The 230686-nt window shown below is 56.1% G+C and carries 213 protein-coding genes, 15 tRNA genes, 2 other RNA genes and 1 other annotated feature (1 of these 231 only partly in view); of the genes, 123 read left to right on the top strand and 107 right to left on the bottom strand.

Going from position 1 to position 230686, the window contains the following annotated elements; translation table 11 throughout:
- The first annotated feature begins 38 nt into the window (after positions 1–38).
- The 9 genes from BMF08_RS11785 (at position 39) to BMF08_RS11740 (ending at position 3617) form a co-directional block, all read left to right on the top strand.
- Entirely contained in the window at positions 39–791 is a 753-nt protein-coding gene (locus tag BMF08_RS11785; RefSeq protein WP_072567761.1) for an HAD-IIA family hydrolase, read from the top strand.
- 274 nt (positions 792–1065) lie between these two features.
- Complete coding sequence (gene asnB / locus BMF08_RS11775; RefSeq protein WP_072567760.1) at positions 1066–2730, top strand: asparagine synthase B; 1665 nt, start codon at positions 1066–1068, stop codon at positions 2728–2730.
- Positions 2731–2917: 187 nt separating this feature from the next.
- Positions 2918–2994 (top strand) — tRNA-Met (locus BMF08_RS11770).
- Positions 2995–3003: 9 nt separating this feature from the next.
- Positions 3004–3088, top strand: a tRNA-Leu gene (locus BMF08_RS11765).
- Between the two features lie 22 nt (positions 3089–3110).
- A tRNA-Gln gene (locus BMF08_RS11760) sits at positions 3111–3185 on the top strand.
- A gap of 37 nt (positions 3186–3222) precedes the next feature.
- Positions 3223–3297 (top strand) — tRNA-Gln (locus tag BMF08_RS11755).
- A gap of 28 nt (positions 3298–3325) precedes the next feature.
- Positions 3326–3402, top strand: a tRNA-Met gene (locus tag BMF08_RS11750).
- Between the two features lie 46 nt (positions 3403–3448).
- Positions 3449–3523, top strand: a tRNA-Gln gene (locus BMF08_RS11745).
- 19 nt (positions 3524–3542) lie between these two features.
- A tRNA-Gln gene (locus BMF08_RS11740) sits at positions 3543–3617 on the top strand.
- Positions 3618–3706: 89 nt separating this feature from the next.
- Here BMF08_RS11740 and ubiF read toward each other — a convergent pair.
- The gene (ubiF, locus tag BMF08_RS11735; protein WP_072567759.1) at positions 3707–4882 is read right to left on the bottom strand and encodes a 3-demethoxyubiquinol 3-hydroxylase; all 1176 of its coding nucleotides are present in this window, start codon (positions 4880–4882) and stop codon (positions 3707–3709) included.
- Positions 4883–5022: 140 nt separating this feature from the next.
- Here ubiF and miaB point away from each other — a divergent pair, with 140 nt between their 5' ends.
- The 10 genes from miaB to rihA all read left to right on the top strand — a co-directional run bounded on the left by miaB (position 5023) and on the right by rihA (position 15283).
- Positions 5023–6447 carry a tRNA (N6-isopentenyl adenosine(37)-C2)-methylthiotransferase MiaB gene (gene miaB / locus BMF08_RS11730; RefSeq protein WP_072567758.1) on the top strand — a complete coding sequence of 475 codons (1425 nt, stop codon included), beginning with the start codon at positions 5023–5025 and terminating at the stop codon, positions 6445–6447.
- 164 nt (positions 6448–6611) lie between these two features.
- Positions 6612–7658, top strand: a complete 1047-nt coding sequence (locus BMF08_RS11725; protein WP_072567757.1) for a PhoH family protein — start codon at positions 6612–6614, stop codon at positions 7656–7658.
- Complete coding sequence (ybeY, locus tag BMF08_RS11720; protein ID WP_072567756.1) at positions 7655–8122, top strand: rRNA maturation RNase YbeY; 468 nt, start codon at positions 7655–7657, stop codon at positions 8120–8122. Before BMF08_RS11725 ends, ybeY begins: the two co-directional genes overlap by 4 nt.
- Positions 8123–8225: 103 nt before the next feature.
- The gene (gene corC / locus BMF08_RS11715; protein ID WP_072567755.1) at positions 8226–9104 is read left to right on the top strand and encodes a CNNM family magnesium/cobalt transport protein CorC; all 879 of its coding nucleotides are present in this window, start codon (positions 8226–8228) and stop codon (positions 9102–9104) included.
- Between the two features lie 20 nt (positions 9105–9124).
- Positions 9125–10663 (top strand): apolipoprotein N-acyltransferase, encoded by a 1539-nt coding sequence (gene lnt / locus BMF08_RS11710; RefSeq protein WP_072567754.1) that lies wholly within the window; start codon positions 9125–9127, stop codon positions 10661–10663.
- A 355-nt stretch (positions 10664–11018) separates the two neighbouring features.
- Positions 11019–11930 (top strand): amino acid ABC transporter substrate-binding protein, encoded by a 912-nt coding sequence (locus BMF08_RS11705; RefSeq protein ID WP_072567753.1) that lies wholly within the window; start codon positions 11019–11021, stop codon positions 11928–11930.
- Between the two features lie 157 nt (positions 11931–12087).
- Entirely contained in the window at positions 12088–12828 is a 741-nt protein-coding gene (locus tag BMF08_RS11700; protein ID WP_072567752.1) for an amino acid ABC transporter permease, read from the top strand.
- The gene (gltK, locus tag BMF08_RS11695; RefSeq protein WP_072567751.1) at positions 12828–13502 is read left to right on the top strand and encodes a glutamate/aspartate ABC transporter permease GltK; all 675 of its coding nucleotides are present in this window, start codon (positions 12828–12830) and stop codon (positions 13500–13502) included. The genes BMF08_RS11700 and gltK overlap by 1 nt, the downstream gene beginning before the upstream one ends.
- The gene (locus BMF08_RS11690; protein ID WP_072567750.1) at positions 13502–14227 is read left to right on the top strand and encodes an amino acid ABC transporter ATP-binding protein; all 726 of its coding nucleotides are present in this window, start codon (positions 13502–13504) and stop codon (positions 14225–14227) included. Before gltK ends, BMF08_RS11690 begins: the two co-directional genes overlap by 1 nt.
- Before the next feature lie 117 nt (positions 14228–14344).
- The gene (rihA, locus tag BMF08_RS11685; RefSeq protein WP_072567749.1) at positions 14345–15283 is read left to right on the top strand and encodes a pyrimidine-specific ribonucleoside hydrolase RihA; all 939 of its coding nucleotides are present in this window, start codon (positions 14345–14347) and stop codon (positions 15281–15283) included.
- A gap of 44 nt (positions 15284–15327) precedes the next feature.
- On the opposite strand, the gene BMF08_RS11680 is transcribed toward rihA, so the two are convergent.
- Complete coding sequence (locus BMF08_RS11680) at positions 15328–15810, bottom strand: zinc ribbon-containing protein (protein ID WP_072567748.1); 483 nt, start codon at positions 15808–15810, stop codon at positions 15328–15330.
- Positions 15811–16034: 224 nt separating this feature from the next.
- On the opposite strand from BMF08_RS11680, the gene leuS reads away from it, so the two are divergent.
- From leuS to nadD, 4 genes are read left to right on the top strand one after another with little or no spacing between them, the layout of a single operon-like run.
- Positions 16035–18617, top strand: a complete 2583-nt coding sequence (gene leuS / locus BMF08_RS11675) for a leucine--tRNA ligase (protein WP_158684887.1) — start codon at positions 16035–16037, stop codon at positions 18615–18617.
- A 14-nt stretch (positions 18618–18631) separates the two neighbouring features.
- The gene (lptE, locus tag BMF08_RS11670) at positions 18632–19198 is read left to right on the top strand and encodes an LPS assembly lipoprotein LptE (protein ID WP_072567746.1); all 567 of its coding nucleotides are present in this window, start codon (positions 18632–18634) and stop codon (positions 19196–19198) included.
- Positions 19198–20229 (top strand): DNA polymerase III subunit delta, encoded by a 1032-nt coding sequence (gene holA, locus BMF08_RS11665; RefSeq protein WP_072567745.1) that lies wholly within the window; start codon positions 19198–19200, stop codon positions 20227–20229. Before lptE ends, holA begins: the two co-directional genes overlap by 1 nt.
- Before the next feature lies 1 nt (position 20230).
- On the top strand, positions 20231–20872 hold the full coding sequence (gene nadD / locus BMF08_RS11660; protein ID WP_083580942.1) for a nicotinate-nucleotide adenylyltransferase: 642 nt from the start codon (positions 20231–20233) through the stop codon (positions 20870–20872).
- Here nadD and cobD read toward each other — a convergent pair.
- Positions 20847–21941: a threonine-phosphate decarboxylase CobD gene (gene cobD / locus BMF08_RS11655; RefSeq protein ID WP_072567743.1), complete on the bottom strand. Its 1095-nt coding sequence runs from the start codon at positions 21939–21941 to the stop codon at positions 20847–20849. The genes nadD and cobD overlap by 26 nt on opposite strands.
- 98 nt (positions 21942–22039) lie before the next feature.
- On the opposite strand from cobD, the gene BMF08_RS11650 reads away from it, so the two are divergent.
- The 11 genes from BMF08_RS11650 to lipA all read left to right on the top strand — a co-directional run bounded on the left by BMF08_RS11650 (position 22040) and on the right by lipA (position 32613).
- Positions 22040–22654, top strand: coding sequence for an adenosylcobalamin/alpha-ribazole phosphatase (locus BMF08_RS11650; protein ID WP_072567742.1), 615 nt, complete (start codon positions 22040–22042; stop codon positions 22652–22654).
- 249 nt (positions 22655–22903) lie between these two features.
- Positions 22904–23221 (top strand): ribosome silencing factor, encoded by a 318-nt coding sequence (rsfS, locus tag BMF08_RS11645; RefSeq protein WP_072567741.1) that lies wholly within the window; start codon positions 22904–22906, stop codon positions 23219–23221.
- 3 nt (positions 23222–23224) lie between these two features.
- Positions 23225–23692 (top strand): 23S rRNA (pseudouridine(1915)-N(3))-methyltransferase RlmH, encoded by a 468-nt coding sequence (rlmH, locus tag BMF08_RS11640; protein WP_003858701.1) that lies wholly within the window; start codon positions 23225–23227, stop codon positions 23690–23692.
- Between the two features lie 25 nt (positions 23693–23717).
- Complete coding sequence (mrdA, locus tag BMF08_RS11635; protein WP_072567740.1) at positions 23718–25619, top strand: peptidoglycan DD-transpeptidase MrdA; 1902 nt, start codon at positions 23718–23720, stop codon at positions 25617–25619.
- 2 nt (positions 25620–25621) lie between these two features.
- Positions 25622–26734 (top strand): peptidoglycan glycosyltransferase MrdB, encoded by a 1113-nt coding sequence (gene mrdB, locus BMF08_RS11630; protein ID WP_072569414.1) that lies wholly within the window; start codon positions 25622–25624, stop codon positions 26732–26734.
- Between the two features lie 10 nt (positions 26735–26744).
- Positions 26745–27881: an endolytic peptidoglycan transglycosylase RlpA gene (gene rlpA / locus BMF08_RS11625; RefSeq protein ID WP_072567739.1), complete on the top strand. Its 1137-nt coding sequence runs from the start codon at positions 26745–26747 to the stop codon at positions 27879–27881.
- 140 nt (positions 27882–28021) lie between these two features.
- A complete protein-coding gene (gene dacA / locus BMF08_RS11620) occupies positions 28022–29233 on the top strand; it encodes a D-alanyl-D-alanine carboxypeptidase DacA (RefSeq protein WP_072567738.1) in 1212 nt (403 codons plus the stop codon).
- 104 nt (positions 29234–29337) lie between these two features.
- The gene (ybeD, locus tag BMF08_RS11615) at positions 29338–29601 is read left to right on the top strand and encodes a DUF493 family protein YbeD (protein ID WP_072567737.1); all 264 of its coding nucleotides are present in this window, start codon (positions 29338–29340) and stop codon (positions 29599–29601) included.
- A gap of 86 nt (positions 29602–29687) precedes the next feature.
- Complete coding sequence (lipB, locus tag BMF08_RS11610; RefSeq protein ID WP_072567736.1) at positions 29688–30329, top strand: lipoyl(octanoyl) transferase LipB; 642 nt, start codon at positions 29688–29690, stop codon at positions 30327–30329.
- 153 nt (positions 30330–30482) lie between these two features.
- Positions 30483–31436 (top strand): YbeF family transcriptional regulator, encoded by a 954-nt coding sequence (locus BMF08_RS11605; RefSeq protein WP_072567735.1) that lies wholly within the window; start codon positions 30483–30485, stop codon positions 31434–31436.
- A gap of 211 nt (positions 31437–31647) precedes the next feature.
- The gene (gene lipA / locus BMF08_RS11600; RefSeq protein ID WP_072567734.1) at positions 31648–32613 is read left to right on the top strand and encodes a lipoyl synthase; all 966 of its coding nucleotides are present in this window, start codon (positions 31648–31650) and stop codon (positions 32611–32613) included.
- An 80-nt stretch (positions 32614–32693) separates the two neighbouring features.
- Here the strand turns inward: lipA and tatE are convergent, their stop codons facing one another.
- Positions 32694–32897 (bottom strand): twin-arginine translocase subunit TatE, encoded by a 204-nt coding sequence (gene tatE / locus BMF08_RS11595; RefSeq protein WP_072567733.1) that lies wholly within the window; start codon positions 32895–32897, stop codon positions 32694–32696.
- Positions 32898–33023: 126 nt separating this feature from the next.
- The gene (locus BMF08_RS11590) at positions 33024–33812 is read right to left on the bottom strand and encodes a deaminated glutathione amidase (protein WP_072567732.1); all 789 of its coding nucleotides are present in this window, start codon (positions 33810–33812) and stop codon (positions 33024–33026) included.
- An 87-nt stretch (positions 33813–33899) separates the two neighbouring features.
- Between BMF08_RS11590 and crcB the strand changes: the two genes are divergently transcribed.
- The gene (gene crcB, locus BMF08_RS11585; protein WP_072567731.1) at positions 33900–34283 is read left to right on the top strand and encodes a fluoride efflux transporter CrcB; all 384 of its coding nucleotides are present in this window, start codon (positions 33900–33902) and stop codon (positions 34281–34283) included.
- A gap of 66 nt (positions 34284–34349) precedes the next feature.
- On the opposite strand, the gene cspE is transcribed toward crcB, so the two are convergent.
- Positions 34350–34559: a transcription antiterminator/RNA stability regulator CspE gene (cspE, locus tag BMF08_RS11580; RefSeq protein ID WP_004100146.1), complete on the bottom strand. Its 210-nt coding sequence runs from the start codon at positions 34557–34559 to the stop codon at positions 34350–34352.
- Positions 34560–34976: 417 nt separating this feature from the next.
- On the opposite strand from cspE, the gene dcuC reads away from it, so the two are divergent.
- The 6 genes from dcuC (at position 34977) to ptsP (ending at position 42792) form a co-directional block, all read left to right on the top strand.
- Positions 34977–36347 carry an anaerobic C4-dicarboxylate transporter DcuC gene (gene dcuC / locus BMF08_RS11575; protein WP_072567730.1) on the top strand — a complete coding sequence of 457 codons (1371 nt, stop codon included), beginning with the start codon at positions 34977–34979 and terminating at the stop codon, positions 36345–36347.
- Between the two features lie 201 nt (positions 36348–36548).
- Positions 36549–36872, top strand: coding sequence for a PTS fructose transporter subunit IIB (locus BMF08_RS11570; protein WP_072567729.1), 324 nt, complete (start codon positions 36549–36551; stop codon positions 36870–36872).
- A 22-nt stretch (positions 36873–36894) separates the two neighbouring features.
- A complete protein-coding gene (locus tag BMF08_RS11565; protein WP_072567728.1) occupies positions 36895–38142 on the top strand; it encodes a PTS fructose transporter subunit IIC in 1248 nt (415 codons plus the stop codon).
- 17 nt (positions 38143–38159) lie between these two features.
- On the top strand, positions 38160–39245 hold the full coding sequence (gene ypdF / locus BMF08_RS11560) for an aminopeptidase (RefSeq protein WP_072567727.1): 1086 nt from the start codon (positions 38160–38162) through the stop codon (positions 39243–39245).
- Positions 39245–40303 (top strand): aminopeptidase, encoded by a 1059-nt coding sequence (ypdE, locus tag BMF08_RS11555; protein WP_072569413.1) that lies wholly within the window; start codon positions 39245–39247, stop codon positions 40301–40303. The genes ypdF and ypdE overlap by 1 nt, the downstream gene beginning before the upstream one ends.
- The gene (ptsP, locus tag BMF08_RS11550; RefSeq protein WP_072567726.1) at positions 40297–42792 is read left to right on the top strand and encodes a phosphoenolpyruvate--protein phosphotransferase; all 2496 of its coding nucleotides are present in this window, start codon (positions 40297–40299) and stop codon (positions 42790–42792) included. The genes ypdE and ptsP overlap by 7 nt, the downstream gene beginning before the upstream one ends.
- A gap of 2 nt (positions 42793–42794) precedes the next feature.
- Here the strand turns inward: ptsP and BMF08_RS11545 are convergent, their stop codons facing one another.
- Positions 42795–43604 (bottom strand): helix-turn-helix transcriptional regulator, encoded by an 810-nt coding sequence (locus BMF08_RS11545; RefSeq protein WP_072567725.1) that lies wholly within the window; start codon positions 43602–43604, stop codon positions 42795–42797.
- A 227-nt stretch (positions 43605–43831) separates the two neighbouring features.
- Here BMF08_RS11545 and rnk point away from each other — a divergent pair, with 227 nt between their 5' ends.
- Positions 43832–44242, top strand: a complete 411-nt coding sequence (gene rnk / locus BMF08_RS11540; protein WP_072567724.1) for a nucleoside diphosphate kinase regulator — start codon at positions 43832–43834, stop codon at positions 44240–44242.
- A 182-nt stretch (positions 44243–44424) separates the two neighbouring features.
- Positions 44425–44853, top strand: coding sequence for a universal stress protein UspG (gene uspG, locus BMF08_RS11535; protein WP_072567723.1), 429 nt, complete (start codon positions 44425–44427; stop codon positions 44851–44853).
- 74 nt (positions 44854–44927) lie between these two features.
- Here the strand turns inward: uspG and ahpF are convergent, their stop codons facing one another.
- Positions 44928–46490 (bottom strand): alkyl hydroperoxide reductase subunit F, encoded by a 1563-nt coding sequence (gene ahpF / locus BMF08_RS11530; RefSeq protein WP_072567722.1) that lies wholly within the window; start codon positions 46488–46490, stop codon positions 44928–44930.
- Between the two features lie 243 nt (positions 46491–46733).
- Positions 46734–47297, bottom strand: a complete 564-nt coding sequence (gene ahpC / locus BMF08_RS11525) for an alkyl hydroperoxide reductase subunit C (RefSeq protein WP_072567721.1) — start codon at positions 47295–47297, stop codon at positions 46734–46736.
- A 155-nt stretch (positions 47298–47452) separates the two neighbouring features.
- On the opposite strand from ahpC, the gene dsbG reads away from it, so the two are divergent.
- The 4 genes from dsbG to BMF08_RS11505 all read left to right on the top strand — a co-directional run bounded on the left by dsbG (position 47453) and on the right by BMF08_RS11505 (position 51355).
- A complete protein-coding gene (gene dsbG, locus BMF08_RS11520; RefSeq protein WP_072567720.1) occupies positions 47453–48199 on the top strand; it encodes a thiol:disulfide interchange protein DsbG in 747 nt (248 codons plus the stop codon).
- Between the two features lie 222 nt (positions 48200–48421).
- Positions 48422–49324, top strand: a complete 903-nt coding sequence (gene citR / locus BMF08_RS11515) for a DNA-binding transcriptional repressor CitR (RefSeq protein ID WP_072567719.1) — start codon at positions 48422–48424, stop codon at positions 49322–49324.
- A gap of 196 nt (positions 49325–49520) precedes the next feature.
- Positions 49521–50744: a phosphoadenosine phosphosulfate reductase gene (locus BMF08_RS11510; protein WP_072567718.1), complete on the top strand. Its 1224-nt coding sequence runs from the start codon at positions 49521–49523 to the stop codon at positions 50742–50744.
- The gene (locus tag BMF08_RS11505) at positions 50729–51355 is read left to right on the top strand and encodes an IbrB-like domain-containing protein (RefSeq protein WP_072567717.1); all 627 of its coding nucleotides are present in this window, start codon (positions 50729–50731) and stop codon (positions 51353–51355) included. Before BMF08_RS11510 ends, BMF08_RS11505 begins: the two co-directional genes overlap by 16 nt.
- Here BMF08_RS11505 and BMF08_RS11500 read toward each other — a convergent pair whose 3' ends face one another.
- Positions 51356–52516, bottom strand: a complete 1161-nt coding sequence (locus BMF08_RS11500) for a pyridoxal phosphate-dependent aminotransferase (RefSeq protein WP_072567716.1) — start codon at positions 52514–52516, stop codon at positions 51356–51358.
- A gap of 130 nt (positions 52517–52646) precedes the next feature.
- On the opposite strand from BMF08_RS11500, the gene BMF08_RS11495 reads away from it, so the two are divergent.
- Genes BMF08_RS11495 through BMF08_RS11485 form a run of 3 tightly spaced genes read left to right on the top strand, consistent with a single transcriptional unit; the run spans position 52647 to position 54486 of the window.
- Positions 52647–53261, top strand: coding sequence for a methylthioribulose 1-phosphate dehydratase (locus tag BMF08_RS11495; RefSeq protein WP_072567715.1), 615 nt, complete (start codon positions 52647–52649; stop codon positions 53259–53261).
- Entirely contained in the window at positions 53258–53947 is a 690-nt protein-coding gene (gene mtnC / locus BMF08_RS11490; protein ID WP_072567714.1) for an acireductone synthase, read from the top strand. The genes BMF08_RS11495 and mtnC overlap by 4 nt, the downstream gene beginning before the upstream one ends.
- Positions 53944–54486 (top strand): 1,2-dihydroxy-3-keto-5-methylthiopentene dioxygenase, encoded by a 543-nt coding sequence (locus tag BMF08_RS11485; protein WP_072567713.1) that lies wholly within the window; start codon positions 53944–53946, stop codon positions 54484–54486. Before mtnC ends, BMF08_RS11485 begins: the two co-directional genes overlap by 4 nt.
- A 35-nt stretch (positions 54487–54521) precedes the next feature.
- Here the strand turns inward: BMF08_RS11485 and BMF08_RS11480 are convergent, their stop codons facing one another.
- Genes BMF08_RS11480 through prmB form a run of 6 tightly spaced genes read right to left on the bottom strand, consistent with a single transcriptional unit; the run spans position 54522 to position 59073 of the window.
- Positions 54522–54797 (bottom strand): YfcL family protein, encoded by a 276-nt coding sequence (locus BMF08_RS11480; protein ID WP_072567712.1) that lies wholly within the window; start codon positions 54795–54797, stop codon positions 54522–54524.
- A 25-nt stretch (positions 54798–54822) separates the two neighbouring features.
- On the bottom strand, positions 54823–55371 hold the full coding sequence (locus BMF08_RS11475; protein ID WP_072567711.1) for an elongation factor P hydroxylase: 549 nt from the start codon (positions 55369–55371) through the stop codon (positions 54823–54825).
- The gene (locus tag BMF08_RS11470; RefSeq protein ID WP_072567710.1) at positions 55371–56180 is read right to left on the bottom strand and encodes a sulfite exporter TauE/SafE family protein; all 810 of its coding nucleotides are present in this window, start codon (positions 56178–56180) and stop codon (positions 55371–55373) included. Before BMF08_RS11470 ends, BMF08_RS11475 begins: the two co-directional genes overlap by 1 nt.
- Positions 56180–57004: a penicillin-insensitive murein endopeptidase gene (gene mepA, locus BMF08_RS11465; RefSeq protein ID WP_072567709.1), complete on the bottom strand. Its 825-nt coding sequence runs from the start codon at positions 57002–57004 to the stop codon at positions 56180–56182. Before mepA ends, BMF08_RS11470 begins: the two co-directional genes overlap by 1 nt.
- A gap of 2 nt (positions 57005–57006) precedes the next feature.
- Positions 57007–58092 carry a chorismate synthase gene (aroC, locus tag BMF08_RS11460; RefSeq protein ID WP_072567708.1) on the bottom strand — a complete coding sequence of 362 codons (1086 nt, stop codon included), beginning with the start codon at positions 58090–58092 and terminating at the stop codon, positions 57007–57009.
- A 48-nt stretch (positions 58093–58140) separates the two neighbouring features.
- Positions 58141–59073 carry a 50S ribosomal protein L3 N(5)-glutamine methyltransferase gene (gene prmB, locus BMF08_RS11455; RefSeq protein WP_072569412.1) on the bottom strand — a complete coding sequence of 311 codons (933 nt, stop codon included), beginning with the start codon at positions 59071–59073 and terminating at the stop codon, positions 58141–58143.
- 167 nt (positions 59074–59240) lie between these two features.
- Here prmB and smrB point away from each other — a divergent pair, with 167 nt between their 5' ends.
- Positions 59241–59792 (top strand): endonuclease SmrB, encoded by a 552-nt coding sequence (gene smrB / locus BMF08_RS11450; protein WP_072567707.1) that lies wholly within the window; start codon positions 59241–59243, stop codon positions 59790–59792.
- Positions 59793–59997: 205 nt separating this feature from the next.
- Here smrB and sixA read toward each other — a convergent pair whose 3' ends face one another.
- The 4 genes from sixA to BMF08_RS11430 all read right to left on the bottom strand — a co-directional run bounded on the left by sixA (position 59998) and on the right by BMF08_RS11430 (position 64601).
- Complete coding sequence (sixA, locus tag BMF08_RS11445; protein WP_072567706.1) at positions 59998–60489, bottom strand: phosphohistidine phosphatase SixA; 492 nt, start codon at positions 60487–60489, stop codon at positions 59998–60000.
- A 208-nt stretch (positions 60490–60697) separates the two neighbouring features.
- On the bottom strand, positions 60698–62845 hold the full coding sequence (gene fadJ, locus BMF08_RS11440) for a fatty acid oxidation complex subunit alpha FadJ (protein WP_072567705.1): 2148 nt from the start codon (positions 62843–62845) through the stop codon (positions 60698–60700).
- Positions 62845–64155 (bottom strand): acetyl-CoA C-acyltransferase FadI, encoded by a 1311-nt coding sequence (gene fadI, locus BMF08_RS11435; protein WP_072567704.1) that lies wholly within the window; start codon positions 64153–64155, stop codon positions 62845–62847. Before fadI ends, fadJ begins: the two co-directional genes overlap by 1 nt.
- 161 nt (positions 64156–64316) lie before the next feature.
- Complete coding sequence (locus tag BMF08_RS11430) at positions 64317–64601, bottom strand: YfcZ/YiiS family protein (protein WP_072567703.1); 285 nt, start codon at positions 64599–64601, stop codon at positions 64317–64319.
- A gap of 369 nt (positions 64602–64970) precedes the next feature.
- Here BMF08_RS11430 and fadL point away from each other — a divergent pair, with 369 nt between their 5' ends.
- Complete coding sequence (gene fadL, locus BMF08_RS11420) at positions 64971–66251, top strand: long-chain fatty acid transporter FadL (protein ID WP_072569411.1); 1281 nt, start codon at positions 64971–64973, stop codon at positions 66249–66251.
- A gap of 62 nt (positions 66252–66313) precedes the next feature.
- On the opposite strand, the gene mlaA is transcribed toward fadL, so the two are convergent.
- The gene (gene mlaA / locus BMF08_RS11415; RefSeq protein ID WP_072567701.1) at positions 66314–67069 is read right to left on the bottom strand and encodes a phospholipid-binding lipoprotein MlaA; all 756 of its coding nucleotides are present in this window, start codon (positions 67067–67069) and stop codon (positions 66314–66316) included.
- Between the two features lie 316 nt (positions 67070–67385).
- On the opposite strand from mlaA, the gene BMF08_RS11410 reads away from it, so the two are divergent.
- Both BMF08_RS11410 and BMF08_RS11405 read left to right on the top strand, forming a co-directional pair.
- Entirely contained in the window at positions 67386–68327 is a 942-nt protein-coding gene (locus BMF08_RS11410; protein ID WP_072567700.1) for a formate/nitrite transporter family protein, read from the top strand.
- A gap of 75 nt (positions 68328–68402) precedes the next feature.
- Positions 68403–68477 (top strand) — tRNA-Arg (locus BMF08_RS11405).
- A 63-nt stretch (positions 68478–68540) separates the two neighbouring features.
- Here BMF08_RS11405 and BMF08_RS11400 read toward each other — a convergent pair.
- The 7 genes from BMF08_RS11400 to BMF08_RS11370 all read right to left on the bottom strand — a co-directional run bounded on the left by BMF08_RS11400 (position 68541) and on the right by BMF08_RS11370 (position 76054).
- Entirely contained in the window at positions 68541–69551 is a 1011-nt protein-coding gene (locus BMF08_RS11400) for an SIS domain-containing protein (protein ID WP_072567699.1), read from the bottom strand.
- Between the two features lie 21 nt (positions 69552–69572).
- A complete protein-coding gene (locus BMF08_RS11395) occupies positions 69573–70637 on the bottom strand; it encodes an SIS domain-containing protein (protein ID WP_072567698.1) in 1065 nt (354 codons plus the stop codon).
- A 7-nt stretch (positions 70638–70644) separates the two neighbouring features.
- Positions 70645–71493, bottom strand: coding sequence for a PTS system mannose/fructose/sorbose family transporter subunit IID (locus BMF08_RS11390; RefSeq protein WP_072567697.1), 849 nt, complete (start codon positions 71491–71493; stop codon positions 70645–70647).
- Entirely contained in the window at positions 71471–72250 is a 780-nt protein-coding gene (locus BMF08_RS11385; protein WP_072567696.1) for a PTS mannose/fructose/sorbose/N-acetylgalactosamine transporter subunit IIC, read from the bottom strand. The genes BMF08_RS11390 and BMF08_RS11385 overlap by 23 nt, the downstream gene beginning before the upstream one ends.
- Before the next feature lie 17 nt (positions 72251–72267).
- Positions 72268–72738, bottom strand: coding sequence for a PTS sugar transporter subunit IIB (locus tag BMF08_RS11380; protein ID WP_072567695.1), 471 nt, complete (start codon positions 72736–72738; stop codon positions 72268–72270).
- 14 nt (positions 72739–72752) lie between these two features.
- Positions 72753–73175, bottom strand: a complete 423-nt coding sequence (locus BMF08_RS11375) for a PTS sugar transporter subunit IIA (RefSeq protein ID WP_072567694.1) — start codon at positions 73173–73175, stop codon at positions 72753–72755.
- 104 nt (positions 73176–73279) lie between these two features.
- Positions 73280–76054: a sigma 54-interacting transcriptional regulator gene (locus BMF08_RS11370; protein WP_072567693.1), complete on the bottom strand. Its 2775-nt coding sequence runs from the start codon at positions 76052–76054 to the stop codon at positions 73280–73282.
- Positions 76055–76571: 517 nt separating this feature from the next.
- On the opposite strand from BMF08_RS11370, the gene ypdK reads away from it, so the two are divergent.
- Positions 76572–76643 carry a membrane protein YpdK gene (ypdK, locus tag BMF08_RS11365; protein WP_099458783.1) on the top strand — a complete coding sequence of 24 codons (72 nt, stop codon included), beginning with the start codon at positions 76572–76574 and terminating at the stop codon, positions 76641–76643.
- Positions 76644–76688: 45 nt separating this feature from the next.
- On the opposite strand, the gene alaC is transcribed toward ypdK, so the two are convergent.
- Positions 76689–77927 carry an alanine transaminase gene (gene alaC / locus BMF08_RS11360; RefSeq protein WP_072567692.1) on the bottom strand — a complete coding sequence of 413 codons (1239 nt, stop codon included), beginning with the start codon at positions 77925–77927 and terminating at the stop codon, positions 76689–76691.
- Positions 77928–78314: 387 nt separating this feature from the next.
- Here alaC and BMF08_RS11355 point away from each other — a divergent pair, with 387 nt between their 5' ends.
- Together BMF08_RS11355 and BMF08_RS11350 are read left to right on the top strand one after the other, a co-directional pair.
- Positions 78315–80012, top strand: a complete 1698-nt coding sequence (locus BMF08_RS11355) for a sensor histidine kinase (protein WP_099458750.1) — start codon at positions 78315–78317, stop codon at positions 80010–80012.
- Positions 80013–80026: 14 nt separating this feature from the next.
- Positions 80027–80758: a LytR/AlgR family response regulator transcription factor gene (locus tag BMF08_RS11350; protein WP_072567690.1), complete on the top strand. Its 732-nt coding sequence runs from the start codon at positions 80027–80029 to the stop codon at positions 80756–80758.
- A gap of 3 nt (positions 80759–80761) precedes the next feature.
- Here the strand turns inward: BMF08_RS11350 and glk are convergent, their stop codons facing one another.
- A complete protein-coding gene (glk, locus tag BMF08_RS11345; RefSeq protein ID WP_072567689.1) occupies positions 80762–81727 on the bottom strand; it encodes a glucokinase in 966 nt (321 codons plus the stop codon).
- 198 nt (positions 81728–81925) lie between these two features.
- Between glk and mgrA the strand changes: the two genes are divergently transcribed.
- Both mgrA and ypeC read left to right on the top strand, forming a co-directional pair.
- Positions 81926–82924 carry an L-glyceraldehyde 3-phosphate reductase gene (gene mgrA / locus BMF08_RS11340; protein ID WP_072567688.1) on the top strand — a complete coding sequence of 333 codons (999 nt, stop codon included), beginning with the start codon at positions 81926–81928 and terminating at the stop codon, positions 82922–82924.
- A gap of 124 nt (positions 82925–83048) precedes the next feature.
- Positions 83049–83384 carry a DUF2502 domain-containing protein gene (gene ypeC, locus BMF08_RS11335; protein WP_072567687.1) on the top strand — a complete coding sequence of 112 codons (336 nt, stop codon included), beginning with the start codon at positions 83049–83051 and terminating at the stop codon, positions 83382–83384.
- Between the two features lie 41 nt (positions 83385–83425).
- Here ypeC and BMF08_RS11330 read toward each other — a convergent pair whose 3' ends face one another.
- The gene (locus tag BMF08_RS11330) at positions 83426–84664 is read right to left on the bottom strand and encodes an Nramp family divalent metal transporter (protein ID WP_072567686.1); all 1239 of its coding nucleotides are present in this window, start codon (positions 84662–84664) and stop codon (positions 83426–83428) included.
- A gap of 349 nt (positions 84665–85013) precedes the next feature.
- On the opposite strand from BMF08_RS11330, the gene BMF08_RS11325 reads away from it, so the two are divergent.
- Positions 85014–86201 (top strand): NupC/NupG family nucleoside CNT transporter, encoded by a 1188-nt coding sequence (locus BMF08_RS11325; RefSeq protein ID WP_072567685.1) that lies wholly within the window; start codon positions 85014–85016, stop codon positions 86199–86201.
- Between the two features lie 44 nt (positions 86202–86245).
- Here BMF08_RS11325 and BMF08_RS11320 read toward each other — a convergent pair whose 3' ends face one another.
- The 3 genes from BMF08_RS11320 to BMF08_RS11310 all read right to left on the bottom strand — a co-directional run bounded on the left by BMF08_RS11320 (position 86246) and on the right by BMF08_RS11310 (position 88842).
- Positions 86246–88429, bottom strand: coding sequence for a sensor domain-containing phosphodiesterase (locus BMF08_RS11320; protein WP_072567684.1), 2184 nt, complete (start codon positions 88427–88429; stop codon positions 86246–86248).
- 221 nt (positions 88430–88650) lie between these two features.
- A tRNA-Ala gene (locus BMF08_RS11315) sits at positions 88651–88726 on the bottom strand.
- A gap of 40 nt (positions 88727–88766) precedes the next feature.
- Positions 88767–88842, bottom strand: a tRNA-Ala gene (locus tag BMF08_RS11310).
- Between the two features lie 217 nt (positions 88843–89059).
- Here BMF08_RS11310 and BMF08_RS11305 point away from each other — a divergent pair.
- Both BMF08_RS11305 and BMF08_RS11300 read left to right on the top strand, forming a co-directional pair.
- The gene (locus BMF08_RS11305; protein ID WP_072567683.1) at positions 89060–89422 is read left to right on the top strand and encodes a YfeC-like transcriptional regulator; all 363 of its coding nucleotides are present in this window, start codon (positions 89060–89062) and stop codon (positions 89420–89422) included.
- Position 89423: 1 nt separating this feature from the next.
- Positions 89424–89822: a YfeC-like transcriptional regulator gene (locus BMF08_RS11300; RefSeq protein WP_072567682.1), complete on the top strand. Its 399-nt coding sequence runs from the start codon at positions 89424–89426 to the stop codon at positions 89820–89822.
- Positions 89823–89872: 50 nt separating this feature from the next.
- On the opposite strand, the gene gltX is transcribed toward BMF08_RS11300, so the two are convergent.
- A complete protein-coding gene (gene gltX, locus BMF08_RS11295) occupies positions 89873–91288 on the bottom strand; it encodes a glutamate--tRNA ligase (protein WP_072567681.1) in 1416 nt (471 codons plus the stop codon).
- 257 nt (positions 91289–91545) lie between these two features.
- Between gltX and BMF08_RS11290 the strand changes: the two genes are divergently transcribed.
- From BMF08_RS11290 to BMF08_RS11270, 5 genes are all read left to right on the top strand, one after another.
- Positions 91546–91621: transfer RNA gene (locus tag BMF08_RS11290), tRNA-Val, on the top strand.
- Between the two features lie 45 nt (positions 91622–91666).
- Positions 91667–91742: transfer RNA gene (locus BMF08_RS11285), tRNA-Val, on the top strand.
- Positions 91743–91773: 31 nt separating this feature from the next.
- Positions 91774–91849: transfer RNA gene (locus BMF08_RS11280), tRNA-Val, on the top strand.
- Between the two features lie 4 nt (positions 91850–91853).
- A tRNA-Lys gene (locus tag BMF08_RS11275) sits at positions 91854–91929 on the top strand.
- 29 nt (positions 91930–91958) lie between these two features.
- Positions 91959–92084, top strand: a non-coding RNA gene (locus BMF08_RS11270) — RtT sRNA.
- A gap of 124 nt (positions 92085–92208) precedes the next feature.
- Here the strand turns inward: BMF08_RS11270 and BMF08_RS11265 are convergent.
- From BMF08_RS11265 to xapA, 3 genes are all read right to left on the bottom strand, one after another.
- The gene (locus BMF08_RS11265; protein WP_072567680.1) at positions 92209–93099 is read right to left on the bottom strand and encodes a LysR family transcriptional regulator; all 891 of its coding nucleotides are present in this window, start codon (positions 93097–93099) and stop codon (positions 92209–92211) included.
- Positions 93100–93124: 25 nt separating this feature from the next.
- Complete coding sequence (locus tag BMF08_RS11260) at positions 93125–94384, bottom strand: nucleoside permease (RefSeq protein WP_072567679.1); 1260 nt, start codon at positions 94382–94384, stop codon at positions 93125–93127.
- A gap of 61 nt (positions 94385–94445) precedes the next feature.
- Positions 94446–95279, bottom strand: a complete 834-nt coding sequence (gene xapA / locus BMF08_RS11255; RefSeq protein WP_072567678.1) for a xanthosine phosphorylase — start codon at positions 95277–95279, stop codon at positions 94446–94448.
- 248 nt (positions 95280–95527) lie between these two features.
- On the opposite strand from xapA, the gene BMF08_RS11250 reads away from it, so the two are divergent.
- Both BMF08_RS11250 and BMF08_RS11245 read left to right on the top strand, forming a co-directional pair.
- Positions 95528–95872: a FlxA-like family protein gene (locus BMF08_RS11250; RefSeq protein WP_072567677.1), complete on the top strand. Its 345-nt coding sequence runs from the start codon at positions 95528–95530 to the stop codon at positions 95870–95872.
- A 181-nt stretch (positions 95873–96053) separates the two neighbouring features.
- Positions 96054–97058 (top strand): bile acid:sodium symporter family protein, encoded by a 1005-nt coding sequence (locus tag BMF08_RS11245; RefSeq protein ID WP_072567676.1) that lies wholly within the window; start codon positions 96054–96056, stop codon positions 97056–97058.
- Here BMF08_RS11245 and BMF08_RS11240 read toward each other — a convergent pair.
- The 3 genes from BMF08_RS11240 to zipA all read right to left on the bottom strand — a co-directional run bounded on the left by BMF08_RS11240 (position 97055) and on the right by zipA (position 100405).
- Entirely contained in the window at positions 97055–97270 is a 216-nt protein-coding gene (locus BMF08_RS11240) for a DUF3820 family protein (RefSeq protein ID WP_072567675.1), read from the bottom strand. The genes BMF08_RS11245 and BMF08_RS11240 overlap by 4 nt on opposite strands.
- Before the next feature lies 1 nt (position 97271).
- The gene (gene ligA / locus BMF08_RS11235; RefSeq protein ID WP_072567674.1) at positions 97272–99290 is read right to left on the bottom strand and encodes an NAD-dependent DNA ligase LigA; all 2019 of its coding nucleotides are present in this window, start codon (positions 99288–99290) and stop codon (positions 97272–97274) included.
- 71 nt (positions 99291–99361) lie between these two features.
- Positions 99362–100405: a cell division protein ZipA gene (zipA, locus tag BMF08_RS11230; protein ID WP_072567673.1), complete on the bottom strand. Its 1044-nt coding sequence runs from the start codon at positions 100403–100405 to the stop codon at positions 99362–99364.
- A 229-nt stretch (positions 100406–100634) separates the two neighbouring features.
- Here zipA and cysZ point away from each other — a divergent pair, with 229 nt between their 5' ends.
- From cysZ to crr, 5 genes are all read left to right on the top strand, one after another.
- The gene (gene cysZ, locus BMF08_RS11225; protein WP_072567672.1) at positions 100635–101396 is read left to right on the top strand and encodes a sulfate transporter CysZ; all 762 of its coding nucleotides are present in this window, start codon (positions 100635–100637) and stop codon (positions 101394–101396) included.
- A 140-nt stretch (positions 101397–101536) separates the two neighbouring features.
- Complete coding sequence (gene cysK / locus BMF08_RS11220) at positions 101537–102508, top strand: cysteine synthase A (protein ID WP_072567671.1); 972 nt, start codon at positions 101537–101539, stop codon at positions 102506–102508.
- Between the two features lie 384 nt (positions 102509–102892).
- Entirely contained in the window at positions 102893–103150 is a 258-nt protein-coding gene (ptsH, locus tag BMF08_RS11210) for a phosphocarrier protein Hpr (protein WP_043017126.1), read from the top strand.
- A 44-nt stretch (positions 103151–103194) separates the two neighbouring features.
- Complete coding sequence (gene ptsI / locus BMF08_RS11205) at positions 103195–104922, top strand: phosphoenolpyruvate-protein phosphotransferase PtsI (RefSeq protein ID WP_072567670.1); 1728 nt, start codon at positions 103195–103197, stop codon at positions 104920–104922.
- A gap of 40 nt (positions 104923–104962) precedes the next feature.
- Positions 104963–105472 (top strand): PTS glucose transporter subunit IIA, encoded by a 510-nt coding sequence (gene crr, locus BMF08_RS11200; protein WP_049841435.1) that lies wholly within the window; start codon positions 104963–104965, stop codon positions 105470–105472.
- Between the two features lie 61 nt (positions 105473–105533).
- On the opposite strand, the gene pdxK is transcribed toward crr, so the two are convergent.
- From pdxK to BMF08_RS11135, 13 genes are all read right to left on the bottom strand, one after another.
- Complete coding sequence (gene pdxK / locus BMF08_RS11195; protein ID WP_072567669.1) at positions 105534–106379, bottom strand: pyridoxine/pyridoxal/pyridoxamine kinase; 846 nt, start codon at positions 106377–106379, stop codon at positions 105534–105536.
- A gap of 11 nt (positions 106380–106390) precedes the next feature.
- Positions 106391–107302: a cysteine synthase CysM gene (cysM, locus tag BMF08_RS11190; protein WP_072567668.1), complete on the bottom strand. Its 912-nt coding sequence runs from the start codon at positions 107300–107302 to the stop codon at positions 106391–106393.
- Positions 107303–107527: 225 nt separating this feature from the next.
- Complete coding sequence (locus tag BMF08_RS11185) at positions 107528–110188, bottom strand: glycoside hydrolase family 78 protein (protein ID WP_072567667.1); 2661 nt, start codon at positions 110186–110188, stop codon at positions 107528–107530.
- Between the two features lie 12 nt (positions 110189–110200).
- On the bottom strand, positions 110201–111478 hold the full coding sequence (locus BMF08_RS11180; protein WP_072567666.1) for an MFS transporter: 1278 nt from the start codon (positions 111476–111478) through the stop codon (positions 110201–110203).
- A 43-nt stretch (positions 111479–111521) separates the two neighbouring features.
- On the bottom strand, positions 111522–112379 hold the full coding sequence (locus BMF08_RS11175) for a helix-turn-helix domain-containing protein (RefSeq protein WP_072567665.1): 858 nt from the start codon (positions 112377–112379) through the stop codon (positions 111522–111524).
- A 254-nt stretch (positions 112380–112633) separates the two neighbouring features.
- Positions 112634–113728 (bottom strand): sulfate/thiosulfate ABC transporter ATP-binding protein CysA, encoded by a 1095-nt coding sequence (gene cysA / locus BMF08_RS11170; RefSeq protein ID WP_072567664.1) that lies wholly within the window; start codon positions 113726–113728, stop codon positions 112634–112636.
- A complete protein-coding gene (gene cysW / locus BMF08_RS11165; RefSeq protein WP_072567663.1) occupies positions 113718–114593 on the bottom strand; it encodes a sulfate/thiosulfate ABC transporter permease CysW in 876 nt (291 codons plus the stop codon). The genes cysA and cysW overlap by 11 nt, the downstream gene beginning before the upstream one ends.
- A complete protein-coding gene (gene cysT / locus BMF08_RS11160) occupies positions 114593–115426 on the bottom strand; it encodes a sulfate/thiosulfate ABC transporter permease CysT (RefSeq protein WP_072567662.1) in 834 nt (277 codons plus the stop codon). The genes cysW and cysT overlap by 1 nt, the downstream gene beginning before the upstream one ends.
- On the bottom strand, positions 115426–116436 hold the full coding sequence (locus tag BMF08_RS11155; RefSeq protein WP_072567661.1) for a sulfate ABC transporter substrate-binding protein: 1011 nt from the start codon (positions 116434–116436) through the stop codon (positions 115426–115428). Before BMF08_RS11155 ends, cysT begins: the two co-directional genes overlap by 1 nt.
- 180 nt (positions 116437–116616) lie before the next feature.
- Complete coding sequence (locus BMF08_RS11150; RefSeq protein WP_072567660.1) at positions 116617–117516, bottom strand: Dyp-type peroxidase; 900 nt, start codon at positions 117514–117516, stop codon at positions 116617–116619.
- A 92-nt stretch (positions 117517–117608) separates the two neighbouring features.
- Positions 117609–118184, bottom strand: a complete 576-nt coding sequence (locus BMF08_RS11145) for an RpoE-regulated lipoprotein (RefSeq protein WP_072567659.1) — start codon at positions 118182–118184, stop codon at positions 117609–117611.
- A gap of 64 nt (positions 118185–118248) precedes the next feature.
- Positions 118249–118695 (bottom strand): DUF2919 domain-containing protein, encoded by a 447-nt coding sequence (locus tag BMF08_RS11140; protein ID WP_072567658.1) that lies wholly within the window; start codon positions 118693–118695, stop codon positions 118249–118251.
- Positions 118682–119107 (bottom strand): GNAT family acetyltransferase, encoded by a 426-nt coding sequence (locus BMF08_RS11135; protein ID WP_072567657.1) that lies wholly within the window; start codon positions 119105–119107, stop codon positions 118682–118684. The genes BMF08_RS11140 and BMF08_RS11135 overlap by 14 nt, the downstream gene beginning before the upstream one ends.
- A gap of 211 nt (positions 119108–119318) precedes the next feature.
- Between BMF08_RS11135 and amiA the strand changes: the two genes are divergently transcribed.
- Together amiA and hemF are read left to right on the top strand one after the other, a co-directional pair.
- Positions 119319–120191 (top strand): N-acetylmuramoyl-L-alanine amidase AmiA, encoded by an 873-nt coding sequence (gene amiA / locus BMF08_RS11130; RefSeq protein WP_072567656.1) that lies wholly within the window; start codon positions 119319–119321, stop codon positions 120189–120191.
- Positions 120191–121093, top strand: a complete 903-nt coding sequence (gene hemF / locus BMF08_RS11125; protein WP_072567655.1) for an oxygen-dependent coproporphyrinogen oxidase — start codon at positions 120191–120193, stop codon at positions 121091–121093. The genes amiA and hemF overlap by 1 nt, the downstream gene beginning before the upstream one ends.
- Before the next feature lie 21 nt (positions 121094–121114).
- Here the strand turns inward: hemF and BMF08_RS11120 are convergent, their stop codons facing one another.
- Positions 121115–121456, bottom strand: a complete 342-nt coding sequence (locus BMF08_RS11120; RefSeq protein ID WP_072567654.1) for a RamA family antibiotic efflux transcriptional regulator — start codon at positions 121454–121456, stop codon at positions 121115–121117.
- A 41-nt stretch (positions 121457–121497) separates the two neighbouring features.
- Complete coding sequence (locus BMF08_RS11115; protein ID WP_072567653.1) at positions 121498–122598, bottom strand: MBL fold metallo-hydrolase; 1101 nt, start codon at positions 122596–122598, stop codon at positions 121498–121500.
- 192 nt (positions 122599–122790) lie between these two features.
- Here BMF08_RS11115 and BMF08_RS11110 point away from each other — a divergent pair, with 192 nt between their 5' ends.
- Both BMF08_RS11110 and BMF08_RS11105 read left to right on the top strand, forming a co-directional pair.
- The gene (locus tag BMF08_RS11110) at positions 122791–123372 is read left to right on the top strand and encodes a TetR/AcrR family transcriptional regulator (protein ID WP_072567652.1); all 582 of its coding nucleotides are present in this window, start codon (positions 122791–122793) and stop codon (positions 123370–123372) included.
- Positions 123372–123740: an MmcQ/YjbR family DNA-binding protein gene (locus BMF08_RS11105; protein ID WP_072567651.1), complete on the top strand. Its 369-nt coding sequence runs from the start codon at positions 123372–123374 to the stop codon at positions 123738–123740. The genes BMF08_RS11110 and BMF08_RS11105 overlap by 1 nt, the downstream gene beginning before the upstream one ends.
- Before the next feature lie 12 nt (positions 123741–123752).
- Here BMF08_RS11105 and BMF08_RS11100 read toward each other — a convergent pair whose 3' ends face one another.
- Positions 123753–124622 carry a helix-turn-helix transcriptional regulator gene (locus BMF08_RS11100; protein ID WP_072569409.1) on the bottom strand — a complete coding sequence of 290 codons (870 nt, stop codon included), beginning with the start codon at positions 124620–124622 and terminating at the stop codon, positions 123753–123755.
- 108 nt (positions 124623–124730) lie between these two features.
- Here BMF08_RS11100 and BMF08_RS11095 point away from each other — a divergent pair, with 108 nt between their 5' ends.
- Entirely contained in the window at positions 124731–126155 is a 1425-nt protein-coding gene (locus BMF08_RS11095; protein ID WP_072567650.1) for an MFS transporter, read from the top strand.
- A gap of 2 nt (positions 126156–126157) precedes the next feature.
- On the opposite strand, the gene BMF08_RS11090 is transcribed toward BMF08_RS11095, so the two are convergent.
- The 8 genes from BMF08_RS11090 to BMF08_RS11055 all read right to left on the bottom strand — a co-directional run bounded on the left by BMF08_RS11090 (position 126158) and on the right by BMF08_RS11055 (position 136542).
- The gene (locus BMF08_RS11090) at positions 126158–126976 is read right to left on the bottom strand and encodes a DMT family transporter (RefSeq protein WP_442778383.1); all 819 of its coding nucleotides are present in this window, start codon (positions 126974–126976) and stop codon (positions 126158–126160) included.
- A 66-nt stretch (positions 126977–127042) separates the two neighbouring features.
- Positions 127043–128023: a LacI family DNA-binding transcriptional regulator gene (locus BMF08_RS11085; protein WP_072567648.1), complete on the bottom strand. Its 981-nt coding sequence runs from the start codon at positions 128021–128023 to the stop codon at positions 127043–127045.
- 82 nt (positions 128024–128105) lie between these two features.
- Positions 128106–129257 carry a Gfo/Idh/MocA family protein gene (locus tag BMF08_RS11080; protein WP_072567647.1) on the bottom strand — a complete coding sequence of 384 codons (1152 nt, stop codon included), beginning with the start codon at positions 129255–129257 and terminating at the stop codon, positions 128106–128108.
- Entirely contained in the window at positions 129254–130318 is a 1065-nt protein-coding gene (locus BMF08_RS11075; RefSeq protein WP_072567646.1) for a sugar phosphate isomerase/epimerase family protein, read from the bottom strand. Before BMF08_RS11075 ends, BMF08_RS11080 begins: the two co-directional genes overlap by 4 nt.
- A gap of 15 nt (positions 130319–130333) precedes the next feature.
- Positions 130334–131575 (bottom strand): MFS transporter, encoded by a 1242-nt coding sequence (locus BMF08_RS11070; RefSeq protein ID WP_072567645.1) that lies wholly within the window; start codon positions 131573–131575, stop codon positions 130334–130336.
- A 159-nt stretch (positions 131576–131734) separates the two neighbouring features.
- Entirely contained in the window at positions 131735–133105 is a 1371-nt protein-coding gene (pheP, locus tag BMF08_RS11065) for a phenylalanine transporter (protein WP_072567644.1), read from the bottom strand.
- 107 nt (positions 133106–133212) lie between these two features.
- A complete protein-coding gene (locus BMF08_RS11060) occupies positions 133213–135405 on the bottom strand; it encodes a TonB-dependent receptor (protein WP_072567643.1) in 2193 nt (730 codons plus the stop codon).
- A 45-nt stretch (positions 135406–135450) separates the two neighbouring features.
- On the bottom strand, positions 135451–136542 hold the full coding sequence (locus BMF08_RS11055) for a YncE family protein (protein WP_072567642.1): 1092 nt from the start codon (positions 136540–136542) through the stop codon (positions 135451–135453).
- A 418-nt stretch (positions 136543–136960) separates the two neighbouring features.
- Here BMF08_RS11055 and BMF08_RS11050 point away from each other — a divergent pair, with 418 nt between their 5' ends.
- Genes BMF08_RS11050 through BMF08_RS11035 form a run of 4 tightly spaced genes read left to right on the top strand, consistent with a single transcriptional unit; the run spans position 136961 to position 139938 of the window.
- Positions 136961–138169, top strand: a complete 1209-nt coding sequence (locus BMF08_RS11050) for a SpoIIE family protein phosphatase (protein WP_072567641.1) — start codon at positions 136961–136963, stop codon at positions 138167–138169.
- A gap of 8 nt (positions 138170–138177) precedes the next feature.
- Entirely contained in the window at positions 138178–138759 is a 582-nt protein-coding gene (locus BMF08_RS11045) for a SiaB family protein kinase (RefSeq protein WP_234007179.1), read from the top strand.
- Positions 138752–139168, top strand: coding sequence for a DUF1987 domain-containing protein (locus BMF08_RS11040; RefSeq protein WP_072567639.1), 417 nt, complete (start codon positions 138752–138754; stop codon positions 139166–139168). Before BMF08_RS11045 ends, BMF08_RS11040 begins: the two co-directional genes overlap by 8 nt.
- Positions 139162–139938: a GGDEF domain-containing protein gene (locus BMF08_RS11035; RefSeq protein WP_072567638.1), complete on the top strand. Its 777-nt coding sequence runs from the start codon at positions 139162–139164 to the stop codon at positions 139936–139938. The genes BMF08_RS11040 and BMF08_RS11035 overlap by 7 nt, the downstream gene beginning before the upstream one ends.
- On the opposite strand, the gene ymcF is transcribed toward BMF08_RS11035, so the two are convergent.
- The 3 genes from ymcF to BMF08_RS11020 all read right to left on the bottom strand — a co-directional run bounded on the left by ymcF (position 139935) and on the right by BMF08_RS11020 (position 141787).
- Positions 139935–140126 carry a cold shock small protein YmcF gene (gene ymcF, locus BMF08_RS11030; protein WP_072567637.1) on the bottom strand — a complete coding sequence of 64 codons (192 nt, stop codon included), beginning with the start codon at positions 140124–140126 and terminating at the stop codon, positions 139935–139937. The two genes, BMF08_RS11035 and ymcF, sit on opposite strands and share 4 nt — an antisense overlap.
- Before the next feature lie 308 nt (positions 140127–140434).
- The gene (locus tag BMF08_RS11025; RefSeq protein WP_072567636.1) at positions 140435–140866 is read right to left on the bottom strand and encodes a hypothetical protein; all 432 of its coding nucleotides are present in this window, start codon (positions 140864–140866) and stop codon (positions 140435–140437) included.
- Between the two features lie 375 nt (positions 140867–141241).
- Positions 141242–141787 (bottom strand): cupin, encoded by a 546-nt coding sequence (locus BMF08_RS11020; RefSeq protein WP_072567635.1) that lies wholly within the window; start codon positions 141785–141787, stop codon positions 141242–141244.
- A 108-nt stretch (positions 141788–141895) separates the two neighbouring features.
- Here BMF08_RS11020 and BMF08_RS11015 point away from each other — a divergent pair, with 108 nt between their 5' ends.
- Together BMF08_RS11015 and BMF08_RS11010 are read left to right on the top strand one after the other, a co-directional pair.
- A complete protein-coding gene (locus BMF08_RS11015) occupies positions 141896–142999 on the top strand; it encodes an AI-2E family transporter (RefSeq protein WP_072567634.1) in 1104 nt (367 codons plus the stop codon).
- A 222-nt stretch (positions 143000–143221) separates the two neighbouring features.
- On the top strand, positions 143222–145123 hold the full coding sequence (locus BMF08_RS11010) for a flagellin N-terminal helical domain-containing protein (protein ID WP_158684886.1): 1902 nt from the start codon (positions 143222–143224) through the stop codon (positions 145121–145123).
- On the opposite strand, the gene BMF08_RS11005 is transcribed toward BMF08_RS11010, so the two are convergent.
- Positions 145112–146038 (bottom strand): LysR substrate-binding domain-containing protein, encoded by a 927-nt coding sequence (locus BMF08_RS11005; RefSeq protein WP_072567632.1) that lies wholly within the window; start codon positions 146036–146038, stop codon positions 145112–145114. The genes BMF08_RS11010 and BMF08_RS11005 overlap by 12 nt on opposite strands.
- A gap of 102 nt (positions 146039–146140) precedes the next feature.
- Between BMF08_RS11005 and BMF08_RS11000 the strand changes: the two genes are divergently transcribed.
- Positions 146141–147208 carry an SDR family oxidoreductase gene (locus tag BMF08_RS11000; RefSeq protein WP_072567631.1) on the top strand — a complete coding sequence of 356 codons (1068 nt, stop codon included), beginning with the start codon at positions 146141–146143 and terminating at the stop codon, positions 147206–147208.
- A gap of 49 nt (positions 147209–147257) precedes the next feature.
- Here the strand turns inward: BMF08_RS11000 and BMF08_RS10995 are convergent, their stop codons facing one another.
- Genes BMF08_RS10995 through BMF08_RS10980 form a run of 4 tightly spaced genes read right to left on the bottom strand, consistent with a single transcriptional unit; the run spans position 147258 to position 154613 of the window.
- Positions 147258–149183 (bottom strand): BglG family transcription antiterminator, encoded by a 1926-nt coding sequence (locus BMF08_RS10995; protein WP_072569408.1) that lies wholly within the window; start codon positions 149181–149183, stop codon positions 147258–147260.
- Positions 149184–149227: 44 nt separating this feature from the next.
- Entirely contained in the window at positions 149228–150088 is an 861-nt protein-coding gene (locus tag BMF08_RS10990) for a carbon-nitrogen hydrolase family protein (RefSeq protein WP_072567630.1), read from the bottom strand.
- 13 nt (positions 150089–150101) lie between these two features.
- Positions 150102–152726 (bottom strand): glycoside hydrolase family 38 C-terminal domain-containing protein, encoded by a 2625-nt coding sequence (locus BMF08_RS10985; RefSeq protein ID WP_072567629.1) that lies wholly within the window; start codon positions 152724–152726, stop codon positions 150102–150104.
- Between the two features lie 18 nt (positions 152727–152744).
- On the bottom strand, positions 152745–154613 hold the full coding sequence (locus tag BMF08_RS10980; protein WP_072567628.1) for a fructose-specific PTS transporter subunit EIIC: 1869 nt from the start codon (positions 154611–154613) through the stop codon (positions 152745–152747).
- A 218-nt stretch (positions 154614–154831) separates the two neighbouring features.
- Between BMF08_RS10980 and BMF08_RS10975 the strand changes: the two genes are divergently transcribed.
- Positions 154832–155863, top strand: a complete 1032-nt coding sequence (locus tag BMF08_RS10975; RefSeq protein WP_072567627.1) for an NAD(P)H-quinone oxidoreductase — start codon at positions 154832–154834, stop codon at positions 155861–155863.
- A 276-nt stretch (positions 155864–156139) separates the two neighbouring features.
- Here the strand turns inward: BMF08_RS10975 and BMF08_RS10970 are convergent, their stop codons facing one another.
- Positions 156140–156652 (bottom strand): type II toxin-antitoxin system YafO family toxin, encoded by a 513-nt coding sequence (locus BMF08_RS10970; protein ID WP_072567626.1) that lies wholly within the window; start codon positions 156650–156652, stop codon positions 156140–156142.
- Positions 156639–156968, bottom strand: coding sequence for a hypothetical protein (locus BMF08_RS21155; RefSeq protein ID WP_158684885.1), 330 nt, complete (start codon positions 156966–156968; stop codon positions 156639–156641). The genes BMF08_RS10970 and BMF08_RS21155 overlap by 14 nt, the downstream gene beginning before the upstream one ends.
- Positions 156969–157383: 415 nt before the next feature.
- Between BMF08_RS21155 and fdnG the strand changes: the two genes are divergently transcribed.
- Genes fdnG through fdnI form a run of 3 tightly spaced genes read left to right on the top strand, consistent with a single transcriptional unit; the run spans position 157384 to position 161976 of the window.
- Positions 157384–160431 carry a formate dehydrogenase-N subunit alpha gene (fdnG, locus tag BMF08_RS10960; RefSeq protein WP_099458782.1) on the top strand — a complete coding sequence of 1016 codons (3048 nt, stop codon included), beginning with the start codon at positions 157384–157386 and terminating at the stop codon, positions 160429–160431.
- Positions 160432–160442: 11 nt separating this feature from the next.
- A complete protein-coding gene (fdxH, locus tag BMF08_RS10955; RefSeq protein WP_072567623.1) occupies positions 160443–161327 on the top strand; it encodes a formate dehydrogenase subunit beta in 885 nt (294 codons plus the stop codon).
- Complete coding sequence (gene fdnI / locus BMF08_RS10950; RefSeq protein ID WP_072569406.1) at positions 161323–161976, top strand: formate dehydrogenase-N subunit gamma; 654 nt, start codon at positions 161323–161325, stop codon at positions 161974–161976. The genes fdxH and fdnI overlap by 5 nt, the downstream gene beginning before the upstream one ends.
- A 134-nt stretch (positions 161977–162110) precedes the next feature.
- On the opposite strand, the gene BMF08_RS10945 is transcribed toward fdnI, so the two are convergent.
- Positions 162111–162187: transfer RNA gene (locus BMF08_RS10945), tRNA-Arg, on the bottom strand.
- A gap of 225 nt (positions 162188–162412) precedes the next feature.
- Here BMF08_RS10945 and folD point away from each other — a divergent pair.
- The 4 genes from folD (at position 162413) to malI (ending at position 166328) form a co-directional block, all read left to right on the top strand.
- On the top strand, positions 162413–163279 hold the full coding sequence (gene folD, locus BMF08_RS10940; RefSeq protein WP_072567622.1) for a bifunctional methylenetetrahydrofolate dehydrogenase/methenyltetrahydrofolate cyclohydrolase FolD: 867 nt from the start codon (positions 162413–162415) through the stop codon (positions 163277–163279).
- Between the two features lies 1 nt (position 163280).
- On the top strand, positions 163281–163493 hold the full coding sequence (ybcJ, locus tag BMF08_RS10935) for a ribosome-associated protein YbcJ (RefSeq protein ID WP_072567621.1): 213 nt from the start codon (positions 163281–163283) through the stop codon (positions 163491–163493).
- A 229-nt stretch (positions 163494–163722) separates the two neighbouring features.
- A complete protein-coding gene (locus tag BMF08_RS10930) occupies positions 163723–165222 on the top strand; it encodes a PTS transporter subunit EIIC (RefSeq protein ID WP_072567620.1) in 1500 nt (499 codons plus the stop codon).
- An 89-nt stretch (positions 165223–165311) separates the two neighbouring features.
- Positions 165312–166328: a Mal regulon transcriptional regulator MalI gene (gene malI / locus BMF08_RS10925; protein WP_072567619.1), complete on the top strand. Its 1017-nt coding sequence runs from the start codon at positions 165312–165314 to the stop codon at positions 166326–166328.
- Between the two features lie 181 nt (positions 166329–166509).
- Here malI and cysS read toward each other — a convergent pair whose 3' ends face one another.
- Complete coding sequence (cysS, locus tag BMF08_RS10920) at positions 166510–167895, bottom strand: cysteine--tRNA ligase (protein WP_072567618.1); 1386 nt, start codon at positions 167893–167895, stop codon at positions 166510–166512.
- Between the two features lie 174 nt (positions 167896–168069).
- Here cysS and ppiB point away from each other — a divergent pair, with 174 nt between their 5' ends.
- From ppiB to mnmH, 5 genes are all read left to right on the top strand, one after another.
- On the top strand, positions 168070–168564 hold the full coding sequence (ppiB, locus tag BMF08_RS10915; RefSeq protein WP_072567617.1) for a peptidylprolyl isomerase B: 495 nt from the start codon (positions 168070–168072) through the stop codon (positions 168562–168564).
- Positions 168565–168567: 3 nt separating this feature from the next.
- Positions 168568–169290, top strand: a complete 723-nt coding sequence (gene lpxH / locus BMF08_RS10910; protein WP_072567616.1) for a UDP-2,3-diacylglucosamine diphosphatase — start codon at positions 168568–168570, stop codon at positions 169288–169290.
- A gap of 119 nt (positions 169291–169409) precedes the next feature.
- The gene (gene purE, locus BMF08_RS10900) at positions 169410–169919 is read left to right on the top strand and encodes a 5-(carboxyamino)imidazole ribonucleotide mutase (RefSeq protein ID WP_072567615.1); all 510 of its coding nucleotides are present in this window, start codon (positions 169410–169412) and stop codon (positions 169917–169919) included.
- On the top strand, positions 169916–170983 hold the full coding sequence (gene purK, locus BMF08_RS10895) for a 5-(carboxyamino)imidazole ribonucleotide synthase (protein ID WP_072567614.1): 1068 nt from the start codon (positions 169916–169918) through the stop codon (positions 170981–170983). Before purE ends, purK begins: the two co-directional genes overlap by 4 nt.
- Positions 170984–171162: 179 nt before the next feature.
- Complete coding sequence (gene mnmH / locus BMF08_RS10890; protein WP_072567613.1) at positions 171163–172236, top strand: tRNA 2-selenouridine(34) synthase MnmH; 1074 nt, start codon at positions 171163–171165, stop codon at positions 172234–172236.
- Here mnmH and BMF08_RS10885 read toward each other — a convergent pair whose 3' ends face one another.
- The 5 genes from BMF08_RS10885 to ybbA form a co-directional block, all read right to left on the bottom strand.
- Positions 172237–172896, bottom strand: a complete 660-nt coding sequence (locus tag BMF08_RS10885; protein ID WP_072567612.1) for a methionine ABC transporter permease — start codon at positions 172894–172896, stop codon at positions 172237–172239.
- Positions 172889–173905, bottom strand: a complete 1017-nt coding sequence (gene sfbB, locus BMF08_RS10880) for a virulence-associated ABC transporter ATP-binding protein SfbB (protein ID WP_072569404.1) — start codon at positions 173903–173905, stop codon at positions 172889–172891. Before sfbB ends, BMF08_RS10885 begins: the two co-directional genes overlap by 8 nt.
- A gap of 59 nt (positions 173906–173964) precedes the next feature.
- Positions 173965–174792 carry a MetQ/NlpA family ABC transporter substrate-binding protein gene (locus tag BMF08_RS10875; RefSeq protein ID WP_072567611.1) on the bottom strand — a complete coding sequence of 276 codons (828 nt, stop codon included), beginning with the start codon at positions 174790–174792 and terminating at the stop codon, positions 173965–173967.
- A 241-nt stretch (positions 174793–175033) separates the two neighbouring features.
- Positions 175034–177448 (bottom strand): putative ABC transporter permease subunit YbbP, encoded by a 2415-nt coding sequence (ybbP, locus tag BMF08_RS10870; RefSeq protein ID WP_072567610.1) that lies wholly within the window; start codon positions 177446–177448, stop codon positions 175034–175036.
- On the bottom strand, positions 177445–178131 hold the full coding sequence (ybbA, locus tag BMF08_RS10865; RefSeq protein WP_072567609.1) for a putative ABC transporter ATP-binding protein YbbA: 687 nt from the start codon (positions 178129–178131) through the stop codon (positions 177445–177447). Before ybbA ends, ybbP begins: the two co-directional genes overlap by 4 nt.
- Here ybbA and tesA point away from each other — a divergent pair.
- From tesA to BMF08_RS10840, 5 genes are all read left to right on the top strand, one after another.
- Positions 178099–178725 (top strand): multifunctional acyl-CoA thioesterase I/protease I/lysophospholipase L1, encoded by a 627-nt coding sequence (gene tesA / locus BMF08_RS10860; RefSeq protein WP_158684884.1) that lies wholly within the window; start codon positions 178099–178101, stop codon positions 178723–178725. The two genes, ybbA and tesA, sit on opposite strands and share 33 nt — an antisense overlap.
- Positions 178726–178753: 28 nt before the next feature.
- Positions 178754–179521 carry an SDR family oxidoreductase gene (locus BMF08_RS10855; RefSeq protein ID WP_072567607.1) on the top strand — a complete coding sequence of 256 codons (768 nt, stop codon included), beginning with the start codon at positions 178754–178756 and terminating at the stop codon, positions 179519–179521.
- Between the two features lie 58 nt (positions 179522–179579).
- A complete protein-coding gene (locus BMF08_RS10850) occupies positions 179580–180434 on the top strand; it encodes a thioredoxin family protein (protein ID WP_072567606.1) in 855 nt (284 codons plus the stop codon).
- A gap of 273 nt (positions 180435–180707) precedes the next feature.
- Positions 180708–181622, top strand: a complete 915-nt coding sequence (locus BMF08_RS10845; RefSeq protein ID WP_072567605.1) for an SPFH domain-containing protein — start codon at positions 180708–180710, stop codon at positions 181620–181622.
- Between the two features lie 2 nt (positions 181623–181624).
- Positions 181625–182074: an NfeD family protein gene (locus tag BMF08_RS10840; RefSeq protein ID WP_072567604.1), complete on the top strand. Its 450-nt coding sequence runs from the start codon at positions 181625–181627 to the stop codon at positions 182072–182074.
- Between the two features lie 24 nt (positions 182075–182098).
- On the opposite strand, the gene BMF08_RS10835 is transcribed toward BMF08_RS10840, so the two are convergent.
- Entirely contained in the window at positions 182099–183484 is a 1386-nt protein-coding gene (locus BMF08_RS10835; protein ID WP_072567603.1) for a sulfatase family protein, read from the bottom strand.
- 193 nt (positions 183485–183677) lie between these two features.
- Here BMF08_RS10835 and BMF08_RS10830 point away from each other — a divergent pair, with 193 nt between their 5' ends.
- Positions 183678–185102, top strand: a complete 1425-nt coding sequence (locus tag BMF08_RS10830; protein ID WP_072567602.1) for a PTS transporter subunit EIIC — start codon at positions 183678–183680, stop codon at positions 185100–185102.
- Here the strand turns inward: BMF08_RS10830 and cueR are convergent, their stop codons facing one another.
- Positions 185103–185513: a Cu(I)-responsive transcriptional regulator gene (gene cueR / locus BMF08_RS10825; protein ID WP_072567601.1), complete on the bottom strand. Its 411-nt coding sequence runs from the start codon at positions 185511–185513 to the stop codon at positions 185103–185105.
- Between the two features lie 95 nt (positions 185514–185608).
- On the opposite strand from cueR, the gene copA reads away from it, so the two are divergent.
- The 3 genes from copA (at position 185609) to ybaK (ending at position 189682) form a co-directional block, all read left to right on the top strand.
- A complete protein-coding gene (gene copA, locus BMF08_RS10820) occupies positions 185609–188110 on the top strand; it encodes a copper-exporting P-type ATPase CopA (RefSeq protein WP_072567600.1) in 2502 nt (833 codons plus the stop codon).
- A gap of 98 nt (positions 188111–188208) precedes the next feature.
- A complete protein-coding gene (locus BMF08_RS10815) occupies positions 188209–189018 on the top strand; it encodes a TraB/GumN family protein (protein ID WP_072567599.1) in 810 nt (269 codons plus the stop codon).
- Positions 189019–189202: 184 nt separating this feature from the next.
- Positions 189203–189682 (top strand): Cys-tRNA(Pro)/Cys-tRNA(Cys) deacylase YbaK, encoded by a 480-nt coding sequence (ybaK, locus tag BMF08_RS10810; RefSeq protein WP_072567598.1) that lies wholly within the window; start codon positions 189203–189205, stop codon positions 189680–189682.
- A gap of 46 nt (positions 189683–189728) precedes the next feature.
- Here ybaK and ushA read toward each other — a convergent pair whose 3' ends face one another.
- Positions 189729–191381 (bottom strand): bifunctional UDP-sugar hydrolase/5'-nucleotidase UshA, encoded by a 1653-nt coding sequence (gene ushA / locus BMF08_RS10805; RefSeq protein WP_072567597.1) that lies wholly within the window; start codon positions 191379–191381, stop codon positions 189729–189731.
- 179 nt (positions 191382–191560) lie between these two features.
- Here ushA and BMF08_RS10800 point away from each other — a divergent pair, with 179 nt between their 5' ends.
- Both BMF08_RS10800 and ybaL read left to right on the top strand, forming a co-directional pair.
- Positions 191561–192778 (top strand): MFS transporter, encoded by a 1218-nt coding sequence (locus tag BMF08_RS10800; protein ID WP_072567596.1) that lies wholly within the window; start codon positions 191561–191563, stop codon positions 192776–192778.
- 232 nt (positions 192779–193010) lie between these two features.
- Positions 193011–194687: a YbaL family putative K(+) efflux transporter gene (gene ybaL, locus BMF08_RS10795; RefSeq protein ID WP_072567595.1), complete on the top strand. Its 1677-nt coding sequence runs from the start codon at positions 193011–193013 to the stop codon at positions 194685–194687.
- Between the two features lie 52 nt (positions 194688–194739).
- Here ybaL and BMF08_RS10790 read toward each other — a convergent pair whose 3' ends face one another.
- The 9 genes from BMF08_RS10790 to BMF08_RS10745 form a co-directional block, all read right to left on the bottom strand.
- Entirely contained in the window at positions 194740–196044 is a 1305-nt protein-coding gene (locus tag BMF08_RS10790; protein ID WP_072567594.1) for an inosine/guanosine kinase, read from the bottom strand.
- A 60-nt stretch (positions 196045–196104) separates the two neighbouring features.
- A complete protein-coding gene (hemH, locus tag BMF08_RS10785; RefSeq protein WP_072567593.1) occupies positions 196105–197067 on the bottom strand; it encodes a ferrochelatase in 963 nt (320 codons plus the stop codon).
- A 120-nt stretch (positions 197068–197187) separates the two neighbouring features.
- The gene (adk, locus tag BMF08_RS10780) at positions 197188–197832 is read right to left on the bottom strand and encodes an adenylate kinase (protein WP_072567592.1); all 645 of its coding nucleotides are present in this window, start codon (positions 197830–197832) and stop codon (positions 197188–197190) included.
- A 233-nt stretch (positions 197833–198065) separates the two neighbouring features.
- Positions 198066–199940 carry a molecular chaperone HtpG gene (gene htpG, locus BMF08_RS10770; RefSeq protein ID WP_072567591.1) on the bottom strand — a complete coding sequence of 625 codons (1875 nt, stop codon included), beginning with the start codon at positions 199938–199940 and terminating at the stop codon, positions 198066–198068.
- A gap of 111 nt (positions 199941–200051) precedes the next feature.
- The gene (gene recR / locus BMF08_RS10765; protein ID WP_072567590.1) at positions 200052–200657 is read right to left on the bottom strand and encodes a recombination mediator RecR; all 606 of its coding nucleotides are present in this window, start codon (positions 200655–200657) and stop codon (positions 200052–200054) included.
- Positions 200657–200986 (bottom strand): YbaB/EbfC family nucleoid-associated protein, encoded by a 330-nt coding sequence (locus BMF08_RS10760; protein ID WP_072567589.1) that lies wholly within the window; start codon positions 200984–200986, stop codon positions 200657–200659. Before BMF08_RS10760 ends, recR begins: the two co-directional genes overlap by 1 nt.
- Before the next feature lie 81 nt (positions 200987–201067).
- Positions 201068–203002: a DNA polymerase III subunit gamma/tau gene (dnaX, locus tag BMF08_RS10755; protein WP_072567588.1), complete on the bottom strand. Its 1935-nt coding sequence runs from the start codon at positions 203000–203002 to the stop codon at positions 201068–201070.
- Positions 201671–201735: a sequence feature (DnaX frameshifting element), on the bottom strand. It overlaps the preceding gene by 65 nt.
- 119 nt (positions 203003–203121) lie before the next feature.
- Positions 203122–203673 carry an adenine phosphoribosyltransferase gene (gene apt / locus BMF08_RS10750; RefSeq protein WP_072567587.1) on the bottom strand — a complete coding sequence of 184 codons (552 nt, stop codon included), beginning with the start codon at positions 203671–203673 and terminating at the stop codon, positions 203122–203124.
- 152 nt (positions 203674–203825) lie between these two features.
- The gene (locus tag BMF08_RS10745; RefSeq protein WP_072567586.1) at positions 203826–204203 is read right to left on the bottom strand and encodes a DUF454 family protein; all 378 of its coding nucleotides are present in this window, start codon (positions 204201–204203) and stop codon (positions 203826–203828) included.
- A 68-nt stretch (positions 204204–204271) separates the two neighbouring features.
- On the opposite strand from BMF08_RS10745, the gene priC reads away from it, so the two are divergent.
- Positions 204272–204799 carry a primosomal replication protein N'' gene (gene priC, locus BMF08_RS10740; protein ID WP_072567585.1) on the top strand — a complete coding sequence of 176 codons (528 nt, stop codon included), beginning with the start codon at positions 204272–204274 and terminating at the stop codon, positions 204797–204799.
- A gap of 13 nt (positions 204800–204812) precedes the next feature.
- Complete coding sequence (rsmS, locus tag BMF08_RS10735) at positions 204813–204971, top strand: pleiotropic regulatory protein RsmS (protein WP_072567584.1); 159 nt, start codon at positions 204813–204815, stop codon at positions 204969–204971.
- Between the two features lie 34 nt (positions 204972–205005).
- On the opposite strand, the gene mscK is transcribed toward rsmS, so the two are convergent.
- Entirely contained in the window at positions 205006–208359 is a 3354-nt protein-coding gene (gene mscK, locus BMF08_RS10730) for a mechanosensitive channel MscK (protein WP_072567583.1), read from the bottom strand.
- 133 nt (positions 208360–208492) lie between these two features.
- A complete protein-coding gene (gene acrR, locus BMF08_RS10725) occupies positions 208493–209146 on the bottom strand; it encodes a multidrug efflux transporter transcriptional repressor AcrR (RefSeq protein ID WP_072567582.1) in 654 nt (217 codons plus the stop codon).
- Positions 209147–209288: 142 nt separating this feature from the next.
- Here acrR and acrA point away from each other — a divergent pair, with 142 nt between their 5' ends.
- The 6 genes from acrA to BMF08_RS10695 all read left to right on the top strand — a co-directional run bounded on the left by acrA (position 209289) and on the right by BMF08_RS10695 (position 216114).
- Positions 209289–210485 (top strand): multidrug efflux RND transporter periplasmic adaptor subunit AcrA, encoded by a 1197-nt coding sequence (gene acrA / locus BMF08_RS10720; protein ID WP_072567581.1) that lies wholly within the window; start codon positions 209289–209291, stop codon positions 210483–210485.
- Positions 210486–210507: 22 nt separating this feature from the next.
- The gene (acrB, locus tag BMF08_RS10715) at positions 210508–213657 is read left to right on the top strand and encodes a multidrug efflux RND transporter permease subunit AcrB (protein ID WP_072567580.1); all 3150 of its coding nucleotides are present in this window, start codon (positions 210508–210510) and stop codon (positions 213655–213657) included.
- Between the two features lie 518 nt (positions 213658–214175).
- Positions 214176–214550, top strand: a complete 375-nt coding sequence (gene tomB / locus BMF08_RS10710) for an Hha toxicity modulator TomB (RefSeq protein ID WP_072567579.1) — start codon at positions 214176–214178, stop codon at positions 214548–214550.
- Positions 214551–214571: 21 nt separating this feature from the next.
- Positions 214572–214790, top strand: coding sequence for an HHA domain-containing protein (locus BMF08_RS10705; protein ID WP_072567578.1), 219 nt, complete (start codon positions 214572–214574; stop codon positions 214788–214790).
- A gap of 182 nt (positions 214791–214972) precedes the next feature.
- Positions 214973–215539 (top strand): maltose O-acetyltransferase, encoded by a 567-nt coding sequence (gene maa / locus BMF08_RS10700; RefSeq protein WP_072567577.1) that lies wholly within the window; start codon positions 214973–214975, stop codon positions 215537–215539.
- A 104-nt stretch (positions 215540–215643) separates the two neighbouring features.
- Complete coding sequence (locus BMF08_RS10695; RefSeq protein WP_072567576.1) at positions 215644–216114, top strand: YlaC family protein; 471 nt, start codon at positions 215644–215646, stop codon at positions 216112–216114.
- Positions 216115–216139: 25 nt separating this feature from the next.
- On the opposite strand, the gene ykgO is transcribed toward BMF08_RS10695, so the two are convergent.
- The 3 genes from ykgO to BMF08_RS10680 all read right to left on the bottom strand — a co-directional run bounded on the left by ykgO (position 216140) and on the right by BMF08_RS10680 (position 218076).
- Positions 216140–216280 (bottom strand): type B 50S ribosomal protein L36, encoded by a 141-nt coding sequence (gene ykgO, locus BMF08_RS10690; protein ID WP_072567575.1) that lies wholly within the window; start codon positions 216278–216280, stop codon positions 216140–216142.
- 3 nt (positions 216281–216283) lie between these two features.
- A complete protein-coding gene (locus BMF08_RS10685; protein WP_072567574.1) occupies positions 216284–216544 on the bottom strand; it encodes a type B 50S ribosomal protein L31 in 261 nt (86 codons plus the stop codon).
- Positions 216545–216699: 155 nt separating this feature from the next.
- On the bottom strand, positions 216700–218076 hold the full coding sequence (locus tag BMF08_RS10680) for a PTS transporter subunit EIIC (protein ID WP_072567573.1): 1377 nt from the start codon (positions 218074–218076) through the stop codon (positions 216700–216702).
- 277 nt (positions 218077–218353) lie between these two features.
- On the opposite strand from BMF08_RS10680, the gene BMF08_RS10675 reads away from it, so the two are divergent.
- Positions 218354–219553, top strand: coding sequence for an enolase C-terminal domain-like protein (locus BMF08_RS10675; protein WP_072567572.1), 1200 nt, complete (start codon positions 218354–218356; stop codon positions 219551–219553).
- Here the strand turns inward: BMF08_RS10675 and BMF08_RS10670 are convergent.
- A complete protein-coding gene (locus BMF08_RS10670) occupies positions 219550–220266 on the bottom strand; it encodes a GntR family transcriptional regulator (RefSeq protein ID WP_072567571.1) in 717 nt (238 codons plus the stop codon). The two genes, BMF08_RS10675 and BMF08_RS10670, sit on opposite strands and share 4 nt — an antisense overlap.
- 92 nt (positions 220267–220358) lie before the next feature.
- On the opposite strand from BMF08_RS10670, the gene BMF08_RS10665 reads away from it, so the two are divergent.
- On the top strand, positions 220359–221927 hold the full coding sequence (locus BMF08_RS10665; protein WP_072567570.1) for an EAL domain-containing protein: 1569 nt from the start codon (positions 220359–220361) through the stop codon (positions 221925–221927).
- Positions 221928–221966: 39 nt separating this feature from the next.
- Here BMF08_RS10665 and BMF08_RS10660 read toward each other — a convergent pair whose 3' ends face one another.
- The 3 genes from BMF08_RS10660 to yczE form a co-directional block, all read right to left on the bottom strand.
- Positions 221967–225044: a beta-galactosidase gene (locus tag BMF08_RS10660; RefSeq protein WP_072569403.1), complete on the bottom strand. Its 3078-nt coding sequence runs from the start codon at positions 225042–225044 to the stop codon at positions 221967–221969.
- A 108-nt stretch (positions 225045–225152) separates the two neighbouring features.
- On the bottom strand, positions 225153–226235 hold the full coding sequence (locus BMF08_RS10655) for a LacI family DNA-binding transcriptional regulator (RefSeq protein WP_072567569.1): 1083 nt from the start codon (positions 226233–226235) through the stop codon (positions 225153–225155).
- A 75-nt stretch (positions 226236–226310) separates the two neighbouring features.
- The gene (gene yczE, locus BMF08_RS10650; RefSeq protein ID WP_072567568.1) at positions 226311–226925 is read right to left on the bottom strand and encodes a membrane protein YczE; all 615 of its coding nucleotides are present in this window, start codon (positions 226923–226925) and stop codon (positions 226311–226313) included.
- Positions 226926–227013: 88 nt separating this feature from the next.
- Between yczE and yczR the strand changes: the two genes are divergently transcribed.
- Entirely contained in the window at positions 227014–228441 is a 1428-nt protein-coding gene (yczR, locus tag BMF08_RS10645; protein WP_072567567.1) for a MocR-like transcription factor YczR, read from the top strand.
- Positions 228442–228578: 137 nt separating this feature from the next.
- On the opposite strand, the gene BMF08_RS10640 is transcribed toward yczR, so the two are convergent.
- The 3 genes from BMF08_RS10640 to ffs all read right to left on the bottom strand — a co-directional run bounded on the left by BMF08_RS10640 (position 228579) and on the right by ffs (position 229343).
- On the bottom strand, positions 228579–228794 hold the full coding sequence (locus tag BMF08_RS10640) for a hypothetical protein (protein WP_072567566.1): 216 nt from the start codon (positions 228792–228794) through the stop codon (positions 228579–228581).
- Positions 228791–229042 (bottom strand): hypothetical protein, encoded by a 252-nt coding sequence (locus BMF08_RS10635; protein WP_072567565.1) that lies wholly within the window; start codon positions 229040–229042, stop codon positions 228791–228793. Before BMF08_RS10635 ends, BMF08_RS10640 begins: the two co-directional genes overlap by 4 nt.
- Before the next feature lie 204 nt (positions 229043–229246).
- Positions 229247–229343: signal recognition particle sRNA small type (ffs, locus tag BMF08_RS10630), an RNA gene on the bottom strand.
- A gap of 164 nt (positions 229344–229507) precedes the next feature.
- Between ffs and BMF08_RS10625 the strand changes: the two genes are divergently transcribed.
- Positions 229508–229822 carry an MGMT family protein gene (locus tag BMF08_RS10625; protein WP_072567564.1) on the top strand — a complete coding sequence of 105 codons (315 nt, stop codon included), beginning with the start codon at positions 229508–229510 and terminating at the stop codon, positions 229820–229822.
- 42 nt (positions 229823–229864) lie between these two features.
- Here BMF08_RS10625 and BMF08_RS10620 read toward each other — a convergent pair whose 3' ends face one another.
- Entirely contained in the window at positions 229865–230434 is a 570-nt protein-coding gene (locus tag BMF08_RS10620) for a YbaY family lipoprotein (protein ID WP_072567563.1), read from the bottom strand.
- Positions 230435–230653: 219 nt separating this feature from the next.
- On the opposite strand from BMF08_RS10620, the gene tesB reads away from it, so the two are divergent.
- On the top strand, positions 230654–230686 hold the start of the coding sequence (gene tesB / locus BMF08_RS10615) for an acyl-CoA thioesterase II (RefSeq protein ID WP_072567562.1). The gene runs 834 nt beyond the window's last position; only the first 33 of its 867 coding nucleotides appear in the window; it begins with the start codon at positions 230654–230656; the stop codon falls past the right edge of the window.

Genomic DNA, 230686 nt, shown 5'->3' with positions numbered 1-230686 from the left:
TCATATAGTCGGGCCTTCATTTTTTATCCGGGTAGTCCATGACCATTAAGAATGTAATTTGTGATATTGACGGCGTGCTGATGCATGACAACGTTGCTGTACCGGGCGCCGCTGAGTTCCTGACGCGGGTGATGGAAAAAGGCATGCCGCTGGTGTTGTTAACCAATTACCCGTCACAAACCGGCCAGGATCTGGCGAACCGCTTTGCCTCGGCGGGCATTGACGTGCCGGACAGCGTGTTTTACACCTCCGCCATGGCGACCGCTGATTTTCTTAAGCGTCAGGAAGGAAAAAAAGCCTACGTGGTGGGCGAAGGCGCGCTGATCCATGAGCTGTATAAAGCCGGATTTACTATCACCGATATCAATCCTGATTTTGTGATTGTCGGGGAGACCCGCTCTTACAACTGGGAGATGATGCATAAGGCGTCCTTCTTTGTAGCCAACGGCGCGCGCTTTATCGCCACCAACCCGGATACGCACGGTCGCGGCTTCTATCCGGCCTGCGGCGCGCTGTGCGCGGGCATTGAGAAAATCTCTGGCCGCAAGCCGTTCGTGGTCGGCAAGCCCAGCCCGTGGATCATCCGCGCGGCGCTGAACACCATGCAGGCGCACTCTGAACATACGGTGATCGTCGGCGATAATCTGCGCACCGATATTCTGGCCGGTTTCCAGGCCGGGCTGGACACCATTCTGGTGCTCTCCGGCGTCTCGCAGATTGATGACATTGATGATATGCCGTTCCGTCCGAGCTGGATTTACCCGTCTGTCGCTGAAATCGACGTGATCTGATGCACAGTTGCCCGGCGGCGCATGCTTGCCGGGCCTGCGAACTGCCGGGCATTATTTCGTTCCCGGGTAAATCACCCCATTCAATAAAACCCGTCAATAATTACCGATCCGTTAATTATTGCGGTCTTCTCCTGTGCAATTTTCATGAATCGACAACGCTCATTGCACTATTTATTGCCGACCCGCTAAAAGGCTTGCGCCCCCTGCTCCTTTGCGGCATTTTCATTAACAGGCGATAAGACAACGCACCATTACAGGGTTAACGGAGAAGGTTATGTGTTCGATTTTTGGCGTACTGGATATTAAAACTGACGCGGTTGAACTGCGCAAAAAAGCACTGGAGCTGTCACGTCTGATGCGCCACCGCGGCCCGGACTGGTCCGGCGTCTATGCCAGCGATAAAGCCATCCTTGCCCATGAGCGTCTGTCGATTGTTGACGTCAACGCCGGTGCCCAGCCGCTGTATAACGAACAAAAAACCCATGCGCTGGCCGTTAACGGTGAAATCTACAACCATCAGGCGCTGCGCGCTGAATACAGCGAACGTTATGCCTTCCAGACCGGCTCTGACTGCGAAGTGATCCTCGCGCTGTATCAGGAAAAAGGCCCGGAATTCCTCGACGATTTGCAGGGGATGTTTGCCTTCGCCCTCTATGACAGCGAAAAAGACGCTTACCTGATTGGCCGCGACCATATCGGTATTATCCCGCTGTATATGGGCTACGACGAACACGGCAACATGTTTATCGCCTCAGAAATGAAAGCGCTGGTGCCGGTGTGCCGCACCATCAAAGAGTTCCCGGCAGGCAGCTACCTGTGGAGCAAAGATGGTGAGATCCGCAGCTACTACCAGCGTGACTGGTTCGACTATGACGCGGTGAAAGACAACGTCACCAATAAAGAACAGCTGCGCAATGCGCTGGAAGAGGCGGTGAAAAGCCACCTGATGTCTGACGTGCCTTACGGCGTGCTGCTCTCCGGCGGCCTGGATTCATCGGTGATCTCGGCTATCACCAAAAAATACGCCGCGCGCCGCGTGGAAGATCAGGAGCGTTCAGAAGCCTGGTGGCCGCAGCTGCACTCCTTCGCCGTGGGCCTCGTCGGTTCGCCGGATCTGAAGGCCGCGCAGGAAGTGGCGAACCATCTGGGCACCGTGCACCATGAAATTCATTTCACCGTGCAGGAAGGGCTGGACGCGATCCGCGACGTGATCTATCACATTGAAACCTATGATGTGACTACCATTCGCGCCTCGACGCCGATGTATTTGATGTCGCGTAAAATCAAAGCGATGGGCATTAAAATGGTGCTCTCCGGCGAAGGGTCTGACGAAGTGTTCGGCGGCTACCTCTATTTCCATAAAGCGCCGGATGCCAAAGAGCTGCACGAAGAAACTGTGCGTAAATTGCAGGCGCTGCATATGTTCGACTGCGCCCGCGCCAACAAAGCGATGTCCGCCTGGGGCGTGGAAGCGCGTGTACCCTTCCTGGATAAAAAATTCCTCGATGTGGCGATGCGTATCAACCCGCAGGATAAAATGTGCGGCAACGGCAAGATGGAAAAACATGTGCTGCGCGAATGCTTCGAGTCCTATTTACCGGCCAGCGTGGCATGGCGTCAGAAAGAGCAGTTCTCTGATGGTGTAGGCTACAGCTGGATCGACTCGCTGAAAGAAGTGGCGGCGCAGCAGGTGACCGATCAGCAACTGGCCACCGCAAGCTACCGTTTCCCGTACAACACGCCGTCGTCAAAAGAAGGCTACCTGTACCGCGAGATTTTTGAAGAGCTGTTCCCGGTGCCAAGTGCCGCAGAATGCGTGCCTGGCGGTCCGTCAGTGGCCTGTTCGTCGGCCAAAGCCATTGAATGGGATGAAGCCTTCAAAACCATGAACGATCCATCAGGCCGCGCGGTGGGCGTTCACCAGTCCGCTTACAAATAAGTCCGTGTTATTATTACAGGCCCTGCGGGGCCTGTTTGCTTTGGTTGCTGAATAATGCGCCAGGCTGTTCACAACCCAACCAAACAGTCACAATCCGGCAATTTTCGATGAAAAAGGTGTTGACCATCATCGACCCAATACGCATAATGCGCCCCGCAACGCCGATAAGGTAACGCGAAAAAAAGATGGCTACGTAGCTCAGTTGGTTAGAGCACATCACTCATAATGATGGGGTCACAGGTTCGAATCCCGTCGTAGCCACCATCTTTTTTTGCGGGAGTGGCGAAATTGGTAGACGCACCAGATTTAGGTTCTGGCGCCGCAAGGTGTGCGAGTTCAAGTCTCGCCTCCCGCACCATTCCCAGTAAGCGTTGCACGGATGGGGTATCGCCAAGCGGTAAGGCACCGGTTTTTGATACCGGCATTCCCTGGTTCGAATCCAGGTACCCCAGCCACTTTTCTTCGACTCCTGTGTATTAACACGTCAGTCGTTGGGGTATCGCCAAGCGGTAAGGCACCGGTTTTTGATACCGGCATTCCCTGGTTCGAATCCAGGTACCCCAGCCAGTCGATGGCTGGTAAAGCAGTAAAATTTGGCTACTTAGCTCAGCTGGTTAGAGCACAGCACTCATAATGCTGGGGTCACAGGTTCGATTCCCGTAGTAGCCACCATATTCTGGAAGCGTCTTTTAAAGAGGCTTTAGCAGTAAAAAATTGTTGGGGTATCGCCAAGCGGTAAGGCAGTGGATTCTGATTCCACCATTCCGAGGTTCGAATCCTCGTACCCCAGCCAATTTATAGCAACACCCTGTTGGGGTATCGCCAAGCGGTAAGGCTCTGGTTTCTGATACCAGCATTCCGAGGTTCGAATCCTCGTACCCCAGCCATAAAAAACAAAAAAGCTCGCTTCGGCGGGCTTTTTTGTTTTTGTCCTTTCATAAACGTCCCCGGCAACGTCCTGTCGCCGGGCTGAAACTTACAAGCCTAACGCATATTTCAGCGCCTTCGTTTTCAGCACGCCTGCGCGCTGCGCCGCCATCAGGCCCAGGTTTCGCACCACCCGTAGCGGCCCCAGATTATTGCTGAATCCGGCATAGAACAGATCCATGCCGCTCTGCATAATGAAGTTATCCGCCATGCGACGGCGCTGGTAGCGTTGCAGAACGCTGTGGCTGGCCCAGGGCTCGCCGACGCTGCGCGCCTCTGCCAGCACGTCCAGCAGCGCATCCACATCGCGGTAGCCCAGGTTGACGCCCTGCCCCGCCAGCGGATGAATGGTATGCGCCGCATCGCCCACCAGCGCCAGCCCCGGCTGCACATAGTGCCGCGCATGACGGCGGGTCAGCGGGAAAGCGCCCGCCTGCACCGGTATGACTTTCCCCAGCCGTGCCGGGAAGGTTTTTTCAATCTCCCGCTGCAGCTGCATCATATTGAGCGACTTCAGCTGGCGGATGCGTGCCGGGCGGTCGTACCAGACCAGCGAGGCCCAGTTATCAAACAGCGGCAGAAAAGCATGTGGCCCGTCAGGGGTGAACTGCTGCCAGGTGGCGTCGCCCGGCGGATTTTCGCACTGCACGGTGATCAACATGCAGGATTGTTCGTACTGCCAGGCGTGGATACCGATGCCAGCCCACTGGCGTACCTGTGAATTCGCCCCGTCAGCGCCAATCACCAGCCTGGCGCGCAGGGTATCGCCATCGACAAATTCCAGCGCATGATGATCGGCCTCGCGGTGCATGGCGCGCAGACAGGCGGGCGCGCGCAGGGTGATATTCGGCTGGCGCTCCAGCGCTTCCCACAGTGCGCGTTGCAATACGTTGTTTTCCACCATGTAACCCAGCAGCGGCAGCTTGAGTTCAGCGGCGTCAAACAGGACGTGCGCGCTTTCCCACTCCCAGGTTTCCAGCTGCCGGTATGGATGACAACGCATATTCTCGATCGAATCCCAGACGCCAAGACTGCGCAGCAGAGAGACAGAGGCGGCGCTGATGGCCGATATGCGCACATCCGGCGCGGCCGCGCTATCAAAGACGGGCGGCGTCGTCTGCTCGATCACCGTTACCTGAAAACCGTGCTGCGCCAGCCCCAGCGCCAGCGCGCTGCCGACCATCCCGCCGCCGACCACGGCCACTTCCGTTGGTTGATTCATCATGGTCTTTTTTCCTTATTTTTAATTCCCTTAAGTTTACCGGATTTTTCATTTTCGTGGGGCGGGACATGAACTATGGTCAGCGCCGGGTCAAAGCATTACAATACGCGGCCTGCATTCCTGGCGATTAACAGAGCAAGTCGATGACAAAAAAACTCCATATTAAAACCTGGGGCTGTCAGATGAACGAATACGATTCATCAAAGATGGCCGATCTGCTGGATGCCACCCACGGGTATCAACTCACCGAGGTGGCGGAAGAAGCCGATGTGCTGCTGCTTAACACCTGTTCGATTCGCGAAAAGGCGCAGGAAAAAGTCTTCCATCAGTTAGGTCGCTGGAAATTATTAAAAGAGAAAAATCCTGACCTGATCATTGGCGTCGGCGGCTGTGTGGCGTCCCAGGAAGGCGATCTTATTCGTCAGCGCGCCCACTATGTCGACATCGTTTTCGGGCCACAGACCCTGCACCGCCTGCCGGAGATGATCAATTCCGTGCGCGGCAATCGCAGCCCGGTGGTGGACATCAGCTTCCCGGAAATTGAAAAATTCGACCGTCTGCCGGAACCCCGCGCCGATGGCCCGACCGCCTTTGTCTCCATCATGGAAGGCTGCAATAAATACTGCACCTACTGCGTGGTGCCTTATACCCGTGGCGAAGAAGTCAGCCGTCCGTGCGATGATATTCTGTTTGAAATCGCCCAGCTGGCCGCCCAGGGCGTGCGTGAAGTGAACCTGCTGGGGCAGAACGTCAACGCCTGGCGCGGTGAAAACTATGACGGTACCACCGGCTCCTTTGCCGAGCTGCTGCGCCTGGTGGCCGCCATCGACGGTATTGACCGCGTGCGTTTTACCACCAGCCATCCCATCGAATTTACCGATGACATTATTGAAGTCTACCGCGATACGCCGGAGCTGGTGAGCTTCCTGCACCTGCCGGTACAAAGCGGTTCCGATCGCGTGCTTAACCTGATGGGCCGTACCCATACGGCGCTGGAGTACAAGGCGATTATCCGTAAGCTGCGCGCGGCGCGTCCGGACATTCAGATAAGCTCTGACTTTATCGTCGGCTTCCCTGGTGAAACCACCCAGGATTTCGAGCAGACGATGAAGCTGATTGCCGATGTAAACTTCGATATGAGCTACAGCTTTATCTTTTCCGCCCGTCCGGGTACGCCTGCCGCCGATATGGTGGACGATGTGCCGGAAGAGGACAAAAAGCAGCGGCTGTACATTTTGCAGGAGCGCATCACCCAGCAGGCAATGGCCTGGAGCCGCCGTATGCTGGGCACCACCCAGCGTATTCTGGTGGAAGGCACCTCCCGTAAGAGCGTGATGGAGCTTTCCGGCCGTACTGAAAATAACCGCGTGGTGAACTTCGAGGGCACGCCGGAGATGATCGGCAAATTCGTCGACGTGGAAATCACGGATGTTCTGACCAACTCCCTGCGCGGCGTAGTGGTACGCACGGAAGATGAGATGGGCCTGCGCATCAGCGAAACGCCGGAGTCGGTGATCGCCCGCACCCGTAAAGAAAATGAGCTTGGCGTCGGTCTTTTCCAGCCATAATCATTGCGGCCTGCCGTCGCTGGCAGGCCTTGTTTTGCCCCCTCCAGCCCCCATATCCAATACCATGCTTGCGCCTTTTCCCCATGCCGTAAATACTTTCGGTAATGATGACATCACGCCCGTCAGCCTTTTGCTGGCAGGCTTAAAGGTATAAGAGGATTAATTTGAATACAGAAACCCGCGAAATCAGCCTTGAACCCGCCGATAATGAACGTCTGTTAAGCCTGTGCGGCCCGTTTGATGACAACGTGAAACAGCTTGAGCGCCGTCTGGGTATCGAAATCAACCGCCGAGATAACCACTTCAAACTGACCGGTCGCCCGATCAGCGTGAACGCGGCTGCCGATATTCTGCGTAGCCTGTACGTCGATACCGCCCCGATGCGCGGTCAGACGCAGGAGATCGAGCCTGAACAGATCCATCTGGCGATCAAAGAAGCCCGCGTGCTGGAACAGAGTGCGGAAAGCGTGCCGGAATACGGCAAGGCGATCCACATCAAAACCAAGCGCGGGGTGATCAAACCCCGTACGCCGAATCAGGCGCAGTACGTGGCCAACATTCTCGATCACGACATCACCTTTGGCGTAGGGCCTGCCGGTACCGGTAAGACCTATCTCGCCGTGGCTGCCGCCGTCGACGCCTTAGAGCGTCAGGACGTGCGCCGCATTCTGCTGACCCGCCCGGCGGTGGAAGCCGGTGAAAAACTCGGCTTCCTGCCTGGTGATTTAAGCCAGAAAGTGGATCCTTATCTGCGCCCACTGTATGACGCGTTGTTCGAGATGCTCGGCTTTGAGAAAGTTGAAAAGCTGATGGAGCGCAACGTAATCGAAGTGGCACCGCTGGCGTATATGCGTGGCCGTACGTTAAACGATGCGTTCATCATCCTGGATGAGAGTCAGAACACCACCATCGAACAGATGAAAATGTTCCTGACGCGTATCGGCTTTAACTCGAAAGCGGTGATCACCGGTGACGTGACGCAGATTGACCTGCCGCGTAACCTGAAATCCGGTCTGCGCCACGCTATTGAGGTGCTGGCCGAGGTGGATGAGATCAGCTTTAACTTCTTCCACAGCGAAGACGTGGTGCGCCACCCGGTGGTTGCCCGTATCGTTAACGCTTACGAGGCCTGGGAAGAGGCCGACCAAAAACGTAAAGCTGAACTGGCCGCCGAGCGCAAACGCGAAGCCCAGCAGCAGGAGCAAAAATGAGTTCTGTGATACTCGATTTACAACTGGCCTGCGAGGATACCGCAGGCCTGCCGACTGAAGCCCAGTTCCAGGACTGGCTGAATGCGGTGATCCCGCAGTTTCAGGAAGAATCAGAAGTTACCATCCGCGTGGTGGACGACGCCGAAAGTCATGAACTGAATCTGACCTACCGCGGTAAAGATAAATCCACCAACGTGCTGTCGTTCCCGTTTGAAGCGCCGCCGGGGATTGAAATGCCGCTGCTGGGGGATTTGATTATCTGCCGTCAGGTGGTGGAACAGGAAGCCCGCGAACAGGGGAAACCGCTGGACGCGCACTGGGCGCACATGGTTATTCACGGCAGTTTGCACCTGCTGGGATATGATCATATTGAAGATGACGAAGCAGAAGAAATGGAAGGCATCGAAACAGAGATAATGCTTGCTCTGGGCTATGAGGATCCGTACATTGCCGAGAAGGAGTAGTCTGTGCGCCGGTTTACCGGCGCGGCTGCTTTTCATGCCGTCTGGCGCTGAGTTTACGCGTGACGTGCGACATTTTGATTAACATGAGATCCCACACGACGCCATGAGCGACGACAATTCCCACAGTAACGATACACTTAACAGCAAAAAGGGATTTTTTTCCCTCTTACTGAGCCAGCTTTTCCACGGTGAACCTAAAAACCGCGATGAATTACTGGCGCTAATCCGTGATTCCGGGCAGAACGATCTTATCGACGAAGATACGCGTGACATGCTCGAAGGGGTAATGGATATTGCCGACCAGCGCGTCCGCGACATCATGATCCCCCGCTCGCAAATGATCACCCTCAAACGCAATCAAACGCTGGATGAATGTCTCGACGTTATCATCGAGTCTGCCCACTCGCGTTTTCCGGTGATCAGCGAAGACAGAGATCACATTGAAGGGATTCTGATGGCCAAAGATCTGCTGCCGTTTATGCGCAGCGATGCCGAAGCCTTTAGCATGGAGAAAGTGTTACGTCAGGTGGTGGTTGTACCGGAAAGCAAGCGGGTTGACCGCATGCTGAAAGAGTTCCGTTCACAACGTTACCATATGGCGATCGTCATTGATGAATTTGGTGGCGTTTCAGGTCTGGTGACCATTGAAGATATTCTTGAGTTGATCGTCGGCGAAATTGAAGACGAATACGATGAAGAAGAGGATATCGAATTCCGCCAGCTCAGCCGTCATACCTGGACGGTGCGCGCGCTGGCCTCCATTGAAGACTTCAACGAAACCTTCGGTACGAACTTCAGCGATGAAGAAGTGGATACCATCGGCGGCCTGGTAATGCAGGCGTTCGGGCACCTGCCTGCGCGCGGCGAATCCATCGACATTGATGGTTACCAGTTTAAAGTTGCGATGGCCGACAGCCGCCGTATTATTCAGGTTCACGTCAGAATACCGGATGATTCTCCCCAGCCAAAACTGGACGAATAAAACCACTACTGGATGAATAAATGGTTTTTGCCCCATTAATGGAACGCCAGCGCTATCGCCTGCTGCTGGCGCTGATACTCGGAGCCAGCGGAACGCTGGCTTTTTCTCCTTATGATATCTGGCCTGCCGCGCTGCTGTCTCTGATGGGGCTGCAGGGGCTGACCCTCAACCGCCGCCCCCTGCAGGCCGCCTGGATTGGTTATTTCTGGGGGCTGGGGCTGTTTGGTTCCGGCATCAACTGGGTTTACGTCAGCATCGCGCAGTTCGGCGGCATGCCCGGCCCGATCAATATTTTCCTCGTCGTACTGCTGGCCGCCTATCTGTCGCTCTATACCGGTCTGTTTGCCGGGATCCTCTCCCGCCTGTGGCCGAAGACGAACTGGCTGCGCGTGGCGATTGCCGCGCCTGTCGTCTGGCAGCTGACGGAATTCCTGCGCGGCTGGGTGCTGACCGGCTTCCCGTGGTTGCAGTTTGGCTACAGCCAGATCGACGGCCCGCTGAAAGGGCTGGCGCCGGTGATGGGCGTGGAAGCGATCAACGCCCTTCTGATGATAGTCAGCGGCCTGCTGGCGCTGGCTATCGCGACCCGCAACTGGCGTCCGCTGGCGGCGGGCGTGGTGCTGTTCGCGCTGCCCTTCCCGCTGCGCTATGTTCAGTGGTATACGTTGCTGCCGGAAAAAGCCACGCAGGTGTCGCTGGTGCAGGGCGATATTCCGCAGTCGCTGAAATGGGATGAAAACCAGCTGGTGAATACGCTGGAGATCTACCTTAGCAACAGCGAGCGGGAGATGGGCAAATCGCAACTGATCATCTGGCCGGAGTCCGCCATTCCGGATCTGGAAATCAACCAGCAGCGCTTTTTAAGCTCGCTGGACGCGCAGCTGCGTGACAGAGACACAACGCTTATCACCGGCATTGTGGATGCGCGTCTGAATCAGCAGAATCGCTACGATACCTACAACACTATCATTACGCTGGGTAAAGACAGTCCGTATCGTTATGACTCCACCAATCGCTACAACAAAAACCATCTGGTGCCGTTTGGCGAGTTCGTGCCGCTGGAGTCGATCCTGCGTCCGCTGGCGCCGTTCTTTGACCTGCCGATGTCGTCATTCAGCCGCGGGCCTTACGTGCAGCCGCAGCTGCATGCGCACGGGTTTAATCTGACGCCCGCCATCTGCTATGAAATCATTCTCGGCGAACAGGTGCGGGACAACTTCCGTCCGGATACGGACTTCCTGCTGACCATTTCCAACGATGCCTGGTTCGGTAAATCTATCGGCCCGTGGCAGCACTTCCAGATGGCGCGTATGCGTTCGCTGGAGCTGGCACGTCCGCTGCTGCGCAGCACCAACAATGGCATTACCGCCGTGATTGGTCCGCAGGGCGACATTCAGGCTATGATCCCGCAGTTTACCCGTCAGGTGCTGACGGCAGAGGTCACGCCGGCACGTGGCCTTACGCCTTATGCCCGCACCGGCAACTGGCCGCTGTGGATCCTCACCGCGCTCGCCGGTTTCGGCGCGCTGGTGATGAGTCTGCGCCAGCGTCGTCACTAATCCCTCTCCTCCAGGACCGGTCGCACACAGTGCACCGGGCCTGCACTCCTTCAAAACTGGCACACCTCTTGCTACCCATTAGCAGGGAACAGCGATTTTTTGCGGCTCTGCAACCTTGATGCACCAGCACGGATCGGCGGCGGCACTAATTTGGTGCAAGCAGCGATTTATGCCTCTAAACGGTGCGGAGCGCCTCGCAAAAATAAACAATATCGCAGCAAAATCTTTACATTAAGCCAGACTAAATGTTAACAAACACGCATAACACTGCACGCTTAAGCAGCAGGATATAACAACACAATCACTCACACTGGGTATCAATGCGTCTCTGGCGCTGACGATGAAGGAGTTGGATATGCAATTACGTAAACTGGCCACAGCAATGCTGGTGATGGGAATGTCCGCCGGCGTAGCGCAGGCTGAAGATGCAGCCCCTGCGGCCGGGCAAAGCACGCTGGAAAAAATCGCCAAAAACGGCGTCATCGTGGTCGGACACCGTGAATCTTCCGTACCGTTCTCCTACTACGATAACCAGCAAAAAGTGGTGGGTTATTCGCAGGCTTACTCCAACGCCATTGTTGAAGCGGTAAAGAAAAAGCTCAACAAGCCGGACCTGCAGGTAAAACTGATCCCTATCACCTCGCAAAACCGTATTCCTCTGTTGCAGAACGGCACCTTTGATTTTGAGTGCGGCTCCACTACCAACAACCTGGAGCGCCAGAAGCAGGCCGCTTTCTCTGACACCATTTTCGTCGTGGGCACCCGTCTGCTGGCGAAAAAAGGCGGCAACGTGAAAGACTTCGCCGATCTGAAAGGTAAAGCGGTCGTCGTCACCTCAGGCACCACCTCTGAAGTGTTGCTGCACAAGCTTAACGAAGAGCAGAAAATGGATATGCGCATCATCAGCGCGAAAGATCATGGCGACTCCTTCCGCACCCTGGAAAGCGGTCGTGCCGTGGCCTTTATGATGGACGATGCCCTGTTGGCGGGCGAGCGTGCGAAGGCGAAAAAACCGGATAACTGGGAAATCGTCGGCAAGCCGCAGTCGCAGGAAGCCTATGGCTGCATGCTGCGTAAAGGCGATACCGAGTTCAAGAAGCTGATGGATGACACCATCGCCCAGGCGCAGACCTCTGGCGAAGCGGCTAAGTGGTTTGATAAGTGGTTCAAAAACCCAATTCCGCCAAAAAATCTGAACATGAACTTTGAACTCTCGGATGAGATGAAAGCGCTGTTCAAAGAACCTAACGACAAAGCTCTTAACTAATTACAACCATTAGGGGCGGGTCCTCCTGCCCTCTCGATTGATATGAAGCGCGGACAGACTATACGTTGAAGGGTCGTTCCCCATTCAGCACGAATATTACAGCTTCTTATTAATCTTCGGGGGTAGCGCTGCTACCCTTTTTTTTCAGAGGTAGATTATGTCAATAGACTGGAACTGGGGAATTTTCCTGCAACAAGCCCCGTTCGGCAACACCACCTATCTTGGCTGGCTGTGGAGCGGTTTTCAGGTCACGGTCGCGCTGTCGATCACCGCCTGGATCCTCGCTTTCCTGGTTGGCTCCCTGTTTGGCATCCTCAGAACCGTGCCTAACCGGTTCCTGGCAGGCATCGGGACGCTTTACGTCGAACTCTTCCGTAACGTGCCGTTAATCGTGCAATTCTTTACCTGGTATCTGGTCGTGCCTGAACTGCTGCCGGAAGATCTCGGCATGTGGTTTAAAGCCGAGCTCGATCCCAATATCCAGTTCTTCCTGTCGTCAATGATCTGCCTCGGACTGTTTACCGCCGCCCGTGTGTGCGAGCAGGTGCGTGCGGCGATCGAATCGCTGCCGCGCGGCCAGAAAAACGCCGGGCTGGCGATGGGCCTGACGCTGCCGCAAACCTATCGCTATGTGCTGCTGCCGAACGCCTATCGGGTGATCGTGCCGCCGATGACGTCTGAGATGATGAACCTGGTGAAAAACTCCGCTATCGCCTCGACCATTGGTCTGGTGGATATGGCGGCGCAGGCGGGTAAGCTGCTGGATTACTCCGCCCACGCGTGGGAATCCTTTACCGCCATCACCCTTGCCTACGTCCTGATTAACGCCGTGATTATGCTGGTAATGAACCTGGTAGAACGTAAAGTCCGCCTGCCTGGCAATATGGGAGGCAAATAATGTACGAGTTTGACTGGAGTTCCATTATTCCGGCGATGCCCTATCTGCTTGACGGACTCTGGGTGACGCTGAAAATTACCGTCACGGCGGTAATTGTCGGTATCGTCTGGGGCACCATTCTGGCGGTGCTGCGCATGTCGACGTTCAAGCCGCTGGCGTGGTTCGCTACTGCCTATGTGAACGTTTTCCGCTCTATCCCGCTGGTGATGGTGCTGCTGTGGTTCTATCTGATTGTGCCGGGTCTGTTGCAGGATGTGCTGGGGCTGTCGCCCAAATCGGATATTCGCCTCATCTCCGCGATGGTCGCCTTCTCGATGTTTGAGGCCGCCTATTATTCGGAAATTATTCGCGCGGGTATTCAGAGTATTTCACGCGGCCAGTCAAGCGCTGCGCTGGCGCTGGGCATGACCCACTGGCAGTCGATGAAGCTGATTATTCTGCCGCAGGCGTTCCGGGCGATGGTGCCGCTGCTGTTAACCCAGGGCATCGTCCTCTTCCAGGATACCTCTCTGGTGTACGTGTTAAGCCTGGCGGACTTCTTCCGCACCGCCTCCACCATCGGCGAGCGCGACGGTACCCAGGTTGAGATGATCCTCTTTGCCGGCTTCGTCTATTTTGTTATCAGTCTCAGTGCTTCACTGTTGGTCAGCTATCTGAAGAAAAGGACAGTTTAATGATTTCCCTGAAAAACGTTTCAAAATGGTATGGTCACTTTCAGGTGCTGACCGACTGCTCTACCACGGTTAAAAAAGGTGAAGTGGTGGTGGTGTGCGGCCCGTCCGGATCCGGAAAGTCGACGCTGATCAAAACCGTCAACGGCCTTGAGCCGGTGCAGAAAGGCGAGATCGTTGTGAACGGCACCACCGTGACCGACAAGAAAACCAACCTGGCGGAGCTGCGCTCCCACGTTGGCATGGTGTTCCAGCATTTCGAGCTGTTCCCGCATCTGTCGATTATCGAAAACCTGACGCTGGCGCAGATCAAAGTGCTTAAGCGCGATAAAGCCGCCGCCCGTGAAAAAGCCAGCAAACTGCTGGAGCGCGTGGGTCTTGCGGCGCATGCCAATAAATTCCCGGCTCAGCTCTCCGGCGGCCAGCAGCAGCGTGTGGCTATTGCCCGCGCGCTCTGCATGGATCCGGTGGCAATGCTGTTTGACGAACCCACGTCCGCGCTGGATCCGGAGATGATCAACGAAGTGCTGGACGTAATGGTCGAGCTGGCGCAGGAAGGCATGACCATGATGGTGGTGACGCACGAAATGGGCTTTGCGCGTAAAGTCGCCAGCCGCGTGATCTTTATGGATGAAGGCAAAATCGTTGAAGATTCGCCGAAAGAGGAGTTCTTTGCGAATCCGGCCTCCGATCGCGCAAAAGATTTCCTCGCCAAAATCCTGCATTAATCTTCCCGGCGCGCAGGGCATATCTGCGCGCCGCTTCACGTTTTCTACCCGCCTTTATCGTCTGCCTTTCAGTGACGCGTTACCCTTGTCACAAAACAACACGGATAAGGAATACCAATGGCACTGCCCGTAATAATTGATTGCGATCCAGGTCATGATGACGCTATCGCCCTCGTACTCGCCCTTGCCTCCCCGGAACTGGACGTCAAAGCCGTCACCTCTTCCGCCGGAAACCAGACGCCGGACAAAACCCTGAATAACGTGCTGCGGATGCTGACGCTGCTTAAGCGCAGCGACATTCCGGTGGCGGGCGGTGCGGTAAAACCGCTGATGCGCGAGCTTATCATCGCCGATAACGTGCACGGCGAAAGCGGGCTTGATGGCCCGGCATTACCGGAGCCGGGTTTTGCGGCGCAGCCCTGCACCGCCGTTGAGCTGATGGCAAAAACCCTGCGCGAGAGCGCGGAGCCGGTCACGCTGGTGGCTACCGGGCCGCAAACCAACGTGGCGCTGCTGCTAAACAGCCATCCGGAACTGCATGACAACATCGCGCGTATTGTGATCATGGGCGGCGCAATGGCACCGGGTAACTGGACGCCCGCCGCCGAATTCAATATTTATGTCGATCCGGAAGCGGCGGAAATCGTCTTCCGCTCCGGCATTCCGGTGGTGATGGCGGGGCTGGATGTCACCCATAAAGCACAGATCCACGCCGCGGATGTGGAGCGTTTTCGCGCCATCGGCAATCCGGTGGCTGTGATTGTGGCCGAACTGCTCGACTTCTTTATGGAATATCACAAACAGGAAAAATGGGGCTTTGTGGGCGCGCCGCTGCACGATCCCTGTACCATCGCCTGGCTGCTGAAACCGGAAATTTTCACCACGGTGGAGCGCTGGGTCGGCGTGGAAACCCGCGGGCAGTACACCCAGGGTATGACGGTGGTGGATTACTATTTCCTGACCGGCAATACGCCGAATACGACGGTGATGATGGATGTCGATCGCGGGGCTTTTGTGGATTTACTGGCCGAACGACTGGCGTTCTACGGAGAATAAAGCGTGATGGCCGGAAACGCCTGAAGGCGCTCCGGCCTTAAAATTTACGGCTCGAAAGGACGACGCTGGAACTGGTCATGACCGCACTTCGGACATAACGGCAGCGCATCCGGCGTGTAAACCGCAAGATGGAAATGGCACTTTTCACAGACCAGGTTACCCAGCCCCACCACTTCCCCGCTGTGATAGACCCCGTGGTGATTGAGATCGGAAAAGACTTCCCGCCACTCCAGCTGGGTTTTATCGGTAATATCCGCCAGCTGCTGCCAGACGCTCTCTTTGATCACCCGCATAAAAACGCTGTCGGTCAGTTCGCCCTGGCTTTCCCCATAGCTGCGGGCAAACTCCTCCAGATCGCGGCGAATGGCGCGCAGCAGTTCATCAATTTCGGTTCGCGTTAACTCCCCGGTCTGGGTGGCGCGCAGTCTGGCCTGTTCCACAAGCGCGTCGATGTCGCGCTCGCCGTTTTGCAGGCGTTCGGTCAGCGTGCCGACCAGTTCACGGTAGTATTGAGCAACCTTGTTCATCCTTTCGCCTCCGGGCTTAGTAACACCTTCTAATAATAGACGTTATTTCCGGCGTACTTTGCCAGCCGCCCCACAGAGTGTGTAAATTCCTGCAAGGATCGGCATCCCTCCTTTTGTGCGAAAGGCTGTTTTGAGGCGGGCGTTTGGGCTATGCTATGCGGATCTGAGACATCACATCTAATGCTACGCTTGTAGCTGTATTGAAAACAGGATCACTGGCTGCCATGCAAGAGCAATACCGCCCGGAAGAGATAGAATCAAAAGTCCAGCAACACTGGGACGAGAAGCGCACATTTGAAGTAACCGAAGACGAGAGCAAAGAGAAGTATTACTGCCTGTCGATGCTTCCCTATCCTTCTGGACGACTACACATGGGCCACGTCCGTAACTACACCATCGGCGACGTTATTGCCCGTTATCAGCGTATGCTGGGCAAAAACGTTCTGCAGCCGATTGGCTGGGATGCGTTCGGCCTGCCGGCTGAAGGCGCGGCGGTGAAAAACAAAACCGCTCCGGCCCCGTGGACGTACGACAACATCAATTACATGAAAAACCAGCTCAAAATGCTGGGCTTCGGTTACGACTGGAGCCGCGAGCTGGCGACCTGTACGCCGGAATACTATCGCTGGGAACAGCTGTTCTTCACCGAACTGTATAAAAAAGGCCTGGTGTACAAGAAAACCTCCGCGGTGAACTGGTGCCCGAACGACCAGACCGTGCTGGCGAACGAGCAGGTTATCGACGGCTGCTGCTGGCGCTGCGATACCAAAGTTGAGCGTAAAGAGATCCCGCAGTGGTTTATTAAAATCACCGCCTACGCTGAAGAGCTGTTAAACGATCTGGATACGCTGGACCACTGGCCGGACACCGTTAAAACCATGCAGCGTAACTGGATTGGCCGTTCCGAAGGCGTGGAAATCACCTTTGACGTGCAGGGCCATGACAGCAAGCTGACCGTCTACACCACCCGCCCGGATACCTTTATGGGCGCGACCTACCTGGCGGTAGCTGCGGGTCATCCGCTGGCGCAGGCGGCGGCGGAAAGCAATCCAGAACTGGCCACCTTCATCGACGAATGCCGCAACACCAAAGTGGCGGAAGCTGACATGGCGACGATGGAGAAAAAAGGCGTTGATACCGGCTTTAAAGCCATTCATCCGCTGACGGGCGAAGCGATCCCGGTATGGGCAGCAAACTTCGTGCTGATGGAGTACGGTACGGGCGCAGTGATGGCCGTTCCGGGCCACGATCAGCGTGACTATGAGTTTGCCAGCAAATACGGCCTGACCATCAAGCCGGTTATTCTGACGGCAGATGGCGCGGAGCCGGATCTGTCTGAACAGGCGCTGACGGAAAAAGGCACCCTGTTTAACTCCGGCGAATTCAACGGCCTGAGCTTTGAAGAGGGCTTTAACGCCATTGCTGACAAGCTGGCGGCGCTGGGCGTCGGCGAGCGTAAAGTGAACTACCGCCTGCGCGACTGGGGCGTTTCCCGTCAGCGTTACTGGGGCGCGCCGATCCCGATGGTGACCCTGGAAGACGGTACGGTGATCCCGACCCCTGCCGATCAGCTGCCGGTGATCCTGCCGGAAGATGTCGTCATGGACGGCATTACCAGCCCGATCAAGGCCGATCCGGAGTGGGCGAAAACTACCGTCAACGGTCAGCCTGCGCTGCGTGAAACCGATACCTTCGACACCTTTATGGAGTCCTCCTGGTATTACGCGCGTTACACCTGTCCACAGCACACCGACGGCATGCTGGATCCGAAAGCCGCCAACTACTGGCTGCCGGTGGACATTTACATTGGCGGTATTGAACACGCCATCATGCACCTGCTCTATTTCCGCTTCTTCCATAAACTGATGCGCGACGCGGGCATGGTTACCTCCAGCGAACCGGCGAAGCAGCTGCTGTGCCAGGGCATGGTGCTGGCAGACGCCTTCTACTATGTGGGTGCTAACGGCGAGCGCAATTGGGTGTCCCCGAAAGACGCCATCGTTGAGCGCGACGAGAAAGGCCGCATCGTGAAAGCGAAAGACGCCGACGGCCATGAGCTGGTGTATACCGGCATGAGCAAAATGTCCAAGTCGAAAAACAACGGTATCGACCCGCAGGAAATGGTTGAACGTTACGGCGCGGACACCGTGCGTCTGTTTATGATGTTCGCTTCACCGGCAGACATGACGCTGGAATGGCAGGAATCCGGCGTGGAAGGCGCGAACCGCTTCCTGAAACGCGTCTGGAAACTGGTGTATGAACATACCTCTCAGGGCGAGGTTGCCGCGCTGAACGTGGCGAGCCTGAGCGAAGATCAGAAAGCGCTGCGCCGTGATGTGCATAAAACCATCGCCAAAGTGACCGATGATATCGGTCGTCGTCAGACCTTTAACACCGCGATTGCGGCTATTATGGAACTGATGAATAAGCTGGCGAAAGCGCCGCAGGACGGCGAGCAGGATCGCGCGCTGATGCAGGAAGCGCTGCTGGCGGTAGTGCGTATGCTCAACCCGTTCACCCCACACGCCTGCTTCACGCTGTGGCAGGAACTGCATGGCGAAGGCGATATCGACAACGCGCCATGGCCGCAGGCTGACGAAAACGCGATGGTGGAAGATTCCACCTTAGTGGTTGTGCAGGTGAACGGCAAAGTACGCGGTAAAATTACCGTGCCTGTCGATGCTACCGAACAACAGGTTCGCGAACGTGCGGGTCAGGAACATCTGGTCGCGAAATATCTTGAGGGCGTTACCGTGCGTAAAGTGATTTATGTCCCGGGCAAACTGCTCAATCTGGTCGTTGGCTAAGCGCGGGAGGAAGCGTGCGATATCTGGCAACAGTTTTACTATCACTGGCGGTGCTGGTCACCGCCGGGTGCGGCTGGCATTTACGGAATACCACCCAGGTTCCTGCCGAAATGAAAACCATCATTTTCGACTCTTCGGATCCTTATGGTCCGTTAAGCCGTGCGATTCGTACCCAGCTGCGGCTGAACGGAGTTGAAGTGGTTGAGAAAGGCAGCACACGTCAGGATATTCCTTCGCTCCGTCTGGGTACCGCCAGTCTTGTACAGGACACGGCCTCTATTTTCCAGAACGGTCGTACAGCGGAATACCAGATGGTGATGGACGTATGGGCATCGCTGATGATCCCTGGCAAAGGAATTTATCCTTTAAAAACCAAGGTTTATCGTTCCTTCTTCGATAACCCGCAAAACGCGCTGGCAAAAGATGCGGAACAGACGATGATCATCCAGGAAATGTATGACAAAGCGGCGGAACAGCTGATCCGCCAGCTGCCAAGCGTACATGCCAATAGTGAGGATGCCGATGTGCCGGTGACCACGCCTGATGTTGCGCCAAGCGCCCCAACATCATTAGGTAACTGATGCTGAAGCTGTACCCTGAACAACTCCGCGCGCAGCTCAATGAAGGGCTGCGCGCGGCGTATCTGCTACTGGGTAATGATCCGCTGTTATTGCAGGAAAGTCAGGATCTGGTGCGCGCCGCGGCGATCGCCCAGGGTTTTGATGAGCATCACAGCGTGACCATTGATGCCAGCACCGACTGGTCCGCCCTCTTTTCACTGTGCCAGGCCATGAGCCTGTTTGCCAGCCGTCAGACGCTGTTATTGCAGCTCCCTGACAACGGCCCGAATGCCGCCATCAATGAACAGCTCGCCACGCTGGTCAGCCTGCTGCACGACGATCTGCTGCTGATGGTGCGGGGCAACAAACTGACCAAAGCGCAGGAAAATGCCGCCTGGTTTAGCGCGCTGACAGAGCGCTCCGTGATGGTCACCTGTCAGACGCCGGAACAGGCACAGCTGCCCCGCTGGGTGGCGAACCGCGCAAAACAGAACAACCTTCAGCTTGATGAAGCGGCCAGCCAGTTGCTGTGCTATTGCTATGAAGGCAACCTGCTGGCGCTGGCGCAGGCGCTGGATCGGCTGGCGCTGCTGTGGCCCGACGGCAAGCTGACGCTCCCCCGCGTGGAGCAGGCCGTTAACGACGCGGCGCACTTTACCCCTTTTCACTGGGTGGATACGCTGCTCGCCGGGAAAAGCAAACGCGCGCTGCATATCCTGCAACAGCTGCGTCTTGAAGGCTGCGAGCCGGTGATCCTGCTGCGCACCCTGCAGCGGGAACTGCTGCTGCTGGTGACCTTAAAACGTCAGTCCGCCAGCACGCCGCTGCGCACGCTGTTTGATAAGCATCGCGTCTGGCAGAACCGCCGCGCGGTGACCAGCGAGGCGCTGAACCGGCTCAGTAACGAACAGTTACGTCATGCGGTACACCTGCTCTCCCGCACTGAATTAACGGTAAAGCAGGACTTTGGGCAATCGGTATGGGCGGAGCTGGAAGGGCTTTCTCTGCTACTCTGTCATAAGGCACTGGCAGATATTTTTATTGATGGATGAGATGAATCAGTTACAGGCACTGTTTGGCGGCACTTTCGATCCGGTTCATTACGGGCACCTTAAACCCGTGGAAGCGCTGGCGAATCTGATCGGCCTGTCGCAGGTGATCATCATGCCCAATAACGTGCCGCCGCATCGTCCGCAGCCGGAAGCCAGTTCGCTACAACGTAAAACCATGATCCAGCGGGCAATTGCCGATAAACCGCTGTTCAGGCTGGATGAGCGGGAACTGCAACGCGATACGCCCTCATGGTCATCGCAAACTATTCAGGCATGGCGGGAAGAGCAAGGCCCGACGCGACCGCTGGCTTTTATTATCGGCCAGGATTCTCTGCTCTCCTTCCCCACCTGGCACCGCTATGAAACCATTCTTGATCACTGTCATTTGCTGGTCTGCCGCCGTCCCGGTTATCCACAAAAGATGAGTGACGAGGCCAGCCTGCAGTGGCTGGAGCAGCACCTCACCCACCGCATCGACGATCTGCACGCCCTGCCCGCCGGGAAGATTTTCCTTGCGGAAACGCCATGGCTGAATATCTCCGCCACGCTGATCCGCGAGCGACTGTCGCGCGGCGAAGCGTGCGACGACTTGCTGCCGGAGAGTGTGCTTGATTACATCAAACAGCAGGGCCTGTATCGCTAAGCACCGCCTGCATCGCGTCGATCAAGCTGTCGTTCTCCTTAAGGCTACGCACCGCCACCCGATAATAGCGTTCGTCCAGCCCCGGATAGTTACTGCAACTGCGGATCAAAATATGCTTCTCCAGCAGCGCCCGCTGTAAATCCAGCCCAGGCACCTCGCAGCGCAAAAACAGATAATTCGCCACCCCCGGCCACAGAGTCAGCCCTGTCAGCACGCTCAGCGCCTGATACAGGCGTGGCCGTTCCCTGTTGATCCACTGCCAGGTGGCGCGCTGGTAATCCGTATCCTGCAACAGGATCTCCCCTGCCAGCGCGGCAAAGGCATTAATGGACCACGGCATCTGCCGCTGGCGTAAGCGCCCGACCGCCTGCGCATCGCTGTTAATCAGATAGCCGAGTCGCAGCCCCGGAATGGCATAGAATTTCGTCAAGGATCGCAGCACCCAGACGTGCGGGTTCGCCGCAAGATAAGGAATAAATCCGCAGTGGCCTTCGATAAAATCGATAAAGGCTTCATCGAGGATCAGCGCGATCCCAAGCGCCCGGCAGCGCGCGGCAATGGCCAGCAGCAAGCTTTCATCGGGCAGTAAGCCGGTCGGATTATTGGGCGTACAGAGAAACAGGCAGTCGAGATCGGCGGTCAGCGCATCCAGAATGTCCCCGGTGAGCTGCCATCCTGCGTCTTCACGCAGCGCGAAATCTTCTATGGCACACCCGGCCCGCTTAAGCGCGCGGCGGTACTCCGCAAAACCCGGCGTCACCAGCATTGCCCGGCGCGGCGCAAGGCCATCGACCAGGGTAAAAATCGCTTCCGTTTCGCCGTTGCCCGCCAGCAGCCAGGAGGCAGGCAGTTGATGATGCGCGGCAAGGGCCTGATGCAGATGCTGATACTCCGCATCCGGGTAACGTTCGGCAAGGCGCAGATTATCCACCAGCGCCTGGCGCAGCGTATCGGGCATCCCGGCAGGATTAATATTGGCGCTGAAATCCAGCAGGGCGTCAGGCGCGATCCCCAGCATGTCCGCCGCCTCGCGGATATTACCGCCGTGGGCGCTGTGAAACAAAGCCATCGGTGAACTCCTGTTAAAGCGGCTATCGGAGCGAAAAAACCGCGCCCGCTCAGCGCGCAATGGTAGACTTTATGCAGAAAATATCCGGAGGATAGCGTATGCGATTATGGCTTGTACGTCATGGAGAAACCGAAGCAAACGTCGCCGGGCTGTACAGCGGCCATGCGCCGACGTCACTGACGCCGCGCGGCATTGCCCAGGCCACGGCGCTGCATTCGCTGCTGCGGGAGGTGCCTTTTGATCAGGTGCTGTGCAGCGCCCTGGAACGCGCGCAGCATACCGCCCGGCTGGTACTGAACGACCGTAATATTCCGCTGCACACCACGCCCCTGCTCAATGAGATGTTTTTTGGCGACTGGGAACTGCGCCATCATCGCGATTTAAAACAGGAAGACGCTGATAATTACGCCGCCTGGTGTCTCGACTGGCAGAACGCCGTGCCGACCAACGGCGAAGGGTTTCAGGATTTTTCACAGCGCGTGCAACAATTTATTGCCGGGCTGCGTGACTGGCAGCACCACGATAACGTGCTGATTGTCAGCCATCAGGGGGTGATCAGTCTGCTGATCGCCACGCTGCTTAACATGCCTGCTGCCTCGTTGTGGCATTTTCGCGTCGAACAGGGGGCGTGGAGCGCCATCGATTTCCACAAGGATTTTGCCACCCTGAGCGTACTGAACAGCCGCGCGGTCTGGCTGCCGGACGCCGGATAATCGTCCTGCGCGTCATTACATGATTGACACGCCCGGCAAGGCTGTTATCCTCCGCTGCCGGACTTGCCCCGCCATGCAAAGTCTTTAAGAAATTGTTTTACAAAAATGGCGATGCAATCTCCTGCCGCGGGTGGGATGATAGCCCACTTTCAAAAATCTTACTGGCGGCATGTGTCCCGCCAGAATGACAGTTCAGTTATACTGTCATACCTTCATTAATGACTATATGTACGCTCCCAGGGGGAACACTTGCAGGGTAAAGCACTCCAGGATTTTGTTATCGACAAAATTGATGACCTGAAAGGTCAGGACATCGTTAAAATTGACGTTCAGGGTAAGTCCAGCATCACTGATTGCATGATTATTTGCACCGGCACCTCCACCCGCCATGTGATGTCGATTGCCGACCATGTGGTGCAGGAGTCACGCGCGGCGGGCATGATGCCGCTTGGCGTGGAAGGCGAAAACGTCGCCGACTGGGTGGTGGTCGATTTAGGCGAAGTGATTGTTCACGTCATGCAGGCAGAGAGCCGTGCGCTGTACGAGCTGGAAAAACTCTGGGGTTAATGCGTGAAGCTGCAACTGGTCGCCGTCGGCACCAAAATGCCGGACTGGGTACAAACCGGCTTTACTGAATATCTGCGTCGTTTTCCGAAGGACATGCCGTTCGAGCTGGTAGAAATTCCCGCCGGAAAACGCGGTAAGAACGCCGATATCAAACGCATTCTCGATAAAGAGGGTGAGTTAATGCTGGCTGCGGCTGGCAAAAACCGCATTGTCACCCTCGATATTCCGGGCAAACCCTGGGATACGCCGCAGCTGGCTCATGAACTGGAACGCTGGAAGCAGGACGGACGCGACGTCAGCCTGCTGATCGGCGGGCCGGAAGGGTTATCCCCTGCCTGTAAAGCGGCAGCTGAACAAAGTTGGTCTCTCTCTGCACTGACGCTACCCCACCCGCTGGTTCGGGTACTGGTGGCGGAAAGCCTCTATCGTGCATGGAGCATTACTACCAACCATCCTTATCACCGAGAGTAATGAGACCAGGTAGATTACGCAGCGGATGAAATTACAGAATTCTTTTCGCGACTATACGGCTGAGTCCGCGCTGTTTGTGCGCCGGGCTGTGGTCGCCTTTACGGGGATTTTGCTGCTTTCTGGTGTCCTGATCGCCAATCTTTATAATCTGCAAATTCTCCGGCATACCGACTACCAGACGCGCTCGAACGAAAACCGCATCAAACTGGTGCCTATCGCCCCCAGTCGCGGCATTATTTACGATCGTAACGGCATCCCCCTGGCGCTGAACCGCACCATTTATCAGGTGGAGATGATGCCGGAAAAAGTCGATAACGTGCAGCAGACGCTGGATGCGCTGCGTGGCGTGGTCGATTTGACTGATGACGACATCGCCAACTTTAAAAAAGAGCGCGCCCGCTCGCACCGCTTCACCTCGATTCCCGTGAAATCTAACCTGACAGAAGTGCAGGTCGCGCGCTTTGCCGTTAACCAGTACCGTTTCCCTGGCGTGGAAGTCAAAGGCTATAAACGCCGCTTTTATCCGTATGGCTCCGCCCTGACCCACGTGCTTGGCTACGTTTCCAAAATCAACGATAACGACGTGAAGCGCCTCGATAAAGAGGGCAAGCTGGCTAACTACGCCGCCACTCATGATATTGGTAAACAGGGAATCGAACGTTATTACGAAGACGTCCTGCACGGGCAGACCGGCTATGAAGAGGTTGAAGTTAACAACCGTGGCCGGGTGATCCGTCAGTTAAAAGAAGTGCCGCCGCAGGCCGGTCATGACATTACCCTGACGCTGGATCTGAAGCTACAGAGCTATATCGAAACCCTGCTGGCGGGCAGCCGCGCGGCGGTGGTGGTGACCGATCCGCGCACCGGCGGCATTCTGGCGATGGTATCCATGCCAAGCTATAACCCGAACCTGTTTGTCGACGGCATCTCCAGCAAAGATTACAGCGCCCTGCTTAACGATCCGAACACGCCGCTGGTTAACCGCGCGACCCAGGGCGTCTATCCCCCGGCGTCAACGGTGAAGCCTTACGTCGCGGTATCAGCCTTAAGCACGGGGGTGATCACCCGCAATACCAGCCTGTTTGACCCAGGCTGGTGGCAGCTGCCGGGCTCCGAGAAGCGTTATCGCGACTGGAAAAAATGGGGACACGGGCATCTGAACATCACCAAGTCCCTGGAAGAGTCGGCGGATACCTTCTTCTATCAGGTCGCCTACGATATGGGTATCGACCGCCTTTCCGAATGGATGAGCAAGTTCGGCTACGGCAAATACACCGGCATAGATCTGGCGGAAGAGCGCTCCGGCAACATGCCAACCCGCGAATGGAAGCTTAAGCGCTTCAAAAAACCCTGGTATCAGGGTGACACCATTCCGGTGGGTATCGGCCAGGGTTACTGGACGGCAACGCCGGTCCAGATGAACAAGGCCATGATGATTTTGATTAACGACGGCGTGGTTAAAGTGCCGCATCTGTTAATGAGCACGCTGGAAAATGGTCAGCAAATCCCGTGGAAACAGCCGGAACAGCCGCCGGTAGGCGATATTCATTCCGGTTACTGGGAAATCGCCAAAGACGGTATGTATGGCGTGGCTAACCGCGCGAACGGCACCGGGCATAAGTATTTTGCCGATGCGCCTTACAAAGTGGCGGCCAAATCCGGTACCGCGCAGGTCTTTGGCCTGAAGGCCAACGAAACCTATAACGCGCACAAGATCGCTGAACGTCTGCGTGACCATAAACTGATGACGGCCTTTGCGCCGTACGATAAACCCCAGGTCGCGGTGGCGATTATTCTGGAGAACGGCGGCGCTGGCCCTGCGGTCGGTACCATCATGCGCCAGATCCTCGACCACATTATGCTGGGCGATAACAATACCGATTTGCCTGCGGAAAATCCGGCAACCGCGGCAGCAGAGGACCAATGATCATGACGGATAATCCGAACAAAAAATCGTTCTGGGATAAAATCCATATCGACCCGACGCTACTGCTGATTATCCTGGCTCTGCTGACCTATAGCGCGCTGGTGATCTGGAGCGCCAGCGGCCAGGATATTGGCATGACCGAGCGCAAGATTGGGCAGATCGCCATGGGACTGGTGGTGATGGTGGTGATGGCGCAAATCCCGCCGCGCGTCTACGAAGGCTGGGCGCCCTATCTGTATATCATCTGCGTTATTTTACTGGTGGCGGTGGACGCCTTCGGCGCGATCTCAAAAGGCGCGCAGCGCTGGCTTGATCTCGGCATTGTGCGTTTCCAGCCCTCCGAGATCGCCAAGATCGCCGTGCCGCTGATGGTGGCGCGCTTTATTAACCGCGACGTCTGCCCACCCTCGCTGAAAAATACCGCTATTGCGCTGGTGCTGATCTTTATGCCAACGCTGCTGGTGGCGGCGCAGCCGGATCTGGGTACGTCGATTCTGGTCGCGCTTTCCGGTCTGTTCGTACTGTTTTTATCCGGCCTGAGCTGGCGTCTGATCGGCATTGCGGCGATCCTGCTGGCGGCCTTTATCCCGATCCTGTGGTTCTTCCTGATGCATGATTATCAGCGACAGCGCGTGATGATGTTGCTCGATCCGGAAACCGATCCGCTGGGCGCGGGCTATCATATTATTCAGTCGAAAATTGCCATTGGCTCCGGCGGGCTGCGCGGTAAAGGGTGGCTACATGGTACACAGTCGCAGCTGGAATTCCTGCCCGAACGGCATACTGACTTTATCTTTGCGGTAGTGGCGGAAGAGCTGGGTCTGGTGGGCTTCCTGGTGCTGCTGGCGCTCTATTTGCTGCTGATTATTCGTGGGCTGTATATTGCCGCCCGCGCGCAGACCACCTTTGGTCGCGTGATGGCCGGTGGCTTAATGCTGATTTTGTTTGTTTATGTCTTCGTAAATATTGGTATGGTGAGCGGTATTCTGCCGGTGGTAGGGGTTCCTCTGCCGCTGGTCAGTTATGGAGGCTCCGCTCTCATCGTACTCATGGCCGGGTTTGGTATTGTGATGTCTATTCATACCCACCGGAAAATGTTGTCAAAAAGCGTATAAGAGGTGCGCAATGCGTAAGCAATGGCTTGCAGTCTGCATAGCAGCAGGATTACTGGCAGCATGTACAAGTGACACTCAACAACAGCCCGCCCCGGTTGCGCCGCAGCCTGCGGTATGTAACGGCCCGGTTGTTGAAATTGGCGGGGCTGAGCCGCGCTACGAGTCACTTAACCCTGCCGTGAATCAGGATTACGAACGCGATGGCAAGCGTTATAAAATCGTCCAGGATCCGTCGCGCTTCAGCCAGGCGGGTCTGGCGGCCATTTATGATGCCGAACCCGGCAGCAATCTGACCGCCTCCGGCGAAGCCTTCGATCCCATGCAGCTCACCGCCGCGCACCCGACGCTGCCGGTACCGAGCTATGCGCGGATCACCAACCTGGCGAACGGCCGTATGATCGTGGTGCGTATTAACGATCGCGGGCCTTATGGTAACGATCGCGTGATTTCCCTGTCGCGTGCCGCCGCGGATCGTCTGAACAACTCCAACAATACCAAAGTGCGCATCGATCCGATTATCGTGGCGCAGGATGGCACGCTGTCAGGGCCTGGCACCGCCTGTACGACGGTGGCGAAACAGACTTACGCCCTGCCCGCCCGTCCGGATCTGACCGGCGGCATGGGCAGCGCCTCCAGCCTCCCGCAGCCTGAGCAGGCACAGGCTGACGTGCAGCCGATCAGCAACGATACACTGAAAAGCGAAAACACGCTGGGCTCACCGGTCAGCAGCGGCGGATTCCTCGGCGCGCCGACCACCCTTGCAAGCGGCGTGCTGGAAGGTAACGAACCGCCTGCCGCTCAGCCACAGCCTGTCGTGGCTACCCCGGCGCCTGCCGCCGCACCGGTTACGCCTGCCGCGCCAGTCACCGCGCCAGGCTCCGTGCAGGGTAGCGTTGCAGCGCCAGCCGCCGCAGGCGCTGCCAGCGGCTATGTCGTGCAGGTGGGCGCGGTCAGCGATCAGACTCGCGCGCAGCAGTATCAGCAGCGTCTGGCACAGCAGTTTTCCGTGCCGGGTCGGGTGGTACAAAACGGCGCGGTCTGGCGTATTCAGTTAGGGCCGTTTAGCAGCAAGGCTGACGCCAGCGCGTTACAGTCACGTCTGCAGAGCGAAGCTCAGCTGCAATCCTTTATTGCCAGCGCGCAGTAAATACCAACAGGGCATCTTACTTTGTCAGTTTGTGTAAGTTTCATTCACAAATCATGCGGAAAGTCAGATGCCTGCCCTTATAGCTTTTGCTATAGTAAGGCACTTTTTTTCACTCCATCACGGATGTCGTTGTTCTGACCATGAAGACCACTTTTTCCGTTCGTTTCGTGAAGCGCCTCGCGCTCACCACCGCGCTGACAGCCGCAACCCTGTCTGCTGCCCATGCCGATGACCTGAACATCAAAACCATGATCCCCGGCGTGCCGCAGATCGATGCCGAGTCTTACATCCTGATTGATTACAACTCCGGTAAAGTGCTGGCGGAGCAGAATGCCGATGCTCGCCGCGATCCGGCCAGCCTGACCAAAATGATGACCAGCTACGTCATCGGTCAGGCCATGAAAGCAGGCAAGTTCAAGGAAACGGACCTGGTAACCATCAATAACGATGCCTGGGCAACCGGCAACCCGGTGTTCAAAGGCTCTTCGCTGATGTTCCTGAAACCAGGCATGCAGGTGCCGGTATCCCAGCTGATCCGTGGTATCAACCTGCAATCCGGTAACGACGCCTGCGTGGCGATGGCCGATTTTGCCGCGGGCAGCCAGGACGCTTTTGTCGGCCTGATGAACAGCTACGTTAACGCGCTGGGCCTGAAAAACTCCCATTTCCAGACCGTTCACGGCCTGGACGCTGAAGGTCAGTACAGCTCCGCCCGCGATATGGCGCTGATTGGCCAGGCGCTGATCCGCGATGTGCCAAACGAATACTCTATTTATAAAGAGAAAGAGTTCACCTTTAACGGCATCCGCCAGACCAACCGCAACGGTTTGCTGTGGGACAACAGCCTGAACGTTGACGGTATTAAAACCGGCCATACCGATAAAGCAGGCTATAACCTGGTGGCCTCGGCAACCGAAGGCCAGATGCGTCTGATTTCCGCCGTGATGGGCGGGCGCACCTTTAAAGGCCGTGAAACCGAAAGCAAAAAACTGCTGACCTGGGGCTTCCGTTTCTTTGAAACTGTTAACCCGATCAAAGCAGGTAAAGAGTTTGCTTCTGAACCCGCCTGGTTTGGCGACAGCGATCGCGCCTCCCTCGGCGTGGATAAAGATGTTTATCTGACCATTCCGCGCGGCCGCATGAAAGATCTGAAGGCCAGCTATGTGCTGACCAGCACGGAGCTGCACGCGCCGCTGCAAAAAAATCAGGTAGTGGGCACCATTAACTTCCAGCTTGATGGCAAAACCATTGAACAGCGTCCGCTGGTGGTGTTGCAGGAAATTCCGGAAGGCAATTTCTTTGGCAAAATCATTGATTATATCAAGCTGATGTTCCACCACTGGTTTGGTTAAAAATTCAGCACTTGAAAGTCTGAATTTCATCCCCATATACTATGCATCAATAAAACTCCCGCCCTGTGGCGGGAGTTGTTCTTTTTTGTAACGCCGGAGCTGACATGAAAACCAAACTTAACGAACTGCTTGAATTCCCGACTCCCTTTACTTACAAAGTAATGGGTCAGGCGAAACCGGAGCTGGTTGATCAGGTGGTGGAAGTGGTACAGCGCCATGCGCCTGGTGACTACTCTCCGCAGGTAAAACCGAGCAGCAAAGGCAATTACCACTCGGTCTCTATCACTATCACCGCGACGCATATTGAGCAGGTTGAAACCCTGTACGAAGAGCTCGGCAATATCGACATCGTGCGTATGGTACTGTAATTAACAGGCGTGTTACCTGGGCATCTCAGGTAACACGTCATTATGATATACTCCTGCCACCCTTCCCTCTCTCCGGAGATGCTGTTTTGCTTCAGGATACGATTCTTATCCGTCACCTTGGTTTACAGCCTTACGAGCCCGTCTCCCTGGCAATGCATGAATTCACCGATACCCGCGACGACGCCACGCCTGATGAAATCTGGCTGGTGGAACATCATCCTGTGTTTACCCAGGGCCAGGCCGGAAAAGCCGAACATGTGCTGATGCCAGGGGATATTCCCGTGATCCAGAGCGACCGTGGCGGCCAGGTAACCTATCACGGACCGGGTCAGCAGGTGATGTACGTGCTGTTAAACCTGAAACGCCGTAAGCTGGGCGTACGCGAACTGGTCACCCTGCTGGAACAAACCGTGGTGAACACGCTGGCGGAGTCAGATATTGAAGCTTATCCCCGCGCGGATGCGCCTGGCGTCTATGTGAGCGGCAAGAAAATCTGTTCGCTGGGACTGCGCATTCGCAAAGGCTGTTCTTTTCACGGCCTGGCGTTAAATATCGCCATGGATCTTGCTCCTTTCCAGCGCATTAATCCCTGCGGTTATGCAGGAATGGAAATGGCGCAAATGAGCCAGTGGGTTGCTGACGCCAGCACCGATAAAACCGGCCCGCGATTAGTCGCTAATTTCCTAAATTTACTTAATAATCCCCCGCATCAACATATTAGCGTCTAATATATTATTCATGCTGACGATTTCATCTGGGGTCAGCAGGAAAATCAAAGCGCAGGGCAATCACTGCTGGTGATTGCCTGTCCTGCGCGCTAATAATCATCACACTTATTTGTTATGCATTATTCATCGCATGAATAAATTCGGAGTTTACGCGTGGATTATAATGACCCGTCGGAAAATCGAATAACAGAACGTCCCGAGGACGCAAAACCGCAGATCTTCCGTACATTGCGCAATATCGATCTTAATTTATTGACGATTTTCGAAGCCGTTTACGTGCATAAAGGCATTGTGAATGCGGCAAAAGTGCTTAATCTCACTCCGTCAGCCATCAGCCAGTCCATTCAGAAACTCCGTACTATCTTTCCCGATCCGCTGTTTATCCGTAAGGGCCAGGGCGTGACGCCAACGGCCTATGCGACGCATTTGCACGAATATATCAGCCTGGGACTGGAGTCTATTCTGGGGGCGCTGGATCTCACCGGTAGCTATGATAAACAGCGCACCATTACGCTGGGCACGCCGCCCTCGCTTGGCGCGCTGGTTATTCCGACCATTTATCAGGCTATCAAAGCACAGTCGCCGCATTTGCTGCTGCGCAATATTCCCATTAACGACGGGGAAAGCCAGCTCAGTCAGTTTCAGACTGATTTAATTATCGATACGCATCTGCCGAGCACCCGCGCGCTTAATCAGCATGTGCTCTATTCTGACCGTCTGGTGCTAATGTGCCGAAAAGATCATCCTTGCCTGCAACAGCCCATTACTGAAGAGGCGCTGCGCCAGTATGAGCACACGATGTTGATGCTGGAAGGACAGCACCTGAGCGTATTACGTCAGCGCATACAGGAACTCTTCCCTGAGCGTCAGGTGAGCTTTAGCAGTTACAATATGTTCACCATTGCAGCACTGATCGGCAACAGTGACCTGTTGGGGCTGATGCCCTTCCGTTTATTTACCCTGTTTAGCGCCTGCTGGCCGTTACAGGAGATTGAATTCCCGGCAGTCAGCAATGAGCAGATTGAAATTTCTTTGTATTACAACAAGTTGAGTATGCGCGATCCGGTACTGGAAAACGTCATCAATGTAATATCCCGTGCATTCTGACGGGAGAGTTTGCCTGACATAACGGCGGCGTGCCCTGGCAGTAAAGGCACAAATCAACAACTATTTTACAATTTGCCGGGCCGTCAGGCTGCTTTATCACCCTTTTCAATGGTATACTGCGGCGCAGCTAATTCAAAAATAGTTGATAAATACAACATTCCCTTGAATTGAAAAGCTTTCCTTCGTTATTCGCAACTGGAACACGCACGCTATGAGTAAACCCATTGTGATGGAACGCGGTGTTAAATACCGCGACGCCGATAAGATGGCTCTTATCCCGGTCAAAAACGTGGTAACAGAGCGTGAAGCCCTGTTAAGAAAACCGGAGTGGATGAAAATCAAACTCCCGGCAGACTCCACCCGTATCCAGGGTATCAAAGCGGCTATGCGCAAAAACGGCCTGCACTCTGTTTGCGAAGAGGCGTCATGCCCGAACCTTGCGGAGTGTTTCAACCACGGCACCGCCACCTTTATGATCCTCGGCGCGATTTGTACCCGCCGTTGCCCGTTCTGTGACGTTGCTCATGGTCGTCCGGTCGCGCCTGATGCGAATGAACCAAATAAACTGGCGCAAACCATCGCTGACATGGCGCTGCGCTATGTGGTGATCACCTCCGTGGATCGCGACGATCTGCGTGACGGCGGCGCTCAGCACTTTGCTGATTGTATCACCGCCATCCGCGAGAAAAGCCCGACCATCAAAATCGAGACGCTGGTTCCCGATTTCCGTGGTCGTATGGATCGCGCGCTGGACATCCTGAACGCCACGCCGCCGGATGTGTTTAACCACAACCTGGAAAACGTGCCGCGCGTCTACCGTCAGGTACGCCCTGGCGCGGACTATAACTGGTCGCTGAAGCTGCTGGAGCGTTTTAAAGAAGCGCACCCGGAGATCCCGACCAAATCCGGTCTGATGGTCGGCCTGGGTGAAACCAACGCCGAAATCATCGAAGTGATGCGCGATCTGCGTCGCCACGGTGTCACCATGTTGACGCTGGGTCAGTACTTGCAGCCAAGCCGCCATCACCTGCCGGTACAGCGTTACGTCAGCCCGGACGAATTTGATGAGATGAAAGCCGAAGCGCTGGCGATGGGCTTTACCCATGCCGCCTGCGGCCCGTTTGTGCGTTCGTCCTATCACGCCGACATGCAGGCGAAAGGTCTGGAAGTAAAATAAGCACGACATATTTACTTACAGATGCGCATAAAAAAACCGGCCTGATAAGCCGGTTTTTTTGCAAGCCTGGGGCATTGCTATCACTCTTTGTGAGTGAGTTTCTCTGCGGCGATGTCACCGTCTACGGTTTTCTTCGCGCTGCTGTCATCGTCGTTCATGGCTTTCTTAAAGCCTTTGATGGCTGCGCCAAGGTCACCGCCGAGCGTACGTAACTTTTTGGTACCAAACAGCAGCACAACCAGAGCGGCTACCACCAGCAGTTTGGTAATACTAATCTCACCCATAAATACCTTCTTTCATAAAACAGGCTGCGAAATGCGCCCTAAAACCTGACGTTATTAACGGTCATATGACGCGCGCACACAATAGCAATCTGTAACAAGGTGAATCAAGTGTTGTTTAAAAAAACATCACAATAATTGCGGTGGCGCAAAGCGACGGTTTTTAAGCACCGGCAGCTTTTCGCGCGTCTGCATTATACGCTCTCGCGTTAGCTCTGCAAAAATCAGCTGCGGATCTTCAGCGGCGGCCGCCAGCGTCACACCCTGTGGATCGATAATCCGGCTCTGTCCGATGTTGCGATTACCGCACTCCCCGGCGGCGATCAGATAACAGGTGGTGTCGAGCGCACGGGCCGCCAGCAGCGTAGCCCAGTGCTGCTCTTTCAGCGGGCCGCGCACCCAGGCGGCGGGTAACACCAGCAGATCCGCGCCCCCTAATGCCAGCGACAGCGCCAGCTCCGGAAAACGCAGATCGTAACAGGTCATCAGCCCGACATTCATGCCATCAATCTCAATCAGCGGGGCAATATTATCTCCCGCGTCCACCTGTGCGGATTCCAGCATACTGAAGGCGTCGTAGAGATGCAGCTTGGCGTAATGGGCGATAATCTCGCCGCCGCGGATCGCCACCAGCGTATTGACCGCCCTGCCCGCCGTGGAAGGCACATGCAGGGTCAGCACCGTGGTCATAGTATTGCCGTGGCTTGCCTGCAACAGGCGCGTGATAAAGCCGCCATCCAGCGGCTGCGCCGATTTCACCGACAGCGTCGGGTCGTCATCCCGGCGCGCCAGTAAGGCTTCCGGCAGCACCAGTAAAGCGGCCTGCTGCGCGACCGCCTGTGCCATGAGGTCGGCACAGATCTGCGCATTGGTTTCCCAGTACGGCGTCACCGCAAATTGTCCCGCTGCCACCCGCATCGTCACTCCTCAGCTTTTTGCGATAGTCATATTATTCTGACAGCATTACACTCATTCCTCTGACAAATCAAATAGCAGGACATAGCGGTGGGACAACTTCTTTTGGCGGTATTTATTGGCGGCGGAACCGGAAGTGTACTGCGCTGGTTTTTGAGTCTGCGCTTAAATCCTGCTCATCACGCTATCCCTGTGGGGACGCTGACGGCGAACCTTATTGGCGCATTTATTATCGGTATGGGGCTGGCCTGGTTTAACCGGATGACGCATATCGATCCGCTATGGAAGCTACTTATCACTACCGGCTTTTGCGGCGGACTGACCACCTTTTCCACCTTCTCAGCGGAGGTCGTCTTTTTATTACAGGACGGGCGTTTTGGCTGGGCGATGCTGAACGTGGCGCTGAATCTTTTCGGCTCTTTTGCCATGACCGCGCTGGCGTTCTGGATTTTTTCCACCGTCAATGCGCAGTAACCGCTGCGCTCAGCGCAAAAAAAACCCGCTTCTCAGCGGGTTTTTGAATTCTGTCTTATCGCTAACTTAGATAGGCATTACGTTAGCAGCAGAAGGGCCTTTGGCACCGTTAGTGATTTCAAACTCTACGCGCTGACCTTCAGCGAGGGTTTTGAAACCATTGCTCTGGATTGCAGAGAAGTGTACGAACACATCTTTGCTGCCATCTTCCGGAGTAATGAAACCGAATCCTTTGGACTCATTAAACCACTTAACGTTACCTTTAATCTTAGACATCTAAATTACCTTTACATGAAAATACGACACAAATGCTGTGTCGGGTATCAGTACAACAATTGTTATGGGTTTTGTCCAGTCGATATTTACGAAAAAGTGATTAATGTCGCGAACTTTTTTGCCTGCATGGGGGCAACGCCTTTGGCGTTTTCGACAATGAAAGTGTTTCTTTTTACTGGAAAAAAGCGCCGGCAAAGCGCAGCAGCGCAGGGTTGGGGTGCGCAAAATCGTGGTTACAACGCGCCAGCATATTTAGCATGTGTATAGACGTACAGCGTGAGAAGCTGCTTTACTCGTCTGTTTATTGATTTCAATCAGCTATTTTTGCCCATTAATTCGGCACATTGCGTCTTTGTTTTTTCATTTACTTATTTTTTCACAGAATGCTTTGCCGTGTTCTGTCTCTCCGGGGAAACCATGTTAACGTTTATTGAACTGCTTATCGGGGTCGTGGTGATCGTGGGCGTCGCGCGCTACATCATCAAAGGCTATTCCGCGACGGGCGTGCTCTTTGTGGGCGGTCTGACGCTGTTAATCATCAGCGCCCTGATGGGTCATAAGGTACTGCCCGCCAGCGCCACCAGCACCGGCTATAATGTCACCGACATCGTCGAATACATAAAAATTCTGCTGATGAGCCGTGGCGGCGACCTCGGTATGATGATCATGATGCTGTGCGGCTTCGCGGCTTACATGACGCATATCGGCGCCAACGACATGGTGGTCAAGCTGGCGTCCAAACCGCTGCGTTATATTAACTCTCCCTATGTGCTGATGATTGCCGCTTATTTCGTGGCCTGTCTGATGTCACTGGCGGTTTCCTCCGCGACCGGCCTTGGCGTATTGCTGATGGCCACCCTGTTCCCGGTCATGGTTAACGTAGGCATCAGCCGCGGCGCAGCGGCGGCAATCTGCGCCTCGCCGGCTGCCATCATTCTGTCGCCGACCTCCGGCGATGTGGTGCTGGCCGCGAAAGCCGCAGAGATGCCGCTGATTGATTTCGCCTTTAAAACCACGCTGCCCATCTCCATTGCGGCCATTATCTGCATGGCGATCGCGCACTTTTTCTGGCAGCGCTATCTGGATAAAAAAGAGAACATCACCCCGGAAATGCTGGATGTGAACGACATCGTCACCTCAGCGCCGTCGTTCTATGCCATTCTGCCGTTCACGCCCATTGTCGGCGTACTGATTTTTGACGGTAAGTGGGGCCCGGAACTGCACATCATCACCATTCTGGTGATCTGTATGCTGCTGGCCGCCATCCTGGAGTTCCTGCGCGGCTTTAACACGCAAAAAGTGTTCTCTGGCCTCGAAGTGGCGTACCGCGGTATGGCCGACGCCTTTGCGGGCGTAGTGATCCTGCTGGTGGCGGCCGGCGTCTTCGCCCAGGGCCTGAGCACCATTGGTTTCATCCAGAGCCTGATTTCCATCGCCACCTCTTTCGGTTCCGCGAGCATTATTCTGATGCTGGTGCTGGTGATCCTCACCATGCTGGCCGCCATGACCACCGGTTCCGGTAACGCGCCTTTTTATGCCTTTGTGGAGATGATCCCCAAACTGGCCCACGAAGCGGGCATTAACCCGGCCTATCTGTCGATCCCGATGCTACAGGCGTCTAACCTTGGCCGCACCATTTCACCGGTTTCCGGCGTGGTGGTAGCAGTGGCCGGGATGGCAAAAATCTCGCCGTTCGAAGTGGTAAAACGCACCTCTGTTCCCGTTGTAGTCGGTCTGATTGTAGTGATCGTCGCCACGGAAATTCTGGTGCCTGGCATCGCTGGTTAAGCCTCGCATCAGCCAGGGGCGCAGTGTCACAAAGACGCTGCGCTTTTTTGTTCGTGTTTTCTCCTTTAGCCCCCTTCGCGACCTGCGTCACATTTCCCCTTCACCGCATTAAAAATCCAGTCAATGCATTATTTATCCGGTAACCCGTCCGCTAAACCCTCACCATAATCCCCTCAGTCCCACTCATATCAGGAGTTCATCATGACCAAAAAACTTATCGCGCTCTGCGCCTGCCCGATGGGCCTTGCCCACACTTTTATGGCCGCCCAGGCGCTGGAAGACGCCGCAAAAGCCGCAGGCTACGAGGTAAAAATCGAAACTCAGGGCGCGGACGGGATCCAGAACCGCCTGACCGCGCAGGACATCGCCGAGGCGACGATCATCATTCACGCCATCGCCATTACGCCGGAAGATAACGAGCGCTTTGAATCCCGCGACGTGTACGAAATTACGCTTCAGGACGCCATCAAAAATGCCGCCGGAACGCTGAAAGAAATTGAAGACATGATCGCCGCAGAACACTAATCCCTGGTAAGAGGATCAGCACATGGCCATTAAAAAACGCAGCGCAACCGTGGTCGCCAGTCCTTCAGGGGCAGCGGCGACGGTCAACAACACTGTGGCCACCCGTCGTCGCTTTTGGGGTGAGTTACCGCAACATATTATGTCCGGCATTTCACGCATGGTGCCGACGCTCATCATGGGAGGCGTTATCCTCGCGTTTTCACAGCTTATCGCTTACAGCTGGCTGGATATTCCCGCCGATACCGGCATCATGGACGCCCTGAATTCCGGGCAATTCACCGGCTTTAATTTATCGCTGCTGAAGTTCGCCTGGCTGTCGCAGTCGTTCGGCGGCGTGCTGTTTGGCTTTGCCATTCCGATGTTCGCCGCCTTTGTCGCCAACTCCATCGGCGGCAAACTGGCGTTTCCGGCGGGATTTATTGGCGGGCTGATGTCCACCCAGCCCACGCAGTTGCTGAACTTTGACCCGACCGCGCTGCAATGGGTTACCACCGCGCCGGTGCCGTCGACCTTTATCGGCGCGCTGATCATCTCTGTTGCCGCCGGTTATCTGGTGAAGTGGATGAATCAGACGTTCCGCATGCCCGATTACCTGCTGGCGTTTAAAACCACTTTCCTGATACCGATCCTGTCGGCGATTTTTGTCATGCTGGCGATGTACTACGTGATCACGCCCTTTGGCGGCTGGATCAACGGCGGCATCCGCACCCTGCTGACCGCCGCCGGAGAAAAAGGCGCGCTGATGTATGCCGTCGGCATCTCCGCCACGACGGCCATCGACCTGGGCGGGCCGATCAATAAAGCCGCCGGTTTTGTTGCCTTCAGCTTTACCACGGATCACGTCCTGCCGGTCACCGCCCGATCTATCGCCATTGTCATTCCGTCGATTGGCCTTGGCCTTGCCACCCTGCTTGATCGCCGTCTGACCGGCAAACGCCTGTTCAGCGCCCAGCTGTACCCGCAGGGCAAAACCGCGATGTTCCTGGCATTTATGGGCATCAGCGAAGGGGCGATCCCCTTTGCGCTTGAAAGCCCGCTCACCGCTATCCCGTCCTATATGATTGGCACCATCGTCGGCTCCACCACCGCCGTGTGGCTTGGCGCAGTGCAGTGGTTCCCGGAATCGGCGATCTGGGCGTGGCCGCTGGTGACTAATCTTGGCGTCTATATGTTCGGCATCCTGCTTGGCGCGGTGATCACCGCCCTGCTGGTGATTGTCTCGCGCAATATGCTCTATCGCCGGGGCAAACTGATAATCGACAGCCTGTAATGACAAGGATAAATACCATGACACTGCTTAGCCGCCTGCGTGACTGGCTGTCGGACAATGCGCTGGATGCGGTGCTGATCGCCTCCCGGCAAAATAAGCTGCCGCATCTGGGCATCGCCACCAGTTCAGGTTATGTGCTGATTACCCGTGAACAGGCGCATATTCTGGTGGATTTTCGATATTTTGCCGACATCGCCGACCGGGTTAAGGGCTACCAGCTGCATCTGCTGGATGCCGCGCATACCATGCCGGTAGTGGTCAATTGCCTGCTGGCCGCTGAAAACATCGCCACCCTCGGCTTTGAAGGCGAGCACGTCAGCTGGCAGACCGGTAATCAGTGGCGCGAGGCGCTGAACGCCAGCCTGGTCAGCGTGTCGCTCGATCCGTTACGGCAGATAAAAACCACGGCGGAAATCGCGCTGATCCGTGAAGCCTGCCGCATTGCCGATGTCAGCGCCGACCACATTCGCCGCTTTATCGCCCCCGGGATGCGTGAACGTGAAGTGGCCGCCGAACTGGAGTGGTATATGAAACAACAGGGGGCGGAAAAGCCCTCGTTCGACACCATTGTGGCCAGCGGCGCGCGCGGCGCGCTGCCGCATGGCAAAGCCTCAGAAAAAGTTATAGTCGCGGGTGAGTTCGTCACCCTCGATTTCGGCTGCCAGTACCAGGGATACTGTTCGGATATGACGAGAACTTTCCTTGTCGCCGGACGCGACACGCCGCCCGAAGAGACGTCGCTTTACGATATTTATCAGATCGTCTTACGCGCACAGCGGGCGGCGATTAACGCCATCCGCCCCGGCGTGCTGTGCCGGGAGGTGGATGCCGCCGCACGCCGGCTCATCGCTGACGCAGGCTATGGCGATCGCTTCGGCCATAACACCGGCCATGCGGTCGGAATAGATGTGCATGAAAATCCGCGTTTCGCGCCTTCTGACGCCACGCCTTTACAGCCGGGCATGGTGCTGACCGTCGAGCCGGGGATTTACCTGCCCGGCGAAGGCGGCGTGCGCATCGAAGATATGGTGCTGGTCACCGACAGCGGTCACGAGGTGCTGTATCGCCAGCCGACGGAACTGCAACTGACGGGAGAATGCTGATGGATGTCGCATTACTGAAAGCGCTCAGTGAGGCGGATGCCATTGCCGCCGCCGAGCAGGAAGTGCGGGATATTTTCCTTCACGAAGCGCAGAAGTACGGTAAAGCGGTGCAGTTTGACGGTCTGGGGTCGGTGCTGATCCGGCTTAACGGCAGCGCCGGACCAAAAGTAATGATATGCGCTCATATGGATGAAGTTGGCTTTATCGTACGCAGCATCAGCCGCGACGGGGCGATTGAGGTATTGCCCGTCGGCAATGTGCGCCTGAGCGCGCGCACCCTTCAGCCGGTGCGCATCACCACCCGCGACGGACAGAAAATTCACGGCCTGCTGGACGGCGACGCCCAGGGCGGAAATCTGCGCGTCGATATCGGCGCCGCAAGCCAGCAGGAGGTCAGCGCCGCAGGCATTGCCCCCGGCGATCGCGTTACCTTTGCCAGTCCGTTTCAGACGCTGCCCCGCCAGCGGGTGATGGGCAAAGCTTTTGACGATCGCCTCGGCTGCTGGCTGCTGCTGTCGCTGCTGCGTGAACTGCACGCCACGCCGCTGCCCTGCGAGGTCTGGCTGGTCGCCAGCTCCAGCGAAGAAGTGGGTTTGCGCGGCGGGCAGACTGCCTCCCGGGCGGTGCAGCCTGATGTGGCGCTGGTGCTCGACACCGCCTGCTGGGGCAATAATTTTGATTACGACCCGGCCAATAACCGGCAGATCGGCAAAGGGCCGATGCTGGTGCTGTACGATAAATCGATGGTTGCGCCGCCGAAGCTCGCCGCGGCTGTGCAGAAGGTAGCGCATGACTGTGGCATTACGCTGCAAAACGATATGTTCAGTAACGGCGGCACGGATGGCGGCGCGGTTCACCTGTCCGGTACCGGCGTGCCGACTATTGTGCTCGGGCCGCCCACGCGTCACGGTCACTGCGCGGCCTCCATTGCCGATCTGACGGATCTGGCGGACACGCACCGCCTGCTGGTGGCGCTGATCAACGCGTTTACTGCCGCAACGGTCAACGATCTGACGGATTTCAGGTCAGGTTCTCTTTCAGGGAGTCATTTATGTTAACCATCCCCTTTTACTGCCCGCTGCCAAACGGCCTGCATGCGCGTCCCGCCTGGGCGCTGAAAGAGCAGTGCGCCGCCTGGCACAGCGATATTCGCTTTATTAACCTGCGCCTCAACACCCAGGCCGACGCCAAAAGCTCGCTGGCGCTGGTGAGTACCGGCACACTGTTTAACGACAGCTGCCGTCTGGAAATCAACGGCAGCGATGAAGAGGCCGCCCGCCGGGCGCTGGAGCACTATCTCGAACACCAGTTTATTGACAGCGATAGCCTGCCGCCCCCGCAGGCAGCTCCGTCTGCCACGCCGTTGCCGCGCTCGCTGGCCCGGCTTAATCCCACGCTTATTCATGCCAGCGTACTGGCAGGCGGCATAGGCGCAGGCCGTCTTACCGTCTGGCAACACGATAATCTTGATCGTTACCGGCAACTGCCCGCCCGCGCGGAAGATAACGCGCGGCTGGAGCACAGTCTGGCGGCGCTGGCCGAACAGCTGAACGGGCAGTTGCAGGCGCTGGATGGCGAAAGCAAAACCATTATCAGCGCCCATCTGTCGCTGATCCAGGATGCCGAATTCAGCGGTAATATCCGTCGGCTGATGAGCGAGCAGCGCCAGGGGCTGGCGCAGGCGATCATCACGAATATGGAGCAGGTATGCGCGAAACTGGCGGCCTCCGCCAGCGACTATCTGCGTGAGCGGGTCAGCGATATCCGCGACATCAGCGAGCAACTGCTGCACATCACCTGGCCTGAGGTGCGGCAGGGCAACAGCCTGACGCTGAATCAGCCGACGATTCTGGTGGCGGAAGACGTCACGCCGAGCCAGTTTCTCGGCCTCGATTTAGGTTATTTAAAAGGCATGGTGCTGGAAAAAACCGGGCGCACCTCGCACACGCTGATCCTCGCCCGCGCCCACGCTATTCCGGTATTAAGCGGCCTGCCGCCCGCCTCACTCGGCCTGCATGATGGCGCTGAGTGCATACTCGACGGCGAATGCGGCGTGCTGGTGATGACGCCGGACGAGGCGGTGAGCGGCTATTATGCGCTGGCGCAAAAGCTGGCGATGAAACGTCACCAGCAGCAAATCAACGATGCCGGTTTACCGGCGATAACCCTCGACGGACACCGCGTTGATATCGCCGCCAATATCGGCAGCGCGCTGGAGGCCCCCGCCGCCTTTGCCAGCGGCGCGCAGGGCGTCGGCCTGTTCAGAACGGAAATGCTGTTTATGGATCGCGACAGCGCCCCGGACGAGCAGGAGCAGTTCGAAGCCTGTCAGCAGGTGCTGGTCAGCGCCGGCGATCAGCCGGTGATTTTCCGCACCATGGACATTGGCGGCGACAAACATATTCCCTATCTGCCGATCCCGCATGAGGAAAACCCGTTCCTGGGTTATCGCGCGGTGCGCATTTATCCGGAGTTTGCCGATCTGTTTCGCACGCAGCTGCGCGCCATTCTGCGCGCCAGCGCGTTCGGCAATGCCCAGTTGATGATCCCGATGGTGCACAGCCTCGATCAGATCCTGTGGGTGAAAAATATGCTGAAGTCGGTGCGTGCCGAACTGAAAGCGGAGGGATTGCGCGTCGCCCCCACCCTGCCGCTGGGCATTATGGTCGAAGTCCCGTCGGTGTGCTTTATCATCGATCACTTCTGCGAGGAGGTGGATTTCTTCAGCATCGGCTCGAACGACATGACGCAATACCTGTATGCGGTGGATCGCAATAATCCGCGCGTTTCGCCGCTGTATAACCCCATCACACCGTCGTTCTTGCGTATGCTGCGCCAGATTGTCAGCACCGCGCACCGCCATCATAAGCGGGTGGGTATTTGCGGTGAGCTGGGCGGCGAAAGCCGTTATCTGCCGCTGCTGCTGGGGCTGGATCTGGATGAACTCAGCATGAGCGGACCACGCATCGCGCCGGTGAAAGCGCTGGTGCGCCAGCTGGATTATGCGGCCTGCCGTGAGCTGGCGGAGAAAGCCTGCGAGTGCCGCAGCGCAGAGGAGATCGAGCTGGCGTTAAATAATATCGTGGTGCATGAAGCGCCGCGCCCGCTGCTGGCGCTGGAAACCATCTGCGTTGGCGAGCCGCTCGCTTCACGTGAACAGGTGATCCAGTATTTGTGCGGCAATCTGGCGCTGCATGGCCGTACCGATGCGCCGCAGGCGCTGGAGGAAGATGTCTGGCAACGGGAGGAAATTGTCTCGACCGCCATCGGCTTTGGCGTGGCGATCCCCCATACCAAATCCCCGTGGGTGCGCCACTCCAGCGTCAGCATTGCCCGTCTGCCGCATCCCATAAGCTGGGGCGCTGACGGGGGCGACGTGGAGATGGTGATTATGCTGACGCTGGGCGAAAGCGAAGGCATCAGCCATGTGAAGGTATTTTCGCAGCTGGCGCGTAAGCTGATGAATACCGCCTTCCGCGACGCGCTCTTTGCCGCCAGAGACGCACCGGCCATTCTGGCGCTGTTGCAGGCAGAGCTGGAGCTGTAAGCCTACTGAAAACGCGCCCGGTACTCCCCCGGCGTCAGCCCGAACTGACGCCGGAACACGCGGCAGAAGTAATCGCTGTCGCGAAATCCACAACGCAGCGCCACCTCATGTATCGGCAGGTGATATTTCTGCAAAATCATCCGCGCCTTTGCCATACGCACCTGGCGCACATAGTCCACAAAACTCATGGTGCCCTGCCGGGAAAACAGACGCGATAAATGGTTTGGGGTGATGTTAAACAGCGCGGCGACGCTCTCGCGGGTCAGCGGCGAGGCATAGTTATCCTCGATCCAGTTACAGAGGCTTTGATAAAGGAAATCCGCCCGCGGCAGGGAGCGACCCGGCAGGCTGTTGACCACCTTCCGGCACAGATGCAGCAGGCTTAACACCAGCGGCTGAATAATGTCCTGATCCTGCGGCGTGCGGGCGAGGTGCGTGAGCGCCGTCAGCATCGCCTCCCCTTCCCCGCGCTGCGGATGGGGCAGCTCAATGTTGCGCAGCGGCTGCCGTCCCCGGCTGTCGTGAAAGGTCAGCCCCAGCCACGCCGGGGCGAACACCAGACTTAACACCATCGCCGGTTTATCTCCCGTCTGGCGGATCGCGGTCCGCGCCGGGATAAACAGCATTTCGCCTTCGCCCAGCGCACCGTATTCGCCGCGCAGCACAATATCCAGCCGCGGCCATTCTGCCAGGCTGCCGCCAGCCGCGGGTACGGCAAACCAGATGCGCCCCAGCCGCTGTGGGTTAAGTACCAGGCCACTGAGGAGGTCGGCGAAAAATTGCTGATCGGCGGGTAAGGGATTCTCTGGCATGGGCGCTCCGCTAAAAATCAGCCTGTTATCTTAGCGGATCCTGTGCGGCGGAAAGGCGAAATCATTCAAAAAAAGCGGCGCGGAAAAACGTGGGTGTGAGCTATATCACTTCAATGATCGGGCAAGAATGAGTATCATCGGATCTGCTAAACCCTCGCCGTCTGACGGTGAGGGTTTTTCTTTGGATTAATTCGGTGAATGTCACCGGGAACGACATGGAGTAAGAAATGTCCAGACCTGCCATTATCATTAATGAACGAGACGCCGGGCGCATTGATCGGCTGCTGGAGCAGGCGCCCTACGCCGGGCTGCCCGTTGCCGCCGCGCTGACCGCGGAACTGGATCGCGCGCAGATGTGCGCGCCGGAAGAAATGCCAGCCGATGTAGTGACCATGAACAGTGAAGTGAAGTTTCGCGATCTGACCCGCGGCGAAATCCGCGTGCGTACGCTGGTTTATCCGGCGCAGATGAGCGACAGCACGAAACAGTTATCCGTACTGGCCCCGGTTGGCGCGGCACTGCTGGGCCTGCGCGTGGGTGACAGCATCCAGTGGGAATTACCCGGCGGCGCCTCCACCCACCTTGAAGTGATTGAAATCCTTTATCAGCCCGAAGCGGCCGGTGAATTCAATCGCTAACTCTTCTGATTAAGCCCTGCGCTTTGTCTTGCAGAGGATGCCTGCGCATCCTCTTTCCGGCACGCTCTTTTGTACAATCCTTTCCGTTACGCCTGACTTTTACAGGATGCATGACAAACCTTACAAAAATTGCGGGTTAGTTATGGTTGAATAAGCCCTGGAACTAACAGGGAGACGTAATTATGTATAAGTCCATCATTATGCCGGTTGATGTTTTTGACATGGAACTCAGTGAAAAGGCGATCCGTCACGCCGAATTTCTTGCGCAGTCCGATGGAATTATCCATCTGCTGCACGTGGTTCCCGGCTCGGCGCATCTGAGTTTATACCGCTTCGCCGCAGATATTCGCCGCTTTGAAGAGCATATCCAGAATGAAGCACAAGCGCGTCTGCAAACCATGCTCAGCCATTTTTCACTGCCACCTGAACGGCTCAAAACCCATGTGCGGGTTGGCAGCGTACGCGATGTGGTGAATGAAATGGCCGAAGAGCTGCATGCGGACGTAGTGGTGATCGGCTCGCGTAATCCGTCAATGAGCACTCACTTACTCGGATCCAACGCTTCAAGCATCGTCAGCCATGCGCATGTGCCTGTGCTGGTGATACGTTAAGCCGTTCTGATAAAAACAAAGGCCCGGAAGCTGATGCCGCCGGGCCTTTGATGCAGGTGTATCTTACTTTCTTATCAGATTTTGGTACGGATCAGGTGATCAAAGGCGCTCAGTGACGCTTTTGCCCCTTCACCGGTGGCAATAATAATCTGTTTGTACGGCACGGTAGTGCAGTCACCCGCCGCGAACACACCTTTCACGCTGGTTTCGCATTTGGCGTCGATGATGATTTCGCCCATGCGGTTGCGCTCAATGGCGCCTTCCAGCCAGTTCGTATTCGGCAGCAGACCAATCTGCACGAAGATCCCTGACAGTTCCAACTGGTGCGTATCGCCGCTTACACGGGCACGATACTCAAGGCCGGTCACGCGGGTGCCGTCGCCTTTCACTTCCGTGGTCTGCGCATTCAGGATGATGTCAACGTTTGGCAGGCTGCGAACTTTATTCTGCAATACCTGATCCGCCTTCATCTCTGGCGCAAACTCCAGCAGGGTTACATGCTCAACAATACCCGCCAGGTCAATGGCCGCTTCCACACCGGAGTTACCGCCGCCAATTACCGCCACGCGCTTGCCTTTAAACAGCGGGCCGTCGCAGTGCGGACAATAGGTTACGCCTTTGGTGCGATATTGATCTTCGCCCGGCACGTTCATGTTGCGCCATTTTGCGCCGGTGGCAATGATCACGCTGCGCGCTTTCAGCACCGCGCCGGAGGCGGTTTCAATCTGGTGCAGGCCGCCTTCTTCTGCCGCCGGGGTCAGTTTGGTGGCGCTTTGCGTGTCGATAACATCAACATCGTAATCATCCACGTGCGCTTTCAGCGCGCCTGCCAGCTTCTGACCTTCAGTTTTCGGCACGGAGATATAGTTTTCAATATCTACAGTGTCGAGCACCTGGCCGCCGAAACGCTCGCCCATCAGACCGGTACGAATACCTTTACGTGCAGAGTACACGGCCGCTGCTGCGCCCGCCGGGCCGGAACCGACGATCAGCACGTCATAGGCCTCACGCTGGTTCAGCTCATCGGCTGCGCGTTTTTCCGCGCCGGTGTCCACTTTGGCGACGATCTCCGTCAGCGTCATACGACCCTGGCCGAACTCTTTCCCGTTCATATAGACTGCCGGAACGCCCATCACGTTGCGATCGGTGATTTCGTTCTGGAACGCGCCGCCGTCAATCGCAGTGTGTTTGATGCGCGGGTTAAGTACCGCCATCAGGTTCAGCGCCTGCACCACGTCCGGGCAGTTGTGGCAGGTCAGCGAGTAGTAGGTTTCAAATTCGAAATCGCCGTCGATGTCGCGGATCTGCTCCAGCAGAGACTGCGCTTCTTTTGACGGATGACCGCCCGTCCACAGCAACGCCAGCACCAGCGAGGTAAATTCATGACCCAGCGGCGACCCGGCGAAACGCGGGCCCTGATCGGAGCCTGGGTTAGCAATACGGAACGACGGCTTACGCACTGCCAGGCTGTTGTCTTCAACAAAGGTCACTTTGTCAGACAGTTCGGCGATTTCGACCAGCAGTTCCCTGATTTCCGCCGATTTGGCGCTGTCATCCAGCGTGGCAGTCAACTCAACAGGCTTTGTCAGACGCTCAAGGTAGGCCTTAAGCTGGGTTTTCATATTTGTGTCGAGCATTTTTAATCTCCTGCTAAAAAACATCATCATGCAAGCTGCCTTATCCGGGCTGCCTGAATGCAACTTGAATCATGGTGTTGGGGGAAAACGGGTGCATAGCTGCACCCGGATAACGCGTATTTTTCAAAGGATTTTGCTTCAGAGCAAGGCGGCGAACACTTAAGTCCCCGGGAGCTTACACAGGTAAGTGACCGGGGCGCGAGAGTGAGCCAACGCCGCTATGATGCAAAAGCCGAAGAAAAATTAGATTTTGCCAACCAGGTCCAGGGACGGAGCCAGAGTCGCTTCGCCTTCTTTCCACTTAGCCGGGCACACTTCGCCTGGGTGGGAAGCAACGTACTGAGCGGCTTTGATTTTACGCAGCAGGTCAGAAGCGTCACGGCCGATGCCTTCAGCGGTCACTTCGATCGCCTGGATGATGCCCTGCGGGTCAACGATGAAGGTGCCACGGTCAGCCAGGCCTTCGTCTTCACGCATGTTTTCGAAGTTACGGGTCAGTGCGCCAGTCGGGTCGCCGATCATCGCATATTTGATTTTTGCGATGGTTTCGGAGCTGCTGTGCCATGCTTTGTGGGTGAAGTGGGTATCGGTAGAAACGGAGTACACGTCTACGCCCAGTTTCTGCAGTTCTTCGTAATGATCCGCAACGTCACCCAGCTCGGTCGGGCAAACGAAGGTGAAATCAGCCGGATAGAAGAAGAATACGCTCCAGCGGCCTTCGGTATCTTTCTCGGTAACTTCGATGAATTCGCCGTTTTTGAACGCCTGGTTTTTGAAAGGTTTGATTTTGGTATTAATTAAGGACATCTATACTTCCTCCGTGGTTTCGTTGAGTGCTAAGTTACGCAAGTTTTACTGCCACGGCTAATGCGTTTACGTTATCAACTCAATAGGCAATATCTAACAACCTGCCCCGCCGCAGCCTAAAACTCACTTTTACAGTTTATATTCAAGGCCTTGATATGTTAAAGCGTGTAGTTCTGATGACCCTTTTACCTGTTTTCGCACAAGCAGACGAGCTGCCTGATGCGGTTAAAGCTATTGAGAAACAGGGTATCACCATCATTAAGCCGTTCGATGCGCCCGGCGGCATGAAGGGTTATCTGGGAAAATATCAGGATATGGGCGTGACCATTTATGTCACGCCGGACGGTAAACATGCCATCTCAGGATACATGTACGACGGCGCGGGCGCCAATCTTAGCGAAAAGCTGATTGAGAAAGAGATCTATGCCCCTGCCGGACGAGAGCTCTGGCAGCAGATGGAAAAAGCAGAATGGATCCTCGATGGTAAAAAAGACGCGCCGAGGGTGGTCTATGTCTTTGCCGATCCCTTCTGCCCGTACTGCCATCAGTTCTGGCAGCAGGCGCGTCCGTGGGTGGATAGCGGGAAAGTTCAGCTGCGCACCCTGCTGGTAGGCGTGATCAAACCAGAAAGCCCGGCGACCGCCGCCGCGATAATGACCTCAGCCGATCCGGCAAAAACCTGGCACGATTTTGAGCAGTCCGGCGGCAAGATGAAGCTTAACGTGCCCGCGACACCCGCAGACAAAGCCATGCGTTCGCTTAATATGCATCAGCGCCTGATGGATAGCCTTGGGGCCAGCGCGACTCCTGCTATTTATTACATGAATGAAAACAACGTGCTGCAACAGGTGGTCGGTCTGCCGGATGAGCAAAAGCTGAAGGTGATAATGGGCGAACAATAAACGCCTGCGTCAGACCAGAACAATTGCCAGTTTGAGGGCCGCGTTTTGCGGCCCTCAACTTATTTCGGGTCGCACCTTTCAAATATCGCTTTTCATGATATATTCATCTTATCAAACAAAGTCATGTTTGGTATTCGCAAAGGATTGTATTTATTTTTTTCTTCACCATCGTGAAACAATCATCAGATAAATAAATCATAGTCAATAAATCAGGATGACCTAATGGCTAATCTTTATGATCTTAAAAAATTCGATCTTAATCTGCTGGTGATTTTTGAGAGTATTTATCAGCATCAAAGTATCAGCAAGGCGGCTGAGACGTTATTTATTACGCCTTCTGCCGTCAGTCAGTCGCTGCAACGCTTGCGCGCCCAACTGAATGACCCGCTATTTGTTCGTTCCGGTAAAGGCGTCACCCCGACCACCGTGGGCATAAACTTACATGCTCACCTGGAAGAAAACCTTAACGATCTGGAACGAACCATCAATATTATGAATAACAGTGAGCTGATGAAGACCATTGTTGTTTATAGCCCCCAGATACTGGTTTCGAACGGCATGGTGAGTTTAATTAACCGGCTGCGTGATAACGCCCAGTATAATATCGTGCACCACGACATTTTTATCGCCCCGGAAACCGCCGAAGACCTGCTTAACTATCGCAAGGCCGACCTGGTGCTCTCCCTGCTGCCGGTCACCAATCGTTCTATTGTCTGCACCCGCTACAGAACCGATCCGCTGGTGCTGGTATGCAGCAAATCGCACCCGCGTATTAACGATACCATTAGCGTTAGTGACCTGCTGGAAGAGGGTTTTACCGCCTTTTCGACCCCTGCACAGGGGACCCGCGAAATTTTTACCAGCATTGAAAAAGAGTTACCGCAACGGAAAATACTGTTCCGCAGCGATTCATTCATTTCTGTTTTGAATATGATTAGCCATACTGATTTAGTCGGCATCGTCCCCCTTAAATCCTTCAACTATTATAAAGCATCGCTTAATCTTAAACAGATTAACGCTGGCGTCTCGCTGCCCACCATTGATGTTTTTATGATGTATAATCGCGCTTCCATGAATAGCGCTGTTTTCGCGCAACTGGTAGAAAGTATTGACCAGGATCAGTAACCTCCCGCTGATATATACGGCCTGACATTATCTCCGGCCGTATTAAATTCCCGGGATAAAGTATTGCTGTTTTTACTTACATTAACAGCATTGACGAATCTTCCTCCAGCCAACAGAATATATTCTCTTCGCGGGCTTTCCCCGCATCTTCATACCAGTGTTTTTAATCATGGTTTAACTTACTGGATTAACACTCATGTCAATTCATAAGATTGAGTTAATGGAAAACGTATTTGAAGCCAGTATTGGCCGAATACGCTGGACCTTAGAAAATCTGCCCCGCGTTTGCGTTTCTTTTTCTGGCGGCAAAGATTCCACCGTTATGCTGCACCTCACCGCCCTGCTTGCCCGACAGATGAATAAAAAAATCCACGTGTTATTTATTGACTGGGAAGCGCAGTTCGCCTGTACCATAAAGCATATTAATAAAATGCGGGAGGAGTATCAGGATGTCATCGAAACCTTCTGGTGGATTGCCCTGCCGCTGACCACGCAGAATGCCCTCTCGCAATTTGAACCGGAGTGGCAGTGCTGGGAGCCTGGCAAAGCCTGGGTCAGGCAGCCCCCCGACTGCGCCATTACCGACCCTGCCTGTTTTCCCTTTTACCAGCAGGGTATGACCTTCGAAAGTTTCGTTTACCAGTTTGCGGACTGGTTTTCACAGCAACGCCCCGCCGCCATGATGATCGGCATCCGCGCCGATGAATCCTATAACCGCTTTCTGGCCATCGCCTCTTCGCGCAAGCAGCGTTTCGCCGATGATAAACCCTGGACGACCTGCACCCCACGCGGTAATAGCTGGTACATCTACCCTATCTATGACTGGAAAATCGCCGACGTCTGGACCTGGTTTGCAAAATCAAAAGCCACCTATAACGTGCTGTACGATCTGATGCACAAGGCGGGCGTCCCCTTACGCTATATGCGCATCTGCGAACCTTTCGGCCCGGAACAACGGCAGGGCCTGTGGCTGTATCACGTACTCGAGCCGCACACCTGGGCACGCATGTGTGAACGGGTCAGCGGCGCGCGAAGCGGCGGTCTGTATGCCGGGCAGGATAATCAGTTTTACGGCCACCGCAAGCTGTACAAACCCGAAGGCCACAGCTGGCGCTCCTACGCTCTCTTTCTTCTCGACAGTATGCCCGTCTCTACCGCCGAACATTACCGCAACAAAATCGCCGTTTATCTCCGCTGGTATGAGAGACAAGGCATGGAAGATATTCCGGACGTTCAGGAAGGCGACATCGGCGCGAAGGATATTCCTTCCTGGCGGCGCATCTGCAAGGTGCTGCTCAATAACGATTACTGGTGCCGCGCCCTGTCATTCAGCCCGACAAAAACCAGCAACTATAAGCGCTACAACGAGCGTATGAAAAATAAACGTAAGGAGTGGGGAATTTTATGCGACAACGACTGATATATGACTTAAAGGATTACTTAAGCTCGCTGGAGGAAGCGGATCGCATTGACGCTATTAATGCTTTTCGTCAGGCGCTGCACGAGCTCAGCCCGTTTCGCGAGCAGCCGGTGGACTGCGTGCTGTGGGTCAGGCACGAAGCCATCAAACCGAACAGCTACAATCCAAACAATGTGGCGCCGCCGGAAAAGCGTCTGCTGCTGAAATCGCTGGAGATGGATGGCTTTACTCAGCCGGTCGTCGCCATCCGTACCGGCGCCCACGAGTATGAAATTGTGGACGGCTTTCACCGGCATGAACTGGGTAAGAGCAAACCGGCGCTGAAAAAGCAGCTTAAAGGCTACCTGCCGGTCACCTGTTTACGCGCTTCCCGTACCCGCAAGTCCGAGCGCATGGCGGCGACCATCCGCCATAATCGCGCCCGCGGGCGGCACCAGATCCAGGAGATGTCAGAGATCGTGCGCGAACTGGCGCAGCTGGGCTGGGAAGATGAGCGCATCGGTAAAGAGCTGGGAATGGACAGCGACGAAGTGCTGCGCCTGAAGCAAATCAACGGTCTGCTGGAGTTGTTTGCCGACCGTCGATTTTCCAGCGCCTGGACCGTGGAGTAGCTACAGCTTACACAGCCGTTCGGCGGCGGCGAGCAGCGTGGCGCTCTGCTTGGCAAAACACAGGCGGATCAGCTTATGCGGGAAGGGATCCGCGCAAAATACCGATAGCGGGATGGCGGCCACGCCCGCTTCTTTTGTCAGCCACTGGCAGAAGCTGACGTCATCCAGATCGGAAATGGCGCTGTAGTCCGCCAGCAGGAAATAGGTGCCTTCGCAGGGCAAAATCTCCAGACGGCTGTGGCTTAACGCCTCCACCAGCAGATCGCGCTTTTGCTGATAAAAGGCGGGCAGTTCGCGGTAGTGCTCAGGCGCTTCGCGCAGCATGTCCGCCAGCGCCAGCTGCGCCGGGGTATTGACGGAAAAGGTCAGATACTGATGCACTTTGCGCAGCTCGGCGCTGATGGCCGCCGGGGCCACACAGTAGCCCACTTTCCAGCCGGTCATATGATAGGTTTTGCCAAACGACGAGACCGCTACCGCCCGCTCGCGTAACTGCGGATGAGCCAGTACGCTGGCGTGTCCCTCCTGTGCAAAGCAGATGTGCTCGTACACTTCATCGCTGATCACATAAATTTCCTGCTCTGCAATGGCCTGCCAGAGGGCGGCAAAATCCTCTTTTTCCCACACCGTCGCCGACGGGTTATGGGGGGTGTTGAGGATCACCAGCCGGGTTTTCTCGCTCAGCAGCGCGGCGAAATTCTGCCAGTCGACGCGAAAATGCGGCGGCTGTAAGGCAATACGTTTTAACACCCCGCCGGACAGTTCAACGGCAGGCGCGTAGCTGTCATAGCTGGGATCAAAACAAATCACCTCGTCACCCTGGCGCACCAGCGCGGTAATGGCGGCGTACAGCGCTTCGGTGGCTCCGGCGGTAACGGTCACGTCGCTGTTTGCATCCGGCAGGTAACCGTACAGCGCTGCGGTTTTATCAGCAATCGCCTCCCGCAATGCCTGCACGCCGGTCATGGGCGCGTACTGATTCGCCCCCTGCGCCACATGATACGCCAGCCGTTCCTGCAAATAGTGCGGGCCATCGTAATCCGGGAAGCCCTGCGACAGATTGATCGCCTGATGCTGCTGGGCGAGCGCGCTCATCTGCGTAAAGATAGTGGTGCCGAGGGCGGGAAGTTTGCTCTGTGGGATCAGCGGGTTATTGCTCATGCGTGGTTGCCTGCCTGTGATACTTGTGTTGCTGCCACTATAACACGATGTTAGTATTTGGCAATCAAGACGCTTAGACGTCTAAACCATAATGATATTCCTGCCTCACGGCTATAAAGGAAGACACTGAATGACAGACAATCTGCAACTCTCCGCCCTTGTCGACGCCTGTCACTGGATAGGCGCGAAAGGCTGGGCTCCCGCCACTGGCGGCAATATGTCGGTGCGCGAAGACACGGACTGGTGCTGGCTCAGCGAATCCGGCAAGGACAAAGGCAGCCTGACGCCCGACGATTTTCTGCGCGTGGAGATTGCCACCCACCGCGTGCCCTCCGGGCGTACGCCGTCGGCGGAGACCGGCCTGCATACGCTGATCTACCGCCTGTTTCCCGAGGCTAATGCGGTACTGCATGTGCACACGGTCAATGCCACCGTGCTGTCGCGGGTGGAGAAAAGCACGCAACTGATGCTGCATGGCTACGAAATGCAAAAATCCCTCAGCGGGCAGCACACTCATCTGGACTACGTTCCCGTGGCTATTTTCGATAACGACCAGGATATTGACGCCCTCGCCCGCCGAATTGAAGCCTTCGCACAGGATCATCCGCTGCAATATGGTTTCCTCCTGCGCGGCCATGGTTTAACCTGCTGGGGACGCAGTGTGGCGGAAGCCCGCCGTCATCTGGAAGGTCTTGAGTTCTTATTCGAATGTGAAATGCAGCGCCGCCTGCTGGAGAGAGAATGATCCGCGCGATAGTTACCGATATTGAAGGCACCACCAGCGATATTCGCTTTGTGCATGATGTCCTGTTCCCCTATGCCCGTGAGCGGCTCGCCGCCTTCATTACGGCGCAGCAGTATGGCGAACCGGTCTCCTCGATTCTCGATAATCTGCGCGACGAAATCGGCCAGCCGGACGCCACCACCGCGCAGCTTATCGACACGTTATTCCGCTTTATGGATGAAGATCGCAAATCCACGGCGCTGAAAGCCTTACAGGGCATTATCTGGCGCGAAGGCTATGTGCACGGCGACTTTACCGGCCATCTCTACCCGGACGTGCTGCCGTCGCTGGAAAAATGGAAGGCGCAGGGTATTGATCTCTATGTTTATTCCTCCGGCTCCGTCGCGGCGCAGAAACTGTTATTTGGCTACAGCGACGAAGGTGATATTACTCATCTGTTCAGCGGCTATTTTGATACGCACATTGGCGCGAAACGCGAGGTGAGTTCCTATACCAGCATCGCTGAACAGCTGGGCCTGGCCCCGTCGCAGATTTTGTTCCTGTCGGATATTCATCAGGAGCTGGATGCGGCGGCCGAAGCCGGGCTGCGTACCGTGCAGCTTATTCGCGGTGATGACGATGCCGCCAGCCATCATCACCAGGTTCATCGTTTTGATGTCATCAATCCGGAGCAGATCCCCTCATGAGCGCCCTGACGATTTTTTCAGATACCGACGCCAGCCAGCACACCTGGCACAGCACCGATGCCACAGAGATCCAGCAGCAGCTTAACGCCAAAGGCGTGCGCTTTGAGCGCTGGCAGGCGGACCGCGATTTAGGGGAAAACCCGTCAGCCGACACGGTGATCCATGCCTATCAGTCTGCTATCGACAGGCTGGTTGCCGAAAAAGGCTATCAGAGCTGGGATGTGATCAGCCTGCGCGCGGATAACCCGCAGAAAGACGCGTTACGCGCAAAATTCCTGAATGAGCATACGCACGGCGAAGATGAAGTGCGCTTTTTTGTGGAGGGTGCGGGGCTGTTCTGCCTGCATATCGGCAATGAGGTGTATCAGGTACTGTGCGAGAAAAACGATCTGATTTCAGTGCCTGCCGGCACGCCGCACTGGTTTGATATGGGTTCCGAGCCGAATTTTACCGCTATTCGTATTTTTGATAATCCCGAAGGCTGGGTGGCGCAGTTTACCGGCGATGCGATTGCCGATGGCTATCCGCGCCTGGCATAGGTTAATCCCCTCTCACCCGTGAGAGGGGCAACCCGTTAACCTTTCGCCTGGGTAAACAGCGTGTCCCACATGCCCAGCACCAGCGCCTGATCGCGCGGGGAAAGCTCACCGGCCTGAATCGCTTTTGACAGGCTGGCGCTGACGTTAGCGTGAACCGCTTCCGGGGAGTGGTCATCGCCATGCTCCAGTTCAGCGACGGCCAGCGTCAGGTGGCCACGCAGATAACCGCTGGCAAACAGCTCATCGTCTCCGGCCGTATCTACCATGTCATCAATTAACGCCAGAATGCGTGCTTCAAACTCCGCGATCATCTTCTTTCCTCTTTAAATCGTGGCTTCAGTTAAGATCTTCCGGCCACGGAAACTGTGCTGCCGTTAGCGGCGGCGTATGATAATAATCCTGTAATGCCTGGATAAAGCGCGCCGGACGCGGAGGGATCCCCTCTTCCAGATACGTCATCAGCTGGGCATGTACCCGGCGCTGAAAAGCGATGCGATCGGGTTCGAAATCGCCGTCCAGATTGTCACAGCTGATATTGAACGGGAAGCCCGCCGCCACGCAGAATAACCATTCCAGCGCCTGCGGCTTCACTTCTACGTCTTCAAACTGCCCCTGCGTCGTGGCATCGCGCCCGTCCGGGCAATACCAGTAGCCAAAATCCACCTGCTCGCGACGCGCTTTCCCGGCGATGCACCAGTGGGAAATCTCATGTAAGCCGCTGGCATAAAAGCCGTGCGCAAAGACGATGCGGTTATAGGGCACGTCGGCATCAGCAGGAAGATAGATCGGTTCGTCGTCGCCTTTAATCAGACGGGTATTAAAATCACCGGCAAAGCAGCCATCAAAAATTTCTATTAATTGCTCGTAAGTGTGCGTCGTGTTCATCAGTTCATCCCCAGCCAGTGAAGGATCTCCTGTCCATGGCTGTCAAAAAGCAGTTTTATACTCATTACCGCTGAGACAATCACAATCATCGGGCGAATGAGTTTTTGTCCTTTGCTCAGCACCAGCCGTGATCCCATACGCGCGCCAAGAAACTGTCCGGCAAGCATCACGAAGCCAGTGGCCCATACCACTTTGCCGCCAATAATAAAGAGTAACAGGCCGCCGAGATTGGAGGTGGCGTTCAACACTTTGGCATGGGCGGTGGATTTTGCCAGATTGAAACCGCACAGCGTGACGAAGGCCAGCGCGTAAAACGATCCTGCGCCGGGTCCGAAAAAGCCGTCGTAAAAACCCACGCAGCCACCGGCGACCAGTGCAAACGGCAGGCCATACAGCCGCCGTTGACGATCCTCTTCGCCAAGCTTCGGCATCAGCAGAAAGTAAAGGCCGATGCAGATGACCAGGATGGGCAAGATCTGCCGCAGCACGTCAGACTTCACATACTGCACCAGCAGCGCGCCTGACGTGGAGCCGATAAAGGTCATCAGAATATTCAGTTTCTGATCCGCCAGATTGACGACTTTCAGGCGCACAAAATAGATCGAAGCAGACAGCGAACCGCCGCAGGCCTGTAATTTATTAGTGGCCAGCGCCTGGGCAGGCGTCATGCCCGCCGCCAGCAGCGCCGGTACAGTCAGTAAACCGCCCCCGCCTGCCAGCGCATCGATAAATCCTGCCAGTAAGGCCACAAAAAACAGTACCGCCAGCAGTAACGGCGACACCATAAAGAGATCGATAAAGTTGTCCATTAAAGTGCATGCTCATCCAGTAGCGCCTGGCAGGAAGGCGGCAACGGCGGCGGTGTCTTCTTCTCAGGCTTCGTTATCGGGGGTTTTGCGGGTTCAAACCAGCTTTGTAATTCCGCGCCGCATCCATCGCCTGGCGGCGGCAGCGGTTGATCTTCACATTCGAGACTGTCCGCCGGGCAGCGCAGGCGCACATGCATATGGGCGCGGTGCTGGAACCACGGACGAACTTTTTGCAGCCAGTCGCGATCCGTTCCGGCATCCAGACATAACTGCTGTTTAATGGCCGGATTGACGAAAATACGCGTCACGTCATTATCTTCCGCCGCCAGCTTGATCAGCTGGCTAATCTGCGGCTGCCACAGCGAAGGCACCACACGCTTACCATCGGATGACACCAGATCCAGCGCCTGGGGTTTACGCAGCTGCGCCGCCGTCCAGCGGGTTTGTGGCAACTGCAGGAAAATATCGACGTCCAGCCCGGTCTGATGGCTGGCGTGACCGCCGTTGAAACGGCCCCCGGCGGGCATGCCCATGTCGCCGATCAGCATGGTTCCCAGCCCCAGGTTATGCACCTGGTTCCCCAGACGCTGAATAAACAGCACCAGATCCGGGTGACCAAAATAGCGCCGCTGATCGGTGCGCATCACCTGATAGGTATCCGACTGTAAAGGCAGCTCGCTGGCCCCCACGATGCAGCCATTGGAAAAGGCCCCGATGGACTGCGGGCTGCCCGCCACCGGATGGGTAATTTTTTGCCAGGGCGTGGCGGCAAGGCTGAACTGGCTGACGAGCAGCGCCGCCAGCGCAATGACACGTTTTTTCATAGTTACCAGCGTGGCAATGTGGTTGTGACGTCCCCGTTCTGCGCCCGCTGGCGCATGAAGTGATCCATCAGCACGATGGCGAGCATCGCTTCGGCAATGGGCACGCCACGAATACCCACGCAGGGATCGTGACGGCCTTTGGTGATCATTTCGATCTCTTCACCGGCGCGGTTAATCGTGCGCCCCGGCACCGTAATGCTGGAGGTAGGTTTAAGCGCGATATGGGCGACGATCTGTTGCCCGCTGCTGATGCCGCCGAGAATGCCGCCGGCGTGGTTGCTCTGAAAACCTTCTTGTGTGATTTCATCACGATTCTGGCTGCCGCGCAGCGCAACAGAACCGAATCCTTCGCCGATCTCCACGCCTTTAACGGCGTTGATGCTCATCAGTGCGTGAGCGATGTCGGCATCCAGACGATCAAACACCGGTTCGCCCAGGCCCGCCGGGACGCCATCGGCCACTACGGTGATCTTCGCGCCAATGGAATCGCCCTCTTTTTTCAGGCCGCGCATCAGTTCGTCCAGCGCTTCAATTTTATCGGGATCGGGGCAGAAGAACGGGTTTTGTTCCACCTGCGACCAGTCTTTGATCTCAAGCGGAATGTCGCCCATCTGGGTCAGACAGCCCCGAATGACGATACCGAATTTTTGCGCCAGGTATTTCTTGGCAATGGCCCCTGCCGCCACGCGCATGGCGGTTTCCCGCGCGGAGGAACGTCCGCCGCCGCGATAGTCGCGCAGGCCGTATTTTTGTTCGTAGGTGTAATCGGCATGGCCCGGACGGAAGGTGTCTTTAATGGCGCCGTAATCCTGCGAGCGCTGATCGGTGTTTTCGATCAGCAGACCGATACTGGTGCCGGTGGTGACACCTTCAAAGACGCCGGAAAGAATTTTCACCTGGTCCGGCTCGCGACGCTGCGTGGTGTAGCGAGAGGTGCCCGGACGGCGGCGATCCAGATCCTGTTGTAAATCGGCTTCGGTCAACGGAATGCCCGGCGGCACGCCGTCAACAATGCAACCTAACGCCAGACCGTGTGACTCGCCAAACGTGGTTACGCGAAAGAGTTGTCCAATACTGTTTCCTGCCATCACGGCTCCGTTATTTTGTTGTGTTGTTGTGCGGCTTAGTTGTGCGGTTTAGTCTTTATAAATGCTGAAGTGTTCCCGCGCGGCCACCAGCTGCGCTTTGGTCAGCATGAAGACGCCGTCGCCGCCGTTGTCGAACTCCAGCCAGGTGAAGGGCACATCCGGATACTGCTCCATCAGATGTACCATGCTGTTACCCACTTCACAAATCAGGATGCCGTCATCGGTCAGGTAGTCCGGCGCACAGGCCAGAATGCGGCGCGTCAGCTTCAGGCCGTCGCTGCCGGAGGCCAGACCCAGTTCCGGCTCGTGACGGTATTCGTTCGGCAGATCCGACATGTCTTCTTCATCGACATACGGCGGATTGGTAACGATGAGGTCGTACTGTACCTTTGGCAGGTCGCGGAACAGATCGGAGCGGATCGGCGTGACGTTGTGGATCAGGCCGTGCTCTTCGATGTTGTGCTCCGCCACCGCCAGCGCGTCCGGGGAGATGTCCACCGCGTCCACTTCCGCTTCCGGGAATTCATAAGCGCAGGCAATGGCGATACAGCCGCTGCCGGTGCACATATCGAGAATATGCTGTGGTTGCTGGTTGATCAGGCCCGCAAAACGGCTGGTGATCAGTTCGCCAATCGGCGAGCGCGGCACCAGTACGCGTTCATCGACAAAAAATTCGTGGCCGCAGAACCAGGCTTTATTGGTGAGATAGGCAACCGGGATACGCTCGTTGACGCGACGGATCACGCGCTCAACGATGCGGTGGCGTTCGCTGGAGGTCAGGCGCGCGTTACGCATCTCTTCCGGAATATCCAGCGGCAGGTAGAGCGTCGGTAACACCAGCTGGACGGCTTCGTCCCAGGGGTTATCGGTACCGTGCCCATACCAGATATTGGCCGCGCTGAATCGGCTGACCGACCAACGTAACATGTCCTGAATGGTATGCAGCTCACTGACTGCTTCATCGACAAAAATTTTATCCACACTATCCTCCAGGACATGCATTGCTGTAAATTCGGCGGCTAGTTTGCCATGAAGACGCCGATAAATCAGCATTCTCGCACCTGCCCGGCGGGGAAAAATGCGTTTTGCCTGCACACAGGCCGCATCGAGTCGGGTAAACTGGCGGAAATAAAAGATGAGACAGAAAAATGAAAAAGAAAGCATCGCTCAGCGAGGAGGATCAGGCGCTGTTCCGGCAGCTCATGACAGGCACGCGCAAAATCCAGCAGGACACCATTGTTCACCGCCCGCTGCGTAAAAAAGTGACGGAGGTGCCGGTGAAGCGCCTGTTATCGGAGCAGGCGGATGCCAGCCACTATTTTTCTGATGAGTTTCAGCCGCTGCTTAATACCGACGGCCCGGCAAAGTATGTGCGCCCGGACGTCAGTCATTTCGAATTAAAAAAGATCCGCCGCGGTGATTACTCCCCGGAGCTGTTTCTGGATTTGCATGGTTTGACGCAGATGCAGGCGAAGCAGGAGCTGGGCGCGCTGATTGCCGCCTGCCGCCGCGAACATGTGTTTTGCGCCTGTGTGATGCATGGCCACGGGAAGCATATTCTCAAGCAGCAAACACCATTATGGCTGGCGCAGCATCCGCACGTGATGGCCTTCCATCAGGCACCGAAAGAGTACGGCGGCGATGCGGCCCTGCTGGTGCTGATCGAAGTGGAAGAGTGGCAGCCGCCAGAACTCCCCTGAGCACGTGCCCGGTGCCGGGATGCCCGGCGGCGCAGGCTTGCCGGGCCTACGAATTCGTAACCCGTCGGTCGGGTAAGCACAGCGTCACCCGACAAAACCAGCCACCAGTTGTAGGTCGGGTAAGCGAAGCGCCACCCGACAAAACCCCAGCCGCCAGAAACAACAAGAGCCGCATCAGCGGCTCTTTTTACAGGGTCAGGCGGGATTAAATCGCTTTCGCCATTTTCAGATTGCAGGGACTCATTTGCCAGTTAAACACCCCTTTCCCTGCGTTATCCAGCGTAACGCTGGCAATCGCTGAGGTAGAAAACATTGGCGGCGTCAGGGTCGGGCACAGTTCTGACACCAGGTAACCCACCAGCGGCAGGTGCGAAATCACCAGCACCGAAGATACACCTTCGTTAGCCAGCGTCTGCAAATACGCGCTGACCATACGCACATCGCCACCGGGCGTCAGCTCGGGCAGGACGTCGATCTCCACATCGTCCGGCAGGTTCATGCACTCCCCTACCTCGCTCAGCGTCTGTTCGGCACGCAGAAACGGACTGACCAGTACACGCTCGATGTTCACTTTTTGGCTTAACAGCCAGGTTGCCATTTGACGGGACTCATCACAGCCACAAGAAGTCAAAGGGCGAACCGAGTCACTGGCTGCATCCAGAGCAGCGTCGCCGTGACGCATGATAAAAACTTGCATATTGCACCGCTTTTGTTAACCAGAAGCATTGAACCGCCCGAATGAAACAACATGTTTACACCGAAACAGACAATGGCCGGGCATTGTGCCTTATCCATTCGTTGAATGAAACGCTGTGTTTTACATCAATGGCGTAAGTATAGTCAATCACTGTTTATAAAATGAACAGCGCCGACACATTCAACGACAGATTTACCCTTTACTGACCTTAACTTACAGGATCAGTGTTATTCGCAGGCCAGAACGTTTCGCGCTGCGCCGCCATTTGTAACAAGTATTCACAAGGCGTAAATCGTGGGCCGTACTGCGCCGCCAGACGCTCCAGCGTCGCCACGATATTCCCCGCGCCGCGCGTATCCATATAGCGGAACGGTCCGCCCAAAAATGGCGGGAACCCGATGCCAAATACCGCGCCAATATCGCCATCACGGGCGCTGCGGATCACCGACTCATCAAGGCAGCGCGCCGCTTCGTTGAGCATCATCATCACACAGCGTTCCGCGATTTGATCCGCCGAAAGTTTCGCATTCCCGGATGCGCCAATCAGTGGGTAAATCGCCGGGTCCACTTGCTTCTTGCTTGTACGCCCTTTCGCACCGTAAAGATAGAATCCGCGGCCATTTTTTCTGCCTTTGCGATCGTCGTTCAAAATTGCAGAAACGACCTTTGCAGGCGCGGAAAAACGCTCTCCATAAGCACTCTCCAGCACAGGGATAATTTTAGTGCCGGTATCGATTCCCACCTCATCCAAAAGTTGGATTGGGCCGACCGGGAAGCCAAATTTTACCAGCGCACGATCGATATGCTCGACCTGCTCGCCTTCCGTCAGCATACGCATCGCTTCGTTGATGTAGGGCGCAAGAATGCGGTTGACGTAAAAGCCCGCTTTATCCGCCACAACGATCGGCGTTTTACCCTGCTTTTTCGCCAGCATCACCGTAGTAGCGATGGTTCGCTCTGAGGTTTGCGCATGCGCAATCACCTCTACCAGCGGCATTTTCTCCACCGGGCTGAAGAAATGCAGGCCGATGATATTTTCCGGCCGCGCGGCTTTCGCAGCAATATCGCCAATCGGCAACGACGAGGTGTTAGAAGCAAAAATGGTCTGCGGCGAGCAGTGCTGCTCCACTTCCGCCACCATTTGCTGCTTTAGCGCCAGATCTTCGAATACCGCTTCGATCACGATATCGCGCCCGGCAAAACCACGGTAATCGGTGGTGCCGGAGATCAGCGCCATGTCGTTGTCACGCTCCTGAGGACGGATATGGCGGCGACGGACTTTTTTATCAAGCTGCTGCCAGCTGTATTGCAGCGCATGATTGATACCGGCAGGTTTAATATCTTTGATGCGCACCGCCAGTTTGCCTTTGCTGGCGGTAACGTAAGCAATGCCGCCGCCCATCAGACCACCGCCCAGAATGCCCACCGCACGTAACGGCGCGGGTTCGACGGCGCTGCCCGGATCTTTTTTGATGTCGGTACTGGTAAAAAAGATATGCCGCAGCGCACGGGACTGCGGGGTCATCGCCAGCTCGCCGAAGGCGCGGGCTTCTGCCTCATAACCGCTGCTGCGCCCCTGAGCCAGCCCCGTCTGCACCACGTCCAGAATGCGCGGCGCGGCCGGATAGTTGCCGTGGGTTTTCTGCTGCGTCTTTTTCTCCACCATACGAAACAGCAGGGTGCGCCCGAGCGGGCCAGCCATAATGCGTTCGCGCACGGGCAAACGACGCCCGGTCGGTTTGCCTTTTTTCGCCAGTTCCACGGCCGCGTCCAGCAAAATGGATACCGGCACCACATCATCCACCAGCCCCACTTTACGGGCCTGGCGCGGACGGAGCATTTTGCCGGTGAGGATCATCTCCAGCGCCGTGCTGACGCCAATTAAGCGCGGCAGGCGCTGGGTGCCGCCGGAGCCGGGTAACAGGCCGAGCTGCACTTCCGGCAGCCCAAGCTGGGTTTTGGGATCGTCAGTACAGACGCGCCCGTGGCAGGCCAGTGCCAGCTCAAGACCGCCGCCAAGACAGGCGCCATGGATCGCCGCAATCACCGGGATGGTGAGCGCATGGATTTCCGCCATCACCTGTTGCCCCTGACGGGCCAGCTCTTCCGCGTCTTTAGCGGTTTTGCAGCGGTCGATCATGTGGATGTCGGCCCCGGCGACAAAATTGTCTGTTTTCGCCGAAATGAACACCACGCCACGCAGATCTTTGTTCTCGCGGATTTGTTTCAAAATTGCCCGCACCTGAACGCCGAATTCCGCCTTCAGGGTATTCATTTTTTCGCCGGGCACATCAATGGTCACCACGGCGATCTGATCCGGGCGCACAATCAGGGAGAATGCAGTTGTCATATCCATTATTCGGCCTCCAGGACCATTGCCGCGCCAAGTCCGCCTGCGGCGCAGGCCGTCACCAGGCCAAATCCCCCGCCCCGGCGGCGTAATTCATGCAGCGTCTGGGTGATCATGCGCGCGCCGGTGGCGGCAAACGGATGACCATAGGCGATAGAGCCGCCCAGCACGTTAAATTTGCTGTCGTCCACTTCGCCGGTGGCCTGACTGCGACCCAGCACCTCGCGGCTGAACTGGTCGCTGGCCATCAGCTTGAGGTTTGCCAGCGTCTGGGCGGCAAAGGCTTCATGCATATCAAACAGCGTTAGATCGTTAAGGGTGATGCCTGCGCGCTCCAGCGCCAGCGGCGTCGACCAGGCCGGACCCAGCAGCATGTCCTGCTGCACACCGACGGCGGTAAAGGCGTAGCTGCGCAGGAATCCGAGCGGCGTCAGCCCCAGTTCCCTGGCGCGGGATTCGGTCATCAGGATCACCGCCGCCGCGCCATCGGTCAGCGGCGTACTGTTGGCCGCCGTGACGCTGCCGTGTTTACGGTCAAACGCCGGGCGCAGTTTGCTGTAATCAGCAAGCGTGGAGTTGTGGCGAATATTATTATCCTGCACCACAGGATCACGGTACGGCGGCACGTAGGCGGTCATCACCTCGTCCGCCAGTTTACCGTCCGCCCAGGCCTGCGCCGCCAGCTGGTGGGAGCGATGCGCCAGCGCATCCTGTTGTTCGCGGCTGATGCCCCAGGTTTTTGCCATTTGCTCGGCGGTATCGCCCATGCGTAAACCGGTGGAGTATTCCGCCACGGCGGGCGGCACGGGGAGTAAATCCCGCGGGCGCAGACGGGAAAAGAGTTTTAGTTTCTGCCCTGCGGTGCGGGCTTTGCTGAGGTCGAGCAGCGTACGCGCCAGGGTTTTGCTGACGCCGATGGGCAGTACGGAGGTGGAATCCGCCCCGCCCGCGATACCGGCGCGAATGGTACCCGCCATCAGGCTTTCGGCAACGTTCGCCACCGCCTGAAAGCTGGTGGCGCAGGCACGGCTGACGCTGTACGCATCGGTATGAATGTTCATGCCGGTGCCAAGCACAATTTCGCGGGCAATGTTTGGCGCTTCGGGCATCTGCACCACCTGACCAAACACCAGTTGTTCGATGACGTCAGGCGGAATTTCGCTGCGGGCGAGCATTTCGCCCACCACCATTTTCCCGAGGCTAATGGCCGGGATGCCGTGAAAGGCGGTGGCCTGGCGGGCAAAAGGGGTACGCAATCCGGTGACAATGGCAATGCGATCGCCCTGACGGGTGACAAGCGGTAATGCCTGACTCATAACACTCCCCTGTAAATAACATCATGCAAAGTGGTCTGACCTGATATTAGTCTTAACCTTTTTTTTACATTTAGCCAACTGGCTGAGGGGATTTTTGCGAGCTAATACACAGAGATGATGGAGAAAACGCTCCTGAGGATCAGGAGCGTGATAAGGGGAATTTAACGCAGGCCGAGCTGGAAGATCAGGGTTTCCGCTTCGCAGGCGAAAACAAAATCAATATCCAGACGCACACCCTCTTCAACGTCGGTAAAGGTGGAGGTGATCTGGCAGGGGTCTGACTCCACGCTGCGCGCCTTTTCCGTTAATGCGGCAAGCGTCGCTTCTGCGTCGGCACGTGTGGTAAATACGCGGCTGTAAGAGGCGGTGCAGTCGGTATTATCCATAATGGTGCCCACATCCATACAGCAGCAAACCGGGGTTTCATCAGCACTGCATTTACTCATTGTAGATTTCCTCTGTATTTGCACTCGGGGTGCCATAAACGATGTGGTTATTTTACGCGCCCCGTAAAAGTGGCTCCAGTCGTTAATCTCACAATTGCCGGATAGTGACCGTTATCACAGCTTAAAATGATCTAAAACAAAATTCGCCGTTGCTGATAACCGTAACGGTGCACAAATTTGCCACGCAGATCGCGTTTCGAAGATCACATTTGAAAAATCTTATAAACATCCTTGCAACATTCCCTCTGGTCGGACCTATACTTCCGCCACTGGTCTGATTTGTAAGTCGTACCTCAGACCCTACACTTCGCGCTCCTGTTACGGTACGTAACAATTAATGCATAAAAATAAATGTATGAGGTTATGGTCATGAGCCAGAAAACCCGGTTTACCAAATCTGCACTCGCAGTTGCAGTGGCAATTGTCTCTACACAAGCCTGGTCTGCGGGCTTCCAGTTAAACGAATTCTCTTCCTCTGGCCTTGGCCGCGCTTATTCAGGTGAAGGCGCTATTGCGGATGACGCAGGCAACGTCAGCCGTAACCCGGCATTAATTACTTTATTCGACCGCCCGGCCTTTTCCGGCGGCGCGGTGTATATTGATCCGGACGTGAATATTTCTGGCCGTTCGCCTTATACCGGTCGCAGCACCCGAGCCGATAATATTGCGCCGACTGCCTGGGTGCCTAACCTGCACTTTGTTGCGCCAATTAATGAACAATTTGGCTGGGGCGCATCAGTAACCTCGAATTATGGTCTGGCGACAGAGTTTAATGATAACTACATCGCGGGCGAATACGGCGGTAAAACCGATTTAACCACCCTTAACCTCAACCTCAGCGGCGCTTATCGCTTAAATGACAACTGGAGTTTTGGTCTTGGCTTTGACGCCGTTTACGCTGACGCGAAAATTGAGCGCTATTCTGGCGAGCAGACCGCGGCATTGCCGAAAAACAGTTCTAAAATCGCAAGCCTTGAAGGCGATGAGTGGGGCTTTGGCTGGAACGCCGGTATCCTTTATGAGCTGGATAAAGACAACCGTTACGGTTTTACTTACCGCTCAGAAGTAAAAGTTGACTTTGACGGTGATTATAAAAGCGGCATCAGCCCACTCGCTAACCGCTTACCTGGCGCGGGCACGGCTTTCCCTGCCGGTACTGGCGGCCAGACTATTCCAGGCTCGCTGAGTTTGCATCTGCCGGAAATGTGGGAGCTGTCCGGTTATAACCGCGTCGCGCCACAATGGGCTGTACACTACAGCATCGCCTACACCAGCTGGAGTCAGTTCCAGGAGCTGAAAGCCACCGGCGATGGCGACCGCACGCTGTTCTATAAAGACGAAGGCTTTAAAGATTCCTACCGCCTGGCGCTGGGTACCACCTATTACATGGATGATAACTGGACCTTCCGTACCGGTATCGCCTATGACGATAGCCCGGTTCCGGCTGGCAAACGTTCTATTTCCATTCCGGATCAGGACCGTCTGTGGCTGAGCGCCGGTACGACTTACGCCTTTAATGATAATGCGTCGGTTGATGTGGGTGCGTCTTATATGCACGGTCAGAAAGTTACCGTTAATGAAGGCCCGTATACCTTCCATTCAGAAGGTAAAGCCTGGCTGTTCGGCACTAACTTTAACTACGCATTCTGATCAATCCGTCATATAAAAAAAGGTGAACTTCGGTTCACCTTTTTTTATTGCCTGCTTTGCGGTTATTCAGAATCAATATCTTTTAAATCGTCCTGAATAGCCTGCGCATTCGGGTTTTCGTCAGGTTTTAACTGACCGCCGTTAGCGATAAAGTCGTGGCGCTGGAAATAGGCTTCGCGTACCAGAATATAAGGATCGGACGACTGACGCAGCAGGCCGTCGGAATCCAGCAACTGCGCGCGGGACTCGATACCTTCTACCGTCCATTTACCTACTGAGAGCGGCCAGGTCAGCCAGGAGAGCACCGGATACAGCGTATCCGCCATATCGCCGCCGTCTTCACGCAGGGTAAAGCTGCCATAAAACGGCAACTGAACGTACGGACCGTAACCCACGCCATAATGACCGAGGGTGCTGCCGAAACGGTGCGGCTCCACACGTTGCAGTTTTTCGTTGGATAATCCCGCGACGTCAATAAAGCCCCCCATACCCAGTAAGGTATTCAGGAAGAAGCGGGTAAAGTGCACCATGCCTTTATAGGGATCGCCCTGGAGGAAATAGTTCACCATAATGGCGGGCTCTTCCAGGTTACTGGTGAAATTGCTTAAGCCGTTACGCGCGGGCTGCGGTACATAATCACGCCAGCCCACGGCAATTGGCCGCAGCACATAGGGATCCAGCACGTTGAAGTTAAAGTTATACATGGTGCGGTTAAATCCTTCGAACGGATCCGAGCGCCCCTGTTGCTGCTCACCAGAGCTGGCGCAGCCGACCAGTAATGTAGTTCCCAGCGCGAGCGCCGACAGGCGAAATTTCATGGATGTCTCCCTGTAATAAATGGTCATCGCAAAATATCATCCGTGACGGATAAACGCGCAGCGCTCAGGTTTCCGCCTGGAATACGCAAGCGATTGTATCAGCACGTTTAACGATGTGCACGTCAGCGGCAGCACGAGCTGTCACGCATTGAGCATAGCTTGTCTTTCTCTTCTCGTTTCGCCTTCAATTTTATACGTTCTCTGCGATCCTGTTATCACCTTTTTTGCCCTTTGCACAATTTAGGAAGAAGCCCGCTGCTTTAGCACATAAAGCCGCTACGCTTATTATCATGATCCCCGGAAAGATGAAGCAAAAATGGATGAACTGAAAAACGAAAAATTAGATAAGCACACCGACGACATTGAAGTCGAGAGTGAGGAAAAAGATCGCGGTGAAGAAATCGAGGTGGATGAGGAGCATCTGCCTTCACGGGCAATGGCGATACACGAACATATTCGTCAGGACGGGGAAAAAGAGCTGGAGCGTGATGCCATGGCCCTGCTCTGGTCAGCCATTGCGGCGGGCCTGTCAATGGGCGCATCGTTTCTGGCAAAAGGCATTTTCCACGTCCAGTTTGAAGGTATTCCCGGCGGCTTTGTGCTGGAGAATCTCGGTTATACCTTCGGCTTTATTATTGTCATCATGGCTCGTCAGCAGCTGTTCACCGAGAACACCGTCACCGCCGTACTGCCGTTTATGCACAATCCGACCTGGGGCAATGGCGGTCTTCTGATGCGACTGTGGGGCGTGGTATTGCTGGGTAACCTGATCGGCACCGCCATCGTCGCCTGGGCGTTTGGTTATATGCCGGTATTTGACGACCCGACGCGCGATGCCTTTGTCAAAATCGGCATGGACGTAATGAAAAATACCCCGCTGGAGATGTTTGCCAATGCCATTATTTCCGGCTGGTTGATCGCCACTATGGTATGGATGTTCCCTTCTGCCGGCTCGGCGAAAATCGTGGTGATCATTCTGATGACCTGGCTGATTGCGCTGGGCGATACCACGCATATCGTGGTGGGCGCGGTGGAAATCTTTTACCTGGTGTTTACCGGTTCGCTACACTGGAGTGAATTCCTCTGGCCGTTTGCGCTCCCGACTCTCGCAGGGAATATCTGCGGCGGTACCTTTATTTTCGCCCTGTTAAGCCATGCGCAGATCCGTAACGACATGAGCAACAAACGTAAGGCTGAAGCCAAAGCGCAGGCCGACGAGGCGAAAAAGAAGGTGAAAGCAAAGCAGAATAACGCTTAAGTGGCGACACTTTGAGCATTCAGGCGGTCACGCGCTTAACGCAGTGCGGAAATGACGTTATACTCGTGCCGCCTTGTCCCCTTAGTTAAATGGATATAACGAGCCCCTCCTAAGGGCTAGTTGCAGGTTCGATTCCTGCAGGGGACACCAGAACTCTCGTCTGAAATATCCCCATAATCCATTCTCTCAGCGATTATACCTTTTTCACTTTTATCAATATTCAAACTGCCGGTAATAGCGGCGAATATCCAGACTGTGTCCGGTGTAGTGCTCGAAGTGGGCGGCCAGACGGTCTACCAGCAGAGTGGAGGCGACGCAGGGTGCCATGATCCAGCGGAACTCATCGTCGATACCGGTAAGGGTATAGTCCTGCGGATCGATGACCACCAGGTTGTCGGTAATTTTACGGGCAAAAGCCTCAATACGATCGTCAAGCGGTCGACACTTCCCTTCCCCTTTTACCAGAAACAGCGGGACGTCTTTTTCCAGCAGCTCCAGCGTGCCGTGGAAAAACTCCGCAGAGCTGACGGATTTGGTGCGTTTCCACTGCATCTCTTCAAGAATACACATTGAGAACAGGTAAACTTCGCCCCACATCTCCGCACCGCCGATCCACATCATGTAATCTGCGGTATGGTAACGGCTCGCAATCTCATCGGCGCGGTCGTTAAACTGGCGTTTGGCCTGCAGCAGATTTTCCGGCAACAACTCCAGCTGGCTGGCGAAACGGTCATAGCCATCAAATTCGCCGTTAAGCGCCACCAGCCGGAAGAACAGCCAGTACAGCAGCATGTATTCATATTCCACGCCGTTTTTATGCTGCATCGGAATATGCCAGGTGGCCGCGGCGGCAAGCGGTGAATCGGCGTTTTTGGTGATAGCCACCACGCGGATGCCCTGCGCTTTACACCACTGCGCAATAGCGACCGATTCTTTGGTATCGCCCGATTTGGACAGCGTAATAACGATAGATTCTTTGGTTAGCTTTTTATTTCCCTTACAGAGTAATTCCGCCGCCTGTTCGGTATAAACCGGCAATGCGGTCACCTCTTTGGCAAATTCCTGCATTGCCATCATGGGTGCCAGCGAGCCCCCTACCGAGGCGAAAAATATATTAATAAATCCTGCCTGATGGATATTTTCTGCAATCTGCTCGGCAATTTTGCGCGCAGCAATGATGTCACGAGCACTGGTCAGGTACTCGTCCTGATTAAAACCTAACATAGCTATTCTCCTGATAAGTAATTAAATTTTGCTTTTAAGCACCTTGTCGAAATCGTCAAAAATACGCACGCTTAAATCGATGCCTTTCGCCGTGGAAATATGAAAGGCGAGAAGCTGAAATGGCACAATTAATAACAACGGCGCGAAATGATGGTTTAAGGGATAATTCAGCGCCAGCGTATGGGGATCATTATTTTCTTCCGTCAGCGTGACGGTAAATACGGCATCCACGGCGGGCTGCATATAATCCCGTAGGGCGCGGGTACGCGTATGGACACTGTCCTCAATAAAAAACAGCGTATGACTGGCGCTGGCCTCCAGATACGGGCCGTGCATATAGGCTTCCAGTTCAAAACCACTGGACGGCAGGCGCACGGTTTCCGTGAACTTGGTTTCAAATTCTTTCGCCACGCCAGTCAGCGCGCCGTAGCCCGTCGCCACAAAGCGCGACGCCTGAATAAAGTATGACCGGTGGCGGGCAAAGAAAGCGTTGGTTTTTTCAATGACGTCCGGGATCGCCTGCGCCGCGTCTTTGAGACTCGCCAGGGTTGCCGCGCGTTCATCCTCTTCGATTTGCCTCCGTTGTTCAGCCACCAGCAGCGCGATAAGCAAAAGATTAAGCACAGTGGCGCTAAAGCCGCGCGTCACAAAGCCGACGCTTTCAATGCCGGTATTAATATCGAGTATGCCGTCCGCCTGCACCGCAGCCGGACTTTGCGGACCCGACGTCAGGCAAAATACCGGAATATCTTCCGCCTGCACTTTTTTCATGGCATCCAGCGTCGAGGCGCTTTTCCCGCTCTGGGACACCGCAATAACTAAATCCGTTGCCGGATCAATTCGTTCATAATGGGTGAAATTATATGGCTCTTTAATATCTACCAGAATGCCGAAATGGGTTTCGAAATAATAGCGGGCGCACAGCGCAGCATTCCATGATGATCCTGTTGCGAGGATCATGATCTTATTCACTGGCCGTGAAGCCAGCCAGGTCACTAATGGCGCGAGCTTCTCAGGATATTCCTGTATTATGCGCGTGAGCGCATCTGACTCCTGGTCTATATAATCCAGCATGGTTGACATCATTTTCTCCTCAGAATAACCCAATCCACGATCCCGCTATACCGACCACGGCCATGCCGCCCAGAATGGCGAGCGGTTTAACCTTGCGGCCCAGCAGCCAGTAAACGATCCCGAAGCTCACCAGCGGCAACAGCGCGGGCATAATGTCGTTGATGATGTCCTGCACATGGGTTTTCGCCTCGCCCGTGCCGAAGGTCACCGGGATAGTGATATTGATCATTGAGGCAGTCATCGCGCCCACCACCATCAGACCGATGATGGAAGCGCCGTAGGTGAGGCTTTCCATCATGCCGCTCTTCTGGATGCGTTGCAGCACGCCGGTACCCAGCACATAGCCCCAGCGGGTAAACAGGTAACGCGCCGCCAGATGGGGAACGTTAAATACCAGCAGAAAAAGGATTGGCCCGAGAATGCTGCCCTTCAGCGCCAGGCTGGTGCCGATACCGGTAGCGATAAGGCGCAACGTTCCCCAGAAGAATGAATCCCCGAGCCCGGCGAGCGGCCCCATTAGCGAGGCTTTTACGCTGTCGACGGACGCCGCGTCCATGCCCTTTGAACTGCTGTTTTTCTCCTCCATCGCGGCGGTAATGCCGAGGATCAGCGTGACGATATGCGGCGTGGTGTTAAAGAACACCAGATGCCGTTTGAGCGCGCCGGCCAGATCCTCTTTGCGGGGGTAGAGCTTTTTCAGCACCGGGATCATGGCATAGACAAAGGCCAGGTTCATTTGCCGCTCATAGTTCCAGGAGAACTCCATCTGGAACGAGCGCCAGAACACGCTGCGCAACTCTTTGCGGGTAATGGTGTTTGTGGCGTCGTCGGCCACCTGAGTTTCCTCAGAAATCGTCTTCATCGTCATTCTGGACTCCTTGCGCCGCCGTCGGACGGGGGGAATTAAATTGCATCACGTTTACCATCACCACGGCCGTAATGGCCCCGAGAATGGCAATGCCGGTCACCGGGATCTTCAGATAGGCCATCAGTACAAATCCGAGGAAGAAATACGGGGCGACCTTTTTGTTGATCAGCAGGCGGGCCAGCATGGCGAAGCCCAGCGCCGGAATAATGCCGGTGGCAACGCTCAGCCCGTGTTTGATGAACTCCGGAATGGCATCCAGCAGGCTTTTCACCGCGCCGCTGCCAACCATAAAGGAGACGGTCACCACGGTGGCCAGCATCAGCGAAAGACCAAACCCGGCGATCAGATGCATCCGCTCAATGCCGCGTGTATCAGCCCGATCGGCGTAAGCGTCCGCCTTCTGGTTAAGGGTGGGAATAAACAGCCCGAGATAGATATTTTTCAACACCAGCGTCAGCGTGGCGATAGGCAAACCGAGCAGCAACGCGGTTTCGGTGCCGGCGCCGGAGGTGATGGCAAAGGCCACGCCAAGGATCCCGCCTGTGACCACATCCGGTGGAATGGATGCCCCTACCGAGAACGAACCGATAAACGCCAGCTCCAGCGTTGCGCCCATTATGACGCCGGTTTGCACATCACCTAAAACCAGTCCTGTCAGTAAACCGGTGACAATCGGGCGGGAAATTAAGGAAGTGCCTAAGGCATATTCCGACTGGGCAATAAAAGCCACCAGTCCCAGTAATAATGCTTCTAACATAGTGCGTCCCTCGTCATTCAAAGACAGTCAGTGAATAACAGTTTTCTGTCATTAGGCACCTGCCGGATTTCCACTTCCGTACCCGCTTTAACCAGTTCATTGAGCATTGTCACCTCCTCTGGCAGGACGTTTATTGCTTTTGAAATATTCTGGCTCCCTTCTTTGGCTTTAATACCGCCAAGATTGATACTTTTAATTTCCGGTACTGCGCAGGCCAGACGCCAGGCATCTTCGACGGACTCCACGACGATAAATAATTTATATTTATCGGTAACGCCGCTTTTAATAGCGGCAATCGCATCATTAATATTTTTCATAACCAGCTTAACGGCTGGCGGTTTAGCCAGCTTGATGGTGGTCTTGCGCAGTTCGTCATGCATAACCGCATCGTTGGCGATCAGAATGCAGTCCGCGCCAATATATTGCGTCCAGGAAAACGCCACCTGGCCGTGGAGTAAACGGTGGTCAACCCGCAGGAGTGTTATCATTTTTAGATCCTCGCTTAGAAATCTTTATCCGCCACCAGCGCAGCATCAAGAGTCTGGTTGCAGTACTGAATACTTTGCCGGGCGTTAGTCAGGGAATCGGTAATAAGGGATGGCAGCGCCTCGTCCTGAGGGGCGATGAGCATTTCGATAATCAGCGGCAGGTTAAGCCCGGCAATAAGATGAAAACCGGGACGTTTAATAAAGCGGATAAATTCGTTGTTAACACTACCGGCGAAAATATCGGTGATCACCACCAGTTCATCTTCGGCGGGAAAAGCACTAATAAGTTGCTCAACCTGTTCGGTCAGGTCATCCCCTTCGTTAATATAAGCGCAGAGCGTATGGATATTATTTTGCCTGCCGAGGATCAGCTCCACCGAATTGAGAATACCGTGAGCAAAAGTGCCATGGCTGGCAAAAATATAGTGTCGTTTCATCCTGACCTCGAAAATAAATTCCACCTGTTAATACAGATATTGCAACCGCCGTGCCAGAAATAGTGGCACGGCGATCAGGTGAAAATGTCAGGAGCAGGAAAACGTCAAAACTCTTGATCGTACTGAAGAAATTCCGTTTGCAGATGCAAAAGATCGTGAATATAAAAAAGCTCCGCTTCAGGGATTTGGACACTATAGCTCGACTCAATGACACTAAAGGCTTCGCGCAACGCCGGAAGGTGCTGGCGTTGACACTGCGCGCGGTGCCCGGCGTAGTTGTGGATCGCCGCCTGACGGATCAGACGTTCAATCAGGCAACTCACATGAATATAAAGCGCGACTTTACGGTCGTTCGCCACGGCCATCGCCGTCAGATGCTGATAGCGCGTCAGAAATTGCTCGACCTGATTTATCACCTTGCTGGTATCAAGAATGGTCACCGATTCGATCACCCGGCGCAGAGAGAAGTTTTTCACGATGCGTTCGTTAATCTGTATGACATCCGCGGGGCTGATAAGCGCGCCGAACAGCGTCATCAGTGTTTCCTTACCCTGACCGGAGATCAACGTATCCAGCGAAATCCAGGGCACATCGGGAATTCCGGGATCGAGGGTGCCGACCAGCGCCAGCACATCAAAACGTGAAAAGATGGGCTCGCGCAGTTTGTTTTCTGCCAGGGTGTCGTACTCATACGCCACCACTTCTATGCCCAGCTCGTGCGGAATACTCGCTTTCAGCAGGCTGCATAAATTGCTGGCGGCGCCAATCCCCGTTGCGCAGGTGGTAACGATCGCCTTTGGCTTGTTCAGTTCCGGCCAGATGATTTTATGCTCTACCGGTACATCGGCGGCAATATCTGCGGCGATGGTTTCCAGATAGTCGCCCTGTAAAATGCGCTCGCCCACGTACAGCGCCATACGCGTGGAGACGTTATTGATGATCACCACCGGCATCGTCACCTGTCGGCTGAAATAGTGGTGGATGTCATTGAGCGATCCCATATCCACCAGGATCACCAGACTACTCGCCAGCGCGTTACGCTCCACGTACTGCGTCACCTGCTGGGCGATGGCCTCCGGCGTGACGTCAAGCGGCATGTCAAAGGATTCATAGACGGTTTGTTTCAGTAGCCGGTTGGCCACATTCGTAATGCTGCTGGCGGTGGCGTAACCGTGGGCGAGAATAACCGCTTTGGTGACCAGGTGACTGCTCTGCACGCCGGTTTTGTTCAGCCAGAGCAGTAACAAAATACGATCCATGGCCTGAATACGCAGATCCAGTCTGCGGGCCAGCGACGCCAGTACTTCTTCGCAAAACAGGTACAGCAACGGGTATTTCTGCTCTAAAAAACGATCGAGCTGTTTACACATTTCGACGTTCAGCCGCGACGGTTCACTGGTCGACCGATGAACCAGATAATGCCCGATGGCGTAGATGCCGTTGCCGTTGTACTGGATGTTGTAACTTTTTTCCAGCCGGTAAAATTCCTCCCTTACCTGACTGGTCACCAGCATCAGCATCTGTGAACTGGTTTTGTCCTGGTTATCGAAGATCAGCCGATCGAACAGATTTTCGATTTCATGACCGATGCGCTGCTCGATGTCATCCCATGAATGCGGTGCCGTACGGTATTTTTCAAACAGCGTCAGCACGCTGAGCTGCGCATCGTGGATGAGCACCCGCCCGGCATTTTGCGTCTGGAGCAGCCATGGCAGACTGGTATGCTCATCCAGACATATTTCTTCGCCCTGTCCGCTTGTCGCGTCGCTGAGCGCGGGCAACTGGGCCATCACCGGCTCCGGTAAATCATGGATTGTCACATGCAGCGGCTGCCCGCCGCCCTGCCGGGCAAAAGCCGAGGCCACCACGTATTTGACGACGTTTTTCAGCTCGCCAACGTTGCCGCGAAAGACATAATGCGTCAGCACGGACAGCAGGCGTGGGCTGATACGCAACGCCAGCCCCACCTTTTTGCTCTCACGCCAGAAGAATTGCAGGATCAGCGCTTCCTTCTCTTTTCGACTACGGCTTTCCAGATCCGGCAGCACCACCTGAATGGGGATACGCCGGATAAAAGTGGTGAGGAAGGTACTGTGAATGTCTTCGGTGGTGGCGAAGATCAGCCGCACGGCAACACGACGCCCGCTGGCGGTTTCTCCCAGCCGATAAATTACCCCGCGATCGAGCCAGGTAAAGAGTTTCTCCTGCCCTTCCGCATGCAGCCGGTGTACTTCATCCAGAAACAAAATCCCGCCATCCGCGGCTTCAAAAGCCCCGGGTTTATCACTGGTCGCGCCGGTAAAAGCGCCTTTAACATAACCAAACAAATTGGCGGCGAGCAGCTCCGGATTATTGGCATACTGAGCGCAGTTCAGGGTGACAAAGGGGGCGTCGGCATCGATTAGCCCCTTTGTAATGGCGTAATCATGCATCAGGTTCGCCAGATAACTTTTGCCGGTGCCGCTGTCGCCGGTGATCAGCAGTGGCAGGCCGCCATCCGGATAAAACAACGCGGTCTTTAATTGTTCTATCGGCTTTTTTAGCGAACCTTCGTGACCGATCAGCAAGGAGAAGTGATCCTGTTGCACGCGCTCGCCGTCGTTTTCCGCCAGCAATTCGTCAAGGCTGGCAAACTCTGTACGGGAAAGCGGAAAAAATTGCTGCTCGAAGCTGGCCTTATGCAGAAAGTACACCGGGCGGGTATTAATTTTTATCAGGACGCCCTGTGTCACCAGTTGATTGAGGTAGTGGCTGGCGGTATTACGCTGTAACCCGAAACGCTGCGCCAGATGACGGGCAGTGAAAATCTCGCTGACGTCGTGCGGATCAAAGAAATCAGTCTGGTTGATTAAAAAGGTGAGTAAATCGTCTTTACGCATCGGACGTTCCTTTTACTGCGCTGAAAACCAGTTGTTATCATGCCGTGAAAGGTGGCGACACCGGGGAATGCATCAGGAAGGATTTTTGTTTTGTGGGCGATAGCACAAAAGGTGGTGTCACTTTTTTGTCACTTATGCCTTGCAGCACACTATCGTAAAGTCGTTAAAACCGAGACGTAGCTCACAATTTAACCTTATAAATCAAGCAGGAAAAAGGGAGTTTTCATTAAGGTAAAAAGCGTCGCTCAAGCTCAATTTATTACCCCAGGAAATTAAAGTGTCGCCGTTCCCCGACACAAGCTAAGTGACGGAAAGTATTTAAGAAAATGCCACTTGTTTCCCGGATTTATTAAGCGTACATTAGCGCCGTCTGGTGTGATTCACACCTGAATTCTGAGGTGCTGCCGCCACCCTAAACGAGATAATTCTCATTTTGATTCTGGCCTGGCGTCATCTCTCTATAATCAGTCCTGTCTTGTTCATGAATGCATACGATGTGTGTGCGGAGCGATGAAAAGTGAAATATTTCTTTATGGGCATTTCGGTAATGGTCATTGTATGGGCCGGTACTTTCGCCCTGATGATCTGAGCAACGTTCATACGAAAAACAGGAGCCGCTGGCTCCTGTTTTTGTTTATTCCGCGTCTTCGGTGAGCGGTCTGGCGGTGGTAGGGAGCAATCCATCAGCGCGGAACATGGCTTTGATGCCCCGCACGGCCTGACGGATACGATCGCGGTTCTCGATCAGCGCAAAGCGCACATGGGTATCGCCATAATCGCCGAAGCCGATCCCTGGTGACACGCACACCTTCGCCTCGTTCAGCAGTTTCTTGGCAAACTCCAGCGATCCCATCGCCGCGTACTGTTCAGGGATTTTCGCCCACACGTACATTGACGCTTTCGGTACTTCCACCATCCAGCCCGCTTCGTGCAGCCCTTTGACCAGCACATCGCGACGGCGTTTGTACTGGGCGGCAATGTCCTTCACGCACTGCTGATCGCCTTCCAGCGCGGCAATCGCGGCCACCTGTAACGGCGTAAAGGTGCCGTAATCGTGGTAGCTTTTAATCCGCGCCAGCGCGCTAACCAGCTCCTGATTCCCCACCATAAAACCAATACGCCAGCCGGCCATATTGTAGCTTTTCGACAGGGTAAAGAATTCCACCGCCACATCGCGCGCGCCGGGCACCTCCATGATGGATGGCGCTTTCCAGCCGTCATAGACGATGTCGGCGTAAGCCAGATCGTGCACTACCAGCACATCATAACGCTTCGCCAGCGCCACCACTTTCTCGAAGAACTCCAGCTCAACGCACTGCGCCGTCGGGTTCGACGGGAAACCGAGGATCATCATTTTCGGCTTCGGATAGCTTTCACGAATGGCGCGCTCCAGTTCATTGAAGAAGTCCACGCCCTCCACCAGCGGCACAGAACGTACCTGCGCCCCGGCGATCACCGCGCCATAAATATGGATCGGGTAGCTGGGATTCGGCACCAGCACGGTATCGCCATGATCGAGCGTGGCCAGCATCAGGTGCGCCAGTCCCTCTTTCGAGCCGATGGTGACAATAGCTTCCGTTTCCGGATCGATATCCACCTGATAGCGCTCCTGATACCAGCGCGAAATGGCGCGGCGAAGGCGTGGAATACCACGTGATGTGGAATAGCCATGGGTATCCGGGCGTTGCGCCACGGTGCAGAGCTTTTCGACAATGTGCGGCGGCGTGGCGCCGTCAGGGTTGCCCATACTGAAATCAATAATATCTTCACCGCGGCGACGCGCGGCCATTTTCAGTTCAGCGGTAATGTTAAAAACATAAGGGGGAAGACGTTCGATGCGCGTAAAGCGACGTACTGGACTGGAGTCAGCCATAGATTCCTCGATGTAACGTTAGCGCCCGGACCGTCCGAGCGACGCTGCCACTGCGTGGCATGTTTAGAAAATAGCCTGAACAAATTCCCGCTGTCGAGGGGCAACGGAAAATAATTTATCAGCCACGAAAAAGCGGAAGGCATTTTTCGTCTGACCAGACAAGCTGCACGATATAAGGCACAAATAAAACAGCAAGTTAACATGATGATAAAAAGAGCATTACCCACCATTGACGTTTTTCACGGCGGGCCATTCGCTGACTGCCCGTCCGTCACAATCCCCTTTTGAAAACAGGGTTTTTCCTCTTAACCCTTTGCGGAAGTTAACTGGTCATCCGGCGTCAGATTTTTTATCATCTCTTTTCCACGCTATTCACACGAGTTTTCCGTGCACGAAATATTTAACATGCTGCTGGCGGTCTTTGATCGGGCGGCGTTAATGCTGATTTGTCTGTTCTTCCTGATCCGCATGCGCCTGTTTCGCGAACTGCTGCATAAAACCGCCCACTCGCCTAAAGAGCTGCTGGCCGTAACGGCCATCTTTTCCATGTTTGCGCTGTTCAGCACCTGGTCCGGCGTGCCGGTGGAGGGGTCGCTGGTCAACGTCCGTATTATTGCGGTGATGTCCGGCGGGATCCTGTTCGGCCCCTGGGTGGGGATTATTACCGGCATCATTGCAGGTATTCATCGCTATCTGATCGATATTGGCGGCGTGACGGCCATTCCCTGTTTTATCACCAGTATTATTGCCGGTTGTCTGGCGGGCTGGATCAACCTCAAAACGCCGAAAGCGCACCACTGGCGCATCGGCATTATCGCCGGGATGCTGTGCGAAACCCTGACCATGATCCTGGTGGTGCTCTGGGCGCCGACTACCGCGCTGGGGCTGGATATCGTGTCGAAAATCGGTATACCGATGATCCTCGGTACCGTATGTATCGGCTTTATTGTGCTGCTGGTGCAGAGTGTCGAAGGGGAGCAGGAGGCCAGCGCAGCACGGCAGGCCAAGCTGGCGCTGGATATTGCCAACAAAACGCTGCCGCTGTTCCGCCATGTGAATACGGAATCCCTGCGTCAGGTCTGCGATATTATCCGCCGCGATATTCATGCCGATGCCGTCGCCATTACCAACGTCGATCATGTGCTGGCCTACGTCGGTATCGGAGAAAACAACTACCGGGACAGCGATGACATTATCAGCCCCACCACCTTTGAAGCGATCAACTCCGGTAAAATCATCATTAAAAACAATGATGAGGCGCATCGCACGCCGGAAATCCACTCCATGCTGGTGATCCCGCTATGGGAAAAAGGCGTGGTCACCGGCACGTTAAAAATCTACTACTGCCATGCGCATCAAATTACTTCGTCGTTGCAGGAGATGGCGATCGGCCTGTCGCAAATCATTTCCACGCAGCTGGAAGTGTCCCGCGCCGAGCAGTTGCGGGAGATGGCCAATAAAGCGGAACTGCGTGCCCTGCAAAGCAAAATTAACCCGCATTTTCTGTTTAACGCCCTGAACGCCATTTCGTCCTCCATTCGCCTTAATCCGGATACCGCCCGGCAGCTGATTTACAATTTATCGCGCTACCTGCGCTATAACATTGAACTGAAAGACGATGAGCAAATTGATATTAAGAAAGAGCTGTATCAAATCAAGGATTACATCGCCATTGAGCAGGCGCGCTTTGGCGACAAACTGACGGTGATTTATGACATCGACGAGGAAGTTAACTGTGTGATCCCAAGCCTGCTGATCCAGCCGCTGGTGGAAAACGCCATCGTGCACGGCATTCAGCCCTGTAAAGGAAAAGGCGTGGTCACCATCAGCGTGGCAGAGTGCGGTAACAGGGTGCGTATCGCCGTGCGCGATACTGGCAACGGTATCGATCCGCAGGTCATTGAGCGGGTCGAGGCCAATGAGATGCCCGGCAATAAAATCGGCTTACTCAATGTGCATCACCGCGTAAAACTGCTGTACGGCGAAGGGCTGCATATTCGCCGCCTGGAGCCGGGAACGGAAATCGCCTTCTACGTGCCGCACGATCGCGCGCCCCTGCCCGCGCCGGTCACGCTGTTGCAATAATCAGGAGAGTCACCATGAAAGTCATCATTGTTGAAGATGAGATCCTGGCGCAGCAGGAGCTGAGCTGGCTCATCAAAGAACACAGCCAGATGGAGATCGTCGGCACCTTTGACGACGGCCTGGACGTGCTGAAGTTTTTGCAGCACAACAAAGTGGACGCGCTGTTTCTGGATATTAATATCCCGTCGCTGGACGGCGTTTTACTGGCGCAGAATATCAGCCAGTTTGCCCATAAACCCTTTATCGTATTTATTACCGCGTGGAAAGAACATGCAGTTGAAGCCTTCGAGCTGGAAGCTTTTGACTATATTCTGAAACCTTATCAGGAATCACGCATCATCAATATGCTGCAAAAGCTGGAGACTGCATGGCAGCAGCAGACTGGCGCAGGTTCCGGCAGCCCGGCGGTGCGTGAAAACGATACCATCAATCTGATTAAAGATGAGCGCATCATCGTTACCAGTATTCACGATATTTACTATGCGGAAGCGCATGAGAAGATGACGTTCGTGTATACCCGGCGCGATGAATTTGTGATGCCGATGAACATCACGGAGTTTTGCAGCAAACTACCGGCAGCGCATTTCTTTCGCTGTCATCGCTCATACTGTGTGAATCTGGACAAGATCCGCGAAATCGAACCCTGGTTTAACAACACCTATATTCTGCGACTGCGGGATCTTGATTTTCAGGTCCCGGTCAGTCGCAGCAAAGTCAAAGAGTTCAGGCAGTTAATGCACCTGTAACCCTTACAGGTAGTAGCCCAGCGTCTGACGTAAATGCGCACCCGCGCCCAGCAGACCCGGGTTGTCGTGCACGATCAGGTAGACCGGAATATCCTGCACGTAGGATTTGAAGCGGCCTTTGTCTTCAAAGCCGCCGCGGAAGCCGGAGGCAGTAAAGAAGTCGAGGAAGCGCGGCACAATGCCACCGGCGATGTATACGCCGCCGAAGGTGCCGAGCGTCAGCGCCAGGTTACCGCCGAAACGTCCCATGATCACGCAGAACAGCGACAGCGCGCGGCGGCAGTCGATGCAGCTGTCTTCCAGCGCGCGCTCGGTGATGTCTTTCGGTTGCAGATTTTCCGGCAGACGTCCGTCGGATTTCACAATCGCGCGGTACAGATTCACCAGCCCCGGACCGGAAAGCACGCGCTCAGCCGAAACGTGGCCGATTTCACTGCGCAGCTCTTCAAGGATAATCCCCTCTTCTTCGCTGTTCGGCGCAAAATCCACGTGACCGCCTTCGCCCGGCAGGCTGACCCAGCGCTTATCGACGTGCACCAGGTGCGCCACGCCAAGGCCAGTGCCCGCGCCATACACGGCAATGGGTTTGCCTTCTACCGGCTCGCCGCCGCCGAACTGCGTCAGATGCTCATTTTTCAGCATCGGGATCGCCATGGATACGGCGGTAAAATCGTTAATAATTTCCAGATGCGCAAAGCCGAGATTTTTCTTCATTTCCGCGATGGAGAATTCCCAGGTGTGGTTGGTCATCGCCACCCAGTCACCAGTGATCGGGCAGGCAATGGCGATGCAGCCATCCTCAACCTCTGCGCCCGTCTCGTCCAGATAGACGCGGACCACGGCTTCCAGCGTGGGATAATCCAGCCCGGAATAGGTTTTGGCGCGGGAAATCTCGCCGCTGTCGACATTACACAACGCCAGGCGTGCGTTAGTGCCGCCCACGTCACCTACTAATGCATACTTTGTCATTCTTTTTACTGCTCCGCTGAAGTCAGAAAAATTCTTTGGCACACTGTAAATTCAAGGCGCTTTAACAACAATGACCATAGCACGAGTGCCTGTATATTATTGAGCTTCATCACAGAATAACTTTACCGTTTCAGCAAAGTCTCAAAGCTGGTGTAAACGTATACACTGATGTTACGTCTGCCAATTGAGGATTAATGCATGGTTTATCAGGCCGATCCTGAGCGCTATAAAAAGATGGAGTTCCGCCGCTGTGGCGAGAGCGGTTTAAAGCTACCGGCGGTGTCGCTGGGGCTGTGGCATAACTTCGGAGACGCCACCCTAGTAGAAACCAGCCGCCAGCTGCTGCGCCGGGCTTTTGATCTCGGCATCACTCATTTCGATCTCGCCAACAACTACGGGCCGCCGCCGGGCTCCGCTGAGCGGCACTTTGGTCGTATCCTGCAGGAAGATTTTAGCCCGTGGCGCGATGAGCTGATCATCTCCACGAAGGCAGGCTACACCATGTGGGAGGGTCCTTACGGCGACTGGGGGTCGCGTAAATATCTTATCGCCAGCCTCGATCAGAGCCTGAAACGCATGGGCCTTGAGTATGTGGACATCTTCTATCACCATCGCCCGGATCCGGAAACGCCGCTGAAAGAGACCATGCGCGCGCTGGATCACATCGTACGCCAGGGCAAGGCGCTGTACGTGGGCCTGTCGAATTACCCGGCGGATATGGCGCGGCAGGCAATTGATATTCTTAACGATCTCGGCACGCCCTGCCTGATCCATCAGCCAAAATATTCGATGTTTGAGCGCTGGGTGGAAGATGAATTGCTGGATGTGCTGGCGGAGAAAGGCGTCGGCAGCATTGCTTTCTCGCCGCTGGCGGGTGGACAGCTGACCGACCGCTATTTACAGGGCATTCCTGCGGATTCCCGCGCCGCCAGCGGTAGCCGTTTCCTCAACCCCGATCAGCTCACCGAAGCAAAACTGCGTAAGGTGCGTCAGTTAAACGATCTGGCGCAGCAACGCGGCCAGAAGCTGTCGCAGATGGCGCTGGCCTGGGTGCTGCGTGACGATAAAGTAACGTCCGTGCTGATTGGCGCAAGTAAAGTGGCGCAGATTGACGATGCGGTCGGCATGCTGGCAAATCGCCACTTCAGCGCGGATGAATGTACCGCCATCGACCACATACTGAACAGCCCGGAATAACAGCACTTTTAGCAAATAATGCTGCCCTTCATGATTTAAGAGTTAAACCAATGCACCGGGGCTTTACAGCCCCGTAATATTGCATTAACAGGCCGTTTCGGCCCCGATCGTGAAGGAGATAAGTATGTTCAGGTCACTGATACTGGCAGCTGTTTTAATGGCTTCTGCCCCGCTGGTGGCAAATGCCGGCGAAATCACCCTGCTGCCCTCAATAAAATTACAAATTGGCGATCGTGATAATTACGGTAACTACTGGGACGGCGGCCGCTGGCGCGACCGTGATTACTGGCATCATCACTATCAATGGCGTGAAAACCGCTGGCGTCCACACGATCGCGGCTATCACCGCGGCTGGGACAAACGTAAAGCCTACGAGCGCGGCTATCGTGAAGGCTGGCGCGATCGCGATGACCACGGTGGACGCGGTCGTCACGGGCATGGTCATGGCCATCATCATTAATACAAAAAAAGCCCGGCATTGCCGGGCTTTTTAATCACGAATTAAAGACCTGTTACTGTTCCCACCAGCAGCCACATATTCAGCACCACCACCAGCAACACGATCAGCCAGCCAATGCGTTTTACCAGCGGCGTGTTGACCAGCTCGCCCATCAGTTTGCTGTCGCTGGTAAAGACCAGCAGCGGCACCAGCGCCAGCGCAATACCGAAGCTTAACAACACCTGGCTCATCACCAGAATGCGCGTCGGATCCAGCCCCATCAAAATCACAATAAACGACGGCAGCATAGTCACGGTACGGCGCACCCATAACGGAATATGGAAGCGGATAAAGCCCTGCATCACTACCTGTCCCGCCAGCGTGCCGACGACGGTGGATGACAGCCCTGCCGCCACAAGGCTAAGGCCAAAAATGGTGGCCGCCGCGTGGCTCAGAAGCGGCTCCAGCGTCAGATAGGCTTCATCGAGATCGGCCACGCCGGTGTGACCGCTGAAATGGAACGCTGCCGCCGCGGTCGCCATCATCGCCAGATTAACAAAACCGGCGATGGTCATGGCGATCGCCACATCCCATTTGGTGGCCGAATAGCGCTCTTTGCGCGATCCGCCATGCAGATGCTGCGTCAACGAGGAGTGCAAATAGATCACGTGCGGCATAATGGTCGCGCCCAGCACGCCCGCCGCGAGAAACACAGCCTCGGTAGTCGGCAGACTGGGGATCAGCATCCCTTTACCTAACGCCGCCAGTTTTGGTTGCGAGAAAAACAGCTCGACGATATAGGCCGCCGCCACAAACAGCAGCAGGCCGCCGATCACTTTTTCCAGCGGTTTTTGGCCGCGTTTTTGCAGCATCAGGATCAGAAAAGTGGCGATACCCGTCAGCACCGCGCCCTGCAGCAGCGATACGCCGAGCAGTAATTTAAAGCCGATGGCCGCGCCGATAAATTCCGCCAGATCTGTCGCCATGGCGATGATCTCCGCCTGCACCCAGTAAAACCACACCAGCGGACGCGGATAGTGGTCGCGGATCTGTTCGGCCAGGTTTTTACCGGTGGCAATGCCCAGTTTGGCAGACAGGATCTGAATGAGCATCGCCATCAGGTTCGCCCAGACCACTACCCACAGCAGCTGGTAGCCAAAACTGGCTCCCGCCTGAATATTGGTGGCAAAGTTGCCTGGATCGATATAACCGATAGCGGCAACGAACGCAGGTCCCATTAATGCGAACCTAAGCTTGCGCGCCGCACGACCACTGTTACTCTCAACGCGACTGTCGTTCATTTATGCCCCTGATATAGCCTTTGCTATGTTTCATGCTAACAAAATGAGAATGATTATCAAGATCACCTGATTTGGTTAAACTGATTGTTCTGATAGCCCGGAGCGATAGCCGGAAGGAATGTGCAGGTGGAAAGGCGCTCTTAACATTTGCCTCATCAATTTGTTAAAAGCTTAGCAGCAATATTAGCCTTTTCTCATCTTTACGTAACATAACAGAAATGTATGTTTGATCACTATTTTTGAGATTCGTCACAGGTAGTTACTATAGTGTGTTTTTGATCTCGTTTTCTTTACGCTTGTTGCATAGAATGTGCACGGAAATTAAACCTGCCTCATATTTGGAGCAAATATGTCCCGCGTTCTTCACTTTGTTCTGGCGCTTGCCGTTGTGGCCTTGCTTGCCTTGTTGTTAAGCAGCGACCGCAAAAAAATTCGCATTCGCTTTGTTATTCAACTTCTTGTTATTGAAGTTTTACTGGCCTGGTTCTTCCTGAACTCCGATGTCGGTCTGGGCTTTGTAAGAGGCTTCTCCGAAATGTTTGAAAAACTGCTCGGATTCGCCAATGAAGGGACAAACTTCGTCTTCGGCAAAATGAATGATGAAGGCCTGGCATTCTTCTTCCTGAAAGTGCTGTGCCCTATCGTCTTCATTTCTGCGCTGATCGGTATCCTGCAACACATTCGTGTGCTGCCGATTGTGATCCGTGCCATTGGTACCGTGCTGTCAAAAGTCAACGGTATGGGCAAACTGGAATCCTTTAACGCCGTCAGCTCGCTGATTCTGGGGCAGTCAGAAAACTTCATCGCCTACAAAGACATCCTCGGCAATATGTCCCGTAACCGCATGTACACCATGGCGGCCACGGCGATGTCTACCGTGTCCATGTCCATCGTGGGCGCGTATATGACCATGCTGCAACCGAAATACGTTGTCGCCGCGCTGGTTCTGAACATGTTCAGCACCTTTATCGTGCTGTCGCTTATCAACCCGTACCGTGTTGATGAGAGCGAAGAAAATCTGCAAATGGCCAACCTGCACGAAGGCCAGAGCTTCTTTGAAATGCTGGGTGAGTACATTCTGGCGGGCTTCAAAGTGGCGATTATCGTGGCGGCGATGCTGATTGGTTTTATCGCGCTGATCTCTGCGCTGAACGCTCTGTTTGCGACCGTGTTTGGTATATCTTTCCAGGGCATTCTGGGCTACATCTTCTACCCGGTCGCCTGGGTGATGGGTGTGCCATCTCATGAAGCCCTGCAGGTGGGCAGTATTATGGCCACCAAGCTGGTATCTAACGAATTCGTGGCGATGATGGATCTGCAAAAAATTGCCGGCACCCTCTCCCCGCGCGCAGAAGGCATTCTGTCTGTGTTCCTCGTTTCCTTCGCAAACTTCTCGTCCATCGGTATCATTGCCGGTGCGATTAAAGGTCTGAATGAAGAACAGGGTAACGTGGTCTCTCGCTTTGGCCTGAAACTGGTCTACGGCTCGACGCTGGTGAGTATCCTGTCTGCATCAATCGCCGCGCTGGTACTGTAATTCTGCGGTGTTAATAAAAACCGGGCTTGTCCCGGTTTTTTTATTTAGTCGCCTAAAGGCTGCGGTTTACCCAGTAAATATCCCTGCAAATATTCCACGCCCAGCTCCAGCAGCAGCTCACGCTGCGCCTGCGTTTCCACAAATTCTGCCACCACCGTCAGCGATTTCGCTTTCGCCAGCGTGCAAATCGCCTGCACGATCATCGCATCTAACGGGTCACGCTCGATGTCTTTTACGAAGGTGCCGTCAATTTTAATAATATCCGCATGCAGACGTTTTAAGCGCTCAAAATTGGCGTAGCCGGTTCCAAAATCATCAATGGCGATTTTAAAGCCGAAATCACGCAGTTGCTGAATGTTATGCAAAGTGGCTTCGGCATGGGAAAAGGCCTGCTCTTCAGTGATCTCGATAATCACGCACTGTGGCGACACGCCGTAACGCGTAAAGAGCGCGATAAGTTCTGTCGCCGACGCCTTTTGCATCAGCGTCATGGGCATCAGGTTGACGGAAAAACGCGCCCCGTCGCAGGGGACCGGATGCGCCCGTAGCCAGCGCAACAGGGTTTCGACCACCAGCATGTCAAAGCGCGGACTGAGATTAAAACGGCTGATCACCGGGATAAAACGATCCGGGGTAACGATTTCGCCGTCGCATTGCAGACGGGTTAAAATCTCGTGGTAGCCGCTGCCATCCGCCCTCCGGACCGGCTGGGCGTAGAGCACCAGTCCCCCCTCTTCCAGCGCGCGCTTTACGCTGTTCAACATCAGCACCTGCCCGGTAGTCTGGTCGGTGACTCTGTCGATACTTTGCGTCAGCGCCAGTACGCGCTGTGTCGTGCTGGCCTGACCGGAAAGCCAGCTAAGCTGTCCCAGCGTATGGTGCAGGTTTTCGCCCGCGCCTTCGATAACGCCCCAGGACGCGCCAAATTCAATCTCAATCGGCGTGTTGTGCCAGAAGATTTTCCGGCTGTTGAGATAATCCACCATATGCTGCAAACGCGCTTCTGGCTCCTGCCCATCCAGCACCAGTAATAACTCGCTTCCCGGCAGGCGGAACAGCTTCTCATGCGCCAGCATCAGCGGTTGCAGGTCGCGGGCAATGCTGCGCTTACAGTGCACGCGCATCATCATGCCGTAGTGACGGCTTAAAAATTCCAGGTTTTGCAAATGCAGACAGCACACGACCACGTGGGGATGCTGTTCCAGATGCTGCTCCAGGGCACGCAGATTGGGCAGGCCGGTCAGCGGGTCGGTAAGCGCCTGAGATTTCCATACCCGCCTGAGCCACTCGCTACGGTGATAAATATGCGCCGTATAGAGAATACAGATTGTCACCGCGATGAGCACCGACAGCACAAAAGCCAGCGAATAGTCTGTGCCGACGCCATGCAGAAAATTGCGATTGTAGGCCACCAGGAACCACGCGGCGATCCCCCAGCTTAACGCGATCAGCGGCGGCGTGAATTCCCGCACGGCGACCATAAACAGGATGAATACGATTGGCACCAGGTAACCGGCGATATATTTCGCTTCGATGGGACTACAAAGAACGATCAGAATAAAACTTAAAGCCAACAACCAGCTAACAGTAAAAATACGTTTACGCAAAGAAAAAATCGGAATAATACTGCGACGCCAGAAAGTACGGGCATAGTGCGGGTTCACCAGCATGCGTAGCGGATAATAAAACAAGGGGGTGAAAATTAGCACGGCGCAGATAAGACTCTGCAAATCAATAATATTATAAATAACCGACGTGGGATCCGAGAAGTTGGAAAGGGAAACCGGATAATCGAACCATTCATTCGCTAAATACATTGAGAGTTTAATACCGGCGGGCGCGAAAAATCCTAACCAGAATATCCGGACACCCATGTATTTATCCGGAAAGGCGTAACGCCAGCGGCTGCCCAGCCGCCATCGCACAAGGGCGCAGGCCAGCAGTACCGGCGCGATCTGGCAAAAGAGCAGTAACACGGCCTCACGTAAGGAGAGATCCATCAGCCAGTGATTTATTAACGCGAAGGCCACGACGATCGGCAATATACTTCGTCGACCAAAGAGCAGAATAATGGACAGCATCGCGCTCAAGGGTAACCAGGCCAGAAAAGCATCCCCCGCCTGGACCAGCGCTGTTGGTGAAAGAATTCGGGAAGTTGTAACGGCTGCGAGACAAATAATGAATGCAAGTATAAATAGTGTTGCGTGTTTATAAATATTAATTTTCATTATGTTTACTGATTTAATCTCACCAACCGCGTTAATCCGAGCCGGAATAATAAGTTCATTCTCAATATCAGGCAAGCTAAGCGCGGGATATTAGCGCGGCAATACAATAAACAGAGGTTTACAGGAATTATCCAGGATAAACAGAAGAAAACTGACATAACAGGAAGCGGTATTTGCAACAGACATAAAAAAACCCCCGCCACAGGCGAGGGTTCAAATTTTGGTGGAGCTAAGCGGGATCGAACCGCTGACCTCTTGCATGCCATGCAAGCGCTCTCCCAGCTGAGCTATAGCCCCACAATGTTATTTACGCACCAAATCTGTTGGGATCAGAATTTGGTGGAGCTAAGCGGGATCGAACCGCTGACCTCTTGCATGCCATGCAAGCGCTCTCCCAGCTGAGCTATAGCCCCAATGCGTAAAGCGTGTCGTGTTGACGGGCGGCATAATATGAATTCCGCCGCGAGGTGTCAACGGCAAAATCAGAAAGCGCCGCTCAATCGCTGAAAAAGCAGTCAAATGAATGACATTGCGAGCCTGCTCGCAGACGTTAGTTAAACCCGTCACACTTTCCTGTTAAAGGGTGCTATAAGATGAACCACTAACCCCCACATCTCGTCAGGAAATTGCATGATCAAGGAACGGATGACGCCGGATGAGCTCGCCAGGCTCACGGGATACAGTCGCCAGACCATCAATAAATGGGTGCGTAAAGAAGGCTGGGTTACCTCGCCAAAACCAGGCGTTCAGGGTGGAAAAGCCCGTCTGGTGCATATCAATGAGCAGGTGCGCGAATTTATACGCAATGCGCGCCGCGCGATCGATGACAGTACCGGTGACGAGGCGTACGGCCTTGAGCCCTCGCTGGAAGCGCTTTTAATGACGCTGGCGAAGGAAATGACCCCGGCAGAACAAAAACAGCTGACTTCCTTGCTGCTACGCGAGGGCATCAGCGGCTTATTACAACGGCTCGGTCTGCGCGACCAGAACTAACATGATGAAAATACCTGATAGATTAACCACTGAAGAGCTGGCTGATTATGTTGGCATGACAAAACAGACGGTGAATCGCTGGATCCGCAGATACGGCTGGCACACCGAAAAGATCCCCGGCGTAAAAGGTGGACGAGGAAGGCAGATCCTTATCGATAATAAGGTGCGGGCTTTTATTATGAAGCTGCCAAAATTTCGTCATCTTGCAGCTGGTCGTTTACTGGCTGAAGCCCCTGCCCCTTATGGCAATATATCGCCAGCACTGCGTCAGATCGTCAGCGTTTTACAAACAATGACGTCTTCCGAAGAAACGCAACTGGATCGTCTGTTGAAGAGGGAAGGATTGCAGTACATGCTGAGCCGCCTCGACATCCATGACAGGGACGCCGCAGGCAAATAAAAAAACGGCAGGATAAACCTGCCGTTCGTTTTTATGCTGACCTGAAAGAATTACTGCTGGCTTTCGCGTGCGGCAATATATTCCAGCGCTTTATTGATGCGCTCAACGCTGCGGGTTTTACCGATGGCATGCACGGTAACGTCCAGCGCCGGAGACTGGCCTGCGCCCGTCACCGCCACACGCAGCGGCATCCCCACTTTGCCCATCCCCACTTCCAGCTCGTCTGCAGTAGCCTGAATAGCGTGATGCACATTTTCCGCCGTCCAGTCGGTAATGGCCGCCAGCTTGTCGCGCACCACTTCCAGCGGTTGACACGCTACCGGACGCAGGTGTTTTTTCGCCGCATCCGCATCCAGCTCCTCGAAGTCCTGGTAGAAGTAGTGGCAGCTCTCCGCCATCTCTTTCAGGGTTTTGCAACGCTCGCCCAGCAGTTTCACCAGATCCGCCAGCTGCGGACCGTTGCGGGTGTCGATGTTCTGCTGCTCGATATGCCATTGCAGATGGGTGGCGACGTATTCCGGCGGCAGGGTGTTGATGTAATGGTGGTTCAGCCACTGCAGTTTTTCGGTGTTGAACGCACTGGCGGATTTGCTGACCGCGCCGAGTGAAAACAGCTTGATCATCTCTTCACGGGAGAAAATTTCCTGATCGCCGCTGGACCAGCCGAGGCGCACCAGATAGTTGAGCAGCGCTTCCGGCAGATAGCCGTCGTCGCGATACTGCATGACGCTGACCGCGCCGTGACGTTTGGATAGTTTTTTGCCATCGTCGCCGTTGATCATCGATACGTGCGCATACACCGGCACCGGCGCATTCAGCGCTTTAAGGATGTTAATCTGGCGCGGGGTGTTATTGATATGGTCTTCGCCGCGGATCACGTGAGTGATCTCCATATCCCAGTCGTCCACCACCACACAGAAGTTATAGGTCGGGGAACCGTCTGTACGGCGGATAATCAGATCGTCCAGCTCCTGGTTGCTGAACTCAATCGGGCCACGGATCTGATCGTCAAAAATTACCGAACCTTCCTGCGGGTTAGCAAAACGCACAACGCAGGGTTCGTCGTCAGCATGATGCTCATGACCGTGACGGCAGCGGCCGTCGTAGCGCGGCTTTTCGCCCTTCGCCATCTGTTCTTCACGCAGCGCGTCCAGGCGCTCTTTAGAGCAGTAGCATTTATACGCCGTGCCAACTTTTAACATGTCGTCGATCACCGCGTTGTAGCGATCGAAACGTTTAGTCTGGAAATACGGGCCTTCATCCCACTCCAGGCTCAGCCAGTTCATGCCGTCCATGATGGCTTCGATAGCCTCCGGCGTAGAGCGCTCAAGATCGGTGTCTTCAATACGCAGCACAAACTCACCGTCGTGATGACGTGCAAAAAGCCAGGAATAGAGCGCGGTACGCGCACCACCAACATGCAGATAGCCAGTGGGGCTTGGCGCGAAGCGAGTTTTAATTTTCATGAATTGGCCTTACGTTGATAAAGATGCCGATAACCGGCAAGTCCTGGAAAATCGAGTGGGCAATATTCTATCACTCCAGGCTGATTCCTCAATGTTGTTACCGCCATGGGCGCGGCAAATCCGTTTTTTGTTGAGAAATCATGCGCGAATGCAGGCTTTGTCGCCACGTTGTTTAATTTTACGACGAACAAACAAAATCTTTAGAAAAGGCGTTGACTCATTTTCAACTCTCCCTATAATGCGACTCCACACAGCGGGGGTGATTAGCTCAGTTGGTAGAGCATCTCCTTTACACGGAGGGGGTCGGCGGTTCGAGCCCGTCATCACCCACCATCTACTTAAAGGTAGACCCGCAGTGCAGATAAGACTTGAGACGTGGGGTGATTAGCTCAGTTGGTAGAGCATCTCCTTTACACGGAGGGGGTCGGCGGTTCGAGCCCGTCATCACCCACCATATCTCACCTTATCAACAGCAGTACCGAAATGGGTGATTAGCTCAGTTGGTAGAGCATCTCCTTTACACGGAGGGGGTCGGCGGTTCGAGCCCGTCATCACCCACCATTTCGGGTCGTTAGCTCAGTTGGTAGAGCAGTTGACTTTTAATCAATTGGTCGCAGGTTCGAATCCTGCACGACCCACCAATGTGGAAAGGCGCCCTAAAGGCGCCTTTTTGCTATGCGTGAAATGCAGGATGAGAACCTGCCGCAGGTTCGGGTCGAGCGAAGCGAGACAACGGAGCCGCTGGCGGCGACGGCCCGAAGGGCGAGCGAAGCGAGTCATCCTGCACGACCCACCAATGTGGAAAGGCGCCCTAAAGGCGCCTTTTTGCTATGCGTTTTTTGCCGGGTGGCGCTGCGCTTACCCGGCCTACAAGATCCAACCGCGCCCATGCCCGGCAAGCCTGCGCTGCCGGGCATGAGTTACGCTTGATGCGTCAGCGCCGCCAGTAAACCCGCTAACACCGGCGTCACCTGTTTTTCCTCATACACCACATACAAATCCGCGGGAATACGTTCTTCGAGCGGGCGAAATGCCACGCCGGGCCACTGCATTTGCGCGTAGCTGTCCGCCATCAGGGTGATGCCCATCCCCATGCTGATCATCGCCAGCACTGTTTGCGGCTCCACCGCTTCGCGCACGATCACCGGTGAAAATCCCGCCCGCTGGCAGACCCGTTGCAGGAACGCCCAGTCAGAATGCACCGACGGCAGCGTGACAAAATGTTCATCGCGCAATAGCGACAGCGGAATGGATGAGCGGGCCGTCAGCGGATGCTCATCCGGCATCGCCACCAGAAACGCCGCCTGCTGCACCCGCTGGCGGGTCAGCCCGGCGGGCAGATCCTGCGCCATCCGCCAGATACCGGCATCCAGTTCCCGCCGCTCCAGCAGCGTCTGCTGCCTTCCGGGTGATTTCTCACGAAACCGCACCTCGACGTCCGGATTGTCCTTCAGAAAGCGATACAGGACGTTACGCATGCCGCTCCACAGCGCCGTGCCCACCACGCCCAACTCTATGCGCCCTGCCTCGCCTCGCCCGATCTGCTCCACCCGCGCCAGCGCCTGGTTGACGTTACTCAGCAGACGGCGCGACTCCTCCAGCAAAATCTTTCCCGCATGGGTTAACACCACGCTGCGGGAATGGCGGACAAACAGCTGCGTCCCCAGCTGGTTTTCCAGGTCTTTGATGTGAAAACTCAGGGGCGGCTGCGACATGTTAAGGCGGGCCGCAGCCCGCCCGAAGTGCAGTTCTTCTGCCACAGCCAGAAAATAGCGCAGCAGTTTCAGGTCGATTTTGTACAGCGGTTCCATCAGATTCGCACGCCTGCGAGGATCATTAAACCTCTGAACGTACCACATCTGCGCGCTTATCAGGTTGATGTTTATAGTTAAAGGCGAAATAAAAGATCACCGCCAGCGCCAGGGCATAGCCAGCAAACACCAGCCAGATGGTCTGCCAGTCCTTCACGCCATCAACGGAAAAATAATCCACCGCCAGCCCGCTCAGGATTGAGCCGACATACGCACCGACGCCGTTGACCATGGTCATAAACAGGCCCTGCGCGCTGGCGCGGATCTCTGAACTGACCTCCTGCTCAACAAACACCGAACCGGAAATGTTGAAGAAATCAAAAGCGCAGCCGTAAACAATCATCGACATCAGCAGCAGCATACAGCCGAACGGCGACGGATCGCCAAAGGCGAACAGCCCAAAGCGCAGCATCCACGCCACCATGCTCATCAGCATCACCGTTTTTATGCCGTAACGCCGCAGAAAAAACGGGATGGTGAGGATAAAACCGATCTCTGCCATTTGCGATACAGACAACAAAATCGACGGGTATCTCACCACCAGGCTGTCGGCAAACTCCGGCTGGCGGGCAAAGTCATGCAGGAAGGGATTGCCAAACACGTTAGTGATTTGCAGCACCGCGCCCAGCAGCATGGCAAAGAGAAAAAACACCGCCATACGGGGATTTTTGAACAACACAAAAGCATCAAGGCCGAGCTTACTGCTCCACGACTGCGACACTTTTTTCGCCACCGTCGGGATTCTGGGCAGCGTTAAGGAGTAGACCGCAAGGCACAGTGATGAAGCAGAGGCGATATAGAGCTGGGCGCTGCTCAGTTCCAGATCCATCAGGCTGACCGTCCACATGGCGATAATAAAGCCCACTGTGCCGTAAACGCGGATCGGCGGAAAATGGCTGACCGTATCCAGCCCTGCCTGCGCAAGACACGAGTAAGAAATACTGTTCGACAGCGCAATGGTCGGCATAAAGGCCATCGCGTTGACCAGCATCACCCAGAACATCAGATCCGGCGTACTGACGCTGGCGGCGTAAAACATCGCCCCGGCGCACACCAGATGGCACAGCAGGTAAGCCCGCTCCGCCCGCAGCCATTTATCGGCGATGATCCCCATAATGCCCGGCATGATAATGGCCGCCAGCCCTTTCGAGCTGTAGACCATCCCCACATTTGCGCCGGTAAAATGCAGGGTATTGATCATGTACGAACCGAGGGTCACCAGCCAGCTTCCCCAGATGAAATACTGCAAAAACGACATGATTTTTAAGCGAACCGTGATCCCCATAGTCTTTTCCTTGTCGCAGAAGGACAAACCGCCCCGGCCAGCGGAGCGGTAGGTGTGATTATCAGGCCAGCTTGCGCAGGAAACCGCAAATCAGGTCGATGAAGTTCTGGCGGGACAGCTCCGCCGCCGCGAGAGTCTGCGCATGAGAAAGCTTCACCTCCCCCAGCCCTTCCGCCAGGTTGGTGATGGCCGACACCGCCACCACTTTCATTCCGCAATGGCGGGCGGAAATGACTTCCGGCACCACGGACATGCCCACCACATCGCCGCCGATAATCTGCATCATACGGATCTCCGCCGCCGTTTCGAAGTTCGGGCCGGAGTAAGAGACGAACACTCCTTCACTGAGCGGGAAACCCGCTTCCTGCGCCACGGTGTGCAGCAGCGCGCGGTAATCCGCGTCATAGGCGTTCGCCAGGGAGAAAAACCGTTCGCCGAAGCGGTCATCGTTCGGCCCGCACAGCGGCGATCCCGGCATAGTGTTGATGTGATCTGAAAGGGCGACAAGACTGCCCGGCCCGACTTCCGGACGCAGCGATCCGGCAGCATTGGTACAGAACAGCAGTTCGCAGCCCAGCAGCTTAAAGGTACGTACCGCATCGGTCATCACCGTCATGCCGCGGCCTTCATAAAAGTGTCCGCGGCCTTTCATACAGGCTACCGGTACGCCCGCCAGCGTACCGAGCACCAGCTCTCCCGCGTGACCGTGGACGGTGCTGACCGGGAAGCCCGGTAAGTCTTCATAAGAGATGGCTACCGCATCCTGAATCTGATCCGCCAGCGCGCCCAGCCCGGAACCTAAAATAAAGGCCACGCGTGGGGTGAAGTTGGGTTTGCGTGCGCGGATGATGTCAGCACAGGTAAAAGGATGATCTGAAAAATGCGAAGAGGTCATGGCGCGTCCTTAATCGTTATGTATTGCCATGCGGAGAGGGTTCCGCGGGTACTCTGGCTTTATAACGAGTCATCGGCTTTCCTGACCAATACACTTTTCGGTGCCTATTGATAGCGCCTCTGTATCAATGGCGGGGGTCAGCAAAATGTCCTCAGAATTATTTACGCTGGCAATGGTAAAGAGTGCGAGTCTCAAGCTCTGCTGAAAAATGCCGATAAAACAATTTTATGGCAAACAAGGAGTTCATCATGACCACCATCTCGACGACCACCCCGTCAGTGCAAACCGGCGGCAGCGCTGGCTCGTCCAGCGCAGGGAACGACACCGCGGCGCAGATCAGCCGTCTGACGCAGAAAATCAACAAACTGACCGCGCAGCTGAAAGAAGTGGCGAACGGCTCAGGCACTGTCGAAGAAAAGCAAAAGCAGCAGGAGCAGATCCGCGCGCAGATCCAGATGCTCCAGGCGCAGCTGGCGCAGCTGCAAAACGAGCAGGCCAAAGAAGCGGAAAAGAAACAAGAGCAAAAACAGCTGACCCAGGCCGAAGGCGTCAACAACCCGTCTGACGACCACAAGATCGATATTTATATTTAACCGCGCAACTGCATCTGGCTCCGGCTTTCCGCCGGGCCTTTCCCCCGCCCTGCCTTTTTTACTCTTCTGAATTGCACGTATCGGATCCTTAACCTATCTGTTTCATAAATGAATGACAGAAATGACTTTTATTTCGCAGAGAGAAAAACGCAGAATAACGATACTGACTTCAGGAGTGTTTATGAAAATTTTCCGCATTCTCGATCCCTTCACCTTAACGCTGGTGGCGGTGGTATTACTGGCGTCGTTCTTCCCGGCGCGCGGTGGCTTTGTGCCCTTTTTTGAGGGACTGACGACCGCCGCCATCGCCCTGCTGTTCTTTATGCATGGCGCAAAACTCTCCCGCGAAGCCATCATCGCCGGCGGCAGCCACTGGCGGCTGCATCTGTGGGTGATGTGCAGCACCTTTGTGGTGTTCCCGGTACTGGGCGTCCTGTTTGCCTGGTGGGCGCCGGTTAACGTCAGCCCGGAGCTATACACCGGTTTTCTGTATCTGTGCATTCTGCCCGCCACCGTGCAGTCCGCCATTGCCTTTACTTCCCTTGCCGGGGGTAACGTGGCCGCGGCCGTCTGTTCGGCGTCAGCGTCGAGTCTGCTGGGGATTTTCCTGTCGCCGCTGCTGGTGGGCCTGGTGATGAATATGCATGGCGCGGAAGGCAGCCTTGAGCAGGTAGGAAAAATTATGCTGCAACTGCTGCTGCCGTTCGTGCTGGGCCACCTGTCGCGTCCGTGGACCGCAGGCTTTGTGACTAAGCATAAAAAATGGATTTCGAAAACGGACCAGACGTCGATCCTGCTGGTGGTCTATTCAGCCTTCAGCGAGGCCGTGGTGAACGGCATCTGGCATAAAGTGGGCGCAGGCTCGCTGCTGTTTATTGTCGTCGTCAGCATTGTGCTGCTGGCGATTATCATCGGCATCAATATCTTTGCCGCCCGCCGCTTCGGGTTCAACAAGGCTGATGAGATCACTATTGTTTTCTGCGGCTCGAAGAAAAGTCTCGCCAACGGTATTCCGATGGCGAACATTCTCTTCCCCGCGTCGGCGGTGGGCATGATGGTGTTACCGCTGATGATTTTCCACCAAATCCAGCTGATGGTCTGTGCGGTGATGGCGCGACGCTATAAGCATCAGACAGAAGTGTTGCAGGCGCAGGAGGCGGCCGCCTCCGACGCCACGCAGGGTTAAGGACGTCGCAGGGGCTGTACCAGCTGCGTCAGCCCCTCGGTTTTGATCAGCAGGGTGAATGCCATCAGCTGACCAAGATGCCCGGCGGGGAATTCATCCTTACGGGCAAACCACAGCAAATACTCTTCCGGTAAATCAATCAGCCTGCGCCCTTTGTATTTCCCAAAGGGCATTTCGGTATTGGCGATTTCAATCAGCTGCGCTTTATCCATTTCACGCACCCAATAAACGGATCATCTCCGCCTCGTCGATTACCTCTATCCCCAACTCCTGCGCCTTCGCCAGCTTCGATCCGGCAGCTTCGCCGGCGATCACCAGATCGGTTTTCTTCGATACGCTGCCCGCAACCTTCGCCCCCAGCGCCAGCAGCGCCGCTTTGGCATCATCACGTGACATCTGGCTCAGGCTGCCGGTCAGCACGATGGTTTTACCGGCGAACGGACTGTCGATTTCTTCGGCATTGACCACCACAGGTGCCGCCCAGTGGATCCCCACTTCTTCCACCAGCTGGCGGATAACGTCCCTGTTGCTCTCTTCATCCAGGAAGTGACGCACATGGGTGGCGACCACAATGCCGACGTCCGGCACTTTTTGCAGTTCGTCGATGGAGGCGGCGATCAGCGCGTCCAGCGTGCCGAAATAGGCTGCCAGCCCGGCGGCGGTGGCTTCACCCACTTCACGAATGCCCAGCGCGTACAGGAAACGGGCAAAAGTGGTCTCTTTCGATTTTTCCAGCGCGTTAACGATATTCTGCGCGGATTTCGGCCCCATGCGATCCAGCCCGGTGAGTTTCCCGGCGGTGAGTCTGAACAGATCCGCTGGCGTATGGACGTACTCTTTCTCCACCAGCTGGTCGATAATTTTATCGCCCATGCCGTCGACATCCATGGCACGGCGCGAGACAAAGTGCTTAAGAGATTCTTTACGCTGCGCGCCGCAGATCAGGCCGCCGGTACAGCGGGTTACCGCTTCGCCTTCTACGCGCTCCACATCCGAGCCGCAGACCGGGCAATGGGTCGGGAATTCTACTTCGCGGGTATTCGCCGGACGCTCCGACTCAATGACGTTCACCACCTGCGGGATAACATCCCCGGCGCGGCGGATCACCACTTTATCGCCGATTTTCAGCCCCAGGCGGGCAATTTCATCGGCGTTATGCAGCGTGGCGTTACTGACCAGCACCCCCGCGACATGCACCGGCTCCAGACGCGCCACCGGCGTGATGGCACCGGTACGCCCCACCTGGAATTCAACATCGCGCACCCAGGTCATCTGCTCCTGGGCCGGGAATTTAAAGGCCACCGCCCAGCGCGGCGCACGGGCGACAAAGCCGAGCTGCTCCTGGAGATCCAGCGAGTCCACCTTGATCACCACGCCGTCAATATCGAAACCCAGCTGCGGGCGGTCTTCTTCGACCTTGTGATAAAAATCCAGCACCGCCTGCGGCGTGTCGCAAATGCGGATACGGTCGCTGACCGGCAGTCCCCAGCGTTTGAACTGCTGTAACCGTTCAAGATGGCTGCGCGGTAGTTCGCCGCCTTCCAGAATACCGACGCCGTAGCAGAAGAAGGTTAACGGGCGTTTGGCGGTGATGCGCGGATCAAGCTGGCGCAGCGAGCCCGCGGCGGCGTTACGCGGGTTGGCAAAAATTTTACCGCCAGTGCGCCGGGCTTCCTCGTTGATCTTCTCAAATCCCGCCTGCGGGAGGAACACTTCGCCGCGCACTTCGAGGCGCGCCGGAATATTGTCACCGTGCAGCTTCAGAGGAATGGCGCGGATGGTGCGTACGTTGGTGGTGATGTCTTCACCGGTCGTGCCGTCGCCGCGTGTGGCAGCGCGGATCAGCACACCGTTCTCATAAAGAATACTCACCGCAAGGCCGTCCAGCTTCAGTTCGCAGCAATAGCTCAGCGCGTCGGTGCTTTTCAGTCGATCCTGCACGCGTTTGTTAAAAGCCAGAAAGCTCTCTTCATCAAAGACGTTGTCCAGCGACAGCATGGGCACTTCGTGGCGGATCTGGGTAAAGGCGCTTAAAGGGGCGGCGCCCACGCGCTGGGTTGGCGAGTCGGGGGTGATCAGGTCGGGATGCTGCGCTTCCAGTTCACGCAGTTCACGCAACAGCCGATCGTATTCGGCATCGGGCACTTCCGGCGCGTCCATCACGTGATACAGGTATTCATGATGGCGAAGCGTGGTTCGCAGTTCTGTAAGTTGTTGTTCGATTGATTCCATAACACACCATCAATAATAAAAACCCCCGACAGGCGGGGGTTCAGGAAGGGGTTAGAACAGCCATACGCAGTTTATGCGTTTGCCTCTTTAACTTCGCGAATGCGGGCCTGATACTCACGCAGCTTTTGCGGCGTCATCATACGGCGCTGATCGTCTAACACCATGCCGCCGACTTCATCAGCAATGTACTGAGCAGATTGCAGCATAAGCTTGAAGTTTTGCAACTCATCGCCGTAAGACGGCACCTGCATGAAGATAGTAACGCCAGGCGTGGTGAAGTTGCCGGTCATTTCAGGATCAAAGGTGCCAGGATTAACCATATTCGCCAGGCTGAACAGTGCCGGGCCGCTGCCGTCCGGGCTGAGGTGACGATGGAAAATGTTCATGTCGCCGAACATAAAGCCAGCCTGTTGAATGCTGTTAAGCAGCACATCACCGTTCAGTTCGGTACCCTGATGCGCGGCTACGCTCATCACGATCACCGTTTCTTTACGCTTCGGCGGTTCAGGCGCGATAACCGGCTCTTCAACGACGGGCGCTGGAGCGGGTTCTGGCTGCTGCGGCGCGCTGTACTGCGGCTCGACGTGCGGCGCAGGCTGCGGTTGATGCGTGACAGGCTGCTGGTGAACAGGCTGTTGTTGAGCCGGTTGCGGATGAACTGGCTGTTGATGTACGGGTTGCGGCTGAGCCGGTTGTTGATGCACTGGCTGTTGATGAACAGGCTGCTGCGGCTGCTGTACCGGCTGACGCGGCGGCTCCTCATAAGCCACCGGCGCGCTGTCACGCGGCGGCACGGGTGCCGTCGGGCGAGGCTGTGCCGACGCATAAGGCGGCTGATACTGGTGCTGAGGCGAACGCGGGGCATCCTGCTCAGGGGCTGTTCCCGGTGCAGGGTTAACCCGGTGAACCCGAACTTCACCTACGCCATCGTCGGCGTCTTCGTCGATGTCATCCTCAAAAGGTTCATCATCGCGACGCGACTTCATGCGTTTTAATGGGCGATCGCGGAACATAGAAGAGCGCTCTTTCCGGCTGGTCCAGAACCCATGTACCAGCAGAGCGATTATGGCGATCGCGCCAACAATGATTAATATCAGACGCAAATCCTGCATCATTATATTCTCTGTTGTTCTAACACCTTGCCACCACGGCAAACATTTACTCACTAAGAGTATTTGCCGATTCCCGCAAGTGCAAGTGCACACATGGCTTTCACTGCATAAAGATGAACAAAATCGTGCTTTTTGCTGTTTTTTCGAACATTTCCGAACTAGCCAGCGGCGCGTAAACCGCTAATATAGCCGTGCACTTTCCCTGGCTGTTAATAAAGGAGTCTGGCCTGATATGGGTTTATCATCTGCAACCGCGCCTCGTAGCGGCGTCTGGTACTTTTCTCAGGGCTGGAAGCTCATCACCCTCCCCGGCATTCGCCGCTTTGTGATCATGCCGCTGCTGGTCAATATTCTGCTGATGGGCGCCGCTTTTTTATGGCTCTTTTTACAGCTCGACAGCTGGATCCCGCAACTTATGTCCCACGTACCCGACTGGCTCCAGTGGCTGAGCTATTTACTGTGGCCTCTGGTGGTCATTTCGGTGGTGCTGGTGTTCGGCTATTTCTTCTCAACCCTCGCCAACTGGATCGCGGCCCCCTTCAACGGCCTGCTGGCGGAACAGCTGGAAGCGCGTCTGACCGGCGCAACGCCGCCGGATGCAGGGATCGCCGCCATCATGAAAGACATTCCGCGCATCATGAAGCGTGAATGGCAGAAACTGGCGTGGTATCTGCCGCGGGCCCTGGTGTTGCTGCTTCTTTATTTCATCCCTGGCATTGGTCAGACGGTCGCTCCCGTGCTGTGGTTCCTGTTCAGCGCCTGGATGCTGGCGATCCAGTACTGCGATTATCCCTTTGATAATCATAAAGTGCCCTTTAAAACCATGCGCGAGGCGTTACGCCAGCAAAAGGTCACAAATATGCAGTTTGGCGCGCTGACCAGCCTGTTTACGCTGATCCCGTTCCTTAACCTGGTCATCATGCCGGTGGCGGTATGCGGCGCAACGGCGATGTGGGTGGACTGTTATCGGCCAAAACACGCGCTGTGGAAGTGAGTGGATTATTCCTCTTCTTATTCCATACTTGTTGTCATTATTTCTCATCAGCATATAGATATGCGAAATCCTTACTTCCGCATCATTCTTAACCGCGTATGCTGATGACGTTCCCAAATTCATACAGTTAAGGACGGGCTATGAGTAAGATTTTTGAAGACAACTCGTTGACTATCGGTCATACGCCGCTGGTTCGACTGAACCGCATCGGCAATGGACGCATCCTGGCGAAGGTTGAATCCCGCAACCCGAGCTTCAGCGTGAAATGCCGTATCGGTGCCAATATGATTTGGGATGCCGAAAAACGTGGTGTGCTGAAACAGGGCGTTGAACTGGTTGAACCGACCAGCGGCAACACCGGTATCGCGCTGGCCTATGTGGCTGCCGCGCGCGGTTACAAGCTGACGCTGACCATGCCGGAAACCATGAGCATTGAACGCCGCAAGCTGCTGAAAGCGCTGGGCGCGAACCTGGTGCTGACCGAAGGCGCGAAAGGCATGAAAGGCGCGATCCAGAAGGCGGAAGAAATTGTCGCCAGCGATCCATCCAAATACCTGCTGCTTCAGCAGTTCAGCAACCCGGCGAACCCGGAAATCCACGAAAAAACCACCGGCCCGGAAATCTGGGAAGATACCGACGGACAGGTTGATGTGTTTATCGCAGGCGTGGGCACCGGCGGTACGCTGACCGGCGTGAGCCGTTATATTAAAAATACCAAAGGCAAAACGGATCTCATCACCGTGGCGGTTGAACCGACCGACTCCCCGGTGATCAAGCAAGCGCTGGCAGGCGAAGAGCTGAAGCCAGGCCCGCATAAAATCCAGGGTATCGGCGCAGGCTTTATTCCTGGCAACCTGGATCTTAAGCTTATCGACAAAGTGGTCACCATCACTAACGAAGAAGCCATCGACACCGCGCGTCGTCTGATGGAAGAAGAAGGTATCCTGGCAGGCATCTCTTCCGGAGCCGCCGTAGCGGCAGCATTGAAATTGCAGGAAGACGAAACCTTTACCAACAAGAATATTGTCGTTATTCTCCCTTCTTCAGGTGAGCGTTATTTGAGCACTGCGCTGTTTGCCGATCTCTTCACTGAAAAAGAACTGCAACAGTAATGTCCGCACAGTAAAATCGCGCAAAAAAGCACCTGTCAGGGTGCTTTTTTGTGGCGCACGTCAAAGTTTCCGCTCGCACAGCATTGCTTCGCCCCTGCAGGTCTGGTATTTAAGCACCACATTTATTTCGAAGCGCGAAATTAATCGAATTGTGACTTTGTGCCAGCTGAATCGATTTAATCATTTGGTTCAGGTCTCGCTTTCGCGGCATAATGATTAATGACGGACGAAACCTTAACGGCCAGAAGTTTCCGGCCCGGATTTGCGTCAACACGCTTCTGTATCGCGTCCCGTTACTCTCGGCGCTAACAATACAGGCTAAAGTTAAGCCGCCAGGCTAGACTTTAGTTCCACAACACTAAACCTATAAGTTGGGGAAATACAATGTTCCAGCAAGAAGTTACCATTACCGCTCCGAACGGTCTGCATACCCGCCCTGCTGCTCAGTTTGTTAAAGAAGCAAAAGGCTTCTCCTCTGAGATCACTGTGACCTCCAATGGCAAAAGCGCCAGTGCTAAAAGCCTGTTCAAACTGCAAACTCTGGGTCTGACTCAGGGTACTGTGGTTACGCTGTCCGCAGAAGGCGAAGACGAGCAGAAAGCCGTTGAGCATCTGGTTAAACTGATGGCTGAACTCGAGTAAGTTCACGGGTTCTTTTAAAAATCAGTCACAAGTAAGGTAGGGTTATGATTTCAGGCATTTTAGCATCCCCGGGTATCGCTTTCGGCAAAGCATTGCTGCTGAAAGAAGACGAGATCGTCATCGACCGGAAAAAAATTTCTGCCGACAAGGTTGATCAGGAAGTTGAACGTTTTCTGAGCGGTCGTGCCAAGGCATCAGCGCAACTGGAAGCCATTAAGACTAAAGCTGGCGAAACTTTCGGTGAAGAAAAAGAAGCCATCTTCGAAGGGCACATTATGCTGCTCGAAGATGAGGAGCTTGAGCAGGAAATCATAGCCCTGATTAAAGATAAGCACGTCACTGCTGATGCAGCCGCGCACGAAATTATCGAAGGTCAGGCCACCGCTCTTGAAGAGCTGGATGACGAATACCTGAAAGAACGCGCCGCTGACGTGCGTGACATCGGTAAACGTCTGCTGCGCAATATCCTTGGCCTGGCGATTATCGATCTCAGCGCAATTCAGGATGAAGTCATCCTGGTCGCTGCCGATCTGACTCCGTCCGAAACCGCACAGCTTAACCTGAAGAAGGTGCTGGGCTTTATCACCGACGTTGGCGGCCGTACCTCCCATACCTCTATCATGGCGCGTTCCCTTGAGCTGCCAGCGATTGTGGGCACCGGTAGCGTCACCTCGCAGGTGAAAAACGACGACTATCTGATTCTGGATGCCGTAAACAATCTGGTTTACGTCAACCCGACCAACGAAGAGATCGAAAAACTGCGTGCCGTGCAGGAACAGGTCGCCAGCGAAAAAGCTGAACTGGCGAAGCTGAAAGATCTGCCGGCAATCACGCTCGACGGCCATCAGGTTGAAGTGTGCGCCAACATTGGTACTGTCCGCGATGTAGACGGTGCTGAGCGTAACGGCGCGGAAGGTGTCGGCCTGTACCGTACCGAATTCCTGTTCATGGATCGCGACTCTCTGCCAAGCGAAGAAGAGCAGTTTGCGGCCTATAAAGCCGTTGCAGAAGCCTGTGGCTCGCAAGCGGTTATCGTCCGTACCATGGACATTGGCGGCGATAAAGAGCTGCCGTACATGAACTTCCCGAAAGAAGAAAACCCGTTCCTGGGCTGGCGTGCGGTACGTATCGCTATGGATCGTAAAGAGATCCTCCGCGATCAGGTTCGCGCCATCCTGCGCGCCTCCGCCTTCGGCAAACTGCGCATCATGTTCCCGATGATCATCTCTGTTGAAGAAGTGCGCACGCTGAAAAAAGAGATCGAGATCTATAAACAGGAACTGCGTGACGAAGGTAAAGCCTTTGACGAGAGCATTGAAGTGGGCGTGATGGTGGAAACCCCTGCCGCAGCGACCATTGCCCGTCACCTGGCGAAAGAAGTTGATTTCTTTAGCATCGGTACCAATGATTTAACGCAGTATACGCTGGCAGTTGACCGTGGTAATGATATGATTTCACATCTTTACCAGCCGATGTCACCGTCCGTGCTGACGCTTATCAAGCAAGTCATTGATGCTTCTCATGCTGAAGGCAAATGGACTGGCATGTGTGGTGAGCTAGCAGGCGATGAACGTGCTACACTTCTGTTGCTGGGGATGGGTCTGGATGAATTCAGTATGAGTGCCATTTCTATCCCGCGCATTAAGAAGATTATCCGTAACACGAACTTCGAAGATGCGAAGGTATTAGCAGAGCAGGCTCTTGCTCAACCGACAACGGACGAGTTAATGACGCTGGTTAACAAGTTCATTGAAGAAAAAACAATCTGCTAATCCACGAGATGCGGCCCAAATTACTGCTTAGGAGAAGATCATGGGTTTGTTCGATAAACTGAAATCTCTGGTTTCTGACGATAAGAAAGATACCGGAACCATTGAGATTATCGCTCCGCTGTCTGGCGAGATCGTCAATATTGAAGATGTGCCGGATGTAGTGTTTGCTGAAAAAATCGTTGGTGATGGCATCGCTATCAAACCAACCGGCAACAAAATGGTGGCACCGGTTGACGGTACCATCGGCAAAATCTTTGAAACCAACCATGCCTTCTCTATCGAATCCGATAGCGGCATTGAGCTGTTCGTTCACTTCGGTATTGATACCGTTGAACTGAAAGGCGAAGGTTTCAAACGTATCGCCGAAGAAGGCCAGCGCGTTAAAGTTGGCGACCCGGTCATCGAGTTCGATCTGGCACTGCTGGAAGAGAAAGCCAAGTCTACCCTGACGCCGGTTGTTATCTCCAACATGGACGAAATCAAAGAGCTGATCAAACTGTCCGGTAGCGTGACCGTGGGCGAAACCCCGGTTATCCGCATCAAGAAGTAATTCTTGCCGCACATAAAAAAGGCACCTTCAGGGTGCCTTTTTTTTGCCTGTCACTTTGCGTTCAGACCAGGTCTGGCGGCAGCAGCAGTTCATCACGGCCGGTATCCAGCGTATAACGCATCACCTCAAAAACCCGCGTTCCCGCCTTTTTCACCGCGTCGCTCAGGCTTAAGCCTTTTACGATGCCGCTGGTCAGCTCGGCGCAGAACAGATCGCCGGTGCCTTTTAAATCTGTCGCCACGCGCGGATGGGTGATCACTTCCACACTGTCTGCCGTGACCAGCACCACGTGCATGTCGTCGCTGTCGGCAACGCCCGGCGCACTGGTGATAACAATCCATTTCAGGGAATCAGAGAGCAGCCCTTTGGCGGCGGCAATGGCGCTGTCATGATCGCGGCACGGTTTGCCGGTCAGCACTTCCAGTTCGAAAACGTTCGGCGTCAGCCCCTGCGCCAGCGGCAGCAGATGCTGGCGATAGGCGTCCGGCAGCTCCGGCTTGACGTAAATACCGCTGTCGATGTCGCCAATAACCGGGTCCACCAGGATCAGCAGATCAGGATGCTGCGCCTTCAGCGCCGTCAGCCAGCGCGCCAGAATAGCAATCTGCGACGCATTGCCCATATAACCGGTGGTCACCGCGCGTACCTGGCGCAGCGCATCCCGCTCCTGCAACGCCTGTAAATAACCGCTGAACCACTCGTCGGGGATCACGCCGCCGTAGAAGGTATCGTAATGCGGGGTATTACTGAGCAGCACCGTCGGAACGGCGATCACATTGAGATGGTGACGTTTGATGGTCGGCACGCCAATGCTGTTACCGACGCTGCCGTAAACTACCTGCGACTGCACGGCGACAATATCCGCCTGTAACGCTCTGGTTTTATCGTTGAACAACACCATGTTCATTGTTGCCTCCTTTAGATGCCTGAACCCTGAGAATAACTCTCTTCACCAAACACGCCGGTGGAGAGATAACGATCGCCGCGATCGCAGATAATGGCCACCACGACCGCGCCCGGCGTGGCCTTTGCCACGCGTAACGCCCCGGCGACCGCGCCGCCTGAACTGACGCCGCAGAAGATGCCTTCCCGGGTGGCCAGCTCGCGCATGGTATTCTCCGCTTCACGCTGATGAATATCCAGTACCTCGTCCACCAGCGCGGCATTAAAGATCCCCGGCATATATTCAGCGGGCCAGCGACGGATGCCGGGAATGCTGCTGCCCTCTTCCGGTTGCAGGCCGACAATGGTCACCGCTTTTTCCTGCTCGCGCAGAAAACGGGATACGCCGGTGATGGTGCCGGTGGTACCCATGCTGGAGACAAAGTGAGTGATCCGCCCGCCGGTTTGCTGCCAGATTTCCGGCCCGGTGGTGGTGTAGTGTGCGTAAGGGTTATCAGGATTATTGAACTGATCCAGCAGCTTGCCTTCGCCGCGCTGCGCCATCTCAGCCGCCAGATCGCGTGCGCCTTCCATACCCTGCTCTTTGCTGACCAGCACCAGTTCAGCGCCATAGGCGCGCATTGCCGCCCTGCGCTCCTGGCTCATGTTGTCCGGCATCAGCAATTTCATGCGGTAGCCTTTCATCGCGGCGATCATCGCCAGCGCAATGCCGGTATTCCCGCTGGTGGCCTCGATCAGCACATCGCCGGGTTTAATTTCACCGCGCTTTTCCGCCTGAACGATCATCGATAAAGCCGCGCGATCTTTTACCGATCCCGCCGGGTTATTGCCCTCCAGCTTGACCCAGATTTCACTGCCGTTATCCGGAGTCATGCGCTGGAGTTTCACCAGCGGCGTATTGCCGATAGTGTCTTCTAATGTATTCACAAACGCTGTCCAATAAAAAGCCCGGTGGCGCTTCGCTTACCGGGCTTACATGCATAACCCAGACCTGGACCACCCGGCAAAAACAAGATGGCGATAACTTATCAGCCACGCCCGGTCAGGTCTATATTCACTGTGACGTTTCTGTGTTGCACGATGGCGCTATGATTACCGGGCATGCAAACCAACCCAGTCCGGGCAAGCGAATGCGCCGCCCGGCAAAAGCCCTTATGCCTTATCGTCAGCAGGCAGATATTCCACCTGATACGCCCCCGAGCCGGTTGTTGCACACCATTGCGAACCGTGTGGCGTAAACGCCAGCCCGCCCGCCACAATAATCTCGCAGGCGGCGAGTTTCAGCGTGGCGGTAGTGTTTGCCGGAATACGCACGCTTAGTCGGATGCGCCCATCAACACGACACCAGTGCACGGCGATTTCGCCATACAGTGACTGATAACCGGCATCAACAAAACTCACCTCACCGCCCGGCAGCGGGGAAATAATGACGTGCTTAAAGCCGGGCTGTGCCTCGTCGACCTCAATACCCGCCACCGCACGATATAACCACTCCCCTACCGCTCCGTAGGCATAATGATTAAAGGAGTTCATGTCAGGACTCCACATTGAACCATCCGGTCTGATGCCGTCCCAGTGCTCCCAGATGGTGGTCGCCCCGGCGTTCACCTGATACAGCCATGACGGGAAATCGTCTTTCATCAGCAAAGCCCATGCCTCGTTGATCCGCCCGTTCTGACTCAGCGCATGACAAAAATAGGGTGTGCCGACGAAGCCTGTTACCAGATGTCCCTCCTGTTCCGCCAACAATTCCACCAGCGTATCTACCGTGCGCTGACGCCAGGCATCGGGAACAAGATTGAAATACAACGCCAGAATATGCGCCGTCTGGGTTCTGGCGGTCATCGCGCCGTCAGCGGTGAAAAATTCGCTGTGAAAGTGCTGCACAATGGCCTGATATAACGCCCGGTAATTCGCCGCATCATCATGGCGACCCAGCACTGCCGCCGCGCGGGCGAAAAGCCCGGTGGAATACGCATACCAGGCGGTACAAATCAGCGAATCGGGCGTGGCGCCAAAATAGCTACCTTCGGCGGTATCCAGCGCCACCCAGTCACCGAACTGCAATTTGTAACGCCACAGGTGATTGTCAGCGTGAGCATGCATAAAGTCGATCCAGGCTTTCATACTGTCATATTGCGTGTCCAGAATGCGGGTATCGCCGTACATCAGGTACAGCGTCCAGGGATTCACCACCGCCGCGTCGGCCCAGGCGGATGACGAATGAGTTCCCCCAGCGGACAAAAAACGGTCAGCCTCGCAGTGCCCGGTCAGTATATCCGGGATCACATGAGGAACGCCGCCCTCCGGCGTCTGGTCAATTTTCAGATCGGCCAGCCATTTGGCGAAAAAGTTGCGCGTTTGCATCAGGTAGCTGGCGGTGCGGCAGAAGATTTGCGCATCGCCCGTCCATCCCAGCCGCTCGTCACGCTGCGGGCAGTCCGTCGGCACATCGACGAAATTGCTCTTCAGTCCCCATAAAATATTATGATGTAACTGATTAAGGCCTGCGTGTGAACAGCTAAATCGCCCGGTTTGCTGCATATCCGAATGCAGCACAATGGCTTTAAAATTCTCAGCCTCAATCCGGCCCGGATACTGCTCCACTTTTACATAGCGAAAGCCCTGAAAGGTGAAGTGTGGATGGTAAGTTTCTTCGCCATCGCCGCTAAGGATGTATTCGATGCGCTGCTGCGCACTGCGCAGATTGTCCAGATAGACATTTCCCTGAGCGTCCAGCGTTTCGAAATGGCGCAATACCACCCTGTCGCCACGCTGGCCGTTAACGCAAAACGCCACCCAGCCGCTCATATTCTGGCCGAAATCAATCACCGTATCGCCCTGCGGCGTGGTGATGATAGCCTGAGGCAACAGCGTTTCCTGCGCCTTCACCTTACCTGCGCCCTGAGCGGTCAGCGCCTGCCGGTTAAAAGTCACCACGCTGGCCGGACGCCACCCATGATCGTCAAACTCCGTATTCGCCCAGCCATCTTGCACCAGCCGGGCGTCATACACTTCGCCATCGTAGAGTTCGGAAAAGCGGATCGGCGAGGCATCCGTGCGCCAGCCGTCATTGGAACCGATCACCTGCTGTGTCCCGTCGTCATAGCGAACCACCAGCTGGCAGAGCAGCGCCGTTTGCTCACCGTAAAAATTGCGGTGCCGCATAAAGCCCATGTCCCCTTTAAACCAGCCTGCGCCTACTTCCGCGCCAATGGCATTCTTGCCCTGACGGAGTTGTGCTGTGACATCCCAGGTCTGATACAGCAAATGCTGCTTATAGCTTGTCCAGCCGGGGGCCAGTTCATCATTGCCCACCCGTTGGCCATTGAGATAAAGATGGTAAAGCCCAAGTGCGGTGACGTGGACAAAGGCCACCGCGATAGCTTTATCTGCCAGCCTGAAGGTATGACGCAGCAAGGTGCCGTTCGACTGGTGGCGATTTTCCGGCGTTTCCGCCGAGATAAAATCCGCCTGCCAGGGGGCATTTAGCATACCAGTGACGAATTCTGCGGCCTCGCTCCAGCGGCTCTGTTCGCCATCGTTATCGCTGATACACACGCGCAGGAAATAGCGCGTCGAAGGCAATAGCGGGATGTCCGGCAGCGTGATATTCGCCGACGCGTTATCCGTAACCACACCGCTGTCATAGTGAAGCTGTGAAAACGCGGCGTCCGTACTGCACTGTAGCCGCCAGCTTTGTTGATAGACGTTTTGCCGATCGCTGACAATTTGCCAGCCCACCAGCGGAAATGCGTCCACGCCGCACAGTCCGGGTTCATAATTGAGGGTGATCTTGCTTACTGCCAGCATAATTCTGACTCCTTATTGCTGAAGGTGTTTAAATTCGTCCTGTAATTCGCTGGCCTCAAGGCTGAATTCATTGCGCTGCTGGCCATGGAAGCACAGCCAGCCGATCAACAACCCCGAGGCGACGATAGAAGATAAAATGGTGTAGAGCACAACAGGCCCGGCATCGAGCAACACCGGGGTAACAAAGGCGAGAATGCCGCAGGAGAGACGTGACAGGCCGACAATAGCGCCCTGCGCGGTGGAACGCAGCATGGTGGGGAAAGACTCCTGCGACCAGACTTTCATGATGCCCTCGAACGCCAGACCGCTGCCGATACCGGTAAACAACAGACAGCAGAACCACGACAGCGGCGAGAAGCTCAGCAGCACCGGCATAAAAAATCCGCCAGCAAAAAAACAGGCACCCACTACAAAAATCCGCATCCGGTGCGCCGTATCCACGACTTTCATAAACAACAGGCCGGATACCATACCGACCGGCATGATGAGCAGGTTCCACAAGGAATTTTGCTCCACGCTGATGCCGACAACATTAACCGCCACATAGGTGCCAAACTGCCCGCCGGTATTTGCTGCCAGATTGGTGAAGGAATAAAACAGACACAGCGCGAAAAAAGGCCATGCGTATTTGCCGCGCAGCAGATCTTTAAACGCAACTTTTTGCGCCCGTACCGTACTCACGCCGCGTAATCGCTCGTCGCACGCCGTCAGCCACAGCGGGGATTCAGGGATCGACCAGCGCAGCACCAGCAGCGTTGCCGCCACCACGCCCACATGCAGATACATGATTTGCGCCCCCGTCGCCCCCCAGCCGCCCACCACGGCGGAGATCGCCATGGTGGTGCCAATGCCCAGCGTCCACAGCAAATTCGACAGGCCAATGATCTTGCCGCGATTCGTATCGCTGGCGGCTTCGGCGATGGTGGCGAGCGATACCGGTAGATCGGCCCCGGTCGCCAGCCCCACCAGTACTGTGCCGATAAATAACAGCGGGAAGAGTTTGCCAAACGCCAGTAATAGCGTACCGGCCACGATCATCGCCATGGTGGTGATAAAGACGTTACGCCTGCCGAGGCGATCCCCCAGACGCCCGCCGACGCAGGCACCCAGTGCGATGCATAAGGTTAATATGCCCGACAAAATGCCAATTTCTGTCGCTGTGGTGCCGATCGCTTTCTGATAAATAACCAGCGCAGTGCCATTAGAAACAATGGCCGCTGAGTCGATATAAGACGCCATGCCCGAAACGACGCCCACATACCAGGCATTCGGTTGTGTATTTTTATCCATAACATTCACTCCATTTCCTTATTATTGACCACCCATTAGAGGATCATGTTTCGCTGACCGAACGGCTTAACTGGCGCTCCTGTGTGGGCGTACGTGAAAAGTGTTTTTTATACATTTCGGTTAAATGCGGGGCATTAATAAAGCCACAATGCGTGGCAATAGTTTTCACTGGCAAATCGGTGGTACGCAATTTCTCCTGCGCTTTTAATAAACGAAAAATTTGCTGGAATTTTTGCGGAGTAACTCCGGTCAGATCGTGAAAAGCTCGATACATGGTGCGCTGGGAAAGCCCCGCCATTTCGCATAAGCTCTGCCAGTGAATCTGCTGCGGATAGTTATGACGAATATAATTCAGTAAATACAGGACACCGTTGCCGCCCGGAGCGGTGCGATGCGCCGACTGTTCGATACACTGATACAGCGTGGAGAAGATCCCCAGCAGCCGCGATTCAGTATGCGCAAAATAGGCGCAGTCATAGCTGTCATCGCGTCGTGCGCTTACTGCTGCCGCCTCGGCGATCACCTGCCGGAGTTCATTTTCACCAAGCGGCTGATAGTGCTGCGTAAAGGGTACAGTGTGTTTTTTTACCATTACCAGCAGATCATCTACATGATGAATAAAATGAAACGGACGCTGTTTGTGAAGCAGTATATTGATAAGTGACAAATGACTAGTCTGATTATAATAATGTACATCATTTGCCGACACGTAAAAAAAATCACCCTGGTGAATTAACTCAACCTGATCGTTAATGACATGAAATCCGCAGCCACCACATACAATTACCAACTCATCGAATTCATGCCCGTGAATATCTGCCATGGCCTGATTGTTTAATTTAAAAAGACAAAAGGCATGGATGTCCGACAGGAAAAAATCCTGACTTAATTTAATATCCATATGCTGGCGCTCCTGATAACAGGTATTACCATTTATGGGTTTTATTAGAGCGCATAATGAATGACAAGTCATTATGAGGAAATGGCAGTGGAATGAAAGTCAGTGTGACCTTACCTGCATTTCGAGTGTGTGGAGGAAATAAAAAAGCGACAGGGTTGTGTTTTTTTGCCGGGCGGCACATTCGCTTGCCCGGCCTACAGGTAAGGAGCCATTATGTAGGCCCGGTAAGCGAAGCGCCACCGGGCATTACGTCCTCACGCGGATTCCGCCAGCGGCTGTTCTTCGTGATTTTCGATTCGCTCATTGCCGTGGTACAGACGCGCGTGTTGCAGGCCGACAAACAGCCGTTCGCCGCGCACCGGCGCATCATCTCCGCGCATCACCACGGCTAAAGTTTCGTCATACCAGCCCAGCGGCTGCACCACCAGCTGCGTATAATGCCCTTTCGGACTGGCTTCGATGACCTGCACCGGCAGCGGCGAATCCAGACTGGTACGACGGCTGATGTCCACTTCCCACGGGCGCAGGAACAGATCCACGTCCCCCTGATGGGCAGGCGTATAACCCAGCGGCCAGCGGTGCGCGCCGACGTGGAACTGCCCGCCGCGTACCGTGCCTTTCAGACGGTTCACTTCGCCCATAAATTCCAGCACAAAGCGGGTCGCCGGTTCGCGCCACACCTGCTCCGGCACATCAACCTGCTCGATGTTGCCCTGACTCATTACCACCACGCGATCCGCGACTTCCATTGCCTCTTCCTGATCGTGGGTGACGAACACGCTGGTGAATTTCAGTTCTTCATGCAACTGACGCAGCCAGCGGCGCAGCTCTTTACGCACCTGCGCATCCAGCGCGCCGAAAGGCTCGTCGAGCAGTAAGATCTGCGGATCCGGTGCCAGCGCGCGGGCCAGCGCCACACGCTGTTTCTGCCCGCCGGATAGCTGGGCCGGGTAACGATCGGCGAGATGCGCCAGCTGCACCATCTCAAGTAATTTAGTGACTTTCGCTTTGATGGCGAGGGCATCCGGACGCTCGCGACGCGGCAGCACCGTCAGGCCAAAGGCAATATTGTCGAACACCGTCATATGGCGGAACAGCGCGTAATGCTGGAACACGAAGCCGACTTTACGATCGCGGGCATGCAGACGGCTGACGTCGGTGCCCTGAAAACGGATGCGGCCGCTGGACTGGTGCTCCAGCCCGGCAATAATGCGCAGCAACGTGGTTTTACCGGAGCCGGACGGCCCCAGCAGCGCCACCATTTGTCCGGAAGGAATATCCAGCGAGATGTCATTGAGCACCTGGGTGCGTCCGAATGACTTCTTAATGTTGGCGATCTCAATGCTCATGATGTTCCTCCTGTTGCGCGCGTTTTTCCTGATTGTGCAAACGCCACTGCAACCCACTCTTTAAAAACAGGGTCAAAATAGCCATTAACGTCAGCAGGGCGGCGGCGGTAAAGGAGCCTACCGTGTTGTAATCCTGCTCCAGCAATTCTATCTGTAACGGCAGCGACAGGGTTTCACCGCGGATCGAGCCGGATACCACCGACACCGCCCCGAATTCACCGATGGCGCGTGCATTGGTCAGCACCACGCCATAGAGCAGTGCCCAGCGGATATTGGGTAAGGTGACGCGGCGGAACATCTGCCAGCCGGACGCGCCGAGCAAAATGGCGGCCTCATCTTCATGGCTGCCCTGGCTTAACATCACCGGCACCAGCTCGCGCACCACAAAAGGACAAGTCACAAAGATGGTCACCAGCACCATGCCGGGCCAGGCAAACATGATCTGCATATCATGCGCGTCCAGCCAGCCGCCGAGGGGCCCATTGGAGCCGTAAAACAGCAAATAGACTAAACCGGCGACCACCGGCGAGACGGCGAACGGAATATCCAGTAGCGTCAGCAGCAGCTGACGGCCCGGAAAATCAAAGCGCGTCACCAGCCAGGCCAGCAGAATGCCGAACACCAGGTTCACCGGCACGGTGATCAGCGCAATCATTACCGTCAGCCAGATGGCGTGCAGCATGTCCGGATCGGCAAGGTTTTGCAGCACCGGCATCAGCCCTTTGCTGAAGGCCTGCACGAAGATATAGATCATCGGCACCAGCAGGATGAACGCAGAAAGGAGCATCCCGGTGCCAATTAAAAACCATTTGCCCCAGTTAATACGGGGCGCGTCAAAGCGTTTCAATTGGGTAACGTCCGCCATTAGTGACCTACCACACGCCGGCCAAAGCGACTTTGCAGGGTATTGATGGAAAACAGCAGCAGTAAGGATGCCGCGAGGATCACCGAGGCAATGGCGCTCGCCGCCGGATAATCAAACTCCTGGAGGCGCACGAAAATCATCAGCGATGTCACTTCCGTTTTCCACGCGATGTTACCGGCGATAAAAATCACCGCGCCAAACTCCCCCAGACTACGGGTAAAGGACAGCGCCACGCCCGCCAGCAACGCCGGGGAAAGCTCCGGCATCACCACTTTGCGGAAACTCTGTAAGCGGGTTGCGCCCAGGGTTTGCGCGGCTTCTTCGTATTCCGGGCCTAACTCTTCCAGCACCGGCTGTACGGTACGCACCACAAAGGGGATGCTGGTAAAGGCCATCGCCACCGCGATACCAAGCCAGGTATAGGTGACTTTAATATCGAACTGCGCCAGCCACTGGCCGTAAAAGCCGTTAACGGAAAACAGCGACGCCAGGGTTAAGCCCGCCACCGCCGTGGGCAGCGCGAAGGGTAAATCCATCAGCGCGTCGAGCAGCGTACGCCCCGGAAAACGGTAGCGGGTGAGGATCCACGCCATCAGCAGGCCAAACACACCGTTGAAAATGGACGCCACAAAAGCCGACAGCAGCGTGACTTTATAGGCCGCCACCACCTGCGGATTAGTGATCACTTCCCAGTACTGCGCCCAGCTCATTTGCGCCAGCTGCATCACCAGCGCGCTTAACGGCAGTAATAAAATCAGGCAGACGAACAGTAAACTGGTGCCAAGACTCAGGGTAAAGCCCGGCAGCACGCGCCGGGTCGACATGGCAAACATCAGCTACGCCCCGCCGCCAGCAGTTTGTCCAGCTCGCCGCCGGTGGTGAAGTGGGTTTTCATCACCTCAGGCCAGCTGCCGAACTGATCTTCCACGCGGAACAGGTCGGTCTGCGGGAATTTATCCTGCAGTTTTTCCATTACCTGCGGATTGTTCACGCGGTAGTAGTAATCGGTGATGATGGTCTGCGCCTGCGGGCTGTACAGCCAGTTCAGATAAGCTTTCGCCGCTTTTTCTGTGCCATTGGCCTTAACGTTTTTATCCACCCAGGCGACCGGGAATTCCGCGAGGATATTCACCTTCGGCACCACGACTTCAAAGCCCTGCGCTTCATACTGTTTGCGGATGTTGTTTACTTCCGATTCAAAGGTGATCAGCACATCGCCGAGGCCGCGCTCCACAAAGGTGGTGGTCGCGCCGCGTCCGCCGGTATCAAAGACTTCGACGTTTTTCAGGAACTGGGTCATGAATTTTTCAGTTTTGGCTTTATCGCCGCCGTCGGCTTTTGCCGCAGCGCCCCAGGCCGCCAGATAGGTATAACGCGCGTTACCGGAGGTTTTCGGATTCGGGAAGATCAGCTTCACATCAGAACGCACCAGATCGTTCCAGTCGTGGATATTTTTCGGGTTACCTTTGCGCACCAGGAACGCCATGGTGGAGTAAAACGGCGAGCTGTTATTCGGCAGACGGCTCTGCCAGTCCGCCGGGATCAGCTTGCCTTTATCATGCAGGATCTGCACGTCAGTGACCTGGTTATAGGTCACCACGTCAGCCTTCAGGCCTTGCAGGATCGCCAGCGCCTGTTTTGAAGAACCGGCATGGGATTGTTTGATGGTCAGTTTGTCGCCGCCATTGTCCTTCGCCCACTGCTGTTCAAACGGCGGATTCAGGGCGGCAAACAGCTCGCGGGAGACATCATAGGAGCTGTTAAGCAGTTCTGTTGCCTGCGCCTGAGCCACCAGCAACAGGGATGCTGCAAGCGTCAGATATCCTTTTTTAAGTTTGGTCATGGCGGTGCGCACCCTTATAAGTAGAAAGACTGTTCGGATCACAGTTTATTTATAAGCAGTACGAAAGGAGTAACGGTTTTATATACCGTTTGGTGATTTGCAAGTTGAAAAGAGAATAAGGCAGCAGGGAAATTGCCGGGTAGCGCTAAGGCTTACCCGGCCTGCGAATCAACAGAGCTTTTACAGCGCTAATAACCGCGACAGCGATGGCGCAAAATAGTAACCACCGGTGACCGGACGGGTGAAGCGCAGCATGGCGTCGCGCTTACCGTCGGTGTCGCCAAACATGCTCAGCAGTTGCTGTTCAATGTTGTACAGGCGGGCGCAGTAGGCGCAGAAGTAAAGGCCGTGCGTGCCGCTGGCCTTACCATAAGGCAGGCTCTGACGGACGATTTTCAGCCCCTTGCCGTTCTCTTTCAGATCGACGCGGGACAGGTGCGAGGTGATCGGGCGCGCATCGCCGTCAATCTCTTCGTTGGCGACTTTGGTGCGGCCAATCATCATCTCCTGATCCGGCACGCTCATGCGGTTCAGCTGTTTCAGGTTATGTTCCCAGCGCTGCACAAATACATAGCTGCCGCCCGCGTCCACGCCGTCTTTGATCACCGCCACCTCGGTACGCGTTTCCACGCCCGCCGGGTTTTCGGTGCCGTCGACAAACCCGCTCAGATCGCGATCTTCCACCCAGCGGAAACCGTGCACTTCTTCTTTCACCTCCAGCGCATCGCCGAAGGCTTCCAGCGCCGCCTGGGCGACGGAGAAGTTAATATCATGACGCAGGGATAAAATGTGGATCAGCACGTCGTACTGGGTCGCGGGGGCCAGCCCTTTACCGTAAGGCACGAAATCTTTCAGTTCGGCTGCGCCCACGCCGCCGCTCAGCTCGCGCCAGACGTTATGCCCGAAGGCCACCACCGCGCCGAGGGCGGCGTCCGGGTATGCCGCCTGAAAGGTGGCCAGTTTATCGGCAAAAATTTTACTGCCTGCGCGCAGGGCGTTGATGTCGCCCCTGACGTTCGCTTCCATCCATATTGCCGCACGGCAATGTTCCGGCAAAATGCCGCTCTGTACCTGAGACATCGATCGCTCCTGAAAAAAAGATGCCACGCGACCGTGGCATTGATGGGCGTATTGTACCCGTTTTTTCTCAGGGACAGATGATCCGCCGCAAATTAGCGACGCCAGATAATTTTCGTCAGCGTCCAGTTTTTCAGGGCGTCATCGGCAGGCATCAGGTTTTCCGGGCCGCTCCAGTTTCCGCTGAACAGATAACTGATGTGCTGGCTCTCTTTCGCCCGGCATTCTACGGCGTTGCTGTCGTCGCCGGTGGCTTTTTCACAGTTGCCGTAGGCTTTGTCATAGAGATCGCCAAAAGGCGTGCCGATGGCGGTACCGCTGGCGGTTTCAATATCTTTGTCCAGCACGTCGATACGGCTGACCGTCCCCTGCTCGCCCTGGATCACCATCGCCAGTTCGTCGCCTTTCAGCGCTTCGAAATAACGCACAATGGCGCCGTTTTCGGTTTTCATGCCGCTGCGCAGGCGATAATCTCCGCCCAGCGCCGCGTTGATGGCGTCTTCGTTGAGCGCCGTGCTGCCCGTCAGATCGCCGACGCCCTCTTTGGTGACTTCCAGTGACGAGCCAAACCAGTTCCACGGATTCGCCGCCGACCAGTTAACGTTGCTGAGCGTGGAGCAGCCGGTAAGCAGCAGTGGCGTAGCGCATAACAGTAAACGCAGCGATTTCATGATGACTTCCTTTTTATTTCAGTTAACGCCAGTTGGAGTACCAGAACGGCAAAAAGTGCCGTGATTACGCCTCCGGCGTGAAGCAGGCGCGCAGGCGGCGGTCGGTGAGCAACCACCAGAGGGCAAAACTGTCGATCGCAAGCAGGGTTAATCCCGTGCCGGTGATGTCCTCGCCCGTCAGCCACAGCAGCGGCTGCCAGACCAGCAGCGCCAGTTGCGCCAGGATCAACAGGCCACGCAACAGCGGCCACAAGCGCGGATAGTGCTGACGACGCCCGCTGAACAAAAACGTCAGCACTGCCGGAAGACCCGGTAACAGCCCCCACCAGAACAGATCGTGGTCCGGATAAAACAGGCTCAGCAGCGCGCTGCCCTGCTCACGGGATGCCCCCGCCATCACAAACAGCACCCAGGTGCGCGCCTGTAATAACAGCACGCACCAGAGCATCAGGGGCAGGCGTAAGCGTCCGTGCTGGTCAAAATCGGCGGGTAAAAACTCAATATTCTTCATCTTCAATCAGGCGCTTGCCCAGATTGAGCACGTCGGCATGCTCGTAGCCCAGACGTTCATACATGCCGAGCACCACGTCGTTATCTTCACGCACCATAATCTGAATTTTCGGGCAGCCGCGGGCAATGAGCTTTTTCTCAAGACGATTGAGCAGGGCATTGGCGATGCCGCGCCCGCGATATTCCGGATGCACGCCAAGATAGTAGGCCGAACCGCGATGCCCGTCGTAGCCACCCATTACGGTACCCACCACTTCCCCGTTCACTTCCGCCACCAGAAACAGGCTGACGTCATGATTTACCTTACGTTCGATATCCATTTCCGGATCGTTCCACGGGCGCAGGAGTTCACAACGCTCCCACAGGGTAATGACTTCTTCGAAATCGGCCTGGCGAAATACGCGTATCTCCATGGTTTGACCTACTCTTTTCAGGCTAAAACGTTGATTATGGCGTGAAGTGCCGGGGAAACCAATATCCGGCGAAGTCAGCGCGAAAAAATGGCATACTAGGACTCTGTCACGTATTGAAATGAAAAGTAAAACAATTCTTAACAACGAGTGTCGTAACGGATAACACGATACGATATAACACCACGGACCCCTTTTTTACAGTTCAGGCCGTATGAACACATTCAAACCCTTAAAAACACTCACCTCGCGTCGCCAGGTGCTCAAAGCCGGTCTGGCCGTTCTTACGCTGTCCGGCATGTCAAAAGCCCTCGCCAAAGAAGAAGCGTCGCTGAAGGTTGCCAACAGTCATAGCCAGCCGAAGGCGAAAAAAAGCGGCGCACGCCGTGTCGTGGTACTGGATCCCGGTCATGGCGGTATTGATACCGGCGCGATTGGCGGTAACGGCTCGAAAGAGAAACATGTGGTGCTGGCGATCGCCAAAAACGTGCGCTCCATTCTGCGCAGCAAAGGCATTGATGCCCGTCTGACGCGCACCGGCGACACCTTTATCCCGCTCTACGATCGCGTGGAGATTGCCCATAAGCACGGCGCGGATCTGTTTATGTCGATCCACGCCGACGGCTTTACTAATCCCAATGCCGCCGGTGCGTCGGTGTTCGCTCTCTCCAATCGCGGCGCGAGTAGCGCGATGGCGAAATACCTGTCAGAGCGCGAGAACGCCGTGGATGAGCTGGCCGGTAAAAAAGCCACCGATAAAGATCACCTTTTGCAGCAGGTGCTGTTCGACCTGGTGCAGACCGACACCATCAAAAACAGCCTGACGCTGGGCTCGCATATTCTGAAGCAGATTAAACCGGTGCACCGTCTGCACAGTAAGCACACGGAACAGGCGGCGTTTGTGGTGCTGAAATCGCCATCCGTGCCCTCGGTGCTGGTGGAGACGTCATTCATCACCAATCCGGCGGAAGAAAAATTGCTCGGCACCGCCGCCTTCCGTCAGAAGATCGCCAGCGCCATTGCGTCAGGCGTCATCAGTTACTTCAACTGGTTCGATAACCAGAAAGCGCATTCGAGAAAACGTTAATGACCACACCTGACGCTAACCTGGTAAAAGCCTTCCTGCTGCAATTACAGGACGAGATCTGTCAGCAGCTTTTCGCCGTCGACGGCGCAGACTTTCTGGAAGATAACTGGCAGCGCGAAGCCGGTGGCGGCGGGCGTACCCGCGTGTTACGCAACGGCGGCGTGTTTGAGCAGGCGGGCGTGAATTTTTCCCACGTTTATGGCGCGGCCATGCCCGCCTCGGCCACCGCCCACCGCCCGGAGCTGGCCGGCCGCTCTTTTGAGGCGATGGGCGTCTCGCTGGTGGTGCATCCACATAACCCGTATGTGCCCACCAGCCATGCCAACGTGCGCTTTTTCATTGCCGAAAAGCCCGGCGCCGATCCGGTATGGTGGTTTGGCGGCGGTTTTGATCTGACGCCGTTTTACGGTTTTGCAGAAGACGCCGTGCACTGGCACCGTACCGCCCGGGAACTCTGCCTGCCGTTTGGCGAAGACGTCTACCCACGCTACAAAAAATGGTGCGACGACTATTTCTTCTTAAAACACCGCAACGAGCAGCGCGGCATCGGCGGGCTGTTCTTTGACGATCTGAACACCCCGGACTTTGCGCAGTGCTTTGCTTTTATGCAGGCGGTGGGCGAAGGTTATACCCGCGCCTATCTGCCGATTGTCGAAAAACGCAAATCGCTGCCGTTCGGCGAGCGCGAGCGCGCTTTTCAGTTGTACCGTCGCGGGCGTTATGTGGAATTTAATCTGGTGTGGGATCGCGGAACGCTGTTTGGCCTGCAAACCGGCGGCCGCACCGAATCGATCCTGATGTCGCTGCCGCCGCAGGTGGCGTGGGAATATAACTATCAGCCGGAAACCGGCAGCCCGGAAGCGGCACTGAGCGAGTTTATTCAGGTCAGGGACTGGGTCTAAGCCCCGCCCCTGCTCTGGATCTTAATGCGTGACGCCGTGATTCTCGCGGCGATAGGCTCCCGGCGGCTGATGGAAAGTGCGGGTAAAGATGCGCGTAAAGGTCTGCTGTGAATCAAAGCCATATTTCAGGCAAATATCGTAAACCTTCTGATCGGTGTCGCGCAGATCCCGCGCGGCCAGCCGCAGTTTACGCTCCCGAATATAACGCCCCAGACTTTCACCCTTGTAATGCATAAACAGGCGTTGCAGGTGCCACTTTGAGTAGCCTGCGTGGCGGGCGATGTCATCAATCCGCAAAGGCTGATGCAGATTGTCGTCGATCCACTCGACGATAGTGTCGATAACCTGAGCGGAAATAGTCATTTTTCTCCCCCTCTGCTCTTCGAAAGTTATATCAGGATGGATTACCGCCACCAGGCGATGAACTGCTGTAGCGCGTCGGCGGCATGTACAGGTTCGCCCAGGCGCGGCGTAAGCAGCCGGTAATCCCGGTTCTCACTGGCTGTGGCCAGGCGTTTGTACGGGTCGTCCCAGGTGTGTTTTGCCAGCACAAAGCGTCCGGCGTGACCGGGTAAAACGGCGCGGGCATGCAGATCAACGGCAGCCTGCGCGGTTTCTTCCGGCATCATATGAATGTATTTCCAGTCTTCGTCGTACTGACCGTTCTCAAGGATCGCCAGATCGACGCTGCCGAACTGCTCGCCTATCGCCCTGAAATGCGGGCCGTAGCCGGTATCGCCGCTGTAGTAAACCTTGCGCGCCGGGGTTTCCAGCATAAAGCTGGCCCATAGCGTCTGATTACGCTTCAGGCCGCGCCCGGAGAAATGCCGCGCGGGGAGCACGTGCACGCGCAGATCTTCGCTGATTTGCACCGCCTGGTTCCAGTCGGCTTCCGTGATAATCGCCGGATCCATACCCCAGTAGCGCAGATGCGATCCCACACCAAGCGGCGTCACCACCCGCTTCACTTTCGGCAGCAGCGCGGTAATGGTGGCGTGATCGAGATGATCGTAATGGTCATGGGAAATAATCAGCAGATCGATGTCCGGCATCGTCTCTGCCCGCCACGGATACTCTCCGGCAAAGGCCTTATTGATAAAGGAAAACGGCGCGGCGTAATTGCTGAACACCGGGTCGATGAGAATGCGTTTGCCTGCCAGCTGCATGTACCAGGATGAGTGCCCCAGCCAGACGACGGTGTCTTCCTGCAACGGCAGGCCCGCCAGATCGGTGTTCACCATCGGCAGCGGCTGCGCCGGACGGGCGTTCTCGCGTTTGGTAACCAGAAACTCCCACCACGCCGCCAGCATATTTTTCTTACCGGTAAAACCCGGCGTGGGCAGCGCGTTATGAAACTGACCGTCACGATAGTGCGGCGATTTTTCCACTTCAGTAAGCTGTGCGCCCTGCGGCGGCTGGCCGAAGCCCGCATTCAGGACAAAAGGTAAACTGGCCGTTGCTGCGACTAACATGACAATAACCACGCTGAAAAGGAGTCGTTTCATATCCTGGCTCAAAAAAAATCGCTCCTGTCCGCTGGAACGATAAGTGCAAACTTGATTATGAGTGAGTAAGCACTCATTATAGAAAGGCATCGAAAGTCGTCAAGTCGATTTTCGATCTTTGACACAGAGCGTTGCGACATCGCGTCTGGCATGATTCAATCAGCGTTTTTGCCCAATGTGAGGAAATCTGTAGTGGCTCGTCCGAAAAGTGAAGATAAGAAGCAGGCCCTGCTGGATGCGGCGACAGAAGCTATTGCGCAATCCGGCATCACGGCGTCCACCGCGCTCATTGCCCGTAAAGCGGGCGTGGCGGAAGGCACCTTGTTTCGCTACTTCGCCACGAAAGACGACCTCTTAAACGCCCTCTATGTGCATCTGAAAAGCGATCTCTGCCAGGCAATGCTGGCGGATCTCGACCGTTCGGAGAGCGATCCAAAGCGTTTTACCCGCCATATCTGGAATCGCTATATCGACTGGGGCATTTGTAATCTCAACGGCCATGGGGCGATCCGCCAGCTCGCCGTCAGCGAAAAGATCACCCCCGAAACGCTGCAAATCGTGGAAGACATGTTCCCGGAACTGCGTCAGCTGTGTCGCCGTTCATTGTTGCCGGTATTTATGACGGAAGAATTTCGCGCATTCGGCGATGCGTTGTTTTTATCGCTGGCGGAAACCACCATGGAATTCGCCAGCCGCCAGCCTGAGCGGGCGGTTGATATTAAAGCCCACGGCTTTGAAGCGATGTGGCGCGCCCTGTCCATTGAGGAAGAATAATGGACAGCAAAACCCTACAGGCCTGCGCGCATCGCGTGGCGCTGGAACTCCCCTTTACCGAGCACTGCTGGCCCTTTGGTCCTGACATCGACGTCTTTAAGGTCAACGGTAAGATTTTCATGATGACCGCCACCGCCCGCGGGCGTCCGCTGGTCAGCGTGAAAGCCGATCCGCAAAAATCGCTGCTCAACCGGCAGATCTACCCGAGCATCGAGCCCGGCTGGCATCTGAATAAAAAACACTGGATCTCAATCTACGCGGGCGAGGATATCAGCGAAGGCCTGGTGGAGGATCTGATCCTCGACGCCTGGCATCTGGTGGTGGACCGCCTGCCGAAAAAAGCGCGTCAGCGTATTCGCCCGGAATAATACTGCCGCTGCTTAGCCGCGCGCCAGAAATGCCAGCGCCTGCTCTCCCGCCGCATCGACCGGCAGATAAACCAGCAGCCGCGAGCCGTTACGCGGCGCGGAATACCAGTACATCTGCTGCAAGGTGAATTCCCCCAGCTGCGGATGGCTGAAGGTTTTTATTTTATTTTCTACGCCAGACACCTCATAGCGTTTATGCCACAGCGCCTCGAATTCCGGCGAGACGGCAAAAAAGCGCGCCAGTTTATTCTCCCAGAACGGCTCGCCCCGGTGTTCCGCCATCGCCGCGCGGAAATAGGCCACAAAGGTCTGCAACACCGTATCACTTACTCCCAGGCGGCTGCGCCAGACGGGATTGGTAAGATACAGATAGATACAGTTGCGCTCATCGTCGGGGATCAGCGCGAAATCAACGCCCATCAGACGGCTAAAGCTGTCGTTCCACGCCACGATGTCAAAGCTCGGGCGCTGGATGCTGGCGGGCTGCGGATTGAGACTGTCGAGCAGTCGGCGTGTGCCGTCGCTGATCAGTTCGCAGCCGGACAACGGCGGGATTTCACCAGGCGTTAAGCCAGCCAGCACAAACAGATGCCGGGTTTCGGTGGGGGAACATTGCAGCGCAGTGGCAATGGCCTGCATTACCGTTGCCGAGGGATTCACCTCCCGCCCCTGCTCAAGCCAGGTGTACCAGGTGACGCCGACATCGGCGAGCATCGCCACCTCTTCGCGTCGCAGGCCTGGCGTGCGCCGCCGACCGCTGCGCGGCAGCCCCAGACGCTGCGGATCAAGGCTTTCCCGCCGCGCACGTAAGAACGCGCCAAGCTGTTTGCGGTTCTCATCCTGAATGGTCAGCGTCGCCGCCCGGTCAACCAGCATCGTCATAATCATCCCCAGCATGGTAGTGCCAGTACCAGTATAAGCAAGAACTGGTACCCGTTTAATGATTCCGCGATGCTACGTCCATCTGATGAATGACGCAATGGAGTTACCATGCATACCTCTGCTGTTTCGCCGGGTCGGGCGGCGCTGATCGTCCTGCTGACCGGACAAATGTTACCGCTGATCGACACCTCTATTACCAATGTGGCCCTTGATTCCATTACCGGCTCGCTGCATACCAGCGCCACCCAGCTGGAGCTGATCGTCGCGCTGTACGGCGTGGCCTTTGCGGTCTGTCTGGCGATGGGCAGTAAGCTCGGCGACAATCTTGGTCGTCGCCGGGTATTTATGTGGGGCGTGGCGGCTTTTGGCCTCGCCTCGCTGCTGTGCGGCATGGCGAACTCGGTTGGCGCGCTGCTGGCTGCCCGCACGTTGCAGGGCATGGGCGCGGCGCTGATCGTGCCGCAAATTCTCGCTACCCTGCACGTTACGCTGTCGGGCAGCGCGCGGGCGAAAGCCATCAGCCTGTACGGCGGCATTGGCGGCATCGCCTTTATCATCGGGCAGATGGGCGGCGGCTGGCTGGTGTCGGCGGATATCGCCGGGCTGGGCTGGCGTAATGCCTTTTTCATTAACGTGCCGATCTGTCTGCTGGTACTGGCGATGACGCCTCGTTACGTGCCGGAAACCCGCAGCGATGCGCCGTCACGTATCGACTGGCGCGGCACGCTGCTGCTGGCGCTGATCCTCTGTTGTCTGCTGTTCCCGCTGGCCCTCGGCCCGGAACTGCACTGGCCGTGGCCGACAACGGCGGCGCTGCTGGCGGTGATCCCGCTGGCGCTGTGGATGCGCAGCGATGCCGCGCGCCAGCAACAGCGTGGCCTGCAACCGTTGCTGCCGCCACGCCTGCTGAAGCTCGCCAGCATCCGTTTCGGTATTCTTATCGCCCTGCTGTTTTTCAGCGCCTGGTCCGGCTTTATGTTCTGTATGGCGCTGACGATGCAGGCGGGCATGGGCATGGCGCCGTGGCAGTCGGGAAACAGTTTTATCGCGCTCGGCGTCGCCTATTTTGTTTCCGCCTGCTATGCCCCCAGACTGATTGCCCGCCACGCCACCAGCACCATTTTGCTGACCGGCATCGCCATTCAGGTGCTCGGCCTGCTGGCGCTGATCGCCACGCTGACCGCCTCCGGCCGGGTGGTGGGCGCGCTGGCGCTGGCCCCGTCCACGGCGCTGATTGGCTACGGACAGGCGTTAATTGTGAACAGCTTTTATCGTATCGGGATGCGGGATATCGCCGCCCGTGATGCCGGAGCGGGCAGCGCCATTCTCAGCACGCTGCAACAGGCGACGCTCGGCCTTGGCCCGGCGGTGTTAGGGAGTCTGTTCCTGCATCTGCTGGCGCGCAGCCAGGGAAATTATTCGTCGGCGCTGAGCGGCTTTCTCGCCGTGGAAGTGGTGATGATGCTGGCGCTGGCGACGGCAGCGGTCTGCGGTCGTCAGCACCTGATGCCGGTCTGCACCGACAAACAGTAACCCTACGCAGGCAGCCGTTTCACCATCCGCCAGCGGAACCAGATTTGCGCCACGAGGATCAGCACGCCGCCGATGATCTTCTGCAGCGGCAGCCGTTCGCCGTACCACACCGAGGCGGCGATCACCGTCAGCAGCGGCTCCAGCACCATAATGATGGCGGCGCTGGCGACGGCGGCGTGTTTTTGCCCCTGCAATTGCAGGCCAAAGCGCAGCGCAGTGGCGATGAAAATACTGGCGATTAGCCAGCCAAAGGTGCTGAGGCTGATACCCTGCGTCCAGGGCTCAAACAACGCGGAGATCAACAGCGCGCTCAGGCCGGTGATGGCCAGCTGCGCGGTGGTGAGCGGGATCAGCGGCACGTCGCGGGCGACGCGACTGGTGTAGCAAAAGGAGATCGACTGCACAAAGGCGGTGAGTAAAAACCAGCCCTGGCTGGCGTTAAAGGTGATGGGCACGTGCAGGCTTAACAGCGCCAGCCCGATAATCGCCAGCGGCAGGCACTCCCAGTAGGCCCGCGCCGGGCGCACGCCCATCATACCCCAGGCCACCAGCGGCACGAACAGCATGGAGAGGCTCATAATAAACGCCCCCTCCCCCAGCGATGGCGTCACCGACACTGACCAGATCCACAGGCACAGGTTGAGCGCCATCCATAAACCGCTGATGATCACCGGCTTCAGCTGGGTACGGGCAATGCGCTGGCCGCGGCAGAACGGCAGCAGCACCAGCGCACCGCCGCAAAAACGCAGCGCAAGGAAAGCGAATACCGGCATCCCGGCAATGGCTTCACGGGAGAAGATCCAGCCGCAGGCGGCGATCATGGTGGTCAGGACGAGAAAAAGATCAGCTTGTCGTTGCCGGTTCACCGGTAACTCTCCCTTAAAAAACTACGCGCTCAGGCGAGAAATATAGTGCCAGTCCATCATCACCCGCTGGGCGGGCGCGTCCGGGTTATCAATTTTATTCAGCAGTAACCCGACCGCGGTGCGGCCAATGTCCTGAGAAGGCTGCTCAACGGTGCTGAGCGGCGGCGAAACCATCTCCGCCAGGGCTGTGCCGTCAAAGCCGACGACCGCGATATCTTCCGGCGTTTTCAGTCCGGCGTTAGCAATTGCCAGCATCGCCCCTGCCGCCAGAGTATCCGATACCGCAAAGACCGCGTCCGGGCGCACGTCGGCCTGCAACAGTTTTTCCATCGCCGCAACGCCCGCGCGGAAGCTCAGTTCGCTGGCATATTCCACGGCGTTATAGTCCAGCCTGGCCTGATGCAGTCCGGTTTTATAGCCGCGCTCGCGCAGCCGGGCATATTTATAGCTGAGATCGTGGTTGATCAGCGCAATGCGCTGGCGACCACCGGCCACCAGTTTCCCGATCACGTGCTGGGCGGCGTCAACGTCGTTAATGCCGACGCAGGAGACATTCCCGGAATCGGCGTATTCGGCGCACTGCACCCAGGGGGCCTGGCCAATCATGGCGGTCAGTTCCGGCAATTTGCTGAAGGCGTCCATGGTGATTATGCCGTCAACGATTTTGCCGGAGAGCAATTTCAGCGCCGAGGTGGAACGCGCCACGTCAGAGCCGGAATTACACAGCAGAATGCGGTAGCCGTTTTTCTCGGCTTCTTCTTCAATGCCCTTCACCACTTCCGCGCAAAAGGGGTTGGCGATATTGGAAACCAGCACGAGGATCATATAGCTGCGCGCGGTGCGCAGCTGGCGGGCCAGCAGGTTAGGCTGATAATTGCTTTCCTGAATAGCCGCCAGCACCCGTTCGCGGTTTTTCGCTTTCACGGAGTCGCTGTTGTTGAGCACGCGCGACACCGTGGCGACGGAAACGCCCGCCAGCCGGGCGATTTTCTGAATTGACATAACGAGGACACATCCTGCGGTTGACGCAATGCAATGTTTGCAGGCTATCACAAATTTGCTGCCCGGCGAACCGGGCTGTAGTTCAGGATGCCACGCGGATCCAGCGCTGCTGCTGGTGGCTTTTTATAATCGCATCAATGATAAACATCACGTTCGCGCCATCCTCAAAGGTGGCGAAAGCCGCCGTTCCGGCATCGGGCATTTTTCCGGCGCGCACCGCCTCATAAAAGTGCAGCATCATATTTTTAAAGGCGTCCGGCCAGCCTTCGATATGCCCGCCGGGAAAATGGGCGCTGGCGGCGGCGTCCCGCGCCATCAGTCCCGGATCGTCAGTCAGGATCTGATTAGGCTGGTTACGATGGCCGATCCACAGCTGCTGCGGCACTTCCTGATCCCAGGCCAGTGAGCAGGCGCTGCCGTTCAGCTCAAAGCTGAGGCGATTTTTGCGTCCGGCGCTGACCTGCGAGACGCTGAAACAACCTTTGCTGCCGTCGTCAAAACGCAGCAGCACCGCGCCACCGTCCTCGGTGGTGACCGGTTTATCCTCATACTGCGCGGCCTCATCCCCCTGGCTGAAGGTCGCCCCGCCGTCGGTGCGTGCTTTGCGCGTCGGCCAGACGATCGCCAGATCCGCCATCACTTCGGTGATGCGCCGCCCGGTGACAAACTGCACCGTGTCGCACCAGTGGGAACCAATATCCGCCACCGCGCGGGAGAGGCCGCCCTTCGCCGCGTCCACCCGCCAGTTATAGTCGGTTTCCAGCAGCATCCAGTCCTGCAAATAGCTGCCGTACACCGAGAACAGCCGCCCCGTCTGCCCGTGGCGCTGCATACTCGCCGCCTGCTGCACCATCGCAAACTGGCGGTAAACGAAGCTGACGCCATGCACTACGCCCGCCGCCTGTGCCAGCGCCACCAGTTCACGCGCTTCCTCCGGCGTCATGCAGAGCGGTTTTTCGGAAAAGACATGCTTCCCGGCGCGCAGGATCTGCCGGTTAATGTCCGCATGAAGATGATTGGGCGTGCAGTTGTGCACCACGTCCAGCCCCGGATGCGCCAGAAAATCCGCCACCGTGCCGTAGGCATGCGGCACGTTCAGCGCCGCCGCTTTCTCCTGCGCGGCCGCCAGCGAGCTGTCGCACAGCGCCACCACCTCAACGAAGCCCGGACGGCGCAGGGCTTCGATATGCGCCGGGCCGATAAAACCGCTGCCGATGATACCGACCCTGATCATAAGGCGTCTCCCAGTCCCAGCATCCTGCGCACGCTGGCGCGATCCGACGCGCTGGCGGCGAAGTCATCAAAGGCGCGATCCGCCACCGGAATGATATGACGGCGGATAAACTCGCTGCCTTCCCGCGCACCCGCATCGCCTGTTTTCAGGCAGCACTCCCACTCCAGCACCGCCCAGCCGTCGTAGCCGTACTGCGTCAGCTTGCTGAAAATCGCCCCGAAGTCGATCTGCCCGTCGCCCGGCGAGCGAAAGCGTCCGGCGCGGTCGATCCACGGTTGATAGCCGCCGTAGACGCCGCTGCGCCCGTTGCTGCGGAACTCCGCATCCTTAACGTGAAAGGCTTTAATACGCGCATGATAGCGATCGATAAACGCCAGATAATCGATGTGCTGTAGCAGCAGATGGCTCGGATCGTAGAGCATATTGCAGCGCGGGTGATGATCCACTAACTCAAGAAAGCGCTCAAAGGTCGCGCCGTCGTGCAGATCTTCCCCCGGATGGATCTCAAAGCAGACGTTAACCCCGTGGCGATCGAAAACGTCGAAGATCGGACGCCAGCGGGCGGCCAGTTCATGAAAGGCTTCCTCCAGCAGTTGCGCGTTGTGCGGCGGCCAGGGATAGAAATAGGGCCAGGCCAGCGCGCCGGAAAAGGTGGCGTGCGCCGTTAAACCAAGCCGCTGTGACGCCCGTGCCGCCTGCTCAAGCTTCTCCACGGCCCACGCCTGACGCGCCACGGGCTTGCCGCGCACCTCCGGCGGGGCGAAACCGTCAAAGGCCGCATCGTACGCGGGATGCACGGCGATCAGCTGTCCTTCCAGATGGGTGGAAAGTTCGCTGATGACCAGCCCGTGGCCCGCCAGCCTTGCGATAATATCGTCGCAGTAGGCCTGGCTTTCCGCCGCCTGCGCGACGTCAAAAATCGTCGGGTGGTGACAGGGAATTTGCAGCGCTTTATAACCGCGTTCCGCCGCCCAGGCCGCGAGGCCGTCCAGCGTGTTAAATGGCGCGTCGCTGCCAATAAACTGCGACAGGAAAATACCCGGTCCCTTAATGGTTTTCATAACTTCTCCCACAACTTAAGCCTGTTCTTTATCGTCGTATTTAAATGACAACATGAAAATCAGCGCGATCACCGCGGCGGCGACCGCCGGGATCCACCAGAACGTTACCCATGCCTGTGGCACGCTTTGCCCGGCCACCAGACGGTTATAGAGTGCGCCGGAAATCTGCGAGCCGAGCAGCATGCCGATACCATAAGTGAACATCACGATCATGCTTTGCGCCTGGCCTTTCACCTTTTCCCCCGCCACGCGATCGGTATAGATAAAGCCGACCACGAAGAAGAAGTCATAGCAGATGCCGTGCAGCAGGATGCCGAGATAGAGCAGGAAGCGCCCCTCTTCGCTGACGCCCAGCGCAAAAAAGGCGTAGCGCACGAACCAGGCGAACATGCCGATCAGCAGCATGTATTTCACTCCCAGGCGGCGGAACAGCAGCGGGATCACCAGCATGAAGAAAATCTCGGACATCTGCCCGAAGGACATGGCGGTGCTGACGTCCGCGACACCGGCGTCGGCAAGATAAGACGCGGTATAGGCATAATAGGTGCCCAGCGGCACGGAAATGAGCATCGCGCACAGCGAAAAGACAAAGAAGTGGCGGGTTTTGAGCAGCGCAAAGGCATCGGCGCAGAACAGATCGCGCACCTTCACCGGCAGCCCTTTGGCAGGCGCGGGCGTGTGCGGCAGCGTCAGACTGTAAATCGCCAGCGCCACCGAGCAGATGGCCGCCACCATAAAGATGCTGGTGCTGGAGGCGATACCGGTGACGCCGATAAAGATCCCCGCCACAATCCAGCCGATGGTGCCGAACACGCGCACCACCGGGAAGGTTTTATCGATGTTGCGCAGGCTGTGAAAGGCAATGTTGTTGGTTAACGCCAGCGTCGGCATGTAGCACAGGGTATAGCCAAACAGCAGGCCAATCAGCAGCGCGCCGTTTTCCGCCACCAGCGCCTGCGGCACAAACCAGAGAATGACCGCCCCTGCGAGGTGCATCACCGCCATTACTTTTTGCGAAGCGAAAAAGCGATCCACCAGCATGCCGAGCACAAAGGGCGAGAGAATGGAGGCGATGGGACCGGCGGAAAAAGCATCGCCAATCAGCAGCGACATATTGTGCTGCGTCATCACCAGACCGAGGGTCACTGACCAGCTTCCCCAGATAAAAAACTGTAAAAACATCATCAGCGACAGCCGCGGTACGAGTAACCGGTGCTGCGCCAGATTGCTTCCGCTACTTTCGGTTGTTGACACCATTTTATTGCCTCACCTGAAAAAAGTAATCGATTACAAATTGCCGTCAGCTAAAAAGTAATCGATTACAAAATAAGGTGCATGGTGATCGTATGGGATCCGCGAGGCGGATCACGATAAATAATCAGGGACTCCCCTCACCGTGGGATGAGGGGAAAAGGATCACGCTTTAGGGCGGCGCATTACCTTAAAGGCGACAAACAGGAAGAGGATCCACACCGGCAGCAGAATGGCAGACGTACGCATACTTTCCATGGTGCACATCAGGCCGAGGATCATCACCAGGAAGGCGATGCACAGGTAGTTGCTCGCCGGGTAAAACAGCGCTTTGAACTGGGTATCACGTCCCTTGCGGCGCATGGCGGCGCGGAACTTGAGGTGCGCGAGGCAGATCATCAGCCAGTTGAGCAGCAGGGTGGCAACCACCAGCGCCATCAGCAGACCAAAGGCTTCCTGCGGCAGCAGATAGTTCACCAGGATCACCAGCGAGGTGATGGCCGCTGACAGGAACAGGGAGTTCACCGGCACGCCGCGTTTGTTGACGCGGGTTAAAAACGCCGGGGCGTTGCCCTGCACCGACAGGCCGAACAGCATACGGCTGTTGGAGTAAACGCCGCTGTTAAACACCGACAGCGAGGCCACCAGAATGATGAAGTTCAGCGCCGAGGCGACGATATTGCTGTTCATATCGTGGAAAATCAACACAAAGGGGCTGCTGTTGGCTTTCACATCCACCCACGGATAGAGCGCTAACAGCACCACCAGCGAGCCGATGTAAAACAGCAGAATGCGGTACACCACCTGGTTCACCGCTTTCGGGATGGTGGTTTCCGGGGAACTGGCTTCCGCCGCCGTAATGCCAATCAGCTCCAGCCCGCCAAAGGAGAACATGATCACCGCCAGCGACAGGATCAGCCCGTGCCAGCCGGTGGCCAGAAAGCCGCCGTGCTGCCACAGGTTGTCGATACCGGCACGCTCGCCGCCGCTGCCGGAGAACAGCAGCCACAGGCCAAAGCCGATCATCGCAATAATCGCCAGCACTTTGATCAGCGCAAACCAGAACTCCATCTCACCGTACAGGCGCACGTTCACCAGATTGACGGCGTTGATAAGAATGAAGAAGGTCGCCGCCCACACCCAGGTCGGGACGTCCGGCAGCCAGTACTGCATGTAAATGCCCGCGGCGGTGAGTTCCGCCATGCCCACCAGCACGAACATCACCCAGTAGTTCCAGCCGGAGAGGAAGCCGGCGAACGGGCCCCAGTATTTATAGGCGAAATGGGAAAAAGATCCGGATACCGGCTCTTCGACCACCATTTCACCCAGCTGGCGCATGATCAAAAAAGCGATGATCCCGGCCAGCGCGTAGCCGAGCAGTACCGCCGGGCCCGCCATCTGGATCGCCGGACCAATGCCGAGAAACAGTCCGGTACCGATAGCGCCGCCGAGGGCGATAAGCTGAATATGTCGGTTTTTTAAGCCCCGTTGCAGCGTCGGCCCGGTTTCCGGCGCGACTTGTGACGCGTTTTTCACGTCTTTCCCCTGTGTGTCTTTTATTTGAAGGGGCACGTTTTAACATTTAGCGCCGGAGGTGGCAATTATGATGGGCGTCCCTGCCCGTCATAACGAGGTGCGGGGGATCAGAAATCGTAGCTCATAGAGACTTTCAGCGTGCGTCCTTCGCCCTGGAAAATATAGGTGCCGAGATCTTCCACGCCGGACCAGTATTTCTCATTAGTGACGTTATCCACGCCCACGCGCCAGATCATCTCGTTCTGCGCCTCGTTAAGGCGCATCCGGTAACGCATGCCGAGATCCAGGGTGGTGTAGCTGTCGAGCTTTTTGGTGTTGGCGGCGTCGGCGTACTGTGAACCGGTGTGGTTAACGCGCGCGGTGGCGGTAAGGCCGTCGATCGGTTTGATGTCATACTCCGCGCCCACCACCATGAAGAAGTTCGGTACGCCGATAGCGTCTTTGCCGTCGTTGATGCCGTCTTTGGTGCGGGTCATTTCCGGATCGATCCAGGTGGTGCTGCCGTTCAGACGCAGGCCAAGTACCGGCTCGCCGAAGACGTTCAGCTCCACGCCACGGTTACGCTGCTCGCCGTCCAGCCCGTAACGTTTTGTGGCGCTGTCCAGAATGGCGGAGGGCTTTTTGATTTCAAACAGCGCCAGCGTCCCGCCGACACGCCCATAGTCGACCTTTACGCCCACTTCGTTTTGCTTCGCGTGAATGATACCGACGGATTCAAAGGCGTTGGCGGCGTCTTTCGGCGCGTTGCTGCCTGGCTGTAAAGATTCAGTATGGTTAGCGTAGAGCGATACCTGTTCCCACGGCTTATACACCACGCCATAGGTTGGCATCCAGCGGCTTTCGGTATAGCGCGCGGTCAGGGTTTCCGCGCCGGTGGCGTTGCTGTAGTTACGCACCACCACTTTCTGATGACGGGCGGCGACGGTCAGTTGCAGGCGGTCATCCAGCACGCCTAAGGTATCGCTGAACAGCCAGCCCTGGGTGCGGTTGCGGCTGGTGGTCAGCGGATCGAAATAGTTACCGCCCACGGAGTTATAACCCGGACGCGATACGCTGTCGGTATCGTAGATATTGATCAGCGGACGGTTCGCTTCGGCGGTGGATCGCCAGGCGGTGTTGTCTTTTTTGGTCAGCGCCGAATAACCGGCATTCACCTTGTGGGACACCACGCCGGTATCAAACTGCCCGCGCAGACCCGCCATGCCGCTGAAGGAGTCGGAAATACGGTTGGTATCCAGACGGCCGATCCACGCATCGCCCTGCTTATTGATGATCTCCGGTGAGCTGTACAGCCCGGTTTCATGGGCATGCTGGCCGCCGAACGCCGTGTACGCCGTCCAGGCATCCGTCACATCAAACTCGGCACGCGCCATGCCGAATTCGTTTTCGATGTCGCTGTAGCCCCACTGCTGGCTGTAGTTGTGCGTAGGATCCGGCAGATCGGGAATGAAATCGACCTTGCTGATTTTGATGCCAACGTTGCTGCCGTGGAAGGTTTTCTTCTGGTAGCCCACGTCCAGCGAGGTGCGCAGACGCTCGCCGCGATAATCCAGCCCGATGGCGGCCAGCGTGGTGCGACGGTGATCGTCATCCACTGCCCCCTCGCCTTCCCTGTGCAGCAGATTAACCCGCGCCCCGAACTGGTTGTCATCGCCAAAACGACGCCCCAGATCCAGCGAGCCGCCGATCTGCGCCTGGCTGGCGTAATCCACGCCAACGCGGGTGACAGGCGTGTCTTCCGCGTGCTTAGGTTCAAGGTTGATCATGCCGCCCACGCCGCTGGCCGCCGCGCCGTTCAGCAGACCATTCGCACCTTTGAAGATCTCCACACGTTCCAGCATCTGCGTATCCACCACCTGACGCGGCACGATGCCCGGCAGACCGCCCATGGTCATGTCGTCGCCATCGAGCTTAAAGCCGCGAATGCGGTAGGTTTCCGCGAAGTTGCCGTAGCCCTGCACCGCCTGCACGCCCGCGTCGTTGCTGACCACATCGGCGATGGTTTTCGCCTGCTGATCCTGCACCGCTTTCGCGGTGTAACCGATGACGTTGAACGGCACGTCCATTGCGTTTTGCTCGCCGAGCATCCCCAGACGCCCGCCGTGCGCCACCTGTCCATCCAAGTACGCGGGAACCAGCTGGTCGCCGCCAGCGGTAAAATCACTACCCGCCGCCTGGACCACTATCGTATCTTCCGTCGCCGCCGGGGGCTGGGTTTCCGCCGTCGCGGTATGGGTTACGGCACCGATCGCCAGCGCCAGCAACGTCTTATGCAAAGGAGCAGTACTGTTCATGGTCATCTTTTATGAGAAAGGGATAAAAGGCCCGTCGCCGGGCCGGTTCGGTTATTTATTCAGGTCAATACGGACCACGCTGTCCGGGCCTTTGGTGGAGTGATCTTTATTAAACGCCTGCTTCACGGTGACAAACAGCGTCTGGCCGTCAGCGGAAAGCAGCAGGCTGTTCGGGTGTGGCGGCAGATCCCAGGATTTTTTCACCGCGTAGGTGGTGGCGTCGAGGCTCAGCACTTTGCCGGAATCACGCTGGGAAATATAAAGCTCGTTGCGTTTGGCATTGAATTTCACAGCCAGCGAATCGCCGACCGGCAGCTGTTTGATCACCGTGCCGGTGTTGATGTCCAGCACCAGCGTGGTTTTCGCCTTCGAGTTATCGGTGACGAACAGGCGGCCGGTGGCGCTGTCTTCTGCGATATTCAGCAGCAGCGCCTCTTTTTCGCCGAGCGGCTTCCAGCGTTTTTCGACGCGGTTGTTACGCGGGTTGATCACCAGGATCTCGCCGCCGCCGTTTGCGGCATAGATGCGCCCGGTTTTTTCTGAGTAATGCAGGCCGGTCATCCATTTGCCGGTGTTTTTGATGCGCGTTTTCAGCTTCATGGTTTTCGCATCCACGACCCAGATCAGCGCCGGATCGGCGACCGCGCCGATATACAGCAGGCCGTTGTGCAGCAACACCTGACGCGCGCCGTAAGGGAAGCCTTCCGGATTACGCTCCGGGAACAGGGCGCGGTCGATGACTTTACCGTCGGCGGTATTGATGGCGCTGATCCCCGCGTCCAGCGAGTTGGTGACGTACAGGGTTTTGCCGTCTGCCGACATATCCACGCCGAAGTTTTTCAGATCGGTATGGGTGACGCCGAGGGTTTTCAGCGTTTTCGGATCAAGTTTGTAGACCATCCCGCCCTGCACATCTTTGAAGCCTTCTGCGCTGGCGACATAGAGCGCATCGCCCGCCGGGCTTAGCGCCAGTTCGTACACGCCTTCCGCCAGCACGCGTTTTACCACACTGCTGTCAGCCTGAGCGGTGGTCTGGGTTTTCGGCGCTTCAGCCGGTTTTTTTGCGTCGGAGCTATGCGGCGCGCTGCACCCGCTCAGGGCAACCGCAACCAGCAGAGCCAGTGCAGACGTTTTCATTTTCATGTGGAAAATCCTTTGCCTTCAATGCGAATAGTCAGGGAGGTAGCGCTCATGCGCCATAACAATAAAGAGAATGAGAACTATACGCATTATGTTTCTGCAAGCAAGATCATTTGCCACAATCCTTAACGAATTGTCAGCAGCGGTAACAGGCGGCAAAACCTCCGGAAAAAATCCGCAATAAAGAAGGGGTTGATAGTTCAGATGATAAGGATTATCTTTCTCATTACTGAATAGTTGAGCAAAACACTCAGGTATTCAGCACGACATTGCTCACATTGCTTCCAGTATTATGTTGCCCGCCTTGTGCGGGCTTTTTTTTGCGCAAACGCCCCACCGCTGCCCTGTCACTGAAATAAAACCGTCATACATGCCCTGTAGGATTCAGATAATTCTTATCTCAGGGAACACGCGGATTTTCATGGATATTCCTCTTTCCTCCCGACAGCTTAACGCAGGAATGTTGCGTATTGACGTTCCACATGTCACACCCGATTCCACCAATCTGCGGGTGATGGCGCTGTTTAACGAACATAAGTCTTTGATTGGCCTGCCGGTGCTGGAAAATAATCGCCCGGTCGGCATGATCAATCGCCATATTTTTCTCTCACAGATGAGCCGCCCGTTCTTTCATGAGCTTTACGATCAAAAAAGCTGTATTGCGTTTATGGATAAGACGCCGCTGATCGTCGAGGCCAGCGCCGGGCTGGAGTTTCTGGCAGGCCAGGTGGTGGAAACCGGCGATAAAGCGGTGACGGAAGGCTTTATCCTGACGGAAGACGGGCAGTACATCGGCATCGGGCTGGGCATCGATCTCATCAAAACCGTGTCAGATTTACAGGCCAAACAGCATTTTCAGATTATGCAGAGCATTGAATATGCGCGGGTGATCCAGGAGTCGATGCTTTCCCGTTCACGGCAGAGCATTGAGGAAACCCTTAACGACTGGTGCCTGTTCTGGCAGCCGCGCGACTGCGTGGGCGGCGATATTTATGCATTCCGTCGTGATGAACAGGGCTGGCTGGCGGTGATCGCCGACTGTACCGGCCACGGCGTCCCCGGCGCTTTTATGACCTTTATCTTCGCCTCGGCGCTGGAAAAAGCGCAGACCCTGGCCGCGCCGCACGAGCCGGAGCGCCTGCTTGCCATCATCAACCGCTATATCAAACAGACGCTCAGCCAGCTGCACCCCAGCGCCGATCTCAGCCAGTCCAACGACGGCTGTGATGCCATCGCCCTGTATGTCGATAACCAGAATGCGCAGATGTTATGGGCGAACGCGCAAATGCACGCCTTTGTGCTGGGGGCGCAGGCGGAAGAAGTCAGCGTGCTGGAAGCAGATCGCAAAGGCCTGGGCTACAGCGATACGCCGTCCGATCACCAGTGGCGTCGCTATCAACGTCCGCTCGTTAAGGGCGATCAGGTGCTGATAGTCACCGACGGGCTGACCGATCAGATCGGCGGCGAGCGGGGCATTATGCTCGGCAAAAAACGCATTCAGTCGGTTCTGCTGCAGGAAAGACACCTGCCGATGCAGGATCTCTCCCGCGCGCTGGGCTCGGCGTTGCAGACATGGCAGGGACAGGAGTTGTCGCGGGACGACATTACATGGTTTGGTTTTCGCTGGTGAGTGATGAGATGAAATTTAATGACCTCCAGGCCAAAGAGGCGGTGCTGCTGCCGCTGATTAGTCTGCAACGGCAAAGCGCCGTCGAACTGTTTTACACCGGCTATTTTTCCCAGGCGCACATTGTGTCGATGGGCGATGTGGTACGGGCGTGGCTGGATAAACATGAAGCCTCGCTGCCGCTACGCCGCCGTCTGTTTTCGGTATTTATCGAGATGGGCCAGAACATCGTGCGCTACTCCTGCGATGAACGCTACCTTGGCTGCGGGGCTGATGAGCGGCGTTTTGGTTCGCTGTGCTTTCACACCGATGCCGGTAACTATTATCTGGAGACCGCCAACCTGGTCGGGCATGAAGCCTCTTCCTTACTGCAAAACAATCTCGACGTGCTGCGCACCATGACGCAGGCCGAAATTAAACAGGCCTGGAAAGAAGGCTTACGCAGTGAAGCGCCTGCCAGCAGTAAGGGCGCAAATATTGGATTGTTGACCATGGCGCGGGAGACCAGCGAACCGCTGGAATATCGCATCCATCCTTTAGCGGCCAGCACGTTGTCCGCTTTTCATCTTAAGGCCACTTTCGCCCATGACTGATATGACACTGACGCCTGCTATCGTGCTGGCCGCCACCCCTGCCACCCCGGAAGTGAATTTCGATTTCGCGGCCCGCCGTCTGGTGCTGAAAGGCGAATCCTGGCCGGAAAACGCCGCGGCCTTTTTCCGCCCGCTATTGCTGGCGGTGGAAACCTGGCTGGGAGAACAATCGGCCAATACCGCGCCTTTGCAACTGCATGTGGCGCTCAGCTATTTCAACAGCTCCAGCACCAAACTGCTGTTTGAGTTTTTCGAACTGCTGAACGGTTTCGCCCTGCAGGGAACAGCCTGCGAGCTGCACTGGTATTACGACGCGGACGATGACATCTCGGAAGAGTTTGGGCAGGAGGTGAGCATGGATTTCCCGGCAATCGCCGTCTTTTTAAAAGCGGACCTGAGCGCATGCTAGATATTAACGAGCTTTTTCAGGAAGAGTATAACGTTCTGGAAGACGCCCGGATCGCCGCCGCCAATGCGCAGCTGCCTGCGGAGGTCTGCCGCGAAAAGCTGTGGACCATCGCGAAGCATTATCAGCGTTTGATCCGTGAATCTTACCGCCTCATCTCCCGCAGCGATCGCGCCGAGCGGGAGTTAACCCGCATCAACGAGGAGCTGCAAAAGCTGGCGGCCAGGCTGGAATATGAAGCGACGCACGATCCGCTCACCGCGGTATACAACCGCAGCGCCATTATTAATCAGATCGATAAATCTCTGCTGACCGGCGACGTGGCGCTGATCCTGCTGGATATCGATCATTTCAAGCGCATTAACGATGAGTACGGCCATCCGACCGGGGATCGGGTGATCTGCTCGCTGGTGTCACGGGTGCGGCGTGCGCTACCGGATCACGCCGCAATCGGGCGGGTCGGCGGGGAAGAATTCACGATCCTGCTGCCCCGCGCGCGCATTGAAGAGGCAATGCTGATCGCCGGTTATCTGCATGCATCACTGAACGCTTCGCCGCTGGAATGTCTGCCGGATCGGTACGTGACCGCCAGCTTTGGCGTCAGTTTAGGGGTGCGTAATAGCGATTTTGAAACCCTCTATTCGGCGGCGGATACGGCGCTGTATGACGCGAAAAGGCGTGGCCGTAACCGGGTGGCGCTGCATGAGGATTTTTTTCGTCCGGGCATAAAAAAGCCTCACATCGCTGCAAGGCTCTCTTCGGGTCGGGATTAACGCGCCCCGACCAGGCGTTTGTCTGCATGAACGTCCGGCGTATAAACCACCGTTCTGGCCATCATCGCTGATTTACAAAATATACATTTTGCGCCATACGGGTTGCTTTCGGTCATGTCAAAAGGTGATGTCCTGTACTGCGAACCGTGGCAACGCGGACAGGTGAAGTGCATAGAAGTTGTTGTCATTGAGTATTTTAACCTTTTCTGTGGGCCTTTTGGCCAGAGATGGTCTGAAATACAGAGTTTAATCAGCGCTTAAAAAGTGGAGGCTCAAAGAAGAGGTATCAAAGATACACTGAGAAATGAGGACTGCTTTAGTTAACTACCCGAGATAATGTCTGCGTATCAAACCGACTGATCCATTAACGCACGTCTGATTTGGGAAAGCAACACTTATTTGAGGTGTTATTTTTAACGCTGAAGGCTCTGGCACAAAAATAAAATGTCGGTACATCCGTGCACCTGATACCTGAGCTTAGTAGGGTTAATCCCATTCAGCAAATGATGTCCCGGCGATTGCGATAAAATAATTTTAGCGGTCGCAATATGCAGTAATTTTCCGCAGTGAAATCATTAGTCGTCAGATAACGCTCGATATTCGCATCCGGCTTCCACAAGGCGGTCAGCGCATCATAACGCATTGTTTTATCGCCATCCGGCGTTTCCACCCGATACTCTCCGCTTTGCAAATAGCCGGATGAGAACTGCAAATGGCTGTCGCTGGCGCCACTTACCTGATGTTCAATTTTACGAAAACCAATCGGAACCAGATGAAAAAGATAAAAAGGCAATGTTTTCAGTTTTAAATCCGAGAAGCTTGAAATTATTTCACCATCGCGGGTGAGGATCACTTCCTGTAAGGAAACGGGCGACGACGGTAAAAGTTCAGGAAAAGGGCATTCAGCTTTGAAATAAATTATTTGCATAGCGGTACCTCAGGCGGGTCTGTTTTTTTTGTCACATATTATTTTTATAGTCCAACTGCGTCAGCCATTCCTCTTTTTCGGACTTTACAGAGAATAATTACCTGAAAATTACGCCAATTTACATGCGCAACGGCAGAGCTAAATAGTCTTATAATCATTAAGTTTAATTTTTGCTTAATACAAAATAAGCATCACTAATGATTGCTGTCTTAAGGTATTCTTAAGGTAATGTAAATATAGTGATGGCGATCAAGTTTTACTTGCTCCAGGTTTCAGAGGTGGTTACTATTTGTCCGCTTTTGAAACATCGGTTTACAGATGAACGAAATTTTTGTCGGTAGGGGATTCGATGTCGCCTTACCGACTTTCTTCGTCTCACCCTCCCTGCTTTGCATCTTCCCGTTCGCTTCCCAGCCAGTGACTTAATAAAGGCCCTTTTGCGCCATACACCGGATCGCATGCCGGAAACGGCGTCGTGGCAATGCTTTTCAGCATCTCCGGCGACGGCGCAGCCCGACAAATATCCGCACTCTGTCCCGGCGGATATGCCCCCACCACCGTAAAGTCATCGCTGCTGCCTTTATTACAGTGCCCGGTTCCGGCAGGCAGCAACGCAATATCTCCCGCATGCACGGTGACTAAGGTCCCGCCAGGCCCGCCCAGCATGACCTGCGCCTCCCCCTGCGTGAAAGCCAGCACTTCATGGGCTTCGCTGTGGTAATGGTGATAATTGAAAATGCCGTCCACCCACTGCGCCGGCCAGCCGTTATCGGCAAACAGCCGTTCCACATCGGCGATGGCCTGGGCGCCCGGCGTGAAAACGCCACGATATAGCAGCACCGGCAGGCGGGGATTGTTCGGCACCCAGTCATGGGCCTCCAGCAGCAACACTTCGACATTCGGGTAAGAAATTTCCGGCATAACAACACTCCAGCGGCTAATGATTTTTTAAGCGTAGCCAGGCTTTATTGTATTCTCGCCAGTACCTTCTATATTTCGGAAACAGAATGCATATCGGGAGTTGTAGTTATGAGATTTAAGGGACTAACGAAAGGATTTTTCATCCTGATCCTGTTTGTCGTCACGCTGGCGTTTTTTGATGTCCTGTCGCCCTATTTCTCGGCGATTTTGTGGGCCACTATCCTCGCGGTGATCTTCCAGCCGCTGAAGAACAAGCTGCGCGAAAAGATGGCGGATAAAAACGGTATCGCCTCGCTTATCACCGTCTTAATCATCTGCCTTATCGTTTTCACACCCTTAGCCATCATCCTGTCATCCCTGGCCTTTGAAATTAATGTTGTGTACCGCAAGTTACAGGAGAACAACACCCAGTTCCCGGTGGTGATTGCCGATTTGCTGCGCCATCTGCCTGACTGGGCGCGCAATTTCCTTGCGGAACATGAACTGAATAACGCCACACAGATCCAGCAGGCGCTCTCCGGCGTGGCGCTGAAGGGCGGGCAATATATGGCGGGCAGCGCCTTTATTATTGGTAAGGGGACCTTTGGCTTTACCATCAGCTTTGGCGTCATGCTCTACCTGCTATTCTTCCTGCTGAAGGATGGCCCGGTGATCGTTCATCAGGCGCTGGAGGCGCTGCCCCTCTCCCGCTACGTTAAACATCATCTATTCGCCAAATTCGCCACCGTTTCGCGGGCGACGGTAAAAGGCACCGTGGTGGTGGCCGTGGTCCAGGGCGTGCTCGGCGGCATCGGCTTCTCCATTGTCGGCATCGACGGCAGCATTCTGTGGGGCGCGCTGATGGCGTTCCTGTCGCTGATCCCGGCAGTAGGCTCGGCGATTGTCTGGGTTCCGGCGGCGATTTTCCTCTTCTCCACCGGGCAGATGTGGCAGGGCTTCTTTATTGTCGGCTTCTTTGTGGTGATCGTCGGTCTGGTGGATAACCTGCTGCGTCCGCTGCTGGTCGGCAAAGACACCAAAATGCCGGACTATCTGATCCTTATCACCACGCTCGGCGGCATGGAAATTTATGGCATCAACGGTTTTGTGATCGGCCCGCTGATCGCCGCGCTCTTTATCGCCTGCTGGAATTTACTCTCCGGTAAAGATCATCAGGGCAACGTTGACGAGCTGGACGATGACTTTATGGAGGAAGGCAGGCGCGAGCAGTAAGCCCACCTACCAGAGTTTGTAGATCGCAGTTAATGCTGCTGGCCGCTTCGTTTAATGTCGCGGCCAGCAGCATAAAACCTGATAAAAAACGACTTATCCCACAGTAAATACCAGAAATTTGCCCTGAGCGCCCGAGAACTTTCACTACGCCATAATTTGTCCCTAAAGAAAATTCCCGCCTGCCGATAATTCCTCTCAGGGATGCCATTCGTGAGCAGGGTAATGATAAGTCTAAAAACCAATGTGTTTTCACTGAACGCCGGAAACAATCTCAGCAAAAGCGCGTCGTCGCTCGACCAGGCGATCCGTCGTTTATCTTCCGGGCTGCGCATTAACGGCGCCAGCGATGACGCCGCAGGCCAGGCCATCAGCAACCGGCTTTCCAGCCAGCAACACGCGCTGGCGCAGGCACAGCGTAACGCCGGGGATGGGCTGTCGCTGGTGGACACGGCGGAAGGCGCGATGAGCGCCATTAACGGCAGGCTGCAACGCATTCGTGACCTGACGGTTCAGGGGCTTAACGACACCTGGAATCAGCAGGATTCAGACGCCATTCAGGCAGAAATCAACCTCAACCTGAAAGAGATCGACCGCCTGACCACAGCGACCACGTTTAACGGTATCAATCTGCTGGATGGCAGCGCCGGTAAACTCGGTTTCCAGGTCGGCGCTTACGATAACGAAAAAATCGATCTCGACCTTTCATCACCGGGCTTCAGCGTGGATGAACTGGGCTTAAAGGATCTGATCATTCGCGGCATCAGCGGTAAAGTGACCGATGAGAACACCGTCACGGGCATCGCCAATAATATTTCCCTGACCAATGGCACGGCGAGCGTGAGTTATGCCACCCCTGCCGGGATCACCTCCCCGCAACTGGTGCGCAGCACCGTCAATAATCAGCTCTATATCCAGGGCAACGACAGCAACGGTCAGGCGACCTTTTTCCCGGCAACCTACAACGCCAGCTGGTACACCGCCACCGGCAGTGGTACGGTTTCCGTGGGCACCACCAGCACCTCGCCGCTGTACAGCCCGGTCGCCAGCCTGCCCGCCCGCACTATTCCGTCCGTGAATTTTACCGACATCAGCGGCACGCCTTTAAGTGCCAGCCCGCCCCCGGCGCTGACCATGGATAGCGGTCAGTATTATATTGAGCAGAATAATACCTGGTATCCCGCCACGGTAAGCTTCGGCCCGACCGGTGCGGTCAGCGCGCAAATGTCCAGCGCGACCGGCCTGCTGGATACCGATTTTGCCACCCTGCCGACGGCGGTGACCAGCACACCCTTCGCCAATGCCAGCACCGCAAGCTTTACCGATGCCAGCGGCAACCCGGTGGCAGGCGCGGCCCGGCTGGTGAAGAACGGCAGTCAGTATCTGATGGAAGTCGATAACGGCGGCGGCAACATACAGTATTACAACGCTTCGGTGACCGCGACATCGAACGGCACCACCACCAGCATGCAGGTCAGCGCCCTGAGCGCCACCAGCCAGAACGCTTTCATGGCGGTGAATTCAGTTAACGGTATCTCAGTGGTAACCATGGATCGCGCTAACGTCGAGCTGCGTTATACCGATGCCGATGGCCGTTCCACCAATGATGTGCTGCGTCAGGATGCCGACGGCAACTATTTTATGGACGCGTCAGGCTCCACCACGGGGAAAACCGCAACCCTGGTCCGGCAGAATGATGCCGCCAGTACGCTGATGCTGAAAACCCTGCAGGGCGTGGGCGATGTGCAGATCTATTTCGCCACCACTTACAGTGCGACCACCGATGCGTCAACCAACGCCACCACCATGAGCATTGCGGAAGTGGGCGATGAGATCCGCTTACGCAATCCGGATAACCCGCTCGCCACCCTCGATAAAGCCATCAGCATGGTAGATGCGCAGCGCACGAAGCTCGGTGCGGTGGCCAATCGCCTCTCTTCTGTACAAAATTTACAGAGCGGCGCGACGGCAACTATCGCCGCCGCCCGATCGCGTATTGAAGATGCCGACTACGCCACGGAAGTCTCAGCGATGTCGAGGGCGCAGATCCTGCAACAGGCGGGGGCGCAGGTGCTGATGAAAGCTAACCAGACGCCGCAAATGGTGCTGGCGCTGTTAAACGGCTAACGCATTCAGCGGCGCGGTAATGTCCAGCTGGCTCAGCACGTTAAGCAGGGCATCCACTTTCGGCAGCCACTGCTTGCGGCGCGGCCAGACCAGCGACAGCGCCAGACCGTCGGGCTGCAATTCCGGCATAATCACTTTAAGCTCCCCGCGCAACAGCGGGGCGCGCACCAGCCAGGTGGGCATTTGCGCCACGCCCAGCCCCGCCACCACCGCCTGCTGCTGGGCATCCACATCCCCCAGCGCCATGCGGTACGGCACGTTTCGCCAGTTCTGATGCCCGTCGGCGGTAGTGAACAGCCAGGGCTTGGTGCTGCCATCCACCCGCTCGTAAAGAATGGCGCGGTGCTTTATTAATTCCTCTACCGTGCGCGGACAGCCCTCGCGGGCCAGATAATCCGGCGCGGCGCAAAACACCATTTTCTCGCGCCCCGACAGCCGACAGCCCAGCGACGCGGGCAGATCCACCGAGCCGCCAATACGCACCGCCACGTCTATGCCCTCATCAAACAGGTCGATAAAGCGATCGGAAAACGTCAGGCTAAGCTCGATTTCCGGGTGCTGCTGACAAAATGGCATCAGCAGCGGCATTACCGCCAGCCGCCCGTAGGTATTGGGCACCGCCAGCCGTAAACGCCCGGAGGGAATGGTGCGCTGGGCGGCGAGCACCGACTCGGCTTCTGACAGCTCCTCCAGAATGCGCATACAGGTCTGATAATACGCGTGCCCGGCGTCGGTCAGTTGCAGATGCCGGGTCGTGCGCTCCAGCAGGCGCGATCCGAGGCGCGCTTCCAGGCGGCTGACGCTTTTACTCACCGCCGATCCGGTGACGTGCAGGTATTCCGCCGCGGCGGTAAAGCTGCCTTTTTCGACGCTGGTGACAAAAGGGACAATATCTTTCAGACGCTGGTCGTGCACGAATTGATGACCTCAGGTTAAGGATCTTGTGAATTTATACCAGAGCCGGGAATGAGATTCTCTATTAGTCTGTATATATCCCCTGTTACGAGGTAAACACAGATGACTAAAAAAGCATTGATCGTCGGTATCAGCGGCGTAATTGGCCGCGCGCTGTCAGAGAAATTATTGCAGGACGGCTGGGAAGTGACCGGCCTGTCCCGCGGGCGCGGCGAGGTGCTCGCAGGCTGCACCAGCCTGACGGCGGATCTCACTGACGCAGCGGCGGTCAGCGAAGCGCTGAAATCGGTCAAACCTGACGCGGTATTTTTCAGCGTCTGGGCGCGTCAGGAAAACGAAAAAGCCAATATCCGCGTCAACGGCGCGATGATCAAAAACGTGATTGACGCGCTGGGCGAGCGCCTCCACGGCGCGCATGTCGCGCTGGTCACCGGCCTGAAACACTACCTTGGCCCGTTCGAGAACTACGGCAAAGGCAGCGCCGCCGTTACCCCATTCCGCGAAGAACAGGGGCGTCAGCCGGTGGATAACTTCTACTACGCCCAGGAAGATGAACTCTTTGCCGGTGCCGAGAAGTACGGCTATCGCTGGAGCGTTCACCGTCCCCACACCATCGTCGGCTATGCCGTGGGTAACGCCATGAACATGGGCCAGACGCTGGCGGTCTACGCGACCCTGTGCCGTGAAAAAGGCTGGCCGTTTATTTTCCCCGGCTCGCCGGAGCAGTGGAACGGCGTGAGCGATGTCACCGACGCGGGCCTGCTGGCAGAACAGCTCAGCTGGGCGGCCACCAGCCCGACGGCGGCGAACGAAGATTTTAACGCCGTGAACGGCGACGTATTCCGCTGGCGCTGGCTGTGGCCACGTCTTGCCGCCTACTTCGGCATTGAAGCCGCAGATTATCCGGCGCAGATGATGCCGCTGGAAGGCCGTATGCAGGAGGCCGCAGCCGCCTGGCAGACCATCGCCGCGCAGCACCAGTTGCGCGAGCAGGACATCAATAAGCTGGTCTCCTGGTGGCATACCGACGCCGATCTGGGCCGTCCGATGGAAGCCTTCACCGACATGAGCAAAAGCCGCAAAGCAGGCTTTACCGGCTATCGCAGCACGCTGGATTCCTTCACTACGCTGTTCGATAAACTGAAGCAGGAAAAGATTATTCCTGGTTGATGCCGCCCCTGCGCTTACCCTCTGCACCAGAGGGTAAGCGCTTTATTTCTTATGCACTCCGGCCAAAACAGTCCGTGGCTATCGCCTGGAAATCATCGAAGCTGGCGCTGTTAACCAGTCGTCGGGTTGCTTTTTCACGGATAAACGTCATAAACAGATCGTAAATTCTCACCGCCTCGTCGCTATCCTCTTTACTGATCGCCAGTAAGAAAATCACCTGTGCCACCTCACCTTTATTGCTCCAGGCTACGCCGTCCGGTACGAGGATCGTCACCACCGCGGTCTTTTTAGCCCGCAGGCCCAGCGCATGGGGAATAGCAATGCCGTCGCCGAGCAGAGTGGACATAATGGATTCACGCTCAAGCAGCGAGGGATAAAAATCATCCGCTGTAAACCCCTGCTCTTTCAGCAGATTGCAGGCGCGTTTAAATAATGCTCCTTGTGTCATCGGCCCGTTAATCCGCATAAAACGTCGTTCATTGAAAAAACGGGCAAAAATCCATGGACGCGTGCGATCAACTATTACCAGGCGGCCAATCTGCTCTATTTGCCAGGGGGTCGGAAACAGGGCAATGCGGACCACGGGCTTATTTTTCTGGGTCAGGCGCAGCGTCGAGATAATGAAATCTTCCTCAACGTGAGGCAATTGCTCGTAGTCACGCAGGGCAATAACGCGTTCGACGACGATTTGCGGGAACTGGCGCAGAAGCTTTTCTTCGATCATGCGCAGTACTGAAATACCGGAATCACTGACGATAATCACCCTCGGATGGCGTTCAAAACCAGAACTGTAATTACGCTCCAGCCCGACGCCAATATGCACCGCCAGATAACCGGCCTCATCCTCATTGATGGTGTAAGGCACGCAACTGGCCATTTTCGATATGGCGCTGAGGGTCACGTCCCAGGCAAAGGGATAATAGGTTTTGATATCAGCAAGCAATGGATTGGGCGTACTGACCTGATATTTTACCCGGGTCAGCATTGCCACCAGGTGTGTCGTGAGATCGTCACGCAGCTGGCGGTCGTGCCGTAAATCGTAGTTATAGGTGCCGTGGATAAAATTAAGCATATTATCCACCAGTTCCGCGCTATTGATTTCGGTTTTCAGCTCATCAGCGGATCCAATAATCCGCCGGGCGGCAATCTGAATTTGCAGCCAGGCCAGCTCGGCGGCTGAATATTCACTGCCGAGAAAAAACGACAATCCCTGCGCAATATCCTGGCTGGCTTTGTCTATCACCGGATCGCTATCGCAGGCTGTGAGATGGATGATTTCATGGCCGGAGGTGATGCGCACTATGGATACCGCACACACCATGCTCAAATAGTGAAGCGCATCGTGGCTCAGCTTTATATCAAAACGATCCACGCTATTTTGCAGAATTTTAGCCAGGTGATGCAGATCGATATTCATCAGGAATTCCTGCACCGCCATGGTCATCAGCGGTTTATTGGCGGCGACGCTCATCTGCCAGATAACATCGGCAATCGCGTTGCGGATCGCAGGCTCCGTTCCGCTGACGCGGGATCCAGACCAGGGGCGTGTTTCCAGCGCGAGCTGATATTTTTTTAAAGCGTCTTTTACCTCGTTCATATCCCGATGCACTGTGCCACGGCTGACACACCATTCATCAGCGATAAGGTCAAGTTTGACAGGCGCAGCCTGGGTCAGAAAGCGCAGCAGCAAAAGATGTATGCGATCTTTACTGCTGCGGGGAATGATTTTTTTCCGCCCTGCGGTCTGCGGCAAGGCGGCAAAAGCGCGTTGATCGTCAACAATCACGCGATAGCCCGTCCCCCGCTCATAATGGATATGCGCCCCATAATCCTGGAGGGCATCATTGAGTATCCCGATATCGGTGCGGATCGTACGCGCCGACACCTGAAAACGCGTCGCTAACTCATCCTGCGGCAGGGTTTCTGCCTGGATCGTCTCATACAGTTCAGCCAGTCGCTGATAAGGAAATAGCATCACTGCACGCCCCCCTTCCATGGAAATTAACGCAGCCGGCATGGTTATCTGTGCTTTTGATGCGCCTGTTTCAGGTTTTCATACATCCGGGCCGTAACATCGCGCAGCACAGGGAATAATGGCCGGATTGCTTTATTTTGAATGTCTGTCTTGCCGAGCGTTATACACTCTCCTTCATAAGGCGCTTTACAAATCACCGGACTGCCCGGGATTTTAGATCCGCAATCGCCTGCTGCGATAATACAACCGCCACCCCAGTAGGTTGTTTCACCCTCCTGCCCCACCAGATTGGTGTAGATAAAATCAACAGTATTCTCCATCGCCCGGGCTTTCACGATTGGTTCAAAAATGTCTTTCTCAAAGGCAGGTGAACCTGATATACCCACAATGACATCAGCCCCTTTCAGCGTAAGTAATCGTGCCAGTTCAGGGAAGAAGATGTCGTAACAAATTAACGCACCAATGCGGCCAATGGCAGTGTTATAGACCTCAAGTTCACCTCCATGACTGAAATAACGTCGATCGGGGAACGCACCCGCTCCGCCATTATCAGTGGCATGGCCCGGCAAAGTATTTTTTCGCCAGCCTCCAATATAACCTTCAGGCCCCACCAGTGCTGCTGCGTTATACAGGATGCCGGGCAGCGTTTTTTCCACCATGCCCCAGATAATATGAATGCTATGCTGACGGGCAAGCTGCGTGAAATAATCCGTTGTCACGCCGGGGAGCGTTTCCGCCACCTCAAAAAAACGATCGCCGCAATGATAACCAGTCAAGGCGAGCTCTGGAAAAACTATCAGCTCAGCCCCCTGCTGAGCTGCCTCCAGAACAAAGCGCGTCATTTTTTCAAGGTTGGCATTTTTGTTGGCGGTTTCTGGCGTAATTTGTGCAATGGCAATGTTCATCTGTTTATCCCTTTCAGAAAGCATCCACAATAAAGGTAACGATCTCATTGGGCTGTAACCGCCCGACGCTAATCACGCCGGTAAGGGCATTGAAGCTCACGTCGCCGGGGATTTCCTGCTCGTTGAGCGTCGCGCGTCTGACACGGTTGAAGCATGTGGTGTTAAGCCGCAGCTGCACGTCATCTGCTTTATCCGCCAACTGATTGACCAGCCGCAGAATAAAACCCGGCCCCTTTTCGCAGCGCTTAAAGGCCATCACGCTAATGTTCGGGGTTTCAACCGCAAATAACGTCATTGCGTCCGCCAGGCTCCCCCGCTTGCCGCGCGGCGTCGCCGCCAGCAGCGGCAACTGCCAGCGATCTGCCTCGGCCGCAATATCGCCCTCGGACGATGGCAAATACATAAATGCATACTCAAGGGTATGGTCGCCGGGCATCAGGCTGTCCGGCACAGGTACATGCAGCCCCGAGCGCCGTCCCGGACGATCCACCAGATCCTGCTTGCCCATATAATCCATGGTGCAAATCAGCGGCACCGAAACGACCGGCGTAGCCCCGTCACTGTTTATTTCATAGGTGACGAGTCCCTTATTAAAAATCAGCACTTTGCCGCTGGCGTGTTCAAATCCCATATAGCGTTGCTGTGGGTACAGGGCGTAATAGCGCTCTTCCCATCCTTCGCGCTGCCAGGCATCGGGATCCGGAACGCTGTTTTCCCGATAAAGCATACCGTACTGTTGTTCAGCAAAATGTCCCCTGCCCGGCTGGTTATCAGGAAAAGTAACGCACACCCGATGATTGCGGGCCTGATTATGGAGAGTGGTACAAAAATCTACCCGTCGTGAGTCTTTACTGATGCGCAGAATACATGCTATTCGCTGATCAAGGGTTTCATCGCTGCGTTTATCGGCACCCGTATCGGCAGGTACGGCGAAATTAAAAATAAGTCTGACCGCTGCCGACAGCGAGGAATTATGCAGCACCTCAATATCCGGCAGGCCATGATGGGGATGGCACAGCCGATCGCTGACCGGCGGCGAATAGTCATATTCATCACCGGCATTTCCGTTCTCGATGAAATAATTAAGATCCGCAAACTGTTCGCCCGTTGCCCGGTCGGTATAGGTTAATGCCCCATTTTGCTGAACGGTCAGAGTAAAAAAGTCGGTGGTAAAGGTCGCGGTATTCTCGTTAAACAAAGGCTGACCCTTTGCTTCGCTTTGCGGCATAGATCGTGGGATCATATACAGCGTCTGATAGCCGAAGCCCGGAAACCTGACCTTAATTGCCATCTCATAACGGTAAAGCAGACGATCCTGGTTTTTTTGCCCGATTTCGATCTGCGCATCATTCTGGTTAATGGCGCTGACAGCGCTGATTGCGAAATCAACAGGCTGCCCTTCGCTGTCGATAAGGGTGAAATCTTCAGCGGGCGTGACAAAAGAGACATTTTCATAGCCACTCCGCGCCGATCCGGAAAAATTAAACAGCACCAGCGGCGTACCCTGCGTTTTATACGCAATATGGTCACCGATGTATTCGGAGGCATCCTGTAACAGCATGGCAGAAATTTGCTGCGCATTATGATAACGCTGCATCATTTGCGCATGGGTGCTGTCAGTGCAGACGCAGCAAATGGAGTCATGGGCATGATTTTGTAAAATATATTTACAGGCCTGGCCGATAAGTTCCTGCTGGTAAGGTTGACCAAAAAGAGCGCTCATGCTCATCAACGGTTCGGCCATCCGTTGCAGCTGCGTCTGCGTATGATAATTCGTAATTTTAATATCAAGGCGCGTCATACCAATGCTGACATGCACCCGCATATATTTTCCTTTGCGAAACTCCCCCTCCACCACTTTTTTATCACCCTGCTTAAATACCGCCGCAAGATAATCTGTAAGCGCGCCGATGCGGAAATTATGCTCAGGCAGGTCAGCATTCAACTGTTTCACGATCTCCGGCAGTAGTGGGTTTGCATTGCGCTGGTCAAAACCGCACATCAGCAGCATGTTGCGCTTATCGGATCTGGCGTACAGGGCAGCAAGATTATTCTTTATGATGCTGACGTTATTATCGGGATCGTCATTCAGCAGGCGCGCGTTGCCATATCCTTCCGCCAGTACCGTGGTTTTTACCGACGAGCCATCCGCACTTCGCCAGATAAAATCCACATCAGGGCATTCATCTTCTGTTATGCCCCGCCAGAACACCGCGTAGTCAATGTCAAACCCCTGCAGCAGCTGCGGCAGTTGCGCCGCCTGTCCAAAGGAGTCCGGCAGATAACCCACCTGCATACTTCCGCCGAAAGCGGCTGCAATGCGCTGACCGATGAGCAGATTGCGGATCTGGAATTCTCCGCCGGGAATGAACTCATCCGGCTGAATATACCAGGGGCCGACGATAATTCTCTTGTGGGCAATTAACTGCTGCAACTGCTGTTTTTTGTGCGGTTTAATTGCCAGATAATCCTCAAGCACGATGGTCTGCCCGTCCATCATAAAAGAGGGATAATGCGGATTATGTTCTAACAGCTCGATCAGATTATCGAAAAATATCACCAACCGGACCCGGTATTCTTCGAAGGTTTTATGCCACTCACGATCCCAGTGCGTGTGCGAAATAATATAGAAATCCATAATAACGTCCTCTGTTTATTACGCGTTTGTCCGTTCGATAAATTCTTTCTTCAGGGTAATCGCGCACAGCGCGGTAACCGCAACGCCAAAAAGAAAAGCGCCCATAAATAATAACGGGTGCCGGAAGAAGGGCACGACGAATATGCCACCGCTCGGCACGGACGCTTCTACGCCCATTCCCAGGGCCAGCGCCGCCCCTGCCGCAGATCCGGTGACAATGGATAAAATTACGCGCCAGGGATCGGCCACCGCAAAGGGGATCGCGCCTTCCGTAATGCCGGTCAGCCCCATGATTGCGGTGGCAATGGCACTGCTTCGCTCAGCCACGCTGAATTTTTTGGGTGCCAGACGGGTGGCCAGCGCCAGTCCTGCGGGCGGCGTCATAATGCCGATCCAGCAGGCGGCCATAGGGGCATAAACTCCCTGTGCCAGCATGCCGACGCAAAAAGCAAAGGCCACTTTATTAATCGGGCCACCCATATCAATCGCCATCATCGCGCCGATGATCATGCCCATCACAATCAAATTTCCGCCCTGGAGGGATTTCAGTCCGTTTTCCAGTAAAACAGATAATTGTGCAATGGGAACGCCCACCGTATACATCACCAGCGCCACCAGCCCCGATCCCAGCAGAGGAATAATAATAATCGGCTTAAGCTGCGTCAGATAAGCATGCATGGGGATGCGTTTTAGTTGATTAACAATAAAGCCTGCGACAAATCCGGCAACTATGCCGCCCAAAAAGCCTGCGCCAATTTCTCTGGCAATTAAGCCCCCCGCCATGCCCGCAACGATGCCAGGTTTATCCGCAATGGAATAAGAAATATATCCAGCGATAACCGGCACCATTAACGAAAATATCAGCACGCCAGTCTGTACAGTCATATGTGCAAAGCCGGTTTTTTGATCGCCGCCGCCCAGCAACAGGCCGAGGGTCAGAATTAAGCCTCCGGCGACCACAAACGGCAGCATAAAAGAGACGCCGGTCATTAAATGACTTTTAGCGTCGTCCAGCAGTTTGCCGATAGTCGATTTCTCTTTACCTGCCGTGTTAACAGCATCCCGGGGGATATTCTCGCCTTTCTTTTGCGTTTCCGCCTGCTTCAGCGCCTGTAAAATAACAGCCTGCGCATCCCTGATGGGATCGGACACTGATACTTTTACCTGCGGCAGATGGTCATAGCGTTCGGCCTCTTTTACCGCCACCGACACCGCAAATATCACCGCGTCAGCCTCACGTAATTGCTCAGCGGTATGTTTACCTTCTATGCCGTTCGCCCCCTGCTTTTCAACCCGGACAGTGACCCCTAGCGCCTTCCCGGCTTTGACCAGCGCGTCGGCGGCCATATAGGTATGCGCCACGCCCGCGGGACAAGCGGTCACCGCCAGCAGCGTTTTCTGGCACTGCGCCGTCTGATCGGCGGCGGCGACAGGGATATCAAGATTGTGAATAAAGGCATCGGGGGTGGGGGAGGAAAATAAGCGCTCGCTGTATTCTTCATCGCCCATGTTTTGCATCAGTTCTGCCAGCAGCGCCAGATGCATACTACCGGCTTCGCTTTCCGGGATCGCCAGCATAAAAATATGCTGAACACCGTCATCTTCTTCAAAAGATTCCCAGTCCATGACAGGCTTTTTTGTGGTCATCACGGCAAAACAGGCTTCTTTCACGGCGGCGCATTTCCCATGGGGCAGCGCGAGGCCTGCTCCCATTCCGGTTTCGCCCAGCGCTTCCCGTGCATAAACGGCCTGCAAAAATGCTTCTTCCGACGTCAGTTTTCCGCTTTCAAAAAGTTTTCGGGCCAGCGTGCGAATAATCTCGTCTTTCTTATCGGCGTCACTGTTAAGTATTATCAGAGCGTTAGTGGTTAATGTTGATAGTTGCATATATCCCCTTCCCTTTTGACCATCCTGGTAAAATGCCTCACTGCTTTTCGACGTATTTACCCTAACAGCTCTCACTTGCGAGTTTTATTCTGAAAATTTCCCCTCCGAAGTGGAAGTAAACAGAACAGCATTGAATTACCTCACATTCAGTTACCCTTCTTTGCCACAAGCCCACCGATCGCAGCCATACTAAAGACACTGAATGCAGGAGGAAAAAGATGTCTGAACACACCACAACCATTCCCGACACCATGACCGCAGTTGAGATCACGCAGCCCGGCGGCCCGGAGGTTTTACAGCCCACCACCCGCCCGGTGCCGAAGCCACAGCCGCATGAAGTGCTGATCCGCGTGGTCGCCGCGGGCGTTAACGGCCCTGACATCATGCAGCGCAAAGGCCAGTATGCGCCGCCGCCGGGGGCGTCTGATATTCCGGGACTGGAAGTCTCGGGGATCGTGGCGGCAGTCGGTGCGGATGTGAAAAGCTTTACGGTGGGCGATCATGTGGCCGCGCTGATTCCGGGGGGCGGTTACGCAGAGTATTGCGTGGCCCATGAAACCAACGCCCTGCCGCTGCCGCCGGGCTTAAGCCTGATCGAGGCCGCCGCCCTGCCCGAGACCTTTATGACGGTATGGCTCAATATGTTCGAGCGCGGCCAGTTTAAGGCGGGCGACATTATTCTGATCCACGGCGGCGCGTCCGGTATCGGCACCACCGCCACCATGCTGGCGAAGGCGTTCGGCGCGGCAAAAATCATCACCACCGTGGGATCAGAAGAGCATCACGAAGCCAGCCTGAAGCTCGGGGCGGATACCGCAGTGCTGTATAAAGAAGCGGATTTTGTTGAAGTCACTAAAGAGGTCACGGACGGCCACGGCGCGGACATTATTCTGGATATAGTCGCGGGCGATTACGTGGCGCGAAACTATGACGCGGCGGCGATGAATGGCCGAATCGTGCAGATCGGCGTAATTGGCGGCGCCGCCAAAGAGCTGAATCTGTTCCCGATGCTCAGCAAGCGCCTGACGCATATCGGCTCAACGTTGCGTTCACGTTCACCGGAAGAGAAAGCCGCGCTGATCAAAGCGCTCACCGAGAACGTCTGGCCGCTGCTGGAAAAAGGCACCGTCAAACCCCAGGTATGCAAAACCTTCCCGTTTGAAAAAGCCGGTGAGGCGCATCAGATGATGGACGACAGTAAACATATCGGCAAAGTGGTGCTGATTATGGATGAAGAGGCGCATCGCTAAAATATTAAGGGGGCGCAAGCCCCCTTATGTTACCCCTGCTGGTCCCTTACTGCGGCCACGTCATTTCGCCTTTCAGTAATTTCGCGCCCCGCTGCTGGTAAAAAGATAACTGTCAGAAACAGGTATTTAAGGGGCTTCGCCGCTACGCGAACAGATGTCTGTCACATTATGCTTAATGCTCGATTTACGATGAACAATTATAATAAAATATATTTAATATAAATAGCATCATCATGAGCACGTACTAATAACCAGTAATATTCACAAAAAAGCTCACTATACTGACTTCTTATTTTTGAAAGAGTAGTGCCATGGATCAATATGCCTGGGCAGGGGACTGGTTTTCGTTTTTTCATGAAATAATTTTGTGAAATTTAAAACAGAATTCATCCAGACTGCTTCATTCGCTTTTGTATGGGCTGGTGGATCCCAGTACGCCAGAAGCGCCGCATCTCGGCGATCATTAACTGCATAAATTAAATAAGCATTACTGGCAGGCTTTGGACGGTGATTCCCCTGTTCGTCAACTGGCCCAAATGCCCAATTATCCCAGCACTTTTCAGTGCAGCTATAGGAGTAATTTGCATACTGATGAATATTGACATGCACTTTTCGCAAATGAAAAGAAAGCGCTCCGTCAGGCCTTTCAAAAAGCGTATCTTTGCCTAAATCTGGATGATGACCTTTACGCCAGTGACTCTTGAATGCTTCTTTTAAAGAAATTAAAAAATCGTCAGTTTTGAATTCGCCAGTGGGAATAATTCCACCGCTATACTCACTCGAAAGCATCAAAGTCCTCTTCTTTCATCCGAATATCCAGAGTACTGAGCATGCGGAAGGACAGTTCTGACGAAGCTTCAGCAGAAATTGATTTAATTTTTAGCGCGTTTTCTGAACGCGCAACGGTTTGTGGCCGTCTGAGCAGAGAATATCGTTTATCTTTCATTAAAATAGCCACTTTGCGCAACATAAGTCCATTTTCATCAGTGTCATTGATTAATAAACTGCGGCCCACTAACGAGCCACGAGAAAGACGAACCTCACGACGCTTCGCAGATGGCCGATTACTGACCGGTCCTCGCGCCAGGGATCCATGCTTTGTCATCTCTCATCTCCGGTAAATTGCTGCTGAACAAAGACGATAACCTTTGAGCCAATAGTACGCCTGCGTCATCACACCTGCAATTTGGACAAGGCTATTTTCCAGACGCGTTCCACTTTTGATAAAAACGCTTTATTTGTCAGGCGCCGCACTTGAATCCTGCGGTTACGCCTGATAGGCAGTGCCGACCTTTATGGCATCCGGGCAGGGACGTTCATTTGTATCACGTCCCCGCCATCGTAAGGTCCGGACATACACGCCTCAAAGGGATTATCGCCCTGCCTGCCCTACCTACCCCATAAGAGGTGAGTCGCCCGTCAATCCATAGTGAATTGATTTCACGCAATATCCCTGCTCGCTGTCCTGTTATTTTCGCCGCCGAAAACACGTCATAACAAGTCAAAACATTGGGGATATGATGGACGTCAGTCGCAGAAAATTCTTTAAAATCTGCGCCGGCGGAATGGCAGGAACCACGGCGGCGATGCTGGGCTTTGCCCCCACCGTTGCACTTGCGGAAACGCGCAATTACAAACTGCTGCGCGCGAAAGAAACCCGCAATACCTGCACTTACTGTTCCGTAGGCTGTGGATTATTGATGTACAGCATGGGTGACGGCGCGAAAAATGCCAAATCCAGTATTTTCCATATCGAAGGGGATCCGGATCATCCGGTCAGCCGCGGGGCGCTGTGCCCAAAAGGCGCGGGACTGCTGGATTATATCCACAGCGACAGCCGCCTGCGCTACCCGGAATACCGCGCGCCTGGCTCTGATAAATGGCAGCGCATCAGCTGGGACGAGGCCTTTACCCGCATCGCCCGCCTGATGAAAGATGACCGCGACGCTAACTTCATTGAGAAGAACGAACAGAACGTCACGGTTAACCGCTGGCTCTCCACCGGCATGCTGTGTGCCTCGGCAGCCAGTAACGAAACCGGGATGCTGACGCAAAAATTTGCCCGCTCGCTGGGCATGCTGGCAGTCGATAACCAGGCGCGCGTCTGACACGGACCAACGGTAGCAAGTCTTGCTCCAACATTTGGTCGCGGTGCGATGACCAACCACTGGGTTGATATCAAAAACGCCAACGTGGTGATGGTGATGGGCGGTAACGCCGCTGAAGCCCACCCGGTCGGTTTCCGCTGGGCGATGGAAGCCAAAAACAATAACGATGCCACGCTGATCGTGGTCGATCCGCGCTTTACCCGCACCGCTTCGGTGGCGGATATCTATGCGCCGATCCGCTCCGGTACCGACATTACCTTCCTGTCGGGCGTCATCCTGTATCTGATTTCCCATAACAAAATCAACGCCGAATACGTTAAACACTACACCAACGCCAGCCTGCTGGTGCGGGATGATTTCAGCTTCGAAGACGGCCTGTTCAGCGGCTACGACGAGGCGAAACGCCAGTACGACAAAACCAGCTGGAACTATCAGTTCGATGAAAACGGTTATGCGAAGCGCGACGATACCCTCCAGCATCCCCGCTGCGTGTGGAACCTGCTGAAAGAGCACGTTTCTCGCTATACGCCGGAGGTGGTGGAACATATCTGCGGCACGCCGAAGGCTGATTTCCTGAAAGTGTGCGAAGTGCTGGCCTCCACCAGCGCGGCGGATCGCACCACGACATTCCTGTATGCGCTTGGCTGGACGCAGCACACCGTCGGCGCGCAGAACATTCGTACCATGGCGATGATCCAGCTGCTGCTCGGCAATATGGGCATGGCAGGCGGCGGCGTGAACGCGCTGCGCGGCCACTCCAATATTCAGGGGCTGACGGATCTGGGGCTGCTCTCCACCAGCCTGCCGGGGTATCTGACCCTGCCGTCGGAAAAACACACCACGCTGGAAAGTTATCTGGCGGCCAATACGCCGAAAGCCACGCTGCCGGGCCAGGTGAACTACTGGGGCAACTATCCGAAATTTTTCGTCAGCCTGATGAAAGCCTTCTATGGCGACGCTGCGACCCGGGAAAATAACTGGGGCTTCGACTGGCTGCCGAAGTGGGATCAGTCTTACGACGTGCTGAAGTATTTCGACATGATGGATCGTCAGCAGGTCACCGGCTATATCTGCCAGGGCTTCAACCCGGTCGCTTCCTTCCCGGATAAAAACAAAGTAGTCGCCAGCCTCAGCAAGCTGAAGTATCTGGTGATCATCGACCCGCTGGTCACGGAAACCTCGAACTTCTGGCAGAACCACGGCGAGATGAACGATGTGGATCCGGCCACTATTCAGACCGAAGTGTTCCGTCTGCCGTCCACCTGCTTTGCCGAAGAAGATGGCTCCATTGCCAACTCCGGGCGCTGGTTGCAGTGGCACTGGAAAGGCGCGGACGCTCCTGGCGAAGCGCGAAACGACGGCGAGATCCTTGCAGGCCTGTACCACCGGCTGCGCGAAATGTATCGCGCCGAAGGCGGGAAAGGCGTCGAGCCGCTGCTGAAAATGGGCTGGGACTACGATCAGCCGGATCATCCGGAATCGGCCGAAGTGGCCCGGGAGAACAACGGCTACGCGCTGGAAGATCTCTTTGATGCCAATGGCAATCTGTTGGCGAAAAAAGGTCAGTTGCTGGACTCCTTTGCGTTGCTGCGTGACGACGGCACCACGGCGTCTGCCTGCTGGATCTACGCCGGGAGCTGGACGGCGAAAGGCAACCAGATGGCGAACCGTGACAACAGCGATCCGTCCGGGCTGGGTAACACCCTGGGCTGGGCCTGGGCATGGCCGATGAACCGCCGCATCATTTACAACCGCGCCTCCGCCGATCCGCAGGGGAAACCCTGGGACGCGAAACGCATGTTGATCAAATGGAACGGCACAAAATGGGTCGGCAACGATATTCCTGACTACAACACCGCGCCGCCGGGCAGCGGCGTCGGGCCCTTTATCATGCAGCCGGAAGGTCTGGGCCGCCTGTTCGCCATCGACAAAATGGCAGAGGGGCCGTTCCCGGAACACTACGAGCCGTTCGAAACGCCGCTGGGCACCAACCCGCTGCACCCGAAGGTGGTGTCGAACCCGGCAGCGCGTCTGTACGCCGCGGATGCCCGACGCATCGGCAAACGCGACGCTTTCCCGTATGTCGGCACCACCTACCGCCTGACGGAGCACTTCCACACCTGGACCAAGCATTCGCGGCTGAACGCCATTGTGCAGCCGGAACAGTTTGTGGAAATCAGCGAGCGGCTGGCGAAAGCCAAAGGCATTGCCAATGGCGATCGCGTGAAGGTCAGCAGCAAACGCGGCTTTATTCGCGCCGTCGCGGTGGTAACGCCACGCGTTCGCACGCTCTATGCGGGCGGCCAGGAGGTGGAAACCATCGGTATTCCGCTGCACTGGGGCTTTGAAGGCACGGCGCGTAAGGGTTATCTCGCCAATACCCTGACGCCGTCCGTCGGCGACGCCAACTCGCAAACGCCGGAGTACAAGGCGTTTCTGGTCAACATTGAGAAGGCGTAAGGAGCAATATTATGTCCATGCAATCTCAGGATATTATCCGCCGTTCAGCGACGAACGGCATGACGCCGCCGCCTCGCGCCCGCGACTATAAAGAAGAGGTCGCGAAGCTGATTGACGTCTCCAGCTGTATTGGCTGCAAAGCGTGCCAGGTGGCCTGCTCGGAGTGGAATGACATCCGCGACGACGTGGGCCACTGCGTCGGGGTGTATGACAATCCCGCCGATCTGAGCGCCAAATCCTGGACGCTGATGCGCTTTAGCGAGACGTCGCAGAACGGCAGGCTGGAGTGGCTAATCCGTAAGGACGGCTGTATGCACTGCACCGATCCGGGCTGCCTGAAAGCCTGCCCGTCGGCGGGCGCAATCATTCAGTACGCCAATGGCATCGTCGATTTTCAGTCGGAACACTGCATTGGCTGCGGCTACTGCATCGCCGGTTGCCCGTTCAACATTCCGCGCCTGAATAAAGACGATAACCGCGTCTATAAATGCACGCTGTGCGTTGATCGGGTGAGCGTGGGCCAGGAGCCGGCCTGCGTGAAAACCTGCCCGACGGGGGCCATTCATTTCGGCACCAAAAAAGAGATGCTGGAGGTGGCGGACGAGCGCGTGGCGAAGCTGCAAAAGCGCGGCTATCCGCACGCGGGCGTCTATAACCCGCAGGGCGTGGGCGGCACGCACGTGATGTATGTGCTGCATCATGCCGATCAGCCGGAGCTGTATCACAATCTGCCGAACGATCCGCACATCGACACCCCGATCTCCCTGTGGAAAGGGCTGCTGAAACCGCTGTCGGCGGCAGGTTTTATCGCCACCTTCGCCGGACTGATCTTCCACTATGTGGGCGTCGGGCCGAACGAGGAAGTGGACGAAGACGAGGAGGAACACCATGATTAAGCAGAGCAGGATGATCGTCAGGACGAAATTCATTGACCGCGCCTGCCACTGGACGGTCGTGATTTGCTTTTTCCTGGTGGCACTCTCCGGCATCGCGCTGTTCTTCCCGACGCTGCAATGGCTGACGGAAACCTTCGGTACGCCGCAGATGGGTCGTATTCTGCACCCGTGGTTTGGGGTGCTGATCTTCATCGCGCTGATGTTTATGTTCGTGCGTTTTGTGCATCACAATATTCCCGATAAACACGATATTCCGTGGGTGAAAGGTATTGTCGAGGTGCTGAAAGGCAACGAGCATAAAGTGGCGCGGGTCGGCAAATATAACGCCGGGCAGAAGATGATGTTCTGGACCATTATGAGCATGATTTTTGTGCTGCTGGTAACCGGCGTTATTATCTGGCGTCCGTGGTTTGCCGATTATTTCCCGATCAAAGTGGTGCGTTATAGCCTGCTTATTCATGCCACCACGGCGATTATTTTGATCCACGCCATTCTTATTCATATGTATATGGCGTTCTGGGTCAAAGGCTCCATCAAAGGCATGATTGTCGGCAAGGTGAGCCGCCGCTGGGCGCAGAAGCATCACCCGCGCTGGTATCGTGATGTCGAAGCGATGGAAGCGAAAAAAGAGAGCACTGAAGGGCTGTAAACCGGGGGCTGATAAACAAACCGTCAGGGGAAACGCTGGCGGTTTTTTTTACGTCGGTCGACGACGCTAAATGCCAAAACGGATAAAACGTATCAGGGAAGAAATTTAATCGAAGGGCGTGAGCGAAAGCAGAATGGTACGCCCTACAGGGCTCGAACCTGTGACCTACGGCTTAGAAGGCCGTTGCTCTATCCAACTGAGCTAAGGGCGCGTTACGCGGATGTCACACCTTTTATGGTGGAAACGCCTCGGATTATACGGTCAACCTCCATTGAGTCAATGGCTTTGCATCCGGATGCGCGGTAAATGAGCACCCTGAACTGCTTCACGACGCTGCCGCAGGTGAATTTCATAAAGGTTAACTGACAGCGCCTCCCGCTTCTGACAAAATATAGCCATCCCCACTCTTCTATTCACAGACGGAATCTTCTCTCTGATGGCAGCAAAGATTATTGACGGTAAAACGATTGCGCAGCAGGTGCGCTCTGAAGTTGCGGAAAAAGTGCAGGCACGTCTGGCTGCAGGAAAACGCGCACCAGGGCTGGCTGTTGTTCTGGTTGGCAGCAACCCGGCTTCGCAAATCTATGTGGGCAGTAAACGCAAAGCGTGTGAAGAGGTGGGCTTTATCTCCCGCTCTTACGATCTGCCTGAAACCACCACCGAAGCCGAACTGCTGATGCTTATCGACAGGCTGAATGCCGACAGCGCCATCGACGGCATTCTGGTGCAGCTGCCGCTGCCTGCGGGCATCGACAACGTAAAAGTGCTGGAGCGTATCGCGCCGGATAAAGACGTGGACGGTTTCCACCCCTATAATGTGGGTCGTCTGTGCCAGCGCGCGCCGCGTCTGCGCCCCTGTACGCCGCGCGGCATCGTCACGCTGCTGGAGCGCTACAACATCGATACCTACGGCCTGAATGCCGTGGTGATTGGCGCCTCCAATATCGTCGGCCGCCCGATGAGCATGGAACTGCTGCTGGCCGGTTGCACCACCACGGTGACGCACCGTTTCACCAAAAACCTGCGCCAGCATGTGGAAAACGCCGATCTGCTGATCGTCGCGGTGGGCAAACCGGGCTTTATCCCCGGCGAGTGGATCAAAGAAGGCGCGATTGTTATTGATGTCGGGATTAACCGTCTTGAAAGCGGTAAAGTAGTGGGCGATGTGGTGTTTGAAGACGCCGCCGCGCGCGCTGCGTACATCACGCCAGTACCAGGCGGCGTCGGGCCGATGACGGTCGCCACACTCATCCAGAACACGCTACAGGCGTGCGAAGAATATCACGACGTTAAGGAAGCATAAGATGGCAACATTCTCCCTGGGCAAACATCCGCATGTTGAACTCTGCGATCTGCTCAAGCTGGAAGGCTGGAGCGAAAGCGGCGCGCAGGCGAAGATTTTTATCGCCGACGGTCTGGTGACGGTGGACGGCGAGGTGGAAACCCGCAAGCGCTGCAAAATCGTCGCCGGTCAGACCGTGAGCTTTAACGGGCAGAGCATCACCATCACCGCCTGATCCCGCTTTACCCTCTCCGCCGGAGAGGGTAAAAACCGCCCTTCTCCCCGCGCCCGCCATGGTCATTAACCGATCGACTTCAAAAGAATAACAAAATCCTCTGACGTGCCACGTGATTTCAGTTGCGGTAAAACCGCGCTTATCTGACATTAGGTATAACGTTTTAGTAGAACGTTATACTCACAAAAATAAGCGCCCAAAAAAGGCGTCTGCATTCGGGGGATAAGGCATGACTATGCTGTCAGGTTTCATTAAGTCGTTATCAAAATTGTCCATGATTGGCCGCGCGCTGATGCTGCCAATTTCGTTATTACCCGCCGCCGGTCTGTTACTGGCGTTCGGTGATAAATTCCAGCTGCCGCTGATGATGAATGCCGGGGGCGTTATCTTTGATAACCTGCCGATGCTGTTCGCCATTGGTTCCGCGGTGGGTCTGGCGTCGGAATCGGGTATTGCGGCGCTATCGGCGGCGGTGTCGGTGTTTGTCACTAACATCACTATAGGTACGGTGCTGTCGATCACGCCGGAAATGGCCTCGCAGGGCGGTAAGTATGCGATGGTGGTCGGCATTCCGACCTTACAGATGGGCGTGTTTGGCGGGCTTATCTGCGGCATCCTCGCCGCCTGGTGCTACAACCGTTTCCATACGTTGCAGCTGCCGGAATTCCTTGGCTTCTTCTCGGGTAAACGTTTTGTAGCCATCGCCACCGCGTTTCTCTCCTTCCTGCTCGGTCTGTTGCTGCCCTATGTCTGGCAGCACATTCAGTCAGGGATCGATGCGCTGTCGGTGGTGGTGAACGGCGATAATCAGGCGGCCTCAACCTTTATCTTCGGGCTGGTTGAACGTGCACTGATCCCGCTGGGTCTGCACCATATCTGGTATCCCTCTTTCTGGTACTCCTTCGGCGATTACACCACGCAGGCCGGCCAGGTGATCCATGGCGACCAGACCATCTGGTTTAAAATGCTGGAAGAAGGCGTGAAATCCTTCAGCAGCGACACCTACCAGAACGCCGGTAAGTTCATGCAGGGCGAGTTCCCGCTGATGCTGTTCGCGCTGCCTGCGGCCTGTCTGGCGATGTATCACGAAGCCCAGACCAAAAACAAAAAGATTGCCGCCGGTATTCTGTTCTCCGCCGCCCTCACCTGCTTCCTGACGGGGATCACCGAGCCGGTGGAATTCACCTTTATCTTTGTCGCGCCGGTGCTGTACGTGTTTAACGCCATCATGGCGGGTCTGTCGTACATGTGTATGTATCTGCTGCATGCGCATATCGCCAAATCCTTCTCGGCGGGCTTTATCGACTACCTGTCGTTCGGCATCCTGCCGTCTTTCAACGGCTTCCAGACCAACTTCCTGAGCGCGATTATCGTCGGCGTGCCGATGGCGTTGATCTACTACTTCACCTTCCGCTTCGTGATCCGTCGTTTTGATGTCAAAACGCCGGGCCGCACGGAAATCACCGCCAGCGTCAGCGATAAAACCGATGACGAACTCGCCACGGAAATCATCGCCCTGCTCGGTGGTGAGCAGAACATTAGCTCGGTCGGCGCCTGCATCACACGTTTACGTCTGGAAGTGGCGAAGGGCACGCTGGTGGATAAAGACGGGCTGAACAATCTGGGCGCACGGGGCGTGGTGTTCGTCGGCGATCAGGGCGTACAGGTGATTTTTGGGGCGCGCGCACAATTTATCGCACAAACCATGTCCGGTATGATGGGCAGATAACCCGAAGCTGTTAAGGTGATAACGTCTTCTGCCCGCGCAGGAGACGTTGTCATATTTGGCTGATTATCCGGTGATTTCAGGGAGCGCGTTTGAAGAAGGTCAGCATTATTGATGTCGCAAGGCATGCGGGGGTTTCTGTTTCGACCGTTTCGCTGGTGCTGCGTCAGAAAGGGAAAATTTCGGCTGCGACCATTGAGAAAGTGCAGGCGTCCATCACCACGCTCGGCTACGTGCACAACGTGGCGGCAGCCAATCTGCGCTCCAGTACCTCCAATCTTATTGGCCTAATTTTACGGGATTTCAGCGACAGTTTTTCTATCAAAGTGATGGCCAGCATTGTGCAGGAGCTGGAGAAACAGGGTTTTATGGTCTTTCTCGGCCAGCCGCTCAACGATGAGGAACACCTTGAGCGCTGTCTGCTGTCGTTTAAACAGCAGGGCGTGGCGGGGGTGATCTATCTGGCGGCGGATGCCTCGCGGGCGAACGTACCACAGCAGATCCGGGAATGCCCGCTGCCGCTGGTGGTGGTGTCGCAATCCCTGCTGGACGAGCCCTGCGACTTAGTGATGCGCGATAACCGTCAGGCGGCCAATCTTGCCACGCGTTATCTTATCGAGCGCGGTCACCGTAATATCGCCTATATCGGCGGCAGTGAAAATAATCTTATTCGCCAGCAGCGGCTGCTCGGTTTTCGCAGCGCCTTAACCCAGTACGGGCTGGTGACGCGGGAAGAGTTTACCCCGGCCTGCTGCGACGGCACCCATGCCGCCAGCCACGCCACCCGTCAGCTGCTGGAGAAGAACAATAAGATCACTGCCCTGCTGTGCCATTCGCCTGATGCGGTGATTGGCTGTTTGTCCGGCATCAGCCAGGTCGGGCGCACGGTGGGTAAAGATGTGTTTCTGACGCAACAGGTGGCGCTGGTGGGATTTGAAGATATGCTGCATGTGAATCTGACGTCACCGTCCTTCACCTACGTGTCGTCAGCGAGTGAAGAGACCGGACGCCAGGCGGCGGCGCTGATCATACGTAAACTGAAAGAGCCGGATCTGCTTACCCAGCGGATAACCCTGTCCGGCCAGTTAGTGGCGCGGGAGTCCGCGTGATTTGCCGTTGCCGGGTGGCGCTGCGCTTACCCGGCCTACAAGACAGAACCGCAATTGCCGGGTGGCGCTACGCTTACCCGGCCTACAACACAGAGCCGTAATTGCCGGGTGCGCGTTGCTTACCCGGCCTACAAGACAATTTGTAGGCCCGGCAAGCAACGCGGCGCCGGGCGTTACTGACTTACTTACGACGCCAGGTGGTTCCCTGCGGGCCGTCTTCCAGCACGATGCCCATCTCATTGAGACGATCGCGCGCCGCATCGGCGGCGGCCCAGTCTTTTGCCTGGCGCGCATCCAGACGCTGTTTGATTAAGGCTTCGATCTCGGCCACTTCGCCATCATCGGCCTGCGCGCCGCTTTGCAGGAACTGTTCTGCATCCTGCTCCAGCAGGCCCAACACGCCCGCAAGCTTACGCAGCTGCGCGGCCATGCCGTTCGCGGCGTTGATATCTTCCGCTTTCAGGCGGTTAACCTCGCGCGCCATGTCGAACAGCACCGAATAGGCTTCCGGGGTGTTGAAATCGTCGTCCATCGCTTCGATAAAGCGCGCTTCAAAGGCCTCGCCGCCTGCCGGAGCCACGTTTTTATCGGTGCCGCGCAGCGCGGTATACAGACGCTCCAGCGCGGAACGTGCCTGCCTGAGGTTCTCTTCGCTGTAATTAAGCTGGCTGCGGTAGTGACCGGACATCAGGAAGTAGCGAATGGTTTCCGCGTCGTAATACTTCAGCACGTCGCGCACGGTGAAGAAGTTGCCGAGGGATTTCGACATCTTTTCCCGGTCAACCATCACCATGCCGGAGTGCATCCAGTAGTTAACGTATTCGCCGTCGTGGGCGCAGGTGGACTGCGCGATCTCGTTTTCATGATGCGGGAACATCAGATCCGCGCCGCCGCCATGAATATCGAAATGGTTGCCCAGCTGTTTGCAGTTCATCGCCGAGCACTCAATATGCCAGCCCGGACGGCCTTCACCCCACGGCGAACTCCAGCTCGGTTCGCCCGGCTTGGACATTTTCCACAGCACGAAATCCATCGGGTTGCGTTTGATGTCCGCCACTTCGACGCGCGCACCGGCCTGCAACTGATCCAGATCCTGACGCGACAGCTTGCCGTAGTTCGGATCGGTGGGTACCGAGAACATCACGTCGCCGTTGTCAGCCACATAAGCATGACCGCGCTCGATCAGACGTGCGGTGATATCGATGATCTCGTGAATATGGTGAGTGGCGCGCGGCTCGCTGTCCGGACGCAGAATATTCAGCGCGTCGAAATCCGCATGCATTTCGCCGATCATACGATCCACCAGCGCGACGAATTCCTCGCCGTTTTCATTGGCACGCTTAATGATTTTGTCGTCAATATCGGTGATGTTACGCACGTACTTCAGCTGATAGCCCAGGAAACGCAGATAGCGCGCCACCACATCAAAGGCCACAAAGGTACGGCCATGGCCGATGTGACACAGATCGTAAACGGTGATACCACACACGTACATGCCCACTTCACCGGCATGGATAGGTTTGAATTCCTCTTTCTGGCGCGTCAGGGTATTAAAAATTTTAAGCATCGAAGATTCCGTTTAGACGTGTGTGGAGAATATCTTTCTTATCATAACCATATTTCGGCAGCGAAGCAGCACCCTTTGCAAGGTGATCGAACCTCAGGGTTATGCTATAAAAGGCGATTATCTCTGACCCATTGCCGGGTCTACGCGACTTACCAAACAGAACAGGATGCAACAATGGTTACTTTCCACACTAATCACGGCGATATCGTAATCAAAACCTTTGATGATAAAGCACCTGAAACCGTTAAAAACTTCCTCGACTACTGCCGCGAAGGTTTTTACGACAACACCATTTTCCACCGTGTGATCAATGGCTTTATGATCCAGGGCGGCGGTTTTGAACCGGGTATGAAGCAGAAAGAGACCAAAGAGGCGATTAAAAACGAAGCCAACAACGGTCTGAAAAACACCCGTGGCACGCTGGCCATGGCCCGTACTCAGGCGCCGCACTCTGCGACTGCGCAGTTCTTCATTAACGTGGTTGATAACGACTTCCTGAACTTCAGCGGCGAAAGCCTGCAGGGCTGGGGTTACTGCGTATTCGCCGAAGTGGCGGAAGGCATGGACGTGGTTGATAAAATCAAAGCCGTTTCTACTGGCCGCAGCGGTATGCACCAGGACGTTCCGAAAGAAGACGTAATCATTAAAAGCGTGACCGTCAGCGAGTAATCGGTGGCGACACTCTTTATTGCAGATCTCCATCTGCAAACAGAAGAACCGGCGATCACCGCCGGTTTTCTGCGTTTTCTGGCCGGTACAGCCAGGGAAGCGGACGCGTTGTACATTCTGGGCGATCTGTTTGAAGCCTGGATCGGCGACGACGATCCCAATCCCCTGCACCGGCAGATCGCCGCCGCGCTGAAAGCGCTGGCGGAGTCCGGCGTCCCGGTGTATTTCATTCACGGCAACCGCGATTTTCTGCTCGGCCAGCGTTTTGCCCGGGAAAGCGGCATGAGGCTGCTGCCGGAAGAAAAAGTCCTTGAACTGTACGGTAAACGGCTGCTGATCCTGCATGGCGATACCCTGTGTACCGATGACGCGGGCTATCAGGCGTTTCGCGCCAAAGTTCACCAGGCCTGGCTGCAAAAGCTGTTCCTCGCCCTGCCGCTGTTTATCCGCATGCGCATCGCCGCGAAAATGCGCGCCGGCAGCAAATCCGCCAACCGCACCAAATCTCAGGCGATTATGGACGTTAACCCACAGGCGGTGGTGAAGGTGATGGAAAAGCATCAGGTGCAGCATCTGATCCACGGTCATACCCATCGCCCGGATATTCACGCGCTGACCGCCAACGGTAAACCCGCCTGTCGTTATGTACTGGGTGCCTGGCACAGTGAAGGCTCAATGGTGAAAGTAACCGCTGACAAGATTGAACTGATCGCGTTTCCCTTCTGAGAAAACGCCTGTATTTGACCTTTACCGCGTTACGCAACCGTTTTCCTTGCTAATTATCCATGCTATTCTCTGTGGCCTTAAAAGCAGTCTGAAGCACACCCACAGGAGTTTTAAGGCGCATGTCTTCCCGCAATAATCCGGCGCGTATCGCCATCGTGATGGGGTCCAAAAGCGACTGGGCAACCATGCAGTTCGCCACTGAAATCCTCGATCTTCTGCACGTTTCTTACCATGTTGAAGTGGTCTCCGCCCATCGCACCCCCGACAAACTGTTCAGCTTCGCCGAAAGCGCAGAGCAGAACGGTTATCAGGTGATCATTGCCGGCGCAGGGGGGGCTGCACATCTGCCGGGCATGATTGCGGCGAAAACGCTGGTGCCGGTGCTGGGTGTGCCCGTGCAAAGCGCCGCGTTAAGCGGTGTCGACAGTCTTTACTCCATCGTGCAGATGCCGCGCGGTATTCCGGTGGGCACGCTGGCGATTGGTAAAGCCGGTGCCGCCAACGCCGCGCTGCTGGCGGCACAGATCCTCGCTACTCAGGATCGCGAGCTGCATCAGCTCCTGGTCGAGTGGCGACAAAGCCAGACGGATGAAGTGCTGGATAACCCGGATCCGCGGAGCGAAGCATGAAACAGGTCTGTATTTTAGGTAACGGTCAGCTGGGCCGGATGCTGCGCCAGGCCGGTGAGCCGCTGGGGATTGCGGTATGGCCGGTGGGACTGGATGCGGAGCCGGAAGCGGTGCCTTTCGCGCAAAGCGTGATCACCGCTGAAATCGAGCGCTGGCCGGAAACCGCCCTCACCCGCGAGCTGGCCCGTCACCCGGCGTTCGTCAACCGCGACGTGTTCCCGATCATCGCTGACCGTCTGACGCAAAAGCAGCTGTTCGATACCCTCGGCCTCGCCACCGCCCCCTGGCAGTTGCTGGCCAGCCGCGATGAGTGGTCTGGCGTGTTTGACCGCCTGGGCGAGCTGGCGATCGTCAAACGTCGCGTCGGTGGTTACGACGGACGCGGCCAGTGGCGTCTGCGTGCGGACGATACCGATCAGCTGCCGGACGACTGCTACGGTGAATGCATTGTTGAGCAGGGCATTAATTTTTCCGGCGAAGTATCGCTGGTCGGCGCGCGCGGGCATGACGGCAGCACGGTATTTTATCCCCTGACACACAACCTGCATCAGGACGGTATTTTACGCACCAGCGTGGCCTTTCCGCAGGCGAACGCCGCCCAGCAGACGCAGGCGGAAACCATGCTCAGCGCGGTAATGAATGAACTCAATTACGTCGGCGTGATGGCGATGGAGTGCTTTGTCACCCCTGGCGGACTGCTGATCAATGAGCTGGCCCCGCGCGTGCACAATAGCGGGCACTGGACGCAGAACGGCGCGTCCATCAGCCAGTTTGAACTGCATCTGCGCGCCATTACCGGGCTGGCGATGCCGCAACCGGTGATTAACAGCCCGTCGGTGATGATCAACCTGATCGGCAGCGATCTCAATTATGACTGGCTGAAGCTGCCGCTGGTGCATCTGCACTGGTACGACAAAGAGGTGCGCCCGGGCCGTAAGGTCGGACATCTGAATCTCAATGATGCCGACACCGATCGCCTGAGCGCCACCCTCGAAGCCCTGCTCCCGCTACTGCCGCCGGAATACGCCAGCGGTATCGCCTGGGCGCAGTCGAAATTAGCGTAGCGCTATCGCCCGGCGGCGCAGGCTTGTCGGGCCTACAAAGTCCCCCCCGTAGGCCGGGTAAGGCGCAGCCGCCACCCGGCAACACAGCCCCGCAATTTTTTCCCCACCGCACAAATGAAAGCGTAAAATACGGCGATCTGACGTAAAACGTCGCCCTTTGATGTGCAGAAGGAAGTCCCATGAACACTGGCATGGATTATTGCGCGATCCTCGCCGCTGATACGCCCCTGCTGGACGTGCGCGCCCCGGTTGAATTTACCCAGGGTGCAATGCCGTCGGCGCTCAATCTTCCCCTGATGAACGACGAAGAGCGCGCGGCGGTCGGCACCTGTTATAAACGCCAGGGCCCGGAAGCCGCGCTGAAGCTCGGGCATCAACTGGTATCCGGCGTCGCGCGCGAGCAGCGCATACAGGCCTGGCGTGATGCCTGCCTGCGCCATCCTGATGGCTATCTGTGCTGCGCCCGTGGCGGCCAGCGCTCTCATATCACCCAACAGTGGCTGCGCGAGGCGGGCATTGATTATCCGCTCATCCCCGGCGGCTATAAGGCGCTGCGCCAGGCGGCGATCCAGGCAACAGAGCAGCGCGTACAGCGTCCGCTGGTGCTGATCGGCGGCTGCACCGGCAGCGGAAAAACGGATCTGGTACGCCAGCATGCGGACGGCATCGATCTGGAAGGTCTGGCCCGCCATCGCGGTTCGTCATTTGGCCGCACGCTCAGGCCGCAACTTTCCCAGGCGAGCTTTGAGAACGCCCTGGCGGTGAAACTGCTTAAGCGGGATGCGGCGCGCTGGGTGCTGGAAGATGAAGGCCGTATGATCGGCGCTAATCATCTGCCGGAGTGCCTGCGGGATCGCATGGCGCAGTCGCCCATCGCGGTGGTGGAGGATCCGTTCGACCTGCGGGTGGCGCGTCTGCATGAGGAATATTTTGTGCGGATGCAGCGCGATTTTACCGTGACGTACGGCGAAGACGCGGGCTGGCTGGCCTATGCGGAATACCTGCATCACGGGCTGTACGCCATTCGTCGCCGTCTGGGCTTGCAGCGCTTTGCCGAACTCAGCGCGCACCTTGATACGGCGCTGGCGAGCCAGCGGCAGCACGGCGACACGCAAGGTCATAATGCCTGGCTGGTGCCGTTACTGAAGGAGTATTACGATCCGATGTACCGCTATCAGCTGGAAAAGAAAGCCGCGAAGATCGTCTTTCGCGGCTCATGGCAGGAGGTCAACGGCTGGCTGCTACAGGGGTAATCAGTGGCGGCCCCGCTTGTCCGCCCGCGCGGCCAGCCAGTCGCCCAGCATCTGCACCACCTGCACCAGAATAATCAGCGCGATCACCGTCACCACCATCACCTGGGTTTCGTAGCGGTAGTAGCCATAGCGGATCGCCAGATCCCCCACGCCACCGCCGCCGACGATCCCCGCCATCGCCGAGTAGCCAATCAGGCTGACCAGCGTGATGGTGAGGCCGCGCAGCAACCCGGCGCTGGCCTCCGGCAGCAGTACGGTGCAGATGATACGCATCGGGCTGGCGCCAAAGGCTTCCGCCGCCTCGATAATGCCCTTATCCACTTCCCGCAGCGCGCCGTCCACCAGCCGCGCATAGAAAGCAATGGCGGCCACCGACAGCGGTACGGAGGCGGCAATCGGCCCGATGGTGTTGCCGAGCAGAAACTGCGTTAGCGGCAGCAGCAGGACCAGCAGGATCACAAAGGGCACCGAGCGGATGATGTTCACCAGTACGGAACTGATGAGATAAACGCCGCGATTTTGCCAGAACAGGTGCCGATCGGTGACGAAAATCAGAAAGCCCAGCGGTAACCCCCCGACTATCGCCAGCACCGTCGAAATGCTCAACATCTGGAAGGTTTCATTAAACGCCAGCATCAAATCCGGTAATAACTCATCCACGGATCACCTCCACGCGTGCCGTACGGTTGCGAATATAATCAACGGCGGCGTCCACCGCCGTCGGGTTATCGGGAGCGGTGAGCTGCACGACCAGAATGCCGAGCGCCCGCTCGCCGAGGTATTCGATTTTGCCGTGCAGGATGTTCACCGCCACGCCAAACTGGATCGCCGCGTCGGACAACACCGGCTGCTCCGCCGAATCGCCAATAAACAGGATCTTCAGCAACTGCCCCGGCAGATGCTGTTGCAGACGTTCCGGCAGCGTCAGGTTCAGGGTGTGAGACACCAACTGCTGCGTGAACGCGTGCTGCGGGTGGGCAAAAATATCAAACACCTCGCCCATCTCCACCACTTTGCCGCCGGACATTACCGCCACGCGATCGCAGATGGTTTTGATAACGTTCATTTCGTGGGTGATCAGCACAATGGTGATGCCGAGGGTGTCATTAATCTGCTTTAACAGCGCCAGAATGGTGGCGGAGGTTTCCAGATCCAGCGCGGAGGTCGGCTCATCGCACAGCAGCACGTCCGGGTGATTGGCAATAGCGCGGGCAATACCGACGCGCTGTTTCTGCCCGCCGGAGAGCTGTACCGGGTAGCGATTCGCTTTATCCGCCAGCCCTACCAGCTCAAGAATTTCCGCCACGCGCGGGGCGATTTTCGCCCGCTCCCAGCCTGCCGCTTTCAGGCTGAAGGCGACGTTCTGCGCCACGGTACGGGTGTGCATCAGGTTAAAATGCTGGAAGATCATGCCGATACGTTGCCGCGCGCGGCGCAGGGTGACGCCTTCCAGCGCGGATATCTCGACGCCATTAATTTTGATGCTGCCCTGCGAGGGACGCTGGAGCGCGTTCAGGGTGCGCAATAAGGTGCTTTTGCCCGCGCCGCTGGTGCCGACAATGCCAAAAATTTCGCCCGGCGCAATGCGCAGGCTGACGTCGTCCACCGCCCGGGTCGTCGGGCCACGGCCTGCGGGAAAGTCCACGCAGACCTTATCTATCTCAATCATGCCGTCCTCGAAATGCAAAAGGCAGGCCGCAGCCTGCCAGAATTAATCCTGTGTGCCGCTTATTTTTTATCCGCAGCAACCATCCATTCAGGTTTCTGGAACGCGCTGTAGACGTTGTCTGGCGAGTCGATCACCGCGCGGTAAGCCGGAGATTTGACTACTGCAACAATGTCTTTCGCGAAGGGTTTTTCGGCGTCTTCGCTACGTACGGCGATGATATTTTTCAGATTATCATCCAGCTGTTCCTGCTTCAGCGCCGAGTCCAGTTTCATGCCCGCGGCGATAGCAAAGTTGCCGTTGACCAGGGCGGCGGTGGCGCTGTCGAGGGTACGCGGTAGCTGAGCGGCTTCCAGCGGTTTGAACACCAGCCCTTTCGGGTTGCTGGCGATATCGCGCTCGGAAGCTTTGGTCGGATCGATATTGTCTTTAATGGTGATAAGACCGAGGGATTGCAGGAAACGCAGGCCGCGCGCCAGGTTGGTGGGATCGTTAGACAGGGTAACGATATCCCCCTTTTTCAGCTCATCCAGGCTTTTGATTTTGTGCGAGTAAAAGCCCATGCCGGCAGTCGGCACGTTAATCAGCTTCGTCAGCTTGAGGTTTTTATCGGCAACGAATTTGTTGAAATAGAGCGAGTGCTGGAACAGGTTGGCGTCAATGCTGCCGTTGGACAGCGCCATGTTCGGCTGTACGTAGTCGCTGAATTCGCGCACTACCACTTTGTAGCCTTTTTCTTTCAGCGACGGCGCTATGGCCTGTTTTACCATGTCACCATAGGGGCCTGGGGCCACGCCGAAGGTGATGGTTTGTGGATCGCTGGCCTGTGCAAGCCCGCAGGTTAACAGTAATGCCCCGACGGCGGCGCGCACGCTGAAACGACGTCCCATAATTTCTCCTGATCAATGTGATATGTGCTGTGTGACGCACCGTGCTACGCGGCGCATTCAGAATTTGACGGTTTAAGATGGCATAAAGGCGGCGCGGCAGTAATTGAAAATATTTCATGATGCTACTGAGTATGTCACTGAATGACAGGGGATCGTCAATGCCCTCACCCCGGCCCCCTCCTGCAGGGAGAGGGGGAGCGATGGACGATGCCCCCTCCCGCAGGGAGAGGGGCAGAGAGAATCAACCGCTGAACTGACGGAACAGCGCTTTGCCCTTCAGCAGCCGTGTGCCAAGCCAGCCGCCGCACAGTGACAGCAGCAGCGCGCCGGAAAGCGGCAGCACCAGCCACAGCCGCCAGTCCGGCTCCCACGGGAAGTCGAACACACGCGTCTGCAGAACTGCCAGCGCCGTTTCCGCACCGATGGCGGCCACCAGCCCGGAGACAAAACCGAGCAGCGCAAACTCGCACCACAGCGTGGTACGCAGCAGTTTTTTGCCCGCGCCAAGGGTGCGGTAGACCACCAGCTCCTGATGACGCTGACGCATTCCTACCTGCACCTGCGCCAGCAACAGCAGCACGCCGCACCCGGTCACCAGCACCACCATCACTTCAAGCGCGCGGCTCACCTGTTGCAGCACCTGACCGACCTGTTGCAGGATCGCGCCGATATCCAGCAGGCTGACCGTCGGGAATTCGCGGTTAAGCTGCGTCAGCATCTCGTTGCCGTTTTCCCAGCGGAAACTGGTCAGCCAGCTTTGCGGCTGTCCGTCCAGCGCGCCAGGCGGGAAGATGAAGTAGAAGTTAGGCCGCAGGCTTTCCCAGTCCACTTTACGCAGGCTGGTAACTCTGGCGGTGAAATCCTGGGTATCGCCCATAAAGGTCACGCTGTCGCCCAGCGAAATATTCAGCCGTTTCGCCAGCTCCTGCTCCATCGACACTTCCCCGGTTTTCGGCGGCCAGCTGCCTGCGGTGATCGGGTTGTGATCCGGTTTTTGCGACTGCCAGGTCAGGTTAAGCTCGCGGTTTAAGGCTTCATCCTGATTGCCGTCCGTGGATGTGCCGTTAATCTGCGTCAGCCGCGCCCTTACAATGGGATAGAAGGATTCCGGGATCACCTGATGTTCCGAGAGAAACCCTTTCAGCGGCGTGACCTGCTCAGAAGCAATGTTGATCAGGAAATAGTTCGGGCTTTCCGGCGGCAGCTGTTGCTGCCAGCGGTCAAGCAGATCGCCTCTGAGCACCAGCAGCATCGCCAGCAGCATAAATGACAGCGAGAAGGCCGACAGCTGGCTTAAGGTGGACCAGGGCTGGCGCAGCAGGCGATTCACCGCGAGGCGCAGCGGCAGCGCTTTCAGCGTCAGGCGTTTTAGCACGTTAAGCAGCATCCAGCCGAGCAGCCCGCACAGCGCCGCCAGCACCACCGCCCCGGCCAGCACCGCCCACAGCAGCATGCTGCCGCCCATCAGCCAGGCCAGCAGCAGGACGGTGACGATACTAATAGCCGGAATATAAAACTTCAGCGGCCAGACGCTGGCCACCGCATCGCGGCGCAACACGCGTAGCGGCTGCGTTGCCAGTAACAAACGATACGGACGCAGCCCTACCAGCAGGGAGATCACCACCATGGTGCCCACCGCCCACAACCACGGCCACAGGCTGGCAGGCGGCAGCGCGGCGGGCAGCACAGGTTTGAGCAGGATCATCAGCACCCGTTCAAACACCAGGCCGATGGCGCCGCCTGTAATGACTGACAGCCCCAGCACCATCAGCCACTGGCCGACGATCAGCTTGCGCAGCTGGGCGCGCCCCGCACCGAGGGTTTTGAGGATCGCCACCAGATCGTAGCGGCTGCGGCAGTAATGCCCCATCGCCACCGCTACGGCGGCAACCGCCAGCAGCAGCGTCAGCAATGCCGACAGCAACAGGAACTGCTGCGAGCGCTCAAGGGATTTGCCGAGCGCCCCTTCATCCTGCTCAAGGCCGTACCATTTGTGCTCCGGCTTTAACTGCGGCAGCAGCCATTTCTCGTAGGCTTCCAGCTGCGCGGCCGTGCCGCCAAACTTGATGCGCCAGGTGACGCGGCTGCCGGGCTGCACCGCGCCGGTTTTCGCCACATCCGCCACGTTCATCAGCAGGCGCGGCGCCATCTGGAAGGGATTGAAACCGGCATCCGGCTCCTGGATCACCTCCCCGGCAATACGTAAACGGGCATCGCCGACATCGATTTCATCGCCGGTTTTCAGTTTCAGCAGCGCCATCAGACGCGGCGCAAGCAGCACGCTTCCCGGCTGCGGCTTTACGCCAGCCGGGCGGGTTTCCAGCTCGCCGTACATCGGGTAGATGTCATCAACCGCCTTGACGTTCGCCAGCTGCGGCGTGTCATCGGCAAAGGTCATGGTGGCAAAGCTGATTTGCGTGCCGACTTTCAGGCCAAGCTTACGCGCTTCATCCAGCCAGGCGTCGGGGATCTCCCGGGAACTGCGCAGCGCGCGGTCGCCCGCCATAAAGTCGCGGCTCTGCTGGCTTAAGCCTTTCTCCATGCGGTCGCTGATGTTGCCGAGCGCCAGCACGCAGGCGACGGCGAGACTCAGCGCCATCCAGACGATCAAAAGCGATGGCGAGCGCCATTCGCGCCAGAACCAGCGGGCGATCATGCTTCCTCCTGCAGCAGGCCGTTAACCAGCCGCAAACGACGATCGCAACGGGCAGCGAGCTGTGGATCGTGGGTGACGAGGATCAGCGTAGTGCCGTACTGCTGGTTCATGGAAAACAGCAGATCGGCGATTTTATCCCCGGTCTGGCGATCGAGGTTGCCGGTGGGTTCATCAGCAAAGAGCACGCCGGGACGCCCGTTAAAGGCGCGCGCCAGCGCCACGCGCTGCTGTTCGCCGCCGGAAAGCTGCGCCGGAAGGTGATCAAGACGCTTCGCCAGCCCCAGTTCGCTTAACAGCGCGCGGGCATTTTCCCGGCTCTGGCTGCTCTTTTCGCCGCGCAACAGCGCCGGGAGCTCGACGTTTTCCAGCGCGTTCAGCGTTGGGATCAACATAAAGGACTGAAAGACAAAGCCGACGTTCTGCGCGCGCAGGGCTGCCCGCGCTTCTTCATCCATACTGTGCAATGGCTGCCCCAGCAGGTGCACCTCACCGCTACTGCCATCATCCAGCCCGGCGAGGATCGCCAGCAGTGTGGACTTGCCGGATCCGGATTCGCCAATCAGCGCGATGGTCTGCGCGGGTTTGACAACCAGCTCAACTCCGGTGAGGATGGACAGCTCATGTTCCCCCTGACCGACGGACTTCTTAAGATGATGAACTTCAACAATGTTTTCCGCTGGCATTTGCCCTTCCTTTTTATGCTTCTGTTAACCTGTCGCGCCGCCGCGGCGGACACGTTGTTGGTTCTGGGTGACAGCCTGAGCGCCGGGTATCGCATGGCGGCAACGGCGGCCTGGCCGGCGCTGCTCAACGATAAATGGCAGCAGAAGACGCCGGTAGTTAATGCCAGTATAAGCGGCGATACCTCGCAGCAGGGGCTGGCGCGTCTGCCCGCCCTGCTGAAAAAGCATCAGCCGCGCTGGGTACTGGTGGAACTGGGCGGCAATGACGGCCTGCGGGGTTTCGCACCGGCGCAGACCGAAGCCACGCTGCGTAAAATTTTGCAGGAAATAAAAGCCGCCGACGCGCAACCGCTGCTGATGCAAATCCGTCTGCCGGCGAACTATGGCCGTCGCTACACTGAGACGTTCAGCGCCATCTATCCCAAACTTGCCAGCGAGTTCGATATTCCTCTGGTGCCCTTCTTTATGGAAGAGGTCTATCTGAAACCGCAGTGGATGCAGGACGATGGTATTCATCCTAACCCTGACGCCCAGCCGTTTATCGCCGACTGGATGGCGACACGCCTGGCACCTTTAGTAAACCACGCCTCATAAATAATCGGGAAAGCCGACGGGTAAAGTTATGCAAAAATCGGTCTTAATTACAGGATGTTCCAGCGGAATTGGTCTGGAAACGGCAGTAGAGATGAAGCGCCAGGGATTTCATATCCTTGCCGCCTGCCGCAAACCCGATGACGTATCGCGGATGAATGCGATGGGTTTTACCGGCATTTTACTGGATCTGGACTCGCCGGAAAGTGTGGATCGCGCGGCCGATGAGGTAATTGCGCGCACCGAAAACCGTCTGTACGGCCTCTTTAATAATGCGGGTTACGGGGTCTATGGCGCGCTTAATACCGTGTCCCGCGAGCAGATGGAGCAGCAGTTTTCCGCCAACTTTTTTGGCGCGCACCAGCTCACTATGCGCCTGCTGCCCGCGATGATCCCCCACGGTGAGGGCCGTATCGTGATGACGTCATCAGTGATGGGGCTGATCTCCACGCCCGGTCGCGGGGCCTATGCCGCCAGTAAATATGCGCTGGAAGCCTGGTCGGATGCGCTGCGTATGGAGCTGCGGCACACGGGCATTAAGGTGAGCCTGATTGAACCTGGTCCCATCCGCACCCGCTTTACGAAAAACGTCAATCAGACCAGCGACAAGCCGGTGGAAAATCCGGGTATCGCCGCACGTTTTACCCTCGGCCCGGAGGCAGTGGTCGCCAAAGTGCGCCATGCTTTTGAGAGTAAGCGGCCAAAAGTACGTTATCCGGTGACGCTGGTCACCCATGCGGTAAGGGTATTAAAACGCCTGTTACCGGATCGTCTGATGGATAAAATTTTACGCGGCTGAGTTGAAGGCTCCACGCCTGACCCCATGTAAAGATAAACGCGAAAACAGAGAAAACGTTATGTCCGTACAAAATATTGTCAATGTTACCGAAGCGAACCTACAGCAAACGCTGGAGCAGTCTGTCGCCACGCCGGTGTTATTCTATTTCTGGTCCGAGCGTAGCCAGCATTGTCAGCAACTGACGCCGGTGCTGGAGTCGCTGGCGGCGCAGTATAACGGGCAGTTCCTGCTGGCGAAGGTCGATTGCGACGCCGAGCAGATGGTGGCCTCGCAGTTTGGCCTGCGCGCCATCCCGACCGTTTACCTGTTCCAGAACGGCCAGCCGGTGGATGGTTTCCAGGGGCCGCAGCCGGAAGAAGCCATCCGCGCGCTGCTGGAAAAAGTGCTGCCGCGTGAAGAAGAGCTGAAAGCGCAGCAGGCAATGCAGCTGATCGAAGAAGGCAACTATGCTGATGCCCTGCCTCTGTTAAAAGAGGCCTGGCAGCTTTCAAATCAGGCGAGCGAAATTGGTCTGCTGCTGGCGGAAACGCAAATCGCCCTTAACCGCTCCGAGGATGCGGAAGCGGTGCTGAAAACCATCCCGATGCAGGATCAGGATACCCGCTATCAGGGGCTGGTGGCGCAGATCGATCTGCTGAAACAGGCGGCGGATACGCCGGAGATCCAGCTGCTGCAACAGCAGGTGGAAATCGATCCGGCAAACGCAACGCTCGCCACGCAGCTGGCGCTGCAACTGCATCAGGTGGGCCGCAATGAAGAAGCGCTGGAGTTGCTGTTCAGCCATCTGAGCAAGGATCTGAATGCCGCCGACGGCCAGGCGCGTAAGATGTTGCAGGAGATCCTGGCAGCGCTTGGCACGGGTGATGCGCTGGCGTCGAAATATCGCCGTAAGCTGTATTCTTTGCTGTACTGACATGGGTTTCGCCGGGCGGCGCAGGCTTGCCCGGCCTACGGAGTGCAGTGGTATTGTGCCAGCCTGCGGGTTACCACTTAGTCTGAAAAGTCATATTCCGTACTTGCCGTGCGGTCTTATCCTGTTGCATAAAGCGTCCGCATCTTTTGATTTCATTCCCGCCCTTTTTCACCCTCAGGATTAACAGGGGTGCCTGATGGCGATAAAAGTTATACTTACCCGCAATGAAATGGATGTAATTCAATACCCACGGATTTAATAACAGGAGGTTTTATGCTTATCGTTATCCCTATTCTTATCTTTGTTGCTCTGGTGGTGGTCGGCGCGGGGGTGAAAATCGTGCCGCAGGGTTATCAGTGGACCGTCGAACGCTTCGGGCGTTACACCCACACCCTGCAACCGGGGCTGAGCCTGGTGGTACCTTTTATGGACCGCATTGGCCGTAAAATCAATATGATGGAGCAGGTGCTCGACATCCCGTCCCAGGAAGTGATCTCCAAAGATAACGCCAACGTATCCATTGATGCGGTGTGCTTTATTCAGGTGATCGACGCGCCGAAAGCCGCCTATGAGGTGAGCAATCTGGAGCTGGCGATCATCAACCTGACGATGACCAATATCCGTACTGTGCTGGGCTCCATGGAGCTGGATGAAATGCTGTCGCAGCGCGATAACATTAACACCCGCCTGTTGCATATTGTCGATGAAGCGACGAATCCGTGGGGTATTAAGATCACCCGTATTGAGATCCGCGATGTGCGCCCGCCAGCGGAACTGATTGACGCCATGAACGCGCAGATGAAAGCGGAACGTACCAAGCGCGCCTATATTCTCGAAGCCGAAGGTATTCGCCAGGCAGAGATTGTGAAAGCCGAAGGTGAGAAGCAATCGAAGATCCTGAAAGCGGAAGGCGAGCGGCAGTCCGCCTTCCTGCAGGCTGAAGCGCGCGAGCGTTCGGCGGAAGCGGAAGCCGAGGCGACCAAGATGGTGTCTCAGGCGATTGCCGCCGGGGATATTCAGGCGGTGAACTACTTTGTGGCGCAAAAATATACCGAAGCGCTGCAACATATCGGCTCGTCCAATAACAGCAAAGTGATCATGATGCCGCTGGACGCCAGCAGCCTGATGGGATCCATCGCCGGGATTTCAGAACTGCTCAGCGACAGCGCCACTGCGCGGAAGAAATAGCCATGGACATCCTGCTCGCGCATCCGCACATTTTCTGGTTAAGCCTCGGCGGGATCCTGCTAGCGGCTGAAATGCTCGGCGGCAACGGTTATCTGCTGTGGAGCGGCGTGGCCGCGGTGGTGACAGGCCTTGTGGTCTGGCTGCTGCCCTTTGGCTGGGAGTGGCAGGGGGTGATGTTTTCCCTGCTGACCATGCTGGCCGCCTGGCTGTGGTGGCGCTGGCTGGCGCGGCGGGTGAAAGAACAAAAACCTGCCGATGCCGCGCTGAATCAGCGGGGCGTTCAGCTGGTGGGCCGTCGCTTTACGCTGGAAACGGGGCTGGTGAATGGCCGCGGACACATGCGGGTGGGCGACAGCTCCTGGCCGGTGAGCGCCGATGAGGATCTGCCTGCCGGGACGCCGGTGGTGGTGGTAGCCGTTGAGGGGATCACGCTGCGGATATGCGCCCGCTGATCCCTTCCCCCGATGGCCGCCCCTTTACCCGGTGCGGTCATCGTCCTCCGGGCTTTTCATCTGCTTCTGCCACTTTTCCCGTCCCGGATACGCCCGACCGGCGGCGATCTCCTGCGCCCAGCGCCGTGACTCAACGCCTTTCACCGGACCGCTAAGCAACGGATCGTCGGTTTCACGCATCCAGTTTGCCACGCGCTCACGCAGCCGGGCGGCGATGGCCTGATAGTCAGGATGAGCGATAAGATTATTTTTCTCCAGCGGATCCAGATGCAGATCGTATAGCTCCTCCGGCTCGTTAGGCACGTACAGCCGCTCCCGCACCGCAAGCCCAGACAGACTCAGATGCGCATCAACGGGAATATAGACCAGCGGCCCGTCGGCAAAATTTTTGACGTAGCTGTAGCGGGCGGTACGCACGCCGCGCATAGGGTGGTATTTGTCGTGCCAGGTCAGCTCGGTAAAGAACGACTCCCGCCCTTCGTCGCACGGGCTGTGCAAAAGCGAAGCAAAACTTTTGCCATCAAGCCCGTGGGGACAGGCTGCGCCAATAAGTTCAAGCAAGGTGGGCATCAGATCGATATTGCACAACAGCGCCTGCCGACGGCCGGTGACAGCCGCTTTGCCCGGCAGCACGATAATCAGCGCCGTCTCCAGCCCCGCCGTTTTTAAGGTGCCTTTCGCCAGCGGAAAGGCGACGCCATGATCGGTGGTGAACACCACTATGGTGTTATCGCCCAGTCCCGTTGCATCCAGCGCCGCGCAAATACGCCCCACAGCACTGTCCAGCATCTTTAACGCGCCGTTAAACAGGGCGATATCCTGGCGAACGGCATCCACATCCGGCAGAAAATCGAATACCTCCACCTCGTCAGGCCGATCTGCAACTGGCTGATATTCATCGAAATCGCGGTGGGTTTCAAAAAAACCGGCGTTAAGATAAAACGGGCGATCGTCATGCTGATGGCGGAGGAGAAAATCGATCACCGAATCGGCAACCTGTGACGCGCGCTCGCCGGGCACCGGGATATAGTCATCGTAGCCAAGCGCGGTGGTAGAGGAGAATATGCGTTCCGCGACCGGCGGCGCGTTATTAATGGTTTCATGACTGAGCCCGATCAGCGCCGTATAATAGCCGTTTTTTTGTAATTCTTTTGGTAAAGTAGTTACACCCTCTGAAATACAAAAACCGAGATGCGCAAGCCCGATGAGGCCATTATTATGTGGGTATAACCCGGTTAATAACGCGCCCCTGCTGGGGCTGCATTGCGGGGCTGGACAATAACAATTGTCAAATTGCAGGCCGCGTTGCGCCAGGGCATTAATATGCGGCGTTGCCACCCGATAACCGTAGTTCTGAAATTTACGTCCGCTGTCATGGGAAATCATCAGCAAAATATTGGGCTGCATCATCGGAATTCCATTTGCGAAGAATATCGCGTCCATCGTGGCACTACGCCCGGTTTCTGTCCAGAAAAACAACGGCGAATAGCACGGATAACTTATAAACAATATATTCATAAAATCAATAAATTAAGTGTATTGACAGTATAAAAAAGCGCGTGTAATTATCCGGAGCGGCACCCGATACTTCAGGACGAAAATCATGAAAGGAACGCTGGAGGATAACGCCAGTTCGCTGCTTACACTTATTGGCGGGAGTAATAATATCATTTCAATGGGACATTGCCTGACGCGATTGCGGCTGGTACTGCATGATGAGAAGTGTATTAATATTCAGGAACTGGAAAGCAATGATTTAGTTAAAGGTTGTTTTAACGCTAACGGGCAATTTCAGATTATTATCGGCCCCGGGCTGGTTGATAAGGTTTATGAGGAAATTTCCCGGCAGCGCGGAAATACTCCAGTCCCTTCCCAAAAACCATCCGAAAAACGCGGCAACCTTTTACAGCAACTGATAAAGACTCTTGCCGATATATTTATTCCGGTCCTGCCAGCGATTGTCGCCTCCGGGCTATTACTGGGGCTGAATAATATTCTGGTTAATCCGGGGCTGTTTTTTGATGATGCGCTGATAAAACATTATCCCTCCTGGCAGGGCGTGTCCGGCATTATTAATCTTATCGCCAACACCTCTTTTCTGTTTTTGCCTGCGCTGATTGGCTGGTCGGCAGTGAAAAAATTCGGCGGTAATCCGGTGCTGGGGATTGTGCTTGGTCTGCTGCTCATCCACCCGGATTTAATGAGCGCCCAGCAGTTCTCAAAAACGCCGGATCAGGTGCAGTACTGGTCGATTATGGGCCTGGAACTGAAAAAAGTGGCCTATCAGGGGCAGGTGATCACCGTACTGCTTTGCGCCTGGTTACTGGCGCGTACTGAGCGTTTACTGGCGCGCGTGGTTCCGGATATGGTGCAGGTGATTATCGTCGCGCCCGTGACCCTGCTGGTCACCGGCTTTGCGGCATTTTTAGTGATTGGTCCGCTGACCATGCTGCTGGGAAATGGCATGACCGGCAGCATTTTGTGGTTGTTTGACGTCGCGCCTGGGCTGGCGGGCGGGGTTTTCGCCGCTATCCTGTCGCCGCTGGTGGTAACGGGGATGCATCATCTGTTTTTAGGCGTGAATCTGCAAATGATCGGCACCCTGGGGTACACCACCCTGTGGCCGATTCAGGTGATGGCGAGCCTGGCCCAGGGAATGGGCGCGATGACGATTTTCTTTCTGGTGCGCAATAAAAAGATGCAGGGCGTGGCCGCAATCGCTGCGGTATCGGCCTGGCTTGGCGTCACGGAACCGGCGATCTTTGGCGTTAATCTGCGCTATCGCTTTCCCTTTATGGCGGCGATGTTCGGCGCAGGCATCGCGGGCAGCATCGTCGCCAGCTATCAGGTGAAAGCCCCGTCGATTGGCATTTCCGGGCTGCCGGGTTTTCTGTCGGTGTTTACGGAACACTGGACGATCTACTTTGTTGCCATGGGCACGTCGCTACTGTGCACCGGCCTGTTTACTTTGCTGTTATCGCGTACCCGCTGGTTTCGCCAGGCGCTTTCTCCGGGGGAAGCAGGCTGATTATGCCTGCGCCTTGCGATGGCAGCAGCCCGAGAGATTATCAATAATCGGGCAGTCGGCGCTGTCATCGCCCGGACAGGAGGCCGCCAGCGTCAGCAACTGTTCGCGCATCGATTGCAGCTCAACAATGTGGCGCTCAATCTCCGCCACTTTTTGCAGCGTGCGCGCTTTCACATCAGCGCTGTGACGCGCAGGATCGTTAAACAGCCCCACCAGCTCGCCGCACTCCTCAAGATTAAATCCTACCTGCCGCGCCTGACGCAGCAGCGTCAGCTCATCGAGATGTTTTTGCGTGTAGTGCCGGTAACCGTTGTCACTGCGCAACGGCGGCGTCACCAGCCCTTTTTCCTCATAAAAACGGATCGCTTTGCTGGTTAAGCCGGTTTTTTTCGCCACATCGCTGATATTCATCTTTCCCCCTTGACCTTCCCCTTGATGGAAGGTTTAACCTTTATAACTGTAATCAATGTGTGTATTGGTTCAACCGAAATTACAGGAGTTTAATTATGTCGCAAACCATCGCTTTAGCGCTTGATGGCCTCACCTGTGGCCACTGCGTGAAACGTGTTAAAGAAAGTCTGGAGCAGCGCCCTGACGTTGAACAGGCGGAAGTGACGCTGACCCATGCCGACGTGACCGGCAGCGCCAGCGCGGCGGAGCTTATCGATACCATTAAACAAGCCGGGTACGACGCGAGCCCCGAATACCCAAAGGCTAAACCGCTGGCAGAGTCATCACTCCCGTCGGAAGCACTGACAGCGGCGCAACCTGAGCTTCCGGCAGCGGATGACCTGCAAGACAGCCAGCAGTTGCTGTTAAGCGGCATGAGCTGCGCCAGCTGTGTCTCCCGCGTGCAAAAAGCCTTACAGGCGGTACCGGGCGTCAGCCAGGCACGGGTCAATCTGGCGGAGCGCTCTGCGCTGGTAATGGGCAGCGCCTCCGCCGCTGAATTAGTGAGCGCGGTGGAAAATGCCGGCTACGGCGCGGAGATCATCGAAGATGATGTGAAGCGCCGCGAGCGCCAACAGGAAACCGCCCTTGCGACCTTAAAACGTTTCCGCTGGCAGGCCATTGTCGCGCTGCTGGTGGGTATTCCGGTGATGCTGTGGGGCATGACGGGTGACAATATGATGGTCACCGATGCTAACCGCACCCTGTGGCTGGTGATCGGCGCTATCACTCTCGCCGTGATGGTGTTCGCGGGCGGGCATTTTTACCGCAGCGCCTGGAAAAGCCTGCTGAACCGCACTGCCACCATGGATACCCTTGTCGCGCTGGGGACGGGCGTGGCCTGGCTCTATTCCATCAGCGTCAACCTTTGGCCGCACGCCTTCCCGATGGAAGCCCGCCACCTCTATTATGAAGCCAGCGCGATGATCATCGGCCTGATTAACCTCGGGCATATGCTGGAAGCACGGGCGCGGGCGCGCTCGTCAAAAGCGCTGGAACGTCTGCTCGACTTAACGCCACCCTCGGCGCGCGTGGTCACCGACGCGGGTGAGAAAACCCTGCCGCTGGCGGAGGTGCAGCCGGGCATGATCCTGCGCCTGACCACCGGCGATCGCGTGCCGGTCGACGGCGAGATCGTCCAGGGCGAAGCCTGGCTGGATGAGGCGATGCTTACCGGCGAACCGGTGCCGCTGCAAAAAAGCCAGGGCGATGCGGTTCACGCCGGGACAGTAATGACCGATGGCAGCGTGCTGTTCAAAGCCAGCGCCGTCGGCAGCCACACCACCCTGTCGCGCATTATCCGCATGGTGCGCCAGGCGCAGAGCAGCAAGCCGGAAATCGGTCAGCTGGCGGATAAAATCTCGGCCATTTTTGTGCCGGTGGTGGTCGCCATTGCCCTGTTCAGCGGCGCGATCTGGTATTTCTTCGGCCCCGCGCCGCAAATTGTTTATACCCTGGTGATCGTCACCACGGTGCTGATCATCGCCTGTCCGTGCGCGCTGGGGCTGGCCACGCCGATGTCGATTATCTCCGGCGTCGGGCGCGCTGCTGAATATGGCGTGCTGGTGCGCGATGCCGATGCGCTGCAACGCGGCAGCCAGGTGGATACACTGGTCTTTGACAAGACCGGCACGCTGACGGAAGGCAAACCGCAGGTGGTCGCCGTCACCCTGACCGGCGCTTATCAAGAACGCGAGGTGCTGCGGCTGGCGGCGGCGCTGGAGCAGGGATCCGGCCATCCGCTGGCCCGCGCAATCGTCGAAAAAGCCGCTGACGACGAGCTGCCGGAGGTGCGGGATTTCCGTACCCTCGGCGGGCTGGGGGTCAGCGGCATGGTGGATAATCACGCGCTGTTGCTGGGCAACCAGGCGCTGCTTAATCAACAGCACGTTGATACCCGCGCGCTTGACGAGGCGATTGCCGCCCGGGCGGCGCAGGGCGCGACGCCGGTGCTGTTGGCGGTGGACGGCACCGCCGTGGCGCTGCTGGCAATCCGCGATCCGCTGCGTTCCGACAGCGTGAGCGCGCTGGCGCGTCTGCATCAGGCCGGCTACCGGCTGGTGATGCTCACCGGCGATAACCCGGTAACCGCGAAAGCCATTGCGCAGGAAGCCGGAATCGATGAGGTAATCGCCGGGGTACTGCCGGACGGCAAAGCCGATGCGATTAAGAAATTGCAGCAGGAAGGCCGTCAGGTGGCGATGATCGGCGACGGCATTAATGATGCACCGGCGCTGGCGCAGGCGGAAGTGGGGATCGCCATGGGCGGCGGCAGCGATGTCGCCATCGAAACGGCGGCTATCACCCTGATGCGTCACAGCCTGACGGGCGTGGCGGATGCGCTGGATATTTCGAAAGCGACGCTGCGCAATATGAAGCAGAACCTGCTGGGGGCCTTTATCTATAACTCGCTGGGCATTCCCATTGCCGCAGGGGTGCTGTGGCCGCTTACCGGCTCGCTGTTAAGCCCGGTAGTGGCGGGCGCGGCGATGGCGCTGTCATCCATCACCGTGGTGAGCAACGCCAACCGCCTGTTGCGCTACAAACCTAAAGCCTGATCCGCACCGGCGGCCTTCCTGCGGGAGGGTCGCCGTTAGCCGATTTGCACCCACCTTCCTCGCGCGCTAGCATGGTCCTTTCTTTTGCGGGAGCCTGTATGAACCTGTTTAGCCGGTTAAAAGTTTGGTTTGACGCACTGCGGGCCCCCCGTTATCCGTGGCCCGCGATAGATTTGACGCTGCCCGGCGGGCGTCATCTTCATCTGGTCGGCAGTATTCATATGGGTACGCGCGACATGACCCCCCTGCCCGCTGGCTTGCTGAAAAAGCTTCAGCAGGCGACGGCGCTGATTGTCGAGGCCGATGTCTCCGGCCAGGCCTCGCCCTTCAACGATCTTCCGCCGCGCGCGCCGCTGGCGGAACGGCTGACGGACGCGGAACAGCGCGATCTTGAAACGCTGCTACAAACCTTATCCCTTGCCCCTGACATCTTTGACGATCAGCCCGCGTGGAAAATCGCGCTGGTGTTGCAGGCTACCCAGGCGCAGCGGCTGGGCCTGCGTCCGGATTTCGGCATTGATTATCAGCTGTTGCAGGCGGCAAAACAGGCGGCGCTTCCGGTGATGGAACTGGAAGGGACGCAGAATCAAATCGATCTGCTGAGTCAGTTGCCCGACGACGGTAAAGCCCTGCTGCTGGATACGCTGGAGCACTGGCACACCAATGCCCGGCTGTTGCAGGTGATGATTGGCTGGTGGATGAACAAACCGCCCACGGATCGGGACATCGCGCTGCCGTCGACCTTCAGCGAGCCGCTGTATGAGATCCTGATGCATCAGCGTAATCAGGCATGGTGTGAGCATTTGCAGGCGTTGCCGCCGGGGCATTATGTGGTAGCCGCGGGCGCGCTGCATCTGTACGGAGAGGGGAACTTGCCGACGCTGTTGCGGCAAAAAAATGGCCAATAATTATATTGGCCCGTCAAAGAGGAATTTCATCATTATTGTAGTTCTGGCGTTAACGCCAGTGCGCGCTAATTGTCGCTCAAAGTTAGCGCAACTGCCAACACTATTGCGCAAGATGGTACTATTTTTGCGCCCCTTGCCCGGCGTATGCTGGCTGTGTGATACCTCAGTGGTAAGAAGGATTTTTATGACACCCGCCGTTAAATTACTGGAAAAAAACAAGGTTACTTTTCAGCTTCACACTTACGATCACGATCCCAGCGAAACGAATTTTGGCGATGAAGTGGTGCGTAAGCTCGGCCTGAATGCCGATCAGGTTTATAAAACGCTTTTGGTGGCGATAAACGGCGACATGAAGCAGTTAGCCGTCGCCGTCACGCCGGTGGCCGGACAGCTGGATCTGAAGAAAGTGGCGAAGGCGCTGGGCGCGAAGAAAGTGGATATGGCCGATCCGATGGTGGCGCAACGCACTACGGGATACCTGGTGGGCGGCATCAGTCCGTTAGGGCAGAAAAAGCGTCTGCCGACGCTGATCGACGCCCCGGCGCAGCAGTTTGCCACCATTTATGTGTCGGGCGGCAAACGCGGGCTGGATATTGAGCTGGCGGCGGCGGATCTTGCGAAGATCCTTGATGCGAAATTCGCCGATATTGCCCGCCGCGAGTAGGCCCCTCACCCCGGCCCTCTCCCCAGGGAGAGGGCAAGAGAAAGGGTTACTGCCAGACCACCTCGCCTTTCGGCTCAAAGGTCGCGGCATCCAGCGGTGAATTCTGCTGGATAAACTGCTTGAGCACTTCCGCGTCAATAAAGCCGGTATTTACATAGCCCGGCTTTTCATCAATGCGCGGGTAGCCATCGCCACCGGTGGCGTTAAAGCTCAGCGTCGCCATGCGGTAGGTTTTGGCGTCATCCACCGGTTCGCCCTTGATTTTGAGATCGTTAAGCTGGCCGTTCGCAGAAGTGAAGCTGACGTTAGCAAACTGCGGATAAGCGCCGGAATCTGGTTTCATCTTCGCCACGGCGCTCAGGTACTCTTTCACCTCTTTGCCGCTCATGTCGACGTAGACCACGATGTTGCCAAAGGGCTGCACTTTCAGCACGTCTTTGTAGGTGATGTCCCCGGCCTCAATGGAATCCCGAATACCGCCGCCGCTCATCACCGCGAAATCGGCAGTGTTGCGCGCCATTTGCGCCGCAAGGATCAGATGCGCCAGGTTGGTCTGCACAAAACGCACTTTGCTGCGATCGCCTTCCAGGTGCGCGTTCACGTTACCAATTTTCACATCCAGCTGGGCTTTGCCTTTGTTCTGGAACGGCGTCAGCAGGGAGAGCATCTGGGCGTTTTCCGGGATTTCCGGCGTGTAGAGCACGCGTTCACTGTCGCCGTTATCATAGGTCACTTTTTTCTTCAGGTTGACCGGGATCAGCTGGTAACGCACCATTTTCATCTCGCCGTTGCGGAATTCAAAATCAGCCCGTCCGACATATTTTCCCCACTCATGGGCCTGTACGATCCAGATACCATTCTGGCGATCCGGCGCGCAGGGCGTCCCTGGCACGTAATCCACTTGTTTTTTGTTTTCCGACGCCATGCATACCGGGTTTTGCGAGTGCCCCCCGACAATCATCGTCAGCGCGCCCGTCGGCAGGCTGCGTGCCATTTCCACATCCCCTGCCGCATTAGAGCCGTGCTCGCCATTATCGTAATGGCCCATATGCGTGGTGGCGATCAGGATGTCCGGCTTCTCGTTGGCATTCAGCTCCTGAATGACCAGCTTCGCTTCTTCCGCCGGTTTGCGGAATTCAATGTCGGTGAAATACTCGGGATTGCCGATTTTTGCCGTGTCATCGGTGGTCAGGCCGATGACCGCAATTTTTAAGTCCTGGCGTTTGAAAATCGCCCAGGGCTTGAACAGTCGTTCGTTGGTGCTTTTCTGATAAATATTGGCGGAGAGGAACGGGAATTTCGCCCACTTTTCCTGCTGGCGCAGCACGCTGAGCGGGTTATCAAACTCGTGGTTGCCGACGGCCATCGCGTCATAACCAATCAGATTCATGCCGCGAAAATCGGGTTCGGCGTCCTGCAGATCGGATTCCGGCACGCCGGTATTGATATCGCCGCCGGAGAGCAGCAGCACGCTGCCGCCCTCTGCCGCCACCTCTTTGCGAATACCGTCCACCAGCGTTTTTTGCGCCGCCAGACCATATTCACGGTAATCGTTACGCCAGAAATGGCCGTGATGATCGTTGGTATGCAGAATGGTGATTTTATAGGTTTTATCTTTTTCGTAGGCCTGAGCCGGTAAAGTCGTCAGCCCCAGTGCCGCCAGCATTGCCAGCGCGATGCCCTGCTTTACAAATTTCATGCTTCTCTCCCTGATCCTTAACAGACGCAAAAAGTAGCGTGCCCGGCAATATTAGACAAATAAGTTTTCAGAATTGCGACTTCCTTCAAACCTTTCGGGCAGGTATGTTAGGCAGATAATTATTAGTCATCTTTATGATAAACACCTGCCCCTTCCACCATTAAAAAGAAGTGAATTTTATGGCAATAAGTGAACCCGCCCCGGCCTTGTCGGGATCGCCTGCGTCGCCGCAGGCGCGCACCTCGTTTGGCATTCTGGGGGCGATCAGCGTCTCTCATCTGCTTAACGATATGCTGCAATCGCTGATTCTGGCGATTTACCCCCTGTTACAGTCTGAGTTTTCCCTCACTTTCGTGCAAATCGGTCTGATCACCCTGACCTTCCAGATGGCCTCGTCGCTGCTGCAACCGGTGGTCGGTGCTTATACCGATAAACACCCAATGCCGTGGTCATTGCCGATTGGCATGTGCTTTACGCTGAGCGGGCTGGTGCTGCTGGCACTGGCGGGCAGTTTCGGCATGGTGCTGCTGGCGGCCGCGCTGGTGGGCACAGGATCGTCAGTGTTCCACCCGGAGTCATCCCGCGTGGCGCGCATGGCCTCCGGTGGACGTCATGGCCTGGCGCAGTCCCTGTTTCAGGTGGGCGGCAACTTCGGCAGTTCACTTGGCCCTTTGCTGGCGGCGTTAGTGATCGCCCCTTACGGCAAAGGCAACGTTGCCTGGTTCGTGCTGGCTGCGCTGCTGGCGATCGTGGTGCTGGCGCAGGTCAGCCGCTGGTATGCGGCGCAGCATCGCGTCAATAAAGGCAAACCGGCGGTGAAAGTAATCAATCCGCTACCGCGCAATAAGGTGATCCTCGCCGTTTCCATCCTGCTGATGCTGATTTTTTCGAAATATTTCTATATGGCGAGCATCAGCAGCTATTACACCTTTTATTTGATGGAAAAATTTGGTTTATCGGTGCAAAACGCCCAGTATCATCTGTTTGCGTTTCTGTTTGCTGTGGCCGCTGGCACCATGATTGGCGGCCCTCTCGGGGATAAGATTGGCCGTAAATATGTGATTTGGGGCTCGATCCTCGGCGTTGCGCCCTTTACCCTTGTTTTACCCTATGCATCTCTGTACTGGACCGGCATTTTAACGGTGATCATTGGCTTTATTCTCGCGTCGGCGTTTTCCGCCATCCTGGTCTATGCCCAGGAGCTGCTTCCGGGGCGGATTGGCATGGTTTCCGGTCTGTTCTTCGGCTTTGCTTTTGGCATGGGAGGCCTTGGCGCCGCTGTGCTGGGGCTGGTTGCCGACCATACCAGTATCTTTTTGGTTTATAAAATCTGTGCTTTCCTGCCATTACTGGGGATCTTAACGATATTCCTGCCCGATAACCGGCAGAAAGCGTAATTTACGGGCGACCAAACCGTGTGGGTGGTCGCCCGATTCTCCCGCCCCATCTGCCCGCCAGCCCCTCTCCTTTCAGATCCTGGCTGATGCCCGATTTTTTAGCACAGGTTGCTCTTTTCTTCAGAATTCAACAATTATTCATCAACATAATGGTTAAAATTGTCATAAACTGTAATTCGGGCTTTTGGTTTTCGACCAAAAATGGATACACACCTTCACGAAAGGAGATGGGATGCATCACGCCACACCGCTTATCACCACCATTGTCGGCGGCCTTGTGCTCGCTTTTATCCTCGGCATGCTTGCCAACAAATTACGCATTTCGCCACTGGTGGGCTATTTGCTGGCGGGTGTGTTAGCCGGACCCTTTACCCCGGGCTTCGTTGCCGATACCAAACTGGCGCCTGAACTGGCCGAGCTGGGCGTGATCCTGCTGATGTTTGGCGTAGGACTGCATTTTTCGCTGAAGGATCTGATGGCGGTAAAGTCCATCGCCATACCCGGCGCTATCGCACAGATTGCGGTGGCAACCCTGCTGGGCATGGCGCTCTCGTCTCTGATGGGCTGGTCACTGATGACCGGTATCGTGTTTGGTTTGTGTCTTTCCACCGCCAGTACGGTGGTGCTGCTGCGCGCCCTTGAGGAGCGGCAGCTTATCGACAGTCAGCGCGGGCAAATCGCCATTGGCTGGCTGATCGTTGAAGATTTAGTGATGGTGCTGACGCTGGTGCTGCTGCCTGCGGTGGCGGGCATGATGGAAAAAGGCAATGTCGGCCTCGCCACCCTGGCGCTGGATATGAGTATCACCATCGGTAAGGTGGTGGCCTTTATCGCCATCATGATGCTGGTGGGCCGCCGTCTGGTGCCGTGGATCCTCGCACGCAGCGCGGCGACCGGATCGCGGGAACTCTTTACGCTTTCGGTGCTGGCGCTGGCGCTCGGCATTGCTTTTGGCGCGGTGGAGCTGTTCGACGTTTCCTTTGCCCTCGGCGCGTTCTTCGCCGGTATGGTGCTGAACGAATCCGAACTGAGCCACCGGGCGGCGCACGATACCCTGCCGCTGCGCGACGCCTTCGCGGTACTGTTCTTTGTCTCGGTGGGCATGCTGTTCGATCCGCTGATCCTCATCGATGAACCGCTGGCCGTTCTCGGCACGCTGGCAATTATTATCTTCGGTAAATCCGTGGCCGCCTTCTTCCTGGTGCGCCTGTTCGGTCACTCGCCCCGCACGGCGCTGACCATTGCCGCCAGCCTCGCGCAGATCGGTGAGTTTGCCTTTATTCTCGCCGGGCTGGGGATGGCGCTGGATTTACTGCCGCAGACCGGGCAGAACCTGGTGCTGGCCGGGGCGATCCTGTCGATTATGCTGAACCCGATCCTGTTCGCCATCCTTGAAAAATACCTTGATAAAACCGAAACCCTGGAAGAGCAGACGCTGGAAGAAGCCATCGAAGAAGAGAAGCAGATCCCGGTGGACATTTGTAATCATGCGCTGCTGGTGGGCTTTGGCCGCGTCGGCAGCCTGCTGGGTGAAAAGCTGATGGCGCAGGGTATTCCGCTGGTGGTGATCGAAACCTCCCGCTCCCGCGTCGATGAGCTGCGCGAGCGGGGTATCCGCGCGGTGCTCGGCAACGCCGCCAACGAAGAGATCATGAATCTGGCGCATCTCGACTGCGCCCGCTGGCTGCTGCTGACGATCCCGAACGGCTATGAAGCCGGGGAAATCGTGGCCTCGGCGCGGGAGAAGTGCCCGAATATTGAGATTATCGCCCGCGCGCATTATGACGATGAGGTGGATTACATCACCGAACGCGGTGCTAATCAGGTGGTGATGGGCGAGCGTGAAATCGCCCGCACCATGCTGGAACTGCTGGAAACGCCGCCTGCGGGCGAGGTGGTGACGGGATAAAGTGAGGTTGCCGGACAGGGCTCAATATCCTGTCCGGCCTGTCATCACGAAATCAGCGCTCCCAGTAGGCTTCTTCGAGGCTGTCTTCACGCTCCGGCAGACCGCGGGTCAGACGTGGCGAATGCTGGTTAAGCACCTGATAGCTCACACGGTTGGCGTATTTGCACATCTGCGCCAGCGATGAGTAGCTGAGCCAGGTGTAGTTATGCTTACTGGAGTTCGGCACGTTAGTGCGATGGAAGTTATTGGCGGTGATGTCGTGCAGCAGCGCTGCCAGCGCGCCATCCCCTGCGCCATTGGTGTTCATGATTTTCTCCGGGCCGCCCATGTAAGGCGCGATGTGGGAGAAAATGCGCAGCGGCTGCTGGCAGTCCTGATGACGCATGGCGCGGCTGAACTCATACTGGTTGAATTCCGGGATAGCGCCCGGCAACAGCGGGTGCTGAGTTTTGCGTTTCGCCTGCTCTTCCGTGAAGCCTGCCATATATAAACCGACCGGTCCGGCGGTGCACAGCACCAGATCCACCCAGTCCAGCGCGCTGTTACAGGCCAGCAGCGGATCGCTCTCGCCGGTCAGCGCTTCCGCTTCCTCTTCGTTCATGGCGAGGATCGAGACATTCTCTTTCAGGAAATCACGCCACCACTGCGGGTTATCGGCGATAACGTATTTGGTGCCCAGCGTCAGTACCACCGGCACGTTATGCTTTTTGGCGTACTCGACGGCTTTCATGGTCGCGTCGCGCATCGGCTCGTCCGGTTTGCAGCGCACCAGGTAGGAAGTCAGCACCAGCGCCGAGGCACCGGCTATCACCGCTTCCGGAATGCTTTCCGGGCGCAGCTGGTTCATCGCGCCAGGGCTGATTGCAAAGGTTCGCTCGCCGGAGTCGCTCACCAGCGTAAAGCAGCGCCCTATCGGGCCATCAACGCCCTGAAGGTAGTTCAGATCGGTACGGCTGGAGGTGTTGCACAGGTAGCGGTAAGCGTAGCCGCCAATCTCGACGTTGCTGCACATTACGCCCAACAGCACCGAGCGGTCATCCGCCAGCACCGAATAGTTGTGCATGGTGTTGCCGATGGTGCCGCCGGCAAACTGGTGCGTGATGAGGGTGTCGCGCATCAGCTCCTGATACAACGCTTCCGCTACTTCATCGCTGATCACCAGCGAATGTCCGGCGCTCAGACCATAACGTTCAACAAACGCGTCATCCACTTTCGCTTCGATATCCACAAGCGTCTGATCGATACCCACCACCCAGGAAGTACTGGCGTCGCTGACCGGCTGAAGTTGTTGTAACAGCGGATCGCGGGCGTTAACAGGAAAGTAGTGTTTGGATTTGCGTTTGCCGGGAAATTTCATAATCAGTAATAGTGAAGAATTGGGCCGCAAATGGTAGCACACTCGCGGCCCGCTTCGCGATCAGCGATAAGGGGCCGTCAGGCTGACCATCATCTCAATATGATCGGCTGAATCATTAAGCGCCGGAATATATTCATATTTTTCGCCGCCCGCTTCGAGGAAGAATTCGCGGTTCTGCACGGCGATTTCCTCCAGCGTTTCCAGGCAGTCAGCCGCAAATCCCGGGCACAGCACCTGGATGTGCTTAACGCCCTTTTCACCGAGCATTTTCAGCGTCTCGTCGGTGTACGGCGTCAGCCACGGCTCGCGGCCAAAGCGCGACTGGAAGGTCATCATCACTTTTTCCGGCGGCAGGCCAAGGGCGGAAACCACTTCACGGGTGGTGTCGCGGCAGCGCTGCGGATAATCATCCCCTTCGTCAGCATAGCGCTGCGGGATCCCGTGATAGGAGAGCAGCAGCAGATCCGGTTCGCCATGTACGGCGAAGGAGGCGCGAATGCTGTTTACCAGCGCGTCGATATAGGCTGAATTGTCGGCGTAATCGCGAATAAAAGAGACGCCGGAAATACGGCGTTTTTTTGCCAGAATACGCGCCAGCTCATCCCAGACGGCAGCCACGGTGGAGCAGGAATATTGCGGATAGAGCGGCAGCACCACCAGATGTTCCACCCCCTGCGACAGCAGTTCGTCCACGGCACTTTCCAGCGATGGCGAGCCGTAGCTCATACCGAGCGCCACCGGCATTTCCGGCAGACGGGCGGCCAGCGCCTGTTGCTGACGACGGCTGTAGACCATCAGCGGCGAGCCTTCTTCCATCCATACGGACTGATAAAGTTTGGCGACGCGCGGTGAACGGATCGGCAGGATCACGCCGCGCAACAGCGGCCACCACAGCAGACGTGGGGTATCGACCACCCGCCGGTCGCTTAAAAACTGCCGTAAATAGCGTTTAACGGCCTGGGGTGTGGGTGCATCCGGGGTGCCCAGATTCGCCAGCAGTATGCCGGTTTTCGCCTGACTCATTCGCGCCTCTTATCCTTCTAAACGGGCGATAATTGTAGCTGAATTGCAGGTAAACGAAACCAATTGTAGCGAAAGGGAAAACAGAAGGGAGTTCCCCGGTGAGGCCACCGGGGAAAAGCATTAGCCGAGGATGTTGGCCAGCTCTGCGCGAACGTCGCTCACCGCTTTGGTGCCGTCGACTTTCACATATTTGGTGTTGCCGGCTTCGGCTTCTTTCTGATAGTAGCCGATCAGCGGCGCGGTCAGCTGATGGTATTCCACCAGACGTTTACGCACGGTTTCTTCCTGATCGTCTTTACGGGTGGTCAGCTCTTCGCCGGTCACATCGTCTTTGCCTTCCACTTTCGGTGGATTGAATTTGATGTGGTAAACACGACCAGAGGCTGCATGAACACGACGGCCAACGATACGGTCAACGATCAGTTCGTCCGGTACGTCGAATTCCAGCACGTAATCCACGTTGATACCGGCTTCTTTCATGGCGTCAGCCTGCGGAATGGTACGCGGGAAGCCGTCCAACAGAAAACCGTTACGGCAATCTTCCTGAGAGATACGTTCTTTCACCAGCGCGATAACCAGTTCATCGGTAACCAGCTTACCGGCGTCCATGATGTCTTTTGCCTGTTTGCCCAGCTCGCTGCCGGATTTAACCGCGGCACGCAGCATGTCACCTGTGGAAATTTGCGGAATGCCATATTTCTCCATGATGAACTGTGCCTGAGTTCCTTTCCCCGCGCCTGGAGCGCCAAGCAGAATGATACGCATTGCGAAAATCCCCTCAAAGGTTATCAAAATTTTTTAAAAAAGCGCTAAAAGATACCATTATCACGCCTTCGCCTCAAGAAAGGCGCCCGACGCTGAAACGGTTAATGGGGAATTATAAGAAAAGCGGTAATTCTGGCGAAAAAATGCCGGATGGCGCTGACGCTTATCCGGCCTACAGGTTGATCGTCCAGACCGGATAAGCGCAGGGGCTTATCCGGCAGGAAATGACGCTATCAGGAAACCAGCAGCTGGTTCATACGGCGAATAAACTGGTTCGGATCTTCCAGCGTGCCGCGCTCGGCAAGCAGCGCCTGATCCATTAACAGTTCAACCCACTCTTTAAACTGCGCGTCGTCCTGGGTATCGGCGGCGCGTTTTACCAGAGCGTGATCCGGATTCAGTTCAAAGATGTACTTCACATCCGGGACGGCCTGGCCCGCAGCGGCAAAGAGTTTCGCCATCTGGGTGCTCATTTCATCGTTGTCGGTGGTGACGATGGCTGGCGTGTCGGTCAGACGGTGCGTCAGGCGCACTTCTTTGACGCGCTCGCCCAGCAGGGTTTTCACGCGCTCAACGAAAGGCTCCAGCGCTTTTTCCGCCTCTTTCGCGCTTTCGTCCACTTCGTCGTTCAGCTTGTCGAGTGACTCATCGGCTTTGGCGACAGACTGGAACGGCTTGCCGTCGAACTCGGTCAGGTAGCTCATCATCCACTCGTCGATGCGGTCAGAGAGCAGCAGTACTTCGATGCCCTTCTTACGCAGCAGTTCCAGGTGCGGGCTGCTCTTCGCGGCCGCGTAGCTGTCGGCGGTGATGTAGTAGATCTTCTCCTGGCCTTCTTTCATGCGCGACACGTAATCGGTGAGCGACACGGTCTGCTCGGACGAATCGGTGTGCGTGGAGGCAAAGCGCAGCAGTTTGGCGATGGTTTCCTGATTGGCAGGATCTTCCGCCGGGCCTTCTTTCAGTACCAGACCGAACTGCTTCCAGAAAGTCAGGTATTTTTCAGCATCGTCTTTCGCCAGTTTTTCCAGCATTTGCAGAACGCGTTTGCTCAGTGCGCTGCGCAGATTACGGGTGACGTTGCTGTCCTGCAGGATCTCACGGGAGACGTTCAGCGGCAGATCGTTGGAGTCGATCAGGCCACGGACGAAGCGCAGGTAGTTCGGCATGAACTGTTCGGCGTCGTCCATAATGAATACGCGCTGCACGTAGAGTTTCAGACCGTGCTTATGATCGCGGTTCCACATGTCAAAAGGCGCGCGGGACGGAATATACAGCAGGCTGGTGTATTCCTGTTTGCCTTCAACGCGGTTGTGGCTCCAGGTCAGCGGATCGGTAAAGTCATGGGCGATGTGCTTGTAGAATTCGTTGTACTCATCGTCTTTGATTTCCGACTTGTTACGGGTCCACAGGGCCTGGGCTTTGTTGATTTTTTCCCAGCTGACGATGGTTTCGCCGTCTTTCTCTTCCTGCTTCTCGATTTCTACCGGCAGCGCAATGTGATCGGAGTATTTGCTGATGATAGAGCGCACGCGCCAGTCGTTGAGGAAGTCGTCTTCCCCTTCGCGCAGATGCAGGGTGATCTCGGTGCCGCGATCCTCTTTGGTGATATCGGCAACGGTGTAATCGCCTTCACCGGCCGATTCCCAGAACACGCCGTTTTCTGCGCTGTCGCCCGCCGCACGAGTGCGCACGGTGACTTTATCGGCCACGATAAACGCCGAGTAGAAGCCGACGCCGAACTGACCGATCAGCTGGCTGTCTTTCGCCTGGTCAGAGCCCATGGCTTCGAGGAAAGATTTGGTGCCGGATTTGGCGATCGTACCCAGATGGTCGATAACCTCGTCACGGTTCATACCAATACCGTTGTCGGCAATGGTCAATGTACGCTTCTCTTTATCGAAGGAGACGCGTACGCGCAACTCACCGTCGCCTTCATAAAGATCGGGATTCGACAACGCGCGAAAGCGCAGTTTATCTGCCGCATCCGAGGCGTTAGAGATAAGCTCACGCAGGAAGATTTCTTTGTTGGAATACAGCGAGTGGATCATCAGATGCAGAAGCTGTTTGACCTCTGACTGGAAACCGCGTGTTTCTTGTCCTTTCATCGAAAAAATACCTCAACAATGCCATTTGGTGTTGAGGGGGAAATGGGGATATGCGGGAAGAATTTCAAGCGGGGGCAAAGAAATGCCCCCGATTTTTTTTACTGATTTTTACTAAAGGTGGATCTTGTGACGCCCGGCCAGCGAGTGCGACAGCGTCGTGCCGTCGACCATCTCCAGCTCGCCGCCCACCGGCACGCCGTGGGCGATACGGCTGGCATCGACGCCATACTGCGCGCACAGCTCCGCAATATAGTTGGCGGTCGCCTCCCCTTCCACCGTCGGATTGGTGGCGAGGATCACCTCTTTCATCTGTTCAGACGACAGCCGCTGCTCAAGCTTATCAAGGCCAATGTCGTTCGGCCCGATGCCATCGAGCGGCGACAGATGCCCCATCAGCACAAAGTAACGGCCGGAAAACTGTCCGGTCTGCTCAATGGCGTAGATGTCAGCAGGACTTTCCACCACGCAGATTTGACCGTTTTCCTGGCGACGCGGATTTGCGCAGATATTGCACACTTCCTGTTCGGTGAAGGTGCGGCACTGGGCGCAATGACCGATTTCAGACATTGCGCGCGTCAGGGCCTGTGCCAGTCGCATACCGCCGCTGCGATCGCGCTGGAGCAGCGAAAACGCCATACGCTGCGCGGACTTCGGGCCAACGCCCGGCAGACTGCGCAGTGCTTCCATCAGCTGATTTAACAGCGGGCTGGCTTGCATCAGAACGGCATCTTAAAGCCTGGCGGCAACTGCATGCCGGAGGACACGCCCGCCATTTTTTCTTTCTGGGTTTCTTCAATACGACGCGCCGCATCGTTGAAGGCCGCCGCCACCAGATCTTCCAGCATGTCTTTATCGTCTTCGAGCAGGCTCGGATCGATTTCCACGCGACGGCAGTTATGCGCGCCGTTGATGGTCACTTTAACGAGGCCCGCGCCGGATTCGCCGGTCACTTCCAGCTTCGCGATCTCTTCCTGCATCTGCTGCATTTTTTCTTGCATCTGCTGGGCCTGTTTCATCAGGTTACCCAGACCACCTTTACCAAACATAGGCTTCTCTCTCAGGCTAGGGGTGATTTACCGGTCAGGTAAGTCACATTCAGGGTTGGCGACAGTCAGCACCGCTGGCTGTCAAATGGGGCGAATACTTTCGTCATCCAGCTCCGCGTCAAAAAAGCGCCGCAGCGTCTGGATATTATTATCCGCGACAATCGACTCGCGCGCCTGCGCAAGTTTTTCTTCATAAATCGTCTGCCGCCATTCCAGCGGCGTGCGTACCGACGGATTATCATCTTCAATGATAGTCAGTTCAACTGCTTCGCCGCATAAGGTCGACAGCGCTTCCGTCAGCACCTTAGCCGCGCCCGCCGAATTCAGATGGCGCTGGGTCGGACGCAGATGCAGGCAAATGCGGTTGCCGTCCTGTTCTTTCCAGGCATTGAGCGCCACCTGCTCCACCAGTTTCGGCAGATTGAGCTGGCTGACCTGCGCCGCCCAGGGATCGCGGGCAATGGCTTCTTCCGCCAGTTTTTTCGCCAGCTCCGGCGTTCTTTCATGCTCCAGCGCTTTTTTCAGCGCCTTCGGCGTGGCGACTTCTTCTTTTACCGCTTCGGTGACCGTGGTCGTTTTCCAGCGATAGGCTTCTTTTTTAGCAGGCGGAGCCTCCTGGGTCGATGAGGCGGGACGCGACTGCACGCGTTCGCTCATGGTCGCCAGGCGCTCCAGCGCAGCGTTATTCACCGGCCGCGCGCGGGTTGCCGCTGCCGGTTCACTCTTTTTTGCTTTGGTCGCTCCCTGGGCACGAAGCTGATTACGCGCTGCCAGCACCTGACTGGTGGTATCCGGTAATGGCGCGTCATGGCTTATGGCCGGTGGGGCGACGGCGTGTTGTTGCGGGGCGACCTGCGTCGGGTTCAGAACGGCCGTGGGGGCCGCCGGCGCGAAAGACTGTTGTGGAACCTGCGGCTCCGGCAGCGGCTGGCGCGGATGGAAGGCCAGCGCGCGCAGCAGCGTCATTTCGACGCCCATACGGCGATCCGGCGCATACGGCAATTCTTTACGACCAATCAGCATCGCCTGGTAGTAGAGCTGTACGTCAGTCGGCGGCACGGTGCGGGCCAGCTCGCGCATACGGTGCTCAATGGCCGCCATGTCGCTGCTGAGCGCGGCCGGGGAGAGTTGCACCATGGCGATGCGGTGTAAGAGCGTTTGCATCTCCACCAGCAGGGCTTCCCACTCCACGCCACGAGCGGCGGCGTCGTTGATCAGCGCCATGACGCGTTCGCCGTTGGCTTCCACCACCGCTTCAATCAGCGACAGCGCCTGATCGTCGTCGAGCGTGCCGAGCATCTGGCTGACGGCCTGAGTGGTCAGTTGACCGTCGCCGCTGGCAATCGCCTGATCGGTTAAGCTCAGCGCATCGCGCAGGCTGCCGTCGGCGGCGCGCGCCAGCAGTTGCAGGGCGCGCGGCTCGTGCGTAATTTTTTCTTCGTCGAGAATGTGCTCAAGCTGCTGGCGGATCTGATCGACGTCCAGCGCTTTGAGATGGAATTGCAGGCAGCGCGATAAGATCGTCACCGGCAGTTTTTGCGGATCGGTGGTCGCCAGCAGGAATTTGACGTGCGCAGGCGGCTCTTCCAGCGTTTTCAGTAACGCATTGAAGCTGTGGCGCGACAGCATGTGCACTTCATCGATCAGATAGACCTTGAAGCGGCCACGGGCTGGCGCGTACTGCACGTTATCCAGCAGATCGCGGGTATCTTCAACTTTGGTGCGGGAAGCGGCATCGATCTCAATCAGATCGACAAAGCGCCCCAGCTCGATTTCACGGCAGTTATCGCAGACGCCGCAGGGCGTGGCGGTGATCCCGGTTTCGCAGTTCAGTCCCTTCGCCAGCAGACGGGCAATGGACGTTTTACCGACGCCGCGGGTGCCGGAAAAGAGATACGCATGATGAATGCGTCCCAGGGATAAGCCGTTCGCCAGGGCGGTCAGCACATGTTCCTGGCCGACAACGTTAGCAAAAGTTTGTGGTCGCCACTTACGGGCTAAGACCTGATAGCTCATTGGCAGGCTCTGCAACGCTGAAAGGTGATTTACGAGGGGTTATGCTAACACAGCAACAGGCTGAATACACTTCATCATGCAAGCCAGCAGGCCCGCATGATGAATGTCGATGACGGGTATTAGTGACCCGGGAATGGCACCAGGCTAAAGCATTTAATACCCTGTTTTTCAAGGCGCTGCTCGCCGCCGATATCAAACAGGTTAATGATAAAGGCCGCGTCTGTGACGTCGCCGCCCAGACGGCGGATCAGCTTCACGGTGGCTTCGATGGTGCCGCCGGTCGCCAGCAGATCGTCCACCACCAGCACTTTGTCGCCAGGCTTGATGGCATCGACGTGGATCTCTAACTGATCGGTGCCGTATTCCAGCTCATAGCTTTCCGCGATGGTTTCACGCGGCAGTTTACGGGGCTTACGCACCGGGACGAAACCAACGCCCAGCGCCAGCGCAACTGGTGCGCCGAACAGGAAGCCGCGGGCTTCAGTACCAACAACTTTGGTGATACCGGCATCCTTATAACGCTCAACCAGCAGTTCAATGCTGAGGGCGTAGGCTTTCGGGTCTTCCAGCAAACTGGTGACATCACGGAACAGGATGCCCGGTTTCGGATAATCCTGGATGCTTTTGATGCTGTCTTTTAAATATTCAAGCTGCTGCGCAGTCGCGGTCATGGATTTTTTGCCTGATAGAAACGGTGTTACTCACGGCACGCTGAGAAGGATCAAATGCAACCGTTGTTTAACATTTAACCAGGAGTGCCCGTGCTCGAAAACGCTCGAATTTACTGGCTGCGCGCGACAAATGCAACACACTTCCGTTCGCGTCACTGATTTTGTTGTTTTTCGTCAACCACCGGGATGCGCCACATAAAAATCAGCAGGCAGGCGAGGATGCATAACAACAAAATGCGTACCCACATCAGCTTTACCAGCCATAATGACAGCGCAAAGGTGAGCAGGATCACCACGATTGCGCGGGGCTTCGCGCCCGGCGGCATCGCGCGGTACTTCTGCCAGTGCCGCAGATAGCCGCCAAACCATGACCGATAAAGCAGCCACTGGTGAAAGCGCGGCGAGGAGCGGGCAAAGCACCAGGCGGCAAGCAGGATAAAAGGCGTAGTGGGTAACAGCGGCAGCACGACGCCCAGCGTCCCCAGGACTACCGCCAGCCAGCCGATGATGATTAAAATAGTGCGTTGCATGATAGGGATCGTTATCTGATGTTAGGGTCACTTTAACACAGGCTTTGAATGAATGACCGGAGAGACAGGTGAAAACGGTTCGACTTTTACAGACGCTCGCTGAGCAACTGGCGGCATTACGGATGCAGGTTGCGCCCCTTGCCGGCCATGCCACCGTCAGCGCGCGCTTCGATCGCCAGCTTTTCCGCACGCGCAGCACGCTGATGTCCGCCTGTCTTGAGGAGGCGGAAGCCAATCTCGCCGCCCTTCGCCATGCGGTGGAGAAAGCGCAGCTGGCTCAGGTGAGCTGGCTGGCGGAGCATCTCAGCGCGCAAATTGCCGCCCTGATGCGCGAAACCGCCACCTGGTCGCTCAGGCAGTGGGATCATGCGGCGCCGGGGATCGCAAAATGGCAGCGCCGCCGTTTGCAGCATCAGGAATTTGAGCGCCGTCTGATCGAAATGAAACAGACACGGGAAGCGCGATGCCGCGCAGCCGTCGATACGGCAGAACAGCAGAAACTGCAACAGGAGATCGTGGCGCTGCAAGGCCGGCTGTCCCGCTGTCAGACTGCATTACATCGTATTGAGTCCGTGCTGGCACGGATGACCCGCTAAGGAAGACGTTATCATGTCATTAGAGAATGCCCCGGACGACATTAAACTGGCGGTGGATTTGATTATGCTGCTGGAAGAACACGCCATTCCGCCGGATACAGTGCTGAAAGCGCTGGAGATCGTACGCCGGGATTTTGAGAAGAAAGTGGCGGCAAGCGCCGCCACAGAGTGACCCTCTCCCACAGGAGAGGGTTGGCGGATGTCTGTCAGGCGATGCCTGGCGCGGAATTATCACCGCTCAGATCACGTTTCACTTCGGTATGCTCGTCGCCTTTGGTATTACGCAGGTGGACTTCCAGCTGGTTAAAGGCGATGTCGATGCCGTTTTCACGGCACAGGCGGTCAATAGTGCGGTTCAGCTCATCCACGGTGTAGCTGCGGTCGCGCAGTTCACGCACGTACAGACGCAGTTCGTGATCCAGCGTGCTCGGCCCGAAGGTGGTGAAGAACACTGCCGGTTCCGGATCGTGCATCACTTTCGGATGCTCCATCGCCGCTTTCAGCAACACCTCTTTGACCTTCTCCAGATCCGAGCCGTAAGCCACGCCAAGACGCACCACCACGCGGGTGATGGTATCGGACAGCGACCAGTTGATCAGCCGCTCGGTCACAAAGGCTTTGTTCGGGATGATCACCTCTTTACGATCAAAATCGGTAATGGTGGTGGCGCGAATGCGGATCTTACTGACCGTACCGGAGAAGGTGCCGATAGTCACGGTATCGCCAATGCGCACCGGACGTTCGAACAGAATGATCAGACCGGAGACGAAGTTACCGAAGATCTCCTGCAAACCAAAACCCAGACCGACCGAGAGCGCCGCGGCAAGCCATTGCAGTTTATCCCACGACACGCCGAGCGAGCCGAAGACCGTCATCGCGCCGACGGCGATGATCACGTAATTAAGGATCTGCGTGATGGCGTAGGACGCGCCCTGGCGCATTTTCAGCCGTGAGAGCACCAGCACTTCCAGCAGCCCCGGCAGGTTGCGGATCAGCGCCCAGGCCACCACCAGCGCAATGACGGCAAACAGCAGACTGCCCATGGTGACGTTTTTCACCACGTTAACGCCCGCTTCGCTGCCGTTGTAATGCCACAGCGTAATGCTGTCGAGATAAGCGAAGACGGTGATTAAATCAGACCAGATCGCCCAGAACACCACGCCGAACAGCGCAATCATCACCAGCATGGTGATACGCAGGGTTTGCTGGTTGATCTGCTCCAGCGCCATGGTCGGCTCTTCCTGCGGCTCGGCTCCTTCTGCGCCCTCTTTCACCAGATTCTGTCGACGCGCCAGCGCCCGACGATAGGCGATACGGCGGGCCGCCACGCTTAAACCGCGCAGGACGGTCTGGTACAGCAGGTTCCAGATAATCACCAGGTAGACGGTTTCGATCCAGCGGCCGGAGAGGCGCAGCGTGGTATAGAAATAGCCCGTGGCCGTCAGCACCATCAACGCCACCGGCACAATCGACAGCACGGTAATGGTGATCAGACGAATGCTGTGCGACTCTTTATCGTGCCAGCTTTCGCGAAACATCGGCCAGATCAGCGCGGAGATAACCAGCAGGTTAAGCAAAATCACCACCTGCCCTATCACATCATCCATCAGGTGCAGCGGTGACAGTTCCGATACCACCGACCAGAAATGCAGCGGCAGCAGAGCGAGGCTTAACCGCACAATCTGCCGACGCCAGTGGCTGGTGAGCGCGGGAGGCATGTTGAAATGCTTCACGGCGACGCCGTCTTTTTCCAGCACTTTCCAGCACAGGCCGAATACCAGCCAGTAAAGCGCCAGTTTTTTACTGAACGCCCACAGCAGTTCGCTGATATTGAGCTGCATGGTGAGCAGGATCAGGCCAGCGGCGAGGATCAGCATGCATACCGGCAGGGCACGGATCAGATCGATAAGAATGGCCTTTGGCGTATGCAGCTGGCTGTCGTTACGCAGCTGTCCCACTTCATCCGCGAGCTTCGCCTGATACTGTTTCAGCCAGCGCAGACGCCAGCGGATCAGACCGGCAATCAGCAGCAGCGGCAATCCGGCGAGCAGCGCGATAGCCACCGCAGGCCAGGCTTTTTCCCAGTTAACGGTGATTTTGGTCGATTTGATCTGCTCTTTCAGCGCTTCGGGGAAGGCTTTAAGCCACTCCCAGTCCATCGGCTTATTACTGTTGATCCAGAATATTTGCTGGGTAAGGATTTCCTGCAGGCTTTTGGAGACGCTCATCAGCTGCTGCTGATTCACCTGGAGGTTAATCGCCATCATCAGCTGATTGCCCAGCTGCTTGTTCAGCTGATCGAGAAGCTCACGACGCATATCCACCACCTGAAGCAGCGCGTCATGCACTTCATCATTCACCTCGCTCTGGTGGCCCTCTTCCAGCTTCGACACAAAGGCGTCGTTCTGGAACAGCGCGTCACGTTGCTGGTTGATTTCAAACTGTTCCAGACGCAAATCCGCGATGCGGTTGGTCATGTCTTCCAGCTCATCCGCTGACGGCAGCGTCTGTTGCTGCTGATACAGAATGCGGGATAACAGCAGACTGCCTTTCAGCACCGCGATCTGCTCTTTGACGTTGCGTTCGGATTGCAGGGCGCGATCGAGCCAGTTTTTGACTTTGATATTTTGCTGCACCAGTGCGTTGCCGCTTTCGGTGGCATCAATCAGCCGCTGGCTGAGCTGATGGTTAATATCAAGCTCCTGTTTCACCAGCGGATTCGCCTGGATACGGGCGGTTTCGTCCGGGTTGACGGCTTCCTGGGCGGTTTTTTCGGTAAGCGTCAGGCGCTTATTATTGACCGCATCCTGTAACAGCTGTAGCTGATGCTCCAGCAGATTACTGTTGGCGGTGACGTAATCGCGCTGTTTTTGCAGCGTATCCTGCAGTGTGGTATTCCCTTCGAGGCTTTTCCGCTGCTGCTCAATTTGCGCGTTCAGCAGTGCCTGTTGCGCCATCAGCAACTCTTGCTGCGTAGGACGCAGCGCCCCTTCTCCGGTCATGGTGCCGTTCAGACGGTTGCGGATCTGCTGCAACTCCTGGGAGGCGGCATACATGGCGTTCTGCACCCGCTCCGGCTGTGTCTGTAAAGACACCAGCTGGCTGTTATAGGTGGAGAGATCGTTTTGCGCCGTCTGCAAATCATCCAGCACCTGAGCAACGCGGGATTCCAGCTGACGCAACGACAGCGCGGCCAGGGTTTTACGCGTTTCGTCGTCATTGTCTTTATCGTTTAACGCGTTCAGCCCTTCCGTCGCCTGACGGAGTTTTTCCGGGGCCTGGGCGACTTTCTGTTTCAGCAGCGCCGTTTCCTGTTTGATACGCTCGATTTTATCAAGCGTGTCCAGGGTTTCGGTCAGATCTTCAATGACCAGTTTATCCTGCGGGCTGTGGGTTTTTTGCTTGTTCAGCGCATCCAGCCGACTTTGCGTTTCGGCACGGGAAGGCAGATCGGTTGCGGCCTGGGCTACGTTTATCGTGACGCAAAATGACGCGACGAATAAACACAGCGCAAAGGCAAACGCGGAAATCGGGTTTTGCGGGCGTATGGTGTGCAGCATAATTTTAGTGTGAATGTGTTCTTAACCGGAAAGCGGCCGGAAATAGCCTGGCACGGAGAATATCACGCCCGCCAGCGACTACCTAGCGGCGCGCAAAGCCTCCAGGATAAATCCTGGCGACGGAGATTTTGTCTTAAGCGGACAGAGTGCCGGGCGCTTTACACATCGTCGGGCAGAACTGGAACATCTCCAGCAAAATCGCCACGTAATCCCGCGCTTCTTTTTTGAGATCAAAGGATTGTGGCGCGAGCAGCCAGTTTTCCATAATGCCGGAAATATAACTGCGCATCAGGATCGCCGCCCGACGGGTCAGCAGATCTGCCGGTAACATTTTCGCTTGTATGCAGCGCTTAAGGTTTTGCTCAATACGATCGTAACTTTCAAGACATAAACTGCGCTGTGCCTGTTGCACAATTGCCATTTCACCGACAAACTCACACTTGTGATAAATGATTTCCATCATTAGCCGACGGCGCTCTTCAATAACTGTCGCCTCCAGAATATAAACCAGGATTTCCCGCAAAACTGAGAGTGGATCGTCCGGGAATTTTGCCTGATACTCAAGCTCAAGATCGCTAATGCTGGACTCTGACAGCTCCCAAATTTCACCAAATAAGTCTGACTTATTTTTGAAGTGCCAATAAATCGCGCCGCGTGTCACACCCGCCGCCTGCGCAATTTCAGCCAGCGAGGTTGAAGAGACACCTTGCTGAGAGAACAATCGCATTGCCACGTCAAGAATGTGCTGACGTGTTTCTAACGCTTGTTGTTTGGTTTTTCGTGCCATATGTAGGTGATTTTACAGGAGTCAGATTTACATACATTTATGAATGTATGTAACATAGCATGACCAGAATATAAACGCAGCAATGGGTTTGTGGACGCTTGATCCATTGATCAATTTGAAATCGGATACTCGAGGTTTACCTATGAACAAAAACAGAGGGTTCACGCCTCTGGCGGTCGTTCTGATGCTTTCAGGCAGCTTAGCGCTTACAGGATGTGATGATAAACCGGCTCAGCAACAAGGTGCCGGACAGGCGCCAGAAGTTGGGATTGTGACACTCAAATCTGAACCTCTGCAAATCACCACTGAATTGCCTGGCCGTACCAGCGCGTATCGCATCGCGGAAGTCAGACCTCAGGTCAGCGGCATTATCTTAAAACGTAACTTCACCGAAGGTAGCGATATCGAAGCGGGCGTCTCGCTTTATCAGATTGATCCAGCCACCTATCAGGCCTCTTATGAGAGCGCCAAAGGCGATCTGGCGAAAGCGCAGGCCGCAGCGAAAATTGCTCAGGTTACCCTTAACCGTTATCAGAAACTGATTGGCACCAACTACATCAGTCAACAGGATCTGGATACGGCGCAGGCTGATGCGATGCAGGCCAATGCCGCTGTCGTGGCCGCGAAAGCTGCCGTTGAAACCGCGCGTATTAACCTCGCTTATACCAAAGTCACCTCCCCTATCAGCGGTCGTATTGGTAAATCCGCCGTAACGGAAGGCGCGCTGGTGCAGAGCGGTCAAACTACCGCGCTGGCTACCGTACAGCAGCTGGATCCGATTTATGTGGATGTCACCCAGTCGAGCAACGATTTCCTGCGTCTGAGGCAGGAGCTGGAAAGCGGCAAGCTGAAACAGGAAAACGGCAAGGCGAAAGTGGAACTTATCACCAGCGACGGTGAAAAACTGCCGCAAACCGGTACCCTCGAGTTCTCTGACGTGACCGTTGACCAGACCACCGGCTCTATTACGCTACGTGCTATTTTCCCGAACCCGAATCATTCCCTGCTGCCGGGTATGTTCGTACGCGCTCGTCTTGAAGAAGGTGTTAACCCGAATGCGCTGCTGGTGCCTCAACAGGGCGTAACCCGTACGCCACGCGGCGATGCGAGCGTGATGGTGGTTGGCGAAGGCGACAAAGTTGAACAGCGCCAGATCACCGCCACGCAGGCGATTGGGGATAAATGGCTGGTTACCGATGGCCTGAAAACGGGCGATCGCGTCATCGTCACCGGATTACAAAAAGTTCGTCCTGGCGCTCAGGTAAAAGTGCAGGAAGTGAAGGCTGAGACGAAAGAGCAAGCCGCAGGCGGCGCCCAGTCAGAACAGCCTAAGTCTTAACTTAAACAGGAGCCGTTAAGACATGCCTAATTTCTTTATCGATCGCCCCATATTTGCATGGGTGTTGGCGATCATCGTCATGCTGGCCGGGGGGCTTGCGATTATGCAGTTGCCGGTAGCGCAATATCCTACGATTGCGCCGCCTGCTGTAACTGTATCCGCAAACTACCCTGGCGCTGACGCTAAAACGGTGCAGGATACCGTAACCCAGGTTATCGAACAGAACATGAACGGTATCGATGGCCTGATGTACATGTCCTCAAACAGTGACTCCACCGGTTCGGTGCAGATCACCCTGACCTTTGAATCCGGTACTGACGCAGACATTGCACAGGTTCAGGTGCAGAACAAACTGCAGCTGGCGATGCCGCTGCTGCCGCAGGAAGTTCAGCAGCAGGGTGTAAGCGTACAAAAATCAGCGAGTAGCTTCCTGATGGTGGTCGGGGTGATTAACACCGATGGCTCCATGACCCAGGAAGATATTTCTGACTATGTTGCCGCCAACATGCAGGATCCGATCAGCCGTACTAACGGCGTGGGCGACGTTCAGCTCTTTGGTTCGCAATATGCGATGCGTATCTGGATGGATCCGACCAAACTGAACAACTTCCAGTTAACGCCGGTTGATGTCATTAACGCCATCAAAGCGCAAAACGCCCAGGTGGCAGCAGGTCAGTTAGGCGGTACCCCGCCGGTGAAAGGGCAGCAGCTTAATGCCTCTATCATTGCGCAGACGCGTCTGACCTCGACGGAAGAGTTTGGCAAGATCCTGCTAAAAGTGAATCCGGATGGCTCGCAGGTGCGTCTGAAAGACGTCTCTCGTATTGAGTTGGGCGGTGAAAACTACGATATTATCGCGCGCTTTAACAACCAGCCGGCTTCCGGTCTGGGGATTAAACTTGCCACCGGTGCGAACGCCCTGGATACGGCAAACGCGGTACGTGCTGAACTGGAACGCATGAAAGAGACGTTCCCGGCCGGTCTGGAAGTGGTTTATCCGTATGACACTACGCCGTTCGTAAAAATCTCCATTAACGAAGTGGTTAAAACCCTGGTCGAAGCGATCGTGCTGGTGTTCATCGTGATGTATCTGTTCCTGCAGAACTTCCGCGCCACGCTGATCCCGACCATTGCCGTACCTGTTGTATTGCTGGGGACCTTCGCGATCCTCTCCGCCTTTGGCTATTCGATAAACACCCTGACGATGTTCGGCATGGTGCTGGCGATAGGCCTGCTTGTGGATGACGCCATCGTGGTGGTGGAAAACGTCGAACGTGTAATGACCGAAGAGGGTCTGCCGCCCAAAGAAGCCACGCGTAAGTCCATGGGCCAGATCCAGGGCGCGCTGGTCGGTATCGCGATGGTGCTGTCGGCGGTATTTATTCCGATGGCCTTCTTCGGCGGCTCTACCGGTGCGATCTATCGTCAGTTCTCCATCACTATCGTTTCAGCGATGGCGCTGTCGGTTCTGGTTGCGTTGATCCTGACCCCGGCCCTGTGTGCCACTATGCTGAAGCCGGTCGCCAAAGGCGATCACGGCGAAGGCAAGAAAGGCTTCTTCGGCTGGTTCAACCGCATGTTCGATAAGAGCACCAACCATTACACCGACAGCATAGGGAATATCCTGCGCAGTACCGGTCGTTATCTGCTGCTCTATATCATCATCGTTATTGGTATGGCCTACCTGTTCGTACGTCTGCCAAGCTCCTTCCTGCCGGACGAGGATCAGGGCGTGTTCCTGACCATGGTTCAGCTGCCTGCGGGCGCAACCCAGGAGCGTACGCAGAAGGTGCTGGATGAGGTGACGGACTACTACCTCAAAAACGAAAAAGCGAACGTAAACTCTGTGTTTGCGGTTAACGGTTTCGGTTTTGCAGGTCGTGGACAGAACACCGGTATCGCGTTCGTTTCCCTGAAAGAGTGGGGCGAGCGTCCGGGCGATGAAAACAAAGTGGATGCGATCACCGGTCGCGCTATGGGCACCTTCTCGCAGATTAAAGATGCGATGGTCTTCGCCTTTAACCTGCCGGCGATTGTTGATCTCGGTACGGCGACGGGCTTCGACTTCCAGCTGATCGACCAGGGCGGTCTTGGCCACGAGAAACTGACCCAGGCGCGTAACCAGCTGCTCGGCGAAGTCGGCAAGCGCTCTGATGTGCTGGTTGGCGTGCGTCCGAACGGTCTGGAAGATACGCCGCAGTTTAAAATCGATATCGACCAGGAAAAAGCGCAGGCGTTGGGTGTATCCATTAGCGATATTAATACCACCCTCGGCGCGGCATGGGGCGGCAGCTACGTAAACGACTTCATCGACCGTGGTCGTGTGAAAAAAGTTTACGTCATGTCAGAAGCCAAATACCGTATGTTGCCGGAAGATATTGGCAACTGGTATGTGCGCGGTAACGAAGGGCAGATGGTACCGTTGAACGCCTTTGCCACCACGCACTGGGAATACGGCTCACCACGTCTGGAACGCTATAACGGTTTACCGTCGATGGAAATTCTTGGCGAAGCCGCACCGGGTAAAAGTACCGGTGAAGCAATGGATCTGATGGAAGAACTGGCGGGCAAACTGCCGGCAGGCATCGGTTACGACTGGACGGGCATGTCCTATCAGGAACGCCTCTCCGGCAACCAGGCCCCTGCCCTGTATGCCATCTCGCTGATTGTCGTCTTCCTCTGTCTGGCGGCGCTGTACGAGAGCTGGTCGATTCCGTTCTCGGTCATGCTGGTGGTACCGCTGGGGGTACTGGGCGCGCTCCTTGCTGCGACCTTCCGCGGTCTGGGTAACGACGTTTACTTCCAGGTGGGCCTGCTGACAACCATTGGCTTGTCGGCGAAGAACGCGATATTAATCGTCGAATTCGCCAAGGATCTGATGGAGAAAGAAGGCAAAGGCCTGATCGAGGCGACGATGGAAGCGGTACGTATGCGTCTGCGTCCAATCCTCATGACCTCGCTGGCGTTTATCCTCGGCGTTATGCCGCTGGTTATCAGCTCGGGTGCCGGTTCCGGCGCGCAGAACGCCGTAGGTACTGGCGTAATGGGCGGGATGGTCACTGCGACCGTACTGGCTATCTTCTTCGTACCGGTGTTCTTTGTGGTGGTTCGCCGCCGCTTCAGCCGCAAATCGGAAGATATTGAGCATTCCCATAAGGTTGAGCACCATTAAGCCATGATGCTTTAACAAAGGCCGCGCAAGCGGCCTTTTTCTTTTTCGCAAAAAATGATAAAACCAGCTTATTGTCTGTGCGTTTATATTATGCAACGAAAATAAGTCATATAATTCTTAAGGCTTAAGTTCACTCTTAAAAGTATGGGTAAAAATCTTAATTATTGTGAATTTTGCTGTTCAGTAAGATTATTCCTAAGTAATTTTCTTAGTCGCGAACACGGCAATAACATCCGACCAGTTAATCCCGGATAACCTAATGAAACCTAAGGATGCATTAAAGGTGCTGAAGATTTAACGCGCCCCACGGCGGTAGATTAACCATCGGAAATAACCTTACTGACAGACATAAGTTGTAATAATTGTAATTTTTCGTAATAGAGCCAGGAAATATTATTCAGTCTGGCTTATAGTTAAAATGAGACGTAAGAGCAGCTTACGCGGCAGGTCACAGTGTTGTATCCATCCCGATACGGTGTTCGGTTAGTAAAAAAAAGTCACTCAGAAGGGGATGCGTTATGGACGAATACTCGCCAAAAAGGCATGATATTGCGCAGCTGAAATTTCTTTGTGAAACCCTGTACCATGATTGCCTCGCCAATCTGGAAGAAAGCCACCATGGCTGGGTAAATGATCCAACTTCAGCAATCAATTTACAGTTAAACGAGCTTGTTGAGCATATAGCAACCTTCGCACTTAATTATAAAATTAAGTATAATGAAGATAATAAGCTGATCGCCCAAATCGATGAATACCTCGATGACACGTTTATGTTGTTCAGCAGCTACGGCATTAACACAGAAGACTTACAGAAATGGCGTAAATCAGGGAATCGCTTGTTTCGCTGTTTCCTCAATGTGAGCAGGGCTAACCCCGTTAGCCTCTCCTGTTAGAACTATTACAAAGGTGAAGTTATGTCTGATAAACCATTAACCAAGACTGATTATTTGATGCGCCTGAGGCGCTGTCAGACTATTGATACGCTGGAACGCGTCATTGAAAAGAATAAATATGAGCTGTCGGATCCGGAACTGACCGTATTTTATTCAGCGGCGGATCACCGTCTGGCTGAACTGACCATGAATAAGCTGTATGACAAAATTCCGTCGTCGGTTTGGAAATTCGTCCGTTAATCCCTGTGATGTTTTTTGAGGTTGTATCGTAGCGCTCTCCCATAGCCTTTGTCAGGCGGCTTCTCCCGACGATGAACAGCGAGTGCCCATGTGATCGCGATCACAAGCCCTCGCGAAGGTATTATCCTTTCCGGCTATCTCACTTTACGGTGTTCACTGTTAATTTTACTGGTGAGAAAGCAATGAGCGACGAGAAACAAAAAATGATAGCCGGTCTGCCCTACCGGCCATCGGATGACACCCTGCGCGCCGACCGTCTGCGCGCCAGAGAAATCATTCACCGATACAACCACTCCGTGCCAGATGAAAAAGCGGCACGTCGCGCTATGCTGGCGGAACTGCTTGGCGACAGCGGCAATGCGTATATCGAACCAAATTTCCGCTGCGACTACGGCTACAATATTTTCCTCGGCAAAGACTTCTACGCTAACTTTGACTGCGTTTTCCTGGATGTCTGCCCGATCCGCATCGGCGATAACTGTATGATCGCGCCCGGAGTACATATCTATACTGCCACGCATCCGCTGGACGCCACTGCGCGCAACAGTGGTCTGGAGTTCGGCGCGCCGGTCAGCATTGGTCGAAACGTGTGGATCGGCGGACGCGCGGTGATAAATCCTGGCGTCACCATTGGCGATAACGTGGTGATTGGCGCGGGCAGCGTGGTGATCCGCGATGTCCCGTCTGACGTGGTGATTGCCGGGAACCCGGCGCGCATCATCAAAACGCTGACGCCTGGCGCCGTCTGACTGTTATTGTTTTTTGCCGTGCGACTGTTACTTTTTTTCAGACTCTGCGGGCGCGTAAAATAGGCGGTTTCACCTGCACCTCGTCCGAATAAAAAGGGAAATAAATGACCGAGATCCAGCGGCTGCTCATGCAAACTATCGATGAGCTTAATACCCGCGAGAAACGCGACAACAGGCCGCGCTTCAGCATCAGCTTCATCCGCAATCATCCCGGATTATTTGTCGGTATGTACATCGCCTGGTTTGCCACCCTGGCGGTGATGTTGCAGTCTGAAACCCTGGCAGGCTCCGTCTGGCTGCTGGTGGTGCTCTTTGCGCTGCTTAACGGCTTCTTCTTTTTTGATGTTTATCCGCGCTACCGCTATGAAGATATCGATGTGCTGGATTTCCGCGTCTGCTACAACGGCGAGTGGTACAACACCCGCTTTGTACCGCAAACGCTGATTGACGATATCCTCAGCTCGCCTGTGGTCAGCGAGAAAGAGAAATTACAGTTACAGCAGATGATGGCCCGTAAGGGCGAGCTGTCGTTTTACGATATCTACACCCTGACGCGCAAAGAGGCGGCAAAATAATTGCCGCCCGTTTCTTCTTTATCCCTCAACGTCTTTTCTTTTTCCCCTGCACCGCTTTAAAGCGCGGGTTCGATTTGCAAATCACGTACACCCGCCCTTTACGGCGCACCAGCTGACAGTCCGGGTGACGTTGTTTTGCACTGCGTAATGAATTCAGCACCTGCATCTTTTAGTCCTTCTTAGAACTGATAAAACGACCGAATCGCTGCTGGAATTTTGCAGCGCTGCCCTCATTGGTGAACGTCTTCTGCTTACCGGTATAGTACGGATGTGACTTTGATGACACTTCAATGGTCACATAGGGGTAGGTCTTGCCTTCTAGCTCAATTTCGCGATCGGTTTTGATGGTCGATCCTACTTTGAAATATTCGTTGGCGCTGGTGTCGTGGAACACCACCGTCCGGTAATGGGGATGGATATCAGCTTTCATAATGCCTCAGATGTTTTGTTATAACATAACAAAATTCTATCCCGGTAATAAAAGGAATACAACTCTTTAAAGCACATAAGGATGCGAAAGCAGGGAAGAATCAAAGAGAGGAAGTAAGCAAATGTCGGCGCGCCGTCTGGCGCACCGACGTTAACTCAGGCGTCCGGCTGATCTTTTCCGACAAGGATCGTCGTTAAAATGAAGGAGAGCACCAGCGCTATTACCACGCCTGCGAGGGCGAACATAAAGTACGGGCCGATATAGGCAGGCAGACTGAAAATGCTCGACAGAATATAGCCGTACAGCCGCACGCCAAAGAAGGCAATGAACGCCGAGGCCAGCGAACTGGCGATGGTCGCGGCGATAAAGGCTTTTTTGTAGCGCGTCAGCACGCCGAACAGCGCCGGTTCAGTGATGCCCAGCAGCGCGGAAATCCCCGCCGATAAGGTCACGGTGCGATCCTGGCGGTTTTTACTGATGCGCCAGATAGCAAAGGTAGAACCGGCAATCGCCATGTTGGCCATAAACATCATCGGCATCAGCATGTCGTAACCACGGTCGCTGAAGTTTTGCAGCGCAATCGGCGTCATCGCGTGGTGCATACCGGTGAGGATCGCCACCGGGCGGATCGCCCCGACCACCAGACCGGCAAAGCTCGACGACACGCTGAACAGCCCTTCGATAAACAGCGCCAGCCCTTTCCCGAGGTAAATACCGATCGGGCCAATCACCACCAGCGCCGCCAGCGCGCCGAGGAACAGCGTCAGCGTCGGCGTAAACACCGTTTTCAGCACGTCAGGCATGATGCTGTCCACCCAGCGGTGGATATAGCTGAGCGCCAGCACCGAGAAAATCACCGGTATCACGCTGGCAGAATAGTTAAAGACCGATACCGGAATGGCGTTGAGCAGCCAGAACGCCGTCACCGCCTCCGGCTGATGCGCCGCCAGCGCTTTTGCCGCCTCAATCAGCGACGGGTACATCAGACAGGCCGCCACCGCCGCCGCCAGATATTCATTGGTTTTGAAAATTTTCGCCGCCGACACTGCAAGGAAGAACGGCAGAAAATAGAACACGCCGCTGGCGATCAGGTCGATCACCACCACGGTATCGCTTTTCGCAGAAACCAGCTTCAGGGCGATCAGCCCTGCCAGCAGACCTTTAATCATCCCTGCCCCGGCAATCGCCGGAACAATCGGCCCGAACACGCCGGAGACGGTATCCATAAACATCGACACCAGGCTTTTCCGCCCTTTCTGCGCCGGTGCGTCGTTGGTTCGATTGTCGCCGCCAAGCGTGGCCAGCATTTGCTCATACCAGCTGTTCACTTTCGGGCCGATGATGATCTGAAACTGGTCGCTCTGCAACTGCGCGCCCAGGACGCCCGGCAGCTTTTTGATTTCACCCTGATCGACTTTATTATCGTCAATGAGATCAAAGCGTAAGCGCGTCATACAGTGCCATACCTTGTTAATATTACCCTCGCCGCCCACCAGACGGATAATATTGTTAATGGCGTCTTGCGTTCCCATAAAAGCTCCTGCCGGAAGTGTTGTCGTTTTAATATCTGTCACTCATGGTAGGTAAATCGTCACCACAAAACAAACCAATAAAATATGAATTTCGTCACAATTCCGCTCTAACAGCAACATCAAAAGGTCATATAACGAAAATTGGTATGGTATTTAATTAAAATAAATCCAAATAACTGACCAAAATATTTATAAAAAAAACGGTTTACCTTTTCCGGAAATTCAGGGGATGATAATAGCCATTACGATTCATCTGGCCTGAAAAGGAGTATTCCCTGTGACGCCAACCATTATCAAAAATATCGAATGTTTTATTACCCGCCCCGATCGCCACAACCTGGTTACCGTGCGGGTCACCACCGATAAAGGCATCACAGGACATGGATGCGCCACTTTTCAACAGCGCCCGCTGGCGGTGAAAACCCTGGTCGACGAGTACCTGAAACCGCTGATGGTCGGGCGCGACGCCAACCATATCGAAGACGCCTGGCAGATGATGAACGTCAACGCCTACTGGCGTAACGGCCCGGCGATGAACAACGCCATTTCCGGCATTGATATGGCGCTGTGGGACATCAAGGGCCAGCTCGCCGGGATGCCGCTCTATCAGCTGCTCGGCGGTAAATCCCGGGATGCCATTCCCGCCTATTCCCACGCCAGCGGCGAAACCCTGGACGAACTCTTTGCCGCCGTCGACAAACTGGTGGCGCAGGGCTATCGCCATGTGCGCTGTCAGCTGGGTTTTTACGGCGGCACGCCAGCGAATCTGCACACCCCTGACAATCCCACGCCGGGCGCCTATTTCGACCAGCAGGAGTACATGAGCAACACGGTGGCGATGTTTGCCGCGCTGCGGGAGAAATATGGCTATCAGTTGCATATCCTGCATGATGTTCACGAGCGGCTGTTCCCGCAACAGGCGGTGCAGCTGGCAAAACAGCTGGAGCCGTACCAGCCTTATTTTATTGAAGATATTCTGCCGCCGGCGCAAAGCGCGTGGCTGGAGCAGGTGCGGGCGCACAGCACCGCGCCGCTGGCGATGGGCGAGCTGTTTAACAACCCGGCGGAGTGGCACGATCTGATCGTCAACCGCCGCATCGACTTTATCCGCTGCCATATCTCGCAGATTGGCGGCATCACCCCGGCGCTGAAGCTGGCGGTGCTCTGCCAGGCCTTTGGCGTTCGTCTTGCCTGGCACGGCCCTGGCGATATGACGCCGATTGGCGTGGCGGTAAACACCCATCTGAATATTCACCTGCACAACGCGGCGATCCAGGAGTTTATTCCCCGCTCCGCCGGTACCGATGCGGTATTCCCCGGCGCGCCGGTGGCGAAAAACGGCTTTGTCTGTGCGCCGGAAACGCCGGGTATCGGCGTCGGTTTTGACGAGCAAAAAGCCCTCGCCAGCCCGGTGGTCTACCGCCCCCATGAGTGGACGCAAAGCCGCCTGCCGGACGGCAGCATCCACACGCCTTAACTGCCGCCCTGGCGGAAGGTCAGATTGTCGCGGTTATAGGGAATGATGTAGGTGCAGGTGTAATTGATGTCGATAATATCGCTGATCTCATACACCTGGCCGCCTTCCAGAATACCGCGATTGCTGATATGCATCGCCGGGCTGCCCTTCTTGCAGCCCAGCAGCACCGCCTGTTCACGGCTGACGCTCACCGCGCGGTAGGTGGTCAGCAGATGGGACACCTGATAACCCTTGCTCAGCACGTACTGCTGCAATGAGCGCTCGATCACCTGCTGATTCAGATCCGGAAAATCCGCCACCGGCATACGGGACACTTCGATCTGCACCGCCTCTTCATCCACAAAACGCAGGCGGCAAAACTGCCAGATAAAGCTCTCTTCCGGCAGGCCGAAGATCTGCTGTTCATCGCGGTCAGGCCGTTTTTTATGCAGGCTGATCATGCGAAAGCGGATCTGATCGAAGCGCTTTTCAGTGATCGAGTTGTACACCAGCGGATTACTGCGCGACTGTTCGTTGATCCAGATCCCCGAACCCTGGACAATACGTACCACGCCGATGCTGGCCAGTTTTTCCAGCGCCTGGCGAATGGTAAAACGCGACACGCCGTATTCGCTGGCTAACTGGCGCTCCGGCGGCAGTTTACGCGGGCCCGGCTCGCGGTTCTGATAAATTTTGCTCAGCAAATCCTGCGTCACAAACTCTTTTTTCTTCATCTGACGCATCCTGCAATAATGTATTAATTAGCCGTGATATAACGCTATCATTCCACAAGGTGTGGTGAACATCAAAACAGGGACTTTTGATTATGAACAACCGGCGGCTTATCAGCGTCATCACTGGTGTACTGCTCCTGGCGGTACTGCTCCCCGTCGGGCTGAGCATCTGGCTGGCGCATCGTCAGGCAGAGGAAAACTTTGCCAGCGAGATGGGCAATTACGCCTCGCGGGTGGTGATGCGCACGGAACAGGTGATTGAGCAGGGTAAACGCGCGCTGGATGATATTGAAACCTTCAGCGGCAAGCCCTGCGGACCGGAACACCTGCTGGCAATGCGCCGCGTCTCCTACGTAAATCGTTATATTCAGGAAGTGATCTATCTCGACGGCTTCAGGCCGCGCTGCTCCTCTCTGGAAAGCCTGAGCACTGAAGGCATCTTTCCGGCGACTGTCAAAGTGACCCGCGACGGTTATCGCGCCTGGCTCACCACCCAGAACGACATCGGCCTGCAACGTACCATGCTGGCGCTGGGGGGAAAGCGCCATGTGGTGATGATCGATCCCCAGTCGTTGATTGACGTGCTGCCTTTTGGTAACTGGTCGATCAGCACCGCGCTGATTGGCACCGACAGCAACCAGGTGATCGCCAGCAGCTTTGCACTGACCCCTGCGCTCTGGCAGCGCCTGAAACAGAACGGCGATGAGCAGCTTAAATTCCAGGGCGCTATATATACCATGAAGTATTACCCGCAACTGGGCGTGGCCATTGTCACTTCCGCCTCTCTCGCGCCGCTGGAAAAAAGCTGGCACCGCCAGCTGTTGATCTGGCTGCCGTTCGGCCTGTTGATGAGTCTGCTGCTGGCGCTTTTCTTGCTGCGCTATCTGCGTCGTTTGCAGTCACCGCGCCAGCGTTTGCTTGATGCCATTCACGCGCGGGATATCGTCGTCAATTACCAGCCCATTGTCACGCTCAGTAATGGCAGGATCGTCGGCGCAGAAGCCCTTGCCCGCTGGCCGCAAGTGGATGGCACCTTTCTCACGCCCGATGTGTTTATTCCGCTGGCGGAGAAAACCGGCCTGATGCCGCGCCTGACGCAGCTCATTATCGAAACGGTGTTTGAGGATTTGGGCAAATGGCTGCAACAGCATCCGGAAATACATATTTCCGTGAATCTGGATCCGGGCGATCTGACCTCCGACACCCTGCCCGTGCTGCTGCGTGAACAGCTGGCGCGCTGGCAGCTGTCGCCTGCGCAAATAGCCCTGGAACTCACCGAGCGCGGGTTTGCCGATCCGGAGATCAGCGCCCCGGCCATCGACGCGCTGCGCAAGGCAGGACACGCCATTTATATCGACGACTTTGGCACCGGCTATTCCAGCCTCAGCTATCTGCAAAACCTGAACGTCGATATTCTCAAGATCGACAAATCCTTTGTCGATGCGCTGGAGTATAAAAACGTCACGCCACAAATTATTGAGATGGCGAAAGCGCTGGATCTGGCGATGGTGGCGGAAGGCATTGAAACCGACAGCCAGCAGGCGTGGCTGCGGGAGCACGGCGTGCAGTATGGTCAGGGTTGGCTGTACAGCAAGGCGCTGCCGAAAGCGGCCTTTATTCTGTGGGCCGAAGCGAATCTGCGCACCGCTAAGCGCGAATAAATCAACGCGGGCAGTCTTGCTGCCCGCGTCAATCGGGGGTTAGCGGCGTTGCTGCCAGCTAAAGCGATAGTGCACGCGATCCTGCGCCAGAATAAACTCCGGCGACACGCTCGGACTCCAGGAATCATCCCCGCCGACGCCCATATGGAACGCATCCAGATGCAGCCAGCAGCCCGGCTCCTCGCGCAGCAGGTGGTGGTGCGTGGTCGCCTGTAACTGCGCCTGACCGTAACGGCTGAGGGCAAAGTGGAAGCGTCCGTTCAGCTGATGCGCGCCGTAGCGCAGTTCGCGGGTATCGCAGCGCAGGCCGTTATCGCCGGGGAAAATGTACGGCGTATGCAGCGCCGCCAGCGGCAGCGTCCAGCGCCCCTGGCGTGCCGCCAGTTTACGGTCCGGATAGTTTTCATGCGGCCCCAGCCCCGTCCAGCTCACCGAGGGCTCCACATCCGCCAGCTGACAAGTGATGCCAATACGCGCTGGCGGCGGCGCGTCGGTCGCCACTGCAACATCCACGTCGCCATGCAGCACGCCATGGCTGTCGATGCGCCAGCGCTTGTGGCTGATAAACAGCACTTTCCCGCCAGCCTCCCAGCAGTGGCGCGTTTCAATACAGACCTCGGCGGCGGTGCGTTCCGCAGCGCAGTGCAGCAGGCGCGGCGTCATGGCGTACATCCCCGCCGCCTTCCAGCGCTCCACCCAGGCATTGGGATCGATACGCGTCACTTCGCTGACGCCGATATCGTTATCCAGCGGCGCGCGGGTGAACTGGTCGCGCACCGGCGTAAGCAGCGTTGGCGTTTCGCCCTGCCACCACTGCGTCAGCTCGCCGCTTAAGCGGGAAAACTGCCAGCGCTGTGTCTGATGGGTGATCACATACTCTTCATCGCTGATGGCGAGCGCAGGCGCGTTGCCGCTCGCTACTGGCGGGGCGACAAACAGCGGGGCCGGTAAGCGCCACTGATCCCAAGCGCAGAGATGATCTGCCGGTGACCAGTCCGTCGCCTCGCGCTGATAAATATCTACGTTCAGCCAGACTTCCCCCGGCGCGGCGCTCAGCGCGGGCGCGTCAAGGGTAACGCGCTGTGTGCCTTCAGGGGCAATGTCCAGCGCCAGCTCGCCGGTCGCCAGCACGTCGCCATCGCGGGCAATCGACCAGCGCAGCACTTCATTATTCGCCGTGCGGAACAGGTACTCGCTGGTGATATCGATGACCAGCGGTGAGGTGCTCTCCAGCCGGAACCGGAAGAACTGCTGGGCGCGCTGGGCTTCATATAGCGCCGGATGCGGCGTGCGATCCGGGAACACCAGGCCGTTCATGCAGAACTGGCGATCGTTTGGCGTGTCGCCAAAATCGCCGCCGTAGGCCCAGAAGCGCTCGCCGTTATCATCGGTTTTGGTCAGCGCCTGATCCACCCAGTCCCAGACAAAACCGCCCTGTAAACGGGGATAGTCGCGGAACGCCTGCCAGTATTTGGCGAAACCGCCGAAGCTGTTGCCCATCGCATGGGCGTACTCGCATAAAATCAGCGGGCGCTGCTCATCCGGCATGCTGAGCCATTTTTTGATCGACCATTTCGGCACCGCCGGGAACGGCTGATCCTGATCCACGCGGGCATACATCGGACAGATAATATCGGTGGCCGCAGTGTTAGCCCCGCCGCCTTCATACTGCACCGGGCGGGTCGGATCGCTGCTTTTCACCCAGCGATAGAGCGCATCGTGACTGGCGCCATGCCCGGACTCATTGCCCAGCGACCAGATGATGATCGACGGATGGTTGCGATCCCGCTGCACCATGCGCGTCACGCGCTCGCTCATCGCCGGGAACCAGCGCGGATCGTCAGACAGGCGGCGCATCGGCACCATGCCGTGGGTTTCGATATTGGCTTCGTCCACCACGTACAGGCCGTAGCGATCGCACAGGCGATACCACAGGGGATGGTTCGGATAGTGGGAGCAGCGTACGGCATTAAAGTTATGCTGCTTCATCAGTTCGATGTCCTGGCGCATGGTCGCTTCATCAATCGCCTGACCGCGCTCCGGGTGATGCTCATGGCGGTTCACGCCGCGCAGCAGCAGCGGTTTACCGTTCAGCTTCAGCAGGCCGTTGCTGATCTCAACGTTGCGGAAGCCCACATCGCAGGCTTCCGTCTCCAGCAGTTTGCCATTGCCGTCCAGCAGCGACACCACCAGCCGGTAGAGCGCCGGATCTTCCGCGCTCCACAGGCGCGGGTTAGCCACCGGTATGCTGACGCTGAGTTTTTCCGCCCAGGCGCCGCGTTCATCAATAATCTCGCTGCCCGGCCCCTGGCTGGCCTGCGCGATAGCCTCATCGCCGCGCCACAGCGTCAGCGCCACCTGACAATCCGCATACTCCCCCGCCAGTTCAACATCCACCACCAGCTGCGCATGGGTAAAATCGGCGTTGAGATGGGTGGCAACCTGATAATCGGCGATATGGGTCGCCGGTTTGTGCAGCAGCACCACGTCGCGGAAAATCCCGCTCATGCGCCACATATCCTGATCTTCCAGATAGCTGCCGTCGCTCCAGCGCAGCACCATTACTGCCAGCCGGTTAGCGCCGGGTTTAAGACAGGCGCTGAGATCGAATTCCGCCGGCAGGCGGCTGTCCTGGGAATAGCCGACCCATTCGCCGTTGCACCACAGGTAAAATGCCGAATTAACGCCTTCAAAAATAATCCGCGTCTGTCCGGCTGCCAGCCAGCCCTCGTCCATCTCAAATGTGAGCGAGTAACAACCCGTCGGGTTCCCGGCCGGGACAACAGGCGGCGTCACCGGGATGGGATAGGTCACGTTGGTATAAATCGGCGTGTCGAAGCCCTGCATCTGCCAGTTGGACGGCACCGGCATGGCGACGGCATCGTCAAGCTCCTGTGTCAGCCACTGTTCCGGCACCGCTTCCGGCGCGGGGAAAAGACGAAATTGCCAGTCGCCGTTTAACAGACGGCGGGACGGCGATGCCGCCTCGCGGGCCGCGTCTGTGGCGTTACGCCAGCTGTTCATCGGCGCATGGGCGGGCAGACGGTGCCACTGGGTGACGACCGGGTTTTCCCAGTCGCGGCGGGCTATCAGGGTGGATAAAGCAGATGCAGACATAGTGACCTCTGAATTTTGCGAAGCGCTCACAATTAACAGTACCATGCCTGTTTCTTCACGGCGGGTAAAGGATCGGATCCGCCAGAAGCGGCGTCGATCACAAAAGTGTTAACGCCTCTCCAGCCGCGCCGCCAGCACCGCCAGTTCATTCAGCCGCTGCGCCAGCGTTTGGCCGTCGATTGTCTGCCCGCCGGGTGCGGCGGTAGAGCCGCGCACCACCAGCGTGACCGGGCAGCGGGTCTGGCTCAGCTCACTGCGGCCTGCGGCCTCCCCGCCCAGCAGCCAGTCGACGCTGCGCTCACCCGCCTCCTTAAAGGCCTGCCGCACGGTGGTCAACGGCGGAGAGAACCAGGCGCTGTCGGCGGTATCGTCATAGCCCACCAGCGACAGCTGCTCCGGCACGCGAATGCCCTTTTCTGCACAGGCGCGGATCGCCCCCAGCGCCATCTGATCGTTCGCCACGAGGATCGCTTCGGTGTGAGGCGCGCAGGCCAGTAGCAAATGGGTTTTCTCATAGCCGGAGGCGGCGCTCCAGTCGCCATGAGCGCGGGCGACCGGGGCAAGCCCGGCCTCATCCAGCGCCGCCAGCCAGCCCGCAAAACGTGCGCGGGCCGACACCGAGCTTTCCGGACCGCCCAGCAGCGCAATATGCCGGTGGCCGAGAGAAAGCAGATGCGCCGCGCCCAGGCTTGCGCCCTGCGCCGCGTCGAACACCAGACTGTCGACCGCCGCCGTCGGGCTGACGTCCAGAAACAGCACCGGCGTTGGCCGTGCCTGCGCCGCCAGCGCCTGCGCATCCTCGTCGTCCAGCGGAATATTCACCAGCAGGCCGTCCACACGCTGTGATAGCAACTCCTGAAGCGCTGCCTGACAGGCCGCCAGATCGTGACGTTCCACCATGGAAATCAGCGTGCCGCAGCCCGCCTGCCCGGCGCGGGTTTTCACCGCCGAGGCGATTTGCGACGGCGCATGCAGCGCCAGATCAGTGGTGATCAGCCCCAGCGTGCGGGTGCGTTTGCCCGCCAGCTGCTGCGCGCCGCGGTTGGGAATGTAGTGCAGTTCCGCCATTGCCCGCTGCACTTTTTCGCGCGTACGGGCGGAAACATGCTCCGCCTGATTAATCACGCGGGAGACGGTCTGGTAGGAGACGCCCGCAAGGCGGGCCACATCGTACAGGGTTATCGGTTTCATCACTCACACCGCAACAGTCAGAATGGCGTGAGTGTACCTCAATCTAAAGCATGATGTTGTGAGCGCTTCGCCCGTTTAAACAACCGGGGTTTGCGGCAGCGGCACGTCAACCGGTTGCGGGCGCGGACGAAACCACGGCAGACAGAGCTGGATCAGCGGGCCGATGGTCAGGGCGTACAGCACGGTGCCGACGCCAAAGGTGCCGCCCATCGCCCAGCCCAGCAGCAGAACGGTGATTTCAATCGCCGTGCGCACTGAGCGTACCGACCAGCCGGTGCGGGCATTGATGCCGGTCATCAGACCATCGCGCGGGCCGGAACCGAAGCCTGCGCCAATGTACATACCGGTCGCCAGCGCGTTAACCACAATAGCCGCCACCAGCAGGACGCTGCGCGCGACCAGCGATTCCAGCGGCGGCATCAGCGCCAGCGCGGCATCGGCAGCCAGACCAATGACAATGACATTGCTGATGGTGCCCAGTCCCGGCCGCTGACGCAGCGGGATCCACAGCAGCAGCACCAGCGCGCCGGTGGCAATCATCACCACGCCGATATCCAGCGACAATAGCTTACCGACGCCGAGGTGGAAGACATTCCACGGATCGGCTCCCAGATTAGCGCGCACAAACATCGCGGTGGAAACGCCATAAAAACTCAGACCGATATACAACTGGATCAAACGCCGAACCATCTCTCACCCCGAAAACTGCGAAACAGAGTGACATCATGGCCCTGGCTGGCATTATGATTAATGACCAGTTTTCAAAAAGTGGACCGCTATGTCACCTCGTCGCACCGGAAGTCAGTCCCTGGTACGCCTGCTCGGCCAGTGGCAACAATCCGCCTCCCGCACGCCCTTATGGCGGCAACTGGCGCAGGCCCTGCGTTTGCTTATTCTTGATGGCCGACTGGCGCTGGATACGCGTCTGCCCGGCGAGCGGGAGTTAGCCAGCGCGCTGGGCATTAGCCGCACCACCACCGCCAGCGCTCTGGCGCAGTTGCGGGAGGAAGGTTATTTGCTGAGCCGCCACGGCAGCGGCTCGGTGGTGATCCTGCCGGAAAGCAAACGCGTGGTGCCGACCCGCATGGCGCAGCCGACCGCGCTTGATCTTTCTGCCGCTTCGCTGCCCGCCGGGCCGGAGATCCACCAGGCTTATCAGCACGCGCTGACGGCAATGCCGCCGCTGCTGTCCGGCACCGGCTACGACCAGCAGGGTTTACCGGCGCTGCGGGAAGCCATCGCCCGGCGTTACGTGGCGCGGGGGCTGCCGACACGCCCCGACGAGGTGATGATCGTCAACGGCGCGGTCAGCGGCCTGGCGCTGATCCTGCGGCTGCTGACCGGGCCGGGGGATCGTGTGGTGGTGGATCATCCCACCTATCCGCTGGCGATTGCCGCCATCGAAGGGGCGTCCTGCCGTCCGGTGGGAGTAGCGTTACCCTCTCAGGGTTGGGATGTGGACGGCCTCGCCGCCACTATCGCCCAGACCTCGCCGCGCATTGCCTATCTGATGCCGGATTTCCACAATCCCACCGGGCGCTGTATGGATGCGCCGACCCGCGAAAACGTCGCCCGCCTGGCGGCGCGCACGCGCACCACGCTGGTGGTGGATGAAACCATGGTCGATCTGTGGATGGACGCGCCGCCGCCTCCCCCGCTGGCCGCCTTTGATACCGCCGCGCCGATCATTACACTCGGCTCCGCCAGCAAAAGTTTCTGGGGCGGGCTGCGGGTGGGATGGATCCGCGCCCCGGCGCGTACCATCGCCGCACTGGTACAAATGCGCGAAACCCTGGATTTAGGCTCGCCGCTGCTGGAACAGCTGGCAACCCGCTGGCTTGTCGAAAACGGCGAGAGTTTTTTACCGGCGCGACGGCAGATGCTGATGGCGCACCGGGATGACTGCGCGGCGCTGTTGCAGGGATTCTTTCCCCGCTGGCAGTGGACGACGCCGCAGGGCGGATTATCGTTCTGGGTGGAACTGCCCGATGCGCTGGCGACGCTGTTTGCCACCCACGCGGAAAGTACCGGTATCAGTCTGGGAACGGGAACGCGTTTCGGTTTACAGGGGGCTTTTGATCGCTTTTTACGGATGCCGTTTTCACAGCCGGATGAAGTTTTGCGCGAGGCCTTTATGACGCTGCAACCGATCTGGGCGTCGCTGGTCAGTCAGCCGATGATGTTACGGCAGCGGAAAGTGATCTGAGAAAATAGCGACGAGCCGAACGGCTCGTCGTAATCATCATCCATAATGAACATGAGATGGTTGTGTGACGTTGTATTTTCGGACAGGTTCTCATATTCGGATGTTATTTCGATGACGCCTGCATGACAACATAATGACTATTGTCGCGGGATAGGAAATCCCTTAATCGAAATAATAAAGTGCTCGCCATCTTTTTTGATTCTGGCACCGGCATCACACCAGTCAGAGGCTATGCGAAAAAATTCATCGGTGCCGACATTCCAGTTCAGGCGTACGGTTTTCACATGGCCGGATCGCAATAACTGACAGGCTTCGCCGTAGCTGGTCGCGGTCTTCTGGAGATGTTGTTTCATTTTTTCTTCTTCAGAATTTTTCTCAGGGCTTTGATTTCTTTGGAAGTTAATGGTGAAGCGTTATCTTCTTCGATGTGCTGACTGTCGATCTCTTCTTCTGAAACGCTGGTTTCTTCGTCCGATTCCAGTGCCAGCAGTAAGAGCTTCTCAGTGGCCGTGCTCAGGTTTTCGTTATTGGCTTCTGCGTAATGGCGAAGTTTCTCTTTGACTGCTTCGTCAATTTTAACATTTAAAACTGCACTAACCATGATTATCCCTTACCCATTGAATTACCCACGATTAATCTGCCATGCATTTATGACACTATAATGACAATAACATTTCATTTACATGACAGCGTAATAATATGCTGAGGGGTGTCACATAACGCAGCGGGAAATTCAGGTGCGGCTAATAAGAGGGATTGACGAGGCGAAACATAGCGAGTTATGCGGGGCACAAATGGGTGGGGGCCCTGCCAGCTACATCCCGGCACACACGTCATCTGCTCTGGCTGCTTCCTTCCGGATCTGACCTGGTAAACAGAGTAGCGTTGCGGGAGAACCAACAGGGCCCCCATTGAGAGCGTTGTTAACCAACGCGCAGGCGCATTATCCCTGTACACCCCGGCAATTGCAAGCGCGCGCCTGTCGTATGCTGGTTTATTGCGCAGCCCCCTCTTCACAGTGTCCGGCTGGCTGTTTATCCTGAAGAATCAATACTCAGGAGATGCTATGGATCCGCAGGACTCTTTTCCCCAGCGCGTATGGCAGATAGTTGCCTCCATTCCCGAAGGATTTGTCACCACCTATGGCGATGTGGCGCGTCTTGCCGGATCGCCCAGAGCCGCGCGCCAGGTGGGCGGCGTACTGAAGCGCTTACCGGAAGGCACGACGCTGCCCTGGTATCGGGTGGTCAATCGTCATGGGGCTATTTCCCTCAGCGGGCCGGATCTGCAACGACAGCGACAGGCGTTGCTGGCGGAAGGGGTTCAGGTATCAGGAGACGGGCAGATTGATTTACAGCGCTATCGGTGGGTGTACTCATAAAACCGCTGACCCGGCAGCAAAGGCCGCCGGGCAGTAAAACTATTACATCTGGGTCGGCGCTGGCGTAGAAGCCGAAGGCACCACCTGCGTCGGGGACGTAGAAGGTACCGTGGTGGTTGCGCCACCGCTCTGCTGCAACGGGATCGCCGTCTGCTGCACCGGCACCAGGTTCAGGTCGATTTTAGTCCCGCCCTGGTTAACCGCCGGTTTCACCGTATCGGTGACAAACACCAGTTTATCGTTCACGGTGATGGCCGCACTCAACAGAATGCGCGCGTTCGGCTGGATGTCAGCCGGGTTAAACGGCAGCACAAAGCTGAACGGCGCCTGTTTACCCTCGGTACGCACCGCTTTCTGCGCGATCACTTTCGACGGCGCATCGGCCTGCGAAGCGTCGGCCAGCGTCACGGTCAGCACCGCATCCGGTGGCAGCGCCACTTTCTGGCGGATCCACACAGAACCGGAGACATTAGGCTGCGCAATAGTCGATTGGGTAGCGTTAATAGACGTATTTGGATTTGGTGCAGGTGTCGGAATATCCGCGCTCTTATCCGCGCAGGCAGCCAGCGAAACAGCGACCGCAACACCACTTAACATGTGCACGAGTTTCATTGAGTTCTCCTTATCTTCAATGCACCAGAAGGATTTATTCCTGCCAGAATCAGTGGTTAACACTTAGATAACGGGAATAAGTGTGGCACATATCACTCATTTCTGCCTGGAAATGGCCGGTTATTCAGATTTTTGCACCCATCGGACCACTGACGATCCTGCGTTATACTTAGACCGAACCCTCCGGACTGGCGGATTTTATTTTTATTGAGGAAACATATGAGTCAAGCGTTGAACAATCTGCTGGCATTA

This window comes from Enterobacter sp. SA187, from assembly GCF_001888805.2.
Classification (GTDB): Bacteria; Pseudomonadota; Gammaproteobacteria; order Enterobacterales; family Enterobacteriaceae; genus Enterobacter_D.
The sequence above is the reverse complement of the archived record's forward strand: the minus strand, read 5'-3'. Positions and strand labels throughout refer to the sequence as shown.

Excerpts from the sequence above, each read along its gene's own strand:
- BMF08_RS11680 (WP_072567748.1), bottom strand. The coding sequence starts at position 15,810 with ATGAACAAGGTTGCTCAATACTACCGTGAACTGGTCGGCACGCTGACC.
- BMF08_RS11260 (WP_072567679.1), bottom strand. The coding sequence starts at position 94,384 with ATGGGGATCACGGTTCGCTTAAAAATCATGTCGTTTTTGCAGTATTTC.
- cysT (WP_072567662.1), bottom strand. The coding sequence starts at position 115,426 with ATGTTTGCCATGTCGACCCGGCGCGTGCTGCCGGGCTTTACCCTGAGT.
- BMF08_RS11010 (WP_158684886.1), top strand. The coding sequence starts at position 143,222 with ATGATAAGTCTAAAAACCAATGTGTTTTCACTGAACGCCGGAAACAAT.
- cspE (WP_004100146.1), bottom strand. The coding sequence starts at position 34,559 with ATGTCTAAGATTAAAGGTAACGTTAAGTGGTTTAATGAGTCCAAAGGA.
- BMF08_RS10620 (WP_072567563.1), bottom strand. The coding sequence starts at position 230,434 with ATGAAACTCGTGCACATGTTAAGTGGTGTTGCGGTCGCTGTTTCGCTG.
- dnaX (WP_072567588.1), bottom strand. The coding sequence starts at position 203,002 with ATGAGCTATCAGGTCTTAGCCCGTAAGTGGCGACCACAAACTTTTGCT.
- BMF08_RS10975 (WP_072567627.1), top strand. The coding sequence starts at position 154,832 with ATGTCTGAACACACCACAACCATTCCCGACACCATGACCGCAGTTGAG.
- BMF08_RS11035 (WP_072567638.1), top strand. The coding sequence starts at position 139,162 with ATGCTAGATATTAACGAGCTTTTTCAGGAAGAGTATAACGTTCTGGAA.
- fdxH (WP_072567623.1), top strand. The coding sequence starts at position 160,443 with ATGTCCATGCAATCTCAGGATATTATCCGCCGTTCAGCGACGAACGGC.
- BMF08_RS11175 (WP_072567665.1), bottom strand. The coding sequence starts at position 112,379 with ATGGATATTAAATTAAGTCAGGATTTTTTCCTGTCGGACATCCATGCC.
- BMF08_RS11155 (WP_072567661.1), bottom strand. The coding sequence starts at position 116,436 with ATGACCAAACTTAAAAAAGGATATCTGACGCTTGCAGCATCCCTGTTG.
- BMF08_RS11305 (WP_072567683.1), top strand. The coding sequence starts at position 89,060 with ATGATCAAGGAACGGATGACGCCGGATGAGCTCGCCAGGCTCACGGGA.
- glk (WP_072567689.1), bottom strand. The coding sequence starts at position 81,727 with ATGACAAAGTATGCATTAGTAGGTGACGTGGGCGGCACTAACGCACGC.
- apt (WP_072567587.1), bottom strand. The coding sequence starts at position 203,673 with ATGACCGCGACTGCGCAGCAGCTTGAATATTTAAAAGACAGCATCAAA.
- ybaL (WP_072567595.1), top strand. The coding sequence starts at position 193,011 with ATGCATCACGCCACACCGCTTATCACCACCATTGTCGGCGGCCTTGTG.
- BMF08_RS10705 (WP_072567578.1), top strand. The coding sequence starts at position 214,572 with ATGTCTGATAAACCATTAACCAAGACTGATTATTTGATGCGCCTGAGG.
- fadL (WP_072569411.1), top strand. The coding sequence starts at position 64,971 with ATGAGCCAGAAAACCCGGTTTACCAAATCTGCACTCGCAGTTGCAGTG.
- BMF08_RS11480 (WP_072567712.1), bottom strand. The coding sequence starts at position 54,797 with ATGATCGCGGAGTTTGAAGCACGCATTCTGGCGTTAATTGATGACATG.
- dsbG (WP_072567720.1), top strand. The coding sequence starts at position 47,453 with ATGTTAAAGCGTGTAGTTCTGATGACCCTTTTACCTGTTTTCGCACAA.
- BMF08_RS11510 (WP_072567718.1), top strand. The coding sequence starts at position 49,521 with ATGTCAATTCATAAGATTGAGTTAATGGAAAACGTATTTGAAGCCAGT.
- recR (WP_072567590.1), bottom strand. The coding sequence starts at position 200,657 with ATGCAAGCCAGCCCGCTGTTAAATCAGCTGATGGAAGCACTGCGCAGT.
- BMF08_RS11020 (WP_072567635.1), bottom strand. The coding sequence starts at position 141,787 with ATGCCGGAAATTTCTTACCCGAATGTCGAAGTGTTGCTGCTGGAGGCC.
- tatE (WP_072567733.1), bottom strand. The coding sequence starts at position 32,897 with ATGGGTGAGATTAGTATTACCAAACTGCTGGTGGTAGCCGCTCTGGTT.
- rlpA (WP_072567739.1), top strand. The coding sequence starts at position 26,745 with ATGCGTAAGCAATGGCTTGCAGTCTGCATAGCAGCAGGATTACTGGCA.
- ppiB (WP_072567617.1), top strand. The coding sequence starts at position 168,070 with ATGGTTACTTTCCACACTAATCACGGCGATATCGTAATCAAAACCTTT.
- BMF08_RS11055 (WP_072567642.1), bottom strand. The coding sequence starts at position 136,542 with ATGAAAATGAAAACGTCTGCACTGGCTCTGCTGGTTGCGGTTGCCCTG.
- rihA (WP_072567749.1), top strand. The coding sequence starts at position 14,345 with ATGGCACTGCCCGTAATAATTGATTGCGATCCAGGTCATGATGACGCT.
- BMF08_RS11350 (WP_072567690.1), top strand. The coding sequence starts at position 80,027 with ATGAAAGTCATCATTGTTGAAGATGAGATCCTGGCGCAGCAGGAGCTG.
- BMF08_RS10655 (WP_072567569.1), bottom strand. The coding sequence starts at position 226,235 with ATGAAACCGATAACCCTGTACGATGTGGCCCGCCTTGCGGGCGTCTCC.
- BMF08_RS11325 (WP_072567685.1), top strand. The coding sequence starts at position 85,014 with ATGTCCCGCGTTCTTCACTTTGTTCTGGCGCTTGCCGTTGTGGCCTTG.
- ptsI (WP_072567670.1), top strand. The coding sequence starts at position 103,195 with ATGATTTCAGGCATTTTAGCATCCCCGGGTATCGCTTTCGGCAAAGCA.
- ymcF (WP_072567637.1), bottom strand. The coding sequence starts at position 140,126 with ATGACAACAACTTCTATGCACTTCACCTGTCCGCGTTGCCACGGTTCG.
- citR (WP_072567719.1), top strand. The coding sequence starts at position 48,422 with ATGGCTAATCTTTATGATCTTAAAAAATTCGATCTTAATCTGCTGGTG.
- BMF08_RS11245 (WP_072567676.1), top strand. The coding sequence starts at position 96,054 with ATGAAAATTTTCCGCATTCTCGATCCCTTCACCTTAACGCTGGTGGCG.
- BMF08_RS11545 (WP_072567725.1), bottom strand. The coding sequence starts at position 43,604 with ATGCCAGAGAATCCCTTACCCGCCGATCAGCAATTTTTCGCCGACCTC.
- ybeY (WP_072567756.1), top strand. The coding sequence starts at position 7,655 with ATGAGTTCTGTGATACTCGATTTACAACTGGCCTGCGAGGATACCGCA.
- BMF08_RS11590 (WP_072567732.1), bottom strand. The coding sequence starts at position 33,812 with ATGCGGGTGGCAGCGGGACAATTTGCGGTGACGCCGTACTGGGAAACC.
- BMF08_RS10850 (WP_072567606.1), top strand. The coding sequence starts at position 179,580 with ATGTCCGTACAAAATATTGTCAATGTTACCGAAGCGAACCTACAGCAA.
- lipA (WP_072567734.1), top strand. The coding sequence starts at position 31,648 with ATGAGTAAACCCATTGTGATGGAACGCGGTGTTAAATACCGCGACGCC.
- rsmS (WP_072567584.1), top strand. The coding sequence starts at position 204,813 with ATGTCATTAGAGAATGCCCCGGACGACATTAAACTGGCGGTGGATTTG.
- cobD (WP_072567743.1), bottom strand. The coding sequence starts at position 21,941 with ATGGCTTTGTTTCACAGCGCCCACGGCGGTAATATCCGCGAGGCGGCG.
- amiA (WP_072567656.1), top strand. The coding sequence starts at position 119,319 with ATGAACACATTCAAACCCTTAAAAACACTCACCTCGCGTCGCCAGGTG.
- BMF08_RS11015 (WP_072567634.1), top strand. The coding sequence starts at position 141,896 with ATGAGATTTAAGGGACTAACGAAAGGATTTTTCATCCTGATCCTGTTT.
- BMF08_RS11075 (WP_072567646.1), bottom strand. The coding sequence starts at position 130,318 with ATGAAAACCATTAAGGGACCGGGTATTTTCCTGTCGCAGTTTATTGGC.
- BMF08_RS11100 (WP_072569409.1), bottom strand. The coding sequence starts at position 124,622 with ATGACGATGCTGGTTGACCGGGCGGCGACGCTGACCATTCAGGATGAG.
- BMF08_RS11140 (WP_072567658.1), bottom strand. The coding sequence starts at position 118,695 with ATGAAGAATATTGAGTTTTTACCCGCCGATTTTGACCAGCACGGACGC.
- mrdA (WP_072567740.1), top strand. The coding sequence starts at position 23,718 with ATGAAATTACAGAATTCTTTTCGCGACTATACGGCTGAGTCCGCGCTG.
- BMF08_RS10980 (WP_072567628.1), bottom strand. The coding sequence starts at position 154,613 with ATGCAACTATCAACATTAACCACTAACGCTCTGATAATACTTAACAGT.
- BMF08_RS10640 (WP_072567566.1), bottom strand. The coding sequence starts at position 228,794 with ATGAAACAACATCTCCAGAAGACCGCGACCAGCTACGGCGAAGCCTGT.
- cysA (WP_072567664.1), bottom strand. The coding sequence starts at position 113,728 with ATGAGCATTGAGATCGCCAACATTAAGAAGTCATTCGGACGCACCCAG.
- yczR (WP_072567567.1), top strand. The coding sequence starts at position 227,014 with ATGTCACCTCGTCGCACCGGAAGTCAGTCCCTGGTACGCCTGCTCGGC.
- hemH (WP_072567593.1), bottom strand. The coding sequence starts at position 197,067 with ATGAGTCAGGCGAAAACCGGCATACTGCTGGCGAATCTGGGCACCCCG.
- mlaA (WP_072567701.1), bottom strand. The coding sequence starts at position 67,069 with ATGAAATTTCGCCTGTCGGCGCTCGCGCTGGGAACTACATTACTGGTC.
- fadJ (WP_072567705.1), bottom strand. The coding sequence starts at position 62,845 with ATGGATATGACAACTGCATTCTCCCTGATTGTGCGCCCGGATCAGATC.
- BMF08_RS10815 (WP_072567599.1), top strand. The coding sequence starts at position 188,209 with ATGAACCTGTTTAGCCGGTTAAAAGTTTGGTTTGACGCACTGCGGGCC.
- uspG (WP_072567723.1), top strand. The coding sequence starts at position 44,425 with ATGTATAAGTCCATCATTATGCCGGTTGATGTTTTTGACATGGAACTC.
- BMF08_RS11400 (WP_072567699.1), bottom strand. The coding sequence starts at position 69,551 with ATGTTAGGTTTTAATCAGGACGAGTACCTGACCAGTGCTCGTGACATC.
- gltK (WP_072567751.1), top strand. The coding sequence starts at position 12,828 with ATGTACGAGTTTGACTGGAGTTCCATTATTCCGGCGATGCCCTATCTG.
- BMF08_RS11040 (WP_072567639.1), top strand. The coding sequence starts at position 138,752 with ATGACTGATATGACACTGACGCCTGCTATCGTGCTGGCCGCCACCCCT.
- acrB (WP_072567580.1), top strand. The coding sequence starts at position 210,508 with ATGCCTAATTTCTTTATCGATCGCCCCATATTTGCATGGGTGTTGGCG.
- BMF08_RS11150 (WP_072567660.1), bottom strand. The coding sequence starts at position 117,516 with ATGTCTCAGGTACAGAGCGGCATTTTGCCGGAACATTGCCGTGCGGCA.
- zipA (WP_072567673.1), bottom strand. The coding sequence starts at position 100,405 with ATGATGCAGGATTTGCGTCTGATATTAATCATTGTTGGCGCGATCGCC.
- cysS (WP_072567618.1), bottom strand. The coding sequence starts at position 167,895 with ATGCTTAAAATTTTTAATACCCTGACGCGCCAGAAAGAGGAATTCAAA.
- BMF08_RS11240 (WP_072567675.1), bottom strand. The coding sequence starts at position 97,270 with ATGGATAAAGCGCAGCTGATTGAAATCGCCAATACCGAAATGCCCTTT.
- ptsH (WP_043017126.1), top strand. The coding sequence starts at position 102,893 with ATGTTCCAGCAAGAAGTTACCATTACCGCTCCGAACGGTCTGCATACC.
- BMF08_RS11370 (WP_072567693.1), bottom strand. The coding sequence starts at position 76,054 with ATGCGTAAAGACGATTTACTCACCTTTTTAATCAACCAGACTGATTTC.
- BMF08_RS11060 (WP_072567643.1), bottom strand. The coding sequence starts at position 135,405 with ATGACCATGAACAGTACTGCTCCTTTGCATAAGACGTTGCTGGCGCTG.
- BMF08_RS10660 (WP_072569403.1), bottom strand. The coding sequence starts at position 225,044 with ATGTCTGCATCTGCTTTATCCACCCTGATAGCCCGCCGCGACTGGGAA.
- BMF08_RS11330 (WP_072567686.1), bottom strand. The coding sequence starts at position 84,664 with ATGAACGACAGTCGCGTTGAGAGTAACAGTGGTCGTGCGGCGCGCAAG.
- ykgO (WP_072567575.1), bottom strand. The coding sequence starts at position 216,280 with ATGCAGGTGCTGAATTCATTACGCAGTGCAAAACAACGTCACCCGGAC.
- BMF08_RS10625 (WP_072567564.1), top strand. The coding sequence starts at position 229,508 with ATGGATCCGCAGGACTCTTTTCCCCAGCGCGTATGGCAGATAGTTGCC.
- ahpF (WP_072567722.1), bottom strand. The coding sequence starts at position 46,490 with ATGCTCGACACAAATATGAAAACCCAGCTTAAGGCCTACCTTGAGCGT.
- htpG (WP_072567591.1), bottom strand. The coding sequence starts at position 199,940 with ATGAAAGGACAAGAAACACGCGGTTTCCAGTCAGAGGTCAAACAGCTT.
- mscK (WP_072567583.1), bottom strand. The coding sequence starts at position 208,359 with ATGCTGCACACCATACGCCCGCAAAACCCGATTTCCGCGTTTGCCTTT.
- BMF08_RS11080 (WP_072567647.1), bottom strand. The coding sequence starts at position 129,257 with ATGATCAGGGTCGGTATCATCGGCAGCGGTTTTATCGGCCCGGCGCAT.
- BMF08_RS10875 (WP_072567611.1), bottom strand. The coding sequence starts at position 174,792 with ATGGGACGTCGTTTCAGCGTGCGCGCCGCCGTCGGGGCATTACTGTTA.
- ybeD (WP_072567737.1), top strand. The coding sequence starts at position 29,338 with ATGAAAACCAAACTTAACGAACTGCTTGAATTCCCGACTCCCTTTACT.
- BMF08_RS11390 (WP_072567697.1), bottom strand. The coding sequence starts at position 71,493 with ATGACGATGAAGACGATTTCTGAGGAAACTCAGGTGGCCGACGACGCC.
- BMF08_RS10840 (WP_072567604.1), top strand. The coding sequence starts at position 181,625 with ATGGACATCCTGCTCGCGCATCCGCACATTTTCTGGTTAAGCCTCGGC.
- folD (WP_072567622.1), top strand. The coding sequence starts at position 162,413 with ATGGCAGCAAAGATTATTGACGGTAAAACGATTGCGCAGCAGGTGCGC.
- pdxK (WP_072567669.1), bottom strand. The coding sequence starts at position 106,379 with ATGAACATGGTGTTGTTCAACGATAAAACCAGAGCGTTACAGGCGGAT.
- BMF08_RS11475 (WP_072567711.1), bottom strand. The coding sequence starts at position 55,371 with ATGAACACGACGCACACTTACGAGCAATTAATAGAAATTTTTGATGGC.
- BMF08_RS21155 (WP_158684885.1), bottom strand. The coding sequence starts at position 156,968 with ATGACAAAGCATGGATCCCTGGCGCGAGGACCGGTCAGTAATCGGCCA.
- alaC (WP_072567692.1), bottom strand. The coding sequence starts at position 77,927 with ATGGCTGACTCCAGTCCAGTACGTCGCTTTACGCGCATCGAACGTCTT.
- BMF08_RS11120 (WP_072567654.1), bottom strand. The coding sequence starts at position 121,456 with ATGACTATTTCCGCTCAGGTTATCGACACTATCGTCGAGTGGATCGAC.
- maa (WP_072567577.1), top strand. The coding sequence starts at position 214,973 with ATGAGCGACGAGAAACAAAAAATGATAGCCGGTCTGCCCTACCGGCCA.
- cysK (WP_072567671.1), top strand. The coding sequence starts at position 101,537 with ATGAGTAAGATTTTTGAAGACAACTCGTTGACTATCGGTCATACGCCG.
- BMF08_RS11135 (WP_072567657.1), bottom strand. The coding sequence starts at position 119,107 with ATGGAGATACGCGTATTTCGCCAGGCCGATTTCGAAGAAGTCATTACC.
- ybbP (WP_072567610.1), bottom strand. The coding sequence starts at position 177,448 with ATGATCGCCCGCTGGTTCTGGCGCGAATGGCGCTCGCCATCGCTTTTG.
- rnk (WP_072567724.1), top strand. The coding sequence starts at position 43,832 with ATGTCCAGACCTGCCATTATCATTAATGAACGAGACGCCGGGCGCATT.
- BMF08_RS10845 (WP_072567605.1), top strand. The coding sequence starts at position 180,708 with ATGCTTATCGTTATCCCTATTCTTATCTTTGTTGCTCTGGTGGTGGTC.
- BMF08_RS11070 (WP_072567645.1), bottom strand. The coding sequence starts at position 131,575 with ATGGTGTCAACAACCGAAAGTAGCGGAAGCAATCTGGCGCAGCACCGG.
- adk (WP_072567592.1), bottom strand. The coding sequence starts at position 197,832 with ATGCGTATCATTCTGCTTGGCGCTCCAGGCGCGGGGAAAGGAACTCAG.
- BMF08_RS11570 (WP_072567729.1), top strand. The coding sequence starts at position 36,549 with ATGACCAAAAAACTTATCGCGCTCTGCGCCTGCCCGATGGGCCTTGCC.
- BMF08_RS10790 (WP_072567594.1), bottom strand. The coding sequence starts at position 196,044 with ATGAAATTTCCCGGCAAACGCAAATCCAAACACTACTTTCCTGTTAAC.
- gltX (WP_072567681.1), bottom strand. The coding sequence starts at position 91,288 with ATGAAAATTAAAACTCGCTTCGCGCCAAGCCCCACTGGCTATCTGCAT.
- sfbB (WP_072569404.1), bottom strand. The coding sequence starts at position 173,905 with ATGATTGAGATAGATAAGGTCTGCGTGGACTTTCCCGCAGGCCGTGGC.
- BMF08_RS11090 (WP_442778383.1), bottom strand. The coding sequence starts at position 126,976 with ATGATCGCCGCCTGCGGCTGGATCTTCTCCCGTGAAGCCATTGCCGGG.
- acrR (WP_072567582.1), bottom strand. The coding sequence starts at position 209,146 with ATGGCACGAAAAACCAAACAACAAGCGTTAGAAACACGTCAGCACATT.
- BMF08_RS11000 (WP_072567631.1), top strand. The coding sequence starts at position 146,141 with ATGACTAAAAAAGCATTGATCGTCGGTATCAGCGGCGTAATTGGCCGC.
- BMF08_RS11115 (WP_072567653.1), bottom strand. The coding sequence starts at position 122,598 with ATGAAACGACTCCTTTTCAGCGTGGTTATTGTCATGTTAGTCGCAGCA.
- BMF08_RS11025 (WP_072567636.1), bottom strand. The coding sequence starts at position 140,866 with ATGCAAATAATTTATTTCAAAGCTGAATGCCCTTTTCCTGAACTTTTA.
- BMF08_RS11705 (WP_072567753.1), top strand. The coding sequence starts at position 11,019 with ATGCAATTACGTAAACTGGCCACAGCAATGCTGGTGATGGGAATGTCC.
- xapA (WP_072567678.1), bottom strand. The coding sequence starts at position 95,279 with ATGACCTCTTCGCATTTTTCAGATCATCCTTTTACCTGTGCTGACATC.
- BMF08_RS11050 (WP_072567641.1), top strand. The coding sequence starts at position 136,961 with ATGGATATTCCTCTTTCCTCCCGACAGCTTAACGCAGGAATGTTGCGT.
- BMF08_RS11105 (WP_072567651.1), top strand. The coding sequence starts at position 123,372 with ATGGACAGCAAAACCCTACAGGCCTGCGCGCATCGCGTGGCGCTGGAA.
- aroC (WP_072567708.1), bottom strand. The coding sequence starts at position 58,092 with ATGGCAGGAAACAGTATTGGACAACTCTTTCGCGTAACCACGTTTGGC.
- tesA (WP_158684884.1), top strand. The coding sequence starts at position 178,099 with ATGATGAACTTCAACAATGTTTTCCGCTGGCATTTGCCCTTCCTTTTT.
- BMF08_RS10685 (WP_072567574.1), bottom strand. The coding sequence starts at position 216,544 with ATGAAAGCTGATATCCATCCCCATTACCGGACGGTGGTGTTCCACGAC.
- mepA (WP_072567709.1), bottom strand. The coding sequence starts at position 57,004 with ATGAAAAAACGTGTCATTGCGCTGGCGGCGCTGCTCGTCAGCCAGTTC.
- BMF08_RS11085 (WP_072567648.1), bottom strand. The coding sequence starts at position 128,023 with ATGTCAATTCAGAAAATCGCCCGGCTGGCGGGCGTTTCCGTCGCCACG.
- holA (WP_072567745.1), top strand. The coding sequence starts at position 19,198 with ATGCTGAAGCTGTACCCTGAACAACTCCGCGCGCAGCTCAATGAAGGG.
- leuS (WP_158684887.1), top strand. The coding sequence starts at position 16,035 with ATGCAAGAGCAATACCGCCCGGAAGAGATAGAATCAAAAGTCCAGCAA.
- BMF08_RS10670 (WP_072567571.1), bottom strand. The coding sequence starts at position 220,266 with ATGAAGAAAAAAGAGTTTGTGACGCAGGATTTGCTGAGCAAAATTTAT.
- ubiF (WP_072567759.1), bottom strand. The coding sequence starts at position 4,882 with ATGATGAATCAACCAACGGAAGTGGCCGTGGTCGGCGGCGGGATGGTC.
- tomB (WP_072567579.1), top strand. The coding sequence starts at position 214,176 with ATGGACGAATACTCGCCAAAAAGGCATGATATTGCGCAGCTGAAATTT.
- ushA (WP_072567597.1), bottom strand. The coding sequence starts at position 191,381 with ATGAAATTTGTAAAGCAGGGCATCGCGCTGGCAATGCTGGCGGCACTG.
- BMF08_RS10985 (WP_072567629.1), bottom strand. The coding sequence starts at position 152,726 with ATGGATTTCTATATTATTTCGCACACGCACTGGGATCGTGAGTGGCAT.
- ybbA (WP_072567609.1), bottom strand. The coding sequence starts at position 178,131 with ATGCCAGCGGAAAACATTGTTGAAGTTCATCATCTTAAGAAGTCCGTC.
- asnB (WP_072567760.1), top strand. The coding sequence starts at position 1,066 with ATGTGTTCGATTTTTGGCGTACTGGATATTAAAACTGACGCGGTTGAA.
- hemF (WP_072567655.1), top strand. The coding sequence starts at position 120,191 with ATGACCACACCTGACGCTAACCTGGTAAAAGCCTTCCTGCTGCAATTA.
- purE (WP_072567615.1), top strand. The coding sequence starts at position 169,410 with ATGTCTTCCCGCAATAATCCGGCGCGTATCGCCATCGTGATGGGGTCC.
- BMF08_RS10635 (WP_072567565.1), bottom strand. The coding sequence starts at position 229,042 with ATGGTTAGTGCAGTTTTAAATGTTAAAATTGACGAAGCAGTCAAAGAG.
- corC (WP_072567755.1), top strand. The coding sequence starts at position 8,226 with ATGAGCGACGACAATTCCCACAGTAACGATACACTTAACAGCAAAAAG.
- BMF08_RS11690 (WP_072567750.1), top strand. The coding sequence starts at position 13,502 with ATGATTTCCCTGAAAAACGTTTCAAAATGGTATGGTCACTTTCAGGTG.
- BMF08_RS10855 (WP_072567607.1), top strand. The coding sequence starts at position 178,754 with ATGCAAAAATCGGTCTTAATTACAGGATGTTCCAGCGGAATTGGTCTG.
- cysW (WP_072567663.1), bottom strand. The coding sequence starts at position 114,593 with ATGGCGGACGTTACCCAATTGAAACGCTTTGACGCGCCCCGTATTAAC.
- BMF08_RS10830 (WP_072567602.1), top strand. The coding sequence starts at position 183,678 with ATGAAAGGAACGCTGGAGGATAACGCCAGTTCGCTGCTTACACTTATT.
- BMF08_RS11320 (WP_072567684.1), bottom strand. The coding sequence starts at position 88,429 with ATGAAAATTAATATTTATAAACACGCAACACTATTTATACTTGCATTC.
- BMF08_RS10990 (WP_072567630.1), bottom strand. The coding sequence starts at position 150,088 with ATGAACATTGCCATTGCACAAATTACGCCAGAAACCGCCAACAAAAAT.
- ligA (WP_072567674.1), bottom strand. The coding sequence starts at position 99,290 with ATGGAATCAATCGAACAACAACTTACAGAACTGCGAACCACGCTTCGC.
- ybaK (WP_072567598.1), top strand. The coding sequence starts at position 189,203 with ATGACACCCGCCGTTAAATTACTGGAAAAAAACAAGGTTACTTTTCAG.
- lnt (WP_072567754.1), top strand. The coding sequence starts at position 9,125 with ATGGTTTTTGCCCCATTAATGGAACGCCAGCGCTATCGCCTGCTGCTG.
- cysZ (WP_072567672.1), top strand. The coding sequence starts at position 100,635 with ATGGGTTTATCATCTGCAACCGCGCCTCGTAGCGGCGTCTGGTACTTT.
- ypeC (WP_072567687.1), top strand. The coding sequence starts at position 83,049 with ATGTTCAGGTCACTGATACTGGCAGCTGTTTTAATGGCTTCTGCCCCG.
- BMF08_RS11045 (WP_234007179.1), top strand. The coding sequence starts at position 138,178 with ATGAAATTTAATGACCTCCAGGCCAAAGAGGCGGTGCTGCTGCCGCTG.
- mrdB (WP_072569414.1), top strand. The coding sequence starts at position 25,622 with ATGACGGATAATCCGAACAAAAAATCGTTCTGGGATAAAATCCATATC.
- ybcJ (WP_072567621.1), top strand. The coding sequence starts at position 163,281 with ATGGCAACATTCTCCCTGGGCAAACATCCGCATGTTGAACTCTGCGAT.
- ypdE (WP_072569413.1), top strand. The coding sequence starts at position 39,245 with ATGGATGTCGCATTACTGAAAGCGCTCAGTGAGGCGGATGCCATTGCC.
- yczE (WP_072567568.1), bottom strand. The coding sequence starts at position 226,925 with ATGGTTCGGCGTTTGATCCAGTTGTATATCGGTCTGAGTTTTTATGGC.
- ypdF (WP_072567727.1), top strand. The coding sequence starts at position 38,160 with ATGACACTGCTTAGCCGCCTGCGTGACTGGCTGTCGGACAATGCGCTG.
- BMF08_RS10760 (WP_072567589.1), bottom strand. The coding sequence starts at position 200,986 with ATGTTTGGTAAAGGTGGTCTGGGTAACCTGATGAAACAGGCCCAGCAG.
- purK (WP_072567614.1), top strand. The coding sequence starts at position 169,916 with ATGAAACAGGTCTGTATTTTAGGTAACGGTCAGCTGGGCCGGATGCTG.
- fadI (WP_072567704.1), bottom strand. The coding sequence starts at position 64,155 with ATGAGTCAGGCATTACCGCTTGTCACCCGTCAGGGCGATCGCATTGCC.
- dacA (WP_072567738.1), top strand. The coding sequence starts at position 28,022 with ATGAAGACCACTTTTTCCGTTCGTTTCGTGAAGCGCCTCGCGCTCACC.
- BMF08_RS11495 (WP_072567715.1), top strand. The coding sequence starts at position 52,647 with ATGACAGACAATCTGCAACTCTCCGCCCTTGTCGACGCCTGTCACTGG.
- BMF08_RS11300 (WP_072567682.1), top strand. The coding sequence starts at position 89,424 with ATGATGAAAATACCTGATAGATTAACCACTGAAGAGCTGGCTGATTAT.
- dcuC (WP_072567730.1), top strand. The coding sequence starts at position 34,977 with ATGTTAACGTTTATTGAACTGCTTATCGGGGTCGTGGTGATCGTGGGC.
- ahpC (WP_072567721.1), bottom strand. The coding sequence starts at position 47,297 with ATGTCCTTAATTAATACCAAAATCAAACCTTTCAAAAACCAGGCGTTC.
- BMF08_RS11095 (WP_072567650.1), top strand. The coding sequence starts at position 124,731 with ATGCATACCTCTGCTGTTTCGCCGGGTCGGGCGGCGCTGATCGTCCTG.
- BMF08_RS10665 (WP_072567570.1), top strand. The coding sequence starts at position 220,359 with ATGAACAACCGGCGGCTTATCAGCGTCATCACTGGTGTACTGCTCCTG.
- BMF08_RS11395 (WP_072567698.1), bottom strand. The coding sequence starts at position 70,637 with ATGATGTCAACCATGCTGGATTATATAGACCAGGAGTCAGATGCGCTC.
- BMF08_RS10970 (WP_072567626.1), bottom strand. The coding sequence starts at position 156,652 with ATGCTTTCGAGTGAGTATAGCGGTGGAATTATTCCCACTGGCGAATTC.
- BMF08_RS11785 (WP_072567761.1), top strand. The coding sequence starts at position 39 with ATGACCATTAAGAATGTAATTTGTGATATTGACGGCGTGCTGATGCAT.
- sixA (WP_072567706.1), bottom strand. The coding sequence starts at position 60,489 with ATGCAAGTTTTTATCATGCGTCACGGCGACGCTGCTCTGGATGCAGCC.
- BMF08_RS11505 (WP_072567717.1), top strand. The coding sequence starts at position 50,729 with ATGCGACAACGACTGATATATGACTTAAAGGATTACTTAAGCTCGCTG.
- mgrA (WP_072567688.1), top strand. The coding sequence starts at position 81,926 with ATGGTTTATCAGGCCGATCCTGAGCGCTATAAAAAGATGGAGTTCCGC.
- BMF08_RS10930 (WP_072567620.1), top strand. The coding sequence starts at position 163,723 with ATGACTATGCTGTCAGGTTTCATTAAGTCGTTATCAAAATTGTCCATG.
- cueR (WP_072567601.1), bottom strand. The coding sequence starts at position 185,513 with ATGAATATCAGCGATGTGGCGAAAAAAACCGGCTTAACCAGCAAAGCG.
- smrB (WP_072567707.1), top strand. The coding sequence starts at position 59,241 with ATGAAAAAGAAAGCATCGCTCAGCGAGGAGGATCAGGCGCTGTTCCGG.
- BMF08_RS11565 (WP_072567728.1), top strand. The coding sequence starts at position 36,895 with ATGGCCATTAAAAAACGCAGCGCAACCGTGGTCGCCAGTCCTTCAGGG.
- acrA (WP_072567581.1), top strand. The coding sequence starts at position 209,289 with ATGAACAAAAACAGAGGGTTCACGCCTCTGGCGGTCGTTCTGATGCTT.
- miaB (WP_072567758.1), top strand. The coding sequence starts at position 5,023 with ATGACAAAAAAACTCCATATTAAAACCTGGGGCTGTCAGATGAACGAA.
- BMF08_RS11185 (WP_072567667.1), bottom strand. The coding sequence starts at position 110,188 with ATGCTGGCAGTAAGCAAGATCACCCTCAATTATGAACCCGGACTGTGC.
- BMF08_RS11265 (WP_072567680.1), bottom strand. The coding sequence starts at position 93,099 with ATGGAACCGCTGTACAAAATCGACCTGAAACTGCTGCGCTATTTTCTG.
- BMF08_RS11180 (WP_072567666.1), bottom strand. The coding sequence starts at position 111,478 with ATGGATAAAAATACACAACCGAATGCCTGGTATGTGGGCGTCGTTTCG.
- copA (WP_072567600.1), top strand. The coding sequence starts at position 185,609 with ATGTCGCAAACCATCGCTTTAGCGCTTGATGGCCTCACCTGTGGCCAC.
- BMF08_RS10745 (WP_072567586.1), bottom strand. The coding sequence starts at position 204,203 with ATGCAACGCACTATTTTAATCATCATCGGCTGGCTGGCGGTAGTCCTG.
- mtnC (WP_072567714.1), top strand. The coding sequence starts at position 53,258 with ATGATCCGCGCGATAGTTACCGATATTGAAGGCACCACCAGCGATATT.
- BMF08_RS11250 (WP_072567677.1), top strand. The coding sequence starts at position 95,528 with ATGACCACCATCTCGACGACCACCCCGTCAGTGCAAACCGGCGGCAGC.
- BMF08_RS11430 (WP_072567703.1), bottom strand. The coding sequence starts at position 64,601 with ATGAGTAAATGCAGTGCTGATGAAACCCCGGTTTGCTGCTGTATGGAT.
- BMF08_RS11700 (WP_072567752.1), top strand. The coding sequence starts at position 12,088 with ATGTCAATAGACTGGAACTGGGGAATTTTCCTGCAACAAGCCCCGTTC.
- BMF08_RS11375 (WP_072567694.1), bottom strand. The coding sequence starts at position 73,175 with ATGAAACGACACTATATTTTTGCCAGCCATGGCACTTTTGCTCACGGT.
- BMF08_RS11485 (WP_072567713.1), top strand. The coding sequence starts at position 53,944 with ATGAGCGCCCTGACGATTTTTTCAGATACCGACGCCAGCCAGCACACC.
- BMF08_RS11380 (WP_072567695.1), bottom strand. The coding sequence starts at position 72,738 with ATGATAACACTCCTGCGGGTTGACCACCGTTTACTCCACGGCCAGGTG.
- BMF08_RS11470 (WP_072567710.1), bottom strand. The coding sequence starts at position 56,180 with ATGGACAACTTTATCGATCTCTTTATGGTGTCGCCGTTACTGCTGGCG.
- mnmH (WP_072567613.1), top strand. The coding sequence starts at position 171,163 with ATGAACACTGGCATGGATTATTGCGCGATCCTCGCCGCTGATACGCCC.
- ptsP (WP_072567726.1), top strand. The coding sequence starts at position 40,297 with ATGTTAACCATCCCCTTTTACTGCCCGCTGCCAAACGGCCTGCATGCG.
- BMF08_RS11650 (WP_072567742.1), top strand. The coding sequence starts at position 22,040 with ATGCGATTATGGCTTGTACGTCATGGAGAAACCGAAGCAAACGTCGCC.
- BMF08_RS11145 (WP_072567659.1), bottom strand. The coding sequence starts at position 118,184 with ATGAAATCGCTGCGTTTACTGTTATGCGCTACGCCACTGCTGCTTACC.
- BMF08_RS10800 (WP_072567596.1), top strand. The coding sequence starts at position 191,561 with ATGGCAATAAGTGAACCCGCCCCGGCCTTGTCGGGATCGCCTGCGTCG.
- nadD (WP_083580942.1), top strand. The coding sequence starts at position 20,231 with ATGAATCAGTTACAGGCACTGTTTGGCGGCACTTTCGATCCGGTTCAT.
- crr (WP_049841435.1), top strand. The coding sequence starts at position 104,963 with ATGGGTTTGTTCGATAAACTGAAATCTCTGGTTTCTGACGATAAGAAA.
- BMF08_RS11385 (WP_072567696.1), bottom strand. The coding sequence starts at position 72,250 with ATGTTAGAAGCATTATTACTGGGACTGGTGGCTTTTATTGCCCAGTCG.
- BMF08_RS10695 (WP_072567576.1), top strand. The coding sequence starts at position 215,644 with ATGACCGAGATCCAGCGGCTGCTCATGCAAACTATCGATGAGCTTAAT.
- BMF08_RS10995 (WP_072569408.1), bottom strand. The coding sequence starts at position 149,183 with ATGCTATTTCCTTATCAGCGACTGGCTGAACTGTATGAGACGATCCAG.
- BMF08_RS10835 (WP_072567603.1), bottom strand. The coding sequence starts at position 183,484 with ATGATGCAGCCCAATATTTTGCTGATGATTTCCCATGACAGCGGACGT.
- BMF08_RS11500 (WP_072567716.1), bottom strand. The coding sequence starts at position 52,516 with ATGAGCAATAACCCGCTGATCCCACAGAGCAAACTTCCCGCCCTCGGC.
- BMF08_RS10680 (WP_072567573.1), bottom strand. The coding sequence starts at position 218,076 with ATGGGAACGCAAGACGCCATTAACAATATTATCCGTCTGGTGGGCGGC.
- BMF08_RS11410 (WP_072567700.1), top strand. The coding sequence starts at position 67,386 with ATGGATGAACTGAAAAACGAAAAATTAGATAAGCACACCGACGACATT.